This is a genomic window from Pseudomonas sp. BN606 (assembly GCF_029873115.1).
Lineage (GTDB): Bacteria > Pseudomonadota > Gammaproteobacteria > Pseudomonadales > Pseudomonadaceae > Metapseudomonas.
This window is the reverse complement of sequence record NZ_SSOF01000070.1, coordinates 1-180,057: the sequence shown is the minus strand read 5'-3', so window position 1 is coordinate 180,057 and position 180,057 is coordinate 1. Positions and strand designations below refer to the sequence as shown.

The 180,057-nt window shown below is 63.5% G+C and carries 171 protein-coding genes, 1 rRNA gene and 4 pseudogenes; 75 read left to right on the top strand and 101 right to left on the bottom strand.

All coding sequences use genetic code 11. The features are described 5' to 3' along the window. The 3 genes from pqqE to E8E75_RS13350 form a co-directional block, all read left to right on the top strand. Positions 1-939, top strand: a 939-nt coding sequence (gene pqqE, locus E8E75_RS13360) for a pyrroloquinoline quinone biosynthesis protein PqqE (protein ID WP_280359139.1), incomplete at its 5' end; no start/stop codon positions are given. 4 nt (positions 940-943) lie between these two features. Further along, the gene (pqqF, locus tag E8E75_RS13355) at positions 944-3,385 is read left to right on the top strand and encodes a pyrroloquinoline quinone biosynthesis protein PqqF (RefSeq protein WP_280359138.1); all 2,442 of its coding nucleotides are present in this window, start codon (positions 944-946) and stop codon (positions 3,383-3,385) included. A 94-nt stretch (positions 3,386-3,479) separates the two neighbouring features. After that, complete coding sequence (locus E8E75_RS13350; protein ID WP_153920776.1) at positions 3,480-3,971, top strand: GNAT family N-acetyltransferase; 492 nt, start codon at positions 3,480-3,482, stop codon at positions 3,969-3,971. A gap of 28 nt (positions 3,972-3,999) precedes the next feature. On the opposite strand, the gene E8E75_RS13345 is transcribed toward E8E75_RS13350, so the two are convergent. Both E8E75_RS13345 and E8E75_RS13340 read right to left on the bottom strand, forming a co-directional pair. Then, positions 4,000-4,392: a GFA family protein gene (locus E8E75_RS13345; RefSeq protein WP_280359136.1), complete on the bottom strand. Its 393-nt coding sequence runs from the start codon at positions 4,390-4,392 to the stop codon at positions 4,000-4,002. Between the two features lie 69 nt (positions 4,393-4,461). Next, positions 4,462-4,728, bottom strand: coding sequence for a hypothetical protein (locus tag E8E75_RS13340; protein WP_120650589.1), 267 nt, complete (start codon positions 4,726-4,728; stop codon positions 4,462-4,464). 202 nt (positions 4,729-4,930) lie between these two features. On the opposite strand from E8E75_RS13340, the gene E8E75_RS13335 reads away from it, so the two are divergent. Both E8E75_RS13335 and E8E75_RS13330 read left to right on the top strand, forming a co-directional pair. Beyond that, positions 4,931-5,176, top strand: a complete 246-nt coding sequence (locus tag E8E75_RS13335; protein WP_120650587.1) for a hypothetical protein — start codon at positions 4,931-4,933, stop codon at positions 5,174-5,176. Between the two features lie 51 nt (positions 5,177-5,227). After that, positions 5,228-5,563, top strand: a complete 336-nt coding sequence (locus E8E75_RS13330; RefSeq protein ID WP_120650586.1) for a hypothetical protein — start codon at positions 5,228-5,230, stop codon at positions 5,561-5,563. A 169-nt stretch (positions 5,564-5,732) separates the two neighbouring features. Here the strand turns inward: E8E75_RS13330 and E8E75_RS13325 are convergent, their stop codons facing one another. The 4 genes from E8E75_RS13325 to E8E75_RS13310 all read right to left on the bottom strand — a co-directional run bounded on the left by E8E75_RS13325 (position 5,733) and on the right by E8E75_RS13310 (position 9,758). Further along, on the bottom strand, positions 5,733-6,599 hold the full coding sequence (locus E8E75_RS13325) for an oxaloacetate decarboxylase (protein WP_280359134.1): 867 nt from the start codon (positions 6,597-6,599) through the stop codon (positions 5,733-5,735). A 250-nt stretch (positions 6,600-6,849) separates the two neighbouring features. Next, positions 6,850-7,458, bottom strand: coding sequence for a L(+)-tartrate dehydratase subunit beta (gene ttdB, locus E8E75_RS13320; RefSeq protein ID WP_120650582.1), 609 nt, complete (start codon positions 7,456-7,458; stop codon positions 6,850-6,852). Further along, positions 7,455-8,354 (bottom strand): L(+)-tartrate dehydratase subunit alpha, encoded by a 900-nt coding sequence (gene ttdA / locus E8E75_RS13315; protein ID WP_120650580.1) that lies wholly within the window; start codon positions 8,352-8,354, stop codon positions 7,455-7,457. The genes ttdB and ttdA overlap by 4 nt, the downstream gene beginning before the upstream one ends. A gap of 63 nt (positions 8,355-8,417) precedes the next feature. Next, positions 8,418-9,758 (bottom strand): dicarboxylate/amino acid:cation symporter, encoded by a 1,341-nt coding sequence (locus E8E75_RS13310; RefSeq protein ID WP_120650579.1) that lies wholly within the window; start codon positions 9,756-9,758, stop codon positions 8,418-8,420. A gap of 178 nt (positions 9,759-9,936) precedes the next feature. Here E8E75_RS13310 and E8E75_RS13305 point away from each other — a divergent pair, with 178 nt between their 5' ends. Beyond that, the gene (locus E8E75_RS13305) at positions 9,937-10,863 is read left to right on the top strand and encodes a LysR family transcriptional regulator (protein WP_120650577.1); all 927 of its coding nucleotides are present in this window, start codon (positions 9,937-9,939) and stop codon (positions 10,861-10,863) included. 205 nt (positions 10,864-11,068) lie between these two features. Here E8E75_RS13305 and E8E75_RS13300 read toward each other — a convergent pair whose 3' ends face one another. The 5 genes from E8E75_RS13300 to E8E75_RS13280 form a co-directional block, all read right to left on the bottom strand. Then, a complete protein-coding gene (locus E8E75_RS13300; protein WP_218584179.1) occupies positions 11,069-12,697 on the bottom strand; it encodes a BCCT family transporter in 1,629 nt (542 codons plus the stop codon). A 206-nt stretch (positions 12,698-12,903) separates the two neighbouring features. After that, positions 12,904-14,193, bottom strand: a complete 1,290-nt coding sequence (locus E8E75_RS13295) for an FAD-dependent monooxygenase (protein WP_280359129.1) — start codon at positions 14,191-14,193, stop codon at positions 12,904-12,906. After that, on the bottom strand, positions 14,186-14,860 hold the full coding sequence (locus E8E75_RS13290) for a peptidase S8 and S53 subtilisin kexin sedolisin (RefSeq protein ID WP_120650571.1): 675 nt from the start codon (positions 14,858-14,860) through the stop codon (positions 14,186-14,188). The genes E8E75_RS13295 and E8E75_RS13290 overlap by 8 nt, the downstream gene beginning before the upstream one ends. Beyond that, a complete protein-coding gene (locus E8E75_RS13285) occupies positions 14,850-16,583 on the bottom strand; it encodes an ABC transporter ATP-binding protein (RefSeq protein WP_280359127.1) in 1,734 nt (577 codons plus the stop codon). The genes E8E75_RS13290 and E8E75_RS13285 overlap by 11 nt, the downstream gene beginning before the upstream one ends. Before the next feature lie 127 nt (positions 16,584-16,710). Beyond that, positions 16,711-18,618: a sigma-54-dependent Fis family transcriptional regulator gene (locus E8E75_RS13280; RefSeq protein WP_120650567.1), complete on the bottom strand. Its 1,908-nt coding sequence runs from the start codon at positions 18,616-18,618 to the stop codon at positions 16,711-16,713. Positions 18,619-18,835: 217 nt separating this feature from the next. On the opposite strand from E8E75_RS13280, the gene E8E75_RS13275 reads away from it, so the two are divergent. The 6 genes from E8E75_RS13275 to E8E75_RS13250 all read left to right on the top strand — a co-directional run bounded on the left by E8E75_RS13275 (position 18,836) and on the right by E8E75_RS13250 (position 26,027). Further along, positions 18,836-19,234: a MerR family DNA-binding transcriptional regulator gene (locus E8E75_RS13275; protein ID WP_028630063.1), complete on the top strand. Its 399-nt coding sequence runs from the start codon at positions 18,836-18,838 to the stop codon at positions 19,232-19,234. A gap of 42 nt (positions 19,235-19,276) precedes the next feature. Further along, complete coding sequence (locus tag E8E75_RS13270) at positions 19,277-20,440, top strand: isovaleryl-CoA dehydrogenase (RefSeq protein WP_153920692.1); 1,164 nt, start codon at positions 19,277-19,279, stop codon at positions 20,438-20,440. A 95-nt stretch (positions 20,441-20,535) separates the two neighbouring features. Further along, positions 20,536-22,143, top strand: coding sequence for a carboxyl transferase domain-containing protein (locus E8E75_RS13265; protein ID WP_153920695.1), 1,608 nt, complete (start codon positions 20,536-20,538; stop codon positions 22,141-22,143). Positions 22,144-22,244: 101 nt separating this feature from the next. Further along, entirely contained in the window at positions 22,245-23,039 is a 795-nt protein-coding gene (locus tag E8E75_RS13260) for a gamma-carboxygeranoyl-CoA hydratase (RefSeq protein WP_120650561.1), read from the top strand. 2 nt (positions 23,040-23,041) lie between these two features. Continuing rightward, positions 23,042-24,985 (top strand): acetyl/propionyl/methylcrotonyl-CoA carboxylase subunit alpha, encoded by a 1,944-nt coding sequence (locus E8E75_RS13255; RefSeq protein WP_153920697.1) that lies wholly within the window; start codon positions 23,042-23,044, stop codon positions 24,983-24,985. 136 nt (positions 24,986-25,121) lie between these two features. Next, the gene (locus tag E8E75_RS13250) at positions 25,122-26,027 is read left to right on the top strand and encodes a hydroxymethylglutaryl-CoA lyase (RefSeq protein ID WP_153920699.1); all 906 of its coding nucleotides are present in this window, start codon (positions 25,122-25,124) and stop codon (positions 26,025-26,027) included. Positions 26,028-26,232: 205 nt separating this feature from the next. On the opposite strand, the gene E8E75_RS13245 is transcribed toward E8E75_RS13250, so the two are convergent. The 4 genes from E8E75_RS13245 to E8E75_RS13230 form a co-directional block, all read right to left on the bottom strand. Further along, the gene (locus E8E75_RS13245) at positions 26,233-27,651 is read right to left on the bottom strand and encodes a TIGR00366 family protein (protein ID WP_120650556.1); all 1,419 of its coding nucleotides are present in this window, start codon (positions 27,649-27,651) and stop codon (positions 26,233-26,235) included. A gap of 447 nt (positions 27,652-28,098) precedes the next feature. Further along, the gene (locus E8E75_RS13240; RefSeq protein WP_120650554.1) at positions 28,099-29,277 is read right to left on the bottom strand and encodes an acetyl-CoA C-acetyltransferase; all 1,179 of its coding nucleotides are present in this window, start codon (positions 29,275-29,277) and stop codon (positions 28,099-28,101) included. Positions 29,278-29,421: 144 nt separating this feature from the next. Then, on the bottom strand, positions 29,422-30,078 hold the full coding sequence (locus E8E75_RS13235; protein ID WP_120650552.1) for a CoA transferase subunit B: 657 nt from the start codon (positions 30,076-30,078) through the stop codon (positions 29,422-29,424). A 36-nt stretch (positions 30,079-30,114) separates the two neighbouring features. Beyond that, positions 30,115-30,813 (bottom strand): CoA transferase subunit A, encoded by a 699-nt coding sequence (locus E8E75_RS13230; RefSeq protein WP_120655174.1) that lies wholly within the window; start codon positions 30,811-30,813, stop codon positions 30,115-30,117. 125 nt (positions 30,814-30,938) lie between these two features. On the opposite strand from E8E75_RS13230, the gene E8E75_RS13225 reads away from it, so the two are divergent. Continuing rightward, entirely contained in the window at positions 30,939-31,847 is a 909-nt protein-coding gene (locus E8E75_RS13225; protein WP_120650550.1) for a LysR family transcriptional regulator, read from the top strand. Positions 31,848-31,906: 59 nt separating this feature from the next. Then, complete coding sequence (locus E8E75_RS13220) at positions 31,907-33,862, top strand: acetoacetate--CoA ligase (protein WP_153920701.1); 1,956 nt, start codon at positions 31,907-31,909, stop codon at positions 33,860-33,862. 123 nt (positions 33,863-33,985) lie between these two features. Here E8E75_RS13220 and E8E75_RS13215 read toward each other — a convergent pair whose 3' ends face one another. Both E8E75_RS13215 and E8E75_RS13210 read right to left on the bottom strand, forming a co-directional pair. Next, on the bottom strand, positions 33,986-34,582 hold the full coding sequence (locus tag E8E75_RS13215) for a DJ-1/PfpI family protein (RefSeq protein WP_120650547.1): 597 nt from the start codon (positions 34,580-34,582) through the stop codon (positions 33,986-33,988). A 298-nt stretch (positions 34,583-34,880) separates the two neighbouring features. Beyond that, positions 34,881-36,086, bottom strand: coding sequence for a PilT/PilU family type 4a pilus ATPase (locus tag E8E75_RS13210; RefSeq protein ID WP_178123535.1), 1,206 nt, complete (start codon positions 36,084-36,086; stop codon positions 34,881-34,883). Positions 36,087-36,204: 118 nt separating this feature from the next. On the opposite strand from E8E75_RS13210, the gene E8E75_RS13205 reads away from it, so the two are divergent. Continuing rightward, positions 36,205-36,483 (top strand): peptidylprolyl isomerase, encoded by a 279-nt coding sequence (locus E8E75_RS13205; RefSeq protein ID WP_028627186.1) that lies wholly within the window; start codon positions 36,205-36,207, stop codon positions 36,481-36,483. A gap of 77 nt (positions 36,484-36,560) precedes the next feature. On the opposite strand, the gene E8E75_RS13200 is transcribed toward E8E75_RS13205, so the two are convergent. Both E8E75_RS13200 and E8E75_RS13195 read right to left on the bottom strand, forming a co-directional pair. Beyond that, positions 36,561-36,860: a hypothetical protein gene (locus tag E8E75_RS13200; protein WP_120650545.1), complete on the bottom strand. Its 300-nt coding sequence runs from the start codon at positions 36,858-36,860 to the stop codon at positions 36,561-36,563. Between the two features lie 86 nt (positions 36,861-36,946). Further along, positions 36,947-37,132 (bottom strand): hypothetical protein, encoded by a 186-nt coding sequence (locus tag E8E75_RS13195; protein ID WP_120650543.1) that lies wholly within the window; start codon positions 37,130-37,132, stop codon positions 36,947-36,949. Positions 37,133-37,451: 319 nt separating this feature from the next. On the opposite strand from E8E75_RS13195, the gene E8E75_RS13190 reads away from it, so the two are divergent. Beyond that, complete coding sequence (locus E8E75_RS13190; protein WP_280359120.1) at positions 37,452-39,041, top strand: ABC-F family ATPase; 1,590 nt, start codon at positions 37,452-37,454, stop codon at positions 39,039-39,041. A 193-nt stretch (positions 39,042-39,234) separates the two neighbouring features. Here E8E75_RS13190 and E8E75_RS13185 read toward each other — a convergent pair whose 3' ends face one another. Both E8E75_RS13185 and E8E75_RS13180 read right to left on the bottom strand, forming a co-directional pair. Beyond that, complete coding sequence (locus E8E75_RS13185; protein WP_120650539.1) at positions 39,235-39,843, bottom strand: FMN-dependent NADH-azoreductase; 609 nt, start codon at positions 39,841-39,843, stop codon at positions 39,235-39,237. A gap of 198 nt (positions 39,844-40,041) precedes the next feature. Beyond that, a complete protein-coding gene (locus E8E75_RS13180; RefSeq protein ID WP_153920706.1) occupies positions 40,042-40,548 on the bottom strand; it encodes a DUF1993 family protein in 507 nt (168 codons plus the stop codon). Positions 40,549-40,756: 208 nt separating this feature from the next. Between E8E75_RS13180 and E8E75_RS13175 the strand changes: the two genes are divergently transcribed. From E8E75_RS13175 to E8E75_RS13155, 5 genes are all read left to right on the top strand, one after another. Next, positions 40,757-41,665, top strand: coding sequence for a LysR substrate-binding domain-containing protein (locus E8E75_RS13175; protein WP_120650535.1), 909 nt, complete (start codon positions 40,757-40,759; stop codon positions 41,663-41,665). Between the two features lie 97 nt (positions 41,666-41,762). Further along, entirely contained in the window at positions 41,763-42,944 is a 1,182-nt protein-coding gene (locus E8E75_RS13170) for an MFS transporter (RefSeq protein ID WP_120650533.1), read from the top strand. Between the two features lie 14 nt (positions 42,945-42,958). Further along, complete coding sequence (locus E8E75_RS13165; protein ID WP_120650532.1) at positions 42,959-43,306, top strand: MmcQ/YjbR family DNA-binding protein; 348 nt, start codon at positions 42,959-42,961, stop codon at positions 43,304-43,306. 27 nt (positions 43,307-43,333) lie between these two features. Next, complete coding sequence (locus E8E75_RS13160; protein WP_120650530.1) at positions 43,334-43,645, top strand: DUF2834 domain-containing protein; 312 nt, start codon at positions 43,334-43,336, stop codon at positions 43,643-43,645. Positions 43,646-43,649: 4 nt separating this feature from the next. Then, on the top strand, positions 43,650-44,207 hold the full coding sequence (locus E8E75_RS13155; protein ID WP_120650528.1) for a putative glycolipid-binding domain-containing protein: 558 nt from the start codon (positions 43,650-43,652) through the stop codon (positions 44,205-44,207). Positions 44,208-44,330: 123 nt separating this feature from the next. On the opposite strand, the gene E8E75_RS13150 is transcribed toward E8E75_RS13155, so the two are convergent. The 6 genes from E8E75_RS13150 to E8E75_RS13125 all read right to left on the bottom strand — a co-directional run bounded on the left by E8E75_RS13150 (position 44,331) and on the right by E8E75_RS13125 (position 53,014). Then, entirely contained in the window at positions 44,331-47,390 is a 3,060-nt protein-coding gene (locus E8E75_RS13150) for an efflux RND transporter permease subunit (protein WP_153920708.1), read from the bottom strand. Continuing rightward, a complete protein-coding gene (locus tag E8E75_RS13145) occupies positions 47,387-48,403 on the bottom strand; it encodes an efflux RND transporter periplasmic adaptor subunit (protein ID WP_153920710.1) in 1,017 nt (338 codons plus the stop codon). The genes E8E75_RS13150 and E8E75_RS13145 overlap by 4 nt, the downstream gene beginning before the upstream one ends. A 112-nt stretch (positions 48,404-48,515) precedes the next feature. Continuing rightward, positions 48,516-49,295: an ABC transporter permease gene (locus tag E8E75_RS13140; RefSeq protein WP_120650522.1), complete on the bottom strand. Its 780-nt coding sequence runs from the start codon at positions 49,293-49,295 to the stop codon at positions 48,516-48,518. After that, complete coding sequence (locus tag E8E75_RS13135) at positions 49,292-50,224, bottom strand: ABC transporter ATP-binding protein (protein ID WP_120650520.1); 933 nt, start codon at positions 50,222-50,224, stop codon at positions 49,292-49,294. The genes E8E75_RS13140 and E8E75_RS13135 overlap by 4 nt, the downstream gene beginning before the upstream one ends. Before the next feature lie 114 nt (positions 50,225-50,338). Then, the gene (locus tag E8E75_RS13130) at positions 50,339-50,959 is read right to left on the bottom strand and encodes a glutathione S-transferase (protein WP_120650518.1); all 621 of its coding nucleotides are present in this window, start codon (positions 50,957-50,959) and stop codon (positions 50,339-50,341) included. Between the two features lie 90 nt (positions 50,960-51,049). Next, a complete protein-coding gene (locus E8E75_RS13125; protein ID WP_120650516.1) occupies positions 51,050-53,014 on the bottom strand; it encodes a methyl-accepting chemotaxis protein in 1,965 nt (654 codons plus the stop codon). A gap of 261 nt (positions 53,015-53,275) precedes the next feature. Here E8E75_RS13125 and E8E75_RS13120 point away from each other — a divergent pair, with 261 nt between their 5' ends. Both E8E75_RS13120 and E8E75_RS13115 read left to right on the top strand, forming a co-directional pair. Next, positions 53,276-55,963, top strand: a complete 2,688-nt coding sequence (locus E8E75_RS13120) for a cation-transporting P-type ATPase (RefSeq protein ID WP_153920714.1) — start codon at positions 53,276-53,278, stop codon at positions 55,961-55,963. 156 nt (positions 55,964-56,119) lie between these two features. Further along, positions 56,120-56,419: a hypothetical protein gene (locus tag E8E75_RS13115; protein WP_153920716.1), complete on the top strand. Its 300-nt coding sequence runs from the start codon at positions 56,120-56,122 to the stop codon at positions 56,417-56,419. Between the two features lie 15 nt (positions 56,420-56,434). On the opposite strand, the gene E8E75_RS13110 is transcribed toward E8E75_RS13115, so the two are convergent. From E8E75_RS13110 to E8E75_RS13095, 4 genes and pseudogenes are all read right to left on the bottom strand, one after another. Further along, positions 56,435-57,043 (bottom strand): flavin reductase family protein, encoded by a 609-nt coding sequence (locus E8E75_RS13110; RefSeq protein ID WP_120650510.1) that lies wholly within the window; start codon positions 57,041-57,043, stop codon positions 56,435-56,437. A 99-nt stretch (positions 57,044-57,142) separates the two neighbouring features. Continuing rightward, complete coding sequence (locus E8E75_RS13105; RefSeq protein ID WP_120650508.1) at positions 57,143-57,883, bottom strand: tetratricopeptide repeat protein; 741 nt, start codon at positions 57,881-57,883, stop codon at positions 57,143-57,145. Between the two features lie 556 nt (positions 57,884-58,439). Continuing rightward, positions 58,440-59,556, bottom strand: a pseudogene (locus E8E75_RS13100) (heavy metal sensor histidine kinase); the annotation flags it as partial. Then, positions 59,553-60,236 carry a heavy metal response regulator transcription factor gene (locus E8E75_RS13095; RefSeq protein ID WP_153920718.1) on the bottom strand — a complete coding sequence of 228 codons (684 nt, stop codon included), beginning with the start codon at positions 60,234-60,236 and terminating at the stop codon, positions 59,553-59,555. The gene E8E75_RS13095 and the pseudogene E8E75_RS13100, both read right to left, overlap by 4 nt. A 269-nt stretch (positions 60,237-60,505) precedes the next feature. On the opposite strand from E8E75_RS13095, the gene E8E75_RS13090 reads away from it, so the two are divergent. From E8E75_RS13090 to E8E75_RS13075, 4 genes are all read left to right on the top strand, one after another. Then, positions 60,506-60,760, top strand: a complete 255-nt coding sequence (locus E8E75_RS13090) for a DUF2933 domain-containing protein (protein ID WP_153920720.1) — start codon at positions 60,506-60,508, stop codon at positions 60,758-60,760. Between the two features lie 3 nt (positions 60,761-60,763). Continuing rightward, on the top strand, positions 60,764-63,133 hold the full coding sequence (locus tag E8E75_RS13085) for a heavy metal translocating P-type ATPase (RefSeq protein WP_153920722.1): 2,370 nt from the start codon (positions 60,764-60,766) through the stop codon (positions 63,131-63,133). Positions 63,134-63,171: 38 nt separating this feature from the next. Next, positions 63,172-63,942, top strand: a complete 771-nt coding sequence (dsbG, locus tag E8E75_RS13080; RefSeq protein ID WP_153920724.1) for a thiol:disulfide interchange protein DsbG — start codon at positions 63,172-63,174, stop codon at positions 63,940-63,942. A gap of 90 nt (positions 63,943-64,032) precedes the next feature. Further along, positions 64,033-64,233, top strand: coding sequence for a heavy-metal-associated domain-containing protein (locus E8E75_RS13075; RefSeq protein ID WP_153920726.1), 201 nt, complete (start codon positions 64,033-64,035; stop codon positions 64,231-64,233). A 40-nt stretch (positions 64,234-64,273) separates the two neighbouring features. Here E8E75_RS13075 and E8E75_RS13070 read toward each other — a convergent pair whose 3' ends face one another. Genes E8E75_RS13070 through E8E75_RS13060 form a run of 3 tightly spaced genes read right to left on the bottom strand, consistent with a single transcriptional unit; the run spans position 64,274 to position 66,229 of the window. Continuing rightward, positions 64,274-65,092 carry a DNA-binding domain-containing protein gene (locus E8E75_RS13070; protein ID WP_153920728.1) on the bottom strand — a complete coding sequence of 273 codons (819 nt, stop codon included), beginning with the start codon at positions 65,090-65,092 and terminating at the stop codon, positions 64,274-64,276. Continuing rightward, complete coding sequence (locus E8E75_RS13065; RefSeq protein ID WP_120650496.1) at positions 65,083-65,922, bottom strand: DUF692 domain-containing protein; 840 nt, start codon at positions 65,920-65,922, stop codon at positions 65,083-65,085. Before E8E75_RS13065 ends, E8E75_RS13070 begins: the two co-directional genes overlap by 10 nt. 46 nt (positions 65,923-65,968) lie before the next feature. Then, positions 65,969-66,229 (bottom strand): DUF2282 domain-containing protein, encoded by a 261-nt coding sequence (locus E8E75_RS13060; protein WP_153920729.1) that lies wholly within the window; start codon positions 66,227-66,229, stop codon positions 65,969-65,971. Positions 66,230-66,521: 292 nt separating this feature from the next. On the opposite strand from E8E75_RS13060, the gene E8E75_RS13055 reads away from it, so the two are divergent. The 6 genes from E8E75_RS13055 (at position 66,522) to E8E75_RS13030 (ending at position 71,363) form a co-directional block, all read left to right on the top strand. Further along, a complete protein-coding gene (locus E8E75_RS13055; protein ID WP_120650492.1) occupies positions 66,522-66,722 on the top strand; it encodes a co-regulatory protein PtrA N-terminal domain-containing protein in 201 nt (66 codons plus the stop codon). A 198-nt stretch (positions 66,723-66,920) separates the two neighbouring features. Continuing rightward, the gene (locus E8E75_RS13050) at positions 66,921-68,849 is read left to right on the top strand and encodes a copper resistance system multicopper oxidase (protein ID WP_280359110.1); all 1,929 of its coding nucleotides are present in this window, start codon (positions 66,921-66,923) and stop codon (positions 68,847-68,849) included. Positions 68,850-68,859: 10 nt separating this feature from the next. Next, positions 68,860-69,078, top strand: a complete 219-nt coding sequence (locus E8E75_RS13045) for a hypothetical protein (protein WP_120650489.1) — start codon at positions 68,860-68,862, stop codon at positions 69,076-69,078. After that, on the top strand, positions 69,068-70,117 hold the full coding sequence (locus E8E75_RS13040) for a copper resistance protein B (protein WP_280359108.1): 1,050 nt from the start codon (positions 69,068-69,070) through the stop codon (positions 70,115-70,117). The genes E8E75_RS13045 and E8E75_RS13040 overlap by 11 nt, the downstream gene beginning before the upstream one ends. A 9-nt stretch (positions 70,118-70,126) precedes the next feature. Then, on the top strand, positions 70,127-70,915 hold the full coding sequence (locus E8E75_RS13035; RefSeq protein ID WP_153920735.1) for a cytochrome c: 789 nt from the start codon (positions 70,127-70,129) through the stop codon (positions 70,913-70,915). Then, positions 70,905-71,363, top strand: a complete 459-nt coding sequence (locus tag E8E75_RS13030; protein ID WP_256660939.1) for a DUF411 domain-containing protein — start codon at positions 70,905-70,907, stop codon at positions 71,361-71,363. The genes E8E75_RS13035 and E8E75_RS13030 overlap by 11 nt, the downstream gene beginning before the upstream one ends. Positions 71,364-71,494: 131 nt before the next feature. On the opposite strand, the gene E8E75_RS13025 is transcribed toward E8E75_RS13030, so the two are convergent. From E8E75_RS13025 to E8E75_RS12985, 10 genes and pseudogenes are all read right to left on the bottom strand, one after another. Further along, positions 71,495-72,154 carry an isoprenylcysteine carboxylmethyltransferase family protein gene (locus tag E8E75_RS13025; RefSeq protein ID WP_153920737.1) on the bottom strand — a complete coding sequence of 220 codons (660 nt, stop codon included), beginning with the start codon at positions 72,152-72,154 and terminating at the stop codon, positions 71,495-71,497. After that, the gene (locus tag E8E75_RS13020; protein ID WP_153920739.1) at positions 72,151-72,426 is read right to left on the bottom strand and encodes a DUF2933 domain-containing protein; all 276 of its coding nucleotides are present in this window, start codon (positions 72,424-72,426) and stop codon (positions 72,151-72,153) included. Before E8E75_RS13020 ends, E8E75_RS13025 begins: the two co-directional genes overlap by 4 nt. Before the next feature lie 25 nt (positions 72,427-72,451). Further along, positions 72,452-72,913 carry a hypothetical protein gene (locus tag E8E75_RS13015; RefSeq protein WP_120650477.1) on the bottom strand — a complete coding sequence of 154 codons (462 nt, stop codon included), beginning with the start codon at positions 72,911-72,913 and terminating at the stop codon, positions 72,452-72,454. A gap of 146 nt (positions 72,914-73,059) precedes the next feature. Continuing rightward, the gene (locus E8E75_RS13010; protein WP_153920741.1) at positions 73,060-74,082 is read right to left on the bottom strand and encodes a beta-propeller fold lactonase family protein; all 1,023 of its coding nucleotides are present in this window, start codon (positions 74,080-74,082) and stop codon (positions 73,060-73,062) included. A gap of 238 nt (positions 74,083-74,320) precedes the next feature. After that, on the bottom strand, positions 74,321-74,701 hold the full coding sequence (locus E8E75_RS13005; protein ID WP_280359106.1) for a cytochrome c biogenesis protein CcdA: 381 nt from the start codon (positions 74,699-74,701) through the stop codon (positions 74,321-74,323). Beyond that, on the bottom strand, positions 74,649-75,158 hold the full coding sequence (locus tag E8E75_RS13000; RefSeq protein ID WP_256673151.1) for a cytochrome c biogenesis protein CcdA: 510 nt from the start codon (positions 75,156-75,158) through the stop codon (positions 74,649-74,651). Before E8E75_RS13000 ends, E8E75_RS13005 begins: the two co-directional genes overlap by 53 nt. A 39-nt stretch (positions 75,159-75,197) precedes the next feature. Further along, entirely contained in the window at positions 75,198-75,527 is a 330-nt protein-coding gene (locus E8E75_RS12995; RefSeq protein WP_153920743.1) for a TlpA disulfide reductase family protein, read from the bottom strand. A gap of 381 nt (positions 75,528-75,908) precedes the next feature. Next, positions 75,909-77,288, bottom strand: coding sequence for a hypothetical protein (locus E8E75_RS12990; RefSeq protein WP_153920744.1), 1,380 nt, complete (start codon positions 77,286-77,288; stop codon positions 75,909-75,911). 265 nt (positions 77,289-77,553) lie between these two features. Further along, positions 77,554-77,670: pseudogene (locus E8E75_RS29380) on the bottom strand (site-specific integrase); the annotation flags it as partial. Positions 77,671-78,354: 684 nt separating this feature from the next. After that, positions 78,355-79,239: a LysR family transcriptional regulator gene (locus E8E75_RS12985; protein WP_280359104.1), complete on the bottom strand. Its 885-nt coding sequence runs from the start codon at positions 79,237-79,239 to the stop codon at positions 78,355-78,357. Between the two features lie 139 nt (positions 79,240-79,378). Here E8E75_RS12985 and E8E75_RS12980 point away from each other — a divergent pair, with 139 nt between their 5' ends. Then, complete coding sequence (locus tag E8E75_RS12980) at positions 79,379-80,359, top strand: NAD(P)H-quinone oxidoreductase (RefSeq protein WP_280359143.1); 981 nt, start codon at positions 79,379-79,381, stop codon at positions 80,357-80,359. Positions 80,360-80,402: 43 nt separating this feature from the next. On the opposite strand, the gene E8E75_RS12975 is transcribed toward E8E75_RS12980, so the two are convergent. The 5 genes from E8E75_RS12975 to E8E75_RS12955 are packed head-to-tail and all read right to left on the bottom strand — an operon-like array spanning position 80,403 to position 84,515. After that, a complete protein-coding gene (locus E8E75_RS12975) occupies positions 80,403-81,182 on the bottom strand; it encodes an SDR family NAD(P)-dependent oxidoreductase (protein ID WP_280359102.1) in 780 nt (259 codons plus the stop codon). Then, positions 81,179-82,354: an acyl-CoA dehydrogenase family protein gene (locus tag E8E75_RS12970; RefSeq protein WP_280359100.1), complete on the bottom strand. Its 1,176-nt coding sequence runs from the start codon at positions 82,352-82,354 to the stop codon at positions 81,179-81,181. The genes E8E75_RS12975 and E8E75_RS12970 overlap by 4 nt, the downstream gene beginning before the upstream one ends. A 25-nt stretch (positions 82,355-82,379) precedes the next feature. Then, a complete protein-coding gene (locus E8E75_RS12965) occupies positions 82,380-83,093 on the bottom strand; it encodes a histidine phosphatase family protein (protein WP_280359098.1) in 714 nt (237 codons plus the stop codon). Then, positions 83,083-83,460 (bottom strand): DUF6285 domain-containing protein, encoded by a 378-nt coding sequence (locus E8E75_RS12960; RefSeq protein ID WP_280359097.1) that lies wholly within the window; start codon positions 83,458-83,460, stop codon positions 83,083-83,085. The genes E8E75_RS12965 and E8E75_RS12960 overlap by 11 nt, the downstream gene beginning before the upstream one ends. After that, positions 83,457-84,515 (bottom strand): phosphotransferase family protein, encoded by a 1,059-nt coding sequence (locus E8E75_RS12955; RefSeq protein ID WP_280359096.1) that lies wholly within the window; start codon positions 84,513-84,515, stop codon positions 83,457-83,459. The genes E8E75_RS12960 and E8E75_RS12955 overlap by 4 nt, the downstream gene beginning before the upstream one ends. 203 nt (positions 84,516-84,718) lie before the next feature. On the opposite strand from E8E75_RS12955, the gene prpR reads away from it, so the two are divergent. From prpR to E8E75_RS12930, 5 genes are all read left to right on the top strand, one after another. After that, a complete protein-coding gene (gene prpR / locus E8E75_RS12950) occupies positions 84,719-86,692 on the top strand; it encodes a propionate catabolism operon regulatory protein PrpR (protein WP_280359095.1) in 1,974 nt (657 codons plus the stop codon). A gap of 280 nt (positions 86,693-86,972) precedes the next feature. After that, positions 86,973-88,583 carry a long-chain fatty acid--CoA ligase gene (locus tag E8E75_RS12945; protein WP_280359093.1) on the top strand — a complete coding sequence of 537 codons (1,611 nt, stop codon included), beginning with the start codon at positions 86,973-86,975 and terminating at the stop codon, positions 88,581-88,583. An 83-nt stretch (positions 88,584-88,666) separates the two neighbouring features. Then, on the top strand, positions 88,667-88,996 hold the full coding sequence (locus E8E75_RS12940) for a DUF485 domain-containing protein (RefSeq protein ID WP_179059831.1): 330 nt from the start codon (positions 88,667-88,669) through the stop codon (positions 88,994-88,996). Further along, positions 88,993-90,639 (top strand): cation acetate symporter, encoded by a 1,647-nt coding sequence (locus tag E8E75_RS12935; RefSeq protein WP_280359091.1) that lies wholly within the window; start codon positions 88,993-88,995, stop codon positions 90,637-90,639. Before E8E75_RS12940 ends, E8E75_RS12935 begins: the two co-directional genes overlap by 4 nt. Before the next feature lie 124 nt (positions 90,640-90,763). Next, a complete protein-coding gene (locus tag E8E75_RS12930; protein ID WP_280359090.1) occupies positions 90,764-92,026 on the top strand; it encodes an OprD family porin in 1,263 nt (420 codons plus the stop codon). Between the two features lie 41 nt (positions 92,027-92,067). On the opposite strand, the gene E8E75_RS12925 is transcribed toward E8E75_RS12930, so the two are convergent. The 3 genes from E8E75_RS12925 to E8E75_RS12915 form a co-directional block, all read right to left on the bottom strand. Continuing rightward, positions 92,068-92,364 (bottom strand): putative quinol monooxygenase, encoded by a 297-nt coding sequence (locus E8E75_RS12925; RefSeq protein WP_280359089.1) that lies wholly within the window; start codon positions 92,362-92,364, stop codon positions 92,068-92,070. 74 nt (positions 92,365-92,438) lie between these two features. Next, a complete protein-coding gene (locus E8E75_RS12920) occupies positions 92,439-93,122 on the bottom strand; it encodes a type 1 glutamine amidotransferase domain-containing protein (protein WP_280359087.1) in 684 nt (227 codons plus the stop codon). A 90-nt stretch (positions 93,123-93,212) separates the two neighbouring features. Then, positions 93,213-93,644: a nuclear transport factor 2 family protein gene (locus E8E75_RS12915; protein WP_280359086.1), complete on the bottom strand. Its 432-nt coding sequence runs from the start codon at positions 93,642-93,644 to the stop codon at positions 93,213-93,215. 136 nt (positions 93,645-93,780) lie between these two features. Here E8E75_RS12915 and E8E75_RS12910 point away from each other — a divergent pair, with 136 nt between their 5' ends. Further along, entirely contained in the window at positions 93,781-94,752 is a 972-nt protein-coding gene (locus tag E8E75_RS12910; protein ID WP_280359085.1) for a LysR substrate-binding domain-containing protein, read from the top strand. A gap of 156 nt (positions 94,753-94,908) precedes the next feature. On the opposite strand, the gene E8E75_RS12905 is transcribed toward E8E75_RS12910, so the two are convergent. The 7 genes and pseudogenes from E8E75_RS12905 to E8E75_RS12875 form a co-directional block, all read right to left on the bottom strand. After that, positions 94,909-96,084 carry an MFS transporter gene (locus E8E75_RS12905; RefSeq protein WP_280359084.1) on the bottom strand — a complete coding sequence of 392 codons (1,176 nt, stop codon included), beginning with the start codon at positions 96,082-96,084 and terminating at the stop codon, positions 94,909-94,911. 21 nt (positions 96,085-96,105) lie between these two features. Next, positions 96,106-96,477 (bottom strand): ethanolamine utilization protein EutQ, encoded by a 372-nt coding sequence (locus E8E75_RS12900; RefSeq protein ID WP_280359082.1) that lies wholly within the window; start codon positions 96,475-96,477, stop codon positions 96,106-96,108. Then, on the bottom strand, positions 96,474-97,802 hold the full coding sequence (locus E8E75_RS12895) for an FAD-dependent oxidoreductase (RefSeq protein WP_280359080.1): 1,329 nt from the start codon (positions 97,800-97,802) through the stop codon (positions 96,474-96,476). The genes E8E75_RS12900 and E8E75_RS12895 overlap by 4 nt, the downstream gene beginning before the upstream one ends. Positions 97,803-97,812: 10 nt before the next feature. Beyond that, a complete protein-coding gene (locus E8E75_RS12890) occupies positions 97,813-99,048 on the bottom strand; it encodes an FAD-dependent oxidoreductase (RefSeq protein WP_280359141.1) in 1,236 nt (411 codons plus the stop codon). After that, positions 99,037-99,198, bottom strand: a pseudogene (locus E8E75_RS12885) (rubredoxin); the annotation flags it as partial. The gene E8E75_RS12890 and the pseudogene E8E75_RS12885, both read right to left, overlap by 12 nt. A gap of 13 nt (positions 99,199-99,211) precedes the next feature. Further along, the gene (locus tag E8E75_RS12880) at positions 99,212-100,657 is read right to left on the bottom strand and encodes an aldehyde dehydrogenase family protein (RefSeq protein WP_280359079.1); all 1,446 of its coding nucleotides are present in this window, start codon (positions 100,655-100,657) and stop codon (positions 99,212-99,214) included. Between the two features lie 10 nt (positions 100,658-100,667). Further along, positions 100,668-101,855, bottom strand: a complete 1,188-nt coding sequence (locus E8E75_RS12875; protein ID WP_280349390.1) for an aromatic ring-hydroxylating dioxygenase subunit alpha — start codon at positions 101,853-101,855, stop codon at positions 100,668-100,670. Between the two features lie 407 nt (positions 101,856-102,262). On the opposite strand from E8E75_RS12875, the gene E8E75_RS12870 reads away from it, so the two are divergent. After that, complete coding sequence (locus E8E75_RS12870) at positions 102,263-103,969, top strand: BCCT family transporter (protein ID WP_280359077.1); 1,707 nt, start codon at positions 102,263-102,265, stop codon at positions 103,967-103,969. Positions 103,970-104,130: 161 nt separating this feature from the next. On the opposite strand, the gene E8E75_RS12865 is transcribed toward E8E75_RS12870, so the two are convergent. The 7 genes from E8E75_RS12865 to E8E75_RS12835 form a co-directional block, all read right to left on the bottom strand. Next, on the bottom strand, positions 104,131-105,039 hold the full coding sequence (locus tag E8E75_RS12865; RefSeq protein WP_280359076.1) for a LysR substrate-binding domain-containing protein: 909 nt from the start codon (positions 105,037-105,039) through the stop codon (positions 104,131-104,133). A 249-nt stretch (positions 105,040-105,288) separates the two neighbouring features. Then, on the bottom strand, positions 105,289-106,449 hold the full coding sequence (locus E8E75_RS12860; protein ID WP_280359074.1) for an IS30 family transposase: 1,161 nt from the start codon (positions 106,447-106,449) through the stop codon (positions 105,289-105,291). A 280-nt stretch (positions 106,450-106,729) separates the two neighbouring features. Then, positions 106,730-107,167, bottom strand: a complete 438-nt coding sequence (locus tag E8E75_RS12855; RefSeq protein WP_280359072.1) for a heme-binding protein — start codon at positions 107,165-107,167, stop codon at positions 106,730-106,732. A 5-nt stretch (positions 107,168-107,172) separates the two neighbouring features. Beyond that, complete coding sequence (locus tag E8E75_RS12850; protein WP_280359070.1) at positions 107,173-108,534, bottom strand: amidohydrolase family protein; 1,362 nt, start codon at positions 108,532-108,534, stop codon at positions 107,173-107,175. A 109-nt stretch (positions 108,535-108,643) separates the two neighbouring features. Continuing rightward, entirely contained in the window at positions 108,644-109,567 is a 924-nt protein-coding gene (locus E8E75_RS12845) for a LysR family transcriptional regulator (protein ID WP_280359069.1), read from the bottom strand. Further along, complete coding sequence (locus tag E8E75_RS12840) at positions 109,543-109,968, bottom strand: Rieske (2Fe-2S) protein (protein ID WP_077522278.1); 426 nt, start codon at positions 109,966-109,968, stop codon at positions 109,543-109,545. Before E8E75_RS12840 ends, E8E75_RS12845 begins: the two co-directional genes overlap by 25 nt. A 58-nt stretch (positions 109,969-110,026) precedes the next feature. Continuing rightward, positions 110,027-111,088 (bottom strand): aromatic ring-hydroxylating dioxygenase subunit alpha, encoded by a 1,062-nt coding sequence (locus E8E75_RS12835; RefSeq protein WP_280359066.1) that lies wholly within the window; start codon positions 111,086-111,088, stop codon positions 110,027-110,029. A gap of 180 nt (positions 111,089-111,268) precedes the next feature. Here E8E75_RS12835 and E8E75_RS12830 point away from each other — a divergent pair, with 180 nt between their 5' ends. Next, complete coding sequence (locus tag E8E75_RS12830) at positions 111,269-111,877, top strand: TetR/AcrR family transcriptional regulator (RefSeq protein WP_280359064.1); 609 nt, start codon at positions 111,269-111,271, stop codon at positions 111,875-111,877. Positions 111,878-111,961: 84 nt separating this feature from the next. On the opposite strand, the gene E8E75_RS12825 is transcribed toward E8E75_RS12830, so the two are convergent. Next, complete coding sequence (locus E8E75_RS12825; protein WP_280359062.1) at positions 111,962-112,915, bottom strand: PDR/VanB family oxidoreductase; 954 nt, start codon at positions 112,913-112,915, stop codon at positions 111,962-111,964. A gap of 105 nt (positions 112,916-113,020) precedes the next feature. Further along, positions 113,021-114,145 (bottom strand): FAD-dependent oxidoreductase, encoded by a 1,125-nt coding sequence (locus E8E75_RS12820; RefSeq protein ID WP_280349329.1) that lies wholly within the window; start codon positions 114,143-114,145, stop codon positions 113,021-113,023. Positions 114,146-114,335: 190 nt separating this feature from the next. Here E8E75_RS12820 and E8E75_RS12815 point away from each other — a divergent pair, with 190 nt between their 5' ends. Beyond that, positions 114,336-115,259, top strand: coding sequence for a LysR family transcriptional regulator (locus E8E75_RS12815; RefSeq protein ID WP_077522268.1), 924 nt, complete (start codon positions 114,336-114,338; stop codon positions 115,257-115,259). Positions 115,260-115,262: 3 nt separating this feature from the next. Here E8E75_RS12815 and E8E75_RS12810 read toward each other — a convergent pair whose 3' ends face one another. Next, positions 115,263-117,251 (bottom strand): methyl-accepting chemotaxis protein, encoded by a 1,989-nt coding sequence (locus E8E75_RS12810; RefSeq protein WP_280359060.1) that lies wholly within the window; start codon positions 117,249-117,251, stop codon positions 115,263-115,265. A 324-nt stretch (positions 117,252-117,575) separates the two neighbouring features. Between E8E75_RS12810 and E8E75_RS12805 the strand changes: the two genes are divergently transcribed. The 3 genes from E8E75_RS12805 to E8E75_RS12795 all read left to right on the top strand — a co-directional run bounded on the left by E8E75_RS12805 (position 117,576) and on the right by E8E75_RS12795 (position 121,399). Beyond that, positions 117,576-118,733 (top strand): prolyl oligopeptidase family serine peptidase, encoded by a 1,158-nt coding sequence (locus tag E8E75_RS12805; protein WP_280359058.1) that lies wholly within the window; start codon positions 117,576-117,578, stop codon positions 118,731-118,733. 22 nt (positions 118,734-118,755) lie between these two features. Then, complete coding sequence (locus E8E75_RS12800) at positions 118,756-119,691, top strand: VOC family protein (protein WP_280359057.1); 936 nt, start codon at positions 118,756-118,758, stop codon at positions 119,689-119,691. A gap of 292 nt (positions 119,692-119,983) precedes the next feature. Beyond that, the gene (locus E8E75_RS12795; protein ID WP_280359055.1) at positions 119,984-121,399 is read left to right on the top strand and encodes an MFS transporter; all 1,416 of its coding nucleotides are present in this window, start codon (positions 119,984-119,986) and stop codon (positions 121,397-121,399) included. Between the two features lie 121 nt (positions 121,400-121,520). Here E8E75_RS12795 and E8E75_RS12790 read toward each other — a convergent pair whose 3' ends face one another. From E8E75_RS12790 to E8E75_RS12730, 13 genes are all read right to left on the bottom strand, one after another. After that, entirely contained in the window at positions 121,521-123,158 is a 1,638-nt protein-coding gene (locus tag E8E75_RS12790) for an arylsulfatase (RefSeq protein ID WP_280359053.1), read from the bottom strand. A gap of 15 nt (positions 123,159-123,173) precedes the next feature. Then, entirely contained in the window at positions 123,174-123,962 is a 789-nt protein-coding gene (locus E8E75_RS12785) for a cyclase family protein (protein ID WP_280359051.1), read from the bottom strand. Between the two features lie 11 nt (positions 123,963-123,973). After that, the gene (locus E8E75_RS12780) at positions 123,974-124,948 is read right to left on the bottom strand and encodes an NAD-dependent epimerase/dehydratase family protein (protein WP_280359049.1); all 975 of its coding nucleotides are present in this window, start codon (positions 124,946-124,948) and stop codon (positions 123,974-123,976) included. Further along, entirely contained in the window at positions 124,939-125,931 is a 993-nt protein-coding gene (locus E8E75_RS12775; protein ID WP_280359047.1) for a fumarylacetoacetate hydrolase family protein, read from the bottom strand. The genes E8E75_RS12780 and E8E75_RS12775 overlap by 10 nt, the downstream gene beginning before the upstream one ends. After that, positions 125,928-126,500 carry a cupin domain-containing protein gene (locus tag E8E75_RS12770; protein WP_280359045.1) on the bottom strand — a complete coding sequence of 191 codons (573 nt, stop codon included), beginning with the start codon at positions 126,498-126,500 and terminating at the stop codon, positions 125,928-125,930. The genes E8E75_RS12775 and E8E75_RS12770 overlap by 4 nt, the downstream gene beginning before the upstream one ends. A gap of 11 nt (positions 126,501-126,511) precedes the next feature. After that, complete coding sequence (locus tag E8E75_RS12765) at positions 126,512-127,288, bottom strand: SDR family oxidoreductase (RefSeq protein WP_280359044.1); 777 nt, start codon at positions 127,286-127,288, stop codon at positions 126,512-126,514. Beyond that, complete coding sequence (locus E8E75_RS12760; protein ID WP_280359042.1) at positions 127,285-127,875, bottom strand: malonic semialdehyde reductase; 591 nt, start codon at positions 127,873-127,875, stop codon at positions 127,285-127,287. Before E8E75_RS12760 ends, E8E75_RS12765 begins: the two co-directional genes overlap by 4 nt. A gap of 18 nt (positions 127,876-127,893) precedes the next feature. After that, positions 127,894-129,093 (bottom strand): MFS transporter, encoded by a 1,200-nt coding sequence (locus tag E8E75_RS12755; protein ID WP_280359040.1) that lies wholly within the window; start codon positions 129,091-129,093, stop codon positions 127,894-127,896. A gap of 134 nt (positions 129,094-129,227) precedes the next feature. Continuing rightward, the gene (locus E8E75_RS12750; RefSeq protein ID WP_280359039.1) at positions 129,228-131,687 is read right to left on the bottom strand and encodes an MMPL family transporter; all 2,460 of its coding nucleotides are present in this window, start codon (positions 131,685-131,687) and stop codon (positions 129,228-129,230) included. A 4-nt stretch (positions 131,688-131,691) separates the two neighbouring features. Beyond that, positions 131,692-132,780: a YCF48-related protein gene (locus E8E75_RS12745; protein WP_280359037.1), complete on the bottom strand. Its 1,089-nt coding sequence runs from the start codon at positions 132,778-132,780 to the stop codon at positions 131,692-131,694. A gap of 57 nt (positions 132,781-132,837) precedes the next feature. Then, positions 132,838-134,202, bottom strand: a complete 1,365-nt coding sequence (locus tag E8E75_RS12740) for a DUF1329 domain-containing protein (protein ID WP_280359035.1) — start codon at positions 134,200-134,202, stop codon at positions 132,838-132,840. Between the two features lie 11 nt (positions 134,203-134,213). Beyond that, the gene (locus E8E75_RS12735; protein WP_280359033.1) at positions 134,214-135,893 is read right to left on the bottom strand and encodes a DUF1302 domain-containing protein; all 1,680 of its coding nucleotides are present in this window, start codon (positions 135,891-135,893) and stop codon (positions 134,214-134,216) included. 362 nt (positions 135,894-136,255) lie between these two features. Continuing rightward, positions 136,256-136,726, bottom strand: a complete 471-nt coding sequence (locus E8E75_RS12730) for a MarR family winged helix-turn-helix transcriptional regulator (RefSeq protein ID WP_280359031.1) — start codon at positions 136,724-136,726, stop codon at positions 136,256-136,258. A 296-nt stretch (positions 136,727-137,022) separates the two neighbouring features. Here E8E75_RS12730 and E8E75_RS12725 point away from each other — a divergent pair, with 296 nt between their 5' ends. The 5 genes from E8E75_RS12725 (at position 137,023) to E8E75_RS12705 (ending at position 143,239) form a co-directional block, all read left to right on the top strand. Further along, positions 137,023-137,976 carry a PDR/VanB family oxidoreductase gene (locus E8E75_RS12725; RefSeq protein WP_280359029.1) on the top strand — a complete coding sequence of 318 codons (954 nt, stop codon included), beginning with the start codon at positions 137,023-137,025 and terminating at the stop codon, positions 137,974-137,976. A 41-nt stretch (positions 137,977-138,017) separates the two neighbouring features. Continuing rightward, positions 138,018-139,094, top strand: coding sequence for an aromatic ring-hydroxylating dioxygenase subunit alpha (locus E8E75_RS12720; RefSeq protein ID WP_280359027.1), 1,077 nt, complete (start codon positions 138,018-138,020; stop codon positions 139,092-139,094). An 86-nt stretch (positions 139,095-139,180) separates the two neighbouring features. After that, positions 139,181-140,380, top strand: coding sequence for a formaldehyde dehydrogenase, glutathione-independent (fdhA, locus tag E8E75_RS12715; RefSeq protein ID WP_280359025.1), 1,200 nt, complete (start codon positions 139,181-139,183; stop codon positions 140,378-140,380). Between the two features lie 210 nt (positions 140,381-140,590). Next, positions 140,591-141,925, top strand: a complete 1,335-nt coding sequence (locus E8E75_RS12710; protein WP_280359024.1) for an MFS transporter — start codon at positions 140,591-140,593, stop codon at positions 141,923-141,925. 36 nt (positions 141,926-141,961) lie between these two features. Next, a complete protein-coding gene (locus E8E75_RS12705; protein WP_280359022.1) occupies positions 141,962-143,239 on the top strand; it encodes an OprD family porin in 1,278 nt (425 codons plus the stop codon). A gap of 240 nt (positions 143,240-143,479) precedes the next feature. Here the strand turns inward: E8E75_RS12705 and E8E75_RS12700 are convergent, their stop codons facing one another. The 4 genes from E8E75_RS12700 to E8E75_RS12685 all read right to left on the bottom strand — a co-directional run bounded on the left by E8E75_RS12700 (position 143,480) and on the right by E8E75_RS12685 (position 147,491). Then, positions 143,480-144,478: a transketolase family protein gene (locus E8E75_RS12700; protein WP_280359020.1), complete on the bottom strand. Its 999-nt coding sequence runs from the start codon at positions 144,476-144,478 to the stop codon at positions 143,480-143,482. Beyond that, positions 144,475-145,323, bottom strand: coding sequence for a transketolase (locus E8E75_RS12695; protein WP_280359019.1), 849 nt, complete (start codon positions 145,321-145,323; stop codon positions 144,475-144,477). Before E8E75_RS12695 ends, E8E75_RS12700 begins: the two co-directional genes overlap by 4 nt. A gap of 19 nt (positions 145,324-145,342) precedes the next feature. Then, positions 145,343-146,641, bottom strand: coding sequence for an MFS transporter (locus E8E75_RS12690; RefSeq protein ID WP_280359018.1), 1,299 nt, complete (start codon positions 146,639-146,641; stop codon positions 145,343-145,345). Between the two features lie 100 nt (positions 146,642-146,741). Then, positions 146,742-147,491 carry an SDR family NAD(P)-dependent oxidoreductase gene (locus tag E8E75_RS12685; RefSeq protein ID WP_280359016.1) on the bottom strand — a complete coding sequence of 250 codons (750 nt, stop codon included), beginning with the start codon at positions 147,489-147,491 and terminating at the stop codon, positions 146,742-146,744. Between the two features lie 197 nt (positions 147,492-147,688). Between E8E75_RS12685 and E8E75_RS12680 the strand changes: the two genes are divergently transcribed. The 9 genes and pseudogenes from E8E75_RS12680 to E8E75_RS12640 all read left to right on the top strand — a co-directional run bounded on the left by E8E75_RS12680 (position 147,689) and on the right by E8E75_RS12640 (position 154,332). Then, entirely contained in the window at positions 147,689-148,609 is a 921-nt protein-coding gene (locus E8E75_RS12680) for a LysR substrate-binding domain-containing protein (protein WP_280359014.1), read from the top strand. Between the two features lie 330 nt (positions 148,610-148,939). Next, positions 148,940-149,149: pseudogene (locus E8E75_RS12675) on the top strand (ABC transporter substrate-binding protein); the annotation flags it as partial. Further along, positions 149,122-149,733, top strand: coding sequence for a methyl-accepting chemotaxis protein (locus E8E75_RS12670; protein WP_280359012.1), 612 nt, complete (start codon positions 149,122-149,124; stop codon positions 149,731-149,733). The pseudogene E8E75_RS12675 and the gene E8E75_RS12670, both read left to right, overlap by 28 nt. Positions 149,734-151,124: 1,391 nt before the next feature. Beyond that, a complete protein-coding gene (locus tag E8E75_RS12665) occupies positions 151,125-151,481 on the top strand; it encodes a hypothetical protein (RefSeq protein WP_280359010.1) in 357 nt (118 codons plus the stop codon). Between the two features lie 49 nt (positions 151,482-151,530). Then, on the top strand, positions 151,531-152,277 hold the full coding sequence (locus E8E75_RS12660; protein WP_280359009.1) for a hypothetical protein: 747 nt from the start codon (positions 151,531-151,533) through the stop codon (positions 152,275-152,277). A gap of 108 nt (positions 152,278-152,385) precedes the next feature. Continuing rightward, positions 152,386-152,664: a hypothetical protein gene (locus E8E75_RS12655; RefSeq protein WP_280359007.1), complete on the top strand. Its 279-nt coding sequence runs from the start codon at positions 152,386-152,388 to the stop codon at positions 152,662-152,664. Between the two features lie 60 nt (positions 152,665-152,724). Further along, entirely contained in the window at positions 152,725-153,012 is a 288-nt protein-coding gene (locus E8E75_RS12650; RefSeq protein WP_280359005.1) for a hypothetical protein, read from the top strand. A gap of 554 nt (positions 153,013-153,566) precedes the next feature. After that, positions 153,567-154,013: a hypothetical protein gene (locus E8E75_RS12645; protein ID WP_280359003.1), complete on the top strand. Its 447-nt coding sequence runs from the start codon at positions 153,567-153,569 to the stop codon at positions 154,011-154,013. A 34-nt stretch (positions 154,014-154,047) separates the two neighbouring features. Continuing rightward, positions 154,048-154,332 (top strand): pyocin activator PrtN family protein, encoded by a 285-nt coding sequence (locus E8E75_RS12640; protein WP_280359001.1) that lies wholly within the window; start codon positions 154,048-154,050, stop codon positions 154,330-154,332. Between the two features lie 9 nt (positions 154,333-154,341). Here the strand turns inward: E8E75_RS12640 and E8E75_RS12635 are convergent, their stop codons facing one another. Continuing rightward, on the bottom strand, positions 154,342-155,478 hold the full coding sequence (locus tag E8E75_RS12635; protein WP_280359000.1) for a tyrosine-type recombinase/integrase: 1,137 nt from the start codon (positions 155,476-155,478) through the stop codon (positions 154,342-154,344). A 103-nt stretch (positions 155,479-155,581) separates the two neighbouring features. On the opposite strand from E8E75_RS12635, the gene dusA reads away from it, so the two are divergent. Further along, positions 155,582-156,592 (top strand): tRNA dihydrouridine(20/20a) synthase DusA, encoded by a 1,011-nt coding sequence (dusA, locus tag E8E75_RS12630; protein ID WP_280358998.1) that lies wholly within the window; start codon positions 155,582-155,584, stop codon positions 156,590-156,592. Here dusA and E8E75_RS12625 read toward each other — a convergent pair. Beyond that, positions 156,562-156,948 (bottom strand): hypothetical protein, encoded by a 387-nt coding sequence (locus E8E75_RS12625; RefSeq protein WP_153920746.1) that lies wholly within the window; start codon positions 156,946-156,948, stop codon positions 156,562-156,564. The genes dusA and E8E75_RS12625 overlap by 31 nt on opposite strands. 285 nt (positions 156,949-157,233) lie before the next feature. Here E8E75_RS12625 and tal point away from each other — a divergent pair, with 285 nt between their 5' ends. Beyond that, entirely contained in the window at positions 157,234-158,160 is a 927-nt protein-coding gene (gene tal / locus E8E75_RS12620) for a transaldolase (protein WP_120650465.1), read from the top strand. 65 nt (positions 158,161-158,225) lie between these two features. On the opposite strand, the gene rssC is transcribed toward tal, so the two are convergent. Then, entirely contained in the window at positions 158,226-158,708 is a 483-nt protein-coding gene (rssC, locus tag E8E75_RS12615) for an anti-sigma factor antagonist RssC (RefSeq protein WP_077526154.1), read from the bottom strand. Next, complete coding sequence (gene rssB / locus E8E75_RS12610) at positions 158,705-159,889, bottom strand: two-component system response regulator RssB (protein ID WP_120650463.1); 1,185 nt, start codon at positions 159,887-159,889, stop codon at positions 158,705-158,707. Before rssB ends, rssC begins: the two co-directional genes overlap by 4 nt. Before the next feature lie 216 nt (positions 159,890-160,105). On the opposite strand from rssB, the gene E8E75_RS12605 reads away from it, so the two are divergent. Then, positions 160,106-160,405, top strand: coding sequence for a PilZ domain-containing protein (locus E8E75_RS12605; RefSeq protein WP_280358994.1), 300 nt, complete (start codon positions 160,106-160,108; stop codon positions 160,403-160,405). A 70-nt stretch (positions 160,406-160,475) separates the two neighbouring features. Here E8E75_RS12605 and E8E75_RS12600 read toward each other — a convergent pair whose 3' ends face one another. After that, a complete protein-coding gene (locus tag E8E75_RS12600; RefSeq protein ID WP_120650460.1) occupies positions 160,476-161,177 on the bottom strand; it encodes a VacJ family lipoprotein in 702 nt (233 codons plus the stop codon). 110 nt (positions 161,178-161,287) lie between these two features. Here E8E75_RS12600 and E8E75_RS12595 point away from each other — a divergent pair, with 110 nt between their 5' ends. The 3 genes from E8E75_RS12595 (at position 161,288) to E8E75_RS12585 (ending at position 162,899) form a co-directional block, all read left to right on the top strand. Further along, on the top strand, positions 161,288-161,707 hold the full coding sequence (locus E8E75_RS12595; RefSeq protein ID WP_120650458.1) for a thioesterase family protein: 420 nt from the start codon (positions 161,288-161,290) through the stop codon (positions 161,705-161,707). A 55-nt stretch (positions 161,708-161,762) separates the two neighbouring features. Further along, positions 161,763-162,503: an HAD family phosphatase gene (locus E8E75_RS12590; RefSeq protein ID WP_153920748.1), complete on the top strand. Its 741-nt coding sequence runs from the start codon at positions 161,763-161,765 to the stop codon at positions 162,501-162,503. Positions 162,504-162,635: 132 nt separating this feature from the next. Then, positions 162,636-162,899 (top strand): DUF4404 family protein, encoded by a 264-nt coding sequence (locus E8E75_RS12585; RefSeq protein ID WP_120650454.1) that lies wholly within the window; start codon positions 162,636-162,638, stop codon positions 162,897-162,899. Between the two features lie 43 nt (positions 162,900-162,942). Here the strand turns inward: E8E75_RS12585 and queF are convergent, their stop codons facing one another. After that, positions 162,943-163,776: an NADPH-dependent 7-cyano-7-deazaguanine reductase QueF gene (queF, locus tag E8E75_RS12580; protein ID WP_153920750.1), complete on the bottom strand. Its 834-nt coding sequence runs from the start codon at positions 163,774-163,776 to the stop codon at positions 162,943-162,945. A 163-nt stretch (positions 163,777-163,939) separates the two neighbouring features. Here queF and E8E75_RS12575 point away from each other — a divergent pair, with 163 nt between their 5' ends. Both E8E75_RS12575 and E8E75_RS12570 read left to right on the top strand, forming a co-directional pair. Then, a complete protein-coding gene (locus E8E75_RS12575) occupies positions 163,940-164,620 on the top strand; it encodes a heavy metal response regulator transcription factor (RefSeq protein WP_153920753.1) in 681 nt (226 codons plus the stop codon). Beyond that, on the top strand, positions 164,620-165,969 hold the full coding sequence (locus tag E8E75_RS12570) for a heavy metal sensor histidine kinase (RefSeq protein ID WP_153920755.1): 1,350 nt from the start codon (positions 164,620-164,622) through the stop codon (positions 165,967-165,969). Before E8E75_RS12575 ends, E8E75_RS12570 begins: the two co-directional genes overlap by 1 nt. A gap of 49 nt (positions 165,970-166,018) precedes the next feature. Here the strand turns inward: E8E75_RS12570 and E8E75_RS12565 are convergent, their stop codons facing one another. Next, a complete protein-coding gene (locus tag E8E75_RS12565) occupies positions 166,019-166,849 on the bottom strand; it encodes an undecaprenyl-diphosphate phosphatase (protein WP_120650445.1) in 831 nt (276 codons plus the stop codon). 270 nt (positions 166,850-167,119) lie between these two features. Here E8E75_RS12565 and E8E75_RS12560 point away from each other — a divergent pair, with 270 nt between their 5' ends. From E8E75_RS12560 to E8E75_RS12550, 3 genes are all read left to right on the top strand, one after another. Continuing rightward, complete coding sequence (locus tag E8E75_RS12560) at positions 167,120-168,754, top strand: methyl-accepting chemotaxis protein (RefSeq protein ID WP_153920757.1); 1,635 nt, start codon at positions 167,120-167,122, stop codon at positions 168,752-168,754. Between the two features lie 64 nt (positions 168,755-168,818). Beyond that, on the top strand, positions 168,819-169,385 hold the full coding sequence (pnuC, locus tag E8E75_RS12555; RefSeq protein ID WP_280358990.1) for a nicotinamide riboside transporter PnuC: 567 nt from the start codon (positions 168,819-168,821) through the stop codon (positions 169,383-169,385). After that, positions 169,382-169,903, top strand: a complete 522-nt coding sequence (locus E8E75_RS12550) for an AAA family ATPase (RefSeq protein ID WP_153920759.1) — start codon at positions 169,382-169,384, stop codon at positions 169,901-169,903. Before pnuC ends, E8E75_RS12550 begins: the two co-directional genes overlap by 4 nt. Before the next feature lie 129 nt (positions 169,904-170,032). On the opposite strand, the gene E8E75_RS12545 is transcribed toward E8E75_RS12550, so the two are convergent. The 4 genes from E8E75_RS12545 to E8E75_RS12530 are packed head-to-tail and all read right to left on the bottom strand — an operon-like array spanning position 170,033 to position 172,642. Next, positions 170,033-171,355 carry a sensor histidine kinase gene (locus E8E75_RS12545; RefSeq protein WP_153920761.1) on the bottom strand — a complete coding sequence of 441 codons (1,323 nt, stop codon included), beginning with the start codon at positions 171,353-171,355 and terminating at the stop codon, positions 170,033-170,035. Beyond that, positions 171,352-172,020, bottom strand: coding sequence for a response regulator transcription factor (locus E8E75_RS12540; protein ID WP_120650436.1), 669 nt, complete (start codon positions 172,018-172,020; stop codon positions 171,352-171,354). The genes E8E75_RS12545 and E8E75_RS12540 overlap by 4 nt, the downstream gene beginning before the upstream one ends. After that, a complete protein-coding gene (locus E8E75_RS12535; RefSeq protein WP_120650434.1) occupies positions 172,020-172,334 on the bottom strand; it encodes a PepSY domain-containing protein in 315 nt (104 codons plus the stop codon). The genes E8E75_RS12540 and E8E75_RS12535 overlap by 1 nt, the downstream gene beginning before the upstream one ends. Further along, positions 172,334-172,642: a PepSY domain-containing protein gene (locus E8E75_RS12530; RefSeq protein WP_077526139.1), complete on the bottom strand. Its 309-nt coding sequence runs from the start codon at positions 172,640-172,642 to the stop codon at positions 172,334-172,336. Before E8E75_RS12530 ends, E8E75_RS12535 begins: the two co-directional genes overlap by 1 nt. Positions 172,643-172,813: 171 nt before the next feature. On the opposite strand from E8E75_RS12530, the gene E8E75_RS12525 reads away from it, so the two are divergent. Next, on the top strand, positions 172,814-173,893 hold the full coding sequence (locus E8E75_RS12525; protein ID WP_153920763.1) for a patatin-like phospholipase family protein: 1,080 nt from the start codon (positions 172,814-172,816) through the stop codon (positions 173,891-173,893). A gap of 32 nt (positions 173,894-173,925) precedes the next feature. Further along, entirely contained in the window at positions 173,926-174,822 is an 897-nt protein-coding gene (locus tag E8E75_RS12520; RefSeq protein ID WP_153920765.1) for a hypothetical protein, read from the top strand. Here the strand turns inward: E8E75_RS12520 and E8E75_RS12515 are convergent. From E8E75_RS12515 to hmpA, 3 genes are read right to left on the bottom strand one after another with little or no spacing between them, the layout of a single operon-like run. Then, on the bottom strand, positions 174,774-175,964 hold the full coding sequence (locus tag E8E75_RS12515; protein WP_153920767.1) for an NnrS family protein: 1,191 nt from the start codon (positions 175,962-175,964) through the stop codon (positions 174,774-174,776). The two genes, E8E75_RS12520 and E8E75_RS12515, sit on opposite strands and share 49 nt — an antisense overlap. Then, positions 175,951-176,208: a transmembrane sensor/regulator PpyR gene (locus tag E8E75_RS12510; RefSeq protein WP_153920769.1), complete on the bottom strand. Its 258-nt coding sequence runs from the start codon at positions 176,206-176,208 to the stop codon at positions 175,951-175,953. Before E8E75_RS12510 ends, E8E75_RS12515 begins: the two co-directional genes overlap by 14 nt. A gap of 56 nt (positions 176,209-176,264) precedes the next feature. Beyond that, positions 176,265-177,446 (bottom strand): NO-inducible flavohemoprotein, encoded by a 1,182-nt coding sequence (gene hmpA, locus E8E75_RS12505; RefSeq protein WP_120650424.1) that lies wholly within the window; start codon positions 177,444-177,446, stop codon positions 176,265-176,267. 150 nt (positions 177,447-177,596) lie between these two features. Here hmpA and norR point away from each other — a divergent pair, with 150 nt between their 5' ends. Together norR and queD are read left to right on the top strand one after the other, a co-directional pair. Further along, positions 177,597-179,147 carry a nitric oxide reductase transcriptional regulator NorR gene (gene norR / locus E8E75_RS12500; RefSeq protein WP_153920772.1) on the top strand — a complete coding sequence of 517 codons (1,551 nt, stop codon included), beginning with the start codon at positions 177,597-177,599 and terminating at the stop codon, positions 179,145-179,147. Positions 179,148-179,264: 117 nt separating this feature from the next. Continuing rightward, positions 179,265-179,621 carry a 6-carboxytetrahydropterin synthase QueD gene (gene queD / locus E8E75_RS12495; RefSeq protein ID WP_120650420.1) on the top strand — a complete coding sequence of 119 codons (357 nt, stop codon included), beginning with the start codon at positions 179,265-179,267 and terminating at the stop codon, positions 179,619-179,621. Positions 179,622-179,820: 199 nt separating this feature from the next. On the opposite strand, the gene rrf is transcribed toward queD, so the two are convergent. Next, positions 179,821-179,936, bottom strand: a 5S ribosomal RNA gene (gene rrf, locus E8E75_RS12490). Between the last annotated feature and the right edge of the window lie 121 nt (positions 179,937-180,057).

Here is a 180,057-nt window from a genome sequence, read left to right as displayed (position 1 = left end):
GGCGAGCCGCTGGTGCGCCAGGACCTGGAAGAGTTGATCCACGCCGCGCGGGAGCTGGGCTACTACACCAACCTGATCACCTCCGGCATCGGCCTCACTGAGGCGCGCATTGCCGCCTTCAAGGACGCCGGGCTGGACCATATCCAGGTCAGCTTCCAGGCCGCCGACGAGGAGGTGAACAACCTCTTGGCCGGCTCGCGCAAGGCCTTTACGCAGAAGCTGGCGATGGCCCGCGCGGTGAAGGCGCAGGGCTACCCGATGGTGCTGAACTTCGTCACCCACCGGCACAACATCGACAGCATCGAGCGGATCATCGAACTGTGCCTGGAGCTGGAGGCGGACTTCGTCGAACTCGCCACCTGCCAGTTCTACGGCTGGGCCGAGCTGAACCGCGCCGGGTTGCTGCCGACCCGCGCCCAGCTGGAACGGGCCGAGCGCATCACCAACGAATACCGGGACAAGCTCGCCGCCGAGAAGCATCCGTGCAAGCTGATCTTCGTCACCCCGGACTACTACGAGGAACGCCCCAAGGCCTGCATGAACGGCTGGGGCAGCCTGTTCCTCGACATCACCCCGGATGGCACCGCGCTGCCGTGCCACAGCGCCCGCCAGTTGCCGGTGCAGTTCCCGAATGTGCGCGAGCACTCGCTGCGGCATATCTGGTACGAGTCCTTCGGTTTCAACCGTTTCCGTGGCTACGACTGGATGCCCGAGCCGTGCCGCTCCTGCGACGAGAAGGAAAAGGACTTCGGCGGTTGCCGCTGCCAGGCCTTCCTGCTCACCGGCGACGCCAGCAACGCCGACCCGGTCTGCGCCAAGTCGGCACACCACGGCCAGATACTGGCGGCCCGGGAAGAAGCGGAGCATGCCGCCAAGCCGCCGGAACAACTGACCTATCGCAACGAGAAGAATGCCCGGCTCATCGCGACGAGCCGCTGAGATCATGAACAGCCGACTCGCCGCCCCCGGACCCAGCCCCTTGCGCACCCGCCTGGACAATGGCCTGGAACTGGTCCTGCTCCATCAGCCTGGCCTAGGCAGGGCCGCTGCGGCCCTGCGGATACATGCGGGCAGCCATGATGCTCCCCAGGCCTTTCCCGGCCTGGCGCACTTCCTCGAACACCTGGTCTTCCTCGGCAGTGCCAGCTTCCCCTTGGGACAGGGCCTGATTCCATTCGTCCTGGCCCAGGGCGGCGACGTCAACGCGACCACCCGCGAACGTCATACCGACTTTTTCTTCGAGCTGCCGCGCAGCGCCTTCGACGGCGGCTTGGCGCGCCTATGCGACATGATCGCCGCGCCATCGTTAGCGCTGCAGAGCCAGGAAAGGGAGCGCGAGGTGCTGCATGCCGAGTTCCTCGCCTGGACACACGCCGACGGGCGTAGCGCCCTGCCACTGGCGGCCAGTCTGCCGCGGAACCATCCTTGCGCCCGCTTCCATGCCGGCAATCGCTACAGCCTGCCGATTCGCCAGCCGGCCTTCCAGGCAGCACTGCACGAACACCACCGCCAGTTCTATCGAACCGGCCAGAAGACCCTGGTGCTGGCGGGCCCGCAGCCGCTCCATGAACTGCACTGGCTGGCGCAGCGCCATGCAGCACAGCTCGGCAGCGCCCCGCTGCTGAGACGAGCGTCTCCGCCCGCCCTCTTCCCCCTTCGGAACGGCCTTGCGCCCGCGCCCTCCGATTCCGAGCTGAGCCTGGCCTTCGTCCTCGACAGCCTGCCGCGAGACGCCGAACTGACCCTCGACTTCATCGCCTTCTGGCTGGCCCACGAGGGGCCTGGCAGCTGGTTCGGCCATCTCCGCGACGCAGGGATCGCAGAGCGGCTGAACATCAAGCTGTCCAAGGTCGGAGAACGGCAGGCCATCCTGCAACTCGACCTGCAACTGGCGTGCCCGCCATCTGCCGATCAGCCGGATGCCATCGCCCTGCTGTTCAGCTGGCTGGAGTTCTTTGCCGGCGTGCAGGACAAGGACGCCTTGCATGACGAGTACGCTCGCGTGCAACTGCGCCAGCTGGAAACCATGCGGCCATTGGCACTGGCCCGACACTGGTTGTGCAACGACCGGCAATGGCCCGGATCAGGCCGAAAAATGCTTGCCGCCCTCCCCGCCGTGCTGGCCCAACTGCAGCCTGCGCAGCTGGTGCATCTGCGCGGCGGCCATCCACGCGCGGCCAGCTCGCCCGCGCCCCAACATTGGCAACTCCCGCCCACAAACCGCTTCCTGGGCGAGGAGCGATGGCCTGACGTTGCACCCGACCAACCACCTCACCCTGGGGGTCTGCAACTTGCCCCCGAACCACCCAGCCCCAGTGGCCAGGGCGCCCTCTTCCTGCGTTGGCGCGCAGCCTCGGCCAGACCCACGCAGCACCGTTTGTTTGCCATGTTGCGCACGAAGCTGGCCGCTATGATTGATGAAGCGCGGCAAGCCGGTCTGGAAATCCGCCTGACCCATCTGCAAACGGATTGGGAGATTGCATTCATTGGAATCGCTCGCGTGATTCCATCAGCACTGCAGGCGGTACTCGAACAACTCGAGGTCATGCCGACGCCGCCGTCCGTATCGTCCCGCGCGAGGCAATCCAGCGGCATCCTCATCCAGCAAATGTTCTACCGCCTGGATCAGGGCGCAGAGGCGGATTGCGAGCCATTTTCCGCTGAAGCGCTGGAGTCCGCCTGGGATGACTTCTGGCGATCGGCCAACTGGGATGGCCTCGCATTCGGGCTGGATGCCCGGACCCAGGCTCAGGTAGTCGCTCAGACCCGTGCGCTACCCGGCCGGGCATTCGGTCCCCTGCCTTCGAATGGACGAAACCCCGCCGAACTGCCCTGGACTCGATTCGAAACGGCCGACCCGCAACACGCACTCCTGCTGTTCTGTGCCCAACCCGGTGAGGACACGCTCACCGAGGCCATCTGGCGTGCACTTGCGCAGCTGATCGAGCCCGCCTTCTTTCAGCGCATGCGCACCGAGCTGCAACTGGGCTATGGCGTCCTGTCAGGCTATCGACGCGTCGGTGGACGGCCCGGCATCCTCTTCGGGCTCCAGTCGCCTTCTACCCCACCAGAGGAGTTGCGCCGATTCATCGAGCAATTTCTCGCAGACTTTCCAGGGTTCTTGTCAAAGCTGAAGCCACTGACGCTGCGAAATGGCATTGCCCAACTCGGTACGCAATTCGACGATCCTCGCCAGGCCGCCGAACAGCAATGGCAAGCCTGCAAAAGCGGCCAGGCGCTCGGCCTGCAACATCTGCGCGATGCCATGTCGCTGTTGAGCACAACCGATCTGCTGCACGGGCTGGAGGATCTGCGGCAAGCCAGGAACGAGTGGATCTGCATGGCAAGCAGCAAGCCGGTTGAGGGCGTCCCTTCGCGCGGCTGAATCGAATTTCTGTATGGCGAATTTCGTTTGGATCTGCACCTATCACGCACCTTGTCACCGCCTTAGCATCGACCACTCCGAACGGTTCCAGGCGATGAAAGAGATGCTCGATGACATCGACTTTTCAGGTTTTAAGGTGCGTCGGCTGGAGCCGGATGACCTTCCGATGATCTGCCGGCATCGCGAAACCATGTTCCTCGAGGCAGGCGGAGTTCCTTCGGAGTTGCGGGTGATGACCGAGCACTTCCGCCCCTGGTTACATCAGCGCCTGGTCGATGGCCGTTACTATGGTTTTGCATTGATGGACGGTGGACAGCCCGTGGCGGCGATAGGCCTCATGAGCATCGACTGGCCACCCCACCCGGCCCATCCGAACCTGGACCAGCGCGGCTATGTGCTGAATGTGTTCGTCGAACCTGCCTATCGGCGCCGCGGCCTGGCTTCGTCCCTGATGAAGTTGGCGGAAGCGGAGTTCGCCCAGCGCGGATTGAGCTTCGCCGTGCTGCACGCGACCGATGCAGGCAAGCCGGTCTATGAAGAGCTGGGCTGGGCCGCCACCACTGAAATGGCCAAGGCCATCGGCTGACTCGTCTGCTCGAACGCAACGTTCCTGCCTACTCCTCAAGGCGCCCCGTCGAATCACGATCATGCTCGTAGCGCCTTGCGAGCGGGAACGGCGGCAACCAGGACTCGCGACGCACAACCCAGCTTTCGTAGGTCGGCATCAGTTGGTCTGGAGCATCCAGGGCGCCGAGGTTCACTTCGATTTCGTCTGCGGTACGGGCGAAAACGGACGAGCCGCAGCGGGGACAGAAAAATCGACCAGCGTAGTCTTGAGTTTCGCCCTCGATCGTCACGGCATACTGAGGAAACACCGCGCAGGCGTTGAAAAGAGCCCCGTGATGCTTGCGGCAGTCGAGGCAGTGACAAAGGCCAACCCGGTACGGGCGCCCCGACGCCACGATTCGGACGTTGCCGCAGAGGCAGCCGCCGGTGAATCGGTCCATGCTGCGTCTCCTCTGAAATCAGGCGGAGGTCGTCACGAGCCGATGAGGGCCTGCTCGCCGGGCTTCACGTTACCCCGTCCTTACAGGGTCCTGGGCAGGCAGATTGCCGACAATTGCCTGAATCTCGAACAGGAGCTGCTCGACCGTCCTATCAAGCGCGCCCGGTCCACGGAGGTCGGCCAGCTGTACGCCCGTTATGCGTATCGACTCGTGCGACTTGATTCGCCGCAGGCGGATCTCGATGACCTGGCCCAGGCCGAACTCGCACAGGACCTCGAAGCCGGGAAGGACTGAATCCACTTGATCTTGAAGTCGTTGTTGAAGCAGGCGCTTCATGGTGCCTCCGGTGTTATCCAGCGGCCTGACAAAACGGATACTTAGACAACGTAGTAATGGACAGCCGTTCCCGTAAATTTCGGACCGTTCGTCTGCCTGAGTACCAGGGCACGCCATTCATCGATACCTCATCCCGGATTCTGGTTGCTGGTTCATATTTGACATCCGCAATATCTGAGTTGCACCCCAGCAGGAGGCCGCCATGAACCGACGAGACTTCCCCGGGCATGCTGCCTGGACCGAAACCCGCCTCAACGGTGATCACGTCCCGGCATTCATCGCCATCAAGCTGCATCACCCCGATATCGAACCCCAACTCCACCAGGTATATTACCGCACTCACTTCAAGCGCAGATCCGATGGGGCACTGGCTGCCCAGGATGCGCTCAGCAAGCTGCTGCACATCGATGAATATGGGTGCCCGGTGTTCAGTTCACCCGACTGCTGACCTGCCCTCTCGGCGATCGCTGATCACCTTCCGGGTCGAGGAGAACCCACGATGAACATCACCAGCGAAAATCGGGGCATTGAAGTGCTTTTCGAAGAATTGATGCCGGGATTTCACTGCATCGTGACACGGCAGGAGGATGGGGCGATCAACCTCCAGTTCGAGAGCCTCGCCAGCCACAAGATGATAGTGCTGCCGGCCGTAGACCCAACGCTCTGGGATACGCCCGAAAAGCTGCGCAACTTGTGCGAACAGATCGCGGAGGAATTTGCGATTTTTTGCGAAGAGTCATTGCCAGCCAATGCCGTTAGGCCACCGAGTCAGTTCACAGAAGCCGTGCGGGAGAAGCTGTACGCGGTTCTGAATTCGTTACGAGGACACGCATGAGGAGGTATCGCCGTGAATGCAGCCGCTGCATCCGTGGCCCTGCGCGGCGGGGTTGGACGTGAGAAACCATCAACCATGGTCCGCATGGGTTTCGTACCTCAACCCATCCTGCGGATCTGAGCCGAGATTGCCTGTGGAGGCGATGTTAATCGCCAGTCAGGCTGCAGCATCATTCCTTGACGTTCATGCACTCCCGCGCCCAGGCGATGTAGTCGTCGGGGCAGGTGTACCGGGTTACCAATTCCGAGGCATTGAGGCCGTTGCCGATTGGGATGCCACGCTGTTCGCGCAGGCTGTCGTAGGTGGCTTTGACCGCTGCGAAGTAGGCACCGTGACCGTCCACCACGATGCGCACACCCAGCTCGGCCAGTCGGCTGTCGTCGCGCAGTTCCGGGTTGCCGTAGGTGACCAGCATCAGCGGCACGCGCAGGTCTTCGGCGATGGCCTCGAGATGAGCGAAGTCCTTCACACCGACCAGGCAAATGCCATCGGCGCCGGCGCCCTGGTAAGCGCGGGTGCGGTGGATGACGTCGGCCAACGGCTGCACGCCGGCGTGAGTGCGGGCGATGATCGCCAGCGCGCGGTCGTCGCGGACTTCCTGGGCTGCGCGCAGCTTGCCGATTCCCTCTTCGACGCTGATCAGGTCATAGGACTTGCGGCCGAATTGTGCCGGCAACAGGGTGTCTTCGAGGGTCAGCGCGGCGACGCCGGCGCGCTCCAGTTCAATCACCGTACGCATCGCGTTGAGCGCGTTGCCATAGCCGTGGTCGGCGTCGGCGATAACTGGCAGGCGGGCCACCCTGCCGATGCGAGTGGCCTGCTCGGCGAACTCACTGAGGGTGATCAGGGCGATGTCCGGTGCGGCGAGCACCTGCAGGGATGCGACCGAACCGCCAAGGATGCCGACCTCGAAACCGAGGTCCGCGGCGATGCGTGCCGACAAGGGATCGAACACCGATGCGGTGTGGTAACAGGCTGGACTGGCAAGCAGGGCACGGAAGGCGTTGCGCAGCTCATGGTGACAGGCTTTCTGCATGGTCTTATCCCTTGAGTCGTTGTCTGGTCTTTGCCGTTCATGATTGCAAGACCTGTACCCGACGCTCGTGGTGCGTCTATTTCGGGAACCTGGTGGGAATTCCCGGCGATGGAGTGGGGAAAGAACGCCACTACCCGAACAGAAGATGGCGGAAACCCGCCAGGAGGCATGTCCGGGAGACGGGAGCAAGGAGCACGTCTTGCACCGCAAGGGGGCGATCACGGCTTCCCTGCCGTGATCGCTGGCCAGGTCACTTGATGAAGCGCACCTGGCTGTTGATCTTCTCGATGACAGCGCCCTTGCGCTCGTTGAAGCGCGCCTTGTTCTGCTCGAACAGGTTGTTGCCCTTGGTATCGATGGAGATGATCAGCGGGCCGAACTCGCGAACCCGGTTCACCCAGAGGGTTTCCGGCATGCCCAGGTCCTGCCACTCCGCGCGTTCGATCTCCTCCACCTTGGTCGCGGCAAGAACCGCGCAACCGCCGGGGAATACCGCATGCACAGCCTTGTTCTCCAGGCAGCCGGCGGTGGTTTCCGGGCCCATGCCGCCCTTGCCGATGATCAGCTTGACGCCGGTTTCCTCGATGAACTGACGTTCGAACTTCTCCATGCGCATGCTGGTGGTCGGTCCGATGGACACCATTTCGAAACTGCCGTCGTCCTTCTTGCGGACGATGGGACCGGCGTGGAAGATCGCCCCGCCGCGCAAGTCGACCGGCAGTTCGCGCTTGAGCTCGATCAGTCGGCGGTGCGCCACGTCGCGGCAGGTCACCAGTTGGCCGGTCAGGTAGACCACGTCGCCGACGTTGAGGGCCGCGAGGTCTTCATCCTTGATCGGGGTCGAGAGGACTTTTTTCACAGTACTACTCCTTCGTGGGAGAGGATGTCGTAGGACAGGTCGGCATTGATGCGGATCTTGCCGCGACGGTGCGCCCAGCAACCGGTGGAGACGGCCACGCCAATGGTCGACGGGTGACGCGCCGAGGATTCGATGTTGACGCCCATTACGCTGCTGTTGCCGGTCAACCCCTGCGGACCAATGCCGATCTCGTTGAGGCCCTCCTCGAGGAGCCTTTCCATCATCGCGGCGTTCGCGTTCGGGTGGGAGGAGTCCACCGGACGCAGGATGGCCCGCTTGGACAGGCGCGCCGCGGTTTCCACCGAAGTGGACACGCCGACGCCGACCAGTAGCGGCGGGCAGGCGTTCACGCCGCGCGAGGTGATCACGTCGAAGACGAACTCGGTCACCCCTTCGTAGCCCTGTCCGGGCATCAGCACCTTGGCCGAACCCGGCAAGGTGCAGCCGCCGCCGGCCATGTAGACGTCGATCAGCGCATAGTCGGCGTCGGGGATGATTTCCCAGTCCAGCCACGGGATCTTCGAACCGGTGTTGGTGCCGGTGTTCTTCTCGTCGAAGGTCTCCACGGCGTTGTGCCGCAGCGGTCCCTTCTTGGTGGCTTCCAGGGTCGCGTTCTGCAGGATGTTTTCGAGTTCACCCAACAGCGGGAACCGGGCGCCGGCGGCAATGAAGTACTGGATGACACCAGTATCCTGGCAGCTCGGGCGGTCGAGCTTGTCCGCGTAGTCCTGGTTCTCGGCCATCGAATCGTAGATCTCGATGGCCAGGGAATTGGTCTCCGCGGCGCGCAATTTTGCGGTCTTTTCCTTGACGTCCTTCGGCAGGCGCTTGCCGATATAGGCGGTGAACTTTGCCATCACGTCGGTAAGCGATTGAACGGCTGATTCGTTATCCATCTTCTTATTCCTCACTGCATCACAAGGCGGGTCTTTGGGTGTTCTGTTGGCGGGTCCGCTGAGTCAGGCGCCGCTGGCGGTCGTGGCCGGCTTTACGGCGTGGCTCGGCAGCGATGATTGCTGCGCCTGGCTCTGTTCCGGCAGTTCGCTGCCGCTCAGCACCTGATCCATTCGGGATTTGTCGAGGGCACCGACCCACTTGGCGATGGCCATGGTTCCAACCGCATTTCCGATGGTGTTGGTGATGGCGCGCGCCTCGGACATGAAGCGGTCGACACCGAGCAGCAGCACCATGCCGGCGACCGGGATGTTGTCCATCGAGGCCAGGGTGGCGGCCAGGGTGATGAAGCCGGAGCCAGTGACGCCCGCCGAGCCTTTCGAGGTGAGCAGCAGCACGCCGAGCACGATCAACTGGTCGGTCAGGGTCAACGGTGTGTTGGTGGCCTGGGCAATGAAGATGGCCGCCATGGTGTAGTAGATGCACTGGCCGTCGGGGTTGAAGGTCAGCCCGGAGGGAATCACCAGCCCCACCACCGGCTTGGAGACGCCGACGCTCTCCAACTTGTTCATCAGTTGTGGCACGACCGATTCCGAGGAACTGGTGCCCAGCACGGTGAACAGTTCTTCCTTGAGGTACTTGAGGAACTTCCAGAGGCTGAAGCCGGACAAGCGGGCGATGAAGCCGAGGACGAAGACCACGAACAGGAAGCAGGTCAGGTACATGGTCGCCATCAGCTTGCCGAGCGAAACGATCGAGCCAAGACCATACTTGCCGACGGTGAAGGCCATCGCGCCGCAGGCAGCCAGCGGTGCAACGCGCATGACCATGCCGACGATGTAGAACATGCCGTGGGAGAAGGCTTCCAGTACATCCACCACTGGCTTGCCGCGCGGTCCCAGGTGAGCCAGGGCGATGCCGAACAGGGTCGAGAACAGCAGGATCTGCAGGATTTCGTTCTTGGCGAATGCGTCGGTGACGCTGGCGGGAATGATGTGCAGCAGGAAGTCGGTGAAGCTGCCGGAGCTACTCGCCGCGGTGGCTGTGTAGGTAGAGATGCTCTTGATGTCGAGGGTGGCCGGGTCGACGTTCATGCCCTGGCCGGGCTGCACGAAGTTGACTACCACCAGGCCCAGCACCAGGGCGAAGGTCGAGAGGACTTCGAAGTAGATCAGCGAGCGCATGCCGACCCGGCCGAGCTCCTTCATGTTCTCCATCTTGGCGATGCCGAGCACCACCGTGGCGAAGATGATTGGCGCGAAGACCATCTTGATCAGCTTGATGAAGGCATCGCCGATAGGCTTCAGATCGGCACCGAACTGGGGCCAGATCGCACCGAGCAAGATGCCGATGGTCACGCCGATCAGAACCTGGACATAGAGCTTTCCTAGGTATCGCTTGGCCATGGTTTTCTCCGAATTATTGTTGTGAGTCGGATGTAGTTGGCGCCCGGGCGGCCGCATCAGGCTGTGGCTGGCAAATGACCCAGATTTCATGTGGGTAATTCACGAAAGCAAAGTTAATGGTTTTCCTGAAGTCGCGTAATACAATGAAAGTTATTTCATTGTTTCCTTCAGGTTAATTATGAATCAGGTATCGGAGCTGGCCTTCTTCACCCAACTGGTCAGGGCGGGCAGCCTTGCAGCCACTGCGCGGGAGCTCAATCTGACGCCGCCGGCGGTTTCCAAGCGGCTTGCGCAACTCGAGCAGCGCCTTGGCGTGCGCCTGCTCAATCGCACCACGCGCAGCATCAGCCTCACCGCCGAGGGCGAGCTCTATCTGATCAACGCGCAACGGATCCTTGGCGAGATCGAGGAAATGGAGAGTCAGGTGTCGAGCAGCCGGGCCGAGCCCAAGGGGCTGCTGCGCGTCAATGCGCCGCTGGGCTTCGGCCGCACCCATGTCGGCCCGGCGATCTCTTCGTTCGTCAGGCGCTATCCGGAAGTCGAGGTACAGCTGCACCTGACCGACCGGCCGATCAACCTGCCGGACGATGCCATCGACGTCGCCATCCGCTTCGGTGAGTTGCCCGACTCCCGGCTGATCGCCCGCAAGATCGCCGCGAACCGCCGCAGGTTGTGTGCTGCACCGGCCTACCTCGAGGCCTTCGGTCGTCCCGAAACACCCAAGGACCTGGTGCAGCACAACTGCATCGTGCTACGTCAGAACGATGCGGCCTTCGGCATCTGGCGCCTGAGCTTGGGCAAGCAGACGGAGTCGATAAAGGTACGCGGCGGCCTCAGCACCAACGATGGCGAGGTGGCGCTGAACTGGGCGCTGGATGGTCACGGCATTCTCATGCGCGCCGAGTGGAACCTCGCCAGTCACCTGCGCGCCGGCCGCCTGGTGGAAGTGTTGGGGGACTATGAAACACCGCCTGCAGACATCTACGCGGTCTATCTCGAACGCCTCAACCTGTCGGCAAAGGTGTCCTTCTTCGTCGAGCACCTGCGCGACTTCTTCCGGCGCAACGCGGACGGGCCCGGCGATAGCCTTGCAGCGTGGCAGTGAGCATCCGGTGGCTGGCGATGGAGGTCAGAGGGTTGTTGCCGAGGGGCAACTGCCTTGCCCTTGGCGAATGAGTTCACCCCTACAGGGGAGACCTGTCCAGTCCGGGCTGAGATCAAATTCCCTCACCCCAGCCCTCTCCCCGAGGGAGAGGGGGGTTGGCCGCGCGCGTGGGGGTGAAACTTGCGCGGCGCTTGGGGCTTCATCTTCAATCCAAAGCGGCTGGCGCTCGGTCGCGGAGCGCGGCAAGCGGGTCATGCGCCACGCCGACCTGCCGCTCGCTCAGCAGTGCCTTCCACAGCGACACGCACAAGCCCACCATCACCGCCAGGAATGGCGCGGCGAAAATGATGGCGGCGGTCTGCAACGCTACCAGGCCGCCCATCACCAGCAGCACCGAGGCCGCCGCACTGGCCAGCGTGCCCCATAGCACCACCAGCCAGCCTGGCGGCTGCAGGCTGCCGCGGGCACACAGCATGCCCATGACAATGGAACCCGCGTCGGCTCCCGAGATGAAGAACACGCCGACCAGCACAATGGCCGCAAACGAAGTCAGCGTGGCAGCGGGATACTGGGACAGCAACGTGAAGAGCGCCACTGCCGGTCCCTGGTCATTCACCGCTGCGGCAATGCCACCCGCGCCTGCCAGCTCCGAGTAGAGGGCCGCGCCGCCCATGATCGCGAACCAGACCATGGTGACGCCGCTGGGAATGAAGATGACGCCGATGACGAACTCGCGAATGGTGCGGCCTCGCGAAATTCGCGCAATGAAGGTACCGACGAAGGGAGCCCAGGAGATCCACCAGGCCCAGTAGAAGATGGTCCAGCCAGCGAGCCACTTGCCATCGCTGAAAGCCGCGGTACGGAACGACATCGGCACCAGTTCGCGGAGGTATTCGCCTATCGATGCGACCAGGGTGTTCATGATGAATACGCTGGGGCCAACCGCCGCCAGGAACAGCAACAACAACACCGCGACCACCATGTTGACGTTGCTCAGGAACTGCACCCCCTTGCCCACGCCGGACACTGCGGAAAGGATGAAGAGCACCGTCATCACCGCAATGATCGCCAATGCAATGCTGTTCGATTCGCCGGTGTGCCAGAGGTAGTTCAGGCCGCTGTTGATCTGCTGCGCGCCCAGGCCGAGCGAGGTGGCAGTGCCGAAAAGAGTGGCCAGAACCGCCAGCACGTCGATCGACTTGCCCAATGGCCCGCGCACACCTGCCTCGCCGATCAAAGGCGTAAAGGCGCTGGAGATCAGGTTCGGCAGTCCCTTGCGGAACGAGAAGTAAGCCATCACCAGGCCGACGATGGCGTAGATCGCCCAGGGATGGAACGCCCAATGGAAGTAGGCGTAACCCATTGCGACCTTGGCCGCTTCCCTGGAGTGCGGCTGCGCCAGGTCGTTGGGCAGCGTCGAAAAGTGTGTGATCGGCTCGGCCACGCCCCAGAACATGAGGCCGATCCCCATGCCGACGCTGAACATCATCGCGATCCACGACGACGTGCTGAACTCGGGCTGTTCGTCGTCCTTGCCCAGTCTGATTCGGCCGAAGCGGCTGAAAGCCAGGAACAGCGCGAAACCCAGGAAGAACGCCGTGGAGAGGACGAAGCTCCAGCCGAACCAGTCGATGATGGTGTTCAGCAGCGCCTGCGACGCCGTCGCCATGGCCGTGGGCGCGAGCGCCCCCCAGGTGACCAACGAGGCTGAAATCGCCGCAGCCCCCCAGAAAACGACCTTGTCGACGGGTGATCCAGGTGTCTTGTGCATGGGCCTCCTCAAGCTTTGAATGCCTTTCTTCTTGTAAGGTTTTGAACCTGCCGTGGCGGGCAATGATCACTGCCCCGCGATGGTCGCGCGACAGGTGAAAGGCGACTTGCGCGAGGACGATGCCCGCCGATCCAAATGCGACAGCGCTAATGCCTGATAGGTCTTTTTGCGTAGAACCGTGAAAGCAAAATAATGGCGTTTGCAGGCTGGCTGGGGATCAGGTGGACGGAAAGAGTGCCATCCATCGTACAGGCTGTACTGCCGGGACTTCAGGGCCGATAGCCCTGCGCCAGCAACCAGCCTTGCACCATCCGCCGTTGGGATTCGGGCAAGGTGGCCAGTGCGCGATCCAGGTCCCCTCGCCGGAGGGCATTGATGATGGGCGCGAGTTCGACACCTTGCAGGTACCAGATGCCCAGGGGCTGGTCGGCGGTGACCACTACTTCGGCTTCGTCGATCAGATCGCCGTGGATCACCGGGGCGCGCGCTACCCTCACCTGACTGAAATCGGCTGCTGCATGCATGGGTTCGGCATCCGGCCAGATGCGGCGGTCGCGCCAGAAGGGCTGGTCGGGCCAGCGCTGTTCCAGGGCGTAGAAGTCCCGACCGGTGCGGGCGAAACGCAGGAAGAGGTGTTCCACCCGGCGCTGGTGGAACCGCCGGGCAAGGTCGGTGCGCTCCGGGCGTTGCAGCATGGTATTGATCACCGCCGGCGCCTGCAGGGCGGAAGACAGAGACTGGAAGATGCCGTTGCCGGAGAGCGGGTCCACTGCCATGGCGGCGTCCCCAACCCTCAGCCAGTTCGCGCCGCTGGCTTCATGAAAGAGAATGGCGGTGCTGCTGCGGGCGTGCAGGCTGGCGGGGTGCAACGCACTTTCGCCAAACAGCTCGCGCACCAGTGCCGATTCGGCACGACGCTGAGCGCAGTAATCGGGTAGTTGGTCCTTGGGCGGCAGGTCACGGGCGTCCAGGGTGATCTGCCAGTAGCAGCGCCCATCCTCCAGGCGCGCCATCCAGGCCCAGCCATCGCGCAGGCTTTCCACCGCCGAACCCGGGCGACCGGGTGATTCCTGCCACTGGTTCAGCAGGCTCAGGGTTTCCGGCCCGCGCAGACGCCCCCCGGCCAGGGGCGCCTGGCGACCACGGGCTTCAACGAGGAAGTCGGCGCGCAGTGGTACGCCCGCTTCGATCTGGATCAGGTGACCGTCATCGGTGCTTTCCACTTTCAACACGCGAGCTTCCAGTACTTCGATACCGGCCTCGCGCAGGTCTTCGCGGATGGCCGCATCGAAGCGAGGGCGATCCAGCAGGGATTCCTGGTTGATGGATTGGCCGTCGCCATTCCACAGCACCCGACGGGGCGAAGGGGCCGCAGCACAGGCGAGTGCCTGTTGCAGGCCAGCCTGACGCAGGCCGTCCAGCACGCGCTGGGAGACGCCTTCAACTGCTGCAAAGCGCCGCCATTCACTGATCACACGCACGCCATAGCCGAGTCGCTTCAACCCCAATGCGACCGCTGCGCCGGCAGGGCCCGCGCCGAGCACGACGATTTCAGACATGACCACGACGCTCCGGCCCTTCGTAGGTGGCGCCTTCGCGCAGCCACTCCAGTAGCGACTCACGACTGGCGCCAGGACGGGCTTGCAGGTAGCCGGCGATGACTCCGCTCAGTGCCGCGCAGCCGACACTGGAGCCGGCCAAGCCGTTGGCCGCCGCCACATGAGCACCGAAGTCGGCCTGGGGGCTGTTCAGCCAGGACCATTGCCCCGGCGCGCAGCGGGCGTCACCGGTCACGCGGATCACGCCCGGATAAGCGGCCGGGTACACCGGATCGCCCTGGGCGGGGCTTGAGGCGCAGAGCAGGATGCCGGCGGCATGGGCGAGCACACAGGCTTCGCGCAGCACCGGGCGGTCGTTGCGCAGACCAAGGCTCATGTTCACCAGCGCGACGTCCTGGTCGATCAGCCAATGCAAGGCGGCGGCAATCTGCAAGGGGCTGGTCTGCCAGCGCTCAGCGAAGACCTGGGCGACACAGAGGCGGACCGGGCCGCACTGGCTCGTCAGGGTGTCCAGCACCACGCTGCCGTGGCCAAGGGCGTCGGGCTGGGTGTCGCCTTCCTTCAATTCCCCGCCTTCCAGCCAGAAACGGCGCGACTGAGCGACGAGCCCGCCCTGTTCCAGCGCAAAGCCGCTGTCGATGATGCCGATGGCGAGTTCAATGGCCATGAGTCACCTGCTCGGGTTCCAGGCCGTGCAGTTGGCCGTGCTCCATACGAAAGGCGATATCGGCCTGAGCCAGGGTGGAAGGCCGGTGGCTGATGAGGATGCGCGTGCGTCCGGCAAAGAGCTGGTCGATGGCGGCGATCACCTCACGCTCGGTGGCTTCGTCCACCGCCGAGGTCGCTTCGTCCAGCACCAGGATCAGCGGGTCCTGCAGCAACGCGCGGGCGATGGCGATGCGCTGTTTCTGGCCGCCGGAGAGCTGCTGGCCGCGCTCGCCCAGCGGACTGTCCAGGCCCAATGGCAGGGACTCGATCAGGCTATCGAGGCGAGCCAGCCGCGCCACCTGTTCCAGGGCTTCGCGGCTGGCGTCCGGGGCACTGTAGGAAAGGTTCTCGGCCAGCGTGCCACGAAACAGGACGATGTCCTGGCTGACGACGGCAATGCGCCGGCGCAGGGCGAAGAGGTCAAGCTCGCGCAAGTCGGCGCCATCCAGCAGGACGCGCCCCTGGTCCGGGTCGTAGAAGCGTTGCAGCAGGTCGATGAGGGTCGACTTGCCGACGCCGGAAGCGCCGCTCACGGCCACCTTGAGCCCCGCGGGGATCACCGCGTCCAAGCCGTTCAGCACGTTACCTGCACGCTGTTCATGGGCGAAGTGCACGCCCTCCAGGCGCAGCTCCCCCCTACCCTCCGGCATGGGTTTCGGTGCTTTGGGCTGGCGTACCGGCACAGGTTCCTGTTGCAGTTCCATCACCCGACCAAGGCTGACGGTCATGCGCTGCAGGGCGACATACAGCCCCAGCAAGCTCTGCACCGGCCCGACGGCCATGCCGAGATAGGTGGAAAAGGCGATCAGCGCGCCCAGTTGCCAGGTGCCCTGGATCACCCAGTAGCCGCCTATAAGGAATGCGCAGGCGCGGGACAGCGAGGTGAGCGTGCCGGGCACGGCGTGAGTGAAGAACTCAGTGACCTGCACCCGCAGCAACTGGCTCATATAGCCCTGGCCCAGACCTTCCAGACGACCGGATTCGCGCTTTTGCTGGCCCGCGGCCTGGATGAACTTCATCGCCGGCAGGGTTTCCACCAGGAAGGAGGACACGTCTGCCGAGCGCTCGCGCAGGCTGCGCACTTCCCGTTCCACCTTGCGCCGCATCCAGCGCAGCCAGAGCACTTCGATGGGGATCAACAGCGCCAGCAGCAACGACAGCTGCCAGGACAGCAGCAACATGAGCGCCACTGCGCCGATCAGGCCAATGACGCTGGAGACGGCGGAGAACAGTGAATCCACGGCGAAACGCTGGATCTCCGCTACATCGCCATCCAGTCGGGAAAGGATGTCGCCGATGCGCTTGCGCCCATAGAAGGCGGGCGAAAGCTGCTGGAGGTGGCGATAAAGGTCATCTCGCAGGGCAAAAAGGATGCGTCCGGAAAGCCGCGTGTGCAGGTAGCGGTTGATGCCGGACAGCACCGTGCCGAGGATGCCGACGGCGATCATCGCCACGGCCACCTGCACCAGCATGCCGAAGTCCTTGGCCAACAAGCCGTCGTCGATCAGGGTCTTGGTCAGCCAGGGCTGGGCCAGCACCAGCAGGGATGCGGCCAGGGACAGGCCCAGCAACACCAGGATGGCGCGCAATTGCGGGCGCACGAAGCCATAGAGCCAGGCCAGGGCACGGCGCAACAGGTCAGGGTCGCTGGTTTCCACCAGTTTGAGGAAGAGGCGGGTCATGGAATGCCGGAATGTCGGTTGGCTGTAGTGGGAGCGAATTCATTCGCGATTCGGGTGACAGGTTCGCGGCTGATGCCATGGACCGCTGCGCGGTCCTTCGCGAATGAATTCGCTCCTACAGGAAATGTCATCCGCGCAGCTGCTTCAACTTGCGATACAGGGTCGCGCGGCTGATGCCGAGAGAATCGGCGGCGGCCGAGACATTGCCCTGGTGGCGGTCCAGCGCGCCACGGATCAGCTCCAGCTCGTTCTCGCGGATGCTGCCGGGCTGGCGGCAACTGGCGGTCAGTTCGTCCAGCAGGCTGTCGGTGAGGTGGTCGAGGCCGAGGACCTTCTCGCCCTCCTCGCGCATGGCCAGGGCCGAGCGCAGGACCATTTCCAGCTGGCGAATATTGCCTGGCCAGTCGTAACCGGCGAGCAGCTCGGTGAGGTCCTTGTCGAGGCTGACGTTGGTGGCGCCGAACTTGTGCAGCACGCCGCTGATCATTCCCGCCAGGTCGTCGCGCTCGCGCAGGGCCGGCAGGCGCAGGCTGACGCCGTTGATGCGGTAGTAGAGGTCTTCGCGGAAGTGTTTTTCCTGCACCAGGCGCTTGAGGTCGCGGTGGGTCGCGCAGATCACCGCGACGTCGATGTCCTGCTCTTCGCCGGCACCGAGCGGCGCCACCTTGCGCTCTTGCAGCACACGCAGAAGGCGCGCCTGCAGGCTCAGCGGCATGTCGCCGATCTCATCGAGGAACAGGGTGCCGCCATGGGCCTGCATCAGTCGGCCGACCATGCCGCCACGGCGCGAACCGGTGAAGGCGCCTTCACGGTAGCCAAAGAGCTCGGATTCGATCAGCCCCTCGGGGATGGCGGCGCAGTTCACCGCCACGAAGGGTTTGTCGGCGCGCGGGCCAGACTGGTGCAGCGCGCGGGCGACCACTTCCTTGCCGGTGCCGGTTTCACCCAGTAGCAGCACCGGCAGCTCGTTGGCCAGCCCCTGGCGGGCCATACGCAGGGCACGGGCGAAGCGGCTGTCGCGGCCAGCCAGTTCTTCGAGTATCTGGGCCTTCTGCGCGGACGGCGCCTTGGCTGTGGGTGCAGGACCACTCAGGTTGGTGTGGCGAGGCACCTGCAAGGCACGGAAGAAGAACTCGCCCTTGGCGGTCTGCACGCTGCTCACGCCACCCTGCAGCAGGCGCGCGATGAACTGCGGCGAGCGCTCGCCGATGAGGTCACTGGAACGACGCCCCACCAGGGATTCACGGCGTACTTGCAAGAGGTCGCAGGCACGTTCGTTGGCAGCCAGCACTTCGCCGTCGAGGCTCAGCGCCAACAGGCCGTGCCAGGCGCTGCCGAGGTACTGCGGACGGTTGTGGAAGGCCAGCACCAGATGGTCGGGGTAGCAGAGGCCGAACATCCGGCTCTCGATGTTGCCCGCCGCCAGCATCAGGGTGGAGAGGTTGTCCTGGGGCTGCGCCATGACACCTTCACGGGTCAGGTCGAGCACACCCACCACACGCCCCTGGGGATCGCGCAGGGGTACCGAGGTACAGGAAAACGGGCTGAGTCGATCGAGGTAATGCTCGCCGCAGTTGATCAGCGTCGGGCGCCCTTCGACCACCGCGGTGCCGATGGCGTTGGTGCCGCGCAAGGATTCGCTCCAGCAGCTGCCGGGCTTGAGGTCACGCAGGCCGAAAGTCTTGAGGAATTCGGTCTGGCCCTCGATGGCCAGGACGTTGGCCTGGGCGTCGCCGAGGATGATCAGCCCACCCTTGCCCTGTTGGCTGACCAGGTATTCCAGCTCCGGGGTGGCGGCGTCGATCAGCAGGCGGTTGCTGTCCAGCAGCAATTGCAGGTCGTGGCCCTGTTCCAGGCCCACCTGATCGCCTTCCAGACAATTGAGGCCATGGCCCAGGCTGCGCCGCCAGGAGGCGTCGATTTCGTCACGCAGCACGCCTTGGGGCAGTTCACCCTCGCTGGCCAGTTTCAGTCGAGCCTGCCGCGACTCGTGCAGTGGATCGGCAGCGGTTTTTATTCGAATGTCTTGCGCCATCTCTCGCTCCAGCGTGCGCCCCGGCATGGTCCGGCGGTCAGTCGCACGCCTTGAATGTCTACACCCCCGGCCCGCGTCCGTAAAGAGCGGCGCCACTCCCCTGCAAGGAGCAAGTATCAAGCCATTCCGGCGGTCGTCTGCCATTGCGGTGCGCAGTTGACAGTCAGGTTGGCACAGGTTTACGTTAACGTAAAGGTAAACACCACGAGCCCTGACAATGCCCACCACTTACAGCATCTCCGACCTGGCCCGCGAACTGGACGTCACCACCCGCGCCATCCGCTTCTATGAGGAGCAAGGCATGCTCAGCCCCGAGCGCCGAGGCCAGGAACGCATCTACAGCCCGAAGGACCTGGTGGCGCTGAAGCTCATCCTGCGCGGCAAGCGCATCGGTTTCTCCCTTGCCGAATGCAAGGAGCTGATCGACCTCTACGACCCCAGCAGCGGCAACCGCAAGCAGCTGCAAACCTTCATGGACAAGATCGCCGCGCGCCGCGCGCAACTTGAACAGCAACTGCTGGATATCCAGCAGATGCAGCTGGAACTGGATACGGCCGAGGAACGCTGCCTGGCGGCCATGGCTGAAACCGAACGCAAACAGGGCGTCAACGCCTGACCCCTCCCCCACTCACCGACAATGACAAGCACAGGTGTAACGATGAGCTATCCCACTCTCAACTTCGGTCTCGGCGAGACCATCGACATGCTGCGCGACTCCGTCTATCAGTTCGCTCAAGCCGAGTTGGCCCCGCGTGCCGCTCAGATCGACCGCGATAACGAGTTCCCCATGGACATGTGGCGCAAGTTCGGCGACATGGGCCTGCTGGGCATGACCGTGGAAGAGGAGTACGGCGGCACCAACATGGGCTACCTGGCTCACGTTGTAGCCATGGAAGAGATCAGCCGCGCGTCCGCCTCGGTCGGCCTGTCCTACGGTGCCCACTCCAACCTCTGCCTCAACCAGATCCGCAAGAACGGCACTCACGAGCAGAAACTCAAGTATCTGCCCAAGCTGTGCTCCGGCGAACACGTCGGCGCGCTGGCCATGAGCGAACCCAACGCCGGCTCGGACGTAGTGTCGATGAAGCTGCGCGCCGAAAAGAAAGGCGACCGCTATGTGCTCAACGGCAACAAGATGTGGATCACCAACGGCCCGGACGCCAGCACCTACGTGATCTACGCCAAGACCGACGTCAACGCTGGTTCTCGCGGTATGACCGCTTTCATCGTCGAGCGCGACTTCAAGGGCTTCTCCCGCCACCAGAAGCTGGACAAGCTGGGCATGCGCGGCTCCAACACCTGTGAGCTGGTGTTCGAAGACGTTGAGGTGCCGGAGGAAAACATCCTCGGCGCGGAAGGCCGTGGCGTGGCAGTGCTGATGAGCGGCCTGGACTACGAGCGTACCGTGCTCTCGGGCGGCCCGACCGGGATCATGACCGCCTGCATGGATGTGGTGCTGCCCTACGTGCACGAGCGCCAACAGTTCAAGCAGTCCATCGGCGAGTTCCAGCTGGTGCAGGGCAAGCTGGCCGACATGTACGCCGGCATGAACGCCTCCAAGTCCTACCTGTACAACGTGGCCAAGGCCTGCGACCGCGGCGAGGAATCGCGCAAGGACGCAGCCGCGGTGATCCTCTACACCGCAGAGATGGCCACCAAGATGGCCCTGGACACCATCCAGCTGCTCGGTGGCAATGGCTATACCAACGAGTACCCGGCTGGCCGCCTGCTGCGCGACGCCAAGCTCTACGAGATCGGCGCCGGCACCAGCGAAATCCGCCGCATGCTGATCGGCCGCGAGCTGTTCAACGAAACCCGCTGATCGCCACACCGCACTCCTGTAGGAGAACAAGGCTTCGCCAGCAAGCTGGCTCCTACAGGAAAGCGCCGGCACAGACACTCGACGGAGCGCGCCAGATGGCCATCCTGCACACCCAGATCAATACCCGTTCCCCGGAGTTCGCCCGCAACAGCGCGGCGATGCTCGAACAGGTCGGTGCCCTGCACACCCTGCTCGGCCGCATCCATGAAGGCGGCGGCGCCAAGGCCCAGGAACGCCATACCTCGCGCGGCAAACTGCTGCCCCGCGAGCGCATCAACCGCCTGCTGGACGCGGGCTCGCCCTTCCTGGAGATCGGCCAGCTGGCCGCCCATGAGGTCTATGGCGAAGACGTACCCGCCGCAGGCGTCGTGGCCGGCATCGGCCGCGTGGAAGGCGTGGAATGCATGATCGTGGCCAACGACGCCACGGTAAAAGGCGGCTCCTACTACCCGCTGACCGTGAAGAAACACCTGCGCGCCCAGACCATCGCCCAGCAGAACCGCCTGCCGTGCATCTACCTCGTGGACTCCGGCGGCGCCAACCTGCCGCGCCAGGAAGACGTGTTCCCCGACCGCGAACACTTCGGCCGCATCTTCTTCAACCAGGCCAACATGAGCGCCATGGGCATTCCGCAGATCGCGGTGGTCATGGGCTCCTGCACCGCCGGCGGCGCCTACGTGCCGGCGATGTCCGACGAAACCATCATGGTGCGCAACCAGGCCACCATCTTCCTGGCTGGTCCGCCGCTGGTGAAGGCCGCCACCGGTGAAGTGGTGACCGCCGAGGAACTGGGCGGCGCCGACGTGCACTGCAAAGTGTCCGGCGTGGCCGACCACTACGCCGAGAGCGACGAGCACGCCCTGGCGCTCGCCCGTCGCAGCATCGCCAACCTCAACTGGCGCAAGGCCGGCGAAGTGAACCTGCGCGCCCCGCTCGCCCCGCGTTACGCCAGTGACGAGCTGTACGGCGTGATCCCGGCTGACGCCAAGCAACCCTTCGACGTACGAGAAGTCATCGCCCGCCTCGTGGACGATTCCGAGTTCGATGAGTTCAAGGCGCTGTTCGGCACCACCCTGGTCTGCGGCTTCGCTCACCTGCACGGCTACCCCATCGCCATCCTCGCCAACAACGGCATTCTCTTCGCCGAGGCCGCGCAGAAAGGCGCGCACTTCATCGAGCTGGCCTGCCAGCGTGGCATCCCGCTGCTGTTCCTGCAGAACATCACCGGCTTCATGGTGGGCAAGAAGTACGAAGAAGGCGGCATCGCCAAGCACGGTGCCAAGCTGGTGACGGCAGTGGCCTGCGCCAAGGTGCCGAAGTTCACCGTGATCATCGGCGGCAGCTTCGGCGCCGGTAACTACGGCATGTGCGGCCGCGCCTATGACCCGCGCTTCCTGTGGATGTGGCCCAACGCGCGCATCGGCGTGATGGGCGCCGAGCAGGCCGCCGGTGTGCTCACCCAGGTCAAGCGCGAACAGAGCGAACGTGCCGGCCACAGCCTGAGCGCCGAGGACGAAGCGCGCATCAAGCAGCCGATCCTCGAGCAGTACGAGCGCCAGGCGCATTCGTACTACTCCAGCGCGCGGCTGTGGGACGACGGTGTGATCGATCCGGCGCAGACCCGCGACGTGCTCGGCCTGGCCCTCTCCGCCAGCCTCAACGCCCCGATCGAGCGGACCACCTTCGGCGTGTTCCGCATGTAACTCCTGCTTGCGAGCGGTGGAGCCGTCGTAGGAGCCAGCTTGCTGGCGAACCCGGGAACCACCGCTGATCGCGAGCAAGTTCGCTCCTACAGGAGAGCACGATGACCGACTTCACCACGCTGCAACTGGACTTCGCCGACAACGGCGTCGCCACCCTCTGGCTCAACCGCCCGGAGAAGAACAACGCCTTCAACGCCGGGATGATCCGCGAACTGATCCTCGCCCTGGACGCCATCAAGGACCAGGGCAAGGTGCGCTTCCTGATCCTGCGCGGCCGTGGCCGGCATTTCTCCGCCGGTGCGGACCTGGCCTGGATGCAGGAATCCGCCCAGCTCGACTACAACGCCAACCTCGACGATTCCCGCGAACTGGCCGAGCTGATGTACAACCTCTACCACCTCAAGGTGCCCACCCTGGCCGTGGTGCAAGGCGCCGCCTTTGGGGGCGCTCTGGGCCTGATCAGTTGCTGCGATATGGCCATCGGTGCGGTGGACGCGCAGTTCTCCCTGTCGGAAGTGCGTATCGGCCTTGCGCCGGCAGTGATCAGCCCCTTCGTGGTCCAGGCCATCGGTGAACGCGCTGCGCGCCGCTATGCCCTGACCGCCGAGCGCTTCAGCGGCGAACGTGCCCGCGAACTCGGCCTGCTCGCCGAGTGCTATCCGGCCGAGGAGCTGGATCAGGCGCTGGAGGCCTGGACCGCCAATCTGCTGCAGAACAGCCCGCAGGCCATGAGCGCCACCAAGGATCTGCTGCGCGAAGTCGGTAGTGGCGTTCTCAGCCCCAACCTGCGCCGCTACACCGAAAGCGCCATCGCCCGCATCCGTGTAAGCCCCGAAGGTCAGGAGGGCCTGCGCGCCTTCCTGGAAAAACGCAAACCGTCCTGGCAGGAGCAATAACAATGATCACCACCCTGCTGATCGCCAACCGCGGTGAGATTGCCTGCCGCGTCATGCGCACTGCCAAGGCGCTGGGTATCCGAACCGTCGCCGTGCACAGCGCCATCGACCGCAACGCCCGCCATGTGCGCGAAGCCGATATCGCCGTCGACCTGGGTGGCGCCAAGCCAGCGGAAAGCTACCTGCTGGTGGACAAGCTGATCGCCGCCGCCAAGGCCAGCGGCGCACAGGCCATCCACCCCGGCTACGGTTTCCTCTCGGAGAACGCCGGTTTCGCCCGCGCCATCGCTGATGCCGGGCTGATCTTCCTTGGCCCGCCGGCCACCGCCATCGACGCCATGGGCAGCAAGTCCGCCGCCAAAGCGCTGATGGAAGCCGCCGGCGTACCGCTGGTGCCCGGCTACCACGGCGAAGCCCAGGACCTGGAAACCTTCCGCACCGCCGCCGAACGCATCGGCTACCCGGTGCTGCTGAAAGCCGCCGCGGGTGGCGGCGGTAAGGGCATGAAGGTGGTCGAGCGTGAAAGCGAACTGGCCGAAGCGCTGGCCTCCGCCCAGCGTGAAGCCCAGTCCGCCTTTGGCGACTCGCGCATGTTGGTGGAGAAGTACGTCCTCAAGCCGCGCCACGTGGAAATCCAGGTGTTCGCCGACAGCCATGGCAACTGCCTGTACCTGAACGAGCGCGATTGCTCCATCCAGCGCCGTCACCAGAAAGTCGTGGAAGAAGCGCCCGCGCCCGGCCTCTCGCCGGAAATCCGCAAGGCCATGGGTGAGTCCGCCGTGCGCGCCGCCCAGGCCATCGGTTACGTGGGTGCGGGCACCGTGGAATTCCTGCTGGATGAGCGCGGCGACTTCTTCTTCATGGAGATGAACACCCGCCTGCAAGTGGAGCACCCGGTTACCGAAGCCATCACCGGCCTGGACCTGGTGGCCTGGCAGATTCGCGTTGCTCGTGGTGAAGCGCTGCCCATCACCCAGGAACAGGTGCCACTGATCGGGCACGCCATCGAAGTGCGCCTCTATGCCGAAGACCCGGACCAGGACTTCCTGCCCGCCAGCGGCCGCCTCGCCCTCTACCGCGAAGCCAACGCCGGCCCAGGCCGTCGTGTGGACAGCGGTGTGGCCGAAGGCGACGAGGTATCGCCCTTCTACGACCCGATGCTGGCCAAGCTGATCGCCTGGGGCGAGAACCGCGAAGAAGCCCGTCAACGCCTGCTGGCGATGCTCGACGAAACCGCCGTGGGCGGCTTCAAGACCAACCTGGCCTTCCTGCGTCGCGTACTGGCCCACCCGGCCTTCGCCGACGCGAAACTGGACACCGGCTTCATCGCCCGTTACCAGGAGCAGCTGCTTCCCGCCCCGATTGCCCTGCCCCCGGCCTTCTGGCAGGTGGCTGGCGAAGCCTTCCGCCAGGGCGAAGCCGAGCGCGTGCGCGGCGACGACCCGCACTCGCCCTGGAGCCGCAACAGCGGCTGGCGCGCTGGCCTGCCGAGCGAAACCGACCTGCACCTGACCTGCGGCGACGAGCGCCAGGTCATACGTCTGCGCGGTGCGGCCGCCAGCCCGATCCAGCTCAAGGGCGAACAGATCACCCTGGAGCAGGACGGCCTGCGCCGCCAGCACCTGGCGATCCGTCGCGGTGAAAACCTCTACCTGGAATGGAACGGCGAACTGCGCAGCGTCACCCGCGTCGACCCCATCGAGGAAGTGGAAGCCAGCCACGCCCATCACGGCGGGCTGACGGCGCCCATGAACGGCAGTATCGTGCGCGTCCTGGTGGAGGCCGGTCAGAAAGTCGAGGCCGGTACCGCCCTGGTGGTGCTCGAAGCCATGAAGATGGAACACAGCATCCGCGCGCCCCACGACGGCGTGGTCAAGGCGCTGTATTGCACCGAGGGCGAGCTGGTCAACGAAGGCACCGCGCTGGTGGAGCTGGAGGAGGCCTGACGCCTTGTCCGGCGCGCACGGCGCACCCTACCTGGGAGATCCCGGATGTAGGGTGCGCCGTGCGCACCAATGCATTTAGGTCGTAGGTTGGTGCCGGGCTTGCAAAGCCGGACACCCTGACTCGAGAGATGACGCAATGACTATTCCCAGCAAGGCTCGCCTGGTCGAAGTCGGCCCGCGCGATGGCCTCCAGAACGAGAAACAACCCATCAGCGTCGCCGATAAGGTGCGCCTGGTGGACGATCTCACCGCCGCCGGCCTCGGCTATGTCGAAGTCGGCAGTTTCGTATCGCCCAAGTGGGTGCCGCAGATGGCAGGTTCCGCCGAAGTCTTCGCGCAGATTCAGCGCAAGGCCGGCGTGACCTACGCGGCTCTGGCGCCGAACCTGAAAGGCTTCGAAGCCGCGGTGGAAGCTGGAGTGAAGGAAGTGGCGGTGTTCGCCGCCGCATCCGAGTCCTTCTCGCAGAAGAACATCAACTGCTCGATCGCCGAGAGCCTGGAACGTTTCCTGCCGGTGATGGAAGCGGCCAAGGCCAATGGCATCAGCGTGCGTGGCTACGTGTCCTGCGTGCTGGGCTGTCCCTATGACGGTGAGGTGCCCGCCGAGCAGGTGGCCGCCGTCGCCGCCGAGCTCTACGCCATGGGCTGCTACGAAGTTTCCCTGGGCGACACCATCGGCACCGGCACCGCCGGCGCAACCCGCCACCTGATCAACGTGGTGGGTACCCGCGTGCCGCGCGACAGGCTCGCCGGTCACTTCCACGACACCTTCGGCCAGGCCGTGGCGAACATTCATGCCAGCCTGTTGGAAGGCATCGCCGTGTTCGACAGCTCGGTCGCGGGGCTGGGCGGTTGCCCCTATGCCAAGGGCGCTACCGGCAACGTCGCCACCGAGGACGTGCTCTACCTGCTCAATGGCATGGGCATCGAGACCGGCATCGACATGGGCAGGCTGGTGGACGCCGGCCAACGCATCTGCGCAGTGCTCGGCAAGGAAAATGGCTCGCGGGTGGCGCGAGCCATTCTGGCGAAGAGGGGCTGATAGCGGTTCGCCCCTCCGCTACAGGGGCGAATTCATTCGCCAAGGAGTGCGTAGCGCTCCGGCTACGGTTTCAATCTGAAGGTCTTGTTGGGTGAAAGGCATGCCCCCTCACCCCAACCCTCTCCCTTAGGGAGAGGGGGCTGTCCGTGCGACCGTTCAGGATTGCGCGACGTGATCGGGTGAGGGATGCCTTCCCTCCTTACCCTCAGGGCATGACCGGCGGCACATACGTCAGCGTCGTACCCAGCGCCCACAGCAGCACCATCACCAGCGGGATGTGCACCAGCAACTGGACGAAGGAGAAGCCGATCAGATCGCGCGCCTTCAGGCCCAGAACGCCCAGCAGAGGCAGCATGTAGAACGGGTTGATCAGGTTCGGCAGCGCCTCGGCGGCGTTGTAGATCTGCACCGACCAGCCCAGGTGGTATTGCAGCTCATTGGCCACCTGCATCACATAGGGCGCCTCGATGATCCACTTGCCGCCACCGGATGGGATGAAGAAGCCCAGTACGGCCGAATACACCCCCATCAGCAGCGCATAGGTGTCGTGGTTGGCGATCTGCACGAAGAAGGTGGAGATGTGGTGTGCCAGGGTCTGACCGTCACTGCCGTTCACGGTAGTCATGATGGCGGCGATGGAGCCGTACAGCGGGAACTGGATCAGCACGCCGGTGGTGGTGGGCACAGCGCGGGCCACGGCATCCAGGAAGCTGCGCGGGCGCCAGTGCAGCAAAGCGCCAGCCATGATGAACAGCAGGTTGTAGGTGTTCAGGCCGGAGATGGCGGTGATCGCCGGCTTGCTGGCGAACTCCTGGGCCAGCCAGCCACCCGCCAGAGCCACCAGCAGGATGATCAGCAATGGGCTGTGTTCCAGCCATTCGCCCGGACGGGTCGGCTTGACCTGCGGCGGTGCGGTGAAGCTTGGGTCAATGCCGCAGGCCTTGGCGTCACGGGCGCTGGCGGCACTGGGTGCGGTCATGTAGGCAATGATCAGCGACACGACGACCAGCGCCAGCAGCATCACGCCCGACTGCCAGAGGAAGATGGTTTCGGTGAAGGGGATCACGCCAGTGATGGCGAGGATCGACGGCGGTAAGCTGGCCGGGTTGGCCTGCAGCTGCGCGGCCGAGGACGAAAGCCCCAGTGCCCACACGGCGCCCAGGCCCAGGTAGGCGGCGGCACCGGCGGCTCGGTAGTCCATCTTGAGCTCTTCACGGCGGGCCAGCGCGCGTACCAGCAGGCCTCCGAACACCAGGGAGAGGCCCCAGTTCAACAGTGACGCGACCATGGAGATCAGCGCCACCCAGCACACGGCAGAACGGCCGTTCTTCGGCACGCGTGCCAACAGGTCGATCAGGCGCGAGGCCGGGCCGGAGCTGGCGACCACGTAGCCACCGATGACCACGAAGGCCATTTGCATGGTGAAGGGAATCAGGCTCCAGAATCCGTCGCCGAAGGCCTTGGCGGCCTGGCTGGCCGGGGCACCCATGCCCAAGGCAGCGACGGTAACCAGCAGTACGGCAACTGCGGCGAAGACCCAGGAGTCGGGGAACCAGCGTTCCGCCCAGGCGGAGCAACGCATGGCAAAGCGTGCTGAGCGGCTTTCTTGAAGTTGTGTGGCCATCGGGTACCTCGGGAGTGTTGTTTTTATCGGCAATCGCCCAGCCGCAATTGCAGCCGGGCGCCGGGACAGTGGTCTTGGTCGAATCCGAGGGTCTTTGCCCTCTTTCTGTCTGAAACGACGACGCCACGCCCTATTGGGGCATGGCGAGGTCTGGTGCCCGTGACCGTTCGGCCTTGGGCTCGTGCGTGATGGCCTTGCGAGGACCAGGTGGGCCCGGTCCGTTGGAACTTTCTAGTTATAGGTGAAGCAGCCGTAGGTTGGTCCGAGCCTGCGAGGCCCAACGATTGGGCCCGCCTAACTCAGCGCCAACCTACGAGGGTGAAGCTACCGGAGGGTGGATCACGCTTCATCGATCCACCATCGGAGTCCGGACGTAGCGCCTAGGGTGGAAATCAAAAGCGATTTCCACCCTACATGACCCGCAGCGCGGGTCGAATGTGTTGCGGCTTAGCGCTCGATGGCCAGGGACACGCCCATGCCACCGCCGATGCAGAGGGTGGCAAGACCCTTCTTCGCGTCGCGCTTGATCATTTCGTGCAGCAGGCTCACCAGTACGCGGCAGCCGGAAGCGCCGATGGGGTGACCCAGGGCGATGGCGCCGCCGTTGACGTTGACCTTGGCCATGTCCCAACCCAGCTCCTTGCCGACCGACAGCGACTGCGCGGCGAAGGCTTCGTTGGCTTCGATCAGGTCCAGGTCAGCGAGGTTCCAGCCGGCCTTGTCCAGGCAACGACGGGTAGCGGTCACCGGGCCGATGCCCATGATGGCCGGGTCGACGCCGGAGTTGGCGTAGGCCTTGATCCGCGCCAGCACCGGCAGCCCCAGGGACTCGGCCTTGTTGGCGCTCATCAGCACCACAGCGGCAGCGCCATCGTTGAGGGTGGAGGCATTGCCGGCAGTGACGCTGCCGTCCTTCTTGAAGGCTGGCTTCAGCTTGGCCAGGGACTCGGCGGTGGTGCCGGCACGCGGGCCTTCGTCGGTGTCGAAGGCGACAGGGTCGCCCTTCTTCTGCGGAATCAGGATGGGGGTGATCTCATCCTTGAAACGCCCGGCCTCGATGGCGGCGGCGGCCTTCTGCTGGGAAGCGGCGGCGAAAGCGTCCTGCTGCTCGCGGGTCAGGCCGTACTTCTCCACCAGGTTTTCGGCGGTAACGCCCATGTGATAGCCGTTGAAGGCGTCGGTCAGGCCGTCATGGATCATGCTGTCCAGGGCCTTGGCGTGGCCCATGCGCATGCCGGTGCGGGCTGCCGGAAGGATGTAGGGCGCCAGACTCATGCTTTCCTGGCCGCCGGCGATGATCACTTCGGCATCACCGCAGCGAATCGCCTGGATGCCCAAGTGCAGGGCCTTGAGGCCAGAGCCGCAGAGCTTGTTCAGGCTCATGGCCGGTACTTCGACGGGCAGGCCGGCGAGGATGGCGGCCTGGCGCGCCGGGTTCTGGCCGGCACCGGCGGTGAGTACCTGGCCGAGGATCACTTCATCGACCTGCTCGCCTTTCAAACCGGTCTGGGCCAGCAGCTGACGGATTACGGCAGCACCCAGTTCATGGGCGGGAATGTTGGCCAGGGCACCCTGGAAGCTGCCAATGGCGGTACGGGTGGCGGCAACGATTACGACGTCTTGCATGGAGGACTCCATTTGATACGCAGGAGCGAGCTTGCTCGCGAATCGAAGCGATCTTCGCGAGCAAGCTCGCTCCTGCAAATACATTAAAAAAACCGCGCCGGAGGAGCGCCATGCGTGGTGGCCTCCTCCAGAGCGGCAGAGCAATCAGAACGTCATTTCGACCACGTCGTCCGGGACGATCAGGCGGCCGGCGGTTTTCTCGGCGATCTCGGCGATGCTCACACCCGGTGCGGTTTCACGCAGGATGAAAGCGCCATTCTCGATCTCCAGGTAAGCCAGGTCGGTCAGCACCTTGCGGATGCAGCCGGCGCCGGTCAGCGGCAGCGAGCAGCTCTCCAGCAGCTTGGACTCACCCTCCTTGGACGCATGGGTCATGGTGACGATGATGTTGTCGGCACCGGCCACCAGGTCCATGGCGCCGCCCATACCCTTGACCAGCTTGCCCGGGATCATCCAGGAGGCGATGTTGCCCTGCACGTCCACTTCGAACGCACCGAGCACGGTGAGGTCCACGTGACCGCCACGGATCATCGCGAAGGACTCGGCGGAGGAGAAGATAGAAGCACCCTTCACCGCGGTTACGGTCTGCTTGCCGGCGTTGATCATGTCGGCGTCGACTTCAGCGTCGGTAGGGAACGCGCCCATGCCCAGCAGGCCGTTCTCGGACTGCAGCATCACTTCCATGCCTTCGGGCACGTAGTTGGCGACCAGGGTCGGGATGCCGATCCCCAGGTTCACGTAGTAGCCGTCTTTCAGTTCGCGGGCCACGCGCTGGGCCATCTGTTCGCGGGTCAGTGCCATGTCGGTTTCCTCGAATTCTTTTTGTCGTGGTCAGGATCAGGAGCGAACGGTGCGCTTTTCGATGCGCTTCTCGAAGCTGCCCTGGATGATGCGATCGACATAGATGCCGGGAGTGTGGATGTGTGCCGGATCCAGTTCGCCCGGCTCGACGATTTCTTCCACCTCGACCACGGTGATACGGCCGGCGGTGGCCGCCAGCGGGTTGAAGTTCTGCGCGGTGTGGCGATAGATCACGTTACCGAAGTGATCGGCCTTCCAGCCTTTGACGATGGCGAAGTCGCCGGTAATCGACGGCTCGAGGATGAACTTGCGACCGTTGAACTCACGCACTTCCTTGCCTTCGGCAACCGGGGTGCCGTAGCCGGTGGCGGTGAAGAAGGCCGGGATGCCGGCACCACCTGCGCGCATCTTCTCGGCGAGGGTGCCTTGGGGAGTCAGTTCGACTTCCAGTTCGCCGCTGAGCAGCTGCTTTTCGAACAGGGCGTTCTCGCCCACGTAGGAGGCAATCATCTTGCGAATCTGGCGGTCTTCGAGCAGTACGCCCAGGCCGAATCCATCGATACCGCAGTTGTTGGAAACCACGGTGAGGCCCTTGACGCCACGACGGCGGATCTCGGCGATCAGGTTCTCGGGAATGCCACAGATGCCGAAACCACCGGCCAGGACGGTCATGTTGTCGGTCAGCCCGTCCAGGGCTTCCTCGTAGCTGTAAACGCGCTTGTCGAGTCCACTCATGCTCATGTGCCTCTTGTCTTTATTGGTCGCGACGGAGTGCCGCCGGTGAGTGGGCCAGAGCTTCTCCTGACAAGACTGATTTGTTAAGTTTGTTTTTCCTAACGATTAATAAGCAAACCAAATCAATGACCATCAAACAGCTGCGTGCCTTCCTTGCCGTGGCGCAGAGCCTGAGCTTCGCTCAGGCCTGCGAGCGGCTACACCTGTCGCAGCCGGCCCTTAGCCTGGCGATCAAGAACCTGGAGGATTCCCTAGGCGGCCAGTTACTGGTGCGTACCACCCGTAGCGTGGCCCTGACCCCCGAAGGCGAAACCCTGCTGCCCATCGCCCGGCGCCTGTTGGCGGATTGGGACAACGCCGAGGAACTGCTGCGTCAGCACTTCACCCTGCAACTGGGCAAGGTCTCTATCGCCGCGATGCCTTCGTTCGCCGGCAACCTGCTGCCGGCCGCACTGAAGGCCTTCCGCGACCAGCATCCCAAGGTCAACGTGGCAGTCCACGACGTGATCAACGAGCAAGTACTGGAAATGGTGCGCAACCGTCGGGTGGAAATGGGCATCGCCTTCGAACCGGATTCCCTCGACGGCCTCGACTTCACGCCCTTCTACACCGACCGCTTCGTCGCCGTGGTGCCGGGAGACTGCGAGCTGGCCCAGCGCGCCGACATCGGCTGGGCGGAACTGCTGCAAGGCAACTTCATCACCCTGCAGCGCCCGTCAGCGGTGCGGCTGATGCTGGAGGAGGTGCTCGCCCCGCAGTACGGACGTCTGCCGGTGGCCTTCGAGAGCCATCAGTTGGTGACAGTGGGCCGGATGGTCGCCCAAGGTCTGGGCGTGAGCGCCGTGCCCAGCCTGTGCATTCGGCAGATGGAAGAACTGGGCGCCCGTTGCATTGCCCTGCACAGTCCGCAGGTCGAGCGCCGGGTAGGGCTGCTGCGCTTGGCCGAGCACAAGCTCTCCACCGCAGCCCAGGCACTCAGCGACGTGCTGCTGCACGCGCCCGACTGGAGCCGCCTCGACCTGACCCGCCCCTGAGCCAGGGCCTATGCTGAATAGCAACCGGTCGACCCTGATCACTCGATGAGGATGCGCAGATGGATCAGCCACTGTGGACCCCAAGCCCGGTGCGGATCGCCGCTACGCGCATGGACGCCTTCCGCCGCAAGGTGTGCCAGCGCCACGGCCTGGACCTGCCCGACTACCCTGCCCTGCACGCGTGGAGCCTGGACCGCCGCGAAGCCTTCTGGCAGGCACTGATGGAGTTCTTCGACATCCGATTCTCCACGCCACCCGACACGGTGCTGGAGGAAGGCCCAGCCATGCCCAGTGCCCGCTGGTTCCCCGGCGCGACTCTGAACTTCGCCGAGCACCTGCTGCGACGCCGCGACAACCACCCTGCCCTGGTGGCCATTGGCGAGGACGGCAGCCGCGTGCAACTGACCTACAACGAACTGGTCGCACACGTCGCGGGCCTGCAGCAGAGCCTGAAGGCCATGGGCGTGGGAGTCGGTGACAGGGTCGCAGTCTTCATGCCCAATACCTGGCAGGCCGTGGTGGGCATGCTCGCCGCCACCAGCCTGGGTGCTACCTGGTCCTCTTGTTCGCCGGACTTCGGCACCCATGGTGTGATCGACCGCTTCGGCCAGATCGAGCCGAAGGTGCTGATCGCCGCCGCCGGGTACCGCTATGCGGGCAAGAACCTGGACCTGACCGACAAGCTGAATGAAGTCCTCGAGCGCATGCCCTGGCTGGAGCAGTTGGTGGTGGTGCCCTATTCCCGAGCCGAGACCCGCCCGACGGACTTCACCACACGCGCACGAGTCGCCCTGTGGAACGACTTCTACCAGCCCGGTGGCGAGCCCGCGTTCACCCCCGTCCCCTTCGACCAGCCGCTGTACATCCTCTATTCCAGCGGCACTACCGGGGTACCCAAGTGCATCGTCCACGGTGTCGGCGGCACCCTGCTGCAGCACGTCAAGGAGCACGGCCTGCATTGCGATCTGACGACATCGGACACCCTGTTCTACTTCACCACCTGCGGTTGGATGATGTGGAACTGGCTGGTGTCGGGCCTCGCCCTGGGCGCCACTCTGGTGCTCTATGACGGCTCGCCGTTCCACCCCGCGCCGGAACGCCTGATGGACCTGATCGATGCCGAGGGCATCAGCATCTTCGGCGCCAGCGCCAAGTACCTGGCCGCGCTGGAGAAAGCCGGTGTCAAGCCGCGCCAGAGCCACCGCCTGGAACGGCTCAAGGCGTTGCTCTCCACCGGATCGCCGCTGTCCCACGAGAGCTTCGAGTACGTCTACCGCGACATCAAGGGCGAGCTCTGCCTGTCCTCCATTTCTGGCGGAACGGACATCGTGTCCTGCTTCGCCCTGGGCAATCCGGTACTGCCGGTATGGCGCGGCGAACTGCAATGCAAGGGCCTGGGGATGGACGTGCAGGTGTGGAACGAAGATGGCAAGCGTGTGTTCGGCGAGAAAGGCGAACTGGTCTGTGCGCGGCACTTCCCGTCGATGCCGGTGGGTTTCTGGAACGACGTGGACGGCGCGAAGTTCAAGGCCGCCTACTTCGACACCTTCCCCGGCGTCTGGGCGCATGGCGACTATGCCGAGGAAACCCCGCGCGGTGGCCTGGTGATCCACGGGCGCTCCGACGCCGTGCTCAACCCTGGCGGCGTGCGCATCGGCACCGCGGAGATCTATCGCCAGGTGGAGAAAATAGAGGACGTGCTGGAGTCCATCGCCATTGGACAGGACTGGGAAAATGACGTGCGCGTGGTGCTCTTCGTGCGCCTGCGTGACGGCGTGCCGCTGGACGATGCCCTGCGCGAACGCATCCGCCAGGTGATCCGCGCCAACACCAGCCCGCGCCATGTGCCGGCAAAGATCATCGCCGTGGCCGACATCCCCCGCACCCTGAGCGGCAAGATCGTGGAACTGGCGGTACGCAACGTGGTGCATGGCCGACCGGTGAAGAACACCGATGCCCTGGCCAATCCGCAGGCGCTGGAGTTGTACCGTGACCTGCCGGAGCTCCGAATCTGAAGGCCGAACACCCGTAGGGGCGAATTCATTCGCCACCCGGGCCGAAGGTCCAACCTCTGGCCCTGGGAGCAGTTGCTCCGCCCTTGGCGATTGAAATCGGCCCTACAGAAGCATTCATCGCGCCTACAGGTAGGGCCGAATCACACCCAGGGCCCGCTCCATGTACGCCTCCTTCTCGCCCACCGGCGCCACATAGTGCAGCGCCGTGGCGCAGGCATCCTCGCCCGCCAGCTTGGCGATCACCCAGGCCGCCAGATAGGGCGCGGACAGGCAGCCGCCGGCGGTGGCCAGGTTGCCACTGGCGAAGAACGGCTGGTCGAGTACCTGCACACCGGCGTCGATCACCCAGGGCTTGGTGGTGAGGTCGGTGCAGGCCGGCAGGCTGCCCAGCAGACCGAGCCTGGCCATCAGCAGGGCTCCGGAGCATTGCGAGCCGATCAGTTGACGCTGCGGGTCCAGCTGCAGGCGGTCGAGGATGCTGCGGTCCTTGGCGATGTCGCGCGTCAGGATGCCGCTACCGAACAGCACCACATCGGCACTGTTGGCGAACTCCAGCGGCTGCTGGGCCTGAACCCGCACGCCGTTCATCGAAGTGACCCACTCGCTGGGGGACGTAATTTCCGCCTTCCAGCCCTCCCCGCGCATGCGGTTGAGCAGGCCAGCGGCAACAAAGGAGTCCAGTTCGTTGAAACCTTCGAACGTCAGAACGGCGATACGCATCACGGCCTCCCGGATTGGTTTGGTGCGTGGGGCGAATCTATGCGCGTCGGGGCGCAGTCGCTATGTACAGACGCAATTAAATTTGGCCGTACAGGCTGGGCGCTATTGGGCTGGAATCGGTCGTGATTCTGCCTGTGGGGGCGATTTCAATCGCCATGTCTGCGTTAGCTGTTGCCAGGAGCCTTGTAGGAGCTAGCTTGCTAGCGAAAAGGGGCCATTCGCTGGCAAGCCAGCTCCTACGGACAATGCAGCTACTTGCAACACTTAAGCTGCCCCAGGGTGTCCATGGCCGAACCTTCTAACGAGGCGCTGGCTCCTCCGGCCCATCCTCCTCCAGGTCTTCCAGCTTCAGCTCCAGCCCCCAGCTGGCGGCATCCTGGGTGGCGCTCGGAGCAGCAACTGGCGCCGGGGCGGGGGCTGTCGGTGCTGGGGCTGCAGCAGGACCATCGCGATAGAGCTTGAGCTTCAGGCGCAGGTTGTTCGCCGAATCGGCGTTCTTGATCGCTTCGTCTTCGGGAATGGCGCCCTCCACTACCAGGTCGAACAGCGCCTGGTCGAAGGTCTGCATGCCCAGGCCACGGGACTTCTCCATGATCTCCTTGATGGAGTGGAATTCGCCGCGCTTGATGAGGTCGCTGATGGTGGAGGTACCCAGTAACACTTCCACCGCCGCGCGGCGCTTGCCGTCCTGTGTGCGCACCAGGCGCTGGGAAACGAAAGCCTTGAGGTTGTTGCCCAGGTCGTTGAGCAACTGCGGGCGACGTTCTTCGGGGAAGAAGTTGATGATACGGTCCAGCGCCTGGTTGGCGTTGTTGGCATGCAGCGTGGAGATCGCAAGGTGACCGGTATCGGCGAAGGCCAGCGCATGCTCCATGGTCTCGCGGTCACGGATCTCGCCGATCAGAATCACGTCCGGCGCCTGGCGCAGTGTGTTCTTCAGCGCGGCGTGGAAGCTGCGGGTGTCCACCCCCACCTCGCGCTGGTTGATGATGGATTTCTTGTGCCGGTGCACGTATTCCACCGGGTCTTCGATGGTGATGATGTGGCCGCCGGTGTTGCGGTTGCGGTAGTCGATCAGCGCCGCCAGGGAGGTGGACTTGCCGGAGCCAGTGCCACCGACGAAGAGCACCAGGCCGCGCTTCTCCATCACCATCTTGAGCAGCACTTCGGGCAGCTTGAGGTCTTCGAAGCGCGGGATATCCAGCTTGATGTTCCGCGCGACGATGGATACCTCGTTGCGCTGGCGGAAGATATTGATCCGGAAGCGGCCGATGTTCGGCAGCGAGATGGCCAGGTTCATCTCCAGTTCGCGGTCGAACTCGGCCCGTTGCTCGGGGTCCATGATCGATTCGGCGATCCTGGCCACGTCACCGGCCTTCAGGGGCTCATTGCTGAGCGGCCGCAACAGGCCGTTGAACTTGGCACAGGGCGGCGCGCCCGTGGACAGGTAGAGGTCGGAACCATCCTGGCTGGCCAGGATTTTCAGCATCGCGGAGAGGTCCATGGGGGTGCTCGTCCAATCAGGTGTGAAGGCATCCGCGTCGCGGATCACAGGACAGCAACTGTATGGCGACCGCCCGTGCTGGCACAATGAACCGTTCCACAGTCCAAGAGGAATTCCCATGGCCAAGGCCCTTGCCCGCCATATTCTGGTCAAGACCGAGGCGGAAGCCGAACAGCTGAAGAAACGCCTGGATAAAGGCGAAGACTTCGCCACCCTGGCCAAGAAGCACTCCATCTGCCCTTCCGCCAAGCGCGGCGGCGACCTGGGCGAGGTACGCCCCGGCCAGATGGTGCGAGTGATCGATCAGGTGATCTTCAAGAAACCCGTGCGCGTCATCCACGGCCCGGTGAAGAGCCAGTTCGGCTATCACCTGGTGCAGGTTTTCTTCAGGGAGTGAGGGAATGCGGGGAGATGGGCACCGTCCGTGGCGCAGTGCCCATCCTAGGGATTGGATATGACGCTCTGGTTACTGGCTCATTTAAGGGTTTCGCTGGCACAGGAACGCGAGATATCGGTCAGGACCGTCAGCTCTTCATTGGTAGGTTTGCGCCCTTCGGTCACCCCCACCAGCTGCTGGGTGGTGAATGCCTCCTGCATCATGCTGTTGGAGCACTTGCAGTAGGCTACCGCCTTGTCCTGCGGGACCTGACGGGCCGCGCTGACAACGCACTCCTGGGTGAACTTCTCGCCGCCACCTTGCGGCCACTCCCCCGCCACTGCCGCCAGGGCGACGGTTTGCAAGGCCAGAGCGCCAAACAACAGAGTCTTTTTCACATGCCATCTCCTGCTGGTCCTGAAGGCACATTCTTGCCGCAACGAACGCCTTGCAAGCAATAGCTGAAAACGACAGCACACCCGTATCACCCTTCCATGCCCTCACTCTTTTCCGGGTTCGGCAACCAATGCGGTGCCTCCACCCGCTCCTGCAAGCGGACCGCGAACGCCAGCGCCGAAGCCCGGTCGCGGAACGGCACTTTCATGCCAAGGGCCTCCACCAGCCACTCGAGCCTGTCGCCCCGAATGACCTGCTGGATCGAGATTTCCATGGATGCTCCGGTTGATCCAAACCACGGCCGCGAGGCGGGAGAAAAAGCCCAGCTGTTCGTGCTGGGCTGCACCATTGACGGTGGGTCGATGCACTGACGCATCGAGAAGTGCCGTGGAAGCCGCTCCAAGCTAACGGCAGCGGATGACTGTTTTACGACAGCCGCAGATTGGCGCTGGCCAGCGAAGCCCGACGTATCGGCGTCAGGCTAACGACCCCGTTGGTCGAGCTGGATCGACAATCGATCCCCGTGATGGCAGCGGAAACGCTACAATCGCGCCTTTTTTGCGCTACGTGCGCCCTAAGCTCAGGATTCCACCGTGATCTCCACCGCAAATATCACCATGCAGTTCGGCCCCAAGCCGCTGTTCGAGAACGTTTCCGTCAAGTTCGGCAACGGCAACCGCTACGGCCTGATCGGCGCCAACGGCTGCGGCAAGTCGACCTTCATGAAAATCCTCGGCAGTGATCTGGAGCCGTCTGGCGGCCAGGTGATGCTTGAGCCCAACGTACGCCTCGGCAAGCTGCGCCAGGATCAATTCGCGTACGAAGAATTCAGCGTGATCGACACCGTGATCATGGGCCATGCGGAGCTGTGGCGGGTCAAGGCCGAGCGTGACCGCATCTATTCGCTGCCGGAAATGAGCGAAGAAGACGGCATGGCCGTAGCCGAGCTGGAGACCGAGTTCGCCGAGATGGACGGCTACACCGCCGAATCCCGCGCCGGCGAGCTCCTGCTCGGCCTGGGCATCCCGCTCAGCCAGCACTTCGGCCCGATGAGCGAGGTCGCCCCCGGCTGGAAGCTCCGCGTACTGCTGGCCCAGGCGCTGTTCTCGGACCCGGATGTACTGCTGCTGGACGAGCCGACCAACCACCTGGACATCAACACCATCCGCTGGCTGGAAAACATCCTCACGGCGCGTAACAGCACCATGATCATCATTTCCCACGACCGCCACTTCCTGAACAGCGTGTGCACCCACATGGCGGACCTGGACTACGGCGAGCTGCGCCTGTTCCCGGGCAACTACGACGAATACATGACCGCCGCGACCCAGTCGCGCGAGCAGCTCCTGGCCGACAACGCCAAGAAGAAGGCGCAGATCGCCGAGCTGCAGACCTTCGTCAGCCGTTTCTCCGCCAACGCCTCGAAAGCCAAGCAGGCCACCTCGCGCGCCAAACAGATCGACAAGATCCAACTGGCCGAGGTCAAACCCTCCAGCCGTGTCAGCCCGTTCATCCGCTTCGACCAGCACAAGAAGCTGCACCGCCAGGCGGTAACGGTAGAAAAGCTGGCCAAGGGCTTCGAGGGCAAGCAACTGTTCAAGGGCCTGGACCTGCAGATCGAGGCCGGTGAGCGCGTCGCCATCATCGGCCCCAACGGCATCGGCAAGACCACCCTGCTGCGCACCCTGGTCGGTGAGATGACCCCGGACTCCGGCAGCGTGAAATGGACCGAAAGCGCGGACCTCGGCTACTACGCCCAGGATCATGCCCATGACTTCGAAGACGACATCACCCTGTTCGACTGGATGGGTCAGTGGACCCAGGGTGGCGAGCAGCTGGTGCGCGGCACCCTCGGCCGCATGCTGTTCTCCAACGACGAAATCCTCAAGTCGGTGAAAGTCATCTCCGGTGGCGAGCAGGGCCGCATGCTGTTCGGCAAGCTGATCCTGAAGAAGCCCAACGTGCTGGTGATGGACGAACCCACCAACCACCTGGACATGGAATCCATCGAGGCGTTGAACCTGGCGCTCGAGAACTATCCGGGCACCCTGATCTTCGTCAGCCACGACCGCGAGTTCGTCGGCTCCCTGGCCACCCGCATCATCGAGCTGAACGAGAACGGCGTGACCGACTTCAGCGGCACCTACGATGACTACCTGCGTAGCCAGGGTGTGATTGTCTGATTCCTGACGGGGTGAAGGCTGGAACTGTAGGGGCGAATTCATTCGCCAACCGGAACGCAGGTTCGGCCTTCAATGCCCCAGGGGGCAGCTTCGCTGCCCTTGGCGAATGAATTCGCCCCTACCAGGAATCGCTCACTCGCTGCAAACGACAAAGCCCCGCAAATGCGGGGCTTTGTGTTTTACGGACAGCGCATCAGGCGGTGGCGAACAGCTCGCCGATTTGCTGCTGGGCGGCGCTGAAGGCGTTGGCACGAGGCTCTTCGCCGTAGGCCAGGCCTTCGGCGCGGACGATCTCGATGTCGGTCACGCCGAGGAAATTCAGCACCAGCTTCAGGTAATCCTCGTGGGCCTGGCCAGAGGCCTGGCCGGCGTGGATGCCGCCAGCGGTGGAAACGATCACCACCTTCTTGCCGCCTGCCAGGCCTTCCGGGCCGTTCTCGGTGTAGTGGAAAGTCTTGCCGGCGACGGCGATGCGGTCGATCCAGGCTTTCAGCTGGGTTGGGATGGTGAAGTTGTACATCGGCGCGCCGATGACGATGGCGTCGGCCGCGAGGAATTCGTTCAGGGTGGCTTCACCCAGCTCGGCTTCGTGCTTCTGCGCGGCGTCACGCAGTTCGGCTGGGGTACCGCCGGCGACCAGGCTCAGGGCGGACAGGTGGCTGATGGCATCGCTGGCCAGGTCGCGGTACGTGACCTGGGCGTCCGGCTCGGCGGCTTCCCAGGCAGCGACCACGTCGCGGCTCAGTTGGCGGGAGGCGGAGGCGTCGCCGAGGATGCTGGAATCGAGGTGCAGGAGTTTCATGGATGGTTACCCTCAGTTGCGCGACCGGCGACGGCCGATCGGAATGGAGGTAATCCTATCCATGTCGATAAACGCTGATTAGTCAGCAATTTTGTGATTAAGCGTCCCATCCATGAGACGAATAGAGTCGTAGGGTGGGTCGGGCAGCGGCCGATGGGTCTCGCTGCACCCGGCACCAACCTACAAGGTCAAAACGACTCAGACGCCGCCCAGATAATCCATCTTGCCCACGTCAACGCCGTTGTGGCGGAGGATGGCGTAAGTGGTCGTGATGTGGAAATAGAAGTTCGGCAGCGCAAAGCCGAGCAAGTAGTCACGGCCGCTGAAGCTGATGTCGCCAGTGCGCATCTTCAGGACCACGGTGCGATCTTCGCTGCCTTCGAGCTTGGCGGCGTCGATACCCTTGATGAACTCCTGGGTCTTGGCAATGCGCGACTGCAGTTCCTCGAAGGTGGTTTCAGTGTCGGCCCAGCTCGGCACTTCGACACCGGCCAGGCGCGCGGCGCAGCCCTTGGCCATGTCGCTGGCGATCTGCACCTGGCGGGCCAGGGCATACATGTCCGGCGCCAGGCGCGATTCGATGAACACCTTGGGCTCGATGCCGCGTGCCTGGGCGTTGGCTTCGGCCTTCTTGAGGATGTTGGACAAGTTGCCGAGCATGCGCGCCAGGACCGGGATGGACGCCTCGTACATGGACAAGGACATAGTGATCGCTCCGTTTTCGGGTGGATTGGGAGGCTCAGGTATAGCGCCTGGCCGGCTGCCCGGCAACGAGCATGCAGACGCCGTGACCGGGTCGAACCCCGGCAGTCCGGTCTATAGGCCGTCGAAATGATCGTGCTGCCAGCGAAAACGATGGCTGAAATCCTGGCTCCGGTGCCATAGTTTGTACCCCACACGGAACAATCCACCCATGCAGGACCTTAACGACCTCTTCTATTTCGCCAAGGTGGTGGAGCATGGCGGCTTTTCCGCTGCCGCGCGCTTGCTCGGGGTGCCGAAATCACGCCTCTCCCGGCGTATCGCTGAGCTGGAAGCCCGCCTGGACGCCCGCCTTTTGCAGCGCACCACCCGCAAGATGGCTCTGACCGATGTCGGCGAGCGTTTCCTGCGCCATTGCCAGGCGATGCTGCTGGAGGCGGAGCAGGCCGAGGAAGTAGTCGCCAGCCTAACCGTCGAACCCAGGGGCCGTCTGCGCGTCTCCTGCCCGATTGAACTGGCGCATTCGATGCTGAAGCAGATGATCACCGACTTCCTGCGCCAGTACCCCCTGGTACAACTGGACATGGTCCTCACCAACCGCCGCGTGGACCTGCGTGAGGAAGGCGTGGACGTCGCTCTGCGAGTCCGCGAGGAAGGCGACGAGGACCCGACCCTGATCGCTCGCGTGCTGCGTCCGGCGCAGGCATTTCTGGTGGCCGCTCCCAGCCTGGTTGAAGGCCGGAACATCCTCGTACCCGACGACCTCCAGCTTCTGCCGGCCCTGGGCGGCCTGGAAGCCGACCGGCGCATTCACCACTATCTGCGGGACGCCCAGGGCAATCGTCGCGAGGTGGTGCTGGAGGCGCGGCTGGGTATCGAGGATTTCGATGTGCGCAAGCACGCAGTGCTGGCCGGTCTGGGCTTCAGCATGTTGCCGCAGATGAACTGCGAAGCCGAATTGCGCGACGGCAGCCTGGTGCGCCTGTTGCCGGACTGGCACCTGCCGGGCGGCCACCTGCAGGCGGTCTATACCCACAGACGCGGCTTGCTGCCGGCGGTCAGGGCCTGGATCGATCATCTGGAGGAGGCCTTCTCTCGTCACCAGGGAACGGTGATCTGAATCTGGTGAGCAAGACAACCATTAGCCAGCTTTCTTTGCCACCGGGACTCAGGGATGATGGGCGGCGTCCTTCTCCTTGCCGATTCCAGGTTCTGCCATGAGCACGCTACGGCCGTCCGCGTCCTCCTCCACCCTGCAGATCATCACCGTCGTTTTCTTCACCTTCATCAGTTTCTTCTGCGTCGGCCTGCCAATCGCCGTGTTGCCTGGCTATGTGCACAACGATATGGGCTACGGCTCGGTCATGGCCGGGATCGTCATCAGCGTGCAGTACCTCGCCACCCTCCTCTCCCGCCCCATGTCCGGCAGCCTGGCCGACCGGCTGGGTGCCAAGCGCGCAGTCATGTATGGCATGGCCTGCTGCGGTCTGTCGGGCGCACTGACACTGCTCTCGACCTCACTGGCACAGTTCCCCCTGTTGAGCCTGGCGCTACTGCTCGGCGGTCGCATAATGCTGGGCATCGGCCAGGGACTGGTGGGTACGGGCTCCATCAGTTGGGGCGTGGGCCTGGTAGGTGCGGAGAACATGGCACGGGTGATTTCCTTCAATGGCATCGCCTCCTACGGTGCTGTTGCCATTGGCGCCCCGCTGGGCGTAGTCCTGGTGGACCGGTTGGGCCTTTGGAGCATCGGTGGGCTGATGGCAGTGCTCTGCGCCATTGCCCTGCTGCTGGCCTGGCCCAAACGCCCTTCGCCCATCGTCCATGGCGAACGGCTGCCGTTCCGCAACGTGTTCCTGCGCATTGCCCCCAATGGCACGGCGCTGGCCCTGGGCTCTATCGGCTTCGGTACCCTGGCCACCTTCATCACCCTTTATTACGCGAGCGTGGGATGGGATGGCGCGGCCTGGTGCCTCACTGCATTCGGCTGTGCCTTCATCGGCGCACGGCTGCTGTTCGTCAACAGCATCAAGCACTTGGGCGGCTACCGGGTCGCCATCGTCTGCCTGGCCGTGGAAAGCCTCGGCCTGTTCCTGCTCTGGGCTGCGCCGACACCCTGGCTGGCCCTCGCCGGCGCGGCACTGACAGGGTTCGGCCTGTCGCTCGTCTACCCTGCCCTGGGCGTCGAAGCGGTCACGCGAATTCCGGCCGCCAGCCGCAGTTCGGCGCTGGGTGCCTACGCGGTATTCTTCGATCTGGCCCTGGGCATCGCCGGCCCTCTGATGGGCGCCATCGCAGGTGGCGCAGGCTTCGCCGTGATTTTCCTGGTGGCGGCCCTGCTGGCGTTGACCGGTATGCTGATGAGCTTCTGGCTGTTGCGCAGCGAAGCCCGAACTTGAAGGAGCAGGAACCCATGACCCCCGATCAAGTCGCCGCCTTCTGCCTGCAACTTCCCGGTGCCCGAGAAGACCTCAAATGGGGTAGCAACCGAGTGTTCTCGGTGGCCGGAAACAAGATGTTCGCCATCCTCGATTTCCTGGGCGACGGCCTCACCTTCAAAGTCGACAAGGACCTCTTCCTCGGCTACGTCGACCGCCCAGGAATCATCCCTGCGCCCTATCTGGCGCGGGCCCACTGGATTGCCATGCAGCGTCCTTACCCCATGAGTGACGGGGAACTGCGCGAGCTGATCACCCGCTCCCATCAACTGGTGGTCGCGCGCCTGCCGAAGATCCGGCAAGTAGGGCTGCTGCTGGACTGACTCCCCCTCAATGACAAGGAAAGTCGCATGCCCATTCGCCTCTTCGCGATGCTCGCCCTGATCCTCTTCGGTGGCTACACCCTCTGGGTCATGGCCATCAGCGAACAACCCCTGCTCGAATTCGGCGCGCAGTTGATGGGCCGCCCCGATACCGCCCAGGTGGTGATCGACCTCTACCTCGCCTGCGCCCTGATCGGCCTCTGGATGTACCAGGACAACCGCCGCCAGGGCCGCAGCCTGGCGTACTTGCTACCCTTCTACCTGTTGACTGCAGTGTTCGCCTCCATCGGGCCACTGCTCTATCTGGTTTTGCGCACCCCCCAGCGCCAGGAGTCATGAGCCGATGAGAACCACCGCCCTCTGGACCCACCTGTGGAACACCCGCGCCCCCACCCAGGGCCTGGAAGACTTCCGCCTGGAGGGGCGTCGGGTGGACAGCAGCATGCTGGCTTTCGACGATGACGGTGCCTGCTATCGCCTGAACTACACCCTGGAATACGACAAAGGCTGGGAGCCCCGCGTCTTCAATGCCACGGTGCGAGATGGGCGCGGCACCCGCAGCCTGGCGCTACGCCGCGACGGGCTGCACTGGTTCGATGGCAACGGCCAGAAGCTGCCGGAACTGTCGGGCAGCCTCGACCTGGACCTCTGGCCCACGCCCTTCACCAACAGTCCGAGCATCTGGCGGCTGTTCCTCAACCCTGGTGAACGCCGGGAAATCGAAGTGGTGTTCATCGAAGCGCCGCAGTTGTCGGTACGGCGCATGCGCCAGGCCTATACCCGCCTCGACCAGAACCGCTATCTCTACCAGAACCTCGACGGCAATGGCTTCGAGGCCGTGCTGACCCTGGACGAGGATGGCCTGGTAAATCGCTATCCGATGTTCTTCCAGCGGCTGTGAGACCCGTGGGGGCGAATTCATTCGCCAACCGGACCGCAGGTTCGGACGCTAAAACCCGAGAGGGCAGCTGCACTGCCCTTGGCGAATGAATTCGCCCCTACAGGCAAACGCCCCTTTGCAGGATCAAGCCGTCGCCGCCTCCAGTTTGTGGATCGGCTTCCAGCGCCGCACCTGCTGGTAGAGCGTCGGCACCACGAACAGGGTGAAGAAGGTGCCCACCAGCAGGCCACCGACTATCACCATGCCGATCTGTTGCCGGCTTTCCGCACCAGCGCCCGAGGCGATGGCGAGCGGTACCGAGCCCAGGACCATGGCGCCGGTGGTCATCAGGATCGGCCGCAGACGTTTCACCGAGGCTTCCATCACCGCTTCATGCAGGTCGACGCCCTGGCGCAGCAACTGGTTGGCGAACTCGACGATGAGAATGCCGTGCTTGGTAATCAGGCCGATGAGGGTCACCATCCCCACTTGCGAGTAGATGTTCAGCGTGCCGCCAAAGAGGGTCAGCGCCAGCAAGGCACCGGCCATGGAGAGCGGCACGCTGAAGAGGATGATCAGCGGGTCGATGAAGCTCTCGAACTGCGCCGCCAGCACCAGGTAGATGAACACCAGGGCCAGGGCGAAGATCAACGCCACGCCGGTGCTGGAATCCTTGAAGTCCCGTGAGGTGCCGGTGTAGTCGAACTGGGTGTCCGGCGGGAACACCGCGCGCGCAGCCTCCTCCAGGTAATCCAGGGCCTCACCCAGGGTGTAGCCCGAGCCGACGTTGGCCGTCACGGTCACCGCGCGAAGCTGGTTGAAGTGGTTGAGCTCGCGGGGTGCCACGGTTTCCCGCACGTCGATCAGGTTGGCCAGCTGCACCATGCTGTCGTTGCGGCCACGCACGTAGACGCGATAGAGGTCGTCCGGATTGCTGCGGTCGACGTTGGCCAGCTGCACCAGCACGTCGTACTGCTCGCCGTTCTGCTTGAAGCGGGTTACCTGGCGGCTGCCGAACAGGCTTTCCAGGCTGCGGCCAATGGCGGCGGTGTCCGTGCCCACCGCCACGGCCTGCTCGCGGTTGACCGTGACCTTGAGCTGCGGCGAGTTGAGCTTGAGGTCGCTATCCAGGCTCTCCAGGCCTGGATAGTCACGCACCCGTTCCATCAGCTCGTCGACGTATTTCTGCAAGTCGCTGTACTCCAGCGAGGAACGGATTACGAAGTTCACTGGCTGGTTGCGCGCACTCTGTCCCAGCGGCGGACGGTTGATTGGGAAGGCCCGCACGCCGGGAATGTCACGCAGCTTCGGCAGGAGCTCGTCGCGAATCTCGAACTGGCTGCGGCCACGGGAACCCCAGTCTTCCAACTTCAGGAAGGACAAGCCCTGGGCCACGGTCGGGAAGCCAACCACCACCATGTAGCGGTTGGCTTCGGGAATCGACTGGTAGGCCTCCTCCAGCAGTTTCGCGTAGCGGCTGGTGTACTCGATGGTGGCGCCGTCGGGACCATTGATCGAGCCGACTATGGTGCCGGTGTCCTCGGTGGGCGCCAGTTCGCTGCGCAGGCCGCTGAACAGGATCAGGCAGAACACCAGGATGCCCACCAGCAGCAGGATGATCAGCATCCAGGCGCGCAGGACCCGCTCCAGCAGGTGGCGATAGCTATAGGTCAGCGAATGGAGGAAAGACTCCACCAGGTTGTAGAGGCGTCCATGTTTCTGCTCGGCGTGGGGCTTGAGCAGTTGCGCGCACATCATGGGCGACAAGGTCAGCGCGACGAAGCCGGAAACCAGCACAGCCCCTGCGAGCGTCCAGGAAAATTCGGTGAAGAGCTTGCCCGAGGTGCCCTGCATGAAGCCGATGGGCGCGTACACGGCGGCCAGGGTCAGGGTCATGGCGATCACCGCGAAGGCGATTTCGCGGCTGCCCTTGTAGGCTGCCTGAACCGGCGACATGCCCTCCTCTATGTGCCGGTGGATGTTCTCCAGCACCACGATCGCGTCGTCCACCACCAGGCCGATGGCAAGCACCATGGCCAGCAGCGTCAGGGTGTTGATGGAGAAGCCCAGCAATACCATGAGGCTGAAGGCGCCGATCAGCGACACCGGGATAGTCACCAGCGGAATCAGGGTGGCGCGCAGGGATCGCAGGAACAGGAAGATGATCAGGATCACCAGCACCACCGCTTCCCAGATGGTGGTGTAGACGTTGGCGATGGACTCGCGGATGAACAGCGAGTTGTCGTTGGCGATGGTCATTTTCATGCCGTCGGGCAACAACGCCCTCAATTCCGGCAGCGCGGCATTGAGGCCATCGGAGATTTCCAGCGGGTTGGCCGTAGCTTGCTTGACCAGCCCCAGGGAGACCGCCGAGCGGCCGTTGAAGCGCACGATGCTGCGCTCGTCCGCTGCGCCGATCTCGGCGTGGCCGACATCGGCCAGGCGCAACAGATAACCGCGCTGGTCGTTGAGGATCAGGTCGTTGAATTCCTCTGGCGTACGCAGGTCGGTTTCCGACAGCACGCTGAACTCGCGCTGCACCGACTCGATGCGTCCAGCCGGGATTTCCACATTCTGCCGGCGCAGGGCGTCTTCCACGTCCTGCACTGTGAGGTCATGGGCCGCGAGCTTTTCAGGGTCCAGCCAGATACGCATGGCGAAGCGTCGGGCGCCGCGAACCTGCACCTCGGAGACGCCGGGGATGGTCTGCACGCGGTCACGGATCACCCGCTCCAGCACGTCGGTGATCTCCATCGCCGAATGCTGTTCGCTGTAGAAGGCTATCCAGATCACCGGCTGAGCGTCGGCCTCGACCTTCTGCACGATGGGCTCGTTGATCTCGTCCGGGAGCAGGCCACGCACGCGGCCCAGGCGGTCGCGCACGTCATTGGCGGCCTCGTCGGCGTTGGTGCCGAGGCGGAACTGGGCGGTGATCTGGGTGTTTTCCGAGCGGCTGATGGAGGCCACGAAATCCAGGCCTTCGATGCCGGAAAGCACGTCCTCGATGGGCTGCGCCACCTGGGATTCCATGATCTCCGGGCTGGCACCCGGGTAGATGACGTTGACCGTGACGATGGGCACGTCGATGTTGGGATATTCCCGCACCGCCAGCCGCTGGTAGGCCAGCAGCCCGAGCAGGACCAGGATCAGCGACAGGACAGTGGCGAATACTGGCCTGCGGATACACACATCGGAGAGCGTCATGCCCCACCTCGCGCTACGGTGCGGACCTCCAGTCCGGGGCTGACCTTCTGCCAGCCCGCGGTAATGACCTGCTCGTTACCCTGCAGGCCTTCGCGTACCTCGGCCTTGCCGCGCAGACGCTGGCCGATCTTGATCTGTCGCCGCTCAACCTTGCCGTCCACCACCAGGTTGACGAACAGTTGTTGCCCCACGGGCATCACCGCCTCTTCGGGAATCAGCAACGCCTGCGGACGCTCTGCGAGGATCACCGAAACCTTCACGAACTGGCCGGGTTTCAGGCGATGGTCCCGGTTGCCGACCTGGGCGCGGATCGCCTGGCTGCGTCCCACCTCATCCAGGCGCGGGTTGAGGGCGATGATCTCGCCACGGAAGCGCTCGCCTGGGTACGCATCCAGGCTGAGCTCCACCAGTTGGCCGATGCTCACCTGGCTGACCGCCTTCTGCGGCACGCGGAAATCCACCTTCAGCGGGTCCAGCACCTCCAGGTTGACCATGTCCTGGCCGGCGCTGAGGTAGTCGCCGACACTGACCTGCCGCAGGCCGAGCGTGCCGTCGTAGGGCGCGCGGATCTGGGTCTTTTCCAGGCGTGCCTGGGCCAGGGCCAGGCTGGCGCGGGCAGCTTGTTGCTGGGATTGGGATTCGTCCTGGGCCTGGGCGTTGCTGGCGCCACGGGCGAACAGCATCTTGGCCCGCTCGTAGCTCTTTTCCGCCAGGTCGAGGTTGGCCTGGGCCTGGGCCAGCTCGGCGCGGGCGATGGCGTCGTCCAGGCTGATCAGCAGTTCGCCGCCCTTGACCGCCTCACCCTCACGAAAATGCAGGCTGGCAACCCTTCCCTCGATTTCCGGACGGATCATCACCGACTCGTCGGAGCGCAGCGAACCGAAGGTCACCAACTCGTCGCGCACCAGTGCCCGTTGTGGCTCGGCCACTTCCACCAGCGGCGCCTCCTGGGCCACGGCGGACAACGAGGCAAGCGCCCCGAACAACAGCCAAACACTGCGACGGACCATCATCTGGAGCCTCTGGAGCAGAATGCATGGGGGAAGGAAGTCTGCCGACTGTATCGGCAGACTTCGATCAGTGGCATCGGGAAGATAATGCCACTCTATGTCGCATTGTTTCGCGTTATTGACGCATGCCGCGCCCGCTCACCAGTAGGCGGATACAGGCGACGTAGAGAATGGCCATTGTGATCAGCATCAGCACGATGGCGACACCGATATTGATGTCGGACACACCGAGGATGCCGTAACGGAAGGCATTGACCATGTGCAGGATCGGGTTGCCCAGGGAAACCGCCTGCCAGAACGGCGGCAGCAGGTTGATCGAATAGAACACGCCGCCGAGGTAAGTCAGCGGGGTCAGCACGAAAGTCGGGACGATCGAGATGTCGTCGAAGTTACGTGCGTAGACGGCGTTGATGAATCCGCCCAGGGAGAAGATTGTGGCGGTCAACAGCACTACCAGCGCGGTCACGCCGATGTGGTGCACCGAGAGTTTGGTGAAGAACAGCGACAGGAAGGTGACGATCAGCCCCACCGCCAGCCCGCGCAACACGCCACCGATGGTGTAGCCGAGCAGTATGGTGTGCGGCGAAACCGGCGATACCAGCAGTTCCTCCACCGAACGCTGGAACTTGCTGCCGAAGAAGCTCGACACCACGTTGCTGTAGGAGTTGGTGATGACCGACATCATGATCAGGCCGGGGACGATGTAGTCCATGTAGCTGAAGCCGCCCATGGCGCCGATCTGCTTGCCGATCAGGTTGCCGAAGATGACGAAGTACAGGGCCATGGTGATGGCCGGGGGCAGCAGCGTCTGCGGCCAGATGCGCGTGAAGCGGCGGACTTCGCGGTAGACGATGGTTTCCAGGGCGACCAGGTTGGCGCGCAGTTCCGAACTCATACGGCCACCTTCGCCAGGTTTTTCTCCACCAGGGACACGAACAGCTCCTCGAGGCGATTGGATTTGTTGCGCATGCTCAGCACATCGATGTTCAGGGCGGCCAGTTGACGGAACAGCTCGGTCAGACCCTGGGTCTTCTCCACCTGAACCTCCAGCGTGTGGTCATCCACCAGCTCAGCGGGATAGCCATTGAGCTGCGGCACCACTTCCAGGGGCTCCTTGAGGTCCAGCAGGAAGGTCTCCTTGTGCAACTTCTTCAGGAGCTCCTTCATGCTGGTGTTCTCGACGATACGACCGTGGTCGATGATGCCGATGTTGCGGCAGAGCTGCTCGGCCTCTTCCAGATAGTGCGTGGTGAGGATGATGGTGATGCCCTGCTCGTTGAGCTCGGTGAGGAAGCTCCACATGGAGCGGCGCAGCTCAATATCCACGCCTGCGGTAGGTTCGTCGAGGATCAGCAGGCGCGGCTGGTGGACCAACGCGCGGGCGATCATCAGGCGTCGCTTCATGCCGCCGGACAATTCGCGGGAGGCCGAGTTGCGCTTCTCCCACAGGCCGAGCTGGGTCAGGTACTGCTCGGCGCGCTCCTTGGCGATGTTCGCCGGAATGCCGTAATAGCCCGCCTGGGTGACGACGATGTCGAACACCTTCTCGAACTGGTTGAAGTTGAACTCCTGGGGCACCACGCCGAGGCAGCGTTTGAGCGCGTAGGGCGATTTGTCCAGGTCATTGCCGAAGACGCTGACGCTCCCGCTGGTCTTGTTCACCAGGGTGGACAGGATGCCAATAGTGGTGGACTTGCCCGCGCCGTTTGGGCCGAGCAAGGCGAAGAAATCACCTTCGGTCACGTCCAGGTCGATGCCCTTGAGGGCCTGGAAGCCATTGCCGTAGGTCTTGGTCAACTGCCGGATGGACAGGGCGGAACTCATGATGGATTCGTCTGCTTCAGAAGGAAGGAGCTAGATAAGGCTGATTGCCAGCAAATTCAACCGTAACGCGCTGCACATCAGCCTAGGTTCAAGGAGCCGGATCGGCGAGTCGGATCACGTAAGTGCCGTCATCACCGCCTTTCGATAGGCCGGCCGGGCTTTCAGGCGCTCGTACCAGGCTTCGAGGTGGGGCAGTTCCGGGCGCAGGATCGGCATCTCGAACCAGGCATAGGCGAAGCAGCCCAGGGGAATGTCACCCATCGCAAAAGTTTCACCCGATAGGTAGGGACGCTCGGCCAGGGCGCGGTCGGGAATGGCCAGCAACTGGCCGCAGCGGGTCAGCGCAGCTTCGATCACTGCGTGATTGCGTTCGGCCGGCGGAGTGCGCAGGGTGCCCCAGAACAGATCGCGGAACGGTGTGGCGAAGCTGGATGTGGCCCAGTCCATCCATTTGTCCCCCTCGGCGCGCGCCACCGGCGACTCCGGGTAGAGGCTGCCGGAGGCGTAGCGCGCGGCCAGGTAGCGGACGATGGCGTTGGACTCCCAGAGCACCAGGTCGCCATCCTCGATCATCGGCACCAGGCCGTTGGGGTTGCGCTTGCGGTACACCGGCTCATTGACCAGGCCGAAGGCGCCACCGGCATCCAGCTGTTCATAGGCGACGCCGACTTCCTCGGCACACCAGAGCGCCTTGCGCACGTTGGTGGAATTGATTCGCCCCCAGATCTTCAGCATTGCGACACTCCAGGCCGGTTGGACAGGGGCACCATTCTAGGGCGCGATTCCGGGTGACGGAATGCCGAATCCTCCAGACTTGTTCGGGACTCAAAGCCGGAAGTGGCCGGCCATCCCTTGCAACTCCTGCCCCAGCCGGGCAAGCCGGACGCTGGAGGTTGCCGTTTCATCCATGGCCACGGCCGACTGATCAGCGATATCTCGAATACTGGTTACGCTGCGATTGATCTCCTCGGCCACCGCGCTCTGCTGTTCGGCCGCTGCAGCGATCTGCTGGTTCATCTGGTGGATCAGGGTCACCGCATCGGCGATTCCGGCCAGGGCTTCTTCGGTCAGATTGGCATCCTGCACCGTCAGGTCCACCAGGTTTTCGCTCTGCTGCATGTGCTCCACCGAGCTGCGCACACCGTCGCGCAGGGTCGCGATCAGCCGCTCGATCTCGGCGGTGGACTGCTGGGTACGCCGCGCCAGCGCCCGCACTTCATCGGCCACCACGGCAAAACCACGGCCCTGCTCGCCTGCACGCGCCGCTTCGATGGCGGCGTTCAGGGCCAGCAGGTTGGTCTGCTCGGCGACACTCTTGATCACATCCAGCACGGTGCCGATGCTCTGCGTGTCCTGGCTGAGGCGCTGGATGCTGGACGTGGTTTCCTCCATGGCATGGGCCAACTGGTTGATCCGCTCGAGAGTCTGGCGCACCACCTGGCTGCCACTGCTGACACGGTTGTCCGCCGCCTCGGTGGAGCTGGCTGCAGCCTCGGCGTTGCGCGCCACCTCCTGCACGGTTGCAGCCATCTGGCTCATCGCCGTGGCCACCTGGTCGGTTTCCTCACGCTGGCCGTTTACGCCCACACGCGTCTGCTCGGTGACGCTGGAAAGCGCCTGGGCCGAAGCGGAAATCTGTGCCACCCCGCCCTGCAGGCGGCCAACCATGTCACGCAGATTGCCAGACATGCCCTGCATGGCCTCCATCAACTGGCCGATCTCGTCGCGACGCTGCACTTCGATGCTGGCGCTGAGATCGCCCTCGGCTATCTGCCGGGCCAGCCCTATGACCCGGCGCAGTGGCCGAACGATCAACAGACTGATCAGCGCCGTGGCAGCCAGGCCGATCACCAGGGCGAGGGCCGCCGCCAGCAGGATCAGCAGCGAGCTGGATTCCTGCTGGGCACGCATGTCGGCCTTCTGCAGTTCGTAGGCGCGGTCCACCGCCTGCACCACCCGCTCCGCCTGGGCGGCGAGACGGGCGTACTCCCCGCGCTGCTGCTGCAACGTGGCGGTGTAGTCCTTGAGTCGTTCGTTGAAAGAGTCGACGTTGCCGATGACCTCGGTGAGTACAGCGGCGTAACCGGGGTCCTGCATGGCGTCGCGCAGTTCGGCGGCGAGCTTTTGCGCATCCAGGGCTTCCTGGATCTGTGGTGCGCCCGCCTCTTCTGTTCCCCGACTCTGTTCCAGACGTAGGCGGGCCTGGTTGAGCGCCTGCAGGAGCAACTGGTAAACGCGACCGATCTGCCCGCCCTGGGTAACCAGATCTCCCCCCTGGGCGCCCTGGGAACTCTTCAGCAGATCGACACCATCCTCGTTAAGGCCACTCTGCAGCACGTCGAGGCTGTTGGATGCGCTGACCACCAGCCAGTTCGCCGCGTCCAGGGCCAGGCGCTGGTTGTCGGTGAGTTCCACATAACGATCGAATGCCTGGCGGTACTCGGCCATGGCCTGGGTGACTTCACCCAAGGCGTCGCGCCCTGGGCCCGACAGTTGTGCGGCCAGTGCCTCGCTCCGAGCGACTATGGCCTCGGCCTGCTGACGCAGCGTCTCGGCATGCTTGGCGTCGGAAGTAAGCGCGTAGTCCTTTTCCGTGCGCCGGATCACCAGCACATCGCTGCTGATGGCGCGCATTTCCTCCAGCAGGTGCGCCCTGCCGTCGACCGCGCGCAAGGCAGTGAAGCCGGTGGCCGCCACCACCAGGGTCAGCGCCAGAACGACGCCGAACCCCAGCATCAGCTTGTTGGCAGTACTCAGGCTCGCCAGCCTGCGTTGCAAGACAGTCCACATGCTCCTACCTCCCCACAAGGCGACAACCGCATGGACGCGATCTGCTATCCGCTTCCCCGAAACGGCGACCATAGGAGCTGGCGCATGGTGGCGACAAGCCACAATCCTGCCTTCCCGAATACCGTGCTGTTTTTGACTAACTAGAGGTCGTTTCTGGATAGCTTTCTATCCTTCCTACAGAAAACCAGGAACTGACCCAGGCCAATAAACGACGACCACAGGGGAACTAGGCTTGACTCAGGATTCGCCAAGGAGGACTCCATGACCGCTCCATCAGCTACCCATTGGCACGCCGAGACCGCCGAGGCCAGCCTGCAGCAGCTAGACAGCAGGCCAACCGGGCTGGACACGGAAGAAGCGGAACGCCGCCTGGCCAGCTACGGCCCCAACCGACTACCCGAACGGGCCGGTGCCGGCCCCCTGAAGCGATTCCTGCTGCAATTCCACAACCTGCTCATCTATGTACTGCTGGCTTCCACCCTGGTCACGCTGGCCCTGGGCGAGTGGCTGGACAGCGCGGTTATCTTCGGTGTGGTGCTGATCAATGCCGTGGTCGGTTTCATCCAGGAAGGCAAGGCCGAATCGGCCATGCGTGCGATCCAGAAGCTGTTGACCCTGGACAGCCGGGTCAAGCGCGACGGAGAGGTACGCCAGCTGCCTGCCGAAGAGCTGGTGCCGGGTGACCTGGTACTGCTGGAGGCCGGCGACCGCGTGCCGGCTGACCTGCGCCTGCTGGAAACCCGCGACTTGCGCATCGAGGAAGCGGCACTCACCGGCGAATCCGTTCCCACCGACAAGACCAGCCGCCCGGTGACCCCGGACGCCAGCCTGGGAGACCGCCACAGCATGGCCTACTCCGGCACCCTGGTCAGCGCCGGCAGCGGCGTCGGTCTGGTGGTCGCCACCGCTGGCGAGACCGAACTGGGCCGCATCAGCCACTTGCTGGGCTCGGTGGAGCAGCTGCAGACACCGCTGCTGGCGGACATGGCGCGCTTCGCCCGCCAGCTCACGCTGATCATCCTCGTGCTGGCGGCTGCCACCTTCGTCTTCGGCATATTGCTGCGCGGCTACAGCGCCGACGACATGCTGATGGCCGCCGTCGGCCTGGCCGTGGCCGCCATCCCCGAGGGCCTGCCGGCGGTGCTGACGATCATCCTGGCCCTGGGCGTGCAGCGCATGGCCCGTCGCAACTCGATCATCCGTCGCCTGCCGGCCGTGGAAAGCCTGGGGGCGGTAACCGTGGTGTGCTCCGACAAGACCGGCACCCTGACTCGCAACGAAATGACGGTGCAGCGCATCTATACCGCCGCCCGCCGTTACGAAGTATCAGGCGTGGGCTATGCGCCCGAAGGAGACGTCAGCCCCATTGTCGACCTGGCCCATGACCTGCACGAACTGGCTCGCGCCGGTTTGCTGGCCAATAGCGCCAGCCTGAGCGAGGTGGACAGCCAGTGGTGCATCACCGGCGACCCCACCGAGGCCGCACTACTCACTCTGGCTGGGAAGCTGCAGCTCGATATGGACGAAGAGGCATCGCGCCGCCCCCGAGTGGACGCCATTCCCTTCAGCTCCGAACGCCGCTACCTGGCCAGCCTCCACCGCGACGACAGCGGCCAAGGCGTGATCTATCTGGTGGGTGCGCCCGAGCGCTTGCTGGAAGTCTGCGATCGGCAATGGCGCGACGGAGCCGCCGAGACGCTGGATCCACGCATCTGGGACGACGTGCTGGGCGAAGGCGCAGCCTCTGGCCTGCGCATGATTGGTCTGGCCCGTCGCAATGCCGGAAGCGGCCAGCACGAGCTGGACCATGCCGACCTGGACAAGGGCTTCGTGCTGCTGGGGCTGGTGGGCATGATGGACCCCCCGCGAGAGGAAGCCATCCTTGCCATCGAGGAATGCCACAGCGCAGGCATCCACGTAAAGATGATCACCGGCGACCATGCAGCCACGGCCGCCGCCATCGCCGAGCGGCTTGGCCTGCCGGCAGGAAACCCGCTGACTGGTGCCGACCTGGATGACCTGACCGACGCCGAGCTCGACGCCCGCCTGAAGGAAACCAGCGTGTTCGCCCGCACCAGCCCGAGCCACAAGCTACGCCTGGTGGAGCGCTTGCAGGCGATCGGCGAGCGGGTGGCCATGACCGGCGACGGAGTCAACGACTCCCCTGCCCTCAAACGCGCCGATATCGGCATCGCCATGGGCATCAAAGGCACCGAGGCCGCCAAGGAAGCTGCCCAGATGGTACTGGCGGATGACAACTTCGCAACCATCGCCCACGCGGTGGAGGAAGGCCGCACCGTCTATGACAACCTGAAGAAATCCATTCTCTTCATACTGCCCACCAATGGTGCCCAGGCGATCGTCCTGCTGACCGCCATCCTGCTCGGCCTGACCCTGCCCATCACCCCGCTTCAGATCCTCTGGGTGAACATGATCACCGCCGTCACTCTGGCGTTGGCACTGGCCTTCGAACCAGCCGAGGATGACCTGATGGCGCGCCCACCTAGGGATCCGAAGGCACCACTGCTGTCCGGCGAGTTGCTCTGGTTGATCCTGCTGGTATCGGTACTGCTGACCGTGGCCAGCCTGGGTCTGTTCATCTACACCCAGCAACTGGGCTGGAGTATGGAGGCCAGTCGCACCCTTGCGGTGAACGCCCTGGTATTTGGCGAGATCGGCTATCTGTTCAGCAGCCGAAGGCTGAACGGCCCAGCAAGTTTCAGCTTCAGGGACAACCCCATGGTCTGGGGCATGGTCGGCCTGATGGTGTTGCTGCAACTGGCATTCACCTACGTACCGGCGCTGCAGGCGCTGTTCGGCACCAGCAGCATGGGCGTAGTGGGTTGGAGCTGGTGCCTCGGGACGGCCGTGGCGACTTGCGGGTTCGTGGAGGCCGACAAGCGGGCGCGCCACTATATCGCCAGCAGACGGGGCGGACGGATAAAATAGCGTCAAGACCCCAAGGTATGGATCACTTACGGCGGCGCTGCGGAACATCGATTCGCAGCGCCGTGTTCATTCATGGAGGGCAAACCACGCTGACCTGATGCCGATCGAACAATGGAGCCGATCAGCCGCCAGCCTGTTCGTCGAGCATACGCAATCATGTCCCGGAACAAGGCCCTCTTCGGCCTCGCACTACTGGTTTCCAGCATCGCGCTCACTGCCACAAGCCAGGCCGGCCAGGCCAGCGGAGAACTCGGAATCAGCCTCACCATCGCCAATTCCTGCCAGGTCAGCAGCAGCTTTGACCCGGCGAGCGGGCGTTATCAGGTCCGTCCCCAGAACTGCGGCGTCGATAGCCGCTACCGGCTGACCAGCGAACCTGTCGCGACCGACCGCGCGAACGTCGACCAGCAGGATGACGCCGATCAGGGGCGCACGCTGGTCACGCTCTACTGGTAGCGATGAATGTGCGGTTCAGGTCGGCCGCACCATGTTGAAGGTGTCGCGGGTGCGGGTATAGGCACTGCCCCCCAGACGCCCCACCAGATCCAGACGCTGCGGATCCACCCGGCCAGCGTCGGTCAGCACCGCGTCATCGATATGTGCCAACAGCACCTCGGCGAAAACCAGGTGGCAGTTGGGATTGCCACGCGGATAGGGCTGGATATCGGCCACCCGGCACTCGAAGGCAACCGGCGCACCGAGCACTCGCGGCGCCCGCACCCGCACGGCAGGCTCGATGGCGATGCCGCACGTTTCGAACTCGCTCACACCGTGGGGCAGCATGGCCGCACTGGCATTCATCGCTTCCGCCTGCTCGAAGGAAACCAGCTGGATCACCAGCTCGCCGGTGTCCTGCACGTTGCGCAGGGTGTCCTTGAGCTGCCCGTCGCCGCGCGTATTGATGTTCACCAGCACAGTCGCCGGATCATCGCTGATGACCTGGAAGAAACTGAACGGCGCCAGGTTGCTCACGCCATCCTTCGACAGTGTGGAAACCCACGCGATGGGACGCGGTGTGATGGTGGACGCCAGCCAGCGGTAGGCGTCCAGCGGTGCCAGCTGGGTGAAATCGAGCTGCATGAAAGAGACTCCAGCAGGGATAAAACGCCGATTATGCCCTGCCGTCGGGAGCTGCGACATAGACGCCTTGAACGCTGGCGACGGTCTCAAGTTCCGGACTCAACCACGCACCAGATAAGCCCCTCGGGGAATCCTTCCCTGCAACTTCTTGCATTTGCCGGGAGCCGGTTGTTGGCCCGCAGGGCGGCCCGGGAACCAGATCCGGCATTGACCAGGCGGCGGCATGTGTCCGCGGGGAATACGCATCTCGTCCTCGTCACCGTACGATGCGGCCTGGAGGCCACCGTCGCCGCGACTTTGCCAGTCGCCCACCTGCGAATCGGCCAAGAACTCGTCCTCCGCTGGAACCGCCATTCCTCCTGCGGCGATACCAGCCGCTTGCTGGGCCGACACCTCCTGGTCGAGGCCCACGCGAACCTCGGCCTCTTCATCCCGCTCCACTTCCACATCGGATCCAGTCGACACACCCGGCCCCATGGCTCTCTGGGCCGACTCGATCAACTGGAAATTGCGCTCACGCAGCTCGGAATCATTGCGACCACGCGCATTGGAGCGCATAGCCAGTGCGACAGCCTGCGCGTACTGCCCCTGCTGGAAGCGCACCTGCCCCAGGTAGTGCAAGGTCGTGGGATTGTTCGGCTCGATGCGCAAGGCGCGTTCCAAGGTGTCATCAGCCTGCTCCAGCTCACCGAACTCCAATTGCAGCGACGCCGCTTCCAACAGGGCGGCCGACGCACCATTGCTCGGCTGAGCTAGCCGACGTTCTGCCGAATAGGCCGGAAGCGCCGATGCCGCAAAAAGGGAGAGCATCAGGATCGACAAGAAGGGCTTGGCTTGCATCGAGGGTTTTCTCACCTGGGCTCATGGGCGGAAAGTTACGGCGAAATCCGACCTGGCCAGTGCCCTGAAGTTCCCTCTTTACAACACCGTCGAGCCCCGCGGACGGCCGAAGGCACGCCTTTCCTGATAAACTTGCCGACCATCACGCAAGATCCGACTCTGCGCCGCTCAGCCAAACATCCTTTTCCTGCATTCCCGCCCCCGAAGTCCCGCCCACTCGATGGGTACAAAGGCTCCAGAAGCATCGGGGATACCAGGTAGACGCAGCAAATCAGAAGCTCCCAAATGACCGTCCTTCAAACCGCCTAACCAGTAACCACGCGCCCTGCCCTGTCCCGCCGCTTCTCCGTGGCGCCGATGATGGGCTGCAGCGACTGAGCACTGCAGGCCTGATGAACAGCGGCCTAGAACGTTTCACCGCCCTCCCGTAGCACTGTTTTAAACATTTCCCACCATTTTTCTGCGCTGATTGATCCACTCACCCGGACAGTACGGAGGAGTTAGAGTTTGCGTAGTGCCTCCTCAATATGGTCTGTCCCGGGCTGAGTGGACAGACCATGGTGTTGCCCTGGGAGGTATAGCGCAGGGCATTGGAGATCAAGTTCGAGATGGCACGATCCAGCATCAGGACATCGCCGAGTACACTGCCTTCCCCTGAGGCTTTGAGCGACAGACCACGGTCCTCCGCCACCAGTTGGTAGTAGTCGAAAAGCTTCTCGACAATCTTCTCTAACTGGACGGGCTCATGCTGGGGAACGATCAGTCCCTTGTCTGCCTTGGCCAGGAATAGCATGTCATCGATGATGCGCGACATCCGTTTGAGGTCGTCGAGGTTCGAGTACAAGGTTTCCTCATACGCCCCGATATCGCGCCTCCTCGAAAGCACGACTTCCGTCTGAGTCATCAGGTTGCTGACCGGCGTTCGCAGCTCGTGCGCAATGTCAGCGGAGAAGTTGGACAGCCGCACGAAAGCCTCATCGAGCCGGGCCAGCATTGCGTTGAACGACGCCATCAACTGCTGCAACTCCATAGGCACCGGCTCCATGGGAATGCGCTCCTTGAGGGACTTGGCCGACATCGAAGCCGCCATTAGCGTCACCTGCCACAACGGACGCAGACCACTGCGAGCGACCACCCAGCTGAGGGCGGCACTGACCAGGGCGCTGATGACCAGCCCGATGGTGAACCAGCGTTGCAGGGTTTCGAAGAACGCCATGTGATGGGTGACGTCCAGCACCAACAACAACGTCAATGGGGCCGCCAGGCCAGGGATGTTGATCTCTGCCGTCAGGCCACGGTACATGTCTGCTTGATCCTGCCACTCCCACATGGTGGGGGCTAATCTGACGCGAAGTCCCTGGGGCACATTCAACATGTGCCGGCTCAGCAAACAAGACCCGGCCTTCGCTGTCCAGAATGATCGCCGCCAGGTCCCGGTGCGCGCCCAGCAGCGCATTCAACTGCGGCTTCAGTCCGGCCATGTTCGTGACACTGGGCAGTCCCTGGAGAATGCTTTGTGTTGACTCAAGCTTCTCCACCAGGACTTGGTAATCGAGCGACTTGAAGTGGCGTTGGCTCAGATGGTTGAAACTAAGACCGGCTACGGTCAACACGGCAGTGACAGCGAGCATGAACATCAGGCTCATCCGCGCCGTCAGGGAGAGGTGTTTCATTCTGGCTCCGGTCCATCAAGCATGTAGCCCATGCCGCGTGCGGTATGGATCAGCTTGATCGCAAAGTCATCATCGATTTTGGCTCTCAGACGGCGGACGGCCACCTCAATCACATTGGTATCACTGTCGAAGTTCATATCCCAGACCTGGGAGGCGATCAGCGATTTGGGCAGTACCTCGCCGCGCCGGCGCATCAACAGTTCGAGCAGCGAGAACTCCTTAGCCGTGAGTTCGATACGCTTCCCACCACGAACCGCCCGACGCTTCAGGAAGTCCACTTCCAGGTCGGCAATCCTGAGGATGGCCTGGGTGGGCGCGGTGGCACCGCGCCGCAGCAGGGTTCGCACCCGTGCCAGAAGCTCGGCGAAAGCGAAGGGTTTGATCAGATAGTCATCCGCGCCCAACTCAAGCCCCTTCACCCGGTCCTCGACCCCATCCCGAGCGGTCAGGAACAGTACTGGCATGTCTTTCCCGGCGGCGCGAACCAGCCGCAACACCTCCCAACCGTCCAGCCCCGGCATCATCACGTCGAGGATCAACAGGTCATAGGACTCGCTGAGGGCATGCTGCAGGGCATCGGTGCCCGCCATCACCCGGTCCACGTTGAACCCGGCCTCGCTCAGCCCCTGTTGCAGATACGTGCCAGTTTTCGGTTCGTCTTCAGCGACCAGAAGTTTCATCCGCGGTCTTTCCACAATGTCAGGTGCCCAGAGTTTGCAGGCAAACAGCTCCCCCAAGCAGAAGCTTACAAAAATGTAATTCTGGGCTCAGGCACCTGTCAGGGAGCGCTCTCTAGGGTGTAAGGATGAGCGATGAACATCTGCTCGCTCGGCTTCGATGAACGTGCAGTGAGCAGCATTGATTGGCGTCAACAGGTGAACACGGGGGGCGTCTAGGCTGAGCTAAGCGGCAGCGGACGACATTTCCACTTCAGCTTGGGAGTTGAATCATGACCGAACTCCATCGCCATGGTACCGAACCGGCAACGCCTTTCTGGCGGACTAAGGGCGGAATCGCACTAATCATGCTGGTCGTGATTGGCCTGTTTTATGTGGCTCGTGAGCACTACGGCCACCTGTCGCAGGCACTGCCTTACTTGATCCTGTTGCTCTGCCCGCTGATGCATCTCTTCGGGCGCAACCATGGCGGGCATTCTCACCAGGGCCGCGAAGACTCGACCAAGCCGGACAACAGAGGGAACTAGTCCATGCACACCGCATCGTTCCAGCACGACCATGACCACTCACCCCCCCGTGGGCAACCGGATGGAAGTCAGCACGATCCGGTGTGCGGTATGACGGTGCCACCGGACAGCCGCTACTCCGAGCTATACGAGGGACAGACATACCGTTTCTGCAGCGAAAAGTGCCTGACGAAATTCCGCGCAGCGCCTGTACGCTACCTTAGCCCCCCGCAGGACCAAGAACACTCAGGCCATCACCACTCGGCCGCCCCGCAGCCAAGCGACGCGGCGGACGCCGAATACACCTGTCCGATGCATCCCCAAATCCGTCAGCGTGGGCCGGGTAGCTGTCCCATCTGTGGCATGGCCTTAGAGCCGGTAATACCGGAGCTTGAGGAGGACGAGAACCCGGAACTCAAGGATTTCTCCCGCCGCTTCTGGTGGACATTGCCTCTGACGGTCATCGTGACTGTGTTGGCGATGACTGCCCACCAACTGCAATTGCTGCATGGCGCCACACAAAACTGGGTGGAGTTGATTCTGGCCACACCCGTGACCCTATGGGCTGGCTGGCCGTTCTTCGTGCGTGGGGTCGCATCGATTCGTAACCGCAGCCCGAACATGTGGACGCTGATCGGTTTAGGTACGGCTGCGGCCTACCTCTACAGCGTTGCTGCCACAGTGTTCCCGCAAGTATTCCCGCCGACCTTCATGCAGGATGGCCGCATCGGCGTCTATTTCGAGGCGGCGGCAGTCATCATTTCGCTGACCTTGCTCGGGCAAATGCTCGAACTCAAGGCGCGCTCACAAACCTCCGCCGCCATCAAGTCGCTCCTGGGCCTTGCCCCCAAGACCGCCCGCCGCATGGGGGCCGATGGTCAGGAGGAAGATATTCCGCTCACCCACGTGCACACGGGCGACCACCTGCGCGTTCGCCCCGGTGAGAAGGTGCCGGTCGACGGGATAGTCCTGGAGGGCGAAAGTGCCGTCGATGAATCCATGCTGACGGGCGAGCCCGTGCCGGTGATGAAGAAAGCCGGTGATGCACTCATCGGTGCCACGCTGAATACCCACGGCAGCTTGGTGATGGCGGCGCAGAAGGTCGGCGCCGAGACGGTGCTCTCGCAAATCGTGCAGATGGTCGCGCGAGCACAGCGCTCGAAAGCCCCGATGCAGCGGATGGCGGACACAGTGGCTGGCTATTTCGTGACGGGAGTGATCCTGGTCGCCCTGCTCACGTTCTTCGGCTGGGGGCTGTTCGGACCGGAGCCCGGCTGGGTCTTCGGCCTGATCAATGCGGTAGCGGTCTTGATCATTGCCTGCCCTTGCGCACTCGGCCTGGCCACCCCCATGTCGATCATGGTCGCCACCGGCAAGGCTGCCGGCAGTGGCGTGCTCTTCCGGGACGCCAGCGCGATCGAGAACCTCTGCAAGATCGACACGTTGATCGTCGACAAGACAGGCACCCTCACCGAAGGCCGGCCGGTATTTCATAGCGTGGTCGGTACCGAGCAGTTCACGCCGTCCGAAGTCCTTCACCTCGCCGCCAGCCTGGATCAGGGCAGCGAACACCCGCTGGCCCATGCAATCGTCGATCACGCACGGGCGGCGGGACACGGCTTGTCCAAGCCCGAGGCGTTTGAGTCGGGCTCAGGGATCGGTGTACGTGGCCAGGTGGACGGAAAATGGCTGCAGCTCGGCAACACGACCTTGATGGAAGAGGCTGGCCTCGACATCAGTCTGCTGCGAGACCGGGCTGAGCTGCTGCGCCTGGAGGGCATGAGCATCATGTACCTGGCCGTCGACGGCGTGCTCGCCGGTCTGCTGGCGGTGTCCGATCCGGTCAAACCCACCTCCAAGGAAGCGGTAACCCGGCTGCAGGCGGAAGATGTGAAGGTCATCATGGCCACCGGCGACGGCCTGACTACGGCACGTGCGGTCGCGAAACAACTCGGCATCGAAGAAGTCCACGGTGAAGTGAAACCTCAGGACAAGGAGCAACTGGTGGCCCGTCTGCAGGGCGATAAGCACCGGGTTGCCATGGCAGGAGATGGGATCAACGATGCCCCGGCGCTGGCCCGGGCGGATGTCGGGATCGCCATGGGAACCGGCACCGACGTCGCCATGAACAGCGCCCAGGTGACCCTGGTCAAGGGCGACCTGATGGGTATCCTGCGGGCCCGGACACTATCCGTAGCCACGGTGAAGAACATGCGCCAGAACCTGGGCTTCGCCTTCCTCTACAACGCCATGGGCATACCGCTGGCAGCCGGCCTGTTCTACCCCCTGACCGGCCATCTGTTGTCGCCGATGATTGCAGCGTTGGCCATGAGCGTGAGTTCGGCTTCCGTGGTCTTCAATGCACTGCGCCTGAAACGCGTGACCACGGACTGAAATGGGCACCGTCGCAACCAACGTGAGGAGGCCCCGCCATGATGCGTTTCAACTCCTTATCCATATGGCTGACTGTCTGGGGGCTGTTGGCCTTACCGGGAATGTCCTCCGCCGAGGAACTGCCCATCCCGATCAAGGCCTTGGAGGCGCGTGGTGTAACCATCGTGGGCCAGTTCGCAGCGCCCGGAGGACTGAAGGGATATGCCGCCCGCTACAACGGCCAGGGTATGGCGCTCTATCTCACCGAGGATGGCCAACATGTCCTCGTCGGCACCCTGTTCGATGCCCGGGGAGAAGATCTGACTCGCGCCCCGATGGACAAGCTGGTGTATGAGCCAATGGCCAAGGAGATGTGGGCGCGCATGGAGAAAAGCACCTGGATCTCCGATGGCCGAGACGATGCCCCACGCGTCGTCTATCTCTTCGATGACCCCAACTGCCCCTACTGCAACCTGTTCTGGCAGCAGGCTCGGCCTTGGGTCGACTCTGGCAAGGTGCAGTTACGCCATATCATGGTCGGCATGCTCAGTGCGGACAGCGCAGGCAAAGCTGCGGCTCTGCTAATCGCCCATCAGCCAGAAGCGGCACTCCATAAGCATGAAGTGGCGGGCAAATCGAGCACGCTCAAGCCGTTGCCCGAGATTCCCGCCGACATCCAGGAGCAGCTCGACGCCAATCTGGCCTTGATGGGCGAACTCGGTACAGCGGCGACGCCCGCCATCTTCTACCGGGATGGCGAGGGACACCTGAAGATGCAGCAGGGCCTGCCACCGCCCGAGGGACTGGGGGATATTTTCGGGCGAAGATAAATTACTTGGTCGGGCCTTGACCTTTCCATCGTGTCAAGGTTGAAGCTGTAAATGCGGCGAGAGAAGCCGCTCCAGCATGAGAGGCCCGCTATGTTCGTTTTGGAAGTATCCGGTATGGGATGTGGCAGTTGTGTCAGCAAGATCACCAAGGCCATCCAGGCTGCTGATGGAGACGCGAAGGTGATTGTTGATCGCGCTGCCGGTACGGTGAGTGTCGACAGCAGCATCGAAGCCGAACGCGTCGGCGAACTGGTTCAGGCGCTCGGTTACTCAACCAGAATCAGCCGCTAAGTCTCGCTGCCACTCAGATTGCCAGCTGCCGCGCCATGGTTCATGGCGCGGACTCTTCAGATACAGCCTGTTGTTGACTGACCCGCACGACGATTCCATCCACTACCCACTGTTTTAGCCAACTGGCTGCCTGGGCGGGAGCTGCGTCGCCTTTGCTTTCCAGTAATGAAAGGCAGAGGTCCGCGAAGGTCAGTTGCTCCCGTACCATGAGTTGCAGTGCCGCAGCCTCCAGCGGATCGAGTGTCCGGTACTGGCAAATCAGTGCGTCGCGCCAGACCAGACAGGTTATGGGATGTTCAAGCGGCAAGCTTGGGGGAACGGAGGTGTCAGCTTTGGCGGCCTTCCAGATGTCGATGGCATTGAAGTTGAAAGTGAGCCAGCGCACGCTCGGGTGGAGCTGAACGCTTAGGCCGGTCCAGTCTTGCGGACCGAACGAGGCAATATCCTGGAGCGACAGGGACACTTCGTCGGCTGCATCGAAGGCCAGCGTGAACGCCCATTCCAACTCCGACAGTTCCCGTAACTGGGAGGCCTGAGGCTCGTCGAGGAATTTGCTGATGAACTCGGGAAGTTTCTCTCCCAGCCAGCGCAGGCTGAAATGCCGTGGCGGCCACGCCGCAAGGTAGGCCTGGGCCAACTGTTCGAAAGCTTCGATGCCGAGCCAGTAGTGGGTGGCCGGAAAGTCTTCGCGCAGCACGGACAGCAGCCGGGCCCGGTAAGCATGGTGATAGACCTGCAGGCCATCCTCGGCCGAGAGCGACTCGCTTCCCCTTAAGTGCTGCAGCAGCTCAGCGGGCGCGGTGCAGTCACTCCCCTGCAGGTAACGTTCGAAGGCCTGTTGCAAAGCAATCAGGCGCATGCTGCCGCCTCCAACTGGCGGGCCATGAGCGCCCGGGCTTTCGCCAGCTCGGCCAACAGTTCAGGTAACGGGGGGAAGAGGTCGTCGCGTTCGACCAGCGTCGCCCGTGACCCCAAGTGCTGGATCGTGCGCGCGTAGAGATCCCACACCGGATCGGCAATCGGCTGGTCGTGGGTGTCGATCAGGTAATGGCCATAGTCGCTGTGGCCAGCCAGATGGATCTGGCGGATGCGTTCCTGAGGCAGTTCCTGGATGAACTGCCAGGCATCAAAGCCCTGATTACGCGCGCTAACGTAGACATTGTTGACGTCCAGGAGCAACTCACAACCAGTCAGCTCGCTTAGCTCACGGAGGAAAGTCGCTTCGCTCATGGTCGATTCGGCCCACTGCACGTAGGCGGAAACATTCTCCAACACCAGCGGCCGTTCAATGACGTCTTGTACCAGACGAACCCGGGCGGCCACGTGCTCCAGGCTTTCCTGGGTAAACGGTAGCGGCAGCAGATCGTGCAGGTGGTGCGCACTGCCACGACTCCAGCACAAATGATCGGAAATCCACTGAGGCTGGACCCGCTCGGCGAGCTGTTTCAACTGGAGAAGGTAGTTGTGGTCAAGGGCGTGTGGCCCACCGATCGACAGCGATACGCCGTGCATAACCAACGGGTAGCGCTCCTTGATGGCGTCCAGGAAGTAGAGAGCCTTACCACCCTCGACCAAGTAGTTTTCCGAGATGATCTCGAACCAGTCGATGTCAGGGGCTTGCTCCAGTATCTGGTGGTAATACTCACTGCGGAGCCCCAAGCCAAATCCGAGAGTGCTGTGCTCGTTCATGCGGGGCTCCCAAGGGGGAGTGACGAGCACTCCCCACGGCAAGACATCACTCGCTGGCCCGGCCACCAGCCTCATCGCATTTAGCCTTGGGCATCAACTTGAAGCCCTGGCCTTTGCAGGCGCCTTGCCCCTGGCAGGAGTTCTTGGCGGTCATGCAATCGTTCTGGCCTTTGCAGGCGTTGACGCCAAAACACTTCACGTCAGCGGTTTTGGCATCTTGAGCGGCTTGAGCAGGCAGGGCCGCGAACAGGCTGGCCGCAGCAAGGGCCAGTGCAGCGCCAGTAGCGGCAGTGGTTTTGGTCGACATAAGGCTTTCTCTCATGGTGGTGGTCGGAGTCCTGCCGGGTATTCGTTGCTGTCAGGCACGCGGCAACCGCTGAGCCTGGCACGTCGGTCCGCAGTGGCGACGGCCAGTCTTGCCCGGCATGTCGGGGACACTACCGACCGAGGCGAAGGCTCCACAAGGACGAAATGCCAACCTTACAAAACTGTAATGTTCAACTCAGGTTTCTGACAGCACGGGGTGGCTAGTGTGGCATCGAGTCTGACACTCAGCCCGCACATGCCGGGCTACCACGTCCCTAGTCGAGGAATCCCTTATGAAATCGATGAAAGCCCTGATCGTTGTTGCCGCTCTGACTGCCTCGTCCTTCGCCATGGCCGCCGGCGGTGGCGATCGGACCATGGCCCGTGCCGACAAACTCGCCCAGGCGTCGATGGATGCCTACCGCCAGGAGCAGCAGAAGGCCGAGCCCTCGGTCGCTGAAAAGGAAAAATCCGCCGAACATGCCAACTGCTGAGTCTGGTGCGTTGGCCAACCTTACAGAAATGTAATCATCTGAATGGTTGGAATATGGCAGCTTTTATGCTCGCGGCCGCGCGCCTAATGGATAGCGACCGCGAGCAAGCCTACTGGGGTGGAGGAATCACCCGGTGCGGCAGCCTCTCCGCGTTGGTCGTTCAGCGCTGGCTCCATTGACTCATTGGACATACACGGCATGCATTGCAAAACCTCAAGGCGAACCTTCGTCAAGGGCCTGGCCGCTGGCGGCATCCTGGGCGGACTGGGCCTTTGGCGCACCCCTGTTTGGGCGGTGACCAGTCCAGGTCAGCCCACCGCGCTGAGCGGTACCGAATTCGACCTGTTCATTGGGGAAACCCCGGTGAACATTACAGGTTCCGCGCGGAAGGCCATGGCGATCAATGGCACCATTCCGGGGCCAATTCTACGTTGGCGTGAAGGCGACACCGTGACCCTGCGGGTGCGCAATCGCCTGGCCGAAGATACCTCCATCCACTGGCACGGCATGATCCTGCCCGCCAACATGGACGGCGTGCCGGGCTTCAGCTTTGCCGGCATTGCGCCGGACGGCATGTACGAATACCGCTTCCAGGTGAAGCAGCACGGCACTTACTGGTACCACAGCCACTCCGGCCTGCAGGAGCAGGTGGGCGTGTACGGCCCCATCGTGATCGACCCGAAGGAACCGGAGCCTTTCGAGTACCAGCGCGACTACGTGGTGATGCTGAGCGACTGGACCGACGAAGACCCGGCCCGCGTGATGGCCAAGCTGAAGAAGCAGTCGGACTACTACAACCAGCACAAGCGCACCGTCGGGGACTTCATCAACGACGTCGGCGAGCAGGGCTGGTCCGCCGCCATGGCCGACCGGAAGATGTGGGCGGAAATGAAGATGAGCCCCACCGACCTCGCAGACGTCAGCGGCGCCACCTACACCTACCTGCTCAACGGCCAGGCGCCGGACGGCAACTGGACCGGGCTGTTCCAGCCGGGCGAGAAGATCCGCCTGCGCTTCATCAACGGCTCGGCGATGACCTACTTCGACGTACGCATTCCCGGCCTGAAACTGACCGTTATCGCGGCCGACGGCCAGCCGGTCGAACCGGTGAGCGTGGATGAATTCCGCATCGCCGTCGCCGAAACCTACGACGTGCTTGTGGAGCCCGCGGGCGACGAGGCCTACACGATTTTTGCCCAGTCCATGGACCGCTCCGGTTACGCCCGCGGCACCCTAGCCCTGCGCGAAGGCCTGAGCGCGCCGGTCCCTGAGCCTGACCCGCGCCCACTGATCAGCATGGCCGACATGGGCATGGATCACGGCTCCATGGGGCATGGCGACATGGCCGGCATGGACCACTCGCAGATGGCGGGTATGGACCATTCCAAGATGGCCGGCTTGGACCACTCGCAGGTGGCGGGCATGGACCATTCCAAGATGACCGGCATGGACCACTCGCAGATGGCGGGCATGGACCATTCCAAGATGGCCGGCATGGACCACTCGCAGATGGCGGGCATGGACCATTCCAAGATGGCCGGCATGGACCACTCGCAGATGGCGGGTATGGACCACTCCAAGATGGCCGGCATGGGCGGCCAGATGCAGACCCACCCGACATCGGAAACCGACAACCCTCTGGTGGACATGCAGACCATGACCCCGGCGCCCAAGCTGGCGGACCCCGGCATCGGCCTGCGTGACAACGGCCGCCGGGTACTGACCTACGCCGACCTGCGCAGCACCTTCCCCGACCCGGACGGCCGCGAGCCGAGCCGCACCATCGAACTGCACCTCACGGGACACATGGAGCGCTTCTCTTGGTCCTTCGACGGTATCCCCTTCGCCGATGCCGAGCCGCTGCTGCTCAAGTACGGCGAGCGCCTGCGCATCACCCTGGTCAACGACACCATGATGACCCACCCCATCCATCTCCACGGCATGTGGAGCGACCTGGAGGACGAAGCCGGCAACTTCATGGTGCGCAAGCACACCATCGACATGCCACCCGGCACCCGCCGCAGCTACCGCGTCACGGCTGACGCCCTGGGCCGCTGGGCCTATCACTGCCACCTGCTCTTCCACATGGACATGGGCATGTTCCGTGAAGTCCGTGTCACCGAATAAGGAGAGACCGATGAGCAAATTTGCGCAGCCCCTCACCGCCGCCGCCCTGGCCTCCGCCCTACTGGCACCCGCCGCCTGGGCCGGCCAGAACGCCCATGACGAGCACCAGAAGACGCAGGCCACCTCTGGTCAGCCGACGAACCATGGCCAGATGCAGAACATGGACCACGGCGCCATGCACCGGGACAAAGACGCCAAGCCCAAGACGGATCGTAACGATGACCAGTAGCCTCAAACGCCCTGCCTTGATCGCCCTGGCCGTGGCCCTTGCCGCAGCCGGTAACGCAAAGGCTGCGGAAACCATGGATCATGGCGCCATGGACCATAGCCAGATGGACCGCGGTTCCATGGATCAACGCCAGATGAACCATGGCCAGATGGACCACGGTTCCATGGATCACAGCCAGATGAACCATGGCCAGATGGACCACGGTTCCATGGATCACAGCCAGATGAACCATGGCCAGATGGACCACGGTTCCATGGATCACAGCCAGATGAACCATGGCCAGATGGGGCAAAGCGGAAAAAACCAGGCCCAGCCGTCCGACTACGGCAGCCGCACGCCCATCCCGGTGCCGACCGAGGCCGATCGCGCCGCCGCCTTCCCGCAGCTGCCGCCCCACCACATGCACACTGGCAGCATCAACAGCCTATTCCTGATGGATAAGCTGGAGTACCAGGACGCCGACGACGCCAGCGTGCTGAGTTGGGATGCCTCGGGCTGGATAGGCCGCGACATCAACCGTTTCTGGTTCCGCTCGGAAGGCGAACGCGCCAACGGCAAGACCGAGGAAGCCGAAATCCAGGCGCTCTACGGTCGAGCTGTCAGCCCCTGGTGGGAGCTGGTGGCCGGTGTGCGCCAGGACTTCAAGCCGGGCTCGCCGCAGACCTGGGCGGCCTTCGGCGTGCAGGGCATGCCCTTGTACGGCCTGGAGACCGAGGCCACGGCCTTCCTCGGCGAGAACGGCCAGAGCGCCCTGAGGCTGGAAGGCGACTACGACATCCTGCTGACCAACCGGCTGATCCTGCAGCCCACGGCGGAAGTCAACTTCTACGGCCGCAACGACCACGAGCGCGGCATCGGATCGGGGTTGGGCAACACCGAGGTGGGCCTGCGCCTGCGCTACGAGATCGTCCGCGAGATCGCGCCCTACATAGGCGTGACATGGAACCGCAACTACGGCAACACCGCCGACTTCGCCCGCGAGGAAGGTGAGGACAACGACGAGGCACGCTTTGTTGCCGGTATCCGGATGTGGTTTTGAGAACCTGACATGAAAAGAACAATTAAAACTTTAGCCATTGCGAGCACCGTTGCTGCAGCCGGGATCATGGGAGTTGCTTATGTGGGCGTCGTTAACGTAGGCGCTGACGACCCGCACTGGGCACCGGTGCACGCATTTCTGACGATGGCCCGGGAGCGCTCGATTGCTGTGCGTGCACGGGATCTCGAAGTGCCGAACCTGAAGGATGAAGCGCTGATTCGCGCCGGTGCCGGCAACTACAACTCCATGTGCATCGGCTGTCACCTCGCTCCCGGCGTGGCTCAGACCGAGCTAAGCCAGAGTCTCTATCCAGCGCCACCGAATCTGACCAAGGTTGGTGTGGATGGCAATCCGGCCAACGCCTTCTGGATCATCAAGCACGGTATCAAGGCCACCGGCATGCCGGCCTGGGGCAAGAGCATGGGTGACCAGTACATCTGGGGCATGGTTGCCTTCCTGCAGCAGCTGCCATCGCTGGACGCTGAGCAGTATCGCGCCTTGGTCGCCAGTAGCGGTGGTCACCAGCACGGCGGCGGCGAATCCAAGATGCATAACCACGAAGGCCAGCACGGTGACAATGTTTCCAGTGGCAGCCATCACGACAGCACGGGTGAAGATCACCATGCTGGCCAGGCAGGCGATGATCACCATGGCGCCGGACAGGGCGGTGAAGATCACCATGCCGGCGAGGAAGGCAAGGCCTCCCATCACGAGGCCGAGCAGGCTCAGGATGACACCGCACCGGCTCCGAAAAAACACATTCACGCCGATGGCAAAGAGCATGTGCATGAAAGCTAAGTCTCATCGAGCATTGCGACTTGTCGCGCTCGCCTCGCTGTTCCTGGTTTCCGCTGCCCAGGCAGCAGAAGCGCTGACGGTTGATGTCCACCGCAGCGCTAGTTGCGGTTGCTGCAAGAAATGGGTCGAACATTTGGAAGCCAATGGCTTCAAGGTCATCGATCATGTCGAGGCGGATATGACCTCGGTCAAGCAGCGCCTGGGTGTCGCCCCTCGCTTGGCGTCCTGCCATACCGCTGTGATTGACGGCAAATTCATCGAAGGTCATGTCCCGGCCGCTCAAATAGTTGAACTCAGCAAGCGCTCCGATCTGCGGGGGATTGCTGTGCCTGGTATGCCGGCCGGTTCGCCCGGAATGGAGGTAGGTGGGAAACAAGATGCCTATCAGGTCATAGGCCTGACTCAAGCCGGTACCGACCAAGTCATTGCCGAATATCCCGGTAACTGACCCCTCGGTTCGATCCACGCACCCGGCCGGCCATCAGGTTGGCCGGGGTTCCTTTCTCCAGATTGCGTGCGGTCTCAAGGCTGCAACCGGCCTTAACGGTTGAAGCGCAGCGCACCTGTCATGTCGTGATTTCAGCCTCTCTGACCCGCACCGAACCTTTCGCGCAGGCGCGGAATGAACCTGGGCGTAGTACGGGAATAGGCGTCATAAGCCGCGCCGAACTCCTTGCGCATGTCCCGCTCTTCGGAAACCGCCAAGCGCCCGTACATCACCAGCAACACTGGGAACATCGCCAGCGTCAGGAGTGTCGGCCACTGAAGCAGAAAGCCCAGGAGAATCAGCACAAAGGCCACGTACTGCGGATGCCTGATCCAGGCATAGGGCCCTGCCGTTGCCAGAGAATGCCGGCGTTGCGCGTGATACAACACGCTCCACGCGGCTGAAAGCAGATAGAAGCCAAAGCCCAGGAACAGGTAACTGGCAATGTGCAATGCACTGAAATGTGGGTTGCCCTGGCCACCGAGCAACGTCGACCACAGATGACCCGCGTCGTGGGAAAGCAGATCGAGGTTGGGGAATCTGGATTGCAACCAGCCTGACAGCAGATAGATCGTCAGTGGGAAGCCATACATTTCCACAAACAAGGCAACGATGAACGCTGAGAATGCGCCGAAGCTCCTCCAGTCTCTGGCGGTCGCTGGTTTGAAGAAACTGAATGCAAACATGATGAAGATCGCTGAGTTGATAAAAACCAGCGACCAGAGGCCATACGCGGTTTCACCATGGTTCATGATGGATCTCCCGGTTTGCGGGTATCGGTCTTTCTGAAGGGGGCTGGCTTGCCCTGGCCCTGGTGATGGCCCCCCCGGTGCCCTCGATGCATGAAGACATGCATCAGCGGGCAGGCGAGCAACAACAGATACGGCAGGGCCCCGACGACATGGGCAAAGTGCTCGGTTAGCAGGAAGTAGACGGCGACCCCGCCGATCACCACCAGGCCGATTGCGTACCGTGAACGCCAGAAGCTGGGTGGTGAGCCGTGTTCATCGAAATGAGGGTTCATAGCGACTCCTCGGAATGGTGATGAACTATTTCGACGGTGCAGGGGGCATGCGGTCCATCATCATCTGCATCATCGACTCCATCATGTCCATGCGCTTTTCCATCATCTCCTGACGGGCGGCCATGTCCCCGCCCATGCCCTTGCCGCCTTGCATTCCCCCCATCCCCGGCATTCCACCATCCATGGACTTCATCATGGCCATGCCACCCTTCATCAGTTTCATATGCTCGGCCATCAGCGCCTGACGCTCTTCTGGCGTTTTTGCTGCAGCCATCTTTTCATGCATGGCTTGCATGGCCTTCATGTGCTGGTCCATCGCCGCCATCTGTTCCTTGTCCATTTGCTGAGCAGGCATCTTCTCGGTGGTCGCTGCTCCTGGAGCATCGGCCGGGTGATGTGCCGAGTGTTCATCGGTGTCTTGCGCCATGGCTCCCACAGACGCTGCCGCCAGAAAGAATCCGATCAGTACATTACGAACGTTGGACATCATCATCTCCTTAACAATGCTCAAAGCCTGATGGCTTGGTCTTGGCGCCAGGCCTCGCCTGGCGACGCATTCAATTGTCCACGCCGGCGTGAATGCTCATTCCCCGTCTCGTGCTCAGGTCCCATTACCCGCTGCGCATCGATGGGCTATTGGGCACTCGACGGCTTGTAGCTGATTCCGTTTGGCCCGGCGCCGACCTTGTGTGTGCCAACGACCTTGCGGCTGTTCGTATCGATGACGGATACGGTGCCTGCATCAATATTGCTGACAAACACATAAGCGCCATCGGTGCTGATGGCCACACCATGGGCGCCCTTGCCGGTGGTCACGGTGCCGATGCTGCTGCGCGTTTGGGGATCGACGATGGAGACTCGATCGTCCGGATTCTGACCACTGCCCTGATTCGCCACATAGATCTGGCGGCCGTCAACGGTGGCCACCATCTGGATCGGCGTGCGACCTACATCGACCTTGCCGATCACCTTGCGTCCGGCTGTATCGATTAGGCCAAGCTGGTTCGCGGCATTAAGCGACACGAACGCGAGGCGGCCATCGGGGGAAAAACCGACCTGGACCGGGCCTTTACCGACTGGAATTTGCGCAGTCTCCTTGCGCGTTGCCACGTCGATCAGCGATACGCTGTCGCTCTTCATGTTAGCCACGTAGAGCGTTCGGCCATCCGGGCTCAAACGCAGTCCATGGGGATAGCGCCCAGTCGGAATGCCGGGCTGCTCGATTCGCTGTTTGAGGTCGAAGACCCGTACCTGGTTGGCGGCAGAATCGGTCACAAAAGCCCGCTGGCCAGTTGAGTCGGTAACCACATGAGCTGGATGCTCGCCTGCCGGCAGGCTGAACTGGGGTCTATCCAGTGCGGTGGTACTAAATACCAGCAATTGCCCACCGGCGTTTTCACCACTCGAATGCCCGGCATGTCCGGACATCCCAACCACGAGAAGCAAACTGCCGTCGGGTGATACCTGTACGTTGTGCGGTGCAATTGGCAAGGCAACCGTTTTCACCTCGCCTGTTGCAAGATCCACCTGACTGATGGAGGTAGCCCGTTCGTTGGCCGTGTAGACGCTTCCAGTCGGGTTTGCCATGGCCAGCCCCAGATTGGCAACCAGGGATATACCCAACGCAAGAGAGGTAAACCGCTTAGCGTTCATCATGGTGAATCAGCTCCAGCGAGGGGCGGCGTACGTGAGCCAGACTGGCCTATGCCTCTTCTCAAGCTAAGCGCCAATCGCGAAGTAGTTTCTTGATCACCGTCAATGCTCACTAGCTGACTCGGTATTGAGTGATCGAAGGCGGTCTACTTCTTGGGGAGTAATGCTCGCTAGCCGATCCTGCCGAGGATGGGGAACACCTCCAGCAACCACCAGGCGAAGTCGGTCAATTGCCCGATGATCATGGCGCCCCCATGAGGATCAGGATGACGCCGGCGCCGATGTGGATGGCCCCACTCCAACGCCGCAGGCGTTTGAGGTGGGCCAGAAACAGATTGGTGAACCAGGCCGTCAGCAGGAATGGAAGTCCCAGGCCGAGCGAGTAGATCGACAGCAGTTCAACACCACTGGTGCCGGTTCGGTCGGTGGAGGCGCTCAGCGCCAGGATGCTGCCCAGGATCGGACCAAAATGCAGGGTGTCCAGCCAAAGGCGGACGCCATGCCCAAGACGTAGGCCGCTAGCGGACCGCCACGGGACTGCAGTTGATGGACGAAGCGCACGTCTCTGTTTAGCCAGCGGGGGGGTGATCAGGCCGGCAATGAACAGGCCGAAAGCGATCACGATGACGCCGCCAAATCAGGTTGGTCTCCTGTCGATAGGCGATCAGCAGCCGGCTCATGGCGGTGGTGCCGGTGCCCAGCGCAATGAAGATGGTGGAAAAGCCCAGCACGAAGCACAGGCTCATGCCGATCACCACCAACCGTTCCCGGCGGGTTTCCAGGACCTGCAGTTTGTACACCGAGCGGCCGACAATGAAGCACATGTAATCGGATACCAAGGGCAGTACGCAGGGCGATAGGAACGAGATCATGCCCGCAGCAAGCGCGCTCAGAATGCCAATATCGCTAAGGCTCATCACGGACGCTCGGGGTGGAGGCCGGTACGCCCGGACATACTCAATGACCTCCGAGCTGTCCCGCTCGGCCTTACCTGCTTTGCGGCCGATTTCCCGCACCTCGCGGTCCAGCATCAGAGTGACCGGCAAACCGAAGGCGCCGAGGATTTGAATGGATTGCATCCGCTCATCGACGAAGATCTCGAGGTGCTGAATACCGATCTACCGATAGAAGTCCCGTATGGCCGGTACGCCGTCGTGCTCGAGCGAGAGCGCTACGACTTGAGAATCGTTGCCCCCGAGATTCGCCTGTAGGCAATCCAGGGTCGGCATTTCCTGATGGAAGGGTGCGCACCAAGTGGCCTGGAGGTTGAGCAGGAGCACCTTCCCTCGGAAATCGGCCAGGCTGCGAGGCTTCCCCTCGCCATCAACGACGCGGACGTCCTCTGCCCCCGGGGCTCGGACCAGATGAGCATGCCGGCTTGTGTGCGTGGTTCGGATGACTGTTGGGCCAAGGTAACGGGTTGTCCGGCTGACATCAGGAGCAGGCACTGCAGCAACCTAAGGGACCAGCGACACCCCCTACGGTCAAAATACCCCCTGCCCCAGGGACTGGTGCTTTGAATTGGGCAGGCCATCTCACACCTTTAGCGGTAATCGCTGTGAACCAGCTAACTGGTCACCGCCGTTGTCCGGCGCCGTCTAGAGGGCCCTCAGGAGGCCACCGTGGGCATCTCATCAGAACGGCTCGGCTCCGCCGGCCCTGAAGGGTGGCTGTGGGCGTGGCCGGCTCCGGCCCCGTCAGCATCGACAAGTCGACCACGCGCATCGAATTGGCCATCATGGCGGTGCCGGGCGTCTCGTTGGCATTGGGCCGAGCGATTTACCGGGAGGCGCTACATCCGCCCTCACCGTTCTGGCGACGCTGACCGGTTACGGCAGCGTGAGCGATATGAGTGCCGACTCGAAGTTTCCGCTGTAGGTCGTGCTGCCGGCCGGTACGGACGCCCCGTGTGGCGGAATCGAAACTGTGCCTGCCGGATCCACGAGCGCTCCCGTAGGGGTCGCGACGGTGAATTTCGGCGCGGACAATTTCAGCGATGCGTCCAGCAGCGAATACGGCGGGCCCTGGCTCGTCGTCGCCGCAAGCCGCACCGTGTTGTCGGCCGCAGCCGCAACCCCGCCGCCGCTCTCGAAGCCGGTGCCACCCCAGGTTGCCGCGGCCGTCACCTTCTTGCCCGTCGATTCCAGACGCGCGACGAATGCATCCTGGAAGCCAACGCCCAACACTGTCGTCGTGCCGGCGAGAAGAATCGAGCCGTCGGGCGCCACCGCGATGCCTTCACCGGTGTCGCCGCCCTTGGTGCAGCATTCCTTGCCGAACAACAAGCTACCATCGGACCCGATCTTCAGGACCAGCGCGTTGATGCCGATGATGCCGCCGCCCTTCGCCGCCTGGATGGCGCCAGCCGTGTAAATGGACCCATCCGCGGCGGCGGCCATTCCACCGCGCGCATCCACGACCTCGCCTGCTCCGTACGTCCGCGCCCAGACCAGGGCGCCCGCTGACGTCAGCTTCAGCACCATCACATCGAACTGGGAGAGATCGTTTCCCCGCAGTTTCGAACTGGCCGCGTAGATGCTGCCGTCTGGCGAGACAGTCATCGCCTCGAAGCCGGCGGCATTGTCCCAGAGCCGTTGCCAGACAAGAGTGCCCGTCGGATCGAACTTCAGGACGAACACCCCGGCGGAACTCGGGCCGAAGCTGGTTGTCCGGCCCGCGACGTAGACGGAGCCGTCGCTGTGCGTCGCCACCGCGCCGGCGCTATCGGATTGGTTACCGCCCCAGGCCCGCACCCAGAGCAGGTTGCCGTTCGGATCGAATTTCATTAGCACGGCGTCTCCGCCACCGTCTGCGGTGATGCCGGCCACGTAAACTGATCCGTCGACAGCGACCGCCACAGACGCATCCGTCACCCCGACGATGGTCGGGCCGTTCCAGATCCGCTGCCAGATAACTGCTCCATTCGAGAGCTTGACGATGAACATTCGCGTCGCGGGCTGGCCGAACTGGTCGAAGGCAAAGCTATCCGTCGAGCCGACGAGGTACGCGCTGCCATCGGCGGCCGTGGCGACAGCGGTTGCGACTTCGGCTCCAGTCCCCCCCCATGTCGTCTCGGTGAGCAAGACCTGCCCGTGCGCCGGCCTTTCTGCAAGTGCCAGCAGGACCAAAACCAAGCTTGCAAACAGCACCTTCCCGACCGCGATTCCATTCCGTCGTACTGGCGAGGGACGAACGCAGGTATGCGTCATGGCGTTTCTCCTGTTAGGAGCGAAAATGACCTGGACGGCGCTGATGGGATATAGCTGAACCGCTCGAAGCGTGTGGTCGGCCACCAGCTGCACGCCACGACAGCGCAGTACGAGCAGCACGAAGGTTTCCAGGTTGCCAACCTTCAAGTGTAAGACAGCGTGCAGAACATTCCAGAAATTCGGGGTAAACAGCGTCCAATAGTTTCCACCCCTGGGTGGGCAACCATCCGGCCTTTTGGCCGGAGAATCCGGGGTGTTATCGATGCTTGCGGTCGAAGGTTTGGCTTTCCTGATAAACTACCGCCCCTTCGCGCTTGATCCTGATCTACGCCGTGTAACCAATACCGCCGCTTTTCCGCGGCCTCGCCGTGATAGTCCCCATGCCTCTCTCTCGGTGCTACATGACTCTCCCGCAGTCCTACAATGTAGCGCCGACATCTGAGTAAAGGCCGGAAATGGGCCTTCACGGCTGGAAACGAGACATATGACCAGCCTTTCTAAACCGGCCTCTGCGCTAGCATCCACGCGCCCTGCCCTGTCCCGCCGCTTCTCCGTGGCGCCGATGATGGATCGGAAATAATCATCTATCCAGACCAATAATGGTGCACCTTCCAGCGAAACCCTCTGCACCATGTACCAAATCTGTACCAGCGTACGGATCAGTCCCACCGGGATTGGACAGACCGAGAGCTTCCGGACACAAAAAAGCGCCCCGCAAATGGGCGCCCTGACAGTTGCCGAGCACTGACTGAGGGATTCGAACCCTGGAGGCCAACCCCCGATGCCGCACCAGGCCGCTCTAGATCAGCACCCGGGTATTGCTGGTCGGTCCCAAGCGGCTCTCGCCGGCGCCGCTTTTGCCCCAGCTTTGCCCCATAACCAAACGACCTAAAGCAGCCATCAACTGATGCCGGCGGATAGTCGAGCCTGGTGCCAGGTATAAACCAGGGAATATCTGAGCCGCCTTCACTAGGCAAGGTAATCCAGGCCATTTGAGTGCGGCGCGCATGTCCAGCGCCAAGGCCATTCCGCCGTCGGGAGAGAGCCGCTTCGTGAGTTTGTTGACTCACGAATCACACGATGCCACTCCCTCAAAAGCCATCAAAACTGCCTCTATCACGACGCGGATCTTGGCGGTATGGCGCAGGTCGCCGTGAGTGACCATCCAGACCTCGTAAGGGTGACTGCGCGCACGAGTGGGCCAGACGCGGACCAAGCCATCCCGTTCGCCTATGTACAGGGGAAGCTCGCCCATGCCCAGACCGGCAGCTATGGCGTTTCGGACCATAACGCTGGAATTCACTGCGGTAACGATCCGGCCGGATGCAGCCGACTCGTCCACCAGGGTCACGCCGCGGCCTTCGGCCAAGTGGGGTTCGTACATCACCAGGTCGTGCCCCAGGAACCCGGTGCCGGGCTCGGGGGTGCCATGGACATCGAGGTACCCCGCCGAGGCGAACAGCCCCATAGGCCAACTGGCCAGGCGCCGTACCACAAGGTCCGGGTTGTCCGGCTTGCGCGTGCGGATGGCGATATCGGCTTCGCGGCGAGCGAGGTTGAGCACGTCCGATGAACTGTTGAGATTGACCCTCACATCCGGATAGCGGGCGTGCACGCGCGCCATGGCCGGAATCACGAAATCGACGGCCAGGGAGTCGGTGGTGGTTACCCGCACTTCGCCGGAGAGCGCCTTGTCGCGCCCTTGTGCCCGGCGTACCAGCTCAAAAGCCGCGGTTTCCATACGCTCGGCCGCTTCCAGGACGGTTTCCCCTACCCCTGTCAGTTGGAATCCGCTGGAGGTGCGCAGGAACAGGGTCGAGCCAAGCGCCTGCTCCATGGCGGCGATCCGCCGGCTAACCGTCGCCTGGTCCACGTTCAGTTCCCGGGCGGCGCCACGCAGCGTCTGCTGCCGGGTCATCGCCAGGAACACTCTTGCATCGTTCCAGTTCATTTCGCCTTCCTCCTGCTGCATTCCTGCAAACAGGGCTTGTGAAAACACTGCGCGACGGTGCCATCCCGCGCTCCTACGATGCTCGGCATCTCCCGTCATCGAGGTTCATGACATGCACAATCCCCCTCTCCCCCAGCATATGACCGCCATCGAGATCAGCCAGCCGGGCGGGCCGGAAGTGCTGCTGCCGACCCTCCGCCCCACGCCCGCACCACGGGGTCGGGAGGTCCTGATCCGGGTCCGGGCCGCCGGCGTCAACGGCCCTGACGTACTCCAGCGCAAGGGCCTGTACGACCCGCCGCCCGGTGCCTCGGATATCCCTGGCCTGGAGGTCGCTGGTGAAGTCGTGGCGCTGGGCGAAGGCGTGACCCGACTGCGTATCGGCGAGCAGGTGATGGCGCTGATTCCCGGCGGCGGCTACGCCGAATATGCGGTGGCCGACGAACGCAACGCACTGCCATTGCCGAAGGGCTTGGAACTCACCGAGGCGGCCGCCCTGCTGGAAACCTTCATGACGGTCTGGACCAACCTGTTCCAACGCGGGCAGTTCAAGGCAGGCGATAGTGTGCTGATCCACGGAGGCGCCTCCGGTATCGGCACCACCGCGACCATGCTGGCCCGTGCATTCGGCGCCTCCACTGTGATCACCACCATCCGCAACGAAGAGCAGCGTCAGGCCAGCCTGGCCCTGGGTGCCGACGTCGCAATCAACTATCAGACAGCGGATTTCGTTGAGGCGGCGCTGGCCGCCACGGCTGGCAAAGGCGTGGACGTGGTGGTCGACATCATCGGCGGTGACTACGTGAGCCGGAACTATCAAGTCGCCGCCATGAACGGACGCATCATACAGATTGGCCTGCTGAAGGGGCCGGCCCAGAACGTCGACCTCTTCCCCATGTTGACCAAGCGCCTCACTCACCTCGGCTCTACCTTGCGTTCACGCAGTCACGAGGAGAAGGGCGCAATCATGGCGGAGCTGCAGGCTCACGTCTGGCCGCTGATCGAGTCGGGTCGGGTCAAACCTCGGGTCAGCGCCACTTTCAGCCTGCAGCAAGCCAGCGATGCTCATCGTCTGCTCGATACCGGCGGCCACATCGGTAAGGTCGTGCTGACGACCTGATCCCATCGGGAGGTGCGATGCCCAGCGGGCATCGCATCCTTCGTCACAGGCCCGAGCAGGCATGTCCTCCGTCCACGATGATCTCGGCCCCGTTCATTCCGCGCCCGGCGTCGGAAGCCAGCAGCAGCAACGCCCCTTCGAGGTCTTCGTAGGTGCAGAAACGTCGCGACGGTACGCGCGCTCTCAGGCGCTCGCCCGCCTCGCTCGCGAGAAAACCATCATTGATTTCAGTCACCACGTACCCCGGCGCGAGGGCGTTGACGCGAATGCCGAAGCGCGCCAGTTCCAGTGCCATGGAGCGGGTCAGGTGGCTGAGGCCGGCCTTCGCGGCGCAGTACGGACCAACGCCCCCGCCCACGCGCGATGCGAGGATCGACGTGACGTTGATCAGGCTGCCACCCTGCCCCGCCTCGACCATTCTTCGAGCGGCCTCCTGCGCGACCATCCAGGCGCCTTTCAGATTGGTATCGAGAACGGCGTCCCAGTCTTCATCGCGATAGTCGAGGACGCGTTTCGTATCACTGACTCCGGCATTGTTGACGACGATGTCCAGACCGCCGAAGTCCGCCTGGATCGCATCCAGGCACTCCACCACCGATGCGCGGGCAGTCACGTCCAATGAATAGGCTCGGGCCTCGTGATCGTTGAAACGGATATCGCTGACCAGTTCATCCAGACGCTCTACCCGCCGCGCTGCGACGGCGACGCGAGCACCGGCGGCGGCCAGCACCCGCGCGAAGTGCCGGCCTAATCCGCTGGAGGCGCCGGTCACCAGGGCCCGCCGCCCGCGCAGATCGAAAGCCAGCAGCGGCGAACGGTTCATTGGGCACCGCCTTGCACACGCGCCAGGATCTTGCGCGCCAGACTCATGCGATGCACTTCGTTGGGGCCGTCGTAAATCCTGAATCCGCGTGCATCCCGGAAGATGCGGTCGACAATTGCTTCGCTGGTGACACCCTGGCCACCCAGCACCTGCACGCTGCGATCGATCACTCTCCAAATGCTTTCGGAGCTGATCACCTTGGCCATGCTCGACTCGGAATTCCCGCGTTCACCCTGGTCCAATACCCAGGCGCAATGCCAGATGGCGAGGCGCGTGGTAAGCAGGTCCATCTCGTTATCGGCAAGCATGAAGCCGACGCCCTGATGCTCGCCCAACACTTTGCCAAACGACTGGCGCCGGCCGGCATAGGCACAGGCCACGTCATGGGCACGGCGCGCCTGCCCCAGCCAGCGCATGCAGTGGGTCAGGCGCGCAGGTGCGAGCCGTACCTGCGCATAGCGGAAACCCTTGCCAACCTCGCCCAGTACATCGCTGGCGGGCACCCGCAGGTTCTCGAATCGCAGCACCGCATGGCCGCCGGTGAAGCAGCTATCCAGGGAATCCATCATTCGTTCGAGAATGAATCCGGGGCGGTCGGTATCAGTCAGGAACATAGTCGCGTTGCCGTCCTCGGTACGCGCCATGATGATGGCGAAACTGGCACCCTCCGCGCCGGTGATCAGCCACTTGCGGCCATTGATGAGGTAATCGTCGCCGTCGCGCACGGCCGTAGTGGCCAGCATCGACGGATCGGAGCCAGCGCCTGGTGCTGGCTCGGTCATGGCAAAGCAGGAACGGATATGGCCCTGCACCAGCGGGCGCAACCAGCGATCCTTCTGCGCCTCGGTCGCCACGACTTCCATCAGGTGGATGTTGCCCTCGTCGGGGGCATGGATGTTCATCGCGGTCGGGCCGAGTGGCGAATAGGCGGCCTCCTCGAACACGATTGCCTTGGCGGTGTGTGACAGTCCCAACCCGCCCATTTCGCGAGAGGCATGCGGAGTCAGCAGGCCACGTGCGCGGGCCTTTGCCACCAGTTCCTGACGTAGCTCGCCGGATGGTCCGTGCGGCGTCTGTCGGGGGTCGTTCTCCAGCGGGATGATCTCCGTGGCGATGAATTCCCGTACACGGGCCTGCAGGTCTAGAAGGTCATCCGAAAGCGCAAAGTTCATGGGTGATTTCCTGTGGTGAAAAGGTTCAAGCCCTCAGCCCGGCCGGTTCGATGGCCAGGAAGAGGTTTTCCAGCACAGTGCCGTGGATACCGGCCTTGTGTGGGTCGTAGGGGGTGAAATTGAGCGTGCGAATGAGGGCGCCAAGTACCTGGTCGCCACGCATATCGATGTCGAGCACGTTTAGGCAGGCGGTGTCCTGCTCGAAGGCGGCGATACCGGCGAGCCCCAGGCCCGCCGCCCAGCCCAGCAGGATGCGATTGACCGCGTCATGGCTAACGATCAGGGCGCTGTCCCAGGCCGGGTCCTGCAGCAATTCGAAGAACAGGCTGAGCACGCGGCGCTGGAAGTCATCCCAACGCTCACCGCCGAGGAAGCGCGCCCCGGCGACACCCGCTGCACGGTATGCGCCAACCACCTGCTCCCGAAGCGCTTCGGACGGAATCTCGCGCAGGCGTCCTGCGCGAATCTCACGAAGCTCGGGCATGGACTCCACCGGGGCTTGATTCCCCTGCAACAGCAAGTCGAGCGTCTGCCTGGCACGTGGATAGTCGGAGCACAGCACCCGGTCGAACGGAACATCCTGCAAGACCTGCCCGAGCGCCCACGCCTGCTGCGTTCCCGTGCGCGAAAGCGCTACGGCGCGCGGGTCCAGTGGCCGCCCCTGTGCGTCGAAGTAGTCGACGTGCCCGTGCCTGACCAGGTAGCAGCGGCGCCGCCGGACGTCGGACTCAGCGTGCATCGTTGAGCACCTTGGGATTGCTGATGCCGAGGCGTGCCCGGGTGATGTCCGCAAGCGCATCCAACAAGCGCGCCTGTTCGCCTCCGGGCTGATCGAAGATGCCCTGGCGAATGAACTGCGCTAGCAACGCCATTGCGTCGTCCCGAGTCAGCCCTGCCAATCCGCGCGGTTCCAGTACCTGCGCCAGGGCTTCGCATTCGACGTCAGCAGCGCGATCACCCCGCTCGATCTCACGTGCGGCGATGGCCATGGCGCTGGCGATCATCCGGCAGTCATAGGCAAGGCTCGCGGGCAGCGCCGGAAGCAGCTCCCCAAGGAGCAGGCTGCGAGCGGTGGCCAAGAGTTCGGTTGCGTTCGGCGCGCTCATGACGTGGCTCCACTGAGGATGAGGATTTCGTGCTCCAGCTCCGGCACCATACGGCCGGTCAGCGCCAGCTCCAGGGACGTCTGCTGCCCGGTCAGGTGGCGCTGCGCCTGCTGCAACGCCACCACCGCCCAGCGCAGGTGGGCCATCAGTTGCCAGAAGCGCAGCTCCTCTGCGCCGGGACGATAGCCGGACACCGCTGCATAGCCGTCGAGGAAGTCACCCAACTCCCCCACTCCGCCCGCCAGCCGGTCTGGACGGGCGAACCGCCAGCAGCGTGCGGTAAACCAGCCAAGGTCCTCGCGAGGGTCGCCCCAGCCGGTGAACTCCCAATCGAGCACACCCGCCAGCCGTCCCCGGTCCACCATGTAATTGCCGGTGCGGTAATCCCGGTGAATCAGCCGCGAGGGGACCGGCGCGGGGCGGTTCAGTTCGCACCAGCGCAGCCCCCACTCGATGACCGGGTGACTGCCCGGCAGTGCGTCGAGGTAGCTCCGGTACTGGTCGATGCTCGCCTGTACCGGGTCGGCAGCGGCGGCCGGCAGGAAGTCGAGCGCCGGATGTTCAGGCGTGATCCGGTGCAGCAGCGCCAGGCTTTCGCCCAGTTCGCGACAAAGCGCTGCGCGGGTTGGCTCAAGGGCCGGATCGGTGGCGAGGCGATGGCCGCTGGCCGTACCGCCGAGCGCCTGCATGACGAAGAAATCGCGCCCGATCACCTGCGTATCACGGCACAGCCAGAGCGGTTCCGGCGCCTTCACACCTGCCTGGTGCACTGCCTGCAACACGGCGAACTCCTGCGCCCGGTCCATGCTGACCGCCACCGAGGACGGCGCATCGGTGCGCAGAACCCAGCGCCGCTCGGCTTGCCAGGAGCCCGAGGACAACCTGGCCTTCAGTAGCCAGTTTTCCTGGATGGCGCCGCCCGACAGGCGTTCGCAGCTTTCGATCTGGACACGCTCACAGCCGACCTGCTGGGCGAGAAATTCAGCCAGCGGCGCCAGGGCGTCTGGAATGTCGATCCGGTACGGGCCGGATCCTGCGGAGGGAATGCTATACATCGGCAGCTCTTGCTCACGGGTGATGACTTACGAGTGAGAGAGCAAGAGCTATTCCAGTTCTCTATAAATTCTTATAACTCCTTTAATAACAACGATTTATGGCGAATCTTGAAGCCTGCCCTGACTTATCAGCCCCCTTGCTCATTGCAGATCTGAAATCTTTGTTTCAGGCTAGAAAAGCCAGAACACCAGCGGACCCGACCATGCCAGATGCGCAGTACCTGCCCCGAGTCGTCGCCCTCATCACCCACCTCCGTGCCCCCGAAGGCGCCAGCCGAATGGCTCGGATCGTCCAGCAGGTGGTGCCCGATTATCACCAACGCGCCCAGGTGGAAATCGTCGAGACGACGGTCACCGAACTGCGACGCACCGGCAAGGAGCTGGAAAGCCGCGAGGACGTTGACCTGATCATCTGCTCCGGGGCCACCGCTGATTACCTGCGGCGCCATATCGGCACCACCATCCTGTCCATCCGCATGGGCGAGTACGACCTCATCCGCGCCCTGGACATGGCCAGGGCACGGGCCACCAAGGTGGGTATCGTCAGCTTCCAGCAGGCTCACCCGGAACTGGACGCGATGGCGTCACTGTTCACCGTCGACCTCCGTCAGGCGACTTACACCAACTTCGACGAGGCACGTCAGCGCATTCGCGAACTGGTGGATGAGGGCTATCGGGTGATAGTCGGCTCTTCCACAGCAGTGGAAGTGGCCGAAGCGGCCGGCGCCCAGGGTGTGCTGGCGTTAAATGCCGACGCGGTGCGCCGGACGCTGGACGAAGCGCTGGCGATCTGCCGCAGCCGTACCCAGGCGCTGATCCAGCAGCAGCGCCTGAGCGCGGTGCTGCGCAACCTCAGCGATGGCGTGATCGCCGTTGACGCCGATGGCATCGTTCAATCGATCAATCCGCGTATGGCGCAATTGCTCGGCATTTCCATCGAGTGGGCAAGGCAGCGTCCTCTCGCCGAGCTGATGCCGGAACTCGACATCAGCAGCAGCCTGAACCAGGGCGAAAGCGAAGAGAGCCGGCTGGTCCGCGTTGGTACCCGAACCCTGGTCGCCAATGTCACCCCGGTCATCGAGCATGGCAAACCCGACGGTGTGGTGATCTCCTGCCAGGAGACGAACGCCATCCAGCGCGCCGACCGCCGTATCCGCAGTCAGGCGCGCCCCCGTCAGTTCACCGCGCGCTACCACTTCGACCAGCTCCTCGGGCAGGCCGCCGATTTTCGTGCCCTGCTAGAACTGGCTCGGCGCTATGCCGACACGGACTCCACCGTACTGATTACCGGTGAAAGCGGCACCGGCAAGGAGCTGCTCGCGCAGAGCCTACACAACGCCGGCCAGCGCCAGGCGGGGCCGTTCGTGGCGATCAACTGCGCGGCGTTCCCAGAAGCGCTGCTGGAAAGCGAACTTTTCGGCTACGAGGAAGGCGCCTTTACCGGTTCGCGCAAGGGCGGCAAGTCAGGCCTGATCGAAGCGGCGCATACCGGCACCCTGTTCCTCGACGAGATTGGTGACATGCCCGTGACCCTGCAGACCCGGCTCCTACGTGTGCTGCAGGAGCGTGAAGTGTTGCGTCTGGGCGCCTCGGAGCCGACCCCGGTGGACATACGCGTGGTCGCCGCGACCCATTGCGACCTGCGCGGACGGATTGCCGATGGCCGCTTCCGCGAGGACCTCTACTACCGCCTGAACATACTCCGCCTGGTCGTACCGCCCCTGCGCGAACGCCTCGGGGATATCCGCCTGCTGGCCGGCGCCATCCTCGACCGGCTCGCGCTTCCGATGGCGGCCGCCAACGCTGGCCAGGCACTGCTGGACCGACTCATGCCGCGCCTCCAGGCGCACCGCTGGCCCGGCAACATTCGCGAACTGGAAAACCTGGTGGAGCGCGCGGCGCTGTCGGCGCAGACCCTCGGTGACAACGATCAGGACAACCCGGCTGGCCTGCGCGCCCTGTTCCCCGAACTGTTCGAGCCGGGCGCCCAGGTGCCGACGGCGGACCAGCCGGATACGTCGGACCAGGCGCTGCGCAGCGTCGCCAAGGCCAGCGAAATCGCCCATGTCCGCCGGGTGGTGGATGCCTGCGACGGCGACCTCGATGAAGCGGCGCGACAACTGGGCATCAGCCGCACGACCCTGTGGCGACGCCTGCGCGCGGGGCGTTCAACCTAGCTCCCGCCGTTTCGCGCCCACCACCGGCAGCTGCGACCGAAATTTCAACCCTGAAAAATCATTACAGAACTGAAACTGGAAGACGTGAAACGAGGGGGTTTTGGTGAGGTGGGCGATCAACTCACCAATCACCTATCCATTTGAAACAAAAGACTTTAAATCCACAAATCCCCGTCACCGAAAGCCTCTGGCACAGCCCTTGCTCTGACCCGATTGAGAGGCTGTGACCGACCGGATGCCAGCCTCTATGCCCAAACAAGAACAAGGCAGGAGGTTGCCCGTGCAAGGCCTGATGATGAATTTCAACTTGGGAATCACCGCGATCATGCGGCATGCACTCCAGGTTGCGGCCGATACTGAAATCGTTTCCCTGTTTGCCGATGGCAGTGTGCATCGCTATCGCTATGCCGAGGCATTTGCACGAGTGGCCCGCCTGGCCAACGTCCTTGATGCCCTGGATTGCCCTCCGGGTGCGCGGGTCGGCACCCTGGCGTGGAACGACCATCGCCACTTCGAACTGCATTACGCCGTGCCCTGCTCCGGGCGCGTGTGTCACACCATCAACCCCAAGCTGTTCCCGGAACAGATCCGCTACATCATCCAGCATGCCGCGGACGATCTGCTGTTCATCGACCCGCAGTTCATTCCCCTGGTGGAAACGCTGCAGCACGAACTCCCCTCGGTACGGCGCTTTATTGCCCTCTGCGCGGAGGACGAGCTGCCCGCCAGCAGCCTGCCCAACCTGCTCAGCTACGAAACGCTGCTGGCGCAGGCGGCGGACAGCTATGCCTGGCCGGAACTCGATGAGCGACAGGCCAGCGGCCTTTGCTACACCTCGGGCACCACCGGCAATCCAAAAGGCGTACTCACCAGCCACCGCAGCACCGTGCTCCACGGCATGGCGCAGAACATGGCCGACAATGTTGGCCTGCGCGCCCTGGACGTGGTGATGCCGCTGGTGCCGATGTTCCACGTCAATGCCTGGGGCATGCCGTACAACGCCGCCATGGTAGGCGCCAAGCTGGTCCTGCCCGGTCCCAAGGTGAGTGACGCGGCGGCGATGGTAAATCTGATCAACGATGAAGGCGTCACCTTCTCCCTGGCCGTACCGACCCTCTGGGCCAATATCAGCCAGTACCTGGCCACCCACGGCATCGCCGTGCCCACACTGAAACGCGCCGTCAGCGGCGGCGCCGCCTGCCCCCTGGCACTGATCGAAGCCATGGCCCAGCACAACATCGCCCTGGAGAACGGCTGGGGCATGACCGAGATGAGCCCCATGGGTAGCTACAACCGCTATCAACCCTGGTATGCCGAGCTGGATGACAGCGCACGCGGCCCGCAATTGCTCAAGTCCGGGCGGGCACTGTTCGGCGTGGAAATGCGCCTGGTCGACGAGACCGGGAAACTCCAGCCCCATGACGGCCAGGCTTCCGGAGCGCTGCAAGTACGCGGGCCCTGGGTGCGCAGCGGTTACTTCGGTCAAGAGGGTTCCGAAGAATGGTTCGACACCGGTGACGTCGCCACCATCGACCCGCGCGGCTACATGCAGATCACCGACCGTATCAAGGACGTCATCAAGTCCGGCGGCGAATGGATCTGCTCCGTGGAGATCGAAAACGCCGTGATGGCCCATCCGCAAGTAGCCGAAGCGGCAGTAATCGGCGTCGCCCACCCGCGCTGGAGCGAACGCCCGTTGCTGGTGGTGGTGCCACGCCAAGCAGACGCCGCGCCGAGCCACGAGGAGTTGATCCGTTTCCTGGAGGGCAAGGTGCCGAAATGGTGGCTGCCCGACGCCAGTGAACGCCTGGATGAGCTGCCCCACACGGCCACCGGCAAAGTGAGCAAGAAAACCCTGCGCGAGCTGTTCAGCGACTACGCCTGGCGCTGATCGACACCCCAGTTCCCCTCCTCACGGCCCGCCTCCCCAGCGGGTCGACGGGCAGCCCTACAACAAAAACAAGTGGAGTCACCATGACCAGCACACCCGAAGATCACGCCGAACACTATCGCCGCATCCGGCAGGACCCGAGGTACATCGCCTTCACCCGAGCCCGCTCGCGTACCAGTTGGTGGCTCACGCTACTGGTACTGGCGAGTTACTTCCTGTTCATGGGAGTGGCGGCCATACGGCCGGATCTCCTGCACCTCCCGCTCTACGCCGGCAGCCATCTCAGCCTCGGCATTCCGCTGGGCGCCCTGCTGATCCTGGCGACCTGGCTGCTGACCGGCTGGTACGTGCACCGCGCGAACACCCACTTCGACCGTCTCGGCAACAGCATCATCGAGGAGAGCCAGGCATGAAACGCACCTCAATCGGCGGCCTGGCCGCACTGCCCCTGTTCGCGCAGGCCGGTGAAATCGGCCAACCGGGACCCAATCTGCACGCCATCGGCATCTTCCTCCTGTTCGTCGGCATCACTCTGCTGATCACCTGGTGGGCGGCACGGCGGACCCAATCCACCCACGACTTCTACACCGCCGGCGGCGGCATCACCGGCTTGCAGAATGGCCTGGCCATCGCCGGCGACTACATGTCCGCGTCCACCCTATTGGGCCTGTCGAGCCTGATCTTCGCCAAGGGCTATGACGGGGTCATCTACGTCACTGGTTTCTTCATCGGCTGGCCGGTGCTGACCTTCCTGATGGCCGAGCGCCTGCGCAACCTCGGCAAGTACACCTTCGCCGACATCGTCTCTTTCCGCCTCGACCAGCGCCGTATCCGTATCCTCGCGGCCTGCGGCTCGCTGACGGTGGTGAGCTGCTACCTGTTGCTGCAGATGGTTGGCGCAGGCCAGTTGATCAAGTTGCTGTTCGGCCTGGACTACGGCGTCGCCGTGGTGCTGGTCGGCCTGCTCATGCTGGTCTACGTGGTCTTCGGCGGCATGCTCGCCACCACCTGGGTGCAGATCACCAAGGCGATCCTGCTGTTGGCCGGCGGTACCACTTTGATGTTGATGGCATTGGCACAATTCGACTTCAGCCTGGAAACCCTGGCGCGCCGTGCCGTGGAAAGCCACGCCAGCGGCTGGAACCTGATGGGGCCCGGCAGCATGCTGTCGAACCCGGTGAACGTGGCGTCCATGGCGCTGGGCCTGGTGTTCGGCCTGGCCGGCCTGCCGCATATCCTGATGCGCTTCTTCACCGTGCCCAACGCCCGCGAGGCACGCAAATCGGTGTTCTACGCCTCGGGCTTCATCGGATTCTTCTTCCTGGTGGTCTGCGTGCTCGGCTTCGCCGCCATCGTCATCGTCGGCACCGACCCGCAGTACTTCGTCGACGGCAAGCTGGGCGGCGCCCTGGTTGGCGGCAGCAACATGGTGGCGATGCACCTGGCCAAGGCGGTGGGCGGCAACCTGTTCCTCGGATTTCTCTCCGCCGTAGCCTTCGCCACCATTCTCGCGGTGGTCGCCGGGCTCACCCTGGCCGGCGCCTCGGCCATCTCCCACGACCTCTACGTCACCGTGATCAAGCGTGGCCAGGCCAGCGAAGCACAGGAAATGCGGGTCTCGCGCCTGGCCGTGCTCGGCCTCGGCCTGCTGGCGATCACCCTCGGTATTCTTTTCGAGCAGGTGAACATCGCCTTCCTGGTCGGCCTCACCTTCGGCATCGCCGCGTCAGCCAACTTCCCGGTGCTGATCATGGCCATGTATTGGCAGGGCCTGACCACCCGCGGCGCAATCTGGGGCGGACTCACGGGGCTGGTCAGCGCACTGGCGCTGGTGATCCTCTCGCCCACCGTCTGGGTCACGGTGCTCGGCCACGACAAGGCGATCTTCCCCTATGACCACCCTGCGCTGTTCTCCATGCCACTGGCCTTCCTGGTCATCGTGCTGGTGTCCAGGTTCGACCGCAGCGCGCAGGCCGCGCGGGACCGCCAGGGCTTCGCCGACCAGGCCGTGCGCGCCGAGACTGGCCTCGGCATGGCGGGGGCGACCGCGCACTGACAGCCCCCACCACCGGCGCCGTTCTCGCGTCGCCGACTGTTGAGCGAGGCGCGGTCCGGACTCCTTTGGACCGCGTCCTTTTTATTCCCGCCCTCCCCCAACAACAAGAAACAGAGGACTCACCATGCATCGCAACACCTTCACCGCCGGCCTGCTTCTGGCCGGTGGCGCCTTCGGCTTGCCTGGTCTTTCCCTGGCGGACTTCGCCAAGGACAGCAAGGCCAGTCTGGAACTGCGCAACTTCTACATGAACCGTGACTTCCGCCAGCGCGGCGCTACCCAGGCCAAGGCCGAAGAGTGGGCCCAAGGCTTCCTGCTGCGCTACGAGTCGGGCTTCAGCGAAGGCCGCATCGGCGTGGGCGTCGACGCGTTGGGATTGCTCGGCGTGAAGCTCGACTCGGGTGCGCAACGCAGTGGCACCCAACTGCTCAAGCAGGACCGGGAAACCCGCCGCGCCCAAGACGAATACGCCGAGCTGGGACTGACCGCCAAGCTCAAGGCGTCTCGCACCCTGTTGAAACTGGGCACCCTTCAGCCACGCCTGCCATCGGTTGCCTACAACGACGGCCGCCTATTGCCCCAGACCTTTCGCGGCGGCCACCTGAGCTCGCAGGAAATCGACGGTCTGACCCTGGACGCCGGACGGCTCACCCAGGTCAACCAGCGCAGTTCCTCCGACTACGAAGACATGACGGTCAGCAATGGCAGCGCCGGGGGCATTGGCGTGAAGAGCAGCAAGACGAGCGACGCTTTCAACTTTGCCGGCCTCACCTACCAGTGGAGCAGCCAGTTGGCGACTGCTTACCACTACGGCGAGCTCGAAGACCTCTACCGTCAGCACATCCTCAACCTCACTCACAGCCTTGCGCTCTCGCCGCAACAATCGCTGCGTACCGAATTGCGCGCGGCCAGAGCCAACGATGCCGGCAGCAGCAATGTCGACAACGACGCCTATGGCGCCATGCTGACCTACCGCTTCGCCGCCCATTCTCTCGGCGTCGCCTACCAGCGCATGGCGGGAGACACGGGCTATGCGTACATCGCCGGTAGCGACCCGTTCCTGTTCAACTACGTCCAGTTCGGCGACTTCGCCAACCGTGACGAGCGTTCCTGGCAGCTGCGCTACGACTACGATTTCGCCGCCATGGGGATACCAGGACTGACCTTCATGACCCGTTACATCACGGGCGACGGTATCGAGTTGGGTGCTGGCAAAGCGAATGGCAAGGAATGGGAGCGCAATACGGATATCGCCTATGTGTTCCAGAGCGGAGCGCTGAAGAACCTCGGCGTGAAATGGCGCAACGCCACGGTACGCACTCGCCACTTCGGTAACGATCTGGACGATAATCGTCTGATCCTCAGCTACACACTGCCAGTCTGGTAACCCCAGGGCGCGGGCGGGCCATTCCCGCCCGCGCGGGGAAGTCAGGTGACGCGGGTCGAGCGAATGATATGCGGCACAGACTGCAGCAGCGGCTCAGCCTTCTTCAGGGCTTGCAGCAGGTGCGCCATCTGCCAGTGGGCGGCCTCGTCGCCCGCTGTTTTCCAGACCTCGAACGAGCAGAACTCCAGAGCATCTTCCGTGGACTGGTAGTAGGCGTATTCGAGGCAACCTGGCTCTCCACGCGTAAGCGTGCTGAGTTCGCGCAGCAGCTCCAGCATCTCGCTGACGGCCTCGGGCCTGACCCTGAAGTACGCCATCACATACAGCGGAAAAGACATTGGAAATTTTCTCCGGAAAAAGCGAACGCCCCCGGCCGTGCGTGGCGGCGCGGGGGCGTTTGCAAGGGCCTCTATCAGCCGGCGAGTGCCTTCAGGACCAGCTCCGCGACCGGTGCGCCAGACGCAGGGTTCTGACCAGTGATGACCCGTTGATCAGCCACAGCGAACGGCATCCAGGGTTCGGCGGCCTTCTTGTAGATCGCCCCGCGTTTCACCATTTCGTCTTCGGTCAGGTAGGGCACGTACTTGTCCAGTTCCGCGAGCTTCTCTTCGGCATTGGAGAAACCCGTGACTTCCTTGCCCTTGATCAGCAACGAGCCGTCGGAAAGCTCAATGTTCAAAAGCCCGACTGCACCGTGACAAACCGAGGAGACGATGCCGCCGTTCTCGTAGATGCGACGGCTCAGCGCCTGCAGTTCTTCATTGTCAGGGAAGTCCCAGACCACCCCGTGACCGCCGGCGTAGTAGATCACCGCGTAGTCATCGGGGTTGACCTCGCTTGGCGTCATGGTAGAGCCCAGGCGATTCATGAAGTCCTTGTCCTGGTACCACTCCCAGTCAACCGCCTCAGCCATTGCCAGGCTGTGGGGGTCGATAGGCGTGTAACCGCCCTTCGGGCTGACGTAGTCGACCTGGTAGCCGGCTGCCTCGACCTTCTTCACGAAGTGAACGGCCTCACCCAGCCAAAGGCCTGTGGCCCGTGCGAGGTTTGGGTATTTGGGGAAACTGGTCAGCACCACCAGCATCTTCTTGCTCATGTCACACCTCATTGCTGCGTTGTGGAAGGACAGGCCCGGCCTCGTTCAGAGAGGCCCATCCGTCAGGAAGCGATACGGATCGGTTCGGCTTCAGGGAGTCTCGACCAAGCTGGTTCGACCAAGGGCGGCGAACCATGCGGCATTGTCCCAGTAAGCCTTCATCTGGCTGATCCGCTGGTGATCGTCGATCCGAACAATGAAAACGTGGGGCAAATGGAACTGGCGCCCCTTGTTGCGGATACCAAAGGCATCGCGGGACTGTGTGCCGCTGATGGTCACTTCGAGGATTACGGTACGGCCGTCAGCACAGGGATAGGTTGCAGTGATCTCATTGGAGAGATCGGGAAACACTTCGATCAAGGCCGACCAGATGGAGCACCCGGCCTCTTCTGCGAAGCCCTCCAGCGCGATCGGGATATAGTCGATCCGCCCCTCTGGGGCAAAGCAAGCCAACATCTTTGTCAGGTCGTGGGCCCGATAACTGGCAAAAAAAAGTTGTGCGACCTCCAATGCAGACTTCACTTTTCCAGACCCCACTGCTTGTTCGGTTCCAGGAAACCGGGCGGCCGCACCGGTGAGTTGCCACCTTAGTCGCCGGTCCGATTGCTCGGTAGACGCCGGATCAGAAATCACTATTTCAAAAATGGAACACCACGCGATGTATGACCTGAATGAACTCTATTACTTCATCCAAGTCGTCGATCATCAGGGGATCGGTGCCGCCAGCCGCGCGCTGGGCGTAACCAAGTCGAAGCTGAGCCGTCATCTCGCGGCGCTGGAAGAGCGTCTCGGAGTGCGTCTGATCAACCGCTCCACGCGTCAGTTCTCAGTGACCGATCTCGGCACGGCCTACTACCAACACTGCTTGACGATGCTGGAGGGAGCACAGGCTGCCCAGGCCGTGATCGACAACGACCAGGCAGCGCCGCGCGGACTGGTACGCATTGCCTGCCCCACCGCCCTGCTCAATTTCCTGGTGGCCGGCATGCTGGCACGCTTCATGGACCGTTATCCGGAAGTAGAGGTGCATCTGGAGAGCACGAATCGTCAGGTCGATCCGTTGCGCGAAGGGTTCGACGTCGTGCTCCGAGTCGGCTTCCCGCCTTTCGAGGACAGCGGGCTAACCATGAAACGTCTGTCGGCGAGCCCGCAGGAATTGGTCGCCAGTCCTGGCTTGATCGAGCGTGTCGGCCCCGCTCGCAGCCTCGCAGACCTGGCTCGCTTCCCGAGCTTGGGCATGGGACCCAGCGCGCCCCAGTACGAGTGGAACATGGAGGACCGTGGCGGCATCCAGGCGACCGTGCGTCATACTCCACGCCTGGTCACTGACGACATGATCACCTTGCGCCGCGTCGCCCTGGAGGGCGGCGGCATTGTTCAACTACCCAAGCTGGTGGTGTTCAAAGACATCCGCAATGGGGTACTGCAGCCGGTACTGGACGATTGGAGACCGAAGGGTGGCATTGTCCATGCCCTCTTCCCCACGCGCCGCGGGATGCCCCACTCCGTCAGGACCCTGCTCAACTTCCTGGGAAACAGCTTTGAGGCTCTCGACTTCGAAAATCTCTACGAAGGATATGTACTGCGTGGGGATGAGGACGCCTGCTTTTTAACTAACTCTCGGCTCTAGTGGGCGATGAACTTGGCGGGCGAATCGGGCCAGAAGCCTCTTTCCGGTAGACGCACTCAGAACCGTACGTAGTAGTCCGCTTTCGGCCTTTTAGTGGACATGCGGACGAGCTCCGCTCTGGTCGACTCACCAGAAAAGTCGAATGAACAGCGCCGGTCAGCTTGTGATGCTCGTCCGACCTGGCCCGGCGGTCGAAGCGCAGTTCTCCCGTCTCGTTCTGATCAGCAGGGTCAGCAGCGCCGTCACGCCGATGCTGAACAGGTAGAGCGCCTGAGGCCCGGATCGCTCCATGAGCGTGCCTGCAACCAGCGGCCCGACGGCGGCACCGATGCCGAAAGCCATCAGCAGCACCCCGGCTACGGCCACCCGGAGTTCGGCTTCCAGGTTGTCGTTCGCATGCGAGACACCCAGTGGATACAAGCAGAACTGCAAGAAGCCGATGATCGCGCCGGCCAACATCGCCCATCTCTCGCCCGGTGCGTCGATAACGGCCAATGGTAAGTAGGCAACGCAGAGCAAGATAGAGATCACGCGAATCAGCGCGACACGGGAATACCGGTCCGAAAGCATCCCAAGCGGAAGTTGAGCGATGAGCCCCGCGGCGATGCTCAGCGCCATGAACTGACCGACCTCCTCGGGCGAGAATCCCAGCTGCGCCGCGAAGATTGGTGTCAATCCGTAGAAGCAGCCATTCAACAGCCCCGAGACAAACACGGTGCCCAGGGCCTGGGGCAGTCTGCGAATGTAGAGCATCGGCTGCACGCGCACTTGGCTGATGGCGCTCGGCTCCGCGCCACGGTGCAGCGCCATGGGCACAATTCCAATGGCAAAGGCGATGGCCACGCCGGACAGGACCAATGCACCCAGCCCATGGCCGAGGCCAAGGAGCAGTTGCCCGAGCATCATGCCGACGTAGCTCGCCACCATGTACAACGACAGGGCGCCGCCACGGCGATCCGACGGTGCGCAGTCGTTGAGCCAGCTTTCGATGACCATCATCTGGCACATCATTGCCACGCCCACAATGAATCTCAACGCTAGCCAGAGCGGCAGCCAGTCGCTGAACTGATGGCCGAGCACCGCAGTCACTATCACTCCGGCAGCGGCCACGAATGCGCGGACGTGGGAGACGCGGCCGATCAGCCAGTATCCGACTCGCCCCCCCACCACCATTCCCAGTGCATTGGCGGCCATGAGACCGCCACCCCAGAACTCCGCGGCCCCCGCGGTATCCAGGCGCAGTGCCAGGTAAGTCATCAGCAGACTTGAGCCCAGCTGCATCAGCAGGGTCGCGGTATAGATCGGTCCGAATACCTTGGTGAGCGCGAACAAGTTGTGTCCCCAAGTCAGTTGTCAGGCGAGCCCATGGCGCTGCTTCCAGTCGCCCGGATGAACGACGTAGCCGAATAACGCATGGCCTCCGTAGACGAGATCGGTCCCTTCGGGGATCCACAGCAGTTGCCCCGGTTCCACCCGATACAGCTCGCCATTGGCCCTCAGCTCGAAACAACCTTCGATGACGAAGATCACCTCGTCGTACAGCAGCGTCCATGCGACTTCGGCGCCCTCCCACCGTGCGAAGCCGATACCCAGGTTGGGCGAGACTTCGTTGGTGATCGCGCGGGCCACGCTGGCGCCGCCAGGTGGCCCTCCACGATGGACGAAGTCCAGGTTCCGATGGTCGACAAGGAGCACCGGCCCCTTGCCACCCGGCGCTATCGTCATAGCTCGCTCCTGCTGTTCCAGGCCGCCCAGCGGATGCGTGTACGCACCCCCAACCCGAGGAAAGGCTCCGGAGGATTGAGCGAGGGCATGCCGGTCACTGCCTGGATGTCGCTGAGCAACGAGGACTCCGCACCTAACACCCGGTCGGCCAGCAGCGTTCCGGAAATGGTGCCCCAGGCGGCGCCGACGCCGTTGTCGCAAGCCGTGGCGAATACCCCATCGTCCAGTTGGCCGAAGAAGTTGGTGAAGTTCCGCGAGATGGCGTAGGCCCCGCCCCAGGTGTGGGTGAACGGCACGCCGGCGAGCTGCGGATAGCGTGCGAGGAAGGCCTTGCGATGATCGTCGCGGATCTTCGCGCGGGTTCCTTCGCCGACGCTGTTCCCGTAACGCGGCACGTGCTTGTAGGTGTTGCGGATGATCAGGCGACGATCCTGGGTCATCCGCACCGTGGTGCCGGCATGGTCGGCCGGCGTCAGGCCCCAATCGGCCTGGATGCCGATGGCGCGCACTTCCTCATCGGTCAGCGGGCGTGTCCAGCTGGCGAACGTCATGACCGGCAGCAGGCGGTTGCGGAGGTAGCCGAACTCCTGAGTGAAGATACTGGTGCCCAGCAGAACGCTCGGACTACGGATCGACCCATCCTTGCCATGGAGTACCCAGTGCCCGTCGGCTTCCTTCTCCAGGCGCTGGATGGGCGACTCCTCGAGCACCTCGACATTCTCCGGTAGCGACGCGCCGAGTCCGCGCACCAGGGCGGCCGGCTGCATCAAGTAGCAGCCGGGAGTGAAGATGGCGCGGCTGTAGTAGTGGCTTCCCAGCACGCCGGCCAACTCGTCGCGCTCCACCAGACGGTAGGGCTCGCCGAGGTCGGCCATCAGCTTCTCGAAATGATCGAGATAGGCGAGTCCGCGCTCGCCCACGGCGCCCTGGTACTTGCCGGCATGGGACCACTGGCAGTCGATGCCATGGCGGTCGATCAGCGTCTGCAGTTGGTCGATGGCGGCACGGTTGAGCCCGAGCAGACGTTGCTTGTGTCGCGGCTCTGGATGTTCCAGCGCGAACTTGTGCGGCAGGTCGATGACGAAGCCCGAGTTGCGGCCGGAGGCGCCGTAACCGATGCGCTGGGCATCCACCAGCAGGATGCGGGAATCCGGCAGGTGCTCGGCCAGTCGGCGCGCAGCGGCAAGGCCGGCGAAGCCCGCGCCTATCACCACATGGTCGGCCTTCTGCACGCCGCTCAGGCGTTTGCAGGGAAGCGGTTCGGGCAGGGCGGCATACCAGCCACAGGTGCGATCATCGTGAGGCAGATTAACGATACTGTTCATGGTTCGGCTCTCAAGCCACGTTCTGTGGGATCTCCTGGCAGCTCTGCAGCCAGGCATTGCGTTTCTGTTGTGCCTGACGGCCGAGGAGGACGAAGCCACGCATGGCACCGGACGCGTCATGGTATGCAGCGCTCAGCCCATCGCCGGTCGTCTCGCAGCGCCATTGCCCCTCGCAGTTGACGGGAGGTGGCAGCAGGCAGAGCGGCGCCGCCGGGGTCTTCACCGTCACCGGCATGAGCGGATAGCTGACGTCCGTCGGCTGGCCGACCAGGGTGCGGGCCAACGCGCGGATACCCTCGTTGATCGGCGCGAGATAAGGCAGCAGCTGTCCATCGATCTCGATGCAGTCGCCCAGGGCGTAGATGCCGGGCCTGGAGGTCTGCAACGAGGCATCCACCTTGATGCCGCGCCCACAGTGCAAACCGGCGTCCGCAGCCAGTTGCAGATTCGGTCGCAGACCGACGGCGGAGAGCACCAGGTCCGCCTCGACGACCTCACCGTCGGCCAGGGCCAGACGGTAACCGCCGGCCCCCTGCTCGATGCGCTGCAAGGTCGTGCGCAGGTTCCATTGCACCCCGAGGCCGGACAGCGCCTGTTGCAACTGCTGGCCTGCCGCTTCCGGTAGCAGACGCTCCATCGGCCAGGCGCCCAGGCCAATAACCCGCACCTGGTAGCCACTGCTCGCCAGGTCGTTGGCGAACTCGCAGCCGATCAGGCCATCGCCGAGAATCGCCACCCGGCGCACGCCCTCCAGGCGCTCACGGAATGCCTGGTAGTCCTGCAGATTGTTGACGCTCAGCAGTGCATCGGCGCAGCCCTCGATGGGCAACCGCACGGGTGAGGCACCGCTGGCCAGGACCAGTTGGCCGTAGTCTATTTCACCCAGGCTGGTGTACAGGCGCCTGGCCTCGGTATCGATTCGCTCGACCCTGCAATGGGTGTAGATGCGGATGCCCAGTCGCCGCTCCAGGGTCATCGGGCTCTCCGTCGCCAGGGCCGCCGCGCTGCGGCCCTGCGCCAGCGCAATGGACAGCGCCGGCTTGGAGTAGGTATGCCCGGACTCCTGGGTCAGCACACGGATATCCAGCTGCGGGTTGGCCTTGCGCAACTCCTGGGCCAGGCCGTAACCGGCATGGCCGCTGCCGATGATGACCACCGGCCCGGCAGGCACGACGGCCGCCAGCGGTTGCTTGGCCGCGGCCGGCGGAGCGGCGACGGCGGCGACCGGCTCGCTGATCTCGATCATCTCGAAATCGGACTTGCCGACTTTGCAGTCCGGGCACAGCCAGTCTTCCGGCACATCTTCCCAGCGCGTGCCCGCGGCAATGCCGTCGTCCGGCCAACCAAGGGCCTCGTCATAGATCAGGCCACAGATGATGCAGAGCCATTTCTTCATCGCCGCAACCTCCTCACTCGCCCTTGATCCGCAGTGCCAGGTTCTTGGTGCGGACGTAGCTGTAGAGCGCCTCCTGGCCCTTCTCCCGACCGAAGCCGGACAGCCCCACCCCGCCGAACGGCGTTTCGATGCCGCCGGCATACCATTCGTTGACGAATACCTGGCCGGCCCGCAGGCGCCGGGAGCAACGCAAGGCACGATTGAGGTCCTGGGTGAAGACCCCAGCCACCAGTCCGAACTCGGTGCCGTTGGCGATGGCGATGGCCTCCTCCTCGGTATCGAATGGAATCACCGCGAGGACCGGCCCGAAGACTTCGGCCTGGGCGATCTCCATGTCCGGGCTGACATCGCGGAACACCGTCGGGGCCATGAAGTGCCCGCCAAGGCCGCTGAGCGCCTCGCCGCCGGTGGCGACCACCGCACCTTCTTCCTGGGCGCGCCGGCACAGGGCCTGGATACCGTCGAGCTGGCCGGCGGAGATCACCGGCGTCAGGTCCGGATTGTCCTGGCCGAGGCCGGCTTTCAAGCCCTCGGCCATCGCCGCCACATCAGCCACCACCTCGTCGTAGACCGAGCGATGCACCAGCAGGCGGGACATGGCCGAGCAGACCTGACCGGCGTTGAAGAAGATGCCATTGCGAACACTGGCGAGCAGTTGCTCACGATCGGCATCGGGGAACACCAGCGCAGCCGACTTGCCGCCCAGCTCCATGACACTGGGGATGGCGTGTTCGGCGGCGGCACGCAGGATGCTCTGGCCGGTGCCGACGGAGCCGGTGAAGACGATCTGGTCGACCTCGCGATGCCCCGCCAGATAGGCGCCGACTTCCCGACCGCGGCCACAGATCAGGTTCACCGCGCCGCGCGGCAACCCGGCACGTTCGATGGCCTTCAGCAGGACGCACAAGCCCAGCGGAGAGAGCTCCGGCGACTTGATCACCACCGCGTTGCCGGCGGCGAGCGCCGGTGCCAGGGAGCGGGCGCAGATGGACACGGGGAAGTTCCACGGCACGATCTGCAGCGACACCCCCATGGGGTCGTAGACGGTGAAGTCCATGTAGCCATTGCCGAGGGGAATCGACGTCCCTTCGATCTTGTCGGCCATGCCGGCGTAGTACTCGAAGTAGCGCGCTGCCTCGACGAATTCGTCGCGGGCATCACGCAGGCTCTTGCCGTTCTCCTGGCACAGCACCCAGGCGCCCTCCTCCGTCACGGCGCGAATCTGAGCGGCGACGTTCAGCAGCCAGGCGACCCGTTGCGCCGGGCGCGGCCGGGTCAGCTCGCCGCTGTCGGCGCAGCGGCGCGCGGACTGGATAGCGCGCTCCGCATCCGCCACGGTGGCCTGGGCGATGGTGGCGACCGCTTCCGTGGTGCCGGGATTGTGGACGCTGAGGTGTTGTTCACTGTCGGTCCACTGACCGTCGATGAAGTTCAGCCAGTGCGATGCGATCGAATGCATGGCGATTTCCTCAGGCGCTGTGGGCGTTATCGAGAAGCTGGCGGGCGGCCCACTTGTGGAAGTAGTGGGTCGGCAGATCCATTTCGGGCGAGAACGCACCGCCGTTGTAACCGGGAGAGCTGCGGCCCATCTGCATGCCCTCTACCGAGGCGATGTCCTCGGCGAAGACCACGCGCCAGGACTCCATGACGGCTTTGCGCGCCATGTCGAAGCGGCTGTCGAGGGCCTCGTCGCCGACATAGAAGAGACGCAGGTGCTCGACGGTCTTACCGGGCGCGATCGGCTCCAGCATCATGGCGAAGGCGTGATCCGCCTGGATGCCCAGCAGGACGTTGGGGAAGAAGGCGACGTACTCCGCCGTGCGCAGGCGGTCGGTCGGCCAGGAGGGGAAGATCGGCAGGTGGGTGCCGGCGACATCGGACAGGTTGTAGGCGTGGCTGCCCTGGCCGGCGAACTGGTCGAACATGATGTTGTAGTGGTCTTCCAGGCGCGAGTAGCTGTTCAGGCTCGGGTGTACCCACGGCAGGTGGTAGGCCTCGCAGTAGTTCTCCACCGCCAGCTTCCAGTTGCAGTTGACCTCGATGCTCATGGCACCGCTGTTGGCCTCGCGACGCAGCAGGCCCATGCCGTCGGTGCCGAGGAACTGGGTCCAGCGCTCGGTCAGCGGCGCGAGCTGCTCTTCCAGGTCCGGCGCATCGGCGGACAGGTTGATGAACACCATGTCCATCCAGATCGCGCTGCGCAGGGCCTTCAGGCCGTGCTTTTCGCAGGCGAAGCGTTCGTCCTTGTGCTGGTTGATCCCGCCGACGTGCGGCGTGCCTTTCAGGCCACCGTTCAGGTCATAGGTCCAGGAGTGGTAGGGGCAGCGGATCACGCCCTGCACTTCGCCCGCCTGTTGCACCAACTTCACGCCGCGATGGCTGCAGACGTTGTGGAAGACCTGAACCACACCTTCTCGGTTGCGCATCATCAGCAGCGGCAGGCCCATGAAGTCCACCGGCTTCACATAGCTGTTCTTCGGCAGGTCGCTGGCAAAACCAATGCAGGCCCAGTTGCGGCCGAGCACATGGTCCCGCTCCAGTTCGAAGTAGCGCTGCTCGGTGTAGAACTCGTTGGTCAGGCCGTGCGCCTGATGGATGGGAGCCAGGACGGTTTCCAGGGCATGGGTCGGAATAAGGCAGGGAGCAGTCGAAGTCATTGTTGTTCTCTCTTGCTAGCACGGAAGGAAATGCGCAGCCGATGGGCCTGCTGCATGGCGGCGAGTTTCGGCAAGAGACGGAGCAGTCGACAAACGATATTTTTTGGCTGATTAATTACTTTTGCTCATTAATTAGAAAACCTCAATATCAAACAAAGCCCACATATTCAGTGGCTTGTAAGCAGTCATAGCGGGCAATCCTATTAATGATTACTGGTAATAAGTTGATGAGGAGAAATGAGTTGTCCGTGTGAAAGGCTTCCCCCATTTTGATGCCACTTCTCGGATCTCGAATGATTCGAGAACGCCCTGAGCTGGAGCGGTGGCCACAGGCAAAAGCCGGTGGCAAACCCCGCTTCAACGAGCAAAGCCCTCAAACCCTTGAACAAAAATAAAAGGGGACAAACATGCGTGCAGAGTCCGGCCCTCTCAAAGGCCTAAACCCGACCGTAACCCTGATCTCGATAGCAACCGTGGTGCTATTCGTACTGTTCTGCGCGTTCATGGACGAGCAAGCGGCCGAAGCCTTCGAATCGGCGTCAACCTTCATCCTGAACAACTTCAAGTGGTATTACCTGGCACTGGTGAGCGGTGCCCTCGGCCTCCTGATCTGGATCTCCATCAGCCGTTTCGGAATCTTGAAACTCGGTGCCCACGACGACGAACCAGAGTTCAGCTTCGGTTCCTGGATCGCCATGCTCTTCAGCGCCGGGATGGGCATCGGCCTGATCTTCTGGTCCGTCGCCGAGCCAATGCTGCACTACGCCGACAACCCCTTTTCCAAGGGGCTGACAGATGAAGCCGCGAGCATGGCCATGCGGATAACCCTGTTCCATTGGGGCCTGCACCCCTGGGCGATCTTCTCCCTGATCGGCCTGAGCCTGGCCTACTTCGCCTATCGCAAGGGTTTGCCCCTGGCGCTGCGCTCCCTGCTGTATCCCCTCATCGGCGACCGCATCTACGGCTGGATCGGCCATGTCGTGGACATCATGGGCGTCGCCATCACGGCGTTCGGCGTGTCCCAGTCCCTCGGCCTGGGTGTGGCGCAAATCAATACCGGGCTTCACCTGGTGTTCGGCTTGCCCATCAGCACCGTGCTCCAGCTGTCCATCATCCTGGGGGTCACCATCATCGCGTCCGTCTCCCTCCTCGCGGGCCTGTCGAAAGGGATGAAGCGAATTTCAACGCTCAACATGTACATCTCCTTCGTACTGATGCTGATCGTCCTCGCCCTCGGACCGACCCGTTACATCCTCAATCTCATGTTCGAATCCACCGGGGACTATGTGCAGAACCTGGTCGGTCTGAGCCTCTGGATGGACACCCAGAAAGACACCGAATGGCAGAACTGGTGGACCGCCTTCTACTGGCCGTGGTGGATGACCTGGGGGCCGTTCGTGGGCCTGTTCATCGCGCGGATTTCCAAAGGACGCACCATTCGGGAGCTCATCGTCGGCGCCCTGGTAGTGCCCACGCTGGTGACGATTCTCTGGATGTCGGTCTTCGGCGGAGCGGCACTCAAGCAGGAACAAACCGAGCGCCAGCAGTACGAGAAATCGGCCGCAAGCACTGAGCTCGTGCAGGAACAGGCGAAGTTCGAAGGGGGCTCCGTGCTCCTGGCGACCAAGAAGGAAGCGACGGCGGCCATGTTCACCTTGCTGGAGAAGCTGGACGGCCCGGTGGTCGGTGGCGCGCTCTCCATACTCGTGTGCCTGCTTCTGGCCGTGCACTTCGTCACCACCGCCGATGCGGGCACTCAGGTGCTCTGCACCCTGAACGCGCTGGGAAGCACCAACCCGCCCAACTGGATCAGGCTGCTCTGGTGCATTCTCGAAGGCGCCGTTGCCGCCGGACTGCTCCTGGCGGGCGGGCTCAAGGCCATCCAGATGGCGAGCATCGTGGTCGGCCTGCCAATCGCAATCCTGATGATGGTAATGAGCTACACCCTGGTTCGCAGCCTGCGCCAGGAGTCGCTCAACGGCCAACACGACCTACCCCCGGGTGGCCGTCTACCGGTTCAGGAACATTCCCAGGAGGGTGTCTCGCAACTTCGCGGACCGGTACTGGGCGGGGCTGTAGCGGCCACTTCATTGACCGCACGAAGAGCCAGCTGACATTGGCAAACCTGTGGCGCCGCTACGGTTGGCTGTACGCGATCAACCGCAAGCGCCACTAGCCACCTGACAGCACCAGGGCCGTCAGCCACAAGCTGACGGCCCTGGTCGTTCCGGCATCCGCAAAGCCGATCCGCGCGCCGCCAGCAGCGACCGTCCCTTCATCCCTGCACCGAGGGGAGCCCCATGAGCCAGTCGCGGAACAGCTTCACGCTGTGTCGTGGCCCACGGGTATTGAGCGGTTCCAGCAAGCAGAACTTGGCGTCTGTCTGCAGCACCAGATCGTTCGGCCGTACCAGCGCGCCGGTGCTCAACGGTTCATCCACCAGCCGGTTCCAGGCGAGCGCCACACCCTGGCCGCTAGCGGCTGACTGGATCAGCATGCTGTAGCTGTTGATATTGACCCGATGCTTCGGAATGACCGGCTCATGCCCCAGGCGCTTGAACCACTCAGGCCAGCCGATCCAGTCGCGCTGCGAGTCCTCAAGCCATAGCCAGGTGCAGGAAGACAGCCCTTCGATGGATGAGAGCTGGGGGTTCTTCGCCAGGTAGGCCGGGCTGCAGACCAGATAGATCTCTTCCGAGAAAAGCGGCGTGACCTCCATGTCCTTGGGCGGCGTGCTGCAGTAGTAGAGCGCCAGATCGCAATCTAGCCGGGCGTAGTCCTTCACATGATCGAGCGCGATGATGCGCAGGTCGATCTCCTCGTGCTGACTTTGAAACTCCGCAACCTTGGGCAAGAGCCAGAGCGATGCCATGGCCGTGCTGGTGGCCACCGTCACTTGCTGGTCCCCTCGCCATTGCCGGATTTCACCTGTGGAGCGGGCCAGGTGAAGCAGGCAGTCACGTACCGTCTCGTGGTACTGGGTACCTGTCGGCGTCAACGCGATGCTTCGGGTGGTCCTCTCGAACAGCGTCTTGCCGAGATAATCCTCCAGCAAGCGGATCTGGCGACTGATCGCCCCCTGGGTGACGTTCAGTTCCTTGGCGGCATGGGTAAAACTCAAATGACGGGCAGCGGACTCAAAGGCAAGCAGGCTGTTGAGAGGCGGAAGAGGCTGGATTTTCACGGCGTTTACGACCACTCATTCTTATTCTGTTGAGTTGCATCATTTTAGTGGTCTGAAGCCGGTTACGGTGCAAAGCGACACCGAGCTACTTCCATTTTTTATGCGTACCCGTGTCTGCACGAGGTGCAGACGGCCACGGGTCGGATCTCAACCACAAGATCGGCCGCGGGCACTTGCGAAGGTCCTCTTCCGACCGGAAGCGAACGTTGGCGAATGGGTGCTACTGACGGGCAGTTTCCGGCTGCGGATTCAATTGGTCGACGCAACGGATTGGCTAAAGCATTCAGCGGGCGTTGCGTAGTCGAGCGTCTTCCGGGGACGCTCATTTAGCTGCCGCGCTACGTCATCGAGTTTGTCTTGCGAGTAGACGGAGAGGTCGATGCCCTTCGGGAAGTACTGCCGCAATAGCCCGTTGGTATTCTCATTTGTGCCGCGCTGCCAGGGGGTCTGTGGATCACAGAAGTAGACCTTGATATCCGTCGCCACGGTGAAGCGCTTGTGATCGGCCAACTCCTTACCTCGATCCCAGGTCAGGGATCGGTAGAGTTCCTGCGGCAGTTTCTGGGCGTTGTCGATCAACGCATTCACCACCGTCTCGGTATCCTTGCTGGGCACTTTCACCAGCATCACGTAACGGCTCTGACGCTCGACCAGCGTGGCAATCTGGCTGTTCTTGCTGCCACACAGCAGATCACCTTCCCAGTGCCCAGGGACGGCACGGTCGTCCACTTCAGCCGGGCGTTTGCTGATGGAAATGGTGTCGCTGATGCGGCCGTGATTGGCCGTTTTCTGGGTGTGATGCCGCGAGCGACGCATGGCTCGTGTCCGTCGCAAATGCTCCAGCAACTCTTTCTTCAGTGCGCCGCGAGCCTGGATGAAAAGGCTGCGATAGATCGTCTCGTGTGACACCTGATAGCTCGTATTGGCTGGGTAAGTGCGCTGCAGCCACCCGGCTATTTGTTCCGGTGACCACTGCAACTGGAGCCGCTCCGCCACAATCTGCGCCAACCCCGGGACCTGGACAAGCTTGCAGACTTTCGGGCGACGCGCCCGATCCCAGGCGGCCTGATCGGCCTGGTTGGCGCGATAGCAGCCCGAACCGCCGTTGCGAGTGATCTCACGGCTGATGGTGGACGGGGCTCGCCCCAGCTGCAGGGCGATCAGGCGAATCGAGTGCCCGGCGGCAAGTGCTCGGGAGATCTCTTCGCGCTCAGCCAGCGTCAATGCCCGCCGGGAGCGTCTGCGGATAGCCGGGCGTATCCCGCCAGTTTCCGCCAGTATGCGTTGGACCGAGGAGTGGTTCCGGTCGAACAGCTGCGCAATCTGCTGGAGCGAGTCGCCTTGCTTCCAGCGATCCCACATCAATGCCTTCTGGCTCTCGGTGTAATGGATCCGGGGTCTTTGCTGCATCTGCAACACTCCTCCTGGCTACCCAGAATCTAGTGTGTTGCATCCACCGGTTGAGTCCACAACCAATAGCTGCCATTCGGGACTGGCTGATTCCGGCGAGAATCGCTCCTCCCCACCTGAGGCCTCTCGTCCGGCATACACCCCCCAAATTAGTGCCTGGCGTCGAAGCGCTGTGCCCACCTTTACTCGCGGCTATGCTCGACCAGCAGATCAACGAACACGCGCGTCTTGGCAGGCCATAGCGTCAGTCTCGCTGGAGTCGTACAGCTAGGCAGGCAGATCAGGACTCGCCGGTATCCGGCACCAGGTGCGCCGCCAGCACGCCGGCGATGGCGCAGCGTTCGTCGTTGTCGGAGGTGTCGCCGCTGATGCCGATGGCGCCGAGGATCTCGCCGCCGCCATTGCGCACCAGCACGCCCCCCGGCACCGGCAGCATCTGCCCACCGGCCAGGTCGCTCAGGGCGTTGAAGAAGGCCGGCATCGCCGCCGCGCGGCGCGCCAGTTCGCGGCCGCCGAAGCCCATGCCGAGCACCGACGCCGCCTTGCCGCTGGCGATCTGCGGCCGCAGCAGGCTGGCGCGCTCGTCGCGCTTGAGCGCCAGCGGCTGCCCGCCGGAATCCAGCACTGCCACGCACAGGGGCTGCAGGGCCAGCCGTCGGCCTTCGGCGAGGGCAGCATCGACCATCAGCGAGGCCAGTTCCAGAGTGAGTCTGCGCATGCCGGTCACCCCCGCGCCGGGACGGGACGCTTGCCAGCCGCCACCGCACGCTGCCGGGTATGCAGTTCGGCCCATTTGACGGTGTTGAAGTCGCTCACCTTGTAGGGGTCGTAGCCCGGCACCTGGGGCTCCATACGCCGCCCGCCGAGGTAGACGCCGCGAATGCGCTCGCGCTCCTGCAGGATCGCGACGTTCTCCAGGGGCGAGCCGTCGACACGGATGAAGTCAGCCCGCCGCCCCACCTCGATGGCGCCCACCGGCTGCGTGGCCGGCAGCATGCGTGCCGAGACCGAGGTGGCGGCGCGCAGCGCCTCGGCTGGGGTGAAGCCCAGCCAGTCGACCAGTATCTCGATCTCCCGCGCATGCCATTCGCCGTAAGGCGTGATGGCGAAGCCACTGTCGCTGCCGGTCATGAAGGGCACGCCGGCCTCCCGTGCGCGGCGCAGGTTGCGACAGCCGACCTCGATCGCCCGTTGCTGCATCGCCGCGTATCCGCTGCGGGTGGAGGGCTCGTAGTCTTCGGCGAACTCGACGTTGTTGGCCAGCATGGTGAAGGTGGGCGCCAGGTGGCTGCCAGATTCGAGCATCGCCTCGATGCAGGAGTCGTCGAGGAAGAACGCGTGGAAGATCACGTCTACCCCGGCGCGGGCGGCGTAGAGCACCGCTTCGCGGCCGTAGGCGTGCACCGCCACCTTCTTGCCGAGGCGATGCGCCTCCTCGACCATTGCGCGGGTCTCCGCCTCCGTGAAGGCGGCGATGTGTTCGCCATTGGCCCGGCGTTGGGTGCCGTCCATGGCGATCTTGATGAGGTCGACGCCATCCTTGGCCTGGCGGCGGATTTCGGCGATCTGCTCGTCACGGGTGGCGCACAATCGCCCGGTGAAGTATTCCGGCGTGCCGACCCAGCTCGGGAACCAGTCGTTGAGGCTCTGGCGGTTGGCGATCACGTTGCTGCTGGCGGCGATGCGCGGGCCAGCGAACAGGCCGGCGTTGATGGCGTCGCGCACCGCGATGCTGCACTGGCCGGCGTCCCCGGGCACCACCACCGAGGTGTAGCCGGCGGCTAGCACGTGCTGGGCGAAGAACAGGCCGCGCAAGGCGCGGAATTCCGCGGAGACGTGGAGGTCGATGTCCTCCTCGCTCTTGGCGTTGCCGAACACTAGGTGGGTGTGGACATCCACGAGGCCGGGCATGACGAAGTGCTCGCCGGTGTCGATCAGGGTTTCACCCGGCAGCGGCTGCGGGGCACTCACGCGGGGGCCGACATGGCTGAACAGGCCGTCTTCGATGATCAGCGCCTGATCGTGGCGGGCCTGGTCTTCCAGGCCGGTGAACAGGGTCTTGCAGTGGACGTGTAGTCTGGGCATTGCGGTGTGGCCTCTTGTTGTCGTGCCATCACGCTACCCAGTGCCCCTGGAGTGCGGGAAGTGAAGTTTGCTGCTGGCCGGGCATGAAGGAAATTGATGGCCGCGCCCGTCAGGCGGCCACTTCCGCCAATAGTCCGCGCAGCCAAGCCAGTGCCGGGTCGCCGTCCTGGCAGGCGTGCCACTGCAGCACCTGGCGGGTGGCCGGGAATGCCAGCGGCGGCTCCAGCAGCCGTAGTGGGAAGCGCCGTGCGTAGAGTCGCGCCAGGAGGCTGTGGAGGGTCGCCAGGCACGGGCCACCGACGACAAACTCGGGGATCAGCCCGAACTGTTCGACGGCCACCGCGACGCGCCGGTCCAGGCCCTGGCTGGCGAGGAATTCCGCCTCCATGCTGCCCTGGGCGCCGGCTCCCGTCTCGCGCACCACATGGGGCGCCGCCAGGTACAGGTCCAGCGTCAGGCCCTCGGCCAGCGCCGGGTTGTCTGCGCAGGCGATGACGCTGAAGCCATCCTCGAACAGGGACTGTCGCGGATGGCGTTCGGAGCCGTGGGCATGGGGCAGGATCACCAGGTCGCAGTGCCGTTGCTCCAGAGCCTCGTCCACCAGGCCGCCGGCCTCGCCGCCGCGCTGCGGGACCAGACTGAGCAACTGCAGGTCCACCCCGGGCGCCACCTGGGCCAGGCGCTGGCGTAGCGCCGGCAGCAGCACCGCCATTACATAGTCGGAAGCCATAATGCGGAAGCGTCGCCGGGTCTCCCCAGGCTCGAAGCGGACATTGGCGAAGGCGATCCCGCGCGCTGCGTCCAGCACCTGGTGGATGTCCGGCTGCAGGCGCTGCATCAGCGCGGTGGGCAGCATGCGCCCACCCACGAGGACGAACAGCGGATCCTGGAAGTGTTCGCGCAGCCGGCCCAGGGCGGCGCTCACCGCCGACTGGGTCAGGTGCAGGCGGTTGGCCGCCCGGGTGACGTGGCGCTCGAGAAACAACGCATCGAGCACCACCAGCAGGTTCAGGTCGAGACCGTGGAAGCGCACGCCGGCTCCTCCGTATCGGCAAGCCCCTCCAGCCACAGGCCGCCCTCGGCGTCGGTCGTTACCGCAAGGGCCTGCAGCGACTGGCCGAGGCACGGGCCGAGCACGCAGAAGCCGTTGTCGGGACGGAACAGCGCGCCATGGGCGAAGCACACGATGTGCTGTCCATCGCCGGACATGAAGCGGTCCTTGCGGTACTGCATGGCCACGTCCAGGTGCGGGCAGAGGTTGCGGTAGACCCGCACTTGGCCGCGCCAGCGCAGGGCGAGCACGGTGTCACGGCCATGACCCCAGGGGTCGAACCCACGGGCACGGCCCTCCTCCAACTGGTCGTCGTGGCAGAGGTAGTTCAGATCGTCGGGCACGGCCGGTCTCGGAAATGCTGTTGGGGCGCAGGCTGCCATGGCGTGCCGGCCCCAACCAATCGCGAGTGGCGATGCGAGGTATCGCCCGCCGGGATACTCAGGCCTGGACCGCGCGCACGTCGATCCGGGCCGCCTGCTCGTCGGCGATCAGCTTGTCCAGCACACGGCGGGCGCGCACCGCGGCTGCATCGCCGTGCAACAGGACCGGCTTCAGGGACCAGAAATCGGCGTCACCGATCATCCCCTGCTGGGCTTCGAGCATTGGCAGGTCCTCCGTGCTGAACGGCTGGTTGAGGGCGGACACCTGCTCCTCGGCGATGCGCTCACCCAGCTCGCCCATCTCGCGAAGGATGGGGAAGGAGAACCAGTAGTGGGTGGTGGTGTCGGTCTCCGGGGTGAACAGGTGCGGCAGCGGGGTTTCCCGGCCCTCGGCACGCGGCTGCCCGGTAGGCACCGCGCCGGCCAGCAAGAGCATGTTGGCCGGGGCGTCCCAGCGCACGTCGATCCAGCGGTCCACCGGCGTGCCGTGGGCGATGCCCATGGCGCCGTAGAGGAAGTCAGGCATGATCTCGGCGACGGTCTGGCGGTACGACCAGATCGTCTCGCCCTGCTGCTCGACGCGGGTGATGGCCTGGCTGACATCACTGCTGCCGAGGGTGCTCGGGTGCAGGTATTGGATGTGGGACAGGTCGAGGATGTTGTCCGACTCCAGCACGTAGTTGGCCCTCGCATGCAGGTATCGCTTGGCGACGTAGTAGCGGGTCGGGTCCATGCAGCCGAAGTCCGGGATCGATGCCTCGTCCGCCGCCTCCACATCTCCCATCCAGATCCAGATGACGCTGTGTTTCTCCACGACCGGGAAGGCCCGTACCCGCGCCGCCCGGGGGATGGCGCCATCACCATGGGGATTGCGGGTGCAGGCGCCGCTGCCGTCGAACTCCAGTCCGTGGTAGGCGCAGCGCACCTGGCCATCGCACAGCGTGCCCATGGACAGCGGAGCGAAACGGTGCGGGCAACGGTTGTGGATGGCCTGCACCTTGCCGGCCTCGTCGCGGAAGAAGAGCACGGACTCGTTGAGCAGGGTTCGGGCGAACAGTTCGCCGGCCTTGACCTCATCGTCCCAGGCGGCGACGTACCAGGTGTTGTTCAGGAATTTCATCTTGTTCTTGTCCTCATGGGCGTTTTGACAGGGTTGCCTGCATCGAGCGCCCGTCCCCCTGATATGCTCGCGCCTTCCCGCCGTGGCAGCGGCGGAACAGGCTCGCGGGACGGCCGATCGAGCAATGTAAGCACCGCTCACATTAGTCATCCCCTCAACTCCGGTCAATGGTTATTCGGCATGAACGAGACACGTGCGTACCACCATGGAAACCTTCGCCAATCCCTGATCGACGCAGCCCTGGAGGCGGTCGAGCAACAGGGCTACCAGGCCTTGTCATTGCGCGACCTGGCCCAGGTGCTGGAGGTTTCCAGGGGAGCGCCCTATAGGCATTTCGCCGATCGCGATGCGCTGTTGCGCGCCTGCGCCTGTGAAGGTTTCCGCCGGCTACTGGACGCCCACGGCAATACGGCGCAGGAAACCGGCACGGCCGGGGACAGGGCGCGGGCGGCCTGCCGCGCCTTCCTCGCCTTCGCCGAGGCGCAACCGGGACTGTTCCTGCTGATGTACGACTCGGGCCTGCTGCAACAGGCGGAGGATGAAGATGAGTTGGGCGCCCTGCTCCACCAGGTCTACAGCGGCATCGCGACCACGTTGCGCGAAGCCCTGGAGGAGTCCGATGACGATCGCCTGCAGGGCCGCCTAATCGCCATGTGGTCGACCCTCTACGGCTACGCGCGTCTGCGCCAGAGCAACATGCTCAAGCCGTACATGCTGGGCGCGCTGAGCCGCGAGCAGACCGAGGCGGCAGTGATCACCGCCGCCGTGGGCCCGCTGCCAGGCATGTAGGACGCGCGCAGCTGGCGGTGCGCGCGGCGCACCCTACGGCCGACTGTACTGTGGGAGCGAATTCATTCGTGATTGAAATCCCTCCTACAGGTCCAGCACCAGCCGAGGGCTACGCGAGCGCGAACAACAAGGGGTGAACTGGTCGTTTTGCGCCCGCTCGGCGGCGGTAAGGAACATATCGCGGTGTTCCGGTTCCCCCTCCAGCACGCGGGTCAGGCAGGTGCCGCAAATGCCCTGCTCGCAGGACAGCGGCAGGTCGATTCCCGCCTCCAGCAACACGTCGGCGACGCTGCGCCCCGAGGGCACCTGCAAGCAGCGCCCGTCCCTGGCCAGCTGCACCTCGAACGCCCCCTCCTCGCCCCCAGCCACGGGCTCGACGGAGAAGTACTCGCGGTGCAGGCCGGCCTCCGGCCAACCGGCCCGGCGGGCCTCGTTGAGTACATGGTTCATGAAGCCGCCGGGGCCGCACACGTACAGGTGGTCACCGGCCCGGTAGCCGTCCACAAGCTCGAACGCACGCAGGCGCTGCGCATCGCCTTGGTCGTCGAAGTGGAAGACCACCTGATCGTGGAAGGCGGAACGGCGAATACGTTCGACGAATGCAGTCCGCGCCTGCTCCCGGCTGCAATAGTGCAGTTCGAAGGGGGCGCCGCTCGTGGCCAGCCGCTCGGCCATGCAAAGGATCGGGGTGATCCCGATGCCGCCGGCGAACAGCAGCGTCCGCCCGGCCCCCCGCTCCAGCGGGAACAGGTTGCGCGGCTCGCCGATGCGGATCGTCGCCCCCTCCGCCACCTGCTCATGCATGGCCCGGGAGCCGCCCCGGGAGGCAGGGTCCAGCAGCACCGCGATCAGGTAGCGATGGCGTTCGTCCGGGTGGTTGCACAGGGAGTACTGGCGCACCTGGCCATTGGGCAGGTGTACGTCGATATGGGCGCCCGCACTGAACGGCGGCAAGGGGCCGCCGTCGGCACGGGCCAATTCGAAACTGCAGACGCCTTCGGCTTCTCGCAGTTTGCGCGTGACCGTGAGCTCGATCATGGATCGCTGACCTCATGGATGAGACAAGGCCGCGCATCCGCGGGAGCGGATACGCGGGAGCGGATACGCGGGAGAGTGGAGCGGGGTTCGGGACCGGCCGTGGGCTCAGATGGGCTCGGCGGTGCGCGCCAGCATGGCCTTGGTCAGACCGATGCGGTCGAAGCTGGCGTCGTGGGCCATCTCGCGATCCCCGGCGAGGATGGAGTTCTCGCTGATGTATTTGCAGCGCTCGAAGCGGCGCGCCATGAAGCGCTCCAGGCGTGCTTCCAGCGAACCGCCGCCGGCCAGTTCCAGGCTCAGCACCAGGGCGTCCTCAATGGCCATGCCGGCGCCCTGCCCCAGGTGCGGCGTGGTGGCGTGGGCGGCGTCGCCAATCAGCAGCACGCGCCCCTTGAACCAGGGCTCGTCGACGAACACCACCTCCATGGGCTTGTACACCACCTGGCTGCTGTCGGTGATCTGCTCGCGCAGCTCGCCCACCAGGCCGCCGATGTGCTTGATGCGGTCGCGCATCAGCTCGGCGAAATGCTCCGGCTCGTACCAGGGGTTACCCGGCTCGTGGGAAGTGGAAAACATGTACATCAGGTTGTCGGCCAGTGGCACCAGGCCGGCGTTGCCCTCGGCGCCGGTGTAGCTGGCCAGGTGGTCGATCGAACTGTGCCGGGGGAAGTTGTAGCGCCACACCGCCTGGCCGGTGAAACGCGGCGTGTAGGTCTCACCGAAGAGCATGCCGCGGATCTTCGAGTAGACGCCGTCGGCGCCCACCACCAGGTCGTAGCGGCCGGTGCTGCCGTCGGTGAAGGTCACGTCGACGCCCGTGGCGTCCTGTTCGAAGGACTCAACCGTGAGCCCGAGGCGCACCTGGGCGCCGAGTTCGATGGCGGTGCCGCTCAGCACCTGGTGCAGGGCCAGGCGCGAAATGCCGACGTTGGCCGGGTACTCCGGGCCCGCCAGTCGCTGACCGGGGATCCGCACCCGGGCGTTGCCCTGCAGGTCGTAGATGCCCACGTCGTCGAAGGCATAGGCGGCGTCCAGATAGCGATCGAGAACGCCGAGTCGGGCCATTTCACGCACCACGTTGCTCTGCTGGATGATGCCGACGCCGTAGACAGTCCACTCGGACTTGATCTCCACCAGGTCCACCGGGATGCCCTGGCGGCGCAGCGCGATGGCCGCGCAGAGACCACCGATGCCACCACCGACGATGAGTACCTTGCTGATATCGCTCATGGATGAATCCTTGTTCTTGTTGTGTGACGCACGGGACATCGCGAGCACGGCGGCCCGGGCGAGCGTTTTCGGGAAGGGGGACCGCAGAGCGGTCCTTGGAAGCACAGGCTAGGAAGGCGGGAACAATTTGACTAATCGTTAGTCGGGATGCAGGGTATCGCGAAAATAAATACAACAAGAGACGCCTGACATGCGCTTCAAGCACCTGGACCTGAACCTCCTGGTGGCCCTGGATGTACTGCTGGAAGAACAGAACATCACCCGCGCCGCCGCCCGCCTGCACATGACCCAATCGGCCACCAGCGGTGTGCTGGGCCGCCTGCGCACCTATTTCGAGGACGACCTGCTGGTGCAGGTGGGCCGCAAGATGATGCCCACCCCATTGGCCAAGGAACTGGAGATCCCGGTACGCGAGGTCCTGCTGAAGATCCAGACCTCCATCACCGCCAAGCCGGTCTACGACATTTCCGAGAGCAAGCGGCACTTCCGCATCATGGCCTCGGACTACCTGATCAGCGTGCTCTTCGCCGAGGTAATCCGCGAGATCAACCACGAGGCGCCGCAGGTGACCTTCGAACTCATCAGCCCCGGCGAGACCGCCGTCGAGATGCTGATGCGCGGCGAGGTGGACCTGATGATCGCGCCGGAGCATTACGTCGTGAAGGAACACCCTTCCCAACTCCTGTTCGAGGAGCAGCACGTGTGCGTGGTGTGGGATCAGAACGCCAGCGTCGGTGAGCGCCTGACCCTGGAGCGCTACCTGGAGCTGGGGCACGTCAGCGTCGCCTTCGGCCGCAGCCGTACGCCGGGCATCGAGGAGTGGTTCATGTCCCAGTACGGCTGCAAGCGCCGCCTGGAAGTCATTACCCACGACTTCAACACCCTGCCCCAGCTGGTGATCGGCACCGAGCGCGTCGCCACCATGCACAGCCGCCTGGCGCGGCTCTACGCGCGCAATCTGCCGCTGCGCATCCTGCCACCGCCGGTGGAGTTGCCGGCGATGCAGGAGTACATGAGCTGGCACCGCAGTCTGGACCGCGACCCCATGCTGCGCTGGCTGCGGGAAAAGCTGATCGACATGCTCCAGCGGCCGGAGTCTCCGGTCTCGCCCTAAGCCTCAGGCACCCTGGCTCTGGTGGAACGCGCCCACCGCTCCGCCGAGGCTGGCGCTGAGCAGCTGCAGGCTGCCGGACGCCGCCTCCAGCTCGGCGCAGTCCCGCGCGTTCTGCTCCACCACCGCGCCCACCTTGCCCACCGACTCGTCCACCCGACAGACCATTTCATGCTGCTGGGCGGCGGCCTGGGCGATGGTCAGGCCGGTGTGTTCGAGTTGCCCCATGGCTTCGGTGATGGAGGCCAACACGCCGCTGGCGCGACCGGCCAGGTCCACTCCCTCGGCGGTCAGGCGCTGGCTGCCGCGCAGCCCCTCGGCGGTTTCCCGCGTCAGTTGGCCGAGCCGCTGGATCATCGCCTCGATCTCGCCGGTGGAGCTGCGCGTGCGCCCGGCCAGGGCACGCACCTCGTCCGCCACCACGGCGAAACCCCGGCCGTGCTCACCCGCGCGAGCCGCCTCGATGGCGGCGTTCAGGGCCAGCAGATTGGTCTGCTCCGCCACCGAACTGATCACGTCGAGCACCGCGGTGATGGCCTCGCTCTGGGCTTCCAGCACCTGCATGGACGCGGCGCTGCCGCTCATTTCCCGTGACAGCCGCTGCAGGCTTTCGCTGGCCTCGCGCATCAGTGCGTCGCCCTCGCGGATCAGCGTTCCCGCGTCCGCCAGGGCGGCCTGACTGCCGTCCACCTGGGCGCTCACCTGGGCCGCCGAACGGGTCATGTGGCGCATGGCGTCGGCAACGCGGTCGGCCTGCTGGCGCTGGGCATCCACCCCCTGCCCGGTGCGCTCGACCATCCCGGCCAGGGACCCGGCGGCCTGGTCGAGCCGCGCCACTTCCGCGCCTATCCGCCCGACCAGGGCGCGCAGCGCCGAGAGCATCTGGCCGATGGCTTCGCCCAATTGGCCCAGTTCATCTCGCCGCGCAGCGGGCAGCGGCCCCTCCTCCAGGTCGCCGGCCGCGACCCGCCGGGCGAGGCCGAGCATCTGCCGCAACGGTGCGACGATGGCGCGGCGGATCGCCAGGCAGGCGCCGACGCTCGCCACCAGCGCCAGCAGCACCATGGCCAGCAGCTGCAGGTCGAGGCGCTTGCGCATCGCGCCATCGGCCTCGGCGCGCAGCGTCCGTTCCCGCTCCAGCAGGGTCGTCAGCTGCAGGGCGGCGCTAGCCATGCCGGCCTGGGCGGTGGCGGCGGTTTCACCGCTGGCGGCAAAGCGCAGGAACGCCTGGCGATACTGGTCCAGCGTGCGACTCGCCTCGTCGAGCGAACCACGCCGCTCGCCGTCCAGGCGCGAGGCCAGGCTGGCCAGGGCGCTGCCCAGCTCGCTAACCCGATTCTCCCAATCATCCCGGTAGCGCTTATGCGCCTCCAGGGAAAAATACAGTTCGGAGTCCCGCAGGTGGGCCAGGCGCTCACGCAGGCTGGCCGCCTCTTCCAGCAACTGCATCTGCTGCGGCTCCACCACGGCACCCTGCTCCAGCGCGAGATTGATGTCATCCGCCTGGTCGAGGAACAGCCCGCTGAAACGCTCGCCGGTGTCCTCCGCCAGACCCTGCATGCGCAACCGAGCGTCCAGCGCCACGCGGCGAGCGTCAGCATAGCCCCGGAAGGCCTCCAGATAACCCTGGGCGCTGGCCTCCAGGGCCGCTCGGAAGACGTCTCCGGAGCCCACCCGTGGGGCCTCGTCACGTAGCCGGCGCAACCCGGCCTCGACCTCCCCTGCTGCGCCCGCCGACGGCGCCAGGCCATACGCCCGCTCCGCCAGACGCGCCTCCGCCAGTGCAGCCTGGAGGTGGTCGAGTGCACGCAGCTGGGCCGCACTCGCCTGAGTGAGCTGCAGCGCCTGCCAGGCGGCCACGGCCATGCCCAGGGTGCAGGCCAACACCAGGCCGAAGCCCAGAGACAGCTTGCCGCCGACGCTCAGGTGGCCGAGCCAGCGCCACAGCGAGGTGGCGATTCTTTCGTGTCGTGGAGCGGTAACGGGCAAGGGCATCCTCCTCATCGGATCGGGCGCAGGAAGCGCGGCCGCGTACCCTAGCCAGCCCGGCTGCAAGCCAACCAATCGAGACTGGCGATGCGAGGCATCGCCGTTGGCCATGGTTGCCGCAAGGTATCTCGCCGGCAGATAGCTGGCATCCGAACAAGCGATTTGTCCAATTCCTACCCCCATGCGAGCTTGCCAGGGCCGCCCCAGCCGGGTGGTCGACGCCCGTATCACTGCCTGATGCGGGAGCAGTCATCCAGGGAGCGCCCGCCCTGCGCCCAGCGCCAACCGCCGCGAAGGCGCGCCCCGGATCAGAAGAAGGAAAACAACAACATGTTCCGTTACTTCCCTACGAACTACGTCTGGAATCTCTCGGTGGACCTGGCCCTGGAAATGGGCGCCCGCATCGGCGAGATCGTCGAGATGTGCGAACCCCTGCAGGACGCCGCCAAACAACCCGACGCCGCCGGTACCCGGGCCTTCCGTGAAACCTGGTCGAAAATGGCCGACAAGCTCTGTGACCTCGCCCGCGAGGACGAAGTGAAAGGCCGCCTGCTCTCGGCCGGCGAGAAGTACAACCGCGCCGCCACCTACTACCTGACCTGTGAACGCCTCCAGGCCCACGGTGCCCCCGGCCGTCTGGAACTGTACCAACGCTTCCTCGACACCTTCGCCCGCGGCATCGCCCTCTCTGGCGAGAACTGCGAACGGGTGGAGATCCCCTACGAGGGCAAGGTCATCTCCGGCCTGTACGTTCGTGCCGAGGGTGTGGAAGGCCCCGCACCGCTGCTGGTGCAGCTAAACGGCCTGGATTCCACCAAGGAAATGAAATACCGCGTCGGCCTGCCGATGTGGCTGGCCAAGCGTGGCGTGTCCTCGTTGCTGATCGACCAGCCGGGCACCGGCGAGGCCCTGCGCCTACATGACCTGAAGGCCCGCTACGACGCTGAGCACTGGGGCAGCCGCGTCTTCGACTGGCTGGAGACCCGCGAGGACGTGGACGCCAGCCGCATCGGCTGCGAAGGCGTGTCCCTCGGCGGCTACTACTGCCCCCGCGTGGTGGCCTTCGAACCGCGCTTCGCCTGTGGTGTGGTCTGGGGCGCCAACCATGACTGGCGCGACGTGCAGAAACGCCGTCTGGAGCGCGAGGGTAGCTTCCCGGTGCCGCACTACTGGGAGCACGTGCGCTGGGTCTGGGGCGGCAAGGACGTCGACGAGTTCATGACCATCGCCGAGAACGTCCACCTGGACGGTGTGGTGGAACGCATCAAGGTCCCCTTCCTGGTCACCCACGGCGAACAGGATTCGCAAATCCCGCTGAAGTGGGCCCACCGTACCTACGAGCAGTTGGTGAACAGCCCGAAGCGCGAACTGAAGATCTTCACCCCGCGCGAAGGCGGTGTGCAGCACTCCAGCTTCGACAACTCCATCAATGCCGGCCAGTACATCGCCGACTGGGTCGCCGAGACCCTCGGCGGCCGTACCGCCTGATTGCCAAAACGAGAATCCGACCATGAATATCATCGGACCTGATTACCTGGTGTTCGGCGTCGACGACGTTGACGCCTGCGTGCAATACCTCACCGACTATGGACTCAAGCCACGCGGTCTCGACGCAACCGGCGGCTACCTGGAAGCCCTGGACGGCACCGGCGTCGTCATTCGCCATCGCGACGACGCGCGCCTGTCGAAGGCGATGGAAACCGCCAGCACTCTTCGTGAAACGGTCTATGGCGTTGCCGACGAAGCGACTCTTCAGGCCATCGAGGCCGAGCTGTCGAGAGATCGCGACGTTGTTCGTGGTAAAGACGGCGTTCTCCGCGTAGTGGATGACATGGGCTTTGCCCTCGGTTTCCAGATTACCTGCCGACGCACTCTCGACCTGCCCGGCGAGATCAGCAACGCGCCTGGTTCCAGCTTCAGCCGCGAGGTCAATACCCTGGGCGCCAGCGACGAGCTGGCCGCCCTGCCCCGCAGCCTGTCCCATGTCGTCTACTTCGTCCCTGACTACGCCAAGGCGGAAGCCTTCTACCAGCGCATCGGCTTCGTCTGCACCGACCGCTTCACCGATGTCGGGCCGTTCCTGCGCCCGGCCGGCACCCTGGACCACCACACCCTGTTCCTGATCCAGACACCTCCGTTCATGAAGGGCATTGAGCACTTCACCTTCCACATGGGCGGCCCCACCGAAGTGATGCTGGCCGGCACCCGTTTGGTGGAGAAGGGCTACGAGTCGTTCTGGGGCCCCGGCCGCCACCAGTTGGGTTCCAACTGGTTCTGGTACTTCAACAGCCCCATGGGCTGCCACGTGGAGTACGACGCCGACATGGACTTGCACGACGAAAGCTGGACTGCCCGTGAGGCTCTGCCCGGCGCGGACAATTCACAGTATTTCCTGTTCCACTACCAGGAAAAATGGGCACCGGGTGGTCCGCCGCCCAAGCATTGACGCGCTCCGTCGTCATCGGCAGGCACACCCCCGGAGCCGCACGCCCCGGGCAAGGGGAACCTGCCGCCTCAACTCCCGGGAGCCGGCTGGCCCGGGAGTCTTTTTGCGCCCATGGCATGGTGACGATCAGTCACTTCGCCAACGCCACGGACCCCGCCCACAAGGCATGGGCTCCGCCTTTTTCATCCCCTCGGACCGGTGTTCCCCATGGCGACAGGCTGTAAGGGACATCGGTCAATCCCTTAACCTGTACGCCATTCGTCACGCCACCGACCTCCCGCCAAGGAATTCGATGAACGCGCCACCCCGCCACCTCCCCGCCGGCCATGCGCAATTGCGCAGCCTGCTGCCCGGCCTGATGCTGGGCCTGTTCATGGCCGCCCTCGACCAGACCATCGTGGCCGCCGCCCTGCCCGCCATAGCCCGCCAACTGTCCGGTGCCGAACTGCTGGCCTGGGTGGTTTCCGGTTATCTGCTGGCGATGACGGTGGCCACGCCGCTGTTCGGCAAACTGGGCGACCAGTTGGGTCGCCGGCGGATGCTGGCCGTCGCCCTGCTGCTGTTCGTCCTGGCCTCAGTGCTTTGCGCGCTGGCCCGCGACATGGGTGAATTGGTGGCTGCCAGGCTGCTGCAGGGCATCGGCGCCGGCGGCCTCATGGCCACTACCCAGGCCCTGGTTGGCGACCTGGTGGAGCCCGCCGAGCGCGGCCGCTACCAGGGCTGGTTCAGCAGCATGTTCGCCCTGGCGAGCCTTGCCGGGCCAGTGCTGGGTACCGGCCTCAGCACGCGGCTGTCCTGGCACTGGGTGTTCTGGCTGAACCTGCCCCTGGGGGTACTGTGCTTCCTGCTGGCGCGCCCCGCGCTGAAGTCCCTGGTGCAGCAGCGCCGAGACTCACCCATCGACTACCTGGGCGCCGCCCTGCTGTCTCTTGGCCTGGCCTCCCTGCTCTGGCTGGTTGGCCGTGTCGGCCACGCGGTGGATCCTCTGGACGCCGGCAACCTCGCCGCGCTGGGGTTGTGCGCCGTGGCACTGCCGCTGTTCGTCGCCAGCCAGAAGCGCGCCAGCGATCCGCTCATCCCCCTGCCGCTGTTACGCATCGCGACGGCGCGGGGCGGCTGGCTGCTGCTGTTCTTCGCCAGTTTCCAGGCGATTGGCCTCGCCGTGCTGATTCCCCTGCATACCAGTGGCCAGGGGTTTTCCAGCAGCACCGCACAGCTCACCGCCATCGCCTTCGGTGCGCCCCTTGGCGCCTACCTTGGGGGACGGCTGAGCGCCCACTGGGGTCGCTACAAAGGCCTGCTGGTCACCGGCAGCGCACTGCTGCCGTTGGCCTTGTTGGCCTGGGCCTGGCTACCGCTGTCCGCCGGCGGTCATCTGCTGGTGCTGCTGCTTTGTGGCGCCGCCCTCGGCATGCAGTTCCCCACCTCCCTGGTGGCGGTGCAGAACGCCGTGCCGACCGAGCACCTGGGCGTCGCCACCGGTCTCTGCGGCCTCTCGCGCGGCCTCGGCGGTGCACTAGGGGTAGCAGCATTGTCCAGCCTTTACTGGCTGCTCTCGCCGGAGGCGCCGAGCGACGCCCTCGAACTGGCCGGCGGCGCACTCGCCGGCGAGGCCTTCCGCCAGCTGTTGCTGCTGGACAGCCTGGTCGCCCTGCTACCGCTGCTGATCGCCCTGCGCCTGGAGGACCTGCCGCTGCGCCGGGCGTAGGGTGCACGGCGCACACCGCCCGATCCATCCTACGAACTGACTCCAGCCCGTAGGATGGGTAGAGGAACGAAACCCATCGCCTCGTTGGAGTCCAGGGCGATGCGGCACAGGCGCTTCGGCCTCATTGCACCCCTGCAACCGGCGGCGCGACCACTCCGACCCGGCGCGCATAGTCCAGCCAGGCCCCCTTGAGGCGCTCCAGGGTCGCCGGCTGTTCAGCTGCCAGGTCCCGCTGCTCGCCGCGATCCCGGGACAGGTCGAACAGCTGCCAGCGGAGCGGCGGCGGAACGTCACCGGGCTTGCCCCAGGGCACCAGGCCGAGCAGTTTCAGGTTGCCTTCGCGGTAGTAGCGGCTGCCGAACAGCTCCCCGGCCATGACTGGTTCGGGGCGGCCCTGGCCTTCCAGCATGGGCAGCATCGAACGGCCGGTGATGGGGTGCTTCGGCTGGCCGTTCCAGCTGTCGCCCGGATCGGGCAGACCAGCCAGGGCGAGGAAGGTCGGCGCCAGGTCGTCCACCCGCGCGACGCTGCGCTCCAGGCCCTGGCGACGAAGGCTGGCCGGCAGCAGGACGATGGCCGGGACGCTGATGCCGCCCTCGGCGGTGCTGCCCTTGAACAGCCGCAGGGGCGCCGCGCTCACCTCGGCCCAACGCAGTCCGTAGTCGATCTGCGAGCCGCGCCGGCCAATGTTCGCCAGGGTGTTGTCGGTGTCGGGCCCGGCTGGGTAGAACTGCTCGTGGCGCTCGCCGGCAGCGCCATTGTCGGAAATGAACACCACCAGGGTGTTGTCCAGTTGGCCGCTCTGGCGCAGGTAGTCGAGCAGGCGACCGACGTTGTGGTCGAGGTTGTCGACCATGGCCGCGTAGATCTCCATCTTGCGGGCCTCGACGCGCTTCTGCGCGGCGTTCAGGTGATCCCAATCGGGAAGTTGCGGGCTCGCGGGCAAAGGCGCGGCACTCTGGAAGTCCGCGGGCAGCAGGCCCATGGTCTTCATTCGCTCGATTCGCCCCTGGCGGATTGCGTCATAACCGCCGTCGTAGCGACCCCGGTACTTGTCCAGGTAAGCCTCCGGCGCCTGTAGCGGCCAGTGTGGCGAGGTGTAGGCGGCGTAAGCGAAGAAGGGCTTGCCGCTGCCTTCCCCCGCCTTCAGGTAGCCGATCAGCCTGTCGGTGTAGAAATCCGTGGAGTAGAAATCCGCCGGCAGCTCCACCGGGCGACCGTTCTCACGGTAGGTGACCTGTTCGAGCTTGGTCGCGGCGCCCGCCGTCGGCTTGAAGTGCACGGCGCCGCCCTCCAGCAGGGTGAAAGACTGCTCGAAGCCGCGCCGGTCGGGCCCCTGCTCCGGGGCTAGGCCCAGGTGCCACTTGCCTACCATGCTGGTGCGGTAGCCACCACCCTGCAGCAGCTCGGCGATGGAATGAGCCTGCTGGTTGAGGTAACCCTCGTAACCCGGCTTGCCGCGCTGGAAGGGCTGGATCGCCTCACCCATGGTGCCCTGCCCGGCCAGGTGGTTGTCGGTGCCGGACATCAGCATCGCCCGCGTCGGCGAACAGGTGGGCGCAGCGTACATGTTGGTCAGCTGCAGGCCGCTTTCGGCCAGGCGATCCAGGTTCGGCGTGGCGATCTCGCCACCGAAGGCGCCCAGGTCCGAGTAACCCAGGTCATCGGCGACGATCAGCAGGATATTGGGCCGCTCGGCGGCGCCGGCATGAAGCGACGCCAGGCAGGCCAAGGCAAGCAGCAGCAGGGGAAAGCGCACGGGGAGCTCCTGTTCTCAGTCTTCGAAGATGGCCACCGCGCGGACGAAGCCCGCCGAGGCATGCTTGATCTTGTAGGGGAAGCAGGACACCAGGAAGCCGCTCACCGGCAGGCTGTCGAGGTTGGCGAGCTTTTCCATCTGGCCGTAGCCGATGTCGCGCCCGGCCTTGTGGCCTTCCCAGATGATCGAGGCATCGCCCGATTCAGCGAAACGCTCGCGGGTGTACTTGAACGGCGCGTCCCAGCTCCAGGCGTCGGTACCCACCACCCGCACGCCGCGCTCCAGCAGGTAAAGCGTGGCTTCACGGCCCATGCCGACACCGGCTTCTAGGTAGCCCGGCTGACCGAACAAGCTGCCGGCGCGTGTGTTCACCAGCACAATGTCCAGCGGTTGCAGCTCGTGACCGATGCGTGCCAGTTCGGCTTCCACTTCGGCGGCAGTGACCACATGGCCGTCGGGCAGCTGGCGGAAATCCAGCTTCACCCCCGGCTGCAGGCACCACTCCAGGGGCAGTTCGTCGATGCCGAACGCCGGCTTGCCGCCATCGGTGGTGGAGGCGTAGTGCCAGGGCGCGTCCATGTGGGTGCCGCTGTGGGTGGTAATCGCCAGGCGCTCGGCAGCCCATGACTCATTGCCCGGCATCTGGTCGATGGACAGGCCGGGGAACATCGCGGCCATTTCCGGCCAACCCTGCTGGTGGTCCATGTAGTCGATCCTCGGCAGAAGCGGCGGCGGATCGGTGTAGGGGTTGTTGTCCAGGGTGACGGAAAGGTCGACCAGGCGGCGTTTGCGGGCAAGGGTCATGGCGGCGGTTCTCAAGCGGTTCGTTCAATGGCGTGGGTACGCCGGGACGTGGCACTCAGCGCGTTGCGCACCAGGGCCTGGGCCGAGCCGTCGTGGCGGAAGCCCAGGGTCCGGGCCAGTGGCGTACGCAGGGGTGGGTAGCGGCCGAACAGGGCCTCCAGGCCGGCGTCGGGCTGGTAGCTGACCAGCTCCCGGCGGTCGTCGCCGAAGGCTTCGGCCAGTGCCTCGACCACCTGGGCGACGGACAGTTGCAGCACCGGCAGTTGCCAGATGGGTTGCGCCCCGGGGTTGTCGAGTTCGGCGGCATGCAGCAGGTTGTCGACGCAGCAGCGAGCCGACATCCACCAGGCGGTGGCGCTGGGAGACACCGGGCACTCATAGGCTTCGCCTGCAGCCAGGGCATGCATCAGGTCGCTCATGAAGGCCGAGCGCAACCCATTGGGCTCGCGGGGCCGTGCGACGATGCCGGGCAGCCGCAAGGCGCGGCCATCCACTTCGCCACGGCGGGCCAGGTCGCTGATCTGGGTTTCCACCATCAGCTTGTGGGCGCCGTAGGACAGCGCCGGGCGTGGCATCAGCCCCTCGTCCATGCGCTTGGGCAGGTCGGCGCCGTACACCGCCACGCTGCTGGCGTACACCAACACCGCTGGGCGTGCCGTGCGGCGCAGCTGATCCAGCAGCTCCAGGCTGGCTAGCAGGTTGACCTGGTGACCCAGGCCATACTCACGCTCCGCCGCGCCACCGGGGATGCTCACCAGGTGGAAGACCACGTCCATGCCGTCGGCCAGGGCCCTGCGCAGCAGTGTGGGATCGGTGATGCTGCCCTCCAGCAGACGCAGGCGGTGGTCCGCCGCGAAGCCGTCGAGACGCTGGTCGAGCAGCACCAGCGCCTCAATCCTGTGGCCGCGCAGGCTGCCCGACTCCAGCAGGCGCTGGACCAGTTGCCGGCCGAGAAAGCCCCCAGCCCCGGTGACCATCACGCGCATGGCGAGCCTCCCTGGATCACCCGCTGGTCGATGGCGCCGAACAGCACTGATCCGTCGCTGTTGCGCGCCTCCATGCGCACCCTGTCGCCAAAGCGCATGAAGCCGGTGGCTGGCGCCCCCCGGGCGATCATCTCGATGGCGCGACGCTCGGCGATGCAGGCCGAGCCGACACTGCGATCGGCGTTGGAAACGGTGCCCGACCCCAGGATGCTGCCGGCGGCGAGGCGGCGGGTCAGGGCCGCGTGGGCAATCAACTGGTGGAAGCCGAAGTGCATGGCACCGCCATGGGGATGGCCGAACCACTGCCCGTTCCATTCGACGTTCAGCGGCAAGTGCACACGGCCGTCGCGCCAGGCGTCGCCCAGCTCGTCTGGGGTCACCGCTACCGGAGCGAAGCTGGAGGAGGACTTGGCCTGGACGAAGCCGAAGCCGGTTTTCATTTCCTGGGGTGCGAGGGCCCGCAGGCTGACGTCGTTTACCTGCAGCACCAGGCGGATATGGCCCAGCGCCTGCTCCGCGGTGCAGCCCATGGGCACCTCGTCCACCAGCACGGCGAACTCACCCTCGAAGTCGATGCCATGGGCCTCGTTGGGCAGCGGGATGTCCTGGCGAGCGCCGAGGAAGTCGTCACCAGCACCCTGGTACATCAGCGGCGTAATCTCCACGCCTTCGATAGGATCGAGGTTGAACGCGCGTTGCATCAGCTCGCCATGGCTGAGGAAGCAGGAGCCGTCCAGCCATTGCCAGGCCCGGGGCAGCGGCGCCAGGACGTCGGCTGGATCAAAGTCAAAGGCGTCCTCGAGTTCGCCCCGGTTGAGAGCGTCGTAGCGGCTGCGCAGGTCCTCTTCCAGGCTCCACCAATGATCCACCGCCGCCTGCAGCGTGGGAGCGATATCGGTGGCGTCCACCGCGCGGGTCAGGTCGCGGGACACCAGCAGCAGGCGCCCGTCGCGGCTGCCATCGGCCAGGGTGGCGAGCTTCATTTCAACACCTCCGCCAGCGCCGGTGCGTAGCGGCCGTCCAGCAGGATGAAGACCATCCGCGCCATGGCCTCGGTGCGGTTGCTCCAGGCGTGGTTGGTGCCGCGCTGGACCACGATGTCGCCGCGCTTGAGGTGGATTTCCTCGCCATCCAGCACCAGCCAGACCTCCCCCTCGGTGACGATGCCGTAGTCCAGGGTCTCGGTGCGATGCATCAGCTTGTGCTTCGAATCAGCCTTGCCAGTGCCGGCGTGGGCTTCACCGATCTCGGCAAAGACGGCGGCCGCGTCTTCGGCGCTGACCTGGTTCTGCACGCTGTCCGGCGGGATATCCACCACGCGGATCACGCTGCCCAGGGCGTCGGGAGACAGTTGCAGTGCCTTGGCGGTGGGGTCGTCGCCGTTGTCCAGGGTTGCCGGGCTAGTGGCGCTGTTCCACACCTCGTAGAACAGGGTGCCGGGCACCGCTTTGAGCGGGAAGTTGTTTGGCGTCGGACCGGCGATGGCAACCACGGCCTGGCCGGTGGCGTCGTGGCCGGTGACCACGCGCTTGAAGGGGGGAAGTGCGTGCATGGAAACTCCTTTCAATTGCCGTCGCCGATGGTGGTGCCACCGTCGACGATGATGTTCTGTCCATTAATGAAGGCGCCGCCCGGGGCGGCCAGCAGCAACGCCAAGGCCGCCACCTCTTCCGGCCGGCCGACCCGGCGCAGGGGAGTCAGCTCCAGGCGGCGCTGCATCACTTCGGGGTTGTCGGTCAGGGGCCGGGCGAATTCGGTCTGGATCACACCGGGGCTGATGGCGTTGACGCGAATGTTGGCCGGGCCCCACTCCACCGCGAGGTTGCGCGCCAGCTGGGCCAGGGCTGCCTTCGACAGGCCGTAGAGCCCCAGGGCCTTGTTGCCGCGTACGCCGGCGATGCTGGCCATCAACACCAGGCTGCCGCCGCCCTGCTCCGCCATCACAGGCAACAGCTCGTTGCTCAGCCACACAGCGCTTTCCAGGTTGATCCCCATGGTCAGTCGCCAGGCCGTTTCATCGGCACTGTGCAGCGGGCCGAAATGCGGCGCCACGCCGGCATTGCACACCAGCGCATCGATCCGCCCGTGCTGGTCGAGCACCTGCCGCGCCAGTGCGCGAACCTCGTCCGGCTGGGCGAGGTCCGCGGCAATGCCGGCCACGTCGAAGCCTTCGCCGCGCAGCTCGGCCGCCACGCGCTGGCAGTCGTCGGCGTTCTCGCTGCTGATCGCCAGGCGCGCACCGGCGCGACCGTACTCACGGGCGATGGCCAGGCCGATACCACGGGTGGCGCCGGTGATCAGCGCGACCCGGCCTTCGAGGGAAAACAACGAGCTGCTCATAGGATGCGGCACCCCTGCTCGAAGGACAGGCGGGGTCCGGCGGGGCGCAGGCCCGTGTCATCGCCATAGCCCAGGCAGCAGAGGAAGTTGCTGCGCCAGCGGCCGTCCGGGAAGAACGTGGCGTCCACCTGGGCGTTGTCGAAGCCGGACATGGGCCCGCAGTCCAGGCCCAGGGCGCGCGCCGCGAGGATCAGGTAGGCGCCCTGCAGGCTGCTGTTGCGCAGCGCGGCGGTAAACGCCGCCTGCGGATTCTCACGGTAGGCCGCGCCGGCGTCATAGATCGGGAACAGCTCGGGCAACAGTTCGAAGAAGCGGCTGTCCCAGGCGACGATGACGGTCACCGGCGCCTGCAGCATCTTGTCGCCGTTATGACCCTTGAGGGCCGGCAACAACTGGTTCTTGGCCTCCGGGCTGCGCACGAAGACGAAGCGTGCCGGACAGCAGTTGTTGCTGGTGGGGCCCTGACGCAGGGCCTGGTAGAGCTGGTGAATCAGTGCCTCGGGCACCTCGCGGTCCTGCCAGAGGTTATGCGAGCGGGCCTTGAGGAACAGCTGGTCGACAGCGGCGGAATCCAGAGGATGGGCCATGGGGTACTCCGAAAAGGTTCAGGACAGGCTGGTGGCCGGCGCAGCCAGCGGGCGGAACAGCCAGGGCAGTGCCAGGCAGGCGACGGCCAGGAACAACTGGGCGATGGCCACCAGAGCCAGGGCCGCCGGCAGCGCACCGGCTTCGCCGTGGGTCAGGGCCAGCACCACCAGCGGGCTGACAAACTCGCCGGCGAACAGGGCTGCGGTGAAACCGCCTGTGGCCCGTCCGCGCTGGGCGAAGCTGACCTGGCTCATCACCCAGGTGATCAGGGTCGGCAGCAGCAGGCCGATGCCCAGGCCATTGACCAGCACCGCCACGATCAGCAGGGCATGGCTGGCGGCACTGGCCATGAGCCAACCGCCGAGCCCGGCGGTGGCGAACGCCAGCAGCAAGAGCAGCGGCCGGCGCAGCCCCGCCAGCAGGCGGAAGCTCAGGGCCCCGGCCAGCACCCCCAGCTGATTGGCGCCCATGGTCATGCCTATTTGCTGCGGCGCATCCACATGCAGCAGGGCCAGCAGGAAACCGGCCTGCACCGGCACGATGAACAGGCTGATACCCGCCAGTACCGTTAGCCCGTACAGCGGCAGCAGCGCACCCCAGGGGAAGCGACCGGCTTCACTTACATGCACGTCGCCGACGCTGGGCGTGGGCTCCCAGAGCAGCGCCGCCATCAGCGGCATGAACAGCAGACCCACGGCGTAGAGCACGAACGGGGTTCGCCAGTCGTCCTGCCCCAGGGCACCGCCCAGGGCGATGAACACGGCGGCCGACAGGGAAGTGGCGACCATCTGCAGGGCGAACAGTCGCTCGCGGCGCGCGCCCTGGTAGTAGTCGCCCATCAGGGTGGTGCAGCAGGTCATGATGCCCGCCTCCGCCAAGCCCAGGCCGGCGCGGCTGGCGACTATCGCCGGCAGCGACTCCAGCCACAGCGGCAGCAGGCCGCAGAAGGCATAAAGCAGCATGGAAGCAAGCAGCAGCGGCTTGCGCCCGAGGCGGTCGGCGATCATGCCGGCGAAGGGCGCCAACAGGGCGATCACCAGGGCCGGGATGGTCAGGGCGATGGGTGCCAATACCGCGGCACCCGGAGTTTCCGCGAAGTGTGCCTGCATGCGCGGCAACACCGGCGCCAGGAGCACCGCGCCGAGCACCGGCAGGCAGCTGCCGATCAGCAGCAACAGCGATTGCGGCAGGCCCGCCTGGCGTTCAGCGGCGCTCATGGCGCACCTCCGGCATGAAGCCATAGGCGCCTTCGGCGTAATGCCCGACAGCCGCAGGCAGGGTTTTCCAGATGCTTCGCAAGGTGGTGATCAGTCGTGTCATCGCGATCGGCTCTTGTTGTTGTTCTGTGGTTTCAGGAATTCACGGCGTCCAGCAGCAGCGCCCGGTCTGCACGCGCCTCGCGCCGTTGCGCCGGCAGCGCCGAGTCTTCGGTCACCGCATCCCCAAGACGGGTCGCCGGAAGCAGGAAGTAGGCGAGCGCCGGCAGCAGGACCAGGGCTCCGACCATGTTCCAGACGAACATGAACGCCAGTAACACCCCCATGTCGGCCTGGAATTTGATGGGTGAGAAGATCCAGGTGCCCACGCCGATAGCCAGGGTGACCCCGGTGAGCATCACCACCTTGCCGGTGGAGACCAGCGCCCGGTAATAGGCCTCGGAGAGGCTCGCGCCGTGACGCAGGTGGCCGAGCATGATGCTCATGACGTAGAGCGCGTAGTCGACGCCGATGCCCACCCCGAGGGCGATCACCGGCAGCGTGGCCACCTTCACGCCGATGCCCAGGCCCACCATCAGCGCCTCGCAGAGGATCGAGGTGAGCATCAGCGGAATCACCGCGCAGAGGGTCGCGCGCCAGGAGCGGAAGGTGATGAGGCAGAGCAGGATCACCGCGCCGTAGACCCAGAACAGCATCTCGCGGTTAGCTTCCTTGACCACGATGTTGGTGGCGGCCTCGATCCCGGCGTTGCCGGCGGCCAGCTGGAACTTCACCTCGTCCGTGTCGTTGGCCGCGGCGAATGCTTCGACGTGCGCCACCAGGCGGGTCAGGGTCTCGGCCTTGTGATCAGTCAGGTAGACGTAGAGCGTCAGCAGGCTGCAGGACTCGTTGTACAGACCGCGCGGTGCGCTGGCGGTGATCATGTTGAGCATCGCCTGGTTGTTCTGAAGCTCGTACCACTTTGGGCTGCCTTCGGAGAGGCCCACCAGCATGCGGCGGTTGAGCAGCGCCAGGGAGTTGGTGGAATCCACCCCCGGCAGGCTGCGCAGCTGCCAGTCCAGTTCGTCCACCTTGCGCAGGATGTCGTAGCGCGCGCATACGCTGTCCGGCGTGCGCACCATGATCGCGAAGAGATCGCTGCTGGCCCCGTAGCTGCGGGTCATGAAGGCGTCGTCCTGGTTGTAGCGCGAGTCCGGGCGCAGCTCGGGGGCGCCGGCGTCCAGGTCGCCGATGGCCAGGTGCAAGCTGACCATGAAGCCGAGCACCGCCATCACCAGGCTGACGCCCACGCAGATCGCCGCCCAGGGCTTGCGGGTGAAGAGGTCGAGGAAACGCCAGAACGGGTGCCTAGCCTGGCCGCCCTGCTCCGCTCGCTCACTCTTCAGGCTGAGTTCGGCGGCACGCGGGCTGACGCCGACATAGGAGAGCAGCACCGGAAGCAGGATCAGGTTGGTGAAGATCAGCACGGCGACGCCGATGCTGGCGATGATCGCCAGGTCCTGGATCACCTGGATCTGGATGATCATCAGCACGGCGAAACCGACGGCGTCGCAGAGCAGCGCGGTGAGGCCGGCGAGGAACAGGCGGCGGAAGGTGAAGCGCGCCGCGACCACGCGGTGCATGCCGCGGCCGATGTCCTGCATGATGCCGTTCATCTTCTGCGCGCCGTGGCTCATGCCGATGGCGAACACCAGGAAGGGCACCAGCACCGAATACGGGTCCAGCTCGTAGCCCAGCAGCGGCAGCAGGCCCAGTTGCCAGACCACCGCCACCAGCGAGCAGAGCACCACCAGTACGGTGCTGCGCACGCAGCGGGTGTAGCCATAGAGCACCACGGTGGTGATGAGAATGGCGACAGCGAAGAACAGCAGGATCTGCTCCAGCCCCTCGATCAGGTCGCCCACCTTCTTGGCGAAACCGGTGATGTGGATATCGACGCTGTCGCTCTGGTACTGGATGCGCAGGGCCTCCAGCTGGTCGGCCAGCGCGCGGTAGTCCAGCGGCTTGCCATCCGGCGTACGCGCCAGCAGCGGCACGTAGATGATGCTGGAACGCTGGTCAAAGGCCACCAGTTGGCCGATCTCGTTGGACAGCTGCACGTTGCGCCGCAGGTCTCCCAGGGACGCCGGGCTGCCGTCGTATTCGTCGGGGATCACCGGGCCGCCATCGAGGCCCTCTTCGGTCACCGACACCCAGCGGGTGGCCGGCGTCCACAGGGACTTCATGTAGGCGCGGTCGACGCCGGGCAACAGGTAGATGCGATCGCTCAGGGCCTGCAGGGTCTTGAGGTAATCAGCGTCGTAGATATCCCCCTTGCGGTTGGCCACGGCGATGCGCAGTGCATTGCCCAGCCCCGACAGCTCCTTCTGGTTGTCCAGGTAATTGGCAATGTACGGGTGCCCGGTGGGGATCATCTTCTCGAAGCTGGCGTTGAGCTCCAGGCGAGTGGACTGCCAGCCGAGCAGCACCGTGGTCAGCAGGCACAGCAACAGCACCCAGTGGCGGTGGTTGAACAGGGCCCGTTCCACCAGCGAGCCGGAACGGGGATCGAACGCGTCCTGGCCGGACGGAATGGCTTGGCGAGCGGAATTCATGAACTCACTCCGAAGCGGAAACGGCGGACTGCGGCAGGCGCAACAGGCCGGTGAAACCAGCAAAGACCAGGGTGCCGTCGGCGGCCTGGACCAGACCTGAAACCGGCTTGCCCAGGCGCTTGGCCGCTGGGGCGAAGGCGCCAGGCGTGCTGGCGAACAGGCCGCCGGCCTGGTTGGCCAGGAGCACACGGCCGTCATCCAGACGGATGGCGTCGCTGAAGGAAAGCGGCGCCATCATCGGCAACGCTTCCGCGCTGTCGGCGTCTTTCGCGAGGAGGAAGGCGTGCCCCTTGAGCCCGCCGATCAGCAGCGCCCCATCGGCACGGCTGGCGAGGGTGAACAGGGTGCCGGCGTAGGGGCTCTCCAGTTGATGGAACTGCTGGCCATCCGGCGAACGCGCCAGGTAGCCCTGCTCGCCGGCAAGGAACCAGGCAACGCCCTGGCGGGCCACGGCGTAGAGGTGCAGGCCCATAGGGTTGTCGATGGCGCCCATCACCGAGCGCCAGGTGGTTCCGCCGTCCTCGGTGCGCAGGGCAAGACCGTAGGCCCCCACCACCAGCCCATGGTCGGCATCGCTGAAGGCCAGGGCCAAGAGGGGCTTGTCTGCGCCCTCCTCCACCAGGCGTTCGGCAGTCTGCACGCGGGTCTCGGCGGCTTCGGCGTCCGCCGCTGCCGGCAGTTCATGGCGCGCGGCATCCAGCTCCAGTTGCGCGGCGCGACGGCCGTCGAGCTGCAACGCCCAGTTTTCACCACCGTCGGTGGTCGCCAGGACCACGCCGGCATGGCCGACCGCCCAGCCATGGCTGGCGTCGACGAACTGCACGGCGGTCAGCCCCACCGACACCGGCACGCTGGCCTGGCGCCAGTGCTGGCCATTATCGTCGGAGAGCAGCACCAGGCCGCGCTCGCCCACCGCCACCAGGCGATCGCCGGCGCGGGCCAAGTCGGTGAACACCGCGATCTCGGCATTGGGCACCTGCATCGCGGGGCTTTCCAGTACATCGCCGACGGCCTTTACATCGGCCAGGCAAGGCGCTGCGATCGGTAGGGCGAGGGCCAGCAGCAGCCCGCTCACCTGACGCAATCTGTTCATGTTCTACCTCGATTTTCAGCCAGACCAGAGGAGGGCTGGCGCCCTCCCCTCACCTCATCAGCGCACGCCACGTCCCGCCATCGCTGCCGGGGAGAACTCCGCCGGCTTGTAGCGCTCGACCAGGCCGTACTGCTGGTCCTTGCCGGCGTAGAGGTTCTGGATGAACCAGGCACCGGACACCAGGTCGTAGAAGCCCGACGACAGCTGGGCCACGGCGGGCAGATCCGGCATCACAGCCGGCAGCGACCAGAGGGTCTTGGCTAATTGGCCATTGGCATCCCAGCGGTCGCCCAGAAGCGCCTGCCAGGTGTCCTCATCGAGGTAATAGCGTCCCTTGGGAAGCTGGTGGCGCTTGCCGGGGGCGAGGTCGGCTTCCACTACCCAGACGCGGTGCAGTTCCCAGCGCACGTAGTCGGGGTTCAGGTGATGCTTGTCGAACAGGTCTTCCGGCTTGGCGGCGGTCTGCACTTTGTTGGTGTTGTAGGGGATGTACATCTCCTGCTTGCCCACCAGCTTCCAGTCGAAGCGGTCCATGCGGCCCTGGAACACGCTCAGCTCGTCGAAAGACATCACCCCGGCGGTAGCCGGAGTCGGTGTGTCGCAGCAGGCGTTGGGCAGCTTGCGCACGCGGCGCTGGCCGGTCAGGTAGACGTGGGCCTGGGACTTGTCGCCGTTGAGGTTGGTGCGCCCCATGATCTGCTCGCCGGCACGCAGGGGCGGGCCGACGTTGAGCAGACGGAACAGCCAGTAGTCACCCTCGAAGGTGGCGGCGCTACCGTCCTGGTAGTAATAGGGCATCTCCTGCACGGCCTTGCCATCAGTGGTCATAACCTGCGCACCATCGGCGGTCATCAGGTAGTGGCGGAAATCCATCGCCACCGAGGTGCCGCGCCAATTCAGCAGGTGGTTCCACATGGCCTCGGCGCCGCTCTTCGGCACCGGGAACGGGATGCCGCCAAAGGCGCCTTCCGGTACCGGGCCGGCGCTGCTGTCCACCAGCTTGGCGTTCTCTGCGTTCTTCAGGGTGTTGTCGTAAACCCACTGCGGAGCCGCAGCGCTTCGGCGTGTGGGGTAGACGTCAATGCGATAGGTTTCGGGGTAACGCTTGAACATGGCCTTGACGCCATCGCTTAGCTTGTCGGCGTACTGGTCCAGGTTCTTCGCGGTGATGCTGTAAAGCAGCTTGTCGCTGGCGAAGGGGTCACCGCGCTTGCCGCCTTCCTTGAACGACGGGTCCACCTTGGTGTAGCCGCCATCCCAGGCCGGGATGCTGCCGTCCGCGTTGCCGGTACGCTCGGCGCCCAGCGGGGTGAGGCTCTTGCCCAGGTCATCCACACTGGCGGCGAGGGCGGGTTGCAGGCCAAGGGCAGCGGCGCCAAGCAGAGCCAGGCAGAAGGTCTTGAGAGTGAACGGGATAGTCATGCGCAAGTCCCTCAGAAGGTGGTTTTCACGGAGAAGGCCAGGTAGTCCCGGTCCTTCAGCGACTGCTTGAAGGTGAAGTGCGAAACGGAGTCGAGGTTGGTGTCCTCTGAGCCATAGAAGTGGGTGTAGGTCAGGCCCAAGGTGACCCGGTCGAGGTAGGTGGCGCTGACACCGATGTTGAAGTCACCCCCGTTGTCCGGACCGAAGCTTCCCACCACCGACGACTTGCCCAGAGGGAAGTAGCTGATGCCCATCGGCACGCTGAGGTCGACACCGGGAAACACTTGGCGGTAAGTCGGGGTGTAGACCAGCTTCAAGCCGAGGCCGTCGTCGGTGGCACCCGGGTCCAGCGCCGCACGGTTCTTGGTCACGCTGAGCAGGCGGTTCCAGGCGATCTCGCCCACCAGGCTGGCCTCGTTGGAGATGAGCGACGGACCGAGGGAGGCAAGCATGTTCAGGTTGACGTGGGCGGTGCGGCCCACCGCGTAGAGCGGGTTGTCATTGTTGTCGGCGACCACGCCGGGCAGCACTGTCTGGCCGTTGGAAACCAGCGGCATGTTCCAGCGCATGGAGGCCTCACCGGCGAAGCTGAACTCTTCCACCGTAGTGGTGAAGCTCGCGCCCAGCGCGCGGATGTCTTCCGGGTAGACCCAGTAGAACTGGCCCACCTCGCCAGTGGCGAAGTTCGGCCCGGTGGTGCTCGGCTTGAGGTACAGCTTCGGCGTCTTGTCGTGGTACTGGATGGCGTAGAGGCCGTACTCCACGGTGTCTGCGCTGTAGCGCAACTGCAGGCCGCCCTGCCCCGAGCTCCTGGCTTCCTTGTCGTTACCATGGAAGAAGGCTGCAGGGCTGCTCGGGTTGCCACCGAGGAAGGCCGGGAACGGCGCGCCAACGATCAGGCGTTCGTTGCCTTCGCCGAGCACATCACTGACCGAGAAGTAGCTGCCGGCTGCCGGCAGTCGGGTCTCTTCCCACTCGAACTGGTAGAAGGCGCCGAGGGAGACGTCGTCGGTTAGCTGGTAGGTCGTGGACAGCTGGCTGACTGGACGGGTGATCTCCTTGAACTGCGTGTTCGGCACGGAGATGGCCTTGACCACATCCACCGGGGCCATGCCGCCGGCGATGCCGTTTGCACCGAAGAACAGGCTCTCGCCCCAGATCAGGCCGTGGCGGCCGAGGCGCACGGACAGGCTGCGATCCGCCAGATCACCGTTCCAGTAGACGAAGGCATCCAGCAGCTCGCCATCGCCACCGTGAAGGTGGCGGGTGTCATCGGTGAATTCGTTGTAGGCGACCGAGCGTGCGTTGGCGCGGGTCGGATCGTCGTTGTCGTTGTCGTTCTGGTACTCGGTGTCGAACCAACCGGCACCGCTGACTCGGGCACCGAAGTCACGGTAGCCGATGTCCAGTTCGGACAGGATGTCGAGGCGGTTGGAGATCAGCCCCTTGTCGAAGGCGCGGTCGCCGTCGTCCTGGTTCAGGGCGACCTGCCCTTCAGTGAGCTTGTTGCTCTGGTCCTTCAGGCGCCAGGCGGTGCTGTACTTGAGCGTGTTGTCCCAGCGCAGACTCAGGTCCGGATTACCGGTCTGGATCTCGAAGGCGTGGACGGAGGGGACACCGCATACCAAAGCCGCGGCGAGCGTCAGGGTGAACGGCGCACACCGCGATGCGGCGCTATAGCGTATAGCCATCAAACGAACCCTCTTATTGTTCTTGTTGGCGAACTTCTTTAGGCCACACCGACCAGATCAAGGCAGTCCGGACCGGTGTGGTCGAAATGCCGGAGTGGCATCGCGAGGCGGGAATGACCCGGCGATGGCCAAAGGTTGACGTGGCTCGTGGTCTCTGACTAATCGCTTGTCAGGATGCGACCTATCGCGCTTCGCGATACCTGAGGAATGCAGATGGGACACGACACAAGGACCGGCAAGAGGTGAAAGCCTCTGTCCAGAACTGGGGCCCGAAAGGGAAAGGAAGGAGCGAGGGATGGGGTATTGCGCAGCAATACCCTCAGGTGTTTCTAGCGATCGGCAGCAAGCGAACCTTGGTGAAATCAGTCGTCTTCAGGGTCGTATTCATTCACGTTGTTTACCTGGGTATGCAACCGCCCCAGCAATGCAATGAGCGTGTCCACTTCCTCAGCTGACAATCCACTGAGTAACCGGCGCTCCCGCTCTAGCGCCACTTTCAGCACCCGATCATGCAGCTTCCGTCCACTGGCGGTAAGGCTCACGGTATTACGCCGATTATCTTGCGGGTCCACCTGGCTGCTGACATGCCCGGCCGCTTCCAGCGCTTGCAGCGATCGGCTGACGGCACTCTTGTCCAGGCCGATCACCTGGCAGATGCGATTGGCCGTGATGCCGTTCTCCACCGCAAGCATGGACAGCATCCGCCACTCCACGACGCCGATCCCGAAGTGTTTGCGATAGCACTGCGAGGCCCCGGTGGCGAGCTTGTTGGCAAGGAAGGTGAGCAGTGCGGGAACGTAGCGGGCAAGGTTCAGCTGAGAATCGGTGTGCATGGACGAAGCGCCTTACTGACGAGGTGCATGATCAAATTGGTTGACACCGCAACCAATTACTCCGAGGATTACCTCCATCGAAGCGGTGCGGGCATTCGTCCGCATGATATGCCGCCGCGGAACCACACAAAAATAATTATCAGGTCCTTGCCATGAACCACCTCGATTACGCCTACCCCTCCCTGCACTTCCGCCGCAGCGCCCTCCCCGTCTCGTCCTCGGACTGAGCCAGCACCCACACCGGGCTCTCAAATTCCACTTTTTGCAAACACCACTTCAGTGTGGAGGGCCGCGTCATGCTCCAGGTTCGTGTAACCCGAAAAATCGATGAAGCAGAGGGTATCTGCAGCTTCGAGCTTTGCGCCGTCGATGGCGGTGAACTGCCGCCATTCGAGGCTGGTGCCCATGTCGATGTGCACATCGGCGCTGGACTCACCCGCCAGTACTCCCTCTGCAATCATCCAGAGGAAAGGCATCGCTACCTGATCGGCGTGCTCAAGGATCCCGTTTCTCGCGGTGGGTCCAGAGCAATGCATGAGCAGGTGGCACAAGGGCAACTGCTCAATATCAGTGAGCCCCGAAACCTCTTCGCTCTGGATCATCAAGGTGCCAGACACCTGCTGTTCGCTGGCGGAATCGGCATCACGCCGATCCTGGCAATGGCCTACGAGCTGTCCCACCGGGGGGCGGACTTCGAGCTGCATTACTGCTTCCGCTCGCAGGAGCGCGCAGCGTTCATCAAGCAGCTCCGGCACTTGCCCTTTGCCGGACGCGTGCACCTGCATGACGACAGCGGCGCCCAGGCGCAGAAGCTGGATGCCCCCGCGCTGCTGGCAAATCCGACCTCGGACACTCACCTCTATGTCTGTGGCCCGAGCGGGTTCATGGGCCACATCCTGGAGTCCGCGGAAAACGCCGGCTGGTCCCAGGACCAGGTCCATCGTGAGTTCTTTGCCGCGACGCCTCTCGAGCACGACGCGGACTCCCCCTTCGAGGTCGAGTTGGCCAGCAGTGGCGAGGTCTTCCACATACCCGCCGACCGCAGCGTGTTCGAGGTGCTCGACGAAGCCGGGATCGCGATCGAGACCTCCTGCGAACAGGGCATCTGTGGTTCCTGCATCACCCGTGTCCTGCAAGGCCTCCCGGATCACCGCGACCAGTTCATGACCGCGGCCGAGCACGCGTGCAATGACCAGTTCACGCCGTGCTGCTCGCGGGCGAAGTCGCCGCGCCTGGTCCTCGACCTCTGAATCTCAATCCAGAACAACAACCGTGAACCCTGGAGATCACCATGAGTGCATCCGCTGCTGAATCGCTCGCCTACGAGGCCAGCTCCCCCTCCGTCCCCAGCTTTCCGCTGGACCAGTGGTACGTGGCGGCCCTGGGCTGGGAACTGAAGGACCAACCCCTCGGCCGGACCCTATTGAACAAGCCCGTGGTGCTGTTCCGCACCGCCGATGGCCAGGTCGCGGCACTGGAAGACCGCTGCTGCCACCGGGCGCTGCCCCTGTCCAATGGCACCCTGGAAGAACGTGGCGTGCGCTGTGGCTACCACGGGCTGCTGTTCAACGCCGAGGGCAAATGCCTGGAAATCCCCGGCCAGGACAAGCTGCCCAGCAAGGCCAAGGTACCGGCCTACCACGTTCGCGAGCGGGACCGGATCGTGTGGATCTGGTTCGGCAGTGAGGCCCATCCGCAGCCCACCTGCGAACCGCCGGTGTATGACGTCCACAGCAGTGGCAAGTACCTGTTCGATGGCGACGTCTACCACTACGACGCGCCCTATCAGCTCATCCATGACAACCTGATGGACCTCAGCCACCTAGGCTATGTCCACCTGCACACCATCGGCGGCAATGCCAGCATCCACATGAATGCGCAGATGAAAGTGGAAGAGGTCGGCGACGTGGTCCGCGTCGTTCGCCACATGCCGGACTCGGTGCCGCCACCCACCTACACCGCCGCCTTCCCCTTCAAGGGCAATGTGGATCGATGGCAGGAGATCGAATTCCACGTCAGCCACCTGCGCATCTGGACCGGTGCGGTGGATGTGCGCACCGACGCCCTGGACGACCCGGATCGTGGCGGTTTCCACATGCGTGGTTTCCATGGCGTGACCCCGGAGACGGAGTCCACCAGCCACTACTTCTGGACCATGGCCACCAACCCGAAGAGCGACCCGGAGGCGGTCAAGGCCAAGGTCATCGAGCAAACCATCCTGACCTTTGACGAAGACAAGATAGTGGTCGAGGCGCAGTACCGGAACATGTGCCGCTTCGGCGGCCGCCCCATGCTCGACATCCACGTCGACGCAGGCGCCAACCGCGCGCGGCGAATCATCGAACAGCTTCGCCACTCCACCCGTTGAGTGCACGGCGGGTGTTCCCGGCTGGATGAGCACCCGCTCCTTTTTTCCCGATTCGCGCAAATCCCATGCGCATCCAAGGAGGTCTCATGTCTGATAATCGTGGTGTCGTTTATCTCGGTGCGGGCAAGGTTGAAGTCCAGAAGATCGACTACCCCAAAATGCAGGACCCTCGCGGCAAGAAGATCGAACACGGGGTCATCCTCAAGGTCGTCTCCACCAACATCTGCGGCTCGGACCAGCACATGGTGCGCGGCCGTACCACTGCCCAGGTCGGCCTGGTGCTCGGCCACGAGATCACCGGTGAGGTGATCGAGAAGGGTAGCGATGTCGAGAACCTGAAGATCGGCGACCTGGTCTCGGTGCCGTTCAACGTGGCCTGCGGCCGCTGCCGTTCCTGCAAGGAAATGCACACTGGCGTGTGCCTGACCGTCAACCCGGCCCGCGCTGGCGGCGCCTACGGCTATGTCGACATGGGCGACTGGACCGGTGGCCAGGCCGAGTACGTGCTGGTGCCCTACGCCGACTTCAACCTGCTCAAGCTGCCGGATCGCGACAAGGCCATGGAGAAGATCCGTGACCTGACCTGCCTCTCCGACATCCTGCCCACCGGCTACCACGGCGCCGTCACCGCCGGCGTCGGCCCGGGCAGCACCGTGTACGTTGCCGGTGCCGGCCCGGTGGGCCTCGCCGCTGCCGCCTCCGCCCGCCTGCTGGGCGCTGCAGTCGTGATCGTCGGCGACCTCAACCCTGCCCGCCTCGCCCACGCCAAGGCGCAAGGCTTCGAGATCGCCGACCTCTCGCTGGACACCCCGCTGCACGAGCAGATCGCCGCGCTGCTGGGTGAGCCAGAAGTGGATTGTGCGGTCGATGCAGTGGGCTTCGAAGCCCGTGGTCACGGCCATGAAGGCGCCAAGCACGAGGCCCCGGCCACCGTCCTCAACTCGCTGATGCAGGTCACCCGCGTGGCCGGCAAGATCGGTATCCCCGGCCTCTACGTCACCGAAGACCCGGGCGCGATGGATGCCGCCGCCAAGATCGGCAGCCTGAGCATCCGCTTCGGCCTTGGCTGGGCGAAATCCCACAGCTTCCACACCGGCCAGACCCCGGTGATGAAATACAACCGCGCGCTCATGCAAGCGATCATGTGGGACCGCATCAACATCGCCGAGGTGGTGGGTGTGCAGGTCATCAGCCTGGACGACGCGCCGCGTGGCTACGGCGAGTTCGATGCCGGCGTACCGAAGAAATTCGTCATCGACCCGCACAAGACCTTCAGCGCGGCCTGACCGCTGAACCGGGCCGATTCGGACAGGTCACCCGCCCCGAACCGGCCCATCCCTCGGACCTGCTGGCCAGGTCCGAGTCCCCTTGCATGCACGACTGACAACAACAAGAAGGTATCGACATGTACATCCTGCTCTCCCTCCGTTGTGGGGCGGTTTCGGCTGCCCGTCGTTTGAATCCCCTTCCCTTCCAGTACCAGGGAGCCTGATCACATGAGCCAGACGATTGGGCAACAGATGGATGAAAAACCCATGGCCGGGTTTCAATGGGGCGTCGTCGCGCTCTGCTTCCTGATCAACATGCTCGACGGCTTCGACGTGCTGGTGATGGCCTTCACTGCCGCATCGGTGGGCGCCGACTGGGGCCTGAGCGGCACCCAGCTCGGCTATCTGCTGAGTGCGGGACTCGTGGGCATGGCGATCGGTTCACTGTTCATCGCGCCCTGGGCCGACCGCTTCGGCCGCCGCCCGCTGATCCTGGCGTGCGTGAGCATTGCCGGACTGGGCATGCTGGCGTCGTCCCGGGCAACCTCGCCGGAGATGCTGGCAGCCCTGCGCCTGATCACCGGCCTCGGCATCGGTGGAATCCTGGCTAGCAGCTACGTCATCGCCGGCGAGTACGCCAACAGCAAATGGCGGGGCCTCGCAATCAGCCTGCAATCCACCGCCTATGCCCTGGGCGCGACCGTGGGCGGCATCATCGCGGCGCAGATCATCCCCACGCTGGGCTGGCGTTCGGTCTTCTTCTACGGCGGCATCGTGACGCTCCTGACCCTCCCGTTGCTCGCGCTGTGGCTGCCGGAGTCCCTGGCCTTCCTGGTGTCCCGCCAGCCAGCAGGTGCGCTGGAACGCATCAACCGGTTGCTGAAGCGTGTGGGGCTCGCTCCAGTAACGCAACTGCCCGCCACCCAGGAGGCCTCGCGCAAGCCCCTCAAGGAAAGCTTCGCCGAGCTGTTCTCCCCGCAGCTCCTGCGCTCCACGCTGTTGATCTGGGCGGCGTTCTTCCTGGTGATGTTTGGCTTCTACTTCGTGATGAGCTGGACGCCTCGCCTGCTGGTTGCGGCCGGCCTGTCGAACCAGCAGGGCATCACCGGCGGCGTGCTGCTCAACGTCGGCGGCATCTTCGGCACGGCCCTGGTGGGGCTCCTGGCCGCACGCTTCCGCCTCCCTCGCGTGCTGATGGTCTACCTGCTGGTGAACGCCGTCCTGTTAGCCGCGTTCGTGCAGTTCACCCACAACCTGGACCTCGCCTTCGCCGTGGTGCTGCTGATCGGTGTGTTCGTCAACGGCTGCGTCGCCGGCCTCTACGCGCTCACCCCGTCCATCTATGACGCGGCGCAACGGGTGACCGGTCTCGGCTGGGGAATCGGCATAGGCCGCATGGGCGCCATCCTGTCCCCCCTGGTGGCCGGCCGCCTGATCGATGCGCAGTGGCAACCCGCCGACCTGTACGTCCTGTTCGCGCTGGCATTCGTCCTGGCGGCGCTGGTGATCTGGTTGCTGAAGCCCCGAAGGGCCCTGCAGCTCCGCTCCGCGACCAGCGCCTGAGTCGACACCCGCCTACAACAAGAACAGGACAGACCCATGCACATTCCATCCAGACGCCTGGGGCTCGATGCCCTGGGCATAGCGGCATCATTCGCCGCGGCCAACGCTTTCGCGGGCTTCGTCGACGACGGCAGCCTCACCCTCACCTCCCGAAACTACTATCTGGATCGGGACTTCAAGGGGGCCACCCCTTATCCGGCAGCTCGTGAGTGGGCCCAAGGGTTCATCCTGCGGGCCAACTCCGGCTTCACCGAGGGAACTGTGGGCTTCGGCCTGGACCTCACCGGCATGCTGGGCATCAAGTTGGACTCCTCGCCGGACCGCGCCGGCACGCAGCTGCTGCCCCTCGACCCGCAGACCCGCGAGGCCAAGGATGACTATTCGGAACTGGGGGCAACGCTGAAGGCGAAGCTCTCGAAAACCCGTCTGTCGGTGGGCACCCAGTTCCCCGCCCTGCCAGTCATCACCGCAAGCCCGGCCCGGCTGCTGCCGCAGTCCTTCCGTGGCGCCTATGTCATTTCCGAAGACATCGACCGACTGACCCTGCACATCGGGCGAATGGACCGAGTGAACTTGCGTGACTCTACCAACTATCAACCAATATCCCTGGCCTCACCCAACGGACGGTTCAAGGCGGGCGCCAACTCCGAGCGATTCGACTTCGCGGGTGGCGACTATCGCTGGTCCGATGCCCTGACGTTGCGCTACTACCATGCGGAACTGAAGAACATCTACAGCCAGGACTTTGCGGGAGCCATTCACGTGGTACCGCTGGGAGCGGGGAAGCTGAAGACCGACATAAGGGTCTTTAACAGCCGGGAAAACGGCCGCGCGGAAGCCGGCCAGGTAGATAACCTGAATGCCGGCGCCATGTTCAGCTACCAACTAGGTGCACACACCGTGGGTGCGGGGTACATGCACCAGACTGGGGATACCGCCATGGCGTACCTCGCCGGTGGCGAGCCGGCGGTCCTCAGCGACGGCACCATGAGCGCCGATTTCGTCAACCCCAAGGAACGCACCTGGGTCGCCCGATACGACTACGACTTCGCTGCCGTCGGAATCCCGGGCCTGACCGCCATGGCCCGCTATCTCCGAGGCAGCAACATCGACTTGCCGAAATTGGGGGGAACAAACCTCAGCGAGTCCTCTAAGGATTTGGAACTGGCCTACGTCATTCAGTCAGGTCGGGCGAAGGGGCTTGCACTCCGCTTGCGTCATGCGGCTTATCGCAATGAACAGAGCGCGGCCTCGACCTTCAGGAGTGACAATGAAACCAGGATCAATGTCGATTACACACTGAAAATCTGGTAGAGCGCAGGTTTGCACGTATCACTGCCATGAAGATGCGGAATCCCCAGGATCAATTCATCCATTAACTGGCCTGAACGTGGAATCGGCCGGTAGGTGCCCGCCATGAAGGGCACCTACCGGCCATAAGCGGTCATCGAATTTCGTCTACGAAGTTCGAGCACATTCACTTCAAACACATCCATCGGTAAATCCGTACCCGGAAAGGAGTGGCCCTCCCGATACCGGGAGGGCCTTGAACAACTACAGCCAACCTTTGATCTGGCTTGCTACAGTCTCGGTCGAAATGCCGTAGCGGTCGTGCAGGGTTGGAAGGGCGCCAGCCTCGAGGAAGGCATCGGGAAGGGCGATTTGGCGGAAGGTGGGGGTCACGCCATTGCGCATCAGCAGTCCTGCGACGGCTTCTCCCAGACCGCCCACGATGGAGTGGTTCTCCGCCGTGACCACCAGCCGTCCTGGCTTTCTGGCCTCGGCAAGGATAGTGGCCTCGTCAAGGGGCTTGATGGTCGGCACGTGCAGTACGGACACGTCGACGCCATCTGCCTGGAGCTTCTCGGCCGCCTCCAAAGCGCGCATGGTCAGCAAGCCAGTGGAGATAATCAGCACATCGCGGCCGCCTCGCAGGGTTTGCGCCTTACCGATCTGGAATTTGTAGTCGTAGCGGTCCAGCACCAGGGGCACGTTGCCCCGCAGCAGCCGCATGTACACCGGGCCCTGATGCGCGGCGATGGCAGGAACGGCCTGCTCGATTTCCAGCGCATCGCAGGGGTCGATGATCATCAGGTTGGGCATGGCGCGGAAGATTGCTAGGTCATCCGTGGCCTGATGGCTGGGGCCATAGCCAGTGGTCAGTCCCGGTAGGCCGCAAACAATCTTCACGTTGAGGTTCTCTTCGGCGATGGCCATGCAGATAAAGTCATACGCACGGCGCGACGCGAACACGGCATAGGTGGTGGCGAAAGGGGTAAAGCCCTCGCGAGCCATGCCGGCGGCGGCACTCATCAGCAGTTGCTCGGCCATGCCCATCTGGTAGAAGCGCTGCGGATGCTCCTTGGCGAAGATGTGCAGGTCGGTGTACTTGGACAGGTCCGCCGACAGGCCGACGACATCTGCGCGTTCACGGGCCAGTTCCGCCAGCGCATGGCCGAAGGGAGCAGAGCGGGTGGGCTGACCTTCGGCGGCGATTGAGGCGATCATCGCCGAGGTAGTCAGGCGTTTTTTCGGGGTGATGGCGGTGTTCATTGACGGCTCCCGGCTTCAAGGGCTTCCAAGGCAAGGTCCCATTCGTTTTCGTCGACGCGAATGAAATGGGTTTTTTCGCGGTTTTCCAGGAAGGGCACGCCCTTGCCCATGCGGGTGTCGCAGATGATCACCCTGGGTTGTGTTCCTGAATGGTTGCGTGCAGTGTCGAAGGCCTGCACCAGGGCACCGATGTCGTTACCGTCTACCCGCTGGGTGAACCATCCGAACGCCTGCCAGCGGTCGACGATGGGCTCGAAGGCCAGCACTTCGCTGGAGTAACCGTCCGCTTGCTGGTTGTTCACGTCGACGATGGCGATCAGGTTGTCCAGCTTCCAGTGCGAGGCCGACATGATTGCTTCCCAGGTGGAGCCTTCATTCAACTCACCATCGGAGAGCAGGTTGTAGACGAACCTGTCCGAGCCTTTGCGTTTGAGTCCGAGGCAGGCCCCAACTGCGATGCCCAGGCCGTGGCCGAGGGAGCCACCGGTGATTTCCATCCCGGGCGTGTAAGCAGCCATGCCCGACATGGGCAGGCGGCTGTCATCGCTGCCATAGGTCTCTAGTTCGTCTTCAGGAATGACGCCAGCTTCGATCAGGGCAGCGTAGAGGGCAATGGCGTAGTGGCCGATGGACAGGTAGAAGCGGTCGCGTTCTTCCCATTCAGGGTTGGCCGGATCGTAGTGCAGGGCATGAAAGTACGACACGGCCAGCAGGTCGGCGGCTCCCAGTGCCTGGCCAATATAGCCTTGCCCTTGGACCTGCCCCATGCGCAGGGCATTGCGCCGGATATTGTAGGCGCGCTTGGCGAGGGAGGGCGTGCCGGTGTCGATGGAAACGGAACTCATCGTTGTAACTCCTTCAATCTCAACGGTTGACCAGGTTGGCCGGGACGCGGAACACCAGAAGGGCGCCGAATACCAGCACAGCGGTAATGAGGTACATGCCGATGGCATTGCTGCCGAGGGTGGTGGTTACCCAGCCGATCAGGTAAGGCGAGCAGAAACCGGCGAGGTTGGCGAAGCTGTTTACCGCTGCGATGCCCGCGGCCGCCGAGACACCGCCGAGCAGGGTGGTGGGCAGCATCCAGAACAGTGACGAGGCCGAGAGGATTCCCGCCGCCGCAAGGCACAAGCTGAGGATCGACAGACTCAGACTGCCGCCGAACGCGGCGGCCAAGCTCAGTCCCAGAGCGCCGGCAAGCATCGGTATTGCGAGGTGCCAACGACGTTCCTGATGCTTATCGCCACTGCGGCCGGCCAGGAGCATCGCGGCGATGGCGCAGAGGTAGGGCAGGCTGGTGAGCAGGCCGATGTGCAATGGCTCGGATACACCGGCATTGCGCACCAGGGTTGGCAGCCAGAAGGTGATTGCGTACTGGCCCATCACTACGCAGAAGTAGATTCCAGCCAGCAGCCACAGGCGGCGATCGCGGATGAAGGCGGCCGGCGAGGCATGTGTGACCTTGTGCTTGTCGTCCTCAGCCAGCTCCTTGCGCAACAGTGCCTTCTCGTCGTCGTTGAGCCAGGTAGCCTGATTCACGCCGTCCTTGAGGTAGCTCAGTACCAACAGGCCGACCACTACGGTGGGAATTGCTTCGAGCATGAACATCCATTGCCAGCCGGCCCAGCCGTGCACACCGGCGAAGCGCTCCATGATCCAGCCAGATAATGGCCCGCCCACCATGCCCGAGAGCGGGATGGCGATGAACCAGAGGGCGGTCATCTTGGCGCGCCGGTAGGAGGGGAACCAGTAGGTGAGGTAGAGCAGCAGGCCTGGGGCCAGCCCTGCCTCGGCCACGCCCAGGAGGAAGCGCAGGGCGTAGAACTGCCAGGCGGTTTCCACGAAGGCGAAGAGCGCGGAAATGATGCCCCAGGTGATCATGATGCGCGCAATCCAGCGCCGTGCACCGACCTTGTGGAGAATGATGTTGCTGGGTACTTCACAGAGGAAGTAGCCGATGAAGAACATGCCCGCACCCAAACCGTACACGGCCTCGCTCAGGGCCAGGTCGTCCATCATCTGCAACTTGGCGAACCCGACGTTGACCCGGTCGAGGTAAGCGCAGAGGTAGCACAGCATGAGAAATGGCATCAGCCGCCAGGCCGTTTTACGGTAGGCGTTGCTACGCGCGGTCGAAGCCGCATCGAGAGCTATCGTCGTCATGTTGATCTGATCTCTTGTTTTTATACATGTGACCCGGCGGGCGAGGATTCGCTCGCCGGGGCTCAGATTCGAAACATCGCGAGCCGGAGGGCAGGGCTCGTCAGTGGATCAGCATCCCACCATTCACATCCAGCGTGACGCCTGTCAGGTAGCTGGACAGGTCGCTGGCCAGGAACAGCGCTGCGTTGGCCACGTCGCTTGCTGCACCCAGGCGGCCGAGGGGGATGCCCTCGATGATGGCGTGGCGACGCTCGTCATGCATGAGACCGCCGGTGATATCAGTCTGGATCAATCCCGGGGTGATTGAGTTCACTCGAATATTGTCCGCACCCAACTCGCGGGCCATGGCTTTACCCAGACCCAGGACCCCGGCCTTGGCCGCGCTGTAATGAGGACCGCCGAAGATGCCGCCGCCACGCTGGGCGGAAACCGACGACATGCAAATGATGCTGCCGGACTTCTGCGCGCGCATGGTGGGGATCACCGCCTGGGACATCAGCAGCGTGCCTCGCAGGTTCACATCCAGGATGCGGTCGAAATCCGTGCCAGTGATCTCCAGGGTCTTCACCGGCTGGGTGATGCCAGCGTTGTTCACCAGCACATCGATCCGGCCGTACTGGGCCAGCACTTGGGCCACAGCGTCGCGCACTTGAGCTTCGTCTGCCACGTTGGCGGCCAGGCCGAGATGACCTTCTCCCAGTTCCGCTGCCGCCTGGCGGGCAGCCTCCGGGTCCAGGTCCAGGATGGCCACGCGAGCACCTTGCTCGGCGAAGACCTTGGCGGTAGCGCGACCGATACCGCGTGCAGAGGCAGCTCCAGTGACGATTGCGATTTTGCTTTCGAGTAGCATTTTTTTGCTCCGGGATACTTGTTGTTATGGACGCCGGTTCATGGAGAACCGATGGGCACAGATTCGGTCCACAACCCCATCCGGGCAACGCAGCCCGACTCAACCTATGCTGAAAAAAATTCAGCACTGGGCAGTCCGGCGGCAGAGATGCAAAGTGCGCGCGTCGCCGCAAAGCCCCGAAAGATGCAGGAGATGAGATGCAACACGAGTCGGATAAGAAACCCATCCAACTGCCGCCGTTCAAAGCGATTCAGGCCTTCGAGCAGGCAGCGAGATTCGGCAACGTCGCCCGCGCCGCCGAACAACTTAACCTCACGCCCTCTGCCGTTAGCCACCAGATCGCCAATCTCGAATCACTTATCGGCCGCCCGCTTTTCCTGCGCACCGCCAAGGGCGTGACGCTCACCCCGGCCGGTGAGCAGTACCTGCGTGACGTGTCCGGCGTTTTGCAGAACCTTGCCATTGCCACAGAGCGGGCAGGCAGCGCAGTCAGCTCTGACTATTTGCGCCTGCACTCGGCGCCCAGCTTCGGTCTGCTCTGGCTCCTGCCGCGCCTTGAACAGTTCCGTGTCAGTCATCCCGACATCCAGATCAATCTGTCTTGCTCCTACGAGTCGCTGCACTTCGGCCGCAATCAAATCGATCTGGATATTCGCCACGGTTATCCGAACTGGCCGAGTCTGGAAGTGCGCACCATCCGCCACGAGCAACTGACAGTCTTGGCTGCGCCTGCGTTACTAGAGCGAGCGCCGATCCAAGAACCGCAGGAACTGCTGCGCCAAAATCTGATTCTGTCGGAGGCAGCACTGGTGCAATGGCCCCAATGGTTCGCGCAACAGGGACTTTCGCTGCCCGAAGCACCTTATGCGCTGAGTTTTGACCGTTCGTACATGAGCCTGGAAGCCGCTAGTCACGGGTACGGCTTTGCGCTGGAAAGCTCATTGCTTTCCCAGGATTACGTTAGTCAAGGCAGACTGGTGCCAGTCTTCGAGGAGAGGCTCCGAAGTTCCGTCAGCGCTCACCATCTGGTCTTCCCCCGAACGCATGCGGAGTTGTCGAGGGTGCGGCGCTTCCTGGAATGGATGCAGCAACAGCTTGGGCACGACTTTAATTACTGAGCATCGGCGAAGTCGGCGTTTGGCTGCTCCAGCTGCCGCCAAGTGGATAGGTCCTCATTTTCCAAAAGCCTTGGCTGCTTTGGGCGGGAAGCAGAGCTTTGCTAGCGACCGATTCTGGCCGGTTGCGGCCTTTCAAGAGAGGGGGCTCTGGGCTGTGCAGCAGCCGATATGGAATGGCACCCACCAGCTAAGTAAAGGTCGTCTATCAAACGAAGCTATTGCAGCGCCCCCTTCCCTGGCCTCGTTCAGTTTCGTTGCTGAACGATGGCACATCACTTGCTGATACCAGCACTCCGAACTCCCTCCAACGGCGGAGACAGTTCATAGACGATGGCGTCGCTCCCGGCCACCAATCCCATGGTGACTGGGGCGGCGCCTTTTTCGTTCAGTGGTGAGACAAACAACATGACCGACAAGAGTTGCACCCGTAACGACAACCTCGCCGCCCGGGTACGCCAACACGGTACAAAGTTGACCTTCGCCCAGAACTTTCCCACCGGCACCCATGCCATGTGGCTCCACTACTGGCTGGCGGCCCAAACCACCTCAGCGCAGAGATTGGTCAGGCAGCAACCTCAATGCAGCAGCTGGAAAAGGACAGCATGGGCATTCAGTCCATCCTCGGGACCATCCGATCCATCGCTGACCAGACCAACCTGTTGGCACTGAACGCTGCCATCGAAGCTGCTCGTGCAGGTGAACAGGGTCGCGGCTTTGCAGTCGTCGCGGACGAGGTTCGAGCGCTGGCCAAAAGGACAGCGGACTCCACAGAGGAGATCGACTCGTTGCTAGGCAATCTCGCCCTTCGCACTTGCCAGGTTGGGAAGCAAATGCATGCCAGTCTGGACGTTTCGCAAGAATCCCTGGCCCGGATCAGCGATGCGAGATCAAGCTGCGAACTCATTCGTGCGTCGGTGGAGATCGTGCGGGACATGAATGCCCAGATCGCCACCGCAGCTGAAGAACAACATCAAGTCGCTGAAGACATCAGTCGGCACATCGGCCAGATACATGGCGATGCTCAACTGGTCGCGGAACTGGCGGACAGCGCGAGCAATGGTTCGCAGTCACTTGCGCGCCTTTCCGGGGACCTTAGTGGATGGGTGAGTCGATTCCGGGCGTGAGTTCTGCCGAACATGGCAACTGCTGATCTGAGGGAGTCCGATTTCCTTCCAAGGATGTTTACTTTGAACGGGTTGAGTATGCCCTGACCGGCTCCCAACACTCATCATTGAGGCGCAAGTCCTCACTCATGAGTTCCTGGCTGAACGTCCACATTGCGCTCATGAGCTCAGCAGCTCGATGTGTGATTGCACTCACGCTGATATTCCTTCTTATAGCAGCTGTGTAACACCGAAACTAAGGAGTGAGCGGCTCAAACCCAGGGCTGATGCGGGGTTAGGATCTCAGCAAAGGCCTGCGCAGGGGATGCTCTACCGTAATCGGTGCGAGCGTAGTTTTGGCCGCACTAGAAAACACCGGGAAAAGCGGTTTTCAAAGCCTGTAGGCCAGCTGATATAGGTATCAGCTGGCCTACAGAAAAAACTCATTTTTCCTTTTATTTTCATAATCTTAAGCAGCACAGATAAAATATCTCCTGCCTTTTCTTGCCGCCGTCCACTCAGGAACCACGGGCGCCTTCCAGCATACGTAGCGCGCCCCCTCGACTCGAAGCCTTCTGCACGGCACGGAAGGTTTCGATGTCCATTTCCTGCTATAGCAGCTAGAAAACATTGGAAACCCTGGAATGCCCCATGCCTTCCGGGCTCGCGCGGAGGGGGGCCAAACATGGAAAACGAGTTTCGATGTCTTACTGATCGCCATTTTCTTAGCCGTAACAGCGCCGCCCCAGCCCAGTGAGGCATCTCCGCCCTGAAGACGTACCCAATCCGCCTCAGCACGCCCCTGAGAAGGGGGCGAATTATGTGGGGAAGCCAGAAAACTGGGATCAGAGAGTGCATCTGGAGTGCACTTTTTTGCACCTAAATGGACACTCAAGGAGGAGCATCCGAGGTGCATAAAAGTGAACCCTTCGTAAACTTTAGGATTGTCGTATCTCGGATGAGAAAGAAGGTGCAAACGGCAGCCGAGACTGGGGCTCTGCATAAGGATGCTCCCGCCCTGGTTGACTCCCTCAACCCGGCCCCTCTTCACCAGACCGCAAAGAGTTGCGGCACCGGATTCGAAATTAGGCAAATTTCGCAGGTTGCCGCCGCGCGCGCCCGTATTGAACACGGCCAGCACGGTCTCATTTCCCAGGAGAAACAAATGCCCCGCCCAGCAAAGCAGCTTTCCTTGTATCCACGGGAGGCACGCAGAGCGAACAAGGAAAGCGACTTTCGTCTGACCAAGGGCCCAGCTCGACCATCACGGAAGCCCCTTCCCGACCGTCCAGGTTCATTTCAAACTCGAAACATCACTTGATACTTCGAAGCCGCATGCAACGTGCCGAAGTGAAGGTTGCATATAGATAAAGTCATGTTCACCTGATGATCCCCGTCCACGGAGTTCCTCAATGAACACGATGACACCTGAAGAAGTCTGCTCTGCAATCTGGAAGCGCCTCCTCCACTGCAACCTGTTAGTCCTGAGTGCCGCTATAGCGATTGCGCTCAGGCTGGCATATCTATCGGTAAGCTCCAATTCCTCAGAAGACCAGCCTATTGAACTGGCGCTTTGGCGAATCGTCCTTCTCATAGTGTTTCAATCTGCACCACTGGTATGGGCTCACCTCATTTACCAGGGCTACAAGCAGAAGCGCATTCCCATTCCGCTTTATCAGACCATGGCACTTCTGCGAATGCCCCTGGCGATCTGGGCGGGAGGTTGCCTGATTACAGGCATTGTTTTCTGGCCCGTTCTTAGTCAATGAGCATCGTCCCGCTCGTGCCCATGCTATTTGCCATCGCCGAGGATTTCCCATGCGTCGCTTGATCGTGATTACCGCGCTCTCTTTCCTATTCACAGGGTGCGGTCTTATACCCAGAACTGGTTCTCCCTCCCAGGCGCTGATGATTGCCGACGCCATGGGCATTCCTGCCGAGGATCTGCCAAAGGCAAAGTACAACGAATTGCGGTCTCGCGAAGGTAACGTTTCTGATGGCCGCAGCATCGACAACTCAGTCGCAGGTGCGGCACAGCTGATTGCTACCGGAGATCCGACTCTGTTGCTGCTGAGCGGATTCACCCCAGGCAGCACGGCAGCAAACGTTCAAGTTGCTGCCTGGGTACCCGCAGACATTGCCTCGAGCCCAGATGAGGCCGTGGCCATGAGCTCAAAAGCATTCATCCGCGCACGTGCAGAAACGTATGCCACTAACGAAGAAGCTCGACAAAAGCTGCTTCGCACGCAAGTTGGCTACGTACTAGGCCAACCATACGGTGATGGCGGGCCAATTCATGCCTTTTCGCAACTCCTCGATATGATTACCGGCCACTCACCGAACCTGGTCAAAGCCCCCGCCTTCATGAAGTCGAAGGAGAGGGCCTATGGGCCGATTTTCCTCGGCGCACGGGGGCGGCCGGCCAATCGAGAAGAACTCGAGCTGACGCACGAGATGTCCGAGCAGCTTCCGCCCTGGTTTTTCATCTACAGCCCTGGTCTCGCTGGCGTATCACCGCCGGTCATCATGAACGAAGGCAGAGAGCTGCTTTTCGTAGCACCCTGAATGCCAATCCTACCCATGCGAGGGGCCGGCACATTCGCGCCCTTTCGTGGGCTTGCGCTTTTCCGATTCTGAGGAAACTGGAATCCGTAACCAAATCGGAGCCAGTCAATGTCCTCGTCAAAGCCGCTTCTGTTTAACGCGCACCAGCAAGCCCACCTTCATGCCTGGGCCGATATTTACGTCCAGGCACATATCGCGGAGCTGCTGGTCATCCCGCTCTCCATTTTTCTCACCGCACCCCACCACTACCTGAATCTGGCTGGACAGGACACTGCGCCTATTGCCATCGCCAATGGCCACCGCCCTCCGCTGCCAGCACAAGTCGCTGCGAGCCAACGTATCTGGAGATCCTGGGAGAACCAAGGAACGGCAAAGTTCGCAGAGTGATCCGAGATGCACTCCTGCTCTCGCCTCAGCCCCCTCATTCCTCACGCCAAGGAAAAACAGATGAACCTCATTCTCTTTTTGATCGCCGCCGGACTTGGGATTGCGTATTGGTTGTGGAGGCAGGAACGACAGCTGAGTGAGCAGCGCCACAAGCGCTGGCTCAGATTTCCGATCGTCGACGACTACATGGAGCGCCATGGGCTCAACCGTAACGGCCAGAAAGGAATTACCTGCCGCTGCTGCGGCTCACGGAGCATCCGCCAGTTCGGCCTGGAGGGATGGCATGACCAACGCCGTATCCACCAATGCAACTACTGCAATGCAAACCTGTACCGGAGCTACCGCTAGGTCAGAGGAGTACATCACTCGCTAGACGCAAAGTAGCTTCGCCGGATTTCGACCTATAGCTGTGCACATAAAGGGACGCTGGCCGTGAACCGCCAATTGGCATTCCCGGAAAGTACCTTCGGCGTCCCCAAACTCCCATCCTTGGCCTGCCCCACAGAAGCAGAAGTGACGTTCCCCGCCAGACTGCATTTCCAACAGGCTCCCGCCACCTCTTCCCCGACTCGATCGCGATGTTCGGCAACTTGCATTTTTCTATTGCCCGGCAAGCTGAGTCAGCAAACTCCTGGCAAAAACCCGGGGCTGGAATCGAGGAAAATCGAGTGAATACGATCTTAAAGCTCATCTCGCCCGCTTGACCCTCCAATGGGACTAGATAGCCCACTAAGCCGCGAGCTTTCTACTTAGCATCAAGGGGTGCAATCGGTTCAGGAGAATCCCCCAGCATGCGCACCACAAACAGAGACACCATGACGGTTCACCGTGGCAAGTGGTTTCGGCTAAGGATCTCGTTCAGGCTCAATGACCAACGATTCCGAGAACTCCTCCCTGGAGTCGTGAAGACCACCAAGGTCGTAAAGATGATGCCAGCCTGTGATTTCGCCGCGATCTCTGACGTGATCGATAGCAACGAAAGCGGCAACGATGCCCTGCTGGAGGAACGGCCATTCCCGCGCAGGTTTGGCGCCCCGATATGGCACATGCACGAAAATCTGCATCGCCGCGAACGGTTGGTAAGCGGTTGGCCACGAATCTGCCTCGGCAGAGCCAGCGACTTCGCCCAAGTCGGCGCGGCCGAATGGTGGATCTCGACCGGCAAGGCAATTCGGGGCGCCAGGGACGACGATGGGCGGCCCATGTGCAAGTTACATGGCAGCTGGATGCTTGATCTCGCCACCTTCGACCACCTGCCCTTCTCCAGCGCAGACAGCACTAACATCGGCCGCACCATTGGGCCGGCTATGCCTGACGCGGTACCTACACCCCGCCGACCAAGGAAATAGCTCAGCACCAGCGCTGACTAGCGAGGTACACACCATGAACACCATTTTCCTACTGATGGCACAGTACAACGGCACCGCCATCATCCCCCTGGACCGCATCTGCGCCGACTACTTCAGCCACCTGACGCCGGAGAAGTTCCAGCAGAAGGTCCTGGCCGGCGCCATTGATCTGCCGATTGTGCGCATGGAAGGAAGCCAGAAATCGGCCAAGGGCGTTGCCCTGACTGACCTGGCCAAGTACTTGGACGCCCAGCACCAGACGGCCAAGGTCGAGAACGACAAGCTGCACGGACGGAACCCTTTTCGGAGGAGCGGATAAGGGGAGGCGCTAGTCCTCCCCTTTCCGTTGTACTCGCGCGCCCAATTCAACGGGCGCCGCAATGATCTTCTCCAGCCAACTCCACCCCTGATAGGGGTCTCCTCTCCCTCGCAGGTGCGTATAGCGCCGCAGCGAGTTCCAATCCCGGTGGCCCGACACGCTGGCCACACGCGGAATATCCCAATCCATTTCGAATAGACGACTGACACCATCGTGGCGCAGGTCGTGGAAGTGCAGGTCCTCGATCTCGAGGAACTTGCAGGCATTGCGCCATGAGGTGCCGATGGAATTACCGTTATAGGGGAAGATCTCCGGGCAGTCCTTGGGCATCGTCTCGATGATCGCCATTGCCTCGTCCGGCAGATGGCACCAGACATCGTTGCCGATCTTCTGCCCGGGGTTCTTCATGTCCCGCACCAGCACCGTCTGACTAGCCACGTCCAGGTCTTCCCAGCGAATGCGGGTAATCTCTTCCTGGCGACGGGTCGAAAAGATAGCGAAGGCGATGACCTTCGGCATATGGATGGCTGTGGGCTTCCAGCGCAGTAGCTCGAAGAAGTGCGTCAGGATCTTGTCCAGCTCCTTGACGGCGGGACGCCGGGAGCGCTCCTTGCTGCGGCTGACAGCCCCCAGCTTTCGCAATACCTTGCGGGCGTCGCCGATGGCATGCGGATCGATCTCATAGCCCCACGCCGGGCGCGCCACCGAGAGCACGGCCCCCAGGTGCGCCAGGTCGTTCCCGACCGTCTGCGCCTGCACGCCGCCGCCCGCCTTGGTCATTCGCCACTGGGCGAACTCCACCAGCTTCTGGCTGGTCAGGTCCTGGTCAGCCACCTCACCGATCCAGGTGTCGCTGATGGCCTTGAGCGCCTGGCGCTTGGTCTTGCCAAGCGGGCGGATGCGCTCGTACTCCTCCAGATACTGCTCGATGATCTCTTTGATCGTGATGCCATCGCGACTAGCGCGCTCGATCGCACCCGGCGCCCCCAGGTCCGCTTCGCGCTTGGTCGCCCAGGCCTTGGCTGCCTGCTGGCGGTCGAAGGTCTGGCTTTCCTGATAGACTTGCTGGCCATCGCGCATGATCCGGATCTGCGCCGTATAGCCGAACGTCCCGTCCTTGCGTTTCCGCTTTCTGATAGTCGCCATAGGTGATTTGGTACATGAGCCTTCTGGGTTGGTACATTGTACCAGTGACATCCCAAAAACAAGCGGAAACGGCAGAAAACGGTTGGAAATCAGAAGTACCAGAATGCCCCTAGAATCAGCCTCAAAGCCAGTAACCACGCGCCCTGCCCTGTCCCGCCGCTTCTCCGTGGCGCCGATGATGGACTGGACAGATAGGCACTGTCGTTTCTTCCTGCGCCAGCTCTCCCGGCATGCCCTGCTCTACACCGAGATGGTGACCACTGGCGCCCTGCTTAATGGCGACCATGAGCGCTTCCTGCGTCACGACGAAACGGAGCACCCGCTGGCGCTGCAGCTGGGTGGCAGTGTGCCAGCGGAGTTGGCTGCCTGCGGGAAGATGGCCCAGGACGCGGGCTATGACGAAGTGAACCTGAACGTCGGCTGCCCCAGCGACCGCGTGCAGAACAACATGATCGGCGCCTGCCTGATGGGCCATCCTGCCCTGGTGGCAGATTGTGTGAAGGCGATGCTGGATGCGGTGGAGATCCCGGTGACGGTAAAGCACCGGATCGGCATCAACGGCCGCGACAGCTACGAAGAGCTTTGCGACTTCGTCGGCAAGGTGCGCGACGCAGGTTGCCGTAGTTTCACCGTGCATGCCCGTATCGCCATCCTGGAAGGCCTCTCGCCCAAGGAAAACCGGGAGATTCCACCTCTGCGCTATGACGTGGCAGCACAGCTGAAACGAGATTTCCCGGATTTGGAAATCATCCTCAACGGCGGTATCAAGACGCTGGATGAGTGCCGTGGCCACCTTGAGACCTTTGATGGCGTGATGCTGGGCCGCGAGGCCTACCACAACCCCTATCTGCTGGCCGAGGTGGATGCCGCGCTGTTCGGCGCCGCAGGTCCGCAAATCAGTCGAGTCGAAGCCCTCGAGGCCATGCGTCCTTATATCGAGCGCCACATCCAGGACGGCGGCGTGATGCACCACATCACCCGCCATGTTCTCGGTCTGGGCCAGGGGTTCCCTGGAGCCCGGCGCTTCCGCCAGTTGTTGTCAGTCGACGTGCACAAGACCGCCGACCCGCTGGCACTACTGGATCAGGCCGCCGGGCTGCTGCGCGGCCGCTGAGCCAAGATCGAGGCTTCCCAGGCCGGCGCCAGACAATATCGGCTGCCGCCTCGGGCAGCCACCAGGCCACTGTCCACCATCCTTCCCAGCACCAGGCGCACGCTGACCAGGGACAGCGGTTCGCCCGCGTCAACCAGGCGTTCGTGGAGAAAGCGACTGGGGATGTCATCACCTTCCAGGAAGACCTGGCAGAGGATCTCCAGCACCTTGAGGCGCGGCATGCTGGTCTTCAGCCCCTCCTGCTGCAGCATCTGCCGCAATTGACGTTGTTCAAGGCTCGGTGGGCTCCTTTCGACCTTCAGGCTGATGTGCTGCGGGACGATAGGCTTGGCCCGGAGCAAGGCGTGTACTCGCATTAATATCTCCTTATTGATCAATGACCTGCGTACTGCAGAGCCTCTGGCCGAATCTCCCTGCTGCCTGTTTCTCGAAATTTTCGGGGTCTCACAGATGTAGACGGACGAGTGCGAAAAAACCGCAATGAAAATGCGAAATCTTTTTCTCTCGGGAACCTGAGCCCCCCTTTCCCGAGTCTCTTGATATGGGCAGGCCAATGGCCTGTAAAAAAGCCCTTACGCCCCCGTTGAGCAGCCCCTGCGGCTCGGGTAAGGTCAGTCCATCCGCCACGACAAGGTTTCGCCATGACCTCCAAGCTGGACCAACTCAAGCAGTACACCACCGTCGTTGCCGACACCGGCGACCTGGATGCAATCGCCCGCCTGAAGCCCGTCGACGCAACCACAAACCCTTCCCTGCTGCTGAAAGCCGCCGCAATGCCACGCTATGCCGAGCTACTCGACAAGGCGGTTGCCGTAGCCGGCGCTGACCTGGGCCTGGCTTGCGACTGCTTTGGCGTAGCTGTCGGCCAGGAAATACTCAAGGTAATTCCAGGCCGCATCTCCACTGAGGTGGATGCCCGCCTCTCCTTTGACACCGATGCCACCCTGCGCCGAGCCGAGCGTCTCATCGGTCTGTACGAAGAAGCCGGCATTGGCCGCGAACGCGTGCTGATCAAGATCGCTTCCACCTGGGAAGGCATTCGCGCCGCCGAACAACTGGAACGTATGGGTATCCAGACCAACCTGACCCTGCTGTTCACCTTCGCCCAGGCGGCGGCTTGTGCCGATGCTGGGGTGTTCCTGATTTCCCCCTTCGTCGGCCGTATCTACGACTGGTACAAGAAAGCCGAGGGCCGCGACTACGTTGGTGACGAAGACCCGGGCGTGCAGTCCGTCTCGCGCATCTACCGCTACTACAAGGCCAATGGCTACGGGACCGTGGTAATGGGGGCGAGCTTCCGCAACCTCGGGCAGATCGAAGCCCTCGCCGGGTGCGACCGCCTGACCATCAGCCCCGAGCTGCTGCAGAAGCTGGCAGACGACCAGGGCGCGCTCGGACGCAACCTGGCGCCAGGCAACGTAGCAGAAGCCCGCGTTGTGTTGGACGAAACAGCTTTCCGTTGGCAGCTGAACGAAGATGCCATGGGCACCGAGAAGCTGGCCGAAGGCATCCGCCTGTTCGCGCGCGACCAGGAGAAACTGGAAGCCCTCCTCGCCTCGCGTCGCTGAAACGAGAACGCGCGCAGCCTTTGTGGGCTGCGCGCGTTTTCATTTAAGGAAGAATACGCGACGGATCAGCTGCGTTCGAGGGCACTGACCAGGTCGTGGAAGGCTTCACGATTGGATTCGTTGAGCCCCATGAGAATGCGGTGGGCCTCCAGCACCTTGGTGCGGACCACATCCTCGGTTTGATCCTGCGGAGGCAGATCCTCAAGACACTCAGGGCAAGGCACTGGCGTCCCAACGATATTGAACACCTGATCGAATCCCATCGACTGCAGCAGCCGTGTGATGTCGGGATGGGTGGTCACTACCGTGGGCAACAGTCCAACCTTCTGCCGCGAAAGAATCGACAGTTTGGCCAACAGGCCAAGCGTAGTGCTGTCGATACTCTGGGTTTCGGTCAGGTCGATCACGATCGCCGAGAAATTCAGCGCCGAGAAGATCTTTTCAATGGTCGCATCCAGGGCCGAACACAGGGTCAGTCGTATTTCTCCGACGAACTTCAGGACGAATGTCCCTTCCTGCTCGGCAAACTGGATTTTACCGGTACTCATGCAAGGTTCCTGCTCAACACCAGCAAGGCGATATCATCCGGCATCTCGCCCAGGCTGGCCAGCCCAAATACTTGTCGCAAGCCATCCAGACTGCCACCTGCCTCACAGACCATATCTGGTAGCGCGGCTTCTTTATCTTTGAGGGTATCCCCAGGCAAAAGGTCCAGGATCCCATCGGAGAGCAAGGTCAAGCTGAAAGACGACGGCAGGTCGATGACACGGTCATCATAGCTCGCCTCTTCAAACAGCCCCACCGGCAAACCTTTGCCCGCCAGGTAAGTGGCCTTGCCCTCGCTGTAGAGCACCGGCAGCGGCAGGTGCCCGCCAATGCTATAGGTCAGTTGGCCATTCTCTTCGTCGATCACGCCACCCAGCATGGTCACGTGCTTGCCCAGCTTGGTGTTGATCAGGCCACGGTTGATGTGCCCCAACACCTCGGAAGGCTTGAATTCGGGCAGCATGCCATTGCGCCGGGACTCGTAGAGCAGGCGCGTCGTCATGAACTTGAGCAGTACGGTTACGAACGCCGAGGAAGCGCCATGGCCGGAAACGTCCGCCAGATAGAAGGCAACCCGACGCTCATCTACTCGAAAGTAGTCGACGAAGTCCCCGGAAAGGTACAGCGACGGAATGATCTGGTGGGCAAAACGCAGGCCGTCCACTTCCCAGGGCGTCACCGGCAGCATGTTCATCTGCACCTGGCGCCCGGCGTTCTGGTCTTCCTGCAGCAAGTGCAGGCTGGCTTGCAATTCGCGGTTGGCCGACTCCAGCTTCTCGCGGTAGCGGCGGTTCTCCAGACGCAGGGCCGCACGATCGAGAGCGCGGCGCACCGAGTGCTCGAGAACGGCCAGGTCTTCCAGGGGCTTGATCAGGTAATCCGCAGCCCCCAGACGCAGGGCTTCGACCGCGTCGCTCATGACGCCGGCACCGGAGACCACGATAACCGGGGTTTCTGCTTCCAGTTCGGAAATGCGACGGATCAGCTCCAGGCCATCGACCTGAGGCATGCGCAGGTCGCAGATCACCAGATCCGGGCGCTCCTGCTCGAAAACCTGCAGCCCTTGCAGGCCGTTACTGGCCTGCCGAACGCTGAATCCACTGTCTTCCAGATAGGCCGCGAGGCTCGCGCGCACTACCTCGTCGTCATCAATAATCAGCAGCTTGGCACTGGGATTGTGCATGGAGTATCCAGGCAAACGGCGCCAGGGATGGGTTGTTGTAGCACCCGACCTAAGGCCCGAGCACGAGTACGGGGGTTCGCTTTACGGCGCAGACGGTACTCCCATCCGCAGGGCGATTCAAGCTTGCGCCGCGAGTTGGACTCTGCCTTTACACCCAAAATCGCTGGAAGTTATAAGGGGTTCGGCCCCACTCCATGACGACAAGAGGATCAGCGCGTGAGCCTGGACGACCGCAACTACAGCGAGAAGCGCGATTTCATAAGGATGCAGGTGCAGACCAAAGCCGTCCTGGAGCACGCCGGCCAGCAGTACCCTGCCCTTTGCCTGGACCTTTCCAGCAGCGGCATGCAGCTCGAAGCGAGCGCCAAACTCAGCGTGGGAGATTGCGTCCGGGTGCTCATTCCTTCCGAGCACAGTTCGCTCAAGGGGCTGGAAGCCGATGCCGAAGTGGTTCGCATCGGCGAAGGCACGGATGGCAGTCGCCTCTTCGGCCTGGCCATTCTGGCTCTCCGCTAGGTGCAATAGCTGGAAACGAAAAAGGCGACCTCGGGGTCGCCTTTTTCATGCCGCTGATTCCGGCTGGGGCTCAGAAATCGTCTTCGACCTCGCCGTCCTTGACCTTGAACTCGCGGTTCTGCAGGTAGGCATTGCGAATGAAGATGTACTTGTCGCCGGTAATCAGCTTCTCGGCTGACAACAGGCTGGCGCGGGTATCCACCACGTCCACGGCACGGGTGACGTTGCGGGTCGGCACATGGTCGATGTAGGGATAGGGTTCGAGGAACGAATCCGGCACCTTGCCGCCGGCATCGCGCACGGTGCTTGGGCCGAGGAACGGGATGACCAGGTACGGCCCGCTGCTCACGCCCCAGTAGCCGAGCGTCTGGCCGAAGTCTTCATCGTTGCGCTGCAGGCCCATCGTAGTGGCCACGTCGAAGAAGCCCAACAGGCCGAAGGTGGTGTTGAACACCAGGCGGCTGGTGTCGACACCAGCATTGTGGAACTTGGCCTGGAATAGGTCGTTGGCCAGATTGCCGACGTCACCGACGTTGTTGAAGACGTTGTGGATCCCATCTTCAAGGAACTGCGGGGTCACGGTCTGATAGCCCTTGGCAACGGGTTTCAGGGCGTAGGTATCAAGGGTGTCATTGAAGCGGAACATCACGCGATTGAAACCCTCCCAAGGGTCCTCTTCCGCGGCATTCGCAGCGATGGGCAGCACTGCCAGGGTGACACAGGCTAGAGCACGGCCCAGACGATCGAGCCACCGAGCGCCGATCAATTGCATTGCAGACTCTCCTTGAGAAAAGTAGTGTGGCGGCCCGCCGCCGCCACCCATGAGAAAGGCGCGCAGTATAAGGCCATCGCCCCATTTGGACAGCATAGCGAACAGCCAGCATGCCGGAAAAAACCTTGCTTCATGTTGCTCACATTCCCGTCCGCTGGGGTGACATGGACAGCTACGGACACGTCAACAACACCCTTTACATCCAGTACCTGGAAGAAGCCCGGGTCGCCTGGTTCGAAAGTCTGGGCATCGCCATGAACAATGTGTCCCAAGGCCCCGTCGTTCTGCAGACCCTGCATACCTACCTCAAGCCGGTGGTGCATCCCGCCACTGTTGTCATAGAGCTCTACGCTGGGGCCGTGGGCAAAAGCAGCCTGGTGCTGGAACACCGCCTGAGCACTCTGGAAGCCCCGGCGACGCTCTATGGCGAAGGGCACTGCAAGTTGGTCTGGATCGATCACGCAACCGACAGATCGGTACCGGTGCCAGATGACCTGCGCCTGGCCATGGGGGCCGGCAAGCGGCAGTAACGTTGCTGTCATCCCGAGCCGCTAGCCTGCGCCAGACCTCGTCAGGATGACGCAGATGCCTCAAAGCCAATCGCCCGCCTTCACCGCCTTCCTCTTCGGCCTCTCTGGCTGTCTCGTGGACTTCGGTGCCCGCACCCTGCCCCTTGCCCTGGGCCGACTGCTGCCAGACTGTCTGGCCCCGCGTCTGGCCGAAGCCGCCGCCCTACCTCCACGTGCCGCCCTCGACCATGCGCTGGGAGCTCCTGCCAGCGAAGCGCTGCACCAGGCCTTCCTGCAACAGCTGCTGGACGCCGCCAGCGAGCACGCTGAAGCCGTCCCTGGCCTGGACGAGCTGGCGGCGCTCGTCGATGGCTACGGAGTGCCCTGTGCCTGGCTCGACGAGTTGCCCGCGCAGGTGTGTTGGCGTCTGGCTGCGCCCCTCCCCACCTGGATGAAGGGCAGCGAATCCAATGGAACACGCCCCTGGCCAGCGCCAGACAACTGCTGGCAAGCGCTGTCTGGCCTTGGTGTACCGCACCTCGACGGCTGTGTGCTGGTGAGCGCCAATCCGCGCCTGCTGGAGTCGGGATTGAACGCCGGAATCTGGACCATTGGCCTCGCCGCCAGCGGCCCCCTATGCGGGCTGGCACCGGCGGACTGGCGAGCCCTGGATGGCACAGAGCGCGACCGCCTGCGTGCCACTGCCACCCTGGAGTTGTATCGCCTGGGCGCCCATTCAGTGATCGACCACCTTGGCGAGCTGGCGCCCTGCCTGGCAGACCTCGCCTACCGGCGCGAGAAGGGCGAAAAACCCTGACCCCCAAACATTTGTTTCAGGCTTGATCCGAATCAGGCAGGTCCGTCTTGCCTGGATTAATCTCTAAGGCATGAGGGACCTTTGAATTCCTCAGAAGGTCCACTCCTGAGACATTCGCAAAGGGAGAAAGACATGCCTGAACGCCTGCAGCAGCAACTGCAACAACTGCGCGACCAGTTGGCCGAGGAACCGCCGCTGGATGCGGAGGAGCGCGCATCGCTGATCGAGTTGATGCAGGAAATCGAACTGCGTCTGGCGCACGATGCCGCCATGGCGCCGGACGCCAATCTGGTGGACGGGGTCAACCTGGCCGTCGAGCGCTTCGAGACCCGTCACCCTACCCTTGCCGGGACCTTGCGCAACATCATGCAAAGCCTCGCGAACATGGGTATCTAGCCTCACCACAAAACAAAACCCCGACTTCGAGTCGGGGTTTTTGTCACTGCCGAACCAGACGACGATTGTCAGTCTGCACCGGATGGGTGCTGCGGTAGGGATTGATATCCAGTCCGCCGCGACGCACATAACGCGCATGGACGGTCAGCACTTCCGGCTCCAACAGCCGCTTGAGGTCAAGGAAGATGCGCTCAACGCACTGCTCATGGAAGTCAGCATGCTGGCGGAAGCTCACCAGGTAGGCGAGGAAGCTCGCGTGATCCAGGCGCCTGGACCCACGATATTCCACCACCACCGTGCCCCAGTCCGGCTGGCCGGTGACCGGACAATTGGACTTCAGCAGATGACTGTGAATCGCCTCGTCCACCTGCCGGCCGCCTTCGGCACGAAGCAGTTCGGGCTGCGGGTGTTCGTAACGGTCGATGGCGATATCCAACTCGTCGATGCAGACGCCGGGCGAAGCCGCGACACCTTCGGCTTCGACCTCGGCCAGGCTGCGCACCCGTACGGCGACCGGAGCACCCGCTGCCGCGCTCAGGTCCCGCGCCAGCACCTGCTCAAGCTCGGAGGCATTGGCAAAGACGGACTGGTTCAGCGAATTGAGGTACAGCTTGAACGACTTGGATTCGATGATATTGGGCGAATCAGCAGGAATGGCGAACTCGCTGATCGCCACGACCGGTTTGCCGGACGGAGTCAGCCATGACAGCTCGTAGCAGTTCCAGAAATCCACGCCCTGGTACGGCAAGGTCGCGGCAGTCAGGCCCAGTTCGTTCCACTTGGTCACGCGGGAGATGGGAAACAACAGCTCCGGGCTGTAGGTGCTGACGTACTCGCTGGACTTGCCCAGCGGCGAGTGTTCGGCGGGGTGATGCATTGACGGGAAGACCTGAAGTGCGGAAATCGCGCAATTGTATACAGCCGCGCGGTTGCTGAAAAATCCACGGCACCAACGGTGCTCCTGCATTACAACTTTGTCAGCTTGCCCCGCGCATTCCAAAGGCGCGATATAACGCGCCAGCCCAAGCAACGAGCTCCTCATGAAACTACTGATAGTCGAAGATGAACCCAAGACCGGCCAGTTCCTGCGCCAGGGCATGAGCGAGGCCGGCCTGGCTGCCGACCTCGTCACCAACGGACTGGAGGGCCGCGACCTGGCACTCGCGGGCGGCTATGACCTGATCATCCTCGACGTGATGCTTCCCGGCCTCGACGGCTGGCAGGTACTGCGCAGCCTACGCCAGGCCGGGCTGCAGGTGCCGGTGCTGTTCCTGACCGCACGGGACGCGGTGGACGAGCGCGTCCACGGCCTGGAACTCGGTGCCGACGACTACCTGATCAAACCCTTCGCCTTCGCCGAACTCCTCGCCCGTGTGCGCACCCTGCTCCGCCGCGGCGCCAGCGCCCCGCAGGAATCCAGCCTGGAGTTCGCCGACCTGCACCTGGACCTGCTAAGCCGCAGGGTCGAACGCGGCGGCCGACGCATCGACCTGACGACCAAGGAGTTCGCCCTGCTGGAATTTCTGCTGCGCCGCCAGGGCGAAGTCCTGCCCAAGACACTGATCGCCGCCGAAGTCTGGGACATGCATTTCGACAGCGAAACCAACGTAATCGAGGTCGCCGTCCGCCGACTGCGGGCAAAGCTCGATGACGACTTCCCCACCAAGCTGATCCATACCGTGCGCGGCATGGGTTACGTGCTGGAGGCGCGCGAAGGCTGATGCGCAGACTCTCACTCACCGCCCGCCTGGGCCTGCTCTTCGCCGCGTGCACGGCGGCCGTCTCGCTGATTGCCGGCGTCCTCTTCAGCCGCGCCAGCGAAGCGCACTTCGTCGAACTCGACCAGCAATTGCTGGAAATCCGCATGACCGCGTTTCGTGCCCTGGTCAATGACGTCGACAGCCTTGCTGCTCTGGCGCCCCGACTGGAGGCTCTGCAGACAGAGCTGCGTCTGCATCCGGACCTTGCCTTGCGTCTGGAGGGCCGCGACGGCAACTACTGGTTCAACAGCGCGGACGGCCTGCGCGCACCAGGTCGTGATGGGCTGCATGACTGGCAGCAGGATGGCATCGACTACCGGGTGTACAGCGCGCCATTGCGGCCCCAGGACCCGGATTCGCCGCGCCTTTCGCTAGCGCTGGACATCACTCATCACCAGCATTTCCTCGAACGCATGCAGCGGCTGATCTGGCTTACAGTGGGGCTCTCCGCCCTTGCCACGGCGCTGCTTGGCGCCTGGGCTGCACGTAGAGGCCTACGCCCCTTGCACCGTATGGCCGAAGTAGCCGCTGGGGTGTCTGCCAATTCCCTGACCGCTCGGCTGGCGGACGATCAGGTTCCCCCGGAGCTGGTGGAACTGGTGCGCGCCTTCAACGCCATGCTGGCGCGCCTGGACGACACCTTTCAGCGGCTCTCGGCCTTCTCCGCCGATATCGCCCATGAACTGCGCACACCGTTGTCCAACCTGCTGACCCAGACGCAGGTAATCCTCAGCCAGGATCGCCCTTCAGATGAATATCGCGAGACCCTGCATTCCAACCTGGAAGAACTCCAGCGCCTGGCGCAAATGGTCAGCGACATGCTGTTCCTGGCGAAGGCCGAGCACGGCTTGCTGGCCACCAACAGAAAGACACTGGAGCTGGGCGACGAATTGGACGTGCTGCTGGATTACTTCAGCCCCCTTGCCGAGGAGGCGGAGGTGACCATGGTCCGCCATGGCGACGGCCAGTTGAACGCCGACCGGGAAATGCTGCGCCGTGCGCTATCCAACCTGCTGGACAACGCGCTGCGCTTCACCCCGCAAGGTGGCCGCATCGAAGTAGAGCTGGTCAGACACACCAACGGCCTGAACCTGACGGTGGCCAACAACGGCGAGGATATCCGCCCGGAATTGCTGCCGCGCCTGTTCGACCGTTTCTTCCGTGCCGACCCCGCGCGCCGCGAAGGTCGTGAGCATGCCGGCCTGGGCCTGGCCATCACCCGCTCCATCGTGCGCGCCCATGGCGGCGAAATCCGCTGCGAATCCGCCAATGGCTGGACACGCTTCATCCTCGAATTCCCCACCCCCTGAAACGCAGAAGGCGCACCATGTGGCGCGCCTTCCCGGCACATCAAACCAATCAGGGCTGTGCAGTGGACCAGTCGATCAGCCCCAACTGCCAGGTCGCCAGGATCAACAGGCCGAAGCCGATGCGATACCAGGCGAACGCCGCGTAACTGTGGCTACCAATGAACTTCAGCAGACTGCGCACGGCGATCATGGCGAAGATGAACGACACCACGGAGCCCAGGGCGAACACCGGCAGGTCGCTCGGCTGGAACAGGTCGCGATACTTGTAGCCCGAGTAGACTGCCGCGCCGACCATGGTGGGCATGGCGAGGAAGAAGGAAAACTCGGTGGCCGCCTTGCGCGACAGACCGAAGAGCAGCCCGCCAATGATGGTCGCACCCGAGCGGGAGGTGCCCGGAACCAGCGCCAGGCACTGTGCGCAACCAACCTTGAGTGCATGCTTCCAGGTCATTTCATCTACGGATTCGGCCTCTACGCGATGCTGACGCTGCTCCGCCCAGAGAATGACCACGCCACCGACCACCAGGGCCGACGCAACGGTGATGGGGTTGAACAGGTAGTGGTGAATGATGTCGGAGAACGCCACCCCCAGGATCACTGCCGGGAAGAAGGCCACCAGCAGGTTGAGGGTGAAGCGCTGGGCGTTGCGCTGTGTGGGCAGGCCGACGACGACGTCGAAGATCTTGCGTCGATATTCCCAGACAACGGCGAGAATGGCTGCGAGCTGGATGATGATGTTGAAGGCGATCGCCCGTTCACCGGTGAATCCCAGCAGGTCCGCGACCACGATCTGGTGGCCGGTACTGGAGATCGGCAGGAACTCCGTCAGGCCCTCGACAATCCCCAGAATGATGGCCTGCAAGGCCGTCCACAAATCCATCGAAAATCTCCCCCGAGGCGCGCTCTGCTGGCGGCCTTTTCGTTACGTGCATGCAGTTGGCTGGTGGCGCAAATGTGCGGTTCGGCGATGAGACCGGGCACCGACGTGCGGGTTCCGGGGACGAACGAGCCTTCAGCTTTGCCCCGAAGCGCCGAAATGCTAACAGAGAGCCCATTGGAAATCGCGGCTAAAGGCTGATTGAAATCAGCCACGCGGACTGCTCTGCTTCAGGCACGTAACCAATAACAAGAAACCAGGAGTTCCCGCCCCATGCACAGCTTGCGCAACCTGCCGATCAGCCGCCGTCTCTGGCTGATCCTCATCGTCGCGGTATTCATGCTGGTCACCCTTGGCGTGCTGATGCTGCAGCAGATCTACGACGACCTCTACCAGGGTAAGGAGCAGAAGACCCGCCATGTGGTCGAGACCGCAGTGGGCGTGCTGCAGTACTACCAGTCCCAGGAAGCCGCAGGCACCCTGCCCCGCGAAGAAGCGCAGAAGCAAGCGATGCAGGCAGTCCGCGTCCTGCGTTACGACAAGGGCGACTACTTCTGGATCAACGATCTGACGCCGCGCATGATCATGCACCCGACCAACGCCAAACTGGAGGGCCAGGATCTCTCCGGCTACAAGGACCCGGACGGCAAGGCGCTGTTCAATGAAATGGCGCGCGTTGCCAAGGCTCAGGGCGCTGGCTTCGTCGAGTACCGCTGGCCCAAACCGGGTGCGAGCGACCCGGTGCCGAAGGTTTCCTACGTCCAGTTGTTCGCCCCCTGGGGCTGGGTAATCGGCTCGGGCATCTACATCGACGACATGCAGGTGGAGTTCCGTGATCAGGCCATGCGCGCCTCATTGGTGGGATTGGCCATTGCCATCGTGATGGCGCTGCTGGTCATCGTCATCGCGCGCAGCATCACCCGTCCGCTGGACGAAGTGGTTTCCGCGATGGCCAACATTGCCAGCGGCGAGGGCGACCTCACCAGCAGCCTGGATACCCAAGGCCGCGACGAGATCACGGCCCTGGGCGGTCACTTCAATGCCTTTACAGGAAAACTGCGAGGCGTGATCCGCCAGTCCCTGGACGCCGCAAACGCCCTCGACCAGGCCGCGAGCAGCCTCGACGGCATTGCCAGCAACGGGCTGCGCCAGAGCGAGCAGCAATCGCTGCAAATGGAGCAAGTGGCCACCGCCATCAACGAAGTCACCTACGGCGTGCAGGACGTGGCGAAGAACGCCGAGCATGCGGCCAGTGAAGTGCGTCACGCCGAAGAGCAGGCGCGCCAGGGCCATGACAACATCGACAGCAGCCTGCGACAGATCGACCAACTCTCCACCACCATCACCAAGGCGGTGGACGTCATCCAGACGCTGGCTCAGGAAAGCGCCCAGATCGGCAGTGTGCTGGAAGTGATCCGTTCAATTGCCGAACAGACCAACCTGCTGGCACTGAATGCCGCCATCGAAGCCGCCCGGGCCGGCGAGCAGGGCCGTGGATTTGCCGTGGTGGCCGATGAAGTTCGCCTGCTGGCCCAGCGAACCCAGAAGTCGACCGCAGAAATCCAGGTCATGATCGAACGCCTGCAGCAGAACTCCGCGGCAGCAGTTCAGGTGATCGACGAAAGCAACCGCGCCTCCCGCGCCACGGTGGACCAGGCCAGCCAGGCCGGCGAGAGCCTGGCGCAGATCGCCCAGGTGCTGCGCACCCTGACAGGTCTCAACGCCTCGATTGCCAGCGCTACGTTGCAGCAATCCCACGTGGTGGAGGACATCAACCAGAACGTCACCCAGGCTGCCGGCCTGGCCCACGACAGCGCCAGTGCGGCCGAACAGACCACAGGCGCCAGCCAGCGCCTCGGACAACTGGCCGAGCAGCTCAACCAACTGCTGGGACAGTTCCGCGTGTAGCTGTCCCAACCGAAACTGGAGCGAGCCGTTACAATCGACGGCTTTCTTCCATGGAATCGACCGGGTGTCCCCTCTCGAACTCATCGCCGCCAGCCTGGGCGTGCTGGCGGTCTGGCTCACCGTCAGGCAGAACCCGTGGTGCTGGCCCATCGGCCTGGTCATGGTTCTGATGTACAGCTGGATCTTCTTCGAAGTGAAGCTCTACTCGGACATGCTCCTGCAACTGGTCTACGCCGTTCTTCAGCTCTACGGCTGGTGGCAATGGACCCGCGGCGGCACGCTGCACAACGGTCGCCAGGTCAGCCGCCTGGGCACGCAACCGCTAGCCTTGGGTGTTTTTTCCGGAGCCGTCGGTAGTCTTGTGTTGGGATTTGTCATGGCAACCTGGACCGACGCCGCAGCGCCCTGGTGGGATGCCGCGCTCACCGCCTTCAGCCTGGTGGCCCAGTTCTGGATGGCACACAAGCGTGTCGAATGCTGGCTGCTCTGGATCGTACTGGACGTGCTTTTCGTCCTGCTCTTCCTCAGCAAGGGGCTTTATCTAACCGCCGCGCTCTATGGGCTTTTCACCCTGCTGGCCGTGCAGGGCTGGCGCACCTGGAGGCGCGAGCTGGCGCCAGCCGCAGCATGAAAGTGCTGGTACTGACGGGGCCTGAATCCAGCGGCAAGAGCTGGCTGGCGGCGACGATCCAGGCTGAATTCGGCGGCCTGCTCGTGGGGGAGTACGTACGCCACTTTATCGAGCGCGAACAGCGTGACACCTGTTATGCCGACATCCCAGCCATTGCCCGCGGGCAGCTCGAATGGGAAGACAATGCCCGCGCCAAGGCGCCGCCCCTGCTGATTCTCGATACCCACCTGCTCAGCAACATCCTCTGGAGCCGCAAGCTATTCAAAGACTGCCCAGAGTGGCTGGAGCGCGAGCTACTGTCGCGCAGCTACGACCTGCACCTGTTGTTGAGTCCGCAGCGCGTTGAATGGGTGGACGACGGCCAGCGCTGCCAGCCTGAATTAGCGGATCGAATGACGTTCTTCGAGGATTGCAGGAGCTGGCTGGATGGCACCGGCCAGCGATATGAAGTGATCGAAGGGGACTGGGAAAGCCGCCGTCTGCAAGTGCTGCAACGGATTGCTCGTTGGCTGCGCTGATGCGAGGCGCTGCAAATCAATGTAGGGGCGAACTCATTTGCCAAGGGCAGCACAGCTGCCCCATCGAGGTTGAAGGGCGAACCTTCGGTCCAACTGGCGATTGAAATCGTCCCCACAGGAGAAGCGCCCCTACGGTGTCATTGCCGCAGGGAGCTCGATCCTTACCCGCAATCCACCCAGCGGACTTTCCTGCAGGCTCAGGCGACCATTCCAGGACTCGACTATGTCTCGCACGATGCCAAGCCCCAGGCCGTGACCCGCCACCTGCTCGTCCAGGCGCGCGCCACGGCCGATGACTTCTTCGCGCTTGTCTTCGGCAATGCCCGGGCCGTCATCGTCCACCATCAGGCTGTAGCCATCCGCTCCGCCACGAATCGTCAGGTTGACCTGGGTTTCCGCCCATTTGCAGGCGTTATCCAGCAGGTTACCGAGCAGCTCCAGCAGGTCTTCCCTGTCCCAGGGCAGGCGCAGGCCTTCGGGGACGTCCCAGTCCAGGTCCAACCCACGTTCATGGATCATCGCCAGGGTGGAAAACAGGCCTGGTAGCTCTTCGGCGCAATCGAAATGCGCCCCAGGCAACGCCTCCCCCGCCAGACGCGCACGTCCCAGTTCACGGCCCAGGCGCTGCTCGATCTGCTCCAGCTGTTCGCGCAGGATCGCGCGCAGCTCCGGCTGGTCACGCAGCTCTTCCCGGTTGGCCAGGCTGACGAGCACCGCCAGCGGCGTTTTCAACGCGTGCCCAAGGTTACCCAGGGCGTTGCGGGAACGCTTGAGGGTGTCTTCGGTGTGACTGAGCAGCCGGTTGATCTGCGTTACCAAGAGTTCCAGCTCCTCGGGCACCTGGCTGTCCAGCTCGCTGCGTTGCCCCTGTTGCAGCTGGGCGATCTGCTGGCGAACCTCCTCCAGCGGACGCAAGGCCCGGCGCACGGTAATGCGCTGCAAGGTGAGGATCAGCAGCAGTCCGGCCGCGCCAAGGGCGAGGCCCATCCAGCGCACGCGACGAAAGCTTTCCAGCACGGGGGTGTAGTCCTGGGCGACGACTATCCGTACCTGGCGACCGAAGCGGCGATAATCACCGCGCCAGGCCAGCAGCTCCTGATCATCGGGCCCTGGCAACAAGCCTTCGGCCAACCCCTTGTTCGCTGGCATAGGGAGTTCGGCATCCCAGAGCGAGCGCGAGCGCCAAGGTTCGTCATCCAGCTGGATGATGAAATAGCGGCCGGAATAAGGCTGCTGATGGGCAGGATTGAGTCGTTTTTCATCAAGCTGGATGCCGGTCTGGCCACGTACCAGAGAGCCCAGCAGGAGTTCGGCCTCACTGCGCAGCCCCTCGGCCAGATAGCGTCGCAACCCCAGGTCGAACAACCAGAGGCTGGTCTGCGCCAGAACCAGCCCCACCAGTAGCAGCACGCCGACCAGCCCAAGGCTGAGCCGACGCTGGATCGACCTCATCGGCCCTCACCGGTGAATCGATAGCCCTGCCCTCGTCGCGTCTCGATGACATCTCGGCCGAGCTTGCGTCGCAGGTGATTGACGTGCACCTCGATCACATTGGAATCCCGCTCGGTCTCGCCGTCATAAAGATGCTCGGCCAGGTGGCTCTTGGAGAGCAGTTGGCCGGGGTGCAGCATGAAGTAGCGCAGCAGGCGGAACTCAGCGGCGGTGAGTTGCACCTCTTCTCCATTACGAGTGACGCATTGGCGCCCTTCATCCAGCTGCAGGCCTGCCGCTTCCAGCTGCGGCTGGTTCGCCATTCCGTGCGCGCGACGCAGCAGCGCCTGGATGCGCAGGGCCAGTTCCTCGGGATGGAAGGGCTTGGTCAGGTAGTCATCGGCGCCGGCCTTGAGACCATCGATGCGCTCCGCCCAGGAGCCACGTGCAGTGAGGATCAGCACGGGTGTCGACAGGCCGCCGGCGCGCCATTCCTGCAAGACCTCGAGCCCAGGTTTACCAGGGAGGCCGAGGTCCAGGATGATCAGGTCGTAGGGCTCGCTGGCCCCCTGGTGCAAGGCATCGCGGCCGTCGGCCAGCCAATCCACGGCATAGCCTTGACGACCGAGGCTGGTGGTCAGCTCATCGGCCAGGGGTACATGATCCTCTACCAGCAACAACCGCATCAGTCGTCTTCCTCGTCCTTCAGAATGCGCCCGTCACGGGCGTCCACTTCCAGTTCACGCACCGTGCCATCGGTGGTGACCAGTTCAACCTCGTAAATGTAGACGTCGTCTTCCTCTTCCAGCTCGGCCTCCAGCAGGCGCGCCCCGGGGTAAAGCCCCAGGGCGCTGCGCAACAGCTGTTCGAGTGGCAGGATGACACCCTCTTCACGGAGCCTGAGGGCTTCGTCCTGATCCAGATCCCTGGCCATCGCCTCAAGTGCGAAGACGGCCAGGATCAGGGCGATGATCCCACTGTAGCGAAGGATCCAGCGCATCAGTCGTCCTGATGATCCTTGAGGATCTGGCCATTGGTGGCATCAAGCTCCAGGTCCCATTGCACGCCCTGGGCGTCGCGCAGCTCAACCTGGTAGATGTAGCGGCCGTACTCCTCTTCCAGCTCGGTTTCGTTGATGGTGCCGCCAGCGTGCTTGGCCAGCGCTGCGGCATTGAGCTTCTCGAACGACTGGATGGTCCCGGCGTCACGCAGCTTGAGGGCCTCGTCCGGGCCAAGGTCACGCGCCTGGGCAATACCGGCAGTGGCGGCGAGAGTAGCAAGGGTGAACAGGGCAGCAAGCTTCTTCATGGGGTAATCTCCTCGGAGGAATGAGTGCTTTCGATGGGCTCAAGATACCGGGGACGACTTAATTGAAGCTGAATTCCCATTAAGACTTGGGAAGGATCATTCATACCCTGAAGAAGCTTGGCCTTGACGGGGTGGCCACTATAATCGCTGCCTTGCTTTCAGGAGCCCTGTATGAGCGCCATCCAGATCAAGTTCCCTGCCCTCACCCTGCGCGCTGGACGCCGCGCCCAGGCGCACATTCGTGGGCAGGGCCTCAAGCCTGCCGATGTCGGCATCCTGCCGGGTGCGGCTGGCGGCCCCAAGGCACTGGGAATCCAGGGCCTGGACCTGGCGCTGTTTGGTGACTGGCTACCACGCTCCCCGCGCGAACGCGCACTGATCGGTGCCTCCATCGGTTCCTGGCGTTTCGCCAGTGCCTGCCTGCCGAATTCAGTCGACGGTATTCGCCGGCTGGGCGAGCTCTACACCAGCCAACGCTTCCCCAAGGGCGTGAGCATGGCGGAAGTCAGTCGCCTCTGCGGCCTGATGCTGGACGACCTGCTCCAGGACCAGGATGCCCAGGTACTCGCCAACCCCCATTACCGCCTGAACGTGGTGGTGGTGAAGAGTCACGGCCTGCTTGCCCATGACCGGCGCAGTGCACTGGGGTTGGGGCTGTCATCGGTAATCGGCAGCAACCTGCTGGGCCGCCCGCATCTGGCTCGTCACTTCGAGCGGGTCATCCTCCACGACACGCGCCAGGCACCACCGCTGACGACGCTGTCCGATTTCCCCTCGCGCTATCACACGCTGGACGCGAGCAACCTGCGCCATGCCCTGCTCGCCTCCGGCTCGATCCCCATGGTGATGGAAGGCGTGCGCGATATCCCAGGCGCCGGACCAGGCACCTACCGCGATGGCGGCCTTCTCGACTATCACCTGGACCTGCCCTACAACCCGGGCGGCGTGGTGCTCTATCCGCACTTCACCGACAAGGTGGTACCCGGCTGGTTCGACAAGGGCCTGCCCTGGCGCAAGGGCAATGCCGAGCGGCTTCAGGACGTGCTGTTGATTTCTCCGTCACGCGAGTATCTGGCCACGCTACCTCATGGCAAACTGCCCGACCGCAAGGATTTCAAGCGCTATCTCGGCGACGATGCCGGGCGCGAACGCTATTGGCGCAAGGCCATTGCCGAAAGTCAGAGACTGGGCGACGAATTCCTCGAACTGGTGGACAGCGGGAAACTCGCGGAGCGATTGCAGAACCTATGACCTGAGACGCATGGAGCGAAAGGAGTACAGGGATGAAACTCGCTGTAGCCATCATTCATGGCATCGGCAACCAGCAGGACGCACGCAACGTCGAAGGGCAACACGCGTTCGCCCAGGGACTGATCGCGGGGCTGCGCAAGCGACTGGGCGTAGAGGCCGAGGATGTTGCGTTCCAGTCGCTCTACTGGGCGAACGTGCTGGACAAACGCGAGCTCGCCTACCTGGAGAAACTCGAACAGGAACCGGTGCGCTGGCGCTGGATGCGTCGCATGGTCACCCTCTTCCTCGGTGATGCCAGCGGCTACCGAAAAGTCAGCCAGGCGTACGACAACACTTACGAGCAGGTTCATCAGAGCGTACGCAACGGCCTTAACGCCCTGCGCGCCAAGGTAGGGCCGAACACCCCACTGGTAGTCCTGGCCCATTCTCTGGGCGGGCACATCATCTCCAACTACATCTGGGACCAGCAGAAGCTCAACGCCACCCCGAGCTGCCCGCGCGATCCCTTCCTCGCAATGGAGACCCTGGCCTGCCTGGTCACCTTCGGCTGCAACATCCCGCTCTTCACCTTCGCCTACGACCCGGTGCAGCCAATCCGTTTTCCAGGCCACTGCCTCGATGAACGCCTGACACGGGCCGCACGCTGGCTGAACGTCTATGCGCCGGCAGACCTGCTCGGCTACCCGCTGCGTCCGGTGCAGGGTTACGCCGCCGTAGTGCATGAGGACCGGCCACTGGCGGTGGGGTCGTGGTTCCGACGCCACACACCCTTGAGCCACCTGGAATACTGGAACGACGCGCGATTCCAGGACTACATCGCCCACCACCTGCGCGACATGCTGAACGCCTGCCCGGCCCCGTACGTGGCCCCGGAACCGGGTCAACCCGGCCTGCCGTCCAGCCTTGGCGTACACAGCAGTACCGCGTAGTACCTCAGGAACAAAGCAAAGGCTGCTATCCAGCAGAGCGCGGCCAACCAGAGGGCGTCAGACCCGGCCAGCGGCACCAGGACCACGCGAGCGAGAGCGCCCAGGTTGAGCAGCGCGAAAGCCACCCCCATTGCTCGCGACGGTTCCAAGGGCCGGCCACTGTGCCCAAGGCTTACACGGGCGATCATCGCCAGGATCAATCCTCCCATCGCACCGACACCCAATGCGTGCTGGGCCAGGCTTGGGTTGGCCAGGATGCCGAGGTGCCAGGCGGCCAATCCCAATGGCGCCGCAGCCAACCAGGCGAAGGCCAGGTGCAGCGGCCAGAGCAGCACGACCCGCCAGATTCCCGCGTCGTACCAGCGCGCGAGACGCAGCAGGTTTCCGAAGCCCAGGAGCATGCAAGGGATGGCCAGCCATGGCTCAGGCCGCAGCCCCAGGCCGGAGGCAAAGCTTGCCGCCAATAGAACGCCGCCCAGCAGCATGCTCCAGTCCAGCCAAGGCCAGGCCTTCACCTGCTGGGCTCGCCCCAGACCGCGCTGGGTGAAAAAGGGCATTACTCGCCCGCCGATCAACCCCATCAGCGCAGCGATGAGCCAGAGCGCCGCCAGCACACCTTGGCGCTGCAGTGCATCGCTGCCGTTCGCCAGCCCCCAGAGCACCAGTGCATCGGCCGTGGCGAGCAAGGTCAGCACCGCTACCACCGGATAGTTGCCGCGCTGGCGCACACGCCAGAGGCTGCGCCCCATCACAAAGGCAACGGCAGGCAGGAAAGTCAGCTCAAGGGCAATAACCAGTGCTACCGGCGCTCCCGATAGCCATGCCAGGCGAGCGGCCAGCCACAGCATCGCCAGGGCAGCCAGAGCGGGCCCACGCAAACCAGGATTGCCGGTCCAGTTCTGAACGGCGGTCAGCAAAAAGCCCGCAATGATGGCGCCACCGAAGCCGAACACCATTTCGTGCCGGTGCCAAGCGAGCCAGCCTCCGGTTGGCTGCCATGCGCTGGTCTGGCCATGTAGCGCCAGCAGCCAGATCAGCACGGCCACCAGGGCGAAAGCCGTGCCGAAGAGAAAGAAGGGACGGAAACCGAGGCGCCAGAGCGGCCGGAAAGCCAACTCGCGAGAAGCATCAAGCAACTGCATAGGCCAGCCCTCGCTCTTCCTTGCGCATCTGGTATTGCGCGGTCAGCCGCATGACATAGCCGAGCTTGATCAGGGTTGGCCCGAGGATGACCATCCCGTGTGCGCCGATGAGCATCAGCAGCCCAAGGTAGGCATCCAGGTAATAAGCGCCGGCAATGCCCAGCACGAGCTGGAACAGGCCGGTCCAGAGGAACAGATGAGACAGTTGCAGCAAACGCTGGGGGCATCCGAACAGACTGATCATGATCTTGCACTCCTCGCTGGAAGGCCCGGCGCCGCCTTGGCGCCGGGCTGCTGTGGTCAGGCCTCCAGGGCGCTGGCCGGTCCAAAGAACTCGTAGTGGCACTGGCTCTCGGGCACACCCAGATCACGCAGGTGCTTCTTCACCTGGGACATGAAGCCTTTCGGCCCGAGGAAGTACGCATCCAGGTCGCGCTCGGCGGGCAACCAATTGCCAAGCTGCTCACGGCTGAGGAAGCCGGTAGCATCGGGCTGGTCATCAGCATGCGGCTCGCTGTAGCAGAAGAAGCGATTGAGCTGCGGGATGGCGGCAACCTTCGTGTCGATCCAGTCGCGGAAGGCGTGTACAGCCCCGTTACGTGCGCAGTGGATGAAATGGATCGGCCGGCCGCTTTCCTCCGCTGCTTCCAGCATCGCCAATGCCGGGGTGATGCCTACACCTGCGGTGATCAGCACCAGGGGCTTGCTGCTGGGGCGCAGGACGAAGTCGCCAGCCGGGGCAAACAATTCGATGCGATCACCCACCTGGAGCTGGTCGTGCAGATAGTTGGACACCCGGCCGCCCTGTTCGCGCTTGACGCTGATGCGGTACTCGCGGCCGTTGCCAAGGGCTGACAGCGAGTAGTTGCGGCGCACTTCCTCGCCATCGAGGTTGAGGCGCAGACCGATGTACTGGCCAGGGATGAACTCCATCAGCTCACCACCATCTTCCGGAGCGAAGTAGAAGGAGGTGATTTCCGCGCTTTCCGCTTCCTTGCGCGCCAGGCGGAACCAACGTGCGCCACGCCAACCACCGGGGGCGGCAGCGCTGGCGGAGTAGATTTCTTCTTCGGCACCGATCAGCAGGTCAGCCAGTTGCTGATAGGCAGCGGCCCAGGCTTGGATGACTTCATCAGTCGCCACTTCGGCGCCCAGCACCTCACGGATGGCGCGCAGCAGGCAGCTGCCCACGATCGGATAGTGCTCGGGCAGGACCTGCAGAGCCACATGCTTGTTTATGATCTTGCCAACCAGCGGACCGAGGGCCTCGAGCTGGTCGATGTGACGGGCATACATCAGCACGCCGTTGGCAAGAGCGCGAGGCTGGTCGCCACTGGCCTGGTGGGCCTGGTTGAACAGCGGGCGCACTTCAGAGTGTTCACCCAGCATGATCTTGTAGAAGTGACTGGTGAGCGCTTCCCCGCCTGTCTCCAACAGGGGAACAGTGGATTTGACGATGGCACGTTGTTGGCTGGTGAGCATATGGACTCCGCTATCTGGGTTGGGTCTTTCTGCCTGTTCTATTCCAGCTTTCGTGCCAACTTTTTATTTCTTATAAATCAATAACTTATACTTTGAAGTGTTCTTTTGACTACACTAGCCGACGAGTCATATCGACATACCGGAGTCATAATGACAACTCACCCCCTCCTGCAGACGTTGATCCCACTGGTCAGTGATCTGTCCCGGGAGCTTCCCGAGCGCGAGCGCTATCGACGCCTCCTGGAAGCCCTGCGCGGGCTGCTGCCTTGCGACGCCACCGCCCTGCTCCGCCTGGACGGCGATCAATTGGTGCCAATGGCGGTGGACGGCCTCAGCCAGGACACTCTGGGGCGACGCTTCAAGGTCTCCGAGCACCCTCGGTTGCAAGCCCTGATGGATAACCGCGGCGTTACCCGCTTCGCCGCCGACTGCGGCTTGCCCGACCCCTACGACGGCCTGGTGGAAGGACACCAGGAGCATCTGGAAGTCCACGATTGCATGGGCTGCCCGCTTTATCTGGATGACCGCCCCTGGGGGGTGCTGACACTGGATGCCATGGACCCGTCGCGGTTCGACGGGCAGGACCTGGATGTCCTCGAAGGCTTCGCCAGCCTGGCCGCCGCTACGGTGAAAGCCACCGAACGCATGGAAACCCTCACCCGCCGCGCCCAGGACGAACAGCAACTGGCGGAGGCGTATCGCCAGGCAGCGGGCCAGGTCCGTTCGCCGGAAATGATCGGCCAGAGCGCCGCGCATAAAGCCCTGGTGGAAGAGATCAAGTTGGTGGGAGGCAGCGAACTCACGGTACTGATCAGCGGCGAAACCGGCGTCGGCAAGGAGCTTGTAGCCCAGTCCATCCACGGCCGCTCACTGCGCTCCCGACATCCGCTGATCAGTCTCAACTGCGCGGCCCTGCCTGATACGTTGGTGGAGAGCGAACTGTTCGGCCATGTGCGCGGCGCGTTTTCCGGCGCGGTGAATGATCGCAAGGGCAAGTTCGAACTGGCCAACGAAGGCACGCTGTTCCTCGATGAGGTTGGCGAACTGCCGTTGGCAATCCAGGCCAAGCTGCTGCGCGTGCTGCAGAGCGGACAATTGCAGCGCGTGGGCTCGGACAGGGAGCACCGGGTCAATGTGCGCGTCATTGCCGCCACCAACCGCGACCTGGCGGAGGAGGTGCGCGCCGGTCGTTTCCGTGCCGACCTCTATCACCGTCTCAGTGTCTATCCCTTGCGCGTCCCTCCCCTTCGGGAACGCGGCCGCGATGTGCTGCTGCTGACCGGTTTCTTCCTCGAAGAAAATCGGGCCAGACTCGGACTGCGCAGCCTGCGCCTGAGTCAGGATGCCCAGGCAGCCCTTCTCGGTTATGACTGGCCCGGCAACGTGCGAGAACTTGAGCATCTGATCGGACGCGCCGCCCTCAAGGCACTGGCAGCGTGCGCCGAGAGGCCCCGCATCCTCACGCTGACCGCCAACGATCTCGCACTGCCGAGCAGCCAGCCCACCGCTGCCAGTAACCCGATAGAAGCACCTACAGCATTGGCGGTAGGCGATCTGCGCGAAGCGGTTGACCAGTACCAGCGTCAGCTGATCCTGGCCAGCCTGGAGAGCCACCAGCAGAACTGGGCCGCGGCAGCCCGCGAACTAGGGCTGGACCGGGCCAACCTGCTGCGTCTGGCCAAGCGGCTGGGAATCAAATGAAGGGCTAGCTCGTCCGACAGCGCCTGTCTTTTCGGTCAGGCCGTCGGAGAGCTGGTAAAATCGAGGCTTTCCTGCTTAGGCCAGATTACTGGCCGTCACTTCAAGAGCGTTACTTCTGTGGAAATTTTCAAGGAATTCATCTTCGAAGCCGCGCATCGGCTTCCTCACGTGCCCGCTGGCCACAAGTGCGGTCGCCTTCACGGCCACTCCTTCCGTGTAGCTATTTACATCGAGGGCGAGCCCGATCCCCATACCGGCTGGATTCGCGATTTCTCCGAGCTCAAGGCAATCTTCAAGCCGCTCTACGAACAGCTCGATCACAACTACCTCAATGAGATCCCCGGCCTGGAAAACCCCACCAGCGAAGTCCTCGCCAAGTGGATCTGGCAGGAACTCAAGCCCTTGCTCCCGGAGCTCTCCCGCATTCGCATTCACGAAACCTGCACCAGTGGTTGCGAGTACCGCGGCGACTGACAGTTCCAGAATGCAAAAAGGCCACCTTACTAGGTGGCCTTTTTTATGGGCGCGTATGTCGTTCTACGCTCCAAGCACATCGTTTGCTGATCGTAGGAAGCTCAACACCGCTGGAGTCGTGGATCGCTCCCCCGAAAATTCCCGCACACAAAAGACAAACCCCCGAACCGTTTTCACGATTCAGGGGTTTTGGATAGAAGCTTGACGATGACCTACTCTCACATGGAGAAGCTCCACACTACCATCGGCGATGCGTCGTTTCACTACTGAGTTCGGGATGGGATCAGGTGGTTCCAACGCTCTATGGTCGTCAAGCAATTCGGTTGGGATCTCGTCACATGACGCAATCCCGAAATCTATGGCTTTCACTAATAGACAAACCCCCGAACCGTTTTCACGGATCGGGGGTTTGGGATAGAAGCTTGACGATGACCTA

What these genes read in the sequence shown, in the direction of transcription:
- pqqF (WP_280359138.1), top strand. Translation starts at nt 944, where the DNA reads ATGAACAGCCGACTCGCCGCCCCCGGACCCAGCCCCTTGCGCACCCGC.
- E8E75_RS13350 (WP_153920776.1), top strand. Translation starts at nt 3,480, where the DNA reads ATGAAAGAGATGCTCGATGACATCGACTTTTCAGGTTTTAAGGTGCGT.
- E8E75_RS13345 (WP_280359136.1), bottom strand. Translation starts at nt 4,392, where the DNA reads ATGGACCGATTCACCGGCGGCTGCCTCTGCGGCAACGTCCGAATCGTG.
- E8E75_RS13340 (WP_120650589.1), bottom strand. Translation starts at nt 4,728, where the DNA reads ATGAAGCGCCTGCTTCAACAACGACTTCAAGATCAAGTGGATTCAGTC.
- E8E75_RS13335 (WP_120650587.1), top strand. Translation starts at nt 4,931, where the DNA reads ATGAACCGACGAGACTTCCCCGGGCATGCTGCCTGGACCGAAACCCGC.
- E8E75_RS13330 (WP_120650586.1), top strand. Translation starts at nt 5,228, where the DNA reads ATGAACATCACCAGCGAAAATCGGGGCATTGAAGTGCTTTTCGAAGAA.
- E8E75_RS13325 (WP_280359134.1), bottom strand. Translation starts at nt 6,599, where the DNA reads ATGCAGAAAGCCTGTCACCATGAGCTGCGCAACGCCTTCCGTGCCCTG.
- ttdA (WP_120650580.1), bottom strand. Translation starts at nt 8,354, where the DNA reads ATGGATAACGAATCAGCCGTTCAATCGCTTACCGACGTGATGGCAAAG.
- E8E75_RS13310 (WP_120650579.1), bottom strand. Translation starts at nt 9,758, where the DNA reads ATGGCCAAGCGATACCTAGGAAAGCTCTATGTCCAGGTTCTGATCGGC.
- E8E75_RS13305 (WP_120650577.1), top strand. Translation starts at nt 9,937, where the DNA reads ATGAATCAGGTATCGGAGCTGGCCTTCTTCACCCAACTGGTCAGGGCG.
- E8E75_RS13295 (WP_280359129.1), bottom strand. Translation starts at nt 14,193, where the DNA reads ATGTCTGAAATCGTCGTGCTCGGCGCGGGCCCTGCCGGCGCAGCGGTC.
- E8E75_RS13290 (WP_120650571.1), bottom strand. Translation starts at nt 14,860, where the DNA reads ATGGCCATTGAACTCGCCATCGGCATCATCGACAGCGGCTTTGCGCTG.
- E8E75_RS13285 (WP_280359127.1), bottom strand. Translation starts at nt 16,583, where the DNA reads ATGACCCGCCTCTTCCTCAAACTGGTGGAAACCAGCGACCCTGACCTG.
- E8E75_RS13280 (WP_120650567.1), bottom strand. Translation starts at nt 18,618, where the DNA reads ATGGCGCAAGACATTCGAATAAAAACCGCTGCCGATCCACTGCACGAG.
- E8E75_RS13275 (WP_028630063.1), top strand. Translation starts at nt 18,836, where the DNA reads ATGCCCACCACTTACAGCATCTCCGACCTGGCCCGCGAACTGGACGTC.
- E8E75_RS13270 (WP_153920692.1), top strand. Translation starts at nt 19,277, where the DNA reads ATGAGCTATCCCACTCTCAACTTCGGTCTCGGCGAGACCATCGACATG.
- E8E75_RS13265 (WP_153920695.1), top strand. Translation starts at nt 20,536, where the DNA reads ATGGCCATCCTGCACACCCAGATCAATACCCGTTCCCCGGAGTTCGCC.
- E8E75_RS13260 (WP_120650561.1), top strand. Translation starts at nt 22,245, where the DNA reads ATGACCGACTTCACCACGCTGCAACTGGACTTCGCCGACAACGGCGTC.
- E8E75_RS13255 (WP_153920697.1), top strand. Translation starts at nt 23,042, where the DNA reads ATGATCACCACCCTGCTGATCGCCAACCGCGGTGAGATTGCCTGCCGC.
- E8E75_RS13250 (WP_153920699.1), top strand. Translation starts at nt 25,122, where the DNA reads ATGACTATTCCCAGCAAGGCTCGCCTGGTCGAAGTCGGCCCGCGCGAT.
- E8E75_RS13245 (WP_120650556.1), bottom strand. Translation starts at nt 27,651, where the DNA reads ATGGCCACACAACTTCAAGAAAGCCGCTCAGCACGCTTTGCCATGCGT.
- E8E75_RS13240 (WP_120650554.1), bottom strand. Translation starts at nt 29,277, where the DNA reads ATGCAAGACGTCGTAATCGTTGCCGCCACCCGTACCGCCATTGGCAGC.
- E8E75_RS13235 (WP_120650552.1), bottom strand. Translation starts at nt 30,078, where the DNA reads ATGGCACTGACCCGCGAACAGATGGCCCAGCGCGTGGCCCGCGAACTG.
- E8E75_RS13230 (WP_120655174.1), bottom strand. Translation starts at nt 30,813, where the DNA reads ATGAGTGGACTCGACAAGCGCGTTTACAGCTACGAGGAAGCCCTGGAC.
- E8E75_RS13225 (WP_120650550.1), top strand. Translation starts at nt 30,939, where the DNA reads ATGACCATCAAACAGCTGCGTGCCTTCCTTGCCGTGGCGCAGAGCCTG.
- E8E75_RS13220 (WP_153920701.1), top strand. Translation starts at nt 31,907, where the DNA reads ATGGATCAGCCACTGTGGACCCCAAGCCCGGTGCGGATCGCCGCTACG.
- E8E75_RS13215 (WP_120650547.1), bottom strand. Translation starts at nt 34,582, where the DNA reads ATGCGTATCGCCGTTCTGACGTTCGAAGGTTTCAACGAACTGGACTCC.
- E8E75_RS13210 (WP_178123535.1), bottom strand. Translation starts at nt 36,086, where the DNA reads ATGGACCTCTCCGCGATGCTGAAAATCCTGGCCAGCCAGGATGGTTCC.
- E8E75_RS13205 (WP_028627186.1), top strand. Translation starts at nt 36,205, where the DNA reads ATGGCCAAGGCCCTTGCCCGCCATATTCTGGTCAAGACCGAGGCGGAA.
- E8E75_RS13195 (WP_120650543.1), bottom strand. Translation starts at nt 37,132, where the DNA reads ATGGAAATCTCGATCCAGCAGGTCATTCGGGGCGACAGGCTCGAGTGG.
- E8E75_RS13185 (WP_120650539.1), bottom strand. Translation starts at nt 39,843, where the DNA reads ATGAAACTCCTGCACCTCGATTCCAGCATCCTCGGCGACGCCTCCGCC.
- E8E75_RS13180 (WP_153920706.1), bottom strand. Translation starts at nt 40,548, where the DNA reads ATGTCCTTGTCCATGTACGAGGCGTCCATCCCGGTCCTGGCGCGCATG.
- E8E75_RS13175 (WP_120650535.1), top strand. Translation starts at nt 40,757, where the DNA reads ATGCAGGACCTTAACGACCTCTTCTATTTCGCCAAGGTGGTGGAGCAT.
- E8E75_RS13170 (WP_120650533.1), top strand. Translation starts at nt 41,763, where the DNA reads ATGAGCACGCTACGGCCGTCCGCGTCCTCCTCCACCCTGCAGATCATC.
- E8E75_RS13165 (WP_120650532.1), top strand. Translation starts at nt 42,959, where the DNA reads ATGACCCCCGATCAAGTCGCCGCCTTCTGCCTGCAACTTCCCGGTGCC.
- E8E75_RS13160 (WP_120650530.1), top strand. Translation starts at nt 43,334, where the DNA reads ATGCCCATTCGCCTCTTCGCGATGCTCGCCCTGATCCTCTTCGGTGGC.
- E8E75_RS13155 (WP_120650528.1), top strand. Translation starts at nt 43,650, where the DNA reads ATGAGAACCACCGCCCTCTGGACCCACCTGTGGAACACCCGCGCCCCC.
- E8E75_RS13150 (WP_153920708.1), bottom strand. Translation starts at nt 47,390, where the DNA reads ATGACGCTCTCCGATGTGTGTATCCGCAGGCCAGTATTCGCCACTGTC.
- E8E75_RS13145 (WP_153920710.1), bottom strand. Translation starts at nt 48,403, where the DNA reads ATGATGGTCCGTCGCAGTGTTTGGCTGTTGTTCGGGGCGCTTGCCTCG.
- E8E75_RS13140 (WP_120650522.1), bottom strand. Translation starts at nt 49,295, where the DNA reads ATGAGTTCGGAACTGCGCGCCAACCTGGTCGCCCTGGAAACCATCGTC.
- E8E75_RS13135 (WP_120650520.1), bottom strand. Translation starts at nt 50,224, where the DNA reads ATGAGTTCCGCCCTGTCCATCCGGCAGTTGACCAAGACCTACGGCAAT.
- E8E75_RS13130 (WP_120650518.1), bottom strand. Translation starts at nt 50,959, where the DNA reads ATGCTGAAGATCTGGGGGCGAATCAATTCCACCAACGTGCGCAAGGCG.
- E8E75_RS13125 (WP_120650516.1), bottom strand. Translation starts at nt 53,014, where the DNA reads ATGTGGACTGTCTTGCAACGCAGGCTGGCGAGCCTGAGTACTGCCAAC.
- E8E75_RS13120 (WP_153920714.1), top strand. Translation starts at nt 53,276, where the DNA reads ATGACCGCTCCATCAGCTACCCATTGGCACGCCGAGACCGCCGAGGCC.
- E8E75_RS13115 (WP_153920716.1), top strand. Translation starts at nt 56,120, where the DNA reads ATGTCCCGGAACAAGGCCCTCTTCGGCCTCGCACTACTGGTTTCCAGC.
- E8E75_RS13110 (WP_120650510.1), bottom strand. Translation starts at nt 57,043, where the DNA reads ATGCAGCTCGATTTCACCCAGCTGGCACCGCTGGACGCCTACCGCTGG.
- E8E75_RS13105 (WP_120650508.1), bottom strand. Translation starts at nt 57,883, where the DNA reads ATGCAAGCCAAGCCCTTCTTGTCGATCCTGATGCTCTCCCTTTTTGCG.
- E8E75_RS13095 (WP_153920718.1), bottom strand. Translation starts at nt 60,236, where the DNA reads ATGAAACTTCTGGTCGCTGAAGACGAACCGAAAACTGGCACGTATCTG.
- E8E75_RS13090 (WP_153920720.1), top strand. Translation starts at nt 60,506, where the DNA reads ATGACCGAACTCCATCGCCATGGTACCGAACCGGCAACGCCTTTCTGG.
- E8E75_RS13085 (WP_153920722.1), top strand. Translation starts at nt 60,764, where the DNA reads ATGCACACCGCATCGTTCCAGCACGACCATGACCACTCACCCCCCCGT.
- dsbG (WP_153920724.1), top strand. Translation starts at nt 63,172, where the DNA reads ATGATGCGTTTCAACTCCTTATCCATATGGCTGACTGTCTGGGGGCTG.
- E8E75_RS13075 (WP_153920726.1), top strand. Translation starts at nt 64,033, where the DNA reads ATGTTCGTTTTGGAAGTATCCGGTATGGGATGTGGCAGTTGTGTCAGC.
- E8E75_RS13070 (WP_153920728.1), bottom strand. Translation starts at nt 65,092, where the DNA reads ATGCGCCTGATTGCTTTGCAACAGGCCTTCGAACGTTACCTGCAGGGG.
- E8E75_RS13065 (WP_120650496.1), bottom strand. Translation starts at nt 65,922, where the DNA reads ATGAACGAGCACAGCACTCTCGGATTTGGCTTGGGGCTCCGCAGTGAG.
- E8E75_RS13060 (WP_153920729.1), bottom strand. Translation starts at nt 66,229, where the DNA reads ATGTCGACCAAAACCACTGCCGCTACTGGCGCTGCACTGGCCCTTGCT.
- E8E75_RS13055 (WP_120650492.1), top strand. Translation starts at nt 66,522, where the DNA reads ATGAAATCGATGAAAGCCCTGATCGTTGTTGCCGCTCTGACTGCCTCG.
- E8E75_RS13050 (WP_280359110.1), top strand. Translation starts at nt 66,921, where the DNA reads ATGCATTGCAAAACCTCAAGGCGAACCTTCGTCAAGGGCCTGGCCGCT.
- E8E75_RS13045 (WP_120650489.1), top strand. Translation starts at nt 68,860, where the DNA reads ATGAGCAAATTTGCGCAGCCCCTCACCGCCGCCGCCCTGGCCTCCGCC.
- E8E75_RS13040 (WP_280359108.1), top strand. Translation starts at nt 69,068, where the DNA reads ATGACCAGTAGCCTCAAACGCCCTGCCTTGATCGCCCTGGCCGTGGCC.
- E8E75_RS13035 (WP_153920735.1), top strand. Translation starts at nt 70,127, where the DNA reads ATGAAAAGAACAATTAAAACTTTAGCCATTGCGAGCACCGTTGCTGCA.
- E8E75_RS13030 (WP_256660939.1), top strand. Translation starts at nt 70,905, where the DNA reads ATGAAAGCTAAGTCTCATCGAGCATTGCGACTTGTCGCGCTCGCCTCG.
- E8E75_RS13025 (WP_153920737.1), bottom strand. Translation starts at nt 72,154, where the DNA reads ATGAACCATGGTGAAACCGCGTATGGCCTCTGGTCGCTGGTTTTTATC.
- E8E75_RS13020 (WP_153920739.1), bottom strand. Translation starts at nt 72,426, where the DNA reads ATGAACCCTCATTTCGATGAACACGGCTCACCACCCAGCTTCTGGCGT.
- E8E75_RS13015 (WP_120650477.1), bottom strand. Translation starts at nt 72,913, where the DNA reads ATGTCCAACGTTCGTAATGTACTGATCGGATTCTTTCTGGCGGCAGCG.
- E8E75_RS13010 (WP_153920741.1), bottom strand. Translation starts at nt 74,082, where the DNA reads ATGATGAACGCTAAGCGGTTTACCTCTCTTGCGTTGGGTATATCCCTG.
- E8E75_RS13000 (WP_256673151.1), bottom strand. Translation starts at nt 75,158, where the DNA reads ATGCAATCCATTCAAATCCTCGGCGCCTTCGGTTTGCCGGTCACTCTG.
- E8E75_RS12990 (WP_153920744.1), bottom strand. Translation starts at nt 77,288, where the DNA reads ATGACGCATACCTGCGTTCGTCCCTCGCCAGTACGACGGAATGGAATC.
- E8E75_RS12985 (WP_280359104.1), bottom strand. Translation starts at nt 79,239, where the DNA reads ATGAACTGGAACGATGCAAGAGTGTTCCTGGCGATGACCCGGCAGCAG.
- E8E75_RS12980 (WP_280359143.1), top strand. Translation starts at nt 79,379, where the DNA reads ATGACCGCCATCGAGATCAGCCAGCCGGGCGGGCCGGAAGTGCTGCTG.
- E8E75_RS12975 (WP_280359102.1), bottom strand. Translation starts at nt 81,182, where the DNA reads ATGAACCGTTCGCCGCTGCTGGCTTTCGATCTGCGCGGGCGGCGGGCC.
- E8E75_RS12970 (WP_280359100.1), bottom strand. Translation starts at nt 82,354, where the DNA reads ATGAACTTTGCGCTTTCGGATGACCTTCTAGACCTGCAGGCCCGTGTA.
- E8E75_RS12965 (WP_280359098.1), bottom strand. Translation starts at nt 83,093, where the DNA reads ATGCACGCTGAGTCCGACGTCCGGCGGCGCCGCTGCTACCTGGTCAGG.
- E8E75_RS12960 (WP_280359097.1), bottom strand. Translation starts at nt 83,460, where the DNA reads ATGAGCGCGCCGAACGCAACCGAACTCTTGGCCACCGCTCGCAGCCTG.
- E8E75_RS12955 (WP_280359096.1), bottom strand. Translation starts at nt 84,515, where the DNA reads ATGTATAGCATTCCCTCCGCAGGATCCGGCCCGTACCGGATCGACATT.
- prpR (WP_280359095.1), top strand. Translation starts at nt 84,719, where the DNA reads ATGCCAGATGCGCAGTACCTGCCCCGAGTCGTCGCCCTCATCACCCAC.
- E8E75_RS12940 (WP_179059831.1), top strand. Translation starts at nt 88,667, where the DNA reads ATGACCAGCACACCCGAAGATCACGCCGAACACTATCGCCGCATCCGG.
- E8E75_RS12935 (WP_280359091.1), top strand. Translation starts at nt 88,993, where the DNA reads ATGAAACGCACCTCAATCGGCGGCCTGGCCGCACTGCCCCTGTTCGCG.
- E8E75_RS12930 (WP_280359090.1), top strand. Translation starts at nt 90,764, where the DNA reads ATGCATCGCAACACCTTCACCGCCGGCCTGCTTCTGGCCGGTGGCGCC.
- E8E75_RS12925 (WP_280359089.1), bottom strand. Translation starts at nt 92,364, where the DNA reads ATGTCTTTTCCGCTGTATGTGATGGCGTACTTCAGGGTCAGGCCCGAG.
- E8E75_RS12920 (WP_280359087.1), bottom strand. Translation starts at nt 93,122, where the DNA reads ATGAGCAAGAAGATGCTGGTGGTGCTGACCAGTTTCCCCAAATACCCA.
- E8E75_RS12910 (WP_280359085.1), top strand. Translation starts at nt 93,781, where the DNA reads ATGTATGACCTGAATGAACTCTATTACTTCATCCAAGTCGTCGATCAT.
- E8E75_RS12900 (WP_280359082.1), bottom strand. Translation starts at nt 96,477, where the DNA reads ATGACGATAGCGCCGGGTGGCAAGGGGCCGGTGCTCCTTGTCGACCAT.
- E8E75_RS12895 (WP_280359080.1), bottom strand. Translation starts at nt 97,802, where the DNA reads ATGAACAGTATCGTTAATCTGCCTCACGATGATCGCACCTGTGGCTGG.
- E8E75_RS12890 (WP_280359141.1), bottom strand. Translation starts at nt 99,048, where the DNA reads ATGATCGAGATCAGCGAGCCGGTCGCCGCCGTCGCCGCTCCGCCGGCC.
- E8E75_RS12880 (WP_280359079.1), bottom strand. Translation starts at nt 100,657, where the DNA reads ATGCATTCGATCGCATCGCACTGGCTGAACTTCATCGACGGTCAGTGG.
- E8E75_RS12875 (WP_280349390.1), bottom strand. Translation starts at nt 101,855, where the DNA reads ATGACTTCGACTGCTCCCTGCCTTATTCCGACCCATGCCCTGGAAACC.
- E8E75_RS12870 (WP_280359077.1), top strand. Translation starts at nt 102,263, where the DNA reads ATGCGTGCAGAGTCCGGCCCTCTCAAAGGCCTAAACCCGACCGTAACC.
- E8E75_RS12860 (WP_280359074.1), bottom strand. Translation starts at nt 106,449, where the DNA reads ATGCAGCAAAGACCCCGGATCCATTACACCGAGAGCCAGAAGGCATTG.
- E8E75_RS12855 (WP_280359072.1), bottom strand. Translation starts at nt 107,167, where the DNA reads ATGCGCAGACTCACTCTGGAACTGGCCTCGCTGATGGTCGATGCTGCC.
- E8E75_RS12850 (WP_280359070.1), bottom strand. Translation starts at nt 108,534, where the DNA reads ATGCCCAGACTACACGTCCACTGCAAGACCCTGTTCACCGGCCTGGAA.
- E8E75_RS12840 (WP_077522278.1), bottom strand. Translation starts at nt 109,968, where the DNA reads ATGGCAGCCTGCGCCCCAACAGCATTTCCGAGACCGGCCGTGCCCGAC.
- E8E75_RS12835 (WP_280359066.1), bottom strand. Translation starts at nt 111,088, where the DNA reads ATGAAATTCCTGAACAACACCTGGTACGTCGCCGCCTGGGACGATGAG.
- E8E75_RS12830 (WP_280359064.1), top strand. Translation starts at nt 111,269, where the DNA reads ATGAACGAGACACGTGCGTACCACCATGGAAACCTTCGCCAATCCCTG.
- E8E75_RS12825 (WP_280359062.1), bottom strand. Translation starts at nt 112,915, where the DNA reads ATGATCGAGCTCACGGTCACGCGCAAACTGCGAGAAGCCGAAGGCGTC.
- E8E75_RS12820 (WP_280349329.1), bottom strand. Translation starts at nt 114,145, where the DNA reads ATGAGCGATATCAGCAAGGTACTCATCGTCGGTGGTGGCATCGGTGGT.
- E8E75_RS12815 (WP_077522268.1), top strand. Translation starts at nt 114,336, where the DNA reads ATGCGCTTCAAGCACCTGGACCTGAACCTCCTGGTGGCCCTGGATGTA.
- E8E75_RS12810 (WP_280359060.1), bottom strand. Translation starts at nt 117,251, where the DNA reads ATGCCCTTGCCCGTTACCGCTCCACGACACGAAAGAATCGCCACCTCG.
- E8E75_RS12805 (WP_280359058.1), top strand. Translation starts at nt 117,576, where the DNA reads ATGTTCCGTTACTTCCCTACGAACTACGTCTGGAATCTCTCGGTGGAC.
- E8E75_RS12800 (WP_280359057.1), top strand. Translation starts at nt 118,756, where the DNA reads ATGAATATCATCGGACCTGATTACCTGGTGTTCGGCGTCGACGACGTT.
- E8E75_RS12795 (WP_280359055.1), top strand. Translation starts at nt 119,984, where the DNA reads ATGAACGCGCCACCCCGCCACCTCCCCGCCGGCCATGCGCAATTGCGC.
- E8E75_RS12785 (WP_280359051.1), bottom strand. Translation starts at nt 123,962, where the DNA reads ATGACCCTTGCCCGCAAACGCCGCCTGGTCGACCTTTCCGTCACCCTG.
- E8E75_RS12780 (WP_280359049.1), bottom strand. Translation starts at nt 124,948, where the DNA reads ATGCGCGTGATGGTCACCGGGGCTGGGGGCTTTCTCGGCCGGCAACTG.
- E8E75_RS12775 (WP_280359047.1), bottom strand. Translation starts at nt 125,931, where the DNA reads ATGAAGCTCGCCACCCTGGCCGATGGCAGCCGCGACGGGCGCCTGCTG.
- E8E75_RS12770 (WP_280359045.1), bottom strand. Translation starts at nt 126,500, where the DNA reads ATGCACGCACTTCCCCCCTTCAAGCGCGTGGTCACCGGCCACGACGCC.
- E8E75_RS12765 (WP_280359044.1), bottom strand. Translation starts at nt 127,288, where the DNA reads ATGAGCAGCTCGTTGTTTTCCCTCGAAGGCCGGGTCGCGCTGATCACC.
- E8E75_RS12760 (WP_280359042.1), bottom strand. Translation starts at nt 127,875, where the DNA reads ATGGCCCATCCTCTGGATTCCGCCGCTGTCGACCAGCTGTTCCTCAAG.
- E8E75_RS12755 (WP_280359040.1), bottom strand. Translation starts at nt 129,093, where the DNA reads ATGAGCGCCGCTGAACGCCAGGCGGGCCTGCCGCAATCGCTGTTGCTG.
- E8E75_RS12750 (WP_280359039.1), bottom strand. Translation starts at nt 131,687, where the DNA reads ATGAATTCCGCTCGCCAAGCCATTCCGTCCGGCCAGGACGCGTTCGAT.
- E8E75_RS12745 (WP_280359037.1), bottom strand. Translation starts at nt 132,780, where the DNA reads ATGAACAGATTGCGTCAGGTGAGCGGGCTGCTGCTGGCCCTCGCCCTA.
- E8E75_RS12740 (WP_280359035.1), bottom strand. Translation starts at nt 134,202, where the DNA reads ATGACTATCCCGTTCACTCTCAAGACCTTCTGCCTGGCTCTGCTTGGC.
- E8E75_RS12735 (WP_280359033.1), bottom strand. Translation starts at nt 135,893, where the DNA reads ATGGCTATACGCTATAGCGCCGCATCGCGGTGTGCGCCGTTCACCCTG.
- E8E75_RS12730 (WP_280359031.1), bottom strand. Translation starts at nt 136,726, where the DNA reads ATGCACACCGATTCTCAGCTGAACCTTGCCCGCTACGTTCCCGCACTG.
- E8E75_RS12725 (WP_280359029.1), top strand. Translation starts at nt 137,023, where the DNA reads ATGCTCCAGGTTCGTGTAACCCGAAAAATCGATGAAGCAGAGGGTATC.
- E8E75_RS12720 (WP_280359027.1), top strand. Translation starts at nt 138,018, where the DNA reads ATGAGTGCATCCGCTGCTGAATCGCTCGCCTACGAGGCCAGCTCCCCC.
- fdhA (WP_280359025.1), top strand. Translation starts at nt 139,181, where the DNA reads ATGTCTGATAATCGTGGTGTCGTTTATCTCGGTGCGGGCAAGGTTGAA.
- E8E75_RS12710 (WP_280359024.1), top strand. Translation starts at nt 140,591, where the DNA reads ATGAGCCAGACGATTGGGCAACAGATGGATGAAAAACCCATGGCCGGG.
- E8E75_RS12705 (WP_280359022.1), top strand. Translation starts at nt 141,962, where the DNA reads ATGCACATTCCATCCAGACGCCTGGGGCTCGATGCCCTGGGCATAGCG.
- E8E75_RS12700 (WP_280359020.1), bottom strand. Translation starts at nt 144,478, where the DNA reads ATGAACACCGCCATCACCCCGAAAAAACGCCTGACTACCTCGGCGATG.
- E8E75_RS12695 (WP_280359019.1), bottom strand. Translation starts at nt 145,323, where the DNA reads ATGAGTTCCGTTTCCATCGACACCGGCACGCCCTCCCTCGCCAAGCGC.
- E8E75_RS12690 (WP_280359018.1), bottom strand. Translation starts at nt 146,641, where the DNA reads ATGACGACGATAGCTCTCGATGCGGCTTCGACCGCGCGTAGCAACGCC.
- E8E75_RS12685 (WP_280359016.1), bottom strand. Translation starts at nt 147,491, where the DNA reads ATGCTACTCGAAAGCAAAATCGCAATCGTCACTGGAGCTGCCTCTGCA.
- E8E75_RS12680 (WP_280359014.1), top strand. Translation starts at nt 147,689, where the DNA reads ATGCAACACGAGTCGGATAAGAAACCCATCCAACTGCCGCCGTTCAAA.
- E8E75_RS12665 (WP_280359010.1), top strand. Translation starts at nt 151,125, where the DNA reads ATGAACACGATGACACCTGAAGAAGTCTGCTCTGCAATCTGGAAGCGC.
- E8E75_RS12660 (WP_280359009.1), top strand. Translation starts at nt 151,531, where the DNA reads ATGCGTCGCTTGATCGTGATTACCGCGCTCTCTTTCCTATTCACAGGG.
- E8E75_RS12655 (WP_280359007.1), top strand. Translation starts at nt 152,386, where the DNA reads ATGTCCTCGTCAAAGCCGCTTCTGTTTAACGCGCACCAGCAAGCCCAC.
- E8E75_RS12650 (WP_280359005.1), top strand. Translation starts at nt 152,725, where the DNA reads ATGAACCTCATTCTCTTTTTGATCGCCGCCGGACTTGGGATTGCGTAT.
- E8E75_RS12640 (WP_280359001.1), top strand. Translation starts at nt 154,048, where the DNA reads ATGAACACCATTTTCCTACTGATGGCACAGTACAACGGCACCGCCATC.
- E8E75_RS12635 (WP_280359000.1), bottom strand. Translation starts at nt 155,478, where the DNA reads ATGGCGACTATCAGAAAGCGGAAACGCAAGGACGGGACGTTCGGCTAT.
- dusA (WP_280358998.1), top strand. Translation starts at nt 155,582, where the DNA reads ATGCCCCTAGAATCAGCCTCAAAGCCAGTAACCACGCGCCCTGCCCTG.
- E8E75_RS12625 (WP_153920746.1), bottom strand. Translation starts at nt 156,948, where the DNA reads ATGCGAGTACACGCCTTGCTCCGGGCCAAGCCTATCGTCCCGCAGCAC.
- tal (WP_120650465.1), top strand. Translation starts at nt 157,234, where the DNA reads ATGACCTCCAAGCTGGACCAACTCAAGCAGTACACCACCGTCGTTGCC.
- rssC (WP_077526154.1), bottom strand. Translation starts at nt 158,708, where the DNA reads ATGAGTACCGGTAAAATCCAGTTTGCCGAGCAGGAAGGGACATTCGTC.
- rssB (WP_120650463.1), bottom strand. Translation starts at nt 159,889, where the DNA reads ATGCACAATCCCAGTGCCAAGCTGCTGATTATTGATGACGACGAGGTA.
- E8E75_RS12600 (WP_120650460.1), bottom strand. Translation starts at nt 161,177, where the DNA reads ATGCAATTGATCGGCGCTCGGTGGCTCGATCGTCTGGGCCGTGCTCTA.
- E8E75_RS12595 (WP_120650458.1), top strand. Translation starts at nt 161,288, where the DNA reads ATGCCGGAAAAAACCTTGCTTCATGTTGCTCACATTCCCGTCCGCTGG.
- E8E75_RS12590 (WP_153920748.1), top strand. Translation starts at nt 161,763, where the DNA reads ATGCCTCAAAGCCAATCGCCCGCCTTCACCGCCTTCCTCTTCGGCCTC.
- E8E75_RS12585 (WP_120650454.1), top strand. Translation starts at nt 162,636, where the DNA reads ATGCCTGAACGCCTGCAGCAGCAACTGCAACAACTGCGCGACCAGTTG.
- queF (WP_153920750.1), bottom strand. Translation starts at nt 163,776, where the DNA reads ATGCATCACCCCGCCGAACACTCGCCGCTGGGCAAGTCCAGCGAGTAC.
- E8E75_RS12575 (WP_153920753.1), top strand. Translation starts at nt 163,940, where the DNA reads ATGAAACTACTGATAGTCGAAGATGAACCCAAGACCGGCCAGTTCCTG.
- E8E75_RS12570 (WP_153920755.1), top strand. Translation starts at nt 164,620, where the DNA reads ATGCGCAGACTCTCACTCACCGCCCGCCTGGGCCTGCTCTTCGCCGCG.
- E8E75_RS12565 (WP_120650445.1), bottom strand. Translation starts at nt 166,849, where the DNA reads ATGGATTTGTGGACGGCCTTGCAGGCCATCATTCTGGGGATTGTCGAG.
- E8E75_RS12560 (WP_153920757.1), top strand. Translation starts at nt 167,120, where the DNA reads ATGCACAGCTTGCGCAACCTGCCGATCAGCCGCCGTCTCTGGCTGATC.
- E8E75_RS12550 (WP_153920759.1), top strand. Translation starts at nt 169,382, where the DNA reads ATGAAAGTGCTGGTACTGACGGGGCCTGAATCCAGCGGCAAGAGCTGG.
- E8E75_RS12545 (WP_153920761.1), bottom strand. Translation starts at nt 171,355, where the DNA reads ATGAGGTCGATCCAGCGTCGGCTCAGCCTTGGGCTGGTCGGCGTGCTG.
- E8E75_RS12540 (WP_120650436.1), bottom strand. Translation starts at nt 172,020, where the DNA reads ATGCGGTTGTTGCTGGTAGAGGATCATGTACCCCTGGCCGATGAGCTG.
- E8E75_RS12535 (WP_120650434.1), bottom strand. Translation starts at nt 172,334, where the DNA reads ATGCGCTGGATCCTTCGCTACAGTGGGATCATCGCCCTGATCCTGGCC.
- E8E75_RS12530 (WP_077526139.1), bottom strand. Translation starts at nt 172,642, where the DNA reads ATGAAGAAGCTTGCTGCCCTGTTCACCCTTGCTACTCTCGCCGCCACT.
- E8E75_RS12525 (WP_153920763.1), top strand. Translation starts at nt 172,814, where the DNA reads ATGAGCGCCATCCAGATCAAGTTCCCTGCCCTCACCCTGCGCGCTGGA.
- E8E75_RS12520 (WP_153920765.1), top strand. Translation starts at nt 173,926, where the DNA reads ATGAAACTCGCTGTAGCCATCATTCATGGCATCGGCAACCAGCAGGAC.
- E8E75_RS12515 (WP_153920767.1), bottom strand. Translation starts at nt 175,964, where the DNA reads ATGCAGTTGCTTGATGCTTCTCGCGAGTTGGCTTTCCGGCCGCTCTGG.
- E8E75_RS12510 (WP_153920769.1), bottom strand. Translation starts at nt 176,208, where the DNA reads ATGATCAGTCTGTTCGGATGCCCCCAGCGTTTGCTGCAACTGTCTCAT.
- hmpA (WP_120650424.1), bottom strand. Translation starts at nt 177,446, where the DNA reads ATGCTCACCAGCCAACAACGTGCCATCGTCAAATCCACTGTTCCCCTG.
- norR (WP_153920772.1), top strand. Translation starts at nt 177,597, where the DNA reads ATGACAACTCACCCCCTCCTGCAGACGTTGATCCCACTGGTCAGTGAT.